This is a genomic window from Gillisia sp. JM1, from assembly GCF_000424645.1.
Classification (GTDB): Bacteria; Bacteroidota; Bacteroidia; order Flavobacteriales; family Flavobacteriaceae; genus Gillisia.
In genome coordinates this window covers 1,351,437-1,582,122 of the sequence record NZ_KE384218.1, presented here as the reverse complement: position 1 = coordinate 1,582,122, position 230,686 = coordinate 1,351,437, and the positions used below count along the sequence as shown (strand labels likewise).

Genomic DNA, 230,686 nt, shown 5'->3' with positions numbered 1-230,686 from the left:
ATGAAGTGAGCCTCCCAGAGAGAATGGTTAAAGTAGATTCTTTTCCTATGGGTATAGATTATAACAAGTTTGAAAAGGCTGCGCAAAATCACTTCGAAAATACTCTGGAAAGTCAATCAGATTTACAACGCAGATTAGATCATCATAGAAAAGGGGCACCCGGGGCAAAGTTGATCCTAAGTATAGATCGGTTAGATTACACGAAAGGGATTGCACATAGAATAAGAGCATTTGAGTATTTCTTAGAAAAATATCCTCAGTATATAGAAAAAATCCGATTGGTTATGCTTGCAGTTCCTTCAAGATCTGAGGTGCCACAGTATCAATTATTGAAAAAGGAAATTGATGCCTTAGTAGGAAGGATAAATGGAAAATTTGCAACGGTAAGCTGGACCCCTATTTGGTATTTCTATAGGTCAATGCCTTTTAAAAACTTAATAGATCTATATGCTTCATGCGATATAGCTCTACTAACTCCTATAAGGGACGGAATGAACCTTGTGGCAAAAGAATATATTGCAAGCAGGAAAGATCAAACAGGAGTGCTTATTTTAAGCGAAATGACCGGTGCTGCTCAAGAAATGAATGAAGCAATTTTAATTAATCCTAATAATTTTGAACAGATTGCTGATGCAATAAATCAGGCTATAAAGATGCCTGAGGAAGAACAAATTAAAAGAAATAAAATCCTTCAGAAACGATTAAAGCGTTATGATGTAGAAAAATGGGCTAACGACTTTATGAAATCCTTGACTAAAACACAAGAAAATAGGAAAAGCAATAAAGCAATCCATATATCTGAAAACATTAAAGAGAATATATATTCAGATTTTAAAAATTCTAAAAATCGAGTATTATTTCTGGACTATGATGGAACACTAGTAGATTTTGTTGATAAACCAGAAGACGCAAAACCCGATAAAGAACTTATCTCACTAATAAGTCAATTAGCAACTTTAGAAAATACTACTGTAGTGCTTATTAGCGGAAGGGATAAGGAAACTCTAGGCACTTGGTGGAAGGAAGTAGATGTTCAGCTAATTGCAGAGCATGGAGTTTGGGCCTTAAAACCCAATAAAGAATGGAGACTAAATGAAAATGTAAAAAATGACTGGATGGAATCTATACGTCCTGTTATTGAAGCATTTGTAGATAGAACTCCCGGAAGCTTTATAGAAGAAAAGAATTATTCACTGGCTTGGCACTACAGAAAAGTTGATCCAGACCTAGGCGAAAAACGCGCTAATGAACTTTCTTCGGTATTAAAAGATCTTATCTCTAATCACGGATTGAGTGTTTTAGATGGTAATAAAGTTCTGGAGATAAAAAGCAGTGAAGTTAACAAAGGAAAGGCCGCAACAAAATTTATTTTAAGAAAAGAGATTGATTTCATATTTGCTATTGGAGACGATTGGACAGATGAATATTTATTCCAGGAATTGCCAGATTCTGCAGTAACTGTAAAAGTAGGTTTAAAGAATACCAGTGCGACTTACTATATAAATAACACAAAAAAAGTAAGAGAGTTATTACAAGGATTTTTAGAACTGAAATAAGATTCAGTAAGCTAATAGTAAAAAAAACTAAACTGTTAAAATCCTTAGCAATTTTGCTTAAACATTATATCAAACTTAACTAAAGAAAATCCTCTAAACTTCTAATTAGAAGTACTTTTACAAAATCAAATTTATACAACCAATATTTAAAAAAATCATAATTATGAAAGTAGGAAAGTTAATTACAGGATTAGTATCAGGAGCAGCTATAGGAGCAGCTATAGGTTTATTATTTGCACCAAAAAAAGGAGCAGATACACGTAAATTAATTACTGAATCTGGAGATAGCTATTTAAAAGGTGCTAAAGGAAAGATCGATAATCTTTCAGACAGTTTAAATCAAAAAGTTGAAGCGATCAAAGAAAGATCTAAATCTGCAACTAGTGATTCTAAAGCAGAAGAAAAGTATCACGACACTAAGGCAGATATTCATGATATGAGAGCTAGCTAGTCTAAACTCAAATATTTTATATGAACCCTCGGATAATTTCCGAGGGTTTTTTATTTTTTGGAATTGGATTATCTTCATGAAACATTCTGAAAAACATTCCTTACTTTAGAAAATTCAAATAAATAAAATTTATAATAATGAAAATTAATTCCTCCCTATTAAGCATTGCGTGTTTCATATTCACTTTACTTCTCTTTAATAATACGAATGCACAAGATACCGATGCTAGGATCTATAAAATAATTGATTCTGTATCTGCAGATAGAATTGAATCTGATATTAGAAAACTTGCTGGTTTTGGAACTCGAAATACATTTAGCGATACGGTTTCTACTACTCGCGGAATTGGAGCTGCCCGCCGATGGATAAAATCTGAATTTGATAAAACCTCCCAAGATTGCAATAACTGTTTAAATGTCTTTTACCAAAAAGACTTGGTTACTCCGGAAGACGGAAATCGTGTGCCAAAAGAAGCATGGGTTGTTAATGTGGTAGCTATCCAAAAAGGAACTAAGTATCCTAATAGATATATCATAATGAGTGGCGATATAGATTCTCGTGCTAGTGATACCATGGATTTTACAACCGATGCACCAGGAGCTAATGATAATGCAAGTGGAATGGCAGGAACGATTGAAGCCGCCAGAGTTTTGTCTAAATATAAATTTGAAAACAGCATTATTTATGTTGGCCTTTCTGGAGAAGAGCAAGGTTTATTTGGAGGAAAAGGATTGGCTCAATATGCAAAAAACAACAATTGGGAGATCATTGGAATATTGAACAATGATATGATTGGGAATATTGAAGGGGTTGATGGAGTAATTGATAACAGAAGTTTCAGAATTTTTTCTGAACCTGTGCCTCCAACCGAAACTGAGGAAGAGCGAAATGCAAGAAGATATTATGGTGGTGAAGTAGATGGAATTTCCAGACAGCTTGCCCGCTACATTCATGGTACTGTAGAGACCTATATGCCAGAAATGAACCCAATGATGATCTATCGTTTAGACAGATTTGGTCGTGGAGGTCACCATAGATCTTTTAATGACCTTGGCTACGCAGGAATTAGAATAATGGAGGCTCATGAGAATTACAACAGACAGCATCAAGATATAAGAACAGAGAACGGAATTGAATATGGCGATGTAATTGAAGGTGTGAATTTTGATTATGCTGCAAAACTTACGGCTGTAAACGCGATTAACTTAGCTAGTTTGGCTTGGGCTCCGCCCACACCTTCAAAAGTTGCGATTGGTGGGATAGTTGAACCATCTACAAGACTTCGTTGGGAAAAAGTTTCAGGAGAAATTGCAGGTTATAAAATCTATTGGAGAGATACTACTTCCCCTGTATGGCAACATTCAAGGTTTGTAGGAGATGTATCTGAATTTACGTTGGAAGGAATTGTAATAGATAATTTCTTATTTGGAGTTGTAGCTGTGGGCAAAAACGGACATGAAAGTTTAGTTTCTTTTCCCTCGTCGACCTTTAGATAAGTTCATTTCCTGTTTAATTCACTTTAAAATCTCCGATCATGAAAAAAATATTATTAATTTTCTTCCTATCCTGTCAGGTACTTGTTGCACAACAATCAGATAAGCTGGAGTTATTGGATATCTTCAATCTTGAGTATATTTCTGACCCACAGATATCTCCAGATGGAAAACAAGTGGTGTACGTCCGGAATTTTAAGGATGTGATGACCGATAAAAATCTATCCAATCTCTGGATAGTGAATTTTGACGGCACACAAAACAGACCACTAACCACTGGCAACACAGTAGATAATTCTCCCCGTTGGTCTCCAGATGGAAGGAAATTACTTTTCAAATCTAACAGGGATGGTGAAATGCGGTTATATTTAAAATGGCTGGATTCTCAACAGCCACAAGTAATTTCTAATTCTAATGAGCTACCGGGATCAATTTCCTGGTCTCCAGACAGTGAGTTTATTGCCTTTTCTAAATTCGTGATTAAGGAAAATGCTTCTCCTATTAAATTGCCAAAGAAGCCAGAAGGTGCCAAGTGGAACGAGGCTCCTAAATATATTACCGAAATGAATTATCGGGCAGATGGAGCTGGTTATTTAAAAAGTGGGAACACACAACTCTTTGTAGTTTCTGTAGACGGGCATACCCCAAGGCAACTAACTTTTAGTGAGTTTGATCATGGCACACCAGTTTGGGGCAAGGATGGAAAGAGCCTGTACTTCTCAGCCAATTTTGGTGAAGATCATGAATTGGATCCGATGAATTCAGAAATTCATAGGCTAGATATTACAGATGGAAAAATTACAACCTTAACAAATAGACAAGGCCCGGACAGCGATCCTACAATCTCTGCAGATGGTAAGAAGATAGCATATTTAGGTTTCGATGATAGACTGCAAGGATATCAGCTAAGTCAGTTATATATTATGAATATAGATGGTAGTAATATCCAGAACCTTTCAGCAGACTTTGATAGAGATATAAGTGATATTTCCTGGGACAAAAATGGAGATGGACTTTATTTTCAATATAACGACAAAGGCAGTACAAAACTAGGCTACATTTCTACGAGTGGTAAAGTAAAAGAAATAACAAGTAACCTGGGAGGACTTTCCCTAGGAAGGCCTTATAACGCTGCATCTTATAGTATTGCAGAAAATGGTAATTACGCTTTTACTTCAGGAAAAAATGCAATGTTATCTGATTTAGGTGTTGGAAATAAAGGAAATGATCGAGTGCTTACAGATGTAAATAGCGATTTACTTTCCTTTAAAAAACTAGGAAAAGTAGAAGAGATCTGGTGGAAGTCTTCTGTAGATCAAAGAGATATTCAAGGCTGGATTGTAACTCCGCCCGATTTTGACCCTAACAAAAAATATCCGTTAATTCTAGAGATCCACGGTGGGCCTTTTGCTAGTTATGGAAATGTATTTTCGGCAGAAATTCAGCTAATGGCTGCAGCTGGGTATGTAGTTCTGTATACTAATCCTAGAGGTAGTACTGGTTATGGGGAAGAATTCGGAAACTTAATACATCATGATTATCCCAATAACGATTATCATGATTTGATGTCTGGAGTAGATACTGTTCTTGAAAAAGGATATGTAGACAGGGAAAATTTATTTGTTACCGGAGGTAGCGGAGGTGGTGTATTAACCGCTTGGATCGTTGGAAAAACAGATAGATTTAAAGCTGCTGTAGTTGCAAAACCAGTTATAAATTGGACGAGTTTTGTGCTATATGCAGATAATCCAGGCTTCTTTGCTAAATATTGGTTTGGCAAAAAGCCTTGGGAAGATCCAGAAAGTTATTTCAAGAGATCTCCTTTAAGCTATGTGGCCAATATTACTACTCCAACTATGTTGTTAACTGGAGAAGAAGATTACAGAACTCCAATAGCTGAATCTGAGCAATTCTACAGTGCATTAAAACTGGAAGGAGTAGAAACGGCTATGGTTAGAATCCCGGGATCCGGACACGGAATAGCAAATAGACCAAGTAACCTTATTGCTAAAGTTGCAGCTATCCTATCTTGGTTTGAAAAGTATAAGGACAACTAAATCAATCCCTTATATAAAGCTGCGAATAGAATTATAGAATACAGAAGATAAGCATATATAATTTTTATTATTTATTGTTTTTCAAAAATTAAATCATATTGTTTTGTCTGTTCGAGCGCAGTCGAGAACTTTTTAACTTAAAAAGAAGGTTTCGACTCCGCTACCATTGACGTATTTTCAAAGTTACTCCCAATAAGAGACCCTGAAACTAGTTCAGGGTGACGATACTGTTTTAACTGCCGTCATGCTGAACTCGTTTCAGCATCTTTCATACGTCAATTTCCTACGCTAAATAAATTTTTTTATCACAGGTCTCAACCTGACATCCTTACTATACATTGTAATCTTAATATGAACACAACTACAAACCGCTAAAAATCAATTCTATTAGCAGCTTTATTATTAATCGATTAACGAAAGTTGGATCCTTTTTAGATCCAGATCAATTTCCAAAACAGTTACCATTAAATGCTGTCCTAATCTTACAACAGAATTCACATCACTTATATATTCATTCGCCAATTTAGAGATATGTATTAACCCGCTTTCTTTAACTCCAACATCAACAAAGCATCCAAAATTGGTGATATTATTAACGATTCCTGGAAGCTTCATCCCCGTTCGTAAATCTTTAATGCTGCTTACGTTTTCATCAAACTGAAAAACCTTGATCTTACTTCTGGGATCTAAACCTGGTTTTTCCAGTTCTTTAATTATATCTTTTAGCGTTGGTATCCCAAGATTTTTTTGAACATAAGTCTCTAAATCAACTTTTTGAAGCACTTCCTTGTTGCCTATTAATTGGTTAATCCCAGTTCCATAGTCAAGTGCTATTTTATTCACCAACTCATAACGTTCCGGGTGAACTGCAGAATCGTCTAAAGGATTTTTCGCATTCTTAATTCTTAAAAAACCGGCTGATTGCTCGTAAGCTTTGGCTCCTAATCTTGGGACTTTGAGTAGCTCTTCTCTGGTCTTTATACTCCCCTTTTCTGATCTATAATTTATAATGTTTTCAGCTAGTACTGGTCCAATTCCTGAAACATAAGAAAGCAGTTCTTTACTGGCAGAGTTCACATTGATCCCTATTCGGTTTACACAAGTCATCACCACTGCATCCAGTTTATTTTTCAGCCTTGTTTGATCTACATCATGTTGGTACTGCCCTACTCCAATTGACTTTGCATCTATTTTCACTAATTCGGCCAAAGGATCTATTAAGCGTCTCCCAATAGAAACTGCGCCTCTTACTGTGATATCATAATCTGAAAATTCTTCTCTAGCAATTTTAGATGCCGAATAAATTGAAGCACCCGCCTCATTCACCACATATACTGCGACCTCTTTATTAAATGGAACTTTCTTTATAAACTGTTCCGTTTCTCGGGAAGCTGTTCCATTTCCAATGGAGATCGCTTCAATATTATAGGCATTTACGAGCGATCTTATTTTCTTAATGGCAAGCGTCATTTCTTTCTGTGGAGGATGCGGATAAATAGTTTCATTATGTAGTAACATTCCATTTTCATCCAAACACACCAATTTACATCCAGACTTAAATCCAGGATCCAAGGCTAAGATCCTTTTATTACCTAGAGGAGGCGCTAATAAAAGTTGTTCTAAATTTTCAGCAAAGACCTGAATAGCATCTTCATCTGCTTTATTTTTTGCTTCAGATAAAACTTCATTGGAAAAGGATGGTTTTAAGAGTCGTTTATAGGAATCTTCTATTGCTTCTTTAATATATTTTGATGCTGAAGAATTTTTCAGATTAAGAACATTCTCTATTAATCGCAAAGCCTCCATTTTTTCTACATCAAGCTTTACCTTTATTACCCCTTCACTTTCCGCCCTAAGAATTGCAAGTAATCTATGAGAAGGAATTCTTTTTAGAGGCTCATTCCAGTCAAAATATTGCTTGTATTTTTGCGCAGCTGGGCTTACTTTTTCAGATGTAACTACTTTTGAAGCTATATCTGCACTATTCTGAAATAACCTTCTTAGCTTCTGCCTCACATAAGGATTTTCACTTATCCATTCCGCAATTATATGTTGAGCTCCTTCTAAAGCATCGGTAGAAGATTTTATATCTTTTGATAAAAACCGACTTGCAACTTGTTCTAAATTATCTCCGTTCTGAGACATTAGTATTTTGGCCAAAGGTTCCAAACCTGCCTCTCTTGCAGATTCAGCTTTAGTTCTACGTTTCTTTTTAAAAGGAAGATATAGATCTTCTAATTCCAACATAGAATCTGAATCCTGAATCTTAGACAGTAAGGAATCTGTCAATGAATCCTGATCTTCAATAGCTTTAATGATAGATTTTTTACGACGCTCTAATTCTGAATAGGATTTTAAAAGCTCTGCTATTTTTTCAATTTCAACTTCATCTAAATTACCCGTTAACTCTTTTCTATATCGCGCAATAAATGGGATTGTAGCATCTTCATTTAATAAGCTTACTGTGTTGAGAATAGATCTCTCGGGAACGGCTATTTTAGATTTTATATATGATATTAACTCCAAGTCTTGTGTTTTAAGTAATGAAAACAAAGATACCGGGATTCTAATTTATCTGTATAAATACCCAAAGATATTTCCAGAGAATTAGATAATATTAATTGGAAACTTTAGGGTTTTAAACATTAATTCAGGAACAGAAAAAATTTCCCGCTCCTGAAAGCTACCTGGATCGAAGATTTACGCAGTTAATTATCCCTATTTTTCAGCCTTTTTCTTGGCTTTTTTGTCTTGATTCTTGATTCTTGGTTCTTGGTTCTCGTCTCTCTGTTCCCTATTTATTTGATCACATAAGTTTTTTTCTCTGGCCCAATACCTTTTAAGGTAAGTGATTTCCATTCTTTTGGTAAGATCTCATTTTTTTGCTCTATCCCATTTTCGGTAATATGCAATCCGCCGAATCCAAATAGCACAACCTGGAGCATACCGCCGGCACCTGTTGCAAAATATGGATTCTCACTGGTGGCCGATTCTGCCAGAGCTCCAAATGGAGCACGCTTATTAGGCTCATAACTTCTTTTAAAAAGCCTGTAAGCTTCTTTGGAATCTCCCAATCTAGCATACAAAATGGCAAATATTGATTGCCCCATAGCAGGGCCCTCAGGAGAAAGTTTAGACTCATAATATTTTAAATCCTTAAGAATATTTTCTCTTTCGGTAATTATATCCAAAGGATAAGACAGCAAGTTCACATCTGCCTGTTTTATAATTTCTCCCTCATAGCTTTGGTTTTCTTTTGTAGTTCCATCAGGGAATTTTAATATTACAATTTTTGAAGCAACTTCATTCCAGGCGGGGTTTGGTGTTTCGTCAACTTCTTTGGCTGCAAGGACCGCATAATTTAAGGCTGTTATTGCGGAACCATTTGTAAATGCATTATCATCTACGTTTGCGGCAAACTCATTGGCACCCACCACATTTTTAATGGAATAACTTCCATCAGCATTTTTTGAGACACGGCTCACCCAATAATCTGCAATTTCTTTTAACATTGGGTAACCTCTTTCAACAAGCCATTCTTTGTTTTTAGTCACACGGTAATAATTCCAGAAGGCTATAGCTACATCAGATGTTATATGGTGCTCGAAAGTTCCTGTAAGTGCCCAGGATGGTGTAGCTTCTTCCCCTGTATCATCACTCTCCCATGGGAACATAGCGCCTTTGTAACCGAAGTTAACAGCTTTTTGTTTTGCCTTCCCCAAACGGTCAGACCGGTAGTTTACCAAGGAACGTGAGATATCCTGATTCAATAATAACAAAGGGGGAAACATCCAGAGTTCGGTATCCCAAAAAATATGTCCGTTATAATTTTGTGAAGACAGTCCCATTGGGGCAATACTCAAATTAGAATCACCTCTGGAGAAGGCATATAAATGATATAGTGCCAAACGCACATCCAGCTGCGATTGCATATCCCCTTCAATCACAATATCTCCTTCCCAAAGCTCTTTCCAAAGTTTTTTATGCTCACCTAGCAAATCCTTTCTTGGGGTTAATAAATTGAAGATAACAAAACGTTCCGATTCGGTTTGAGGATCTTCGAAATCCTGAGTGGTTGTTTCTGCTGCAGTCCATGCAAACTCACTTAACTGTCCTTTTTTTACTTTTCTTTCAAAAGACAACCTGTTATCGTATTCAGAAACTTTATTGTGTTTAAGTTCCGGACGTTCATTTTCTCTTACGGAATTGATGTCATGCCATATGAAGGTTGCAGATGTGGCAACGGTATGTTTACCATACTGACTTTTAGCAAAGGTTTGCAAAATGGGCATTGTAGTTTCCAGATCCTTAAGTACCCTAAAAGTGCTGGTAGGATCCTGAAATACTTCTGGAGTTAATATTTTTCCGGTAACTTTTATTTGAATATCCTTTTTTGCATCGACTTTAAAATCTATATAACTTGAATATTGGACGTTTCGCAGGGCATATATGGTATAGGTTACCTTTGCTTTGTCTTTGAAGTTGAAGGAAGTGGTAAAGGAAGCTTCCTTCATATTCAAGGTTTGCACCCAGTCTGAAATATTGTTTTCTGTAATTTTTTCCCCGTCAATTTCCATTTCGAGATTCCCAAAATTCATTCCCAAAATAATTTTGGAAACGCCTAAAGGAGATTCTTTTTCATATACATTATTTAATATTACCGAACGCACCTCAAAAGGTTTATCCTCCGGTAAGATACCAATCCTCCCGTTTGCGACAACCACACCTGTATATTGCTCAACCTTTCCTGTAGATATAGACCATCCATCGTTTTGAGATTGACATAAAAAAGTGGTGAAGAATGCAAGGAGAGCAAAGAGGATTTGTTTCATATTCCGGTATTTGAAAATATTAAAATAAAATTAATCGACAATGTATGTATTATTAATGAAAACCATTTAAAAATGTATTATTATCTACGTTAGCATCAAATTAACCTACCCCATCAAATTTTTTATAGAAGAACTACTATCGGAATTTTTTGAGATACGGCTTATTCAATAATCGGGTGTTTTTTTTAACATACAACTCCCTCTAAAAACTAGGTTCATTTTTGGTGGATATTGATAATATAAGTAAAGAGTTCAAAATTGAAATAAAAATATTCAGAAAGAAAATCAAGAGCCTCCGGAAATCAAAGCCTCAATGAGGGGTTAAAAATGGCTATGCCTTTTTAATGAAGATCTAAGAATATTTTTTATTCCGCTATTGGTAGATAGATTACCGCCTTCCATGTAGGTGATGGAGTACTTTCTACGTTTGGATTATTATAAAAAACTTCCAATGGTAGTCCTTGAGTTTTCAAATCCTTTTCATCGGCCGTGTAAAGTAGGTCATACCAGGCTTTATGAGATAACCTATAGTTTCCATGGAACACCGCTTTTAATGCGGTGGAAGACGGAAATTGCCTGAATAATACTTCTCCTGAAGGCCTTATATCCTGGGCAAGATTCACCGGAAAACAAAATTCAAAATCTATAATATTCTCCTCCCTATTCCATTTAATGATCTTCACAAATGGATTTCCTGTTAATTTTAGATTACGATTTAGAATGTAATCTTCCAGAATATCAATGGTTCCTACCATTTCTCTGGCCTTTCCTTTTACAGGAATATTTTCAGAAATATGACAAATACAGTCCAGAGCAGGTGAAATGATTATACTATCGGTAATTTGAATACGATAGGCCGTTTGTTCATTTTTCAATTTGTGTCTAAAAGTTAATAAATTTTGTTTTAAACTATCTATATATTTACTTTTCACAAAGGGATTTATGATATCCAGGCGGTTAACCAATGAATTCTCTTCAGATCTAACATTTAGGACAACTTCTGTAAGGCTGTCGTTTCTTTTTTCAAACTCCCAATAGAATTCTACCTGGGAATCGCTAAAAGAATTTACTTTTTGTGTTAGATTTTTGAAAGGTTCCCCTTGGATGACCGCAATATTATCTTCGGTAAGTTCAGGATTAAATCTTTTCCATTCTAAAATATCGTGATATGCATTACCTGGACCATATTTCGCGTCCATAGTGAATTGATAATCATATTTTTTTATAAATAAGTACCAGATCAATCCGGAAAGTACTAAAGTAAGGAATAATAAAATTATTTTTTTCATAGAATTACTTGGCCGCTAATTTCTCTTTGGAATTGGTCATTTCTAACTTATTTACAATATAGTTTCCAATTGCTTGGCCCTGGTCTAAACCTACTTCAATGGCGGCCCTATAATGAATTCCTCCATATAACCTGCTCTCTGCTGCCTCCCTCGAGGCATCTTTAAATGATTTAAAACTTCTAACCGGAAGACCATAATCCACTTCAGTATCATCATCAAAACTAAAATCATCTCCAAAAATATCTGTAAGCACAATAGCCGCAGCACCTGAAACTACAGAATGTCCACTAGTATATTCAGGAAATGGCGGGGTTTGCAATACTGAAGTCCAGCTATCATCAATGTATTTATTAATCAGAGTTTCGGGGCGAACCAGATTACTGCGATATTTCTCTTCCCAACAGCTAATAAAACCATCAGCAAGCGCTACAGAAACTTTCGTGTAAGCATAGACAGATTTATTAAAATCGGCTCCGGATTTCTGACAAGCTATTTTGGTAACACCCATCCAATGACCACCAGGAGTGATTTTTTTGGTTGCGAACATAAGATGTCCTCTTAGGATAGAAACATAAGGATTACAGTCCCAAAACTTAGCAATAGCCATCTTCTCACTATTCTCTTCGTCTTTTGCAATTTCCTCACGAATATTATAGACTTCCATTAATTCATTGTGGAAACGGCTTCCAGGCTCCATGGAAAACTCCGGTGGCGGCACTGGTTTAAACTGATTGGCTGCACTAATAGCGAATGGTCGTATTTTGCTCCAGTGTGGTTCTATACCGTCCATATAAGTTGGCGGTGTAGGTTGCCATCGGCTCTCCTCATCTGTATGTACAGAAAACTTAGGCATGGTGCGTGTTTCGGAATAATTATCCTTGGACATCCATTTTCTAATATGGCTTGCAACTTGCAAACCATAGGCTTCAGAAGCTTTAAAAGTTTCTTCGTCCTTGGTTTTCCAAATATTAAAAATGCTATCTCTCTTAACTATAAGTCTTTCTTCTGAAAAGACAAGATTTTTACCAATTTCGTAAAAAGCTACCACGGCAGCTATTTCAGGGTTAATTAATTCTGAGGTAGTTACAGGAGCGGGTGCAAGATCTTTTAATTGACCGGCCAGACTTTTATATTCTTTATTAAACTGCGCCATTACCTCGTAGGCAGCAATATTTGAATAAGTATAAACACGGCTCGCAACAGGCGGAGAAAATATATCATGCACCATTACCCTGGTAAGATGATCATTAGCCGAGTGGAAATCTTCTGAAGTAACTTCAATTTTTTGGGTCTCATTTTTACAGGAAAAGATAAGTATAGAAGAAAAAACAAGTAAAATTAAATTCTTCATATCAGTCAATTATTTTATACAATTCAGATTCGGCATCATTTATTGTAACCAATAAATAAGCTTGCTGCTGTATTTCAATTATGGAAAAATCTTTAACAGACTTTTGGGATAAATTTAAACCAATTTCATTGGAATTCAGAATTTTATCGGCATTTATTAGAAGAGCACCGCCAAAGGCATCAAACTTTCCATGATAAGGAGTAACACCAAAATAATTACCGCCCATCAACACTTCTTCATTACCGTCTTTATTAAAATCATACTTGAGCATGGCCTTTATAGGCGCCACCTGCAACTGCATATCAAACTCCCTGAAAATAAATTTTCCATTGTTATTTTCAAGATACCCGGAAGCCAGTGTATGCACTTCTCTCTTGGAAGCAACTTCTAGTTCTTTTTTAGTAAAAATCTCTTGGACAGTTTTACCTGCAAAATCTTTATAGGTGGCAAACCTTTTTCTTATAAGCACAGGTAATTGGGAAGCAAGTTCATCCAAGCCGTGAATGAAATAATATTTTTCATTTTTTTCAGTTGCTAGTAATGTTTCAGGTAAGCCGTTCTTATCAAAATCCTTAAAGTACATCAAAAGGGGATATTCCGTGGAAGCTTTAAATTTTGTATTCAATCCCCAATTTCCAAGAAGATAATCGGTATCCCCATCTTTGTCTATATCGAATGGCAAAATTTGCTGCCATAACCCATTTAATTTTTGAGAAATTAAGCTATCCGTCACATCTAAAAAAACTCCATTCATGTTTTCCAGAAACTTGGGAGCCATCCACTCCCCCACGACAATAAGATCGAGATCACCATCATTGTCGAAATCTTCCCAAATTGCGTCATTAATCATTCCCAGATCCTCAAAAATACGGGATTGGTCATTCATCGCAAAAGTTCCATTCTCATTCCTGAGTAGATAAGCCTTTGGAATTTCTCCATATTTGTAGTTGACAGCGTTGGAACCGATAAAAACATCTAGATCGCCATCCCCGTCATAATCAGCCGACTTAATAACCGAAGAATTTGCGTATATTTTGGGGAAAAGGCTATCCTTTCTAAAATCTCCAGCTTCATTTAAATAAAGTCGGTCCAGTAACCACTTATCATCTCCTACAGATTCTCCTCCCCCGGAAACAATTAAAACATCCTTTTTACCATCATTATTAAAATCGGCAATTTCGATATCGGTATCCTCGTAAAGGGAATCATTAAGGATACCTTTGGGTTTCTCCATGGTAAAACCTTTTTTATCCTGAAAAAACACCACAGATGGACTAAACCTGGACGCCCCAAACAGGACATCATCCAGGCCATCATTGTTTAGATCGGCTACTTCCACTGCAGGACCAAGATCTGAGATCTTGTGGGCTATTAATTTTTGAAGATCAAAATCTTCATAAAGATTTTCCTCATGTTTATAATTAAGGCCAAAATCAGATTCAGCTTCAGAAAACCATGATTTATTCTTTTTTTGGAACAATTCCATAAGATCGGCTTTCTTATTAGTAGCTTCCCATTTTATTTCCAGCATACTGTTTGGTTTCACTGAGGTTAGCGTTTTTAAAGTCTGGTCTGGCCAGATAATGCTAAGTGAATCTATGCGGGTGTTTTTAGGAATTCCAAAATGAATTATTGGTTCAGAAGAGGACTGGTATGCCTTTGTAGTATATAATTGGCGGTATTGTTTTCCTTTATCGGTATAAAGTATGGCTTTACTCCCGATACCAAATGTGTTTCCATTTCCTGCGCTTAATTTTATTTTAAGATAATTGCCGGTTGGTTCATTATTGATGTAGAGGCTTGGAGTTTTATTAATATTATTAGTAACAATATCAATATCCCCATCGTTATCCAAATCGGCGTAGGCTACACCAGTAGAGATCACTGAATCATTTGCAATCCATATATAAGACATATCTTCAAATGTTCCGTTGGAATTACCTTTAAAAACATAATTGGTAACTGCTCCCGAAGGCATTTTTTCCAGCGCTTCGTTATCTACCAAAGTGGTTTGATCTAGTTGTTGCTTAATTTGTTCATTGGAAGTGTATTTAATATAATCAAGATCATTCGGGCGTTTGGGAATCCCGTTCGTGATAAAAAGATCCTGTTGCCCGTCCTGATCAAGATCGGTAAAAAGGGCGCCCCAGCTCCAATCGGTCGCAGCAACGCCGCTCATAAGTGCAGTTTCAGCAAAATAATCCCCGTTCATATTTAACTGTAGCATATTGCGGCTGTATTGAGGATGGTATCCCAGTCGTTCTGTTTTTAAATTATGAAGATTTACGTCATCTTCACCTGCTGAGCGTTTGAGGATTTTCTCATCTTCCGGCAACATATCCAGCGTAATTAGATCTATAAATCCGTCATTATTAATATCGGCCACATCACTACCCATGGAAAACTTTGACACATGCCCAAATTTAGTTTTAAGGCTTTCAGTAAAAGTACCATCCCCATTATTCAGGTAATAATAGTCATCTTCATGAAAATCATTCCCAACGTAAATATCTGTAAATCCATCGTTATTAAAATCGGCGGTACTAATACCAAGTCCATAACTATTTGCTCCACCATAAATCCCCGCTTCTTCACTTACATCTATAAATTTCCCGTTTTCATTTAGAAATAATTTATCGCCACTCTCGTAAACCCTGTTATTCCTAATTTCAGCAGGACCAAAAGATTTATTGGTATGAATGGCATGATTTAGTAGGTACATGTCCAGATCTCCATCATTATCGGCATCAAAAAAAGCTGCCTGGGAAGAGTAATTTTCCAGATCAAGTCCAAATTCTTTAGCTTTTTCCGAGAATGTGAGATCTCCGTTATTGATATAAAGCTCATTATAACCGATAAAACCGTTTACTCCTACCACGGCACAGATATAAATATCAAGAAGACCATCCCCATTAACATCTGCCATGGTAGTCCCTGTATTCCAAGTGCTGTTCCCCTCTACTCCAGCCTTTTCAGTAATATCCTCGAATTTTAAATTTCCTTTATTGAGATAAAGGCGATTTTTTACCTGGTTTCCGGTAAAGTAGATATCCGGTAAACCATCATTATTAATATCGCCTATACTTACTCCTCCTCCGTTGTAGTAATAAAGGTAATCGAGAATATTCTGATCCCGGTTTTCGGTAAGTTTATTAATAAAATCTATCCCAGATGTTTCTGCCTGCAGGATTGATAAAAACTTTTTTTCCTTTTTAGCACATCCAAATAGACAACCGATGAGGACCAAAAAAATTAATGTCCTATTAATTATTGATTTCAAAAATTTTAGGTTTTTTATCGTTAATAGCTACTATTATAAATTGTCTGCCATTCTTATCTTTAAATCGGCGCAGGTGTTTTATATCCCCTTTAATAGAAAATCCGCTTTTGGCATACTCTTGCCAATCAAAATTCATTTCACCATCTCCAAGCAGTACATCTCCAAAGCTAGCATCCTGTCTTGAAAACTGGGGTTTAAATTCGTGATTATTCCCAGCCATTACCAGATCCAGATTACCGTCGTTATTCACATCTATAATGGAAATGCTATTTACATTGGAAAACTGGGTGCGGCTGGGCAGTATTTTGATTTTAAAATTTCCTTTGCCGTCATTAATAGCAATAATTGTTTCAGAAATCGCAACATCTTTTACAATTACATTGTCAAGTTTGTCTTTCGGCATTAATTCATTTATAGACTTTTTAGCATATTCAGATGCTTTTAAATTTTCTTTTTTCAGAAAAACTAGCTGGGAGATCATCTCCCTTTTCATGTGTATAGGATAATCTTTCCCATTTTTATTCTGCGTCACAATTTGTTCAATACTACCATTGCTGTCAAAATCGTTGATCCACATTTTCATAGGTTGATCCATTGATGGCTTATAGGGAATATTCGAACCTTTATTTCCAATTATTAGATCCTGGTCGCCATCATTATCGATGTCGGCAGCCTCTATTGTATTCCACCAGCCTGTGTAATCGGTTAAATTACTCTTGAAAAATGAAAGTCTTCTTCCTGAATTTTTAAAAATCTTGGGTGCGCCCCAATCCGAAACCGTTATGAGGTCTTTTTTGCCATCTCCATCTATATCCTCCCAGATAGCATCGGTGATCATACCAGCATATTTAACATCGTAAAGGATCCTTTCCGTAGCATTTGAAAAATTACCATCCCCTGTATTTTCCAAAAATAAGTGTTGAGGATCTATACCGTAATTAAGGACTATACTTCGGGAACCTATAAAAACGTCCATATCACCGTCTTGATCAAAATCGTAGGGGGCAATAACCGCAACATTATGGTTCACCGCCGGAATTACCCCTGTATAAGGCGAAAATCTTCCCTTCCCATCGTTAACATATAGCCGGGCCCTGTAATTACTCTCTTCTCCTAATTCATTGCCTCCTGAGCCAACCATAAGATCCTGATCGCCATCACCATCAAAATCAAAAAATGAAGCGGCAGTATCCTCAAATAGAAAGTCTGTATCCAGAGCCGGTTGCGAAGATTTCTCTAAATTTCCGTTCCCGTTATTTATATAGATAATTCCAGGTTGTCCCTTTGCTCCTCCAATAAATATGTCCTCATTTCCATCGCCATTAATATCGGCAACAGCAAGCGAAGGTCCTTCCTGAGACATTTTTTTATAGATCAATCCTTCATAATCAAAATCTGTATAAGAATTCTCGCTATGAGTTTCAAAATTTTTGTCCGACAATTCGGTGAACAATTGTTCCTGTTTTTTTATTGGTTTTGGATTATATTTTTCCAACGCTTCATTTTGATTCAGAATTATGGTGGAACTGGTTTTAATATTGCCAAGCAATTGTGTAGAATTATCTGGCCATATTATCCTTAGAGAATCTATTTCTTTTATTTTTCCAAGACCAATGTTCATTGTATAATCCATAGAGGATTGGAAACCTCTTGAAGGATTCTGCTCCTGCATAAAGATCTCATCATTATGATAAAGCCTGATGATACTTCCAATCCCAAAACTATTCTTCTGATTTCCTTTTAATTGAATTCGTAAATAATTTCTATCTTTTAATTTATCTGTATTATTTTTGTAAATAAAGGATTCCATATTTACATTATTCACTACAAGATCAAGATCCCCATCATTATCCAGATCTCCATAAGCACTACCATTTGATAAACTAGGGATTCCTAAACCCCATTTTTCTGCTGAATTTTCAAAATTAAGTTTTCCCATATTCTGAAAAGCATAATTGGGAAGCGGTGTAATAGGCATCTTATTAATTATTGAATCTATGGCCTCTTTTTTTCCTGTTAGAGCCATTTTCTGAATAATCTCATTCGCAAAAAAATCTACAAAATCAAGATCCGTAAGATCGTGATTGATTCCGTTGGTCACATAAATATCCCGATTGCCATCGTTATCCATATCAAAAATTAAACCCGCCCAGCTCCAGTCTGTACTTTCAACACCACTAAAGTGTGCTATTTCAGAAAACGTATTATTACCATTGTTTAGCTGAAGTGTATTATGGATATACTGTTGAAAGAAATCCTTGCTTTGTTTGAGCTTAAAAACATTATAACTTTCAAATTCCATAACAGATTTTACTCTCTCTTCAGTATCGGGCAACATATCAGTAACGAAAATATCTGCATAACCATCATTGTTAATATCTGCTATATCCACTCCCATGGCTGAAAGACTTAAATGTGAAGTCCAGTTTTCAATATCTTCGGTAAAAGTTCCGTCCTGATTATTGATATATAGATAATCCCTTTCGTAAAAATCATTGGAAACATAAATATCGGGATACAAATCATTATTAAAATCACTCACCACTACGCCCAAACCAAACCCAATCAAACTTCCATAAATATTCGCTTCTTCACTAACATCTACAAATTTGCCATCATCATTGCGCAATAACATATCTCCAACCCCTCGAAAAATTTTTGGAATACCTTCCCAGTCTTGGGCCCTTACTTCCCGCTGTTCCGCAAATCCCAAGCTACTCACAGGAATATTACTATTATTCAATATATATACATCCAGATCGCCATCCTTATCATAATCAAAGAAAGAGGCATGGGTGCTAAAACCGGTTTCGGCAAGATTATATTCTTTGGCTTTTTCGGTAAATGTTAGATCACCGTTGTTGATATATAGTTCGTTATTATGATTGTCCCCCTCCATATTGCCGGCATTGCTCACATAAATATCAAGCAGCCCGTCATTATTGATGTCTACCATGTTAACACCTGTAGACCATGGCTTGTTTCCTTCCACCCCCGCAGATGCCGAAATATCTTCAAATTGAAAATCACCCTTATTTAGATATAGTTTATTGGGTTTCATATTGCCGGTAAAGTAAATATCAGGCAAACCATCATTATTTATATCACCAATAGCTACTCCACCCCCATTATAAAAATTACGATACTTGAAAATATTAAAATCGGGGCTATTTTTTACTTCATTTATAAAATCTACTCCGGTCTCCTCAGATGGCATTAATGAAAAAAGTGTGTTTGTATTTACCTCTAACTTTTCTTCTTTTTTCTCCTTATTGTTGCAGGAGATAAGTGCTGAAAAAAAAATTAGGTTGAAAATTGACAAATATGATAGGGCTTTCATTTTTATTTAATTATTAATTTTCAAAATAGTTGGAGTACTATTATTAAATGTTACAATAAGATGTAACTCACCATTAATACAGATTTCCTGAATATCTCGGGCAGCCCCTGAAATATCAGGTATTTCCTTTTTATAAGTTTGAAAAAAACCCTTCTTATCATTGATAAGAACAGTTCCATGACTGGCGTCTAATCTACCCAATTGAGTGCTAATTTCATAGTTATTTCCTACCAAAAAAAGATCGGGAAAACCATCACTGTTAAAATCCTGTGTATCTATAGCAAAGATTGCCGAAACCTGTGTCTCAAAAGGTAAAACACGCTTTGTAAAAGTATTATCTCCATTATTTTCAAAATAGCAACTGGCTAATTCAAAAACCTGTTTCACTTCCGCATTCTTCTGATTTTCCCGGGTTAGAATCTCAGAAAAATCGGCTGCTGCATACTCTTTGTAACTAGGAAATTTCTTTTTTAAAAATGGCATTTGGTGGTCAAGTTCATCCTTAGAAGCAAAAGCTGTTTCCTTATCTTCATAAAAATAACTCACTACTGGATCTATAGATCCGTTTCCATCAAAATCTCCAAGATAAAGCTTTAAAGGTTTTTCTAAGGAAGCCTTAAGTCTGGAATTAAGCCCCCAGTTTCCTGCAACAATATCTATATCCCCATCGCCATCAAAATCTTCTGCAATCACCGCATTCCACCATCCGTTCGTATCTTCAAGCCCGACATCCAGTTTGCTTAGCTTCTTCCCATTATTTAGAAATATAGTGACAGGCATCCAATGACCAACCATTATGGCATCCTCAATAGTATCATTATTGATGTCTATCCAAATAATATCCTGAACATTTCCAGCATTCCTGAAGGATTCAGAATATTGACTGGTTACTTCTGTAAAGTTACCATTGCCATCGTTTAAAAATAAATATTGCACAGGAGTTTTACCGTATTCCCCCGGGACTATATTTGCACTAAAACAAAGATCGGGAAAGCCGTCTACATTTAAATCTACCGTGGTTACGCCCGAAGCATTTAGGGTGATTCCCTTAAATTGTTGATCATCCAAACAGAATTTTCCGTTTTCATTTAGGTATAATCGCGGTTGTAAAGGTTTTCCTTTAGTAAATTCATTACCCCCCCCAACCACTATTAAATCCTGATCCATATCACCATCTACATCCAGAAACAATTGATCGGTATCTTCTGATATAGCATCTTCCTCAAATATTTTTTGCTTAGATTTCTCTAAACTCCCATTTACATTTTGCAACCACAAATTCAAGCTCTGTGTTTTTCCTCCGCCAATTACGAGATCGTCAAGACCATCTTTGTTGATATCGGCTACTGAGGCACGTGGACTCTGATTAGCATAACCAAAAGGGATTAGAGGTTCAATATTAAATTCCAATGTGGATTGTTCGACATGTTTGTAATCTATCAAAGAATCCGTTCTAGTAAAAATAGAACTGATTTGAGGTTTTTTTAAAATAAGGCTGTCGGCATCGTTTATATTGAGTTCAATACTTCTATTGGTTTTAATATTGTATTTGGTTTCAGTTAAAAATCCCGGCCAGATTACCTTTAAAGAATCTATTAAGGAATGATTGCCAAGACCAAAATGTAATCCTGGGGCCAGAGAAGAAAGATAACCCCTGCTTAAATAATGTTCCTGTTGCTGAATTTTATCTCCGTAATATAAAATGATTTTTGCACCAATACCAAATTTGTTGGAATTATCTCCTTTAAGCTGAACCTTAAGAAAATTGTTTTTAATAGTTTTCTCTGAATTATTTTTAAAAATCCCGGCATTTTCGTCTGTGTTGTTCAATATTAAATCCAAATCCCCATCATTATCAAGATCAGCATATACAACACCATGACTAAAGCTAGGTTCCACATTTAGCCATTCATTTTTTCGATTTGCAAATGTATTATCTCCCTGATTCTGAAATATGTAGTTGGATATTTTTTTTTCAGGCAGCTCTTTTATAAGATCATCATAATTTTCAAAATTTCCTTGGCTTAGTTGTTTCTGAATTTTTTCATTTGAGATATACTTGATAAAATCCATGTCGTTGGTAGCACCTTTTATTCCATTCGTAATAAAAAGATCTTTATGGGTATCATTATCAAAATCGGCAAAAAGGGCTCCCCAAGACCAATCTGATGCTGAAATACCGCTAAGATATGCAGTTTCCGAAAAATTCAGGTTTCCTGTATTGATGTGTAGGGTGTTCTGCATGTATTGTGGTGAAAACCCATTTTTTAAATAGGTCGCATAAGTTTGAAATGGATATTCCAGTCCGGAGGTTTTGTAAGCCTTCAGGTCTTCAGGAAGCATATCTAGAGATAAGATGTCTGCAAGGCCATCATTATTTATATCGGCAATGTCGTTACCCATGGAAAAATGAGTAGTATGGCCCAACTTTTCAGGTTTATCTGAAATAAGCTCATGGAAACTTCCATTCTTCTGATTAATATATAAATAATCATTTTCAAAGAAATCATTCCCAACATAGATATCAGGATACAAATCGTTATTAAGATCTCCAACTGCCACACCCAGTCCATAACCAATCACTCCCTGGAATATTCCCGCTTCAGAAGAGACATCAGTAAAAAATCCATTATCGTTTCTAAACAACCGGTCCCCAGATTTTAGATCATAACCTTGCCTTTTTTCCCCTCTTCCGTAATTTCTGTTGGGATACACGGAATGATTTAATAAGAACATATCAAGATCTCCATCCTGATCATAATCCAAGAAAACAGACTGAGTAGAGAAACCTGAAAAATCAAGGCCATATTTTGCAGACTGTTCGTCAAAAACGGGAATACCATTTTCATCAGGGCCTTGATTCACATAGAGTAGGTTATGCCCATTCAGATTAAGAAAACCACTTACTTTACAAATATAAAGGTCTAGTAAACCATCTCCGTTAATATCTATATTACTAACTCCTGTAGTCCATCCTTGGGAGTTATCAATTTGGGAGAATGAAGTAATATCTTCAAATTTAAAATTACCTGTATTTAAATAAAGTTTATCCTCTTGCTCATTAGATGTGAAATACAAATCTATTAGGCCATCCTGATTATAATCCCCAGCAGCCACGCCACCTCCATTATAATAATACAAATAATTAAAAATGTTTAATTCTGAATTTGAATTAAGTTCATTAGAGAAATATAGATTTGAATGCGAAGATTCTATCCTTTCGAAAAGATATCCTTCTTTTTTACAAGCCTGAAAAAACAGGATTATAAAGATAGAAACTAAGAATATTTTTTTCTTTTTTACCACGGATTCTTTAACTGTATTTTGAGGCAATCTATTATAAAATATCAATTTTAAATTAAAATATTTTCGAAAAAAAATAAGAGGGCGAATTCGCCCTCTTATTTTTTGAATCAAGAACCTCGGGGCAAGCCCACGAGGTATGAATTGGAAAATCCTTTTAAAAGTTCGAGGCAAGCCTCGGGGAATTAAACCCTCAATGAAGAATTAAAACTTTAAATTAATACCCAGGGTTCTGAGTAAGATTAGGATTCAATATCAATTGATTTGCTGGTATTGGAAATAAGTTTTTATTTATATCACCAACAGCTGCAGGAGATTTTAAAGACCAGTCCCTAGTATATTCTCCAAACCGAATCATATCATTTCTTCTCCAGAATTCCATATATAATTCCCTTCCTCTTTCTTCAAGAAGATCACTTTCTGTTACATTAGCAAAAGGCTCGGCTTTTCTAAGAACCCTTAACTCGTTAACCATTGCTGAAGGATTTCCACCAGATCTCATCATTGCTTCAGCTTTCATCAAATGGGCATCAGAATATCTAAAGAAAATTTCATGTTCTGTCTGTGCTCCATATCTTGGATTATATTTTATAGTACGTATCCCGGTAGTTTCACTGTTGTTAATAAGGCTAATATTCCCAGACCCATCAGTAAACTCTCTTTTAAAAGTTAAAGGATTTCCACCTCTATCTTCCCTTGGGGCTCCATCATAGTCATACTGTTGATTAATAAGAAAACCGAAACCAACACTTGAGCCGTCTGCGATTCCATCGTCATTTTCATCAATTGAACCATCAAATGATCCAGCCGGTAATCCAGATGGAGGAACGAAACCTCTACGCTCTTCCTGCCCGTCAATAGGCACTCCCTCTGCAGTTCCTCTGTTAAAATTGGGATCTCCTTCAAACATATCATAAAATTCGGCAAGAGTAGAGAATCCATTCCATCCACCACCAACTTGATCTGGTGCCATATTGTAATGAAGTCCATTCCAAATTCTATTCCCCACAGGAGTGGGTATAAACCATATGGTTTCCCTGTCCATAGTGTTCCTGAAGATATCGAAATAACCTTCTTCAAGGGCATAACCTTCTGAAGTTATTTGATCTACTAGGCTTATAACTTCTGCCATATCTGCTCCGTTTGGTTCACCTCCAACATAAATATGCTTATTTAGAAGAACCTTAGCTAGTAAATATCTACCAGCTGCTTTACTCGCTCTTGCGTTGGGAGAAGCACTTGTTCCTACTCCAGCTCCCGGTCCTGTTGTTGGTAAATTAGAGATAGCCAAATTAAGATCAGATACTATTTGATCTACAGCTTCCTGTCCGCTAAGTACGGTAGGGTCTTCAAATATTGGAGCATCAGTATCACGTACGGGAACCTGACCAAAATTATCCAGGATAACCCACATTCCAAGTGCTCTTAGAAAATAAGCATCCGCTTCTTGTTGTGGCGTACTATTCGTTAATTCAGAAAGCACCTGAGCTCCTTGAAAATGCAATGTATTCCATTGATTCCAAACATTCAGAAGAAAAAGATGCTCAGCTGTCCATTCGTGTTGATGTAATTGTCTCCATATTCCATTATCCCCCCAGTCAGAACCTCTAGTAGGCACCAAAGCTTCGTCTGTGGTTACTTCAGCAAGAGCATAAAGGTCTGCCTGATTTCCTATATATCCGTTTAGACTATTATAAGAATTATCTAAAAAAGAATCCGGATCGCTAATACCTTGAAAACCTGCTTCGTTCGAATCTATTATAATAGAGTCAGTACCCTCTATCTCTAAATCTGTACAAGACATGAAAATAGTCGCTAAAATAAGCGAACCCGAGACTAACCTGGCTGAAGTTTTAAAAATTGTTTTATTTTTCATTATCCTTTTTTTTTTATTAAAATGATGCATTCAGACCAAAAGATATAGTACGCGGTCTTGGGTAAGCAGCATAGTCTATACCTACGGTTGGGATTCCTGACTCATTCAAGTTTCCAGTATTAGTAGAAACTTCAGGATCCAGTCCACTATAATCCGTAATCAAGAACAAGTTTTGTCCTGTTACGCTTACTCTCACAGAATTTACTTTACTGCTTTCATTCAATGGCACATTGTAACCCAATGAAGCTGACGAAAGTCTCACAAAATCACCTTTTTCCAGAAAACGTGTTGAAACAGCAACCGAAGAAGCCGGGTTCTCTATACTTGCTGCTGCCTCCTGTATGGTGTTCTTACCAATCAACAATGCACTTTTTGTAAAAAATGCATTCTCAGTAGCATTATATACGTAAAAATCGAATTGTCCACTAAAATAAGTAGAAAGATCAAAATTCTTGTATCTGGCATTTAAAGACAAACCAGCATTCCAATCTGCCTGTGCATCTTTACCCACAAAAAATTTGTCAGCATCAGGATCACCTATTCCGTTTCCATCCACATCAAGGTATGTAGGATTCCCATCTTGATCAAATCCGGTAAACTCTGCCATAAAATATGAAAACAAAGGTTGTCCTGCCTCTAATTGCTGAGCAAAAGCGTTGGTTAGCCCATTACCTCTAATTGCACCGGTTGGAATTGTGAATTTAGTATCCCGCACTTCATTAAAGTTATAGGCTACGTTAAAATTAGCAGAGAAACCAAACTCATTTGTATTTGCAAAATCATAGTCTAAAGAAAGTTCTACACCTTCGTTTATCACTTTACCATCCGAAAGATTACTAAAAATAATAGTACCATTACTTGGGGCAGCAGATGGTCTTGGAAGCAATAAGTCATTAGTTTCTTTGCGATAAACGTTTACCGTACCATTAAATCTATCATTGTTTACTCCAAAATCTACTCCTATGTTATAATCTGTAGTTTCCTCCCATTGAAGATTTGCATTCGAGTCTCCATCAATAAAAGTTCCTGGTGCCAGTAGTACATTAAGATCGTTACTTATTCCTCTACCTGCAGCACGTTCCCGTTGAACAAAACGTCCATAACCTAAGCCTTCTTGGCTACCTACAATTCCGGCACCTAACCGAAGTTTTAAGGTAGAGAATGTATCTCCCATAAAATCTTCTTTATGAATCTGCCATGCAACTGCTCCAGAAGGAAAACGACCATATCTATTATTTTCTCCAAAAGTTGTAGAACCATCAATTCTAAAGGTACCTGTAAATAAATATTTTTCAGCCAAAGTAAAATTAGCTCTCATAAAATATGACTGTAATTCATCGAAATTATCAAAATTATTGTCTACCACATAAGCCGGAATCGGCCTATCAAAACCTTCCGGAAGTTCGTTTGAAATAAGTTGATTCGTTTCTAAGTTTAAATCATTTACGTAAGTTCCATCATTCCCATATCCAAATACAGTGTATGGGCCATCAATAGCTCCTGACACACTATTAAAGGCATCTCTTAACTGGGTTGCCATTAGTCTAAGATCAGTGGTATTAAAACCTGCTCCTTGAGATCCGAAACCATTCCTGTCAAATTTCTGATAAGAATATCCTCCAACAACATCTAGAACAGAGTTGTCAAATTCTTTTTTATAGTTTAGGGTAGCTTCAAGCAGTGAGTTTTCCTGGTTGAAAGTATCATATCTACCTCTACCGATACCGGAAACCCCATTAAGTCCAATTACGTCTGAACCAAACACGGAAGTAGTTTCCGTTTCCGCCTTTTCAATACCTACCGTCACTTTAGCACTTAACTCATTAGTAAAAGCATATTCTGCTGAAGCATTTCCTAAAAATCTTTCAACTTCAGAAAGACCCTGAAAACTATTTAATATACTTACCGGGTTCAAAACATTACCTCCCGGGTTGAATGTTGGGTCTATAGGTGCTGTTGGATTTTGTGTAATAGAAGCACCAATCAAATCACCGGTAGATCCAGCCTCTCCATTAATAGGAGCACTTTCCTGATCAACTTTAGAAATAGAAGCCTGAATGCTCAAGGTCAATTTATCATTAAATAAACGCTGGGTGGCATTCACCCTTGCTGTTAGCCTTTCCAAAGAACTGCTTTTAACTACACCTTCCTGATCATTGTAAGCAATAGAAGCACGAAGATTTCCTCCCGTATAACTCTTTGAGTAACTAAGGTCTATGTTTTCTGAATAAGATGTACGCGTATAAAATTCCTGAAAATCAGAATCAAAACCAAAGTCTAAAGCATCAGGATCATTCCCTACGGAAGCTATAGCATCTAAATATTGTGCGCTGTTCAAAAGGTCATATTCACTCGCCGGGGTTCCAACACCCAGACTAAAATTGAACTCAAATCTACCCTCAGAAGCACCTCTCCCCCCTTTAGTTTGTATAATTACTACTCCGTTAGCGCCACGAGAACCATAGATCGCCGTTGCTGAAGCATCTTTTAGAATGGAAATACTCTCAATATCATTAGGATTAAGGAAGCTCAATGGGTTTTGCCCACCAGCATTACCTATACCACCAACGCTAGATGAAGGAGCTGAACCAGAAGAAAGTGGCACCCCATCAACTACGAACAAAGGGTTGTTACCAGAACGAATAGAGTTGGACCCTCTAATACGCACATTAATACCCGCACCAGGTGCGCCAGAAGTTTCTGAAATTTGTACCCCGGCAGTTTTACCTTGGATTAATTGTTCAGGTGATGCAATCACCCCTTTATTAAATTCTTCTGAAGTTACAGATGCCACAGACCCTGTTGCATCTTTAATGGTTGTTGTACCATATCCAATAAGCACAACTTCCTCCAATTCGGAGGCATCTGCAGCTAAATTCACATCGATTGTAGACCGCCCATTAACACCAATCTCTTGGGTTTCGTACCCTATAAAACTAAATATCAGGATTCCACCCGCCGGCACGTTATTAATGGTATAATTTCCATCAAAGTCGGTAGTGGTCCCTGTAGATGTTCCTTGAATGGCAACAGTAGCGCCAGGCAAGGGTCCGGTTTCATCGGTAACAGTTCCGGAAACAGTTTGTTGAGCGTTCACCATGCTGAAACACAGAAAAGCAACAGCAAACAAAAAGCTCCTGAAAGTAATTTTTTTCATAAAAATTGGTTTTAGTTGAAATTGTCTTAATCAAATATTAAGAAGTTATAAACTTAGGTAAAATATTGTTAATATAACAACGAGGACCGAGTTCAATCTACGAAAACGTTTTCGTTAAAAAACCTAAAAAGAAGCCTTTAACTAATCTCAATATTATCGCAAAATCTAAATTAAAGGAATTAACTATATAATTACAAAATGTTCATAACTATTTACACAACATTAAAAAATAATAAATATCTAGCTTAAATCTACAATGCCATTGCCTTTCCATTTCCTAGTTTTTCTAACGGGCCACAAGCAATATATTGTCCTGGAATAGGATCGTACCAAAGTACATTTTCCCCTACCTCTTCACTCGTTTTCCATGCCCAAATCCCCATCTCCCGAATTATAGTAAGATAACTATAACTACCAAGATCTGTATTAAGATCTTTATCTTGAGGATCTTGTGTTTCTGTATTTGTTTTTGCGTATTCCTCTCTCTTTACTGGGGCTGCTCTCAAATACTTAGCTATTATCTTCTCGTATTCTTCTGCTGAACCTTCTTCTAGCTCTTTGTCATATTCCTTTTTAAAAACTGTAGCAAAAGCAGCTGCCTTTAGATTAAAACTCTCTTGTTGTTTTTTAGTAGCCACTTCATTCATATAGGAATCTATAAATTGAGCTATATTTAATTCTCCTGCACCTGGAGTATCGGTCGTTGGGAGTATTACATTCAGTATTTGTTTTAGTGCAAAACCGTTTGAAATGCTTAAAAAGTTTGGTTCCCAATTGTTTTTAGGTTCGCTTTTACAACTTTGTAATAAACTTAAGGTACTTGGTCCTATAATAAGTATTCCGGCACCCAGACCAAAGTTTTTTAAAGCTTGTCTTCTATTCATAATTAAAAATTTAAGCTTCTGATTTTTTAAAATTTTTAACTGCGTGATCTGCAGCTCTTGCCGTCATTGCCATATATGTTAAGGATGGATTTTGACAGGCGGCCGAAGTCATAAAAGAACCATCGGTTACATAAACGTTGGACACAGAATGCAACTGATTGTTTCCGTTTAAAACAGAAGTTTTTGGATCCCTTCCCATTCTGGCTGTTCCCATTTCGTGGATTCCCAGTCCAGGAGCTCCTATATTATCGTAGCCTTGAACATCCCTGAAACCTGCCTTTTCGAGCATTATCACGGCTTGTTCTATCATGTCCTTGCGCATCTTCAATTCATTTTCTTTAAATTCGGCGTCAAAGGTTATGGTTGGAAGTCCCCATTCATCCAATTTTTCATAATCAAGGGCCATTTTATTTTCGTGATATGGAAGGGTTTCTCCAAATCCCATCAACCCCATGGTCCAACCCCCTGGTTTGGAAATCGCTTCTTTTAATTCTTTTCCATAACTGGCTTCGGCAATGGTCTCATTCCAATTATCCCTGCTTGCTCCACCCTGATATCCGTATCCACGTATAAAATCAAGATTTTCATTTTCTGAAAGGTTCCTAAAACGTGGCAGGTAAATTCCATTTGGCTTCCTTCCTTTATAGTACATGTCTTCAAAACCATCGTATTTACCTGAAGCGCCGGCATCAAAGTGATGATCCATAACATTATGTCCAAGTTCCCCGCTATCATTTCCCATTCCATTAGGGAATCTGTCCGATTTGGATTGCATCAAAATACTGGCAGATGCGATGGTAGAAGCACATAAGAAAACAACATTCGCTGTGAATTCATGAACTTCCTTGGAATCCACATCAATCACCTTAACCCCAGTAGCTTTTTTAGTTTTAGGATCATAGATCACTTCACTCACAATTGAATTTGGCCTCAAGGTCATATTTCCTGTGCGCTCTGCCGCAGGTAAGGTGGATGAATTACTGCTGAAATATGCTCCATAAGGACAACCTCTTATACAACGATTCCTGTATTGGCATGGAGCCCGGCCTTCAAATTTCTCATTATTAGTAATATGTGCTACGCGACCGGCTGTAAGTACCCTGTCGGTAAAATTCTCAGCCATATTCTTTTTGAGATGGTCTTCCACACAATTTAATTCCATCATTGGTAAGAATTTACCATCAGGCAATTGTGGAAGTCCGAGATTCTCGCCGCTTACTCCTATAAAAGATTCTACATAATCATACCAAGGGGCTACATCTTTATATCGTACCGGCCAATCTACAGCTATTCCATCTTTTTTATTTGCTTCAAAATCTAGATCGCTTAGCCTGTAACTATGTCTTCCCCACATTATTGATCTCCCTCCAACATGATATCCACGAATCCAGTCGAATCTTTTAGTCTCATTATAAGGATGTTTAATATCATCCACAAACCAATGTTTGGAGGCTTCATTAACCGTATAACCAGTTCTGGCTTGTTTTTCTTGTTTTTTTGCCTCTTCTATAGGAACCTGTCCTTTAAATTTATAGTCCCAAGGATCGTCATTCATAGTTGGGTAGTCCTTAATATGTTCTACCATACGTCCTCGTTCAAGGACCAAAGTTTTAAAGCCTTTTTCACACAATTCTTTGGCAGCCCATCCGCCGCTAATTCCTGTACCTACTACTATTGCATCATAGGTTTCATTTTCATAAATCTTACTCACAGTTCTGGGGTTAATTAATTTTTCATTTGAGGTATATTGCCAAATATATCGAATTATGTTTATTTTTTTACATCTTTGAAGTAAGTATACTTTTAAGATTCTTAAAGTTACTACCAAAATAAAAACCTTTAAACAAAAATTCATGACACGAAAATCCCGTAAGATTGCTCCATTATTTTTACTTGCTTTATTTTTTATGGCAAGTTTGGTCTCATGTAAAAACAATCAGGAAGCGAAGGAAATTATTGAAACTAACCTCAGTCAAACCGAGAATCAGGAATTGTTTTTCAAAATTTCCCTAGCCCAATGGTCCCTTAGCAAGCCAATTATTGAAGGTGAAATGGATCCTATGAATTTTGCTCAAAAAGCACATGAGATGGGATTCTCCGGAATTGAATATGTTAGCGGACTTTATGCTTCAAAAGTTGAAGAGATGGGCCTTCAAACTGTTTTGGATACTTTAAAAGCCAGAAGTGAACAATATAATGTTGAAAATGTTTTGATTATGATAGATGGTGAGGGAGACCTTGCCGTTTCAGATAAAGCAGAGCGAAACAAGGCTGTTGAAAATCATAAAAAATGGGTGGATGCAGCTCAGTTTTTAGACAGTCATTCTATAAGAGTAAATCTTTTTGGAAGCAATGATGCAGGAATATGGAAAAGCAATTCAATTGATGGTCTTAAAAAATTAGGAGAATATGCCTCAACCAAAGGCATAAATGTTTTGGTAGAAAACCACGGCTATTTATCCTCCAATGCCAAACTTCTCGTTGAGGTAATGGAAGGCGTGAACCTCCCAAATGTTGGAACCCTTCCAGACTTTGGAAATTTTTGCTTAAAACGTGAAGGCGGGGAACGCTGGGATGCTAAATGCACAGAAGAATATCCAAGATACCAAGGAATTGAAGAAATGATGCCTTTTGCAAAAGCCGTAAGCGCAAAATCTTATAATTTTAACGAAGAAGGTCAGGAAACAAGCATGGATTTTCAAAAAATTCTTAAAATCGTAAAAGATGCTGGCTATAAAGGCTATATAGGTGTAGAGTATGAAGGCCAGGTACTTACAGCGGAAGAAGGAATAATTGCAACAAAAAAACTTTTAATCGCTGAAGGAAGCAAATTGTAATTGTTATAAACAATAACATATCAAAATTAGTCTTTTTCAATTCACTAATGAAGCACAGTTAATTTGTAAATATAATTTACTGATTATTTGTCAAAAATAATAAACTTCTGATTTCGCGGTCATTTTCCAGTTTTTTTTCTAATTTCATTAATTATATGACCATGTTTTATATATAGTCCAAAATTTAACCACTAATTTCAACGAACTTTTTCAAACATCAAAAATTTAAAAGCTATTATTATGGAGAAAAACAAAAAAGAAACGAATAATCTTTCCAGGAGGAAGTTTATTGCCAATACAGCTATGACCGCCGCCGGAGTTATGATTGTTCCTAGGCACGTACTTGGCGGTGTAGGTTTTACAGCCCCCAGTGACACTCTTAATATAGCTGGTATTGGTGTTGGAGGTATGGGAAGGGCAAACCTTACAAATATAACCGGACAAAATATCGTTGCACTATGTGATGTTGATTGGGATTATTCAGCAAAAACTTTTAATGATTATCCCAATGCAAAAAAATACCTAGATTACCGTAAGATGCTTGAAGAAATGGACAAGGATATAGATGCAGTAGTTATTGCAACTCCAGACCATACCCACGCACTTACTGCTGGCGCAAGCATGAGCATGGGAAAACATGTATATCTTCAGAAACCACTTACCCATTCAATTTATGAATCCAGGTATTTAACCGGAATGGCAAAACAAACCGGGGTTGCAACCCAAATGGGAAATCAGGGTCATTCAAATGAAGGAACAAGATTATTCGCAGAATGGATTCAGAATGGTGAAATTGGGGATCCAATTGAAGCACATGCCTGGACAAATCGTCCTATATGGCCTCAAGGTTTGGAAAGACCTGAAGAGCAACCAGCAGTTCCTTCTACTTTAGACTGGGATCTATTTCTTGGACCGGCTAAAAGCAGACCTTATCACCCAGCATACACACCTTGGAATTGGAGAGCCTGGTGGGATTTTGGAACAGGAGCATTAGGGGATATGGGATGCCATCTTATGGATCCAGTATATTTAGCACTTAATCTTGGCCATCCTACAGCATTTGAGGGAAGTTCTTCACAAGTAAATACAGAGAGCGCTCCTATAGCAGGAATGGTAACCTATTACTTCCCTGAAAGAGCGAGTCTAGATAAAGTAAAAATGCCTGCACTTAAATTCAATTGGTATGATGGCGGTTTGTTACCTGAAAGGCCTGCGGGAATGGAACCCGGTAAAATTATGGGTGACGGCGGCGGAGGCGCCATGGTTGTTGGTACCAAAGGAACCATTATATGTAGTACTTACGGTCGTGATCCTTATATTATAGGTAGGGAAAACAATCCTCCACAAGTCAAAAAAGTAATTCCACGCGTAGAGCTTAGCCATGAAATGGATTGGGTACGAGCTTGTAAAGAACCTAAAGCTAGCCGCGTAGAAGCGAGTTCCAACTTCGCTTATGCAGGGCCTTTCAATGAAGTAGTTGTAATGGGTAATCTCGCCATTAGGTTGCAGGGTCTTAAGAAAAAACTAGATTGGGATGGTGAAAATATGAAGATTACAAATATTGGAGAGAATGAGGAAGTCAAAATTGTGACTACAGATAAGTTTACAGTTATTAATGGTGATCCAAAATTTGATACTCAGTATGAAACTATAAATGCAAAACAGGCTTCAGAAGAGTACATAAAACACAATTATAGAGAAGGCTGGAAATTATCTTAATCTTTTTATAGAATCAAGAACCTCGGGGCAAGCCCACGAGGTATGAATTGAAAAATACTTTTAAAAATTCGAGGCAAGCCTCAGGGAATTGAACCCTCAATGAGGGACTAAATTTAACCAAAACAGAAAATGAAAAACAATATTTTGATATCAAAGTTTATAAAGACAATTTATTCATTACCAATTGTACTAATCTTTATAGGATCCATTCTTACTTCTTGTGGTGATAAAAAGAAGGATTCTGAAGAAAATCAAGAGGTCGAGATCGCAGAAATTGATGTCCCTGCAAAAGTGAACGAACTTTCCCAAGAGGAAAAAGACGAAGGCTGGAAGCTATTATTTGACGGAAAAAATACTGAAGGTTGGAGGGGATATAACAAAGATTCGTTTCCTTCTCAAGGTTGGGTGGTCGAAGATGGTGCTATAAAAGTACAGGGAACTGGTTCTGGTGAAGCTGGTGGTCCTGGCGATATCATTTTTGATGAGCAATTTAAGGATTTTGAACTGACTCTTGAGTGGAAAGTATCTGAAGGTGGAAACAGCGGTATTTTTTATTTGGCACAGGAAATAGAAGGTGAACCTATTTATACCTCAGCGCCCGAGATGCAAATTCTCGATAATGATAAACATCCTGATGCAAGGTTAGGAACAGATGGAAATCGCCAAGCAGGTTCCTTATACGATCTTATTCCTGCTAAACCTCAAAACGCGAAGCCTGTAGGTGAATGGAATAAAATTTCTATTCTTGTTTACCGCGGAACAGTTGTGCACAACCAAAATGGAGAAAATGTAGTAGAATATCATTTATGGACAGATAACTGGAAGGAAATGGTGAAAAACAGCAAATTCAAGGATTGGGAGAACTTTCTGAATGCAGGTGGTGAAGATAAACAAGGCTTTATTGGCTTGCAGGATCATGGAGACGATGTGTGGTTTAGAAATATAAAAATTAAAAAATTGTAATAAATCATTTTATAAAACCACAAAAGCTGTATTAGATATCTATCTTTTACAGCTTTTTTTTATGAATTTTTTAATGATTTTCCGAAAAAAAATATTCTTATTTTATGCTATTAAATTATAGAAATAGCAGATTTAGAAATAATTATTATATTCATTTTGAATCTTTTTCCTAAACTATTCCAATTCTTTTAGAATGTTCAATTGCTTTTTCGCTGTTAATAAAGTAACAGGTGCTTACCCCCATATCATTAATGTTATCTAAAACAGTTGCAATGGTTTCCTTTTTAACTTTGTTGGTTTTACGTATGTATACCGCTTTCACATTTAATGGGAATATTTTGCAGATACGCTCATAGATATATGGATCTTTTTGAGAATCGTCTCCAATAAGCACATATTTAAGGTTTGGATAAAATGAGATGATATCCTTTATCTTTTCGAATTTATGATCGTGTCCCCCACGCCCGGTCATTAGAAAATCTGAAATTCCTGTTTTGATCTTCTTCAATTTTATTACCGCCTTGGGCAGCTCGTGTCTTTTAGCAAATTCATTAATAAAATCGTACAAGTTCCATTCGCTACTAGAGACGTAAAAAAAGGAGTTGAAAGCTTGGTCATTATCTTGGCCATAAGCACTTAATGCTTTATAATGCGGGACCACGTCATCAAATATTTTTCTTTTATTAATGTTCTTAAGTAACATTACATAAAGTTTCTTAAAAAAATTACCGCTGTAAGAAATAAGGAAAGTATCATCAATATCAGATATTATCCCATATTTACTTTCGAATGGTTTCAGGATTTCTCCGGTATCCACAATACCAAACCCATTGAATTGGCAGGAAACCTGATACTCATGCCAACCACTTTCCATATCTTGATTAAAAGGGATATTAAATCTAAAATATCCATCATCCAATGTTTTTGTTTGCACGTGCAAACCTTGAAATTCTAGAGTCACCCGAATATTGGGAATTGGTTTTATATTAAACATATGTACAATAGACACCGCATGTTTAATCCCACGTCTATCTATTCGGTACTTATCTGGAGCCCAAGATTTAAAGACATGACCAAAAACTACCAGCTCTTGGTCGTTTAAATATCCACGATATAATTTTAAATCAATTTTTGTCAATTGAGAGTTTATTAACGAAAGAATACTTCCAAAATAGCTAATTTTAGCAACAATCTACAGTGCATGGAACCAAAAAACAAAATTTTACTAGTTGTTAATCCAATTTCTGGAAGTTTTGACAAAGCTAATCTCATTAAAACAGTTGAAACAGTACTAGCTAATATAAATATAAACATTCAAGTTTATGAAACTCAAGGTGAAGAAGATAAAATTGCAATTAGCAACTTAATAAAAGAACATAAGCCAGAGCGCATATTAGTGGCTGGTGGGGATGGAACTATACAGCTAGTAGCAAAAGTTCTCAAAGATTTTGATCTTGTTCTTGGCATCTTACCTGCAGGTTCTGCAAACGGTTTTGCAATTAACCTTGATCTACCAGATGATCTAAACGAGCAAATTAAAATTGCTGTCGGCTCTAAAATATTTACCGTAGATACTCTAGAGCTAAATGGAGAAATGTGCTTACATATTTCAGACTTGGGTATAAATGCAGAGCTCATTAGACATTATGAGCATTCTAACTTTAGAGGGATGTTTGGGTATTTCCTCCAATCTTTTCCAACATTGTTTAAATCTAATTATCCTTATAAGTTCACTATTGAAGCTAATAATTATAAATATGTAAAAAAAGGAGTGCTCTTAGCTATTGCCAATGCAAATAAATTTGGAACAGGAGCTAATATAAATCCGCATGGGAAATTGAATGATGGAAAATTTGAAGTTCTTATCTTTAAAAAACTAAGTCTATTTCAAATAATAAAGACCTTATTTAAAAACACCAAAATGGATTCCAATTTCGTGGAAGCCATCTCTACAGAAGAAGCTATAATTACATGTAAAAAACCGATAGCATTTCAGATTGATGGAGAATTTATTGGAAAGAGAAAGGAAGTTAAAGTAAAAGTTTCAGACAAAAAGTTAAAAATCGCTGTGTCGGAACATTTTAATCCCGCTTAAATTTAAAAACTAATTCTAAAAAAATATTAATATGAGCACTTCAAAAATTACATTTAAAAACAAAGAAGGCATAGACCTAAAAGGGAGTATAGAGTTGCCTGAAAATAGAACACCTCATAATTTTGTTTTATTTGCACATTGTTTTACTTGTAATAAAAATTTTTTAGCCGTAAAAAATATAAGTGAGGCCTTAACTGCCAAAGGTTTTGGAGTTCTGAGATTCGATTTCACAGGATTGGGCGAAAGTGAAGGAGAATTTGCAGATTCAAATTTTTCTGGAAATGTAGAAGATCTTGTTTCTGCTTCTAGTTATCTAGAAGATAATTATAAAGCACCATCTCTATTAATAGGCCATTCACTTGGTGGCGCAGCGGTACTGTTTGCCTCAACTTTATTAGATTCGGTAACTGCCGTTGCAACCATTGGAGCACCTTCTCATATTGGACATGTAAAAAATCTATTGAAAAATAATGTCGATGATATTCAGAAAAATGGAATCGCAGAAGTAAATATTGGAGGCAGAAATTTCAATATAAAAAAGCAGTTTTTAGATGATCTAGAAAACAATGATCTTCCAGATATTATTTCAAAATTAGATAAATCCCTATTAATTCTTCACTCTCCCCAAGATACTATCGTAGGAGTTCATAATGCCGAAGAAATTTATCTTGCTGCCAGACATCCTAAAAGTTTTATCTCTCTTGATGGAGCAGATCATTTATTATCCAATAAAATAGATTCAAATTATGTAGGTGATGTTATTGGAACATGGGCAAATAGATATCTTGATATTCCTGTGGAAACTGAATTGAAGTCCAATTTAAATGTCGTTGCACATTTAGGTCCAGAAGGTTTTACTACACAAATAAAAGCTGGAAGACACAATCTAATAGCCGATGAACCTGAACATTTAGGAGGGAATAATTTTGGACCTAATCCTTACGAATATGTATCTGCTGGATTAGCCGCATGTACTTCTATGACCATACAGATGTATGCTAAACGAAAAGGTTGGGTGGTAGATTTTGTAGAAACACAAGTTATTTATGGAAGAGAGCATGCCATTGATTGTGAAAAATGTGAAGAAGAAGGTACTAAAATAGACACTTTTAAACGGGAACTTATAATTAAAGGAGATTTGGATGAAAAACAACGCAAGCGATTATTAGAGATCGCTAATAAATGTCCTGTTCATAAAACACTACATTCTGAAACACAAATTATTACAAGCTTAGTAGATCAAAAATAACTAGTTGAAAATTCCTATTTGGAAAGAAATTATCTGTGTTAAGCAATCCTTAAATCTTTGGAGATTCCTTATTATACAAGTAATTTAGATGATTACAATTTAAACCAATCTATATTAATTATGAAACGTATTAGTTTAACACTTCTATTTTGTGCATCCCTTTTAATTATTGGATGTAAAAATGACAAAAAAGATAATGACGAAAATAAATCTTCCGACACTGAAATGACTCAGGAAAAAGAAGTTGAAGTTAAAAAAGTAAAAATTACTTTAGAACCAAAAAGTGATAGTAAACTATCTGGGAATGTTGTTTTCACCCAAGAAAACGGGGAAGTAACTATGACTGCGGTTATCGATGGTTTAGCTGAAGGTATGCATGCAATTCATATTCATGAAAGTGCAGATTGTTCTGCAAATGATGGATCTTCTGCAGGAGGACACTGGAATCCAACTTTTGAACAACACGGGAAATGGGGTGATGCCTCAGGATATCATAAAGGAGATATAGGGAATTTCAAAGTTGATGGTAATGGAAATGGAACTATCACTATGACTACAGATGAATGGTGTATTGGTTGTGATGATGATGCTAAGAACATTATTGGAAAAGCAGTAATTGTACATGACGGTGTAGACGATTTTACGTCTCAACCATCTGGTGCAGCCGGGACTAGAGTTGGATGTGGTACTATTAAAATGTAATAATTGTTTTGAGATATAATAATAAAAGCAACCTTCGGGTTGCTTTTTCTATTTTAAGAGAATAATTTTCTATTTTTAAGCACAATTTCAATCCTATGCAACAAGATAAGTTAATTGAAGAGCTTCAAGCAGGCAACCAAAAAGCCTTTGAGCGCATTTATGAACTTTATTCACACAGTACCTATGGTATTATATTTAGCATAATAAAAGACACCTCTATTTCAGAAGAAATACTGCAGGATGTTTTTATTAAAATATGGAATAATGCTTCGAGCTACAATCCCGATAAAGGCCGATTTTTTACGTGGGTTCTCAATATTGCTAGGAATGCTTCTATAGATAAAATTAGGTCAAAGGATTTTAAAAATAAAAAATTAAACCTTAAGAGTGATAATTTCGTAGATATATTAGAGTCTAAAACTAACTTTTTCGGAACAATCGATGCTATTGGTCTACAAAAATACATTGATGCTCTGGGAGCGACATGTAAAAGTTTAATAGACTTGCTGTTCTTTAAAGGCTATACTCAAAAGGAAACCTCAGAAGAACTTCAAATGCCCTTGGGAACAGTAAAGACAAAGAACAAGGTATGTATTGACAAATTACGATCTAAAGTATTACGATAATGGATATTAATAATTATGTATCATCTGGTATTCTTGAGCTATATGTATATGGTGCGCTTTCTGAAACAGAGAGTAGAGAGGTTACCCGAATTTTAAAACAATACCCCGAAATTGAATCTGAAGTAGATGAAATTGAAGAAGCACTTATTCATCTATCCGCTGCGGTAGCGCCAGCAGATGCCGAGAATTTGATCCAGGCTATTAAGCAAAAACTTTCCCATAATCCAAAAGTGGTAACAATGGAAAGTCGCAGATCAAATATCCCTATGTATATTGGATGGGCTGCCAGTTTGCTGTTCTTAATTGGGTTGTTTTTAATGTTCAATAAGAATCAAGAACTTAGAACAGATCTTCAAGCTTTACAAGCAGATAAAGCACAAATGGAAACTCAAATTGCGGAAGCTAGATCTGATGCAGATAAATCTAAGGAACTTCTATCGGTGATACGAGATAAGGATATTATAAAAGTTCCTTTAGCTGGGCAAGCCGTTGCTCCAGATGCCTACGCAGCTGCGTATTGGGATAAGAATACAAACATCACCTATATAGATGTAAAGGATTTACCTGAACCACCAAGAGGAATGGTTTATCAAGTATGGTCTCTACAATTAGAACCGCTTACACCAACGAGCATAGGTGTTTTAGACACTTATGAAGAAGATGAAAATAAAATATTTGCTTTAAAGAATATGAATCCTTCTGAAGCATTTGGTATTACATTAGAACCTGCTGGTGGAAGTAAAACACCAACTATGGAGCAATTGTATACTTTGGGAGTTGTATCTTCTTAAAAAGGTCTCTCTTGCTAAATAATAAATAGATAATCACCTTTATTGCAAATTAGTATTGTCCGGTAAAAAAATTCAGGATTTCGGTGAGGTTAGAAGTAACGTGGATTAAGACTGTTTTCAATGTTTAGGAGCTTGCTAGTGGAATACAGAATTATTTTTCCTTTTTGAAAAATTTGCACATATTAAAATATTGATTTTCAATTAGTTAAAATGTAGTCTTACGTCTTGAATCTAGCAGCGCAGCGATCTTATATCTTTTGTCGGACGAAAATGATTGCAATTATTTACAAACCGGTATAAATGCAAAGAGTCTGCTCCGTTAAGAAACAAACTCTTCACTAACCAACCAAAAAAATCAAAAAGAATTATTCTGCGAGCAGAATTTGGAATATAGTAGGGTCACCAATATTTAATTTTAGGGCAATTCAAATGAATTATTAGCAAAATTTCATTCGTTGTTCCACCCGAAATAACTCTCTTGTACTATACTTACGAGAATAAATATGCTACGGTTTTAATTTTTGTGATAATTAACATTTGGTTAGTGAAAAATTACTCCAGCCATTCTTTAAAGAGTTTCACTCGTTCCCGGCTTACAATTAACTGATGTTTATTAAAACAATCCAGTTTTACTTCTAAACGTAAATTGGAATAACTTATAATATCTTTTATGGCATTAAGGTTTACAATAAATTTCCTGCTAATCTTAAAGAATTTCTCGGGGTCTAGATCTTTCTCTAATTTTTCTAAGCTAAGATCTAATAAATAGCTTCTATCAGTATTTGTGTGTAAATAGGTACCCTTATTTTCTGAATAAAAACAACAAACAATACAAAAAGATCTTACTCAAAAAAAAGCCAGGCATAGTGTTGCAGAACACCACGAAATGGATGAGCTAATGGAACAACTGGATGATACAGAAATCAGTGCTTCTAATTGGTTGAAAATAGCAAAAGATCTCGAACATAAGGTTACCCACCACCTGGATGAAGAAGAGCATGAAGTTTTCCAAATGGCTGGAAAAGCACTTACAGAGAAACAAAAGATCTCATTAGCATCAGATTATATTAAAGAGATCACAAAAACCAGATAATTTCTGAGTTTTTACTAAAATATAAATCCGCTTCAGTTCAAATTGAAGCGGATTTTCTATTTATATCATGCTTCAAAAATTCTAAATAATCTAAGATTTCTTCTGAAATAACTATTATAAGGCTTTATCTGATTTAGATTGCTTTTGATTTTCTTTAAATGGCCTAATAATTAATCTGGCCGCTTTATCGTAATTCACATAATTGTAAACCCAATTAAAAAAAGTAACCAATCTGTTTCTAAAACCAATTAAAAACCAAAGGTGTACAAACATCCACACAAACCAAGCAAAGAATCCTCCAAAATTGAACTTTCCGAGATCTACTACTGCTCGGTTTCTTCCAACCGTAGCCATTGTGCCTTTATCAAAATATCCAAAAGGTTCTAGCTTTTTATTACCTAAAATATTATGAATGTTTTTAGCAAGGTGCTTTCCTTGTTGGATAGCGGGCTGTGCAACCATTGGATGACCTTTTGGATATTCTTCACTTTCCATAACAGCAATATCTCCAATAGCAAAAATAGTATCGTAGCCGTTAATTTGGTTAAAACTATTTACTTCGTACCTGTTCGCTTTTTCTATAAGAGCTGATGCTTTTAGGCCCTGCACAGGTGCACCCGTAACTCCGGCACTCCAAATAAATGTTTGAGTTTCAAAATTTTTAGATGTATTGGTAAGAACCAGATTCCCATCATAAGATTTTACCTGCGTATTTAAATGAAGTTGTACACCTAATTCTTCAAGAAATTTAGCTGCTTTTCTTGAAGATTTCTCACTCATGGGTGGTAATACCCTATCCATTCCTTCTACAAGATGAATTTCCATTTCCGAAGGATCCAAATCGGGATAATCTTTAGAAACAATATGATTTCTTAATTCTGCAATTGCTCCACTTAGCTCTACCCCTGTAGGACCAGCGCCGGCAATCACAAAATTTAAAAGTGCTTTTCTTTTTTTTGGGTCTTTAGTAATTACTGCTTGTTCTAAATTCTCTAAAATAAGACTTCTTATGTTCAAGGCATGTGGAACAGTTTTCATCCACATTCCATTTTTCTCTATACTCTCGTTGCCGAAGAAATTAGTTTTAGAACCAGTAGCAATGACCAGATAGTCATAAGTAAGTTCTCCAATATTAGACTCAATTATCTTTTTTTCAGGATCTATTTTAGTTACTTCAGCCATTCTAAAATAACCACGGTCGCTGGCTCTTATTATTTTTCTTAAGGGATAGGCTATAGAATCTGGTTCTAATCCAGATGTTGATACTTGGTATAAAAGAGGCTGGAAAGTATGATAATTATGCTTGTCTATCAATACAGTTTGAACTTTTTCTTTAAGCAACTTTTTAGCTAAGGAAATTCCTCCAAATCCTCCCCCTATAATTACAACACGTGGTAAATTAGTCTTAGATATATTCATTTGTCAAACTATTATTTATTTAATTCTATAAATATATAATAAGCTAAACTATTATTCATCAATTTATATATCTTCGAAAAAAAAATAATTTGGCTTTTAAATAAATCCAAACAAGCAGTTTAGATTTTACCCTACTAGATGTAACACTGTACAGTATTCAAAGACTAACAATTTGTAAATAGCATCTGTGGAGAAAGAATTAGAACATCAGTTTGTAACAAATCTGGAGAGAGATCAGAATATTGTTCACAAAATCTGTAGGATTTACACCAATGACCAGGCTTCACATAACGACCTATTTCAAGAAATAACGATTCAGCTCTGGAAGGCATATCCAAAATTTAGAGGAGATGCAAAATTTAGTACGTGGATGTATCGGGTGGCCTTGAACACCGCCATTACTTTATATCGTAAGAAAAAGCGTGGAATTCAGACTCAAGACTACGATTCTGTTCAGTTTAGAATTAAAGTAGATGAATATGATGATGAGACCGAGCAACAATTGTCACTAATGTACAATGCTGTAAAAGAGTTAAATGATATAGACAAAGCCTTAATATTTCTATATTTAGAAGACAAAAATTATAAGGAAATATCTGAAACAATGGGTATTAGTGAGGTGAATGCACGAGTGAAGATGAATAGAGTTAAAACTAAACTAAAAAAAATATTAAATCCGTAAAGTATGGATGAATTAGATTTATTAAAAAAGGACTGGAACAAGCAGCAATGGAATTATCCTAAGCTAACCTATGCCCAGATCTATAAAATGATATGGAAGCGTTCCCATTCTATAGTTAAATGGATATTCTATATCAGTTTAATTGAATTATTAGCTGGTACTATTATAAATATAATTTTCTCTGGAGATAAATATTGGGAAGATATAGAAAAGAACAATTTAGAAGAGATTATTACTATATTATATATTGTAAGCTATGCAATCACCTTCTACTTTATCTTTAGGTTTTATCAAAATTACAGAAGGATCTCTACAACAGATGATGCTGCTACTTTAATGAAAAATATTTTAAAGACAAGAAAAACGGTTAAATTCTATATTGGATATGTGCTTATATCTACAGCAATAACGGTAGTTGGTATGTTTGGATACATGATAATAAAACATAGCAACAAAGATGTAGAATCTATCTCCAAATACGCCTTTGATACAGTAGATTGGCTAAAATTTATTGGAGTTAGTGTACTTGTCCTTAGTATACTATTGGGTGTTATTTGGCTATTTTATAGGTTACTCTATGGGATTTTACTTAAAAGACTGAAGAAAAATTATGTAGAATTAAAGAAGTTAGAAATGTAATACAGTTTTTAGATACCAGAATTGAGATCAGATCAATTTTGATTTGTAAATGATCTTGACTTTTGTTTTCAGTCTTTTATTTCATTTCTCATTTTTATGATCTGATTCTTTTATTTTAGATCTTAATATAATTTCCTATTTAGCCTAAACTTTTTTTCTAACTTAATAGCTCTCGAGATTGTAAATTAAGCCTAGATATTTATTATCTTACCATTCTAGATTTTGAAACTTATTTCTATCTCGCTATTGTTCCATATAGACTTTCGAATTAATGTTTTGAACCTTTTTTTTTAAAACCTTAAAAATACGTTACTTTTGCAAAAATTAGTTTTACCCTCCACTATTAAAAAATTATATAAATGGAATTTACTAATCCTCTAATTTATGGGGTGCCGGCTTTCTTAGGACTTATTCTATTAGAACTAACCTACAGTAAAACCCATAACAACAAAGACCTATATAAATGGAAAGACCTTTTTTCAAGCCTTTCTATGGGTATTGGATCTGCGGTAATAGCGGCATTTATAAAAATCGTTACTATCATTCTTTTATTCGAATTTGTATATGAATTGTTTAACCCGATTGTTGAAGGGGTAAGGACAAATATTATGGGGTGGGAATCCTTTGGGTATGCATGGTATGTTTGGATCTTATGTATGTTATTAGACGATTTCAGCTATTATTGGTTTCATCGGCAAAATCATATGGTACGGTTTTTTTGGGCAGCCCATATCGTACATCATTCCTCCGATAATTTTAATCTTGGAACAGCGGTTCGTAATGGTTGGTTCACAATTCTCTACAAACCATTTTTTTACGTGTGGATAGTCATAATAGGTTTTCCCCCAGAAATGGTAGTAGTGTGTCTTGGAATTGAAGCCTTATGGCAATTCCAGTTACACACTAAATATGTTCCTAAAATGGGAATTATAGAAAAGTTTCTTAATACCCATACGATGCACCAAGTGCATCATTCGAAGAACCTGGAATATATGGATAAAAATCATGGAGGTATTTTAAATGTTTTTGACAGAATTTTTGGTACATGGAAAGAGCTGGATCCTTCAATTGATATAGAATATGGGGTTTCTACTCCACCTGAATCCTATAATTTATGGGTGATCCTAACCCACGAATACAAAAATATTTGGGAGGACACCAAAAAAACTAAAAACTGGAAACATAAATTCATGTATGTTTTTGGACCTCCTGGTTGGAGCCACGATGGGAGTACCAAAACGGTTAAAGAGATTCGGAAAGAATTAAAAATGGATACTTAACTTTTTAAATCTCGTTTCCTTGAAGCTGTAAATTTAAAAATCATGAGTCTTGAGTCTAAGATCTGATTTAATACTCCCACTTCCTTTCCTCGTTCAGTTTCTCCATATCGTCAATTTCTTCCTGTGGAATAACCTTTAAAAATGACGAATGTTGCTCTATTGCATATTCTAATTTTTCAACTATATCTTCTATAGAATCATTTTCATAATCAAATTCTAAAGCGGGTTTTATCTGAAAACTTTGAAGAATCCCTCTTTTCTTAAGTCGAATCCCTTTTTTATCAAAAGATCTTCTAAATCCGTCTATAACAATAGGAATTACTATAGGTTTATGCTGTTTGATAATGTAAGCAGTTCCTTTTCTAATTGGTTTAAAAGGTTTGGTTGTACCTTGAGGAAAAGTGATCACCCATCCGTCCTTTAAAGCGATTCCAATATTATCTGTATCTTCTTTATTTACTTCTCGTTTTACATCTTTTCCCTTAGATCGCCAGGTTCTCTCTACTGTTATAGCTCCTGCATAAGCCATAATTCTTGTGAGCAATCCTGCCTGCATGGTTTCTTTGGCGGCTACATAATACAAATTCAATTTTGGTTGCCATAAGTATCCCACATTCTTAATATTATCTACTCTCCCACTTAAACTCGCATTAAAAACATGGAACATAGCTGTAACATCTGCGAAATAGGTCTGATGATTAGAAACAAAAAGAACCTTAGTATCTGGAAGGTTTTTAATGATCTCGGAGCCCTCAATGTTCAATTCATTAAATCCTCTATAGCGCCTATGGGATAAAACTCCAAAAATACGAATTAGCCATTTTTTTATAAATAGATAATGTCCAAATGGATTTTTTGTAAATAAGCCCATGTAGTATTATTGATCTTGAATTGTTAATCTTATCTTAAAGTAGTCAAAGATACTAATAAACTTTAGAGAGCTAACTTCATTAAATCTTTTAATTCACTTAACATCATCGCAGTTGCACCCCATACTATATGCCCATTCAAAGAAAACGCAGGGACTTCAATATTTTTAGCATAAGAAGTACTTAACTCCTGATGGATCAAATTTCTTTCATCCATAAAATCTTCCAAGTCTATTTCTAATATTTTTTCTACTTCAGATTCCTGAGGAATAAGCTTAGGGGTTCTTTCTATAAGACCTACATATGGATGCACCCAAAAATTGCTTGGAGGAATATATAATTTGGTTAATTTTTTTACAACCCTCACCTCAGATTGTGGAATCCCAACTTCTTCTTCTGTTTCCCTTAAAGCCGTGTACTTTAAATTTTTATCGAAGTTTTCTACTCGACCTCCAGGAAATCCAACCTGATTGGAATGAATTCCTTTATAGGTCTTTCTCAAAATTAATACTAAATGGGTGATTCCTTCCTTATTCGGATAGAATAGCGCCATAACCCCAGCTTTATTAGGCTTTTTAGCTTTTATATCTATATTTGACAATTCATTTATACGCAATATCGGAGCCAATTTATACTGCGCCTCCACGCCTGGAAGTTCTAAATTCTTTAAATTTGAAATTTTATATGTAAATTCAGTAAAATTCATGACTCGACAAATTTCTTTCCTTTTCGCTTTGCTAATTCTTTTATTTGCAAGTTGTGAAGATACACAAAAATCAAAGATCAATAATACAAAAACCCCCTCAACCAATACCCCTATTAAGGTAAAGGACTCTACAGAAGATAAAATTGATACATCTAAAAAAAAGAAAGATAAACTATATCTTCATGATGAACCCATGCTTGTCCAAGAAAAGCTAATCCCTTTTTTAACTGAATACGGGAAGAAAAATCCGGAGAATAAATTTAGAATTAGTAACAGCTTTGGCGATATTGATGTATTGCTTTATAATGACACCCCATTACACAGGGCAAATATGATCTTGTTGATAAAGGAAGGATATTTTAATGGGACTTTTTTTCATAGAGTTGCCAAGGGTTTTGTAATCCAAGGAGGAAATTCCGATAATAAAGAAACAAGTATTAAAAGAAACAACATGGGCTCCTATTTAATTCCAAGTGAATTCGATGCTGGACATAAACATACCCGTGGGGCATTTTCAGCGGCTAAGTATGCAGAACAAAATGTTAGTAAAGCTTCTTCCCCTTTTGAGTTTTTTATTGTTCAAAGCGAACGAGGAGCCCATCATTTAGATAACGATCATACAGTTTATGGAAGAGTGATAAAAGGAATGGAGGTTGTAAATGAAATTGCTAAGCAACCTATTGGAGAAGGAGAATGGCCATTAATCAATATTCCTATTACTGTAGAGATCATAAAATAAAATTTGGTTGTAGCTTTTTTTTTCAAGTGAATAGTTTTTAACTATTTCATATGAGATGGTTTTCATCATTCTAAGATCTGTGAAATGAAGTAAATTGATTTACTTTAAAGTCTTATAATGAAATGTTTGACTAGTGTCCAAAGATTCAACTGACAATAAAAGTAAAAAAAGGTAAATTTATTATTAACTATCGTATTTCTATTTCATCTAAGTTATTCTCCAAATTAGGTTCTAAAGGCTGTGATATCTAGTAATCCCCTTATTACCAAATCTTTATAAACAAAATCTCTTGTTGCAAAGTACCTTTAGTTTTCCAACCTATTTTGTTTTAGTTTCTAACAATTTAAGGTTTAAAAAGTGTAAACTAGAAGTCTTGTCTCTTCCGTTCTAAATGAAACTAAAAGGTGCTACTTGCCGTTACATCCAGGCTTAGCATCCATATCTGGTTCTAAGCGAATGTTGCTAAGTCCTATATCTACGCCTTCACCAGCCGTCACCATGAATGCATTGCTAATTTTACTCATATCGACACCAAGATCAGCAAAGCAACTTAGGCTTATCCTATATTCTCTCCACTCATTGGCGGCGATATTTATATTTACAGTTTTATCACAAGCCGCACCTTGATTACACATGCCAATTTTGACAGTCGCGGACTTGGTTTTAAATGATTTTGCGGAGAAGGTTAGTTCCATCGCGCCATTCGTTTGACGACTCATATTGCTCGGCGAAGCCGCACTTAAAATTAGTTGGTCATAATCTGGTAGCGTCCAATTAATTCGTAATGCATCTTCTTGTGCGGTGTGGTCAGTTTTGCTAACAATCAGTCCTCCTACGAAAGTTGGAAAGCTGCCGATTTGTTTGTTCAAGTTTCCTGTTTTCAGCCATAAATTCCACGGCGCGATAGATGCACCTTTGCTAAAAAAAACACCTGTTGAAACTACTTCCATGTTTTCTAAACCAGCGTCTTCTGAAAGTTGGTCTACGACCACATCGTTTTCATAAGTAAGGCCATAACCTAACTCAAACAACTTTGTAGACTCTCGTGCTGCTAGATCTGCTGAAACTGCTGCGCTGTTTGGCCAAGAGAAAGACAGGCGACCAGTAAAGTCATAAGACGGGTCTTTCTGAAATAATAGGTCTGAGATCCCACCACCTTCGCTGCCTGGTAACCATGCAGCGACAAATGCGTCTGATCTATTTATTTCAGGATTGCTCCACATTGGGCGGCCCGATAGAAAAACCGATACCACAGGAATTCCTTTACTGCTAAATTTTTCAAGTATGTTGGTGTCAAAACCGTTTGGAACAAAGTCCAGATTTTCTAGGTCCCCTTGGAACTCCGCGTATGGGTCTTCACCGTATATTGCAATCACCACATCAGCTGTTTCGTTTGAGTCGCCATTGGGTGAAAAGATTACTTTGCCGCCAGCGATGTTAACGGCTTTCCTGATACCTTCAAATATGGACTGGCTATTCGGAAATTCATCGTTTGTATGTCCTGTACCTTGCCATGAAAGAGTCCAACCACCGCTGGTTTTAGCAATATTATCTGCCCCATCACCAATTACCATAATCGTTTTAGTTGCATCTAATGGCAATACGCCACCGTTATTCTTTAGTAAAACCATTGACTCCCGTACTGCTTGCCGCGCAATGGCTCTATTCTTAGGAAGGCCCAAAAGGCTTTCATCTCCTGCATTTTTACGCGTGCTTGGTGCCCCTTTGCTAAATATACCGGATGCAATTTTTACTCGCAGGATACGTCGCACCGCATCATCTAAGCGGGTCATGGGGATTGTGCCATCCTTCACATGCTTTAAGGTGCTTTCATATAAACCTTTCCAACTATCGGGAGCCATATACATATCGAGGCCTGCGTTTAAAGACTGTGGGCAATCAGTATTCGTACAACCGGGAACTTGACCGTGACCGTTCCAATCTCCAATAACAAAACCATTGAAACCCAGTCTACCTTTCAATACATCCGTCAACAGTTCTTTATCACCATGCAGTTTTCTGCCTTCCCAGCTAGAGAAAGAGGCCATCACAGTTTGCACACCCGCAGGTATAGCGCTGTAATATCCTGAAGCATGCACCTCTCGTAATTCTTTTTCGCTAATCTTGGCGTCACCTTGATCGATCCCATTTTCTGTAGCTCCGTCACCTAAAAAGTGTTTGGCACTAGATATAACTCGGCCATCACCCATAAAATCTGGATATCCAATATGACCTTGTAGACCATAGACAATTCGGTCTGCGTACGATTTAACGATTTCTGGATCTTCAGAAAATCCTTCATAGCTTCTACCCCAACGTAAGTCTTGTGGTATCGCTAAGGTTGGTGCAAAAGTCCAATCGTGACCAGATACTGTGAGTTCGTGGGCGGTCACTGCTGCAATTTTTTCGATTAGATCTGGGTTGCGCATAGCGCCAAGTCCAATATTATGTGGAAAGACAATTGCGCCGCGCAGATTGGTGTGACCATGTACCGCATCAATTCCCCATATATATGGGATGGCTACCTCAACACCTTCGGGGTCAATTGAGGCGTTATAATATTTATCAGCCATTGCCAACCATGTTTTGGTGTCTGCGTAAGGCAGTGGCCCAGGTGCTGAATTGCCGCCGCTGAGTATAGACCCTAATCGATATTTTTTCAACTCCTCTGGAGTGATGGATGCATTGTCTGCTTGAATAACCTGACCTACTTTTTGTTCCAAAGTAAGTTTAGGCAATAGATCATCTATTTGTGCTTCAATAGCTGGATCTAATGGTAGCGGTTTAATGATTGGCCAATCTTCAGGGTTAACTTTATTTGCTGGCGTTAATTGAACTACCACCGTTTTTTTATCTGCATCTATTCCATTAGGTGATTCTACAGGAGTTTTTAGTGGAGTACAGCCCACAATAAGAATAGAGATAACGCATACGAGTGAAATGAATGATAAAAAAGACTTGATAGCATGCATAGTGAAGAGTTTTTTAGTGGTATTGATACTATAGTAGTTGGCTACAAAGATTATTAGTTTACGGCATAAGTTAACATATTTCTTTATCTAATTATAAATTCTAGAGCAAGAAACATCATCTTTCGTACTTTCTTAATGGATTGTTGAGCACTTTCGATATATGCAATGATGCAAATTTAAAACCATGGATATTTCTTTGATAGGTCAGTTTAGAGTACAGTAGAACTGTTTTCTTCTTACGAATATATTTGTTTTTCCATAAAAAGTGTAAACCTATCTTTGTATGTGCAACATTTGCTAAAACTGGATTTAACCTGTTTCATTATCTATATGTGGTATTTAAACCCCGAGACTCAAGATTATGGGAAAGGGTGACGTGACAATTTCAAAGAGGAAAATAGATTAGTGGTCCCAAAACGGATTAATATATATTAGCATTGTTCTATTAAAATGCAATTCAGCATTAAATCTGTACATTTCAGTAAATTAAATGTTTTTAAAAATAGAACAGAGAATACATTGCTGAGTTCAACCCATAAGTGCGAAACATTTATTCTTTAGGGTTTCAATTGGGTTATGATAATTAAATTTTCTAATAGGTCTGTAATTTAGTAATCTTTCAACTTCTTTTATTCGTTTGTCCGAGACTTTTCTTAAGTCTGTTTTCTTCGGGAAGAACCTTCTTATTACGCCTATTCTATTTTCTACTGTACCTTTGTCCTGTGAGGTATAAGGCCTTGTAAAATACGTTTTGGCATTTAAAAGTTTTCCTGTTTTTTGATGCTGCGCAAACTCCATACCATTATCAAAAGTTAATGTCTTTATCCAAGAAGAGCTAAAATTGGTGAGTCTTTGCTCCATCTTTTCATACACTTCGCTAGCTTCCTTGCCGCTTAGTTTCTCCAACATTGTAACAAGGGTAGCTCTATCGGTCATTACCAAAAGTGCCGATTTGTGCTCGCTCCCCATCATCAGATCGATCTCAATATCACCAATGCGCTTCCGTTCTTCTACAACACTGGGGCGTTGATCGATACCTACGCGGCCTTTGATGCAACCTCTTTTATCCTTTTTGTTCCCTCTTTTCTGCCTTCTACTGCCATGCTTAAGATCCTTGAAGAGTTTAGAATACTTAACATCTTTTTTCTTCTTGCTTTTCTTGACACTCCAGATCCACTGGTATATTGTTTCATGGCTCACACAAGCCTCGCCTTCAAGTTCCAAACGTTCGCTGATAAGTTCGGGACTCCACTTGTTAATACGAAGCAGTGGGTCAATGCGCTCTTTCATTTGTTCTGTCAGCAATAATTGCTTGGGCTTGCATTTGTGTCGGGAATCTACCCGTCTCTGTGCATTTGTTGCCATGTATTTACCAGATGTCCTTCCGCGCTTGGCAGTGTTCCTGACCAGTTCCCTATAAACAGTTGCGGGGTGGACCCCAATAATATCAGCAATCTCACTTTTAGTGATTCTTGTTTCCAATAAGGCTTCGATTTGATACCTTTGACTCGGGTTCAATTGTTTGTATTTTTTCATGCAAGACTAATATATCAATTGATCCTAAAACTCTTGGGGCTAGCCCCAAGAGTTTTAAATATTAGTTTCGCACTTATAACTTGAACTTAGAATTTGATCTTATAACTTCTAAAAACTTTAAATTATGAAAACGATTGCAGTATTAATCGCATTACTTTTAAGTCAGCTATTTTATGCACAAACTAGCTCTCCAGAAATCGTGGTGAGTGTAGAGAACATAAAAAACGATACCGGAAAGATTATATTCGGAATTTATTCTGAAAACACTTTTCTAAAAGCTGCGCCAGAATTTGGAGCCCAAAGTGAAATTGTAGATGGAGTAGCAAGCGTAACCTTTAAGGATCTTCCTCCGGGAACCTATGCGATATCTTGCTTCCATGATAAAAACGGCAATTCGCAAATGGATTTTGAACCAACAGGAATGCCCCTAGAACCTTATGGCGTTTCTAATAATAAGATTGATTATTACGGGCCACCACAATGGAAAGACGCAAAATTTGAACTGGAAAACAAGTCACTAAATATGACTATAAAGTTGACAAACTAACTATAGGTAATTGAAGCTGAATTGTAAATTATAATAGAAAAAATCAATACCTTTGGGTACGTATTAATTCTATACTATGACTATAACTCAGCTTAAATATGTTCTAGCGGTTGCAGAACATCAAAATTTCACTAAAGCAGCGCTAAAGGTTTTTGTAACTCAACCTACTTTGAGTATGCAAATCCAAAAATTAGAAGATGAACTTGGTGTTAAGATCTTTGACCGAACTAAGAAACCAATCCAATTAACCGAGACAGGAAGAAAAATTGTAAATCAGGCACGAAATATCGTGAATGAAAGCGATCGTATTCAGGATATAGTAGATCAAGAAAAAGGCTTTATTGGAGGTACATTTAGATTAGGGATAATTCCAACCATAATGCCAACTCTGCTACCTATGTTTCTTACTAATTTTATTAAGAAGTATCCAAAAGTTAAGCTAAAGATCGAGGAATTAAATACAGAAGCAATTATTGAACGCTTAAATGAAGGGCATTTAGATGCTGCTATTGTTGCAACTCCTTTAGAATTGGATGGAATAAAAGAGCAGGTTTTATATTACGAACCTTTCGTAGCCTATATTCCTGAAGGACATCGCTTAGCGGCAGAAAAAAACTTAAACGTTGAGGATTTAGATATAGACGATATGTTGCTTTTAGAGGATGGGCATTGCTTTAAAGATGGTATCATTAACCTATGTAAAACCTCCAGAAACTATGATGGAGATCATTTTCAATTAGAAAGTGGGAGTTTCGAAACACTTATAAAATTGGCTAACGAAGGTTTAGGAATGACTTTGCTCCCCTATTTGCATACCATAGATCTAGGAGAGAAAGAAAATAAGAAACTAAAAATGTTTGAAGAGCCAGTACCAGCCAGAGAAGTGAGTTTAATTTACACTAAAAGTGAATTAAAAATACAGATAATAGAAGCCCTTCGAACTACCATTGCTGGTGTGGTAAAAGGTGCTATCGCTTTCCAGAATGTAAAGATCATAAGCCCCTTAAATAAAAGAAAGAATGTTACAAACTAAAAGATCGGCCAATTGGCCAATCTTTTAGTTTAGATATATTAGACATTGGTTTAGTTCGGGATTCTGCCGAGTTAAAGAAATTATCCAAATTTTTAACTCCTCTATTTCGTGAGGAAGAAGCCTTTGGATTGCTTTCTTAACTTCTTTACAGAATAACACCGAATCAAAACTCACTTTATAAAGAATTGTTTTGGTATATTCAAACATCGCTCTCGCCATATTATGCTACTATTTTAAGTTGTTGTTGTTCAGAAAAAAAATAAAAGTAGAAGTGAATTATAGGCTTTAATTTTAATTACTATTCTAAAGGTACAATTTTATTTCGAAAACGATTTCGTGATATTGAATATTTTTAAAATTAGTTAATCAATAGCGTCCTAAACGCTTAAAAAAGAGAAAGGAAATTTTGTTCCACAAAGTTATCTTTATGGTGCAACACAAAAAACCTTTCTCTGATGATAAATATAACCCTGTTTTCTCAAATTATCTCAAAATTAGACACATCAAAATTCAAGAAATTAGTAAAATCACATCAAAGTGATAAGCATCAAAAAGGATTCGATAGTTGGTCCCACTTAGTTTCAATGCTATTCTGTCAATTTGCCAAGAGCCAATCTGTACGCGATATCAGCAATGGACTTCGCTCTGCCACAGGCAACCTGAACCATTTAGGGATGCTGAAAGCACCCTCGAAATCTACAGTCAGCTATCAAAATAAAAACCGTAGCTGGGAGCTTTTTAGGGATTATTATTACGTGTTGTTGGAGAGTCTGGGACAGCAAGCGCAAATGAAGCGAACCAAGTTCAAAATAAAGTCAAAAATATTCTTATTGGATGCTACCACCATAAGTCTTTGTCTAAGCCTTTTTGATTGGGCAAAATACAAGACTAAAAAGGGAGCGGTAAAAATGCACACCCTTCTTGATTATGATGGTCATCTACCTGCCTATGTAAATATTACAGATGGCAAGACAGCGGATAACAAAGGGGCTTACGATGTTCCGCTTTTAAAAGGAAGTGTTATTGTTGCCGATAGATTTTACAATGATTTTGCCTTGCTGAATGTTTGGGACAGCAACGGGGTTTATTTTGTGATCAGGCATAAGGACAACATAAAGTTCAAAACCATCAAAGAGCTGGAATTGCTAGAGAACAAACACCAGCACCTTCTAAAAGATGAGATCATTGAACTGACAGGCGCCAAAACAAAAGGGAAATATCCTAAAAGATTGCGCAGGGTTGCCCTATGGGACGAGGAAAACCAACAGACCATTGAGGTCAAACATACCCATGTCCATATTTATACTAACCGGATTGGATTTGATGGAAAAGCTTATAACGACAGTTTCATTGGAAAACGAAGTCAGCTAGCTGCAGATAATGTAGCAAAAGAGTTAGGCCTTACCAGAGTTGGGGAAGTGCAACAAGAAAAATTACAAGAATTAAATCCGCAGTGACTGGCAATAAAACAGATCCATGACCGGGTTTTGGAATCTAGGCCTAAATCATTGAATCAATACATCAATAAAATGAAGGAGCATCAGGTAACAGTAATTCCAAGTGTCAATAAATCCAATCAGTTGCAAGGCTTCCGATTTGAATATAAAGAAGTGAATTTAAAGGGAAGTGATGTTCACAGATCTATGACTGGTGGTAAACTCATTGGAGAAATCAATAGAAATTCAGCATACACAAGAATGAATGAACTGCCGAGCAACTTAAAATTGATGGATAAAACAGTTCAAGTCAGTGCTAATATGGCAGCAAGCATAGCCAAAGGTTTTGTGAAACAAGTAATAAAAAGAAGCTTGGATACTGGAATAGGATTTTAAAATAATTAAAAGGATGAAAAAGCTAGACGAAATTATGGAGCTCATGACCGATGAGATGGCCGACTTTAAAACAGCAATATTAAAACTTGAATTGCTTTCAAAACAGCTTTTCAACCTGAGCATTCCCATTAGCACTGAAGCACTTGAAAAAAGCCTAAATATATTCTTAGAGAAACAGGAAGAAGAAAATCGGTTGAAAGATGAAGTTCTCAAGGATATAGAAAAAAAGCTAAAACACGCCAGGTTAATCCCTAACTACCTGTTGATCTTGTTCTGGATTCTGGGAATAATTACATTGGGGATTTTGGGTTATTTGGGTTACACAGTTCAAAAAACAGAGAAAGAAAAGTTTGTAGTTTATCGAATGGTCATGGAATCAGAAAATGATCTCTATCAGGAATATTTTTCAGAAAATCCAAAAATTAAAGAGGATTATTGCCAGTGGTTGGAAAGAAAAAAGTACGATTTGTAATGACAATTAACCTTGCCGCAAATTATCCTAATTTTACAGTAAATGCCTTGAAAACCCCTGTAAAGTCGTAATCTTTTACTGTAAATTCTAGATCAAAAGTAGTTTGCGCCCTATGCTGTTTTTATTTTACGCTTAACTTCCCGTACGCTATAAAAACAGCACAGGAACCACGCGCAGGTTAGTTATGGTAGATATGGGGCATTAAAATATTAATATTTTAATTTCAATTATTATGACAAATTCTAATTTACAAATCAGACCTAGTAAAATTCAACTAGATGAAATTCATCAATGGTTAAAGAAGGAGTATGATACAACGCATCAGGGATTCTATTGCAATTGGTCTATTATAGTTGAAGCTTTTGATAAAGAAAGATTAATAACCTTTCAATCTTCCAATAAAGCAGTTGGTTTCTTTGTCTGGCGTGCGGGAAGGGTGCATATTGAGATTGATATTATGGAAATAGCGCCTAATTTTCGGCATAAAGGATTCGGAAAAACTTTTGAAAGTTATATTAGTTCATATTTCGAAGCGAGCGGTTATAAGGCCTTCAAGTTGTTTTGCGACCCATGAGAATCGGAAAATTTCTGGAGAAAACTAGGTTTTATCAAATTCCCGGAAAGAGGTTATAGTATATCTGATCTAACCTTCTACTAACCACTAATATCATGTATAGAACCGGTTAGTCAGTCCAGTTTTCCGAATAGAATCGAACTCTGGAATTGTGACCCTTATGAAAAAAATAAGTATGCTCCTGTCTGGATATGGGAGATTAAGAATAGTCTCAATCCCATTCTTCACCCTGTTAATTGTAATTGGAATTTGAAAATTATTAAAAATAATAAAATTTATTTCGAAGATAAAGTAAAATATATCGGAGAAAAAGAATGGGAAATAGACTACCCTCCTTTTTTATATATTAAAAAATCTGTTTTATGTGGTTTGTATTAAATCATCTATACTTCGATTTATTATTGAATCCAACAAAATCAAGAATTTTGAATTAAAAAAATCCGATAATTGAAGTGAATAAGATTAATTTATCTCAAATCTTAAAATTTTAAGATATTTTAGTAGCTTTACTTCCCATATAATTTTCAGAATCCACTTCTACCCTACTAGGATTATTGAGATTTTATGGCATTTAGCTTTATCTGCGAGGATAAAAACAAATGTTGCACTATATCAAATTTTGAAAAACAGTTAACTTCTTCAGTCCAGAAATGAACAAATTATTCCCCGCAATTCTACTTCTATTTATTCTGTCTTTTCAAATTGTAAATGGTCAAATTAAATTAACCCATAATATTGGTGAAAACCCAATAGACACTGGCATGCCATCTTGTGAGGATTATGAAAACTGGGCAAGGGTTTTTGAACTTTCTGATTTCGGAATAACCTCAGGTGAACAGTTTTTAATTAAATCAATAGAGGTCGCCATTAGTAAATCTTATAATGGGGCCAACTTACAATATGGTGTTTATAGTGTTGATTCCAAATTTCCCGAATCAGAACCACTCCTTCTGGGGTATGGAGGATATATGATATTACCAAAAATAGATACTCCTCAAATTATTCAATTTGATTTAGAGACACCTGTTGTTGTACCGGCAGGAATAGAAAAAATTTTAATTACTATAGGAAAAAGCCCGGATAGTTATAATCCGAATTCCGCGGAAGTAATTATTGGGGGAACCGAAAACGACACTGGTGAATCTTGGTATACCGGATGTAGAAAATATTATTCTTATACATCAACTGATGATCTTGAAGTTCCGGTTCCAGATGCGAATTTTTACATAAATGCTACGGGAGAAACATTTAGCACTGCTAACTCTGGAGCTACCACTAGTTTGAATCACAATGTTTGTGATGAATTAATTAATCGCGTAATTTATGGGTGCACCTATGGTGGCATGGGCTACTCAAGAGATTTTATTTTAAACGATTTTGGGATATCCGAAAATGAAGAATTTATAATTAATTCTGGTCAAATTGGAATTGGCCAGGTTAAAGGAGGGACTACCATTAAATTTAGAATCTATGAAATAGATGATAATTTTCCTGCTTCATTTTCTGACACCAATTTGATAGGTGCCAGCCAGGAAGTAACTTTAGATTATTATAATTCGGTTACAAATGCAGTTCCTGAAATAATTAATGTGGAATTTGATAATCCCGTAGTTGTACCAAAGGATGTAAAAAGAATATTGGTGGAAGTTTATCAAACCAAGTATTACATGTTTCCGGCTGCTACAGAGGTAGATGACGGAAGTATAACATGGATTAGGTCCTACAACGGCGGCTGCACTCCTTTCGGAAAATTCTTAGATGTTAGAGATACGGGGTGGCCAAAAGCAAAATTATATATAAACGTTACTGGAAACGTAAAACATCTCACCAATAATTTTCAAATGAAAATTTCGAATGTCTGCTCGGAGTTTTTAACGGAATTTAGTGTAGACAATGAATCAAACATTGCTTCAATTAAATGGAATTTTGGGGACCCTTCTTCGGGTGAAGATAATACTTCTTCAGAAAGATCACCTTTTCATGATTTTTCAGCAGACGGAACATATATTATTACTGCGAAGGTTACGGGTAAAGATGGCAATATTGAACTTTTAACAGAAACCATCAATGCTAAAGAACCACCTAAGGCTTATGGAATCAACGATTTAGAAACCTGTGAAAGTTCAGCTGGTACGGGAATTTCTAATTCTTTTGATACGTCAAATATTGAATCTCAGGTTTTAGGAAATCAAACAGATAAAATTGTTACTTATATCGATGGAAGCGGAAATGAATATGTTGCACTTCCAAATCCTTTTACAAATACAATGAGGGATAGAGAAAGTATTAGGGTAAGAGTCGCTAGAATAGATGAACCATGCTGTTATGAGGAGACTACTTTTGATCTAATTGTTGATCCGGTGCCGGATCTTTCAGGTATTGAAGACATATTCTTATGCAGCAGTGACAATAACGGATTCGCTACCTTCGATTTAACTCAAATTCAGTCAGATATCTCGAGTAAAGATATTATCACGGAATTCTATTTTCAGGATGGCCAGCAAATTCCTAATTCTCAATTAAATGCAGTTGTAAATAAAATTAAAGATCAGGAAACCATAACAGTTCGGGCCATAAATACTACCACAAAATGTTATAATGAAACTGAATTCAAAATTGGGGTCACTGCTCCACCCAATGAAATTACGCTACCAGACTTAACCGGCTGTGATGACAATAACGATGGTATATCAGAATTCTTTGACACCAGCGTAATTATGGATGAGATACCCGGGAACCAGAAAAACTTAGGAGTATCTTTTTTCGATTCTGACGGAATGGAAATGAGTGAGCTACCAAATCCTTATACCAATCTTCAAATAAAAGAGGATTACTTCACTGTTAGGCTAAGAGATAAAATTAGCGGTTGTTATTCGGAAATGAAAGTACTGCTTAATACTTCCTCAAAACTTGGCATCAATCAACCTTCAGATCTTTATGCCTGTGATGAAGGTAACGGTTTTGCCTTTTTTAATACCGAGCACATAACAGAAAATATTATTGGAGGGCAGAATAACCTCAGTATCACATTTTATAATACGGAATGTGAACAGTTGAATGATTTTAATAATGGAAATTTCCGGAACCTGCAGTCCTATGAACAGGAAATAATAGCAAAAGTTGAAAACATTAGTAATAAATCCTGCTTTACTGAAGTTCATTTCAACTTAAGGACAGTAGCTCCCCCGGAAATATTAATTAAAGATACATATCAGATCTGTTATACCGGAGAATCATTGACTGTGGAAACAAGCGAAATGTATAGTGTTTCATGGTTCGGCCCTTATGGCGAGATACTTTCAAATAATTCCTCCATATCCATAAATGAAGCAGGTACTTACAGCCTTAGCATTATTAAAGAAGAAAATGGAATACTCTGCGAAAGCTATAAGGAATTTGATTTGGTTCATTCAGAAGCTCCCACTATAGATAAGATATCCTATAAAGACTTTGCCGAAAATTCTAGGGTTGAAATATTCACCTCAGGAGATGGAGATTTTGAATATTCACTGGATGGCATCAATTTTCAGGATGAAAATTTCTTTGAAGATGTTGAGGGGGGTGAATATGATATTACTATTCGCGATAAAAATGGATGTGGCCAAGCAATACAATTAATAAACATTATCAACTACGGACGATTTTTTACTCCGAATAATGATGGATATCACGATACCTGGACTATAAAAGGCATCTCTGACCAAACTACAAGTTTTATCCAGATTTATGATCGCTACGGAAAATTACTGGTACAGCTGGATCCCTCAAGTAAAGGTTGGGATGGCAATTTTAACGGTAGGCCAATGCCTTCTAATGACTACTGGTTTCAGGTAAACCTAAATGACGGCAAGGTTCATAGTGGCCATTTTTCTTTAATAAGATCCTAACCCCTTTATAAAAAAGAAAAACCACATTTAAGAATTAATGAATAATAAAACCATTTGCCAACAGTGGATATCGTAAATGCCAGGTTTTATAAAAAAGAATTAAACTAGTTTTCAGAATAGACTCTTACAACCTGGAGAAGAAGTTACTGAAATTTAATATAAGTCAGTTTATGAAGCTTTGGAAAGAACTACCAGGTTTTACAAAGCCTTAAGAATTGTCTATCATAGCAGTATTAAAAATCGAAGTAATTATAAAGAGCTGAACCAGAAGAAAGAATACGTAAAGTTGTTTATTAATGATGCTTTAGAAGATTTCAGTTTTAAGAATAAAAAGAATGTGCAGAAAGGCAACTAGTATGGACAAGAAAATATAGATATTAAAAGACCGAACAATGTTACTTGATTTGTAAGATGAAGCCAAAGAAGCCTACCAAATAATCAGAACTCTATCGCCTCGCATATAGTACATTTGATGAATTTACCGAATTTCACAAGCGCCCCTTAAACAAAATGAAATATAATATTTTGGATGAGCTGGGAATGATTCTTCCTAAACACAAACGTTAATTGTTGGTTTTTACCAATCTTATTATTAAATTAGTTAGTTTAAGTTAGTTTTTACTAACATGTAAATATTTATTATATTTGCAAGTAAATACCAACACTAATACCTTTAAATCTTATAATGATGGTAAATACTAACAAAAACTGGAGAGCATTGACCGACAAGGCTATAATTAGGGAAATTGGAGCCTATGTAAAGCATTATCGTTTGCAGCAAAACAAAACACAAGCATTAATTGCAAGTCAGGCCGGATTGAATCGTTGGACCATCAGTCAGTTAGAAAACGGAGAGGCTATCTCATTACAATCTCTCATTCAGATCCTAAGGGCATTAGATCTACTGCATATTTTTGACGTGTTTAAAATTGAAAAACAGCTTAGTCCTTTGCGAATGGCAAAATTGGAACATCAAGAGAGAAAGAGAGCGAGAAGTACAAATATTAAACGTGATATAGAGGATATATGGTAACAACAGCTTATGTCAAACTATGGGGACAAATCATTGGAGCAATAGCATGGGATGACACCAATCAGCTAGGTACTTTTGAATATACAACGGATTTTGTAGATACAGGTGTTGAAGTAGCCCCCATAAAAATGCCACTTTCCAAAAACAAGACTATATTCTCATTTCCAGAATTACGTTTGAAACAATCCGAAGGGGAAGACACTTTCAAAGGATTGCCCGGCTTAATAGCCGACGTTTTACCTGATAAATACGGGAACAAGTTGATTAATAGCTGGCTTGCTCAAAATGGTCGACCGGAAAATAGCATGAATCCCATTGAACAGTTATGTTTCATCGGCACTCGTGGTATGGGTGCCCTGGAATTTGAACCCACAACTTTTATAGCGAGAAAGAATACATTTTCAGTTGCCATAGATTCTTTAGTAGATATCGCCCAAAAAATGCTTAGTCAACGGGATGATTTCCATACGAACCTATCTAAAGATGAAGAACAGGCCATGAAGGATATTTTAAGAATCGGAACCTCCGCCGGAGGTGCCCGCCCAAAAGCCATTATCGCATATAACGAAAAAACTAAAGAGGTTCGATCAGGACAAACAACTGTTGGTAAAGGTTTCAGACATTGGTTGATCAAATTAGATGGGGTTAGTGATACACAATTTGGTGAAAGCCATGGCTATGGTCGGGTAGAAATGGCTTATTATAACATGGCTATTGCATGTGGAATTGATATGATGCCATCTCAGTTACTTGAGGAGAATGGCAGGGCTCATTTTATGACGCAACGATTTGATCGTGGTAAGGAAAATGAGAAACATCATGTCCAAACTTTTTGCGCTATGCAACATTATAATTTTAATGATGTCAATAGCTACAGCTATGAGCAACTATTTCAGACAATGCGTATTCTTGGGCTGCCTTATCCACAGGCGGAAGAAATATACCGGAGAATGGTTTTTAATGTATTAGCTCAAAACTGCGATGACCACACTAAAAACTTTGCATTTTTACTTGAGAAAGATAAAGACTGGTCCATCGCTCCCGCTTATGATATCTGCTATGCTTATAGTCCAGAAAGTATTTGGGTACATCAGCATGCACTAAGCATCAATGGAAAAAGAAAGGATATATTAAGAGAAGATCTTCAGACCATTGGTAAATCTATGAATATCAAAAAAATCGATGAAATTATCGATCAAGTTTTAGAAGTGATTAAAGAATGGGAAAACTATGCTTCCGAAGTATCCGTGAATGAGCCTTTAAAAAATAAGATTCATAATAGTTTATCGAATCATTTAGCAAGATTCACAGTATAATATATAAACGAGACCACTGGAGAAATCACCGGTGAGATCACCTAGAATCAAACTAATTCACTATTTTTATTAATAATCTAATTGCAGAATAATTAGTAAAAAAGAAAAGGAGTAAATATTTGATAATATTTTTTGATTTATTTTGATATGTTGAGAATGGCCTTGCACCTAGTTTGTACCTCAGATTTCTAAACTATCAGTGCTCATGGGAAGTGCTAACTTCTGTATTGCAAATTCATTCCAACACATCAATAATTTATATTCGGACTAAGAAATGTTTTTATTATAATTTTTTAGAATAAAAACTCATACGTTTATTCTTTAAACGTATTTTCTAAATGCTCTTATAATTTGAAATATAAAAACCCCAAGCACAATTCTATGCAGCAAATCGTATAAGTACATAATGTCTGAACTTACCGCACCGTAGACTGAATCAAATTTTCTTACTGGGTTGAATAATTGAAAGAAAACATCAAAATTCGACAAAAACGTTGTCCCTGTATTGCTAAAACAAACCATTGTTGGGCAAAAACAATATGCTAATTCAGAGAAGATTGGTAGAAATATAATATAGAAACCAAGAGTTATTAAGAAAATGATCCAAACTGGTTTCCACCAATTAAGGCCATAATCATTACTTTGATTAACCATCATAACCATTCTTTCTGATAATGGATATTTATCAGAAAGTTTAAGTTCATTTCTATAGGATCTAAGTTCTTTTGCCCGAAAGTCAATACTCTCAAGAATATTGCCGCTACTTTTCAGGGATTGTTTAAATTGCCTATATATTTCTCTTTTACTTTTTTCTATCTCTACAGCACTTAGTTCACCAGCAATTCTTAATTGTGATTCGTCAAACCACTGAACATTAGAAATAGCCATCTTATAAATAGAAATATTATCTATTTGAATTATCGAAAAGGATTTAAATGAAAAGGAGTTTAATTTCATTTCCCCCAAATCACTATCTACAAGATTTAATGTACTTTCATTACTACCTCTGCATCTATTAAAATTAATATCATTCAGATTGGTAAAATCAATCATATTCAATTGGTTGAATTCAATATTTTTGAAATTAATTTTTACATTTTCATTTATCCCAAATAATTTTGTTTCGTCAATTTTTAAATTTTCTAATTTTATATATCCTTTAGCACTGGAAGTTAATGGTAGAGTAAGCTTATTTATTTTTTCATTTGCTCCATCAAAAACAAAACCTTCAATAAAGTTCATTTCTTTTAAATAAACCTCTTCAATACTTCCAATTAGATCACTTGGTGGGTTCCTGAGTTTTAGGCTAAATTCTCTGTAAAAAGTATCATTATGAACTGCTAAAGATTTAAGTTCACTTAAATCAATTTTTACGGTATCCTCAAAAGTGTTATGGTTAAATGTGAAAGAACTAATACTTTTAATTTCTCTAAATAAGAGCCATTTTTTAAAGGTATTACTTATTAATACAATATTGGTTTTGACTTGAACCAATCGGACAATACCTTCAATTGTTGAATTCTCAATCCTAAATTCATAGGTCTCTACTTTATTAACATCAATTAAACTAGTTACATTACTATTCTTAATTTTAAATCCACCATTTCCAATTTTCACATGGTGAAGAAGTTTTACATTCTCAAAAGTGGTATTGTTTTCTATTAATAATGCCCTATGTAGAACTACATGATTTTGAATAATTAAATCTGTTCCATTACAATTATTGAAGAACAAGCTGTTATTACCATAATTATCTTGGCTGTATTCCCTTACTCTAAATTTTTGAAAAGTTATAGATTTACGAAAAGTACAATTGTTAAAACCTAGCCCAAATTTCAATTCTAAATCTTCAATTATAACTTCTTCCTTGAATTCTACATTTCTGATAATTCTATAGTCGAATTCTACACTAGCTATATCTAGATGAACTTTTTCAATTACTAAGAGTCTTTGTGAGTTTTCAACTTTTAGATTAGAATCTTTTAGCCTTTCCCAAAAATCTTTCTCTGTTATTTCTATAGTAGTTTTATCAGACATAATACTGGCTGTCTTTTGCTATTATTATACTTAAAAAACCAATTCCCTTCAGCAGCTCGTTATCAATTAAAAATTTAATTAAATAGTCAATTTTAACCATATCTATCTTTAATCTAATTTTGGTTTATAATTAATTAATCGAACTATTCACCACCTGCCCATACAAATGTTGCTGAAACCCTACAAATGCATTTCTAATACTTGGGATATCACCAAGTTCCCGTTTGGCATCTGCAATGGCTTTGTATTTGAGAATCAAAAGGGGAGACAATTTATCCCCGTCAAGTTCATCTACTCCTTCCTTTACATATTGATCAAGTACAAAATTTAGAAACTCTTGCTGCTTCGGATTATATTCATTAAAATGAATTTTAGCTTTGGCTGCTCGCACTAAACGTGGAACCAGATCCACATGATAAGCAACATAATTTAATACGTCATATAAATCGCTATCCTCGCCATGAACCAGTTTTCTTAAATCGTCCAGTTGTGCGTTTGAGTATCCTTTTTCACTTAGTTCTTCTAATAGTTTCCTACGGGTGCTTGGTAAACTCCAAAGCTTCCTAAGTTCATCTTCACTTTTGAAAAAGGTTGGCAAGTCTCTAAATAATTGTTTAATAAAATTTTCTGCTGATATTGGCACTCCGGTAGGACTCCAAAATGAAGTTTTTACCATAGAATCAAATTGCCGCACTTTATTATCTGACAACTTGATCTTAATCATTTTTTTAGGTGGCGTATCACAAACACATGGGTCGTTTTCACAAACTATACAAATTGGCTCAGGTTCACTCGCACAATTACAAGATGCTTCCCCACATATATCACATATCTTTTTTGTCCGCTCTTTTGGCTCTACTGGATCTATAGGTTCTCCATCCCATGAGGGATCTTTAAAATGCTCGTGTGCCTTTACAAAATCAAATACCGTGAAGTAATCCTTACCATCAAACAAGCGGGTTCCTCTACCTACAATTTGCTTAAATTCTACCATAGACTTCACTTCCCTTAATAAGACAATATTTCTTATCTCGGGAGCATCTACGCCAGTGCTTAATTTTCTAGAGGTTGTTAACACAGTAGGAATGCTTTTTTCATTATCCTGAAAATCCCTTAAATGCTTTTCACCTATTCCTCCATCATCTGCCGTTACTCTATGGCAATAATTAGGGGTTTTGCTATATGAATATTGATTTATTAAATCCCGAATTGCAGCAGCATGAATTTGAGTAGCGCAAAAAACCAAGGTTTTCTGAGTTTGATTAATACTATCCATAAAGAGTTTCACCCTGTAAGCTTCCCTCTCCTTGATTTCTATAATTCGGTTAAAATCTGCCTCTGTATACTTTTTGTTTTGTTCAATTTCTCCATCTTCTATATCATCATCTCCAGCAAACTCATATTCATCTATGGTGGTACTAATTTCCTTCACTTTAAAAGGAGTTAAAAAACCATCATTAATCCCTTCCTTTAGAGAATAGATATATACAGGATCTCCGAAATATTTATAGGTATCTGTATTTACATCACGTTTTGGGGTAGCAGTTAAACCTAACTGCACTGCCGGACTAAAATGCTCCATAATATCTCTCCAACTACTTTCATCATTTGCACCACCTCTGTGGCACTCATCTATAATAATAAAATCGAAGAAGTCCTTTGGGTAATCTCCAAAATATGGAGTATCATTTGGACCGGACATAAAAGTTTGAAATATGGTGAAAAAGATATTTCCGTTTTTAGGCACTCTTCCCTTCTTTCTAATTTCATCTGGTGCTATACGTACTAAAGCATCTTCTTCAAAAGAATTGAAGGCATTAAAGGCCTGATCTGCCAATATGTTTCTATCTGCCAGAAAAAGGATTCTAGGACTGCGTTGTCCATTCCTTCTCAAGTTCCATTTTGCATGAAACAACTTCCAGGCTATCTGAAATGCAATAGCTGTCTTACCTGTGCCTGTTGCAAGTGTAAGTAAGATTCTATCCTTTTTATTAGCAACAGCCTCCAGTGTCTTTGTAATTGCATTATCTTGATAGTATCTTGGTTGCCAGGTACCACTTCTGTCTTCAAAAGGGATAGCAAATAGCCTTTCCTTCCAATTGGCAATTTCTACTTTATATTCTTCTTTAGGTGTAGGATAAGTCATTTCCCATAACTCTTCTGGAGTAGGGTATTTTGAAACATCACCTTCTGCACCTTGTTCCATATCTACACCATAGATATGTAAGCCATTGGTGGAATAGGTATATCTTATATTTAAGCGTTCTGCATAATCTTTTGCCTGTCCTACCCCTTGTGTATAATAGGCATCTCTTTTCTTTGCTTCTACGACCCCTATTCTACGATTGTTATATTCTAATACATAATCTGCAAAAAGTGCTGTAGCACGCTTATTTTGACCAATTAATCTTCCTTTGGTAATAGGAAACTCCAAACGCAAACGACTCCCCTCAACTATACCCCATCCAGCTTCTCGTAATGCCGGTTCTATAAGATCGTGTTTGGTTTGTGCTTCATTCATTACTCTATCGTATTTATTCTTACATAGGAGGAATAAATCCCAGAAATGGAATTGTCTAGTACCCATTCTTCAATATCAGAATTATGCTCACTCCCACAATTAAGAATCAAATTACCATCCATACCATGTTTTATATAATTGTCAAACAAAGTTTGTACAAAGTGTTTCGAGCGTTCTATGTGTAACCAATGCCTCTGACCCTCTGTACCTGACTCTTCAAATAATTTATCATGCATCCCTAAACTTTCTACACCATATACCAGATTAGAATAATTCAATCGTATAGAATCTGAGAATTTTGGGGTTGTACTTTTAAATTCTTTAACTTGTTTTTGATACCACTTATCATTTGAATCGTCCTTAAAATAATTATCAGTTTCTCGATCCCAATCTTTACCTCCCGCTAAACTCTCAACTCCAATAATTTGAACATTTGCTCTCTCAATTAGAATATTAGCATTCAGAATATTATGATCAATACAGTTATTCAAATTATTATGATTCTCATCAATTAAAAATAATATCGGTGCATTTTTCACAAACCGAATTAGATTTACCTGTCCGTGTAAGCCAAGATCGAATGGGATTCCTAAATTTTCAATATTCATACCTCAGCCATTTTATAAGTTAATTCTCCGCTAAAGGCTTTTTGAAGAATGACTTTTTTGAGCTCTTCTAAGTTTTCCAATTTTCTTAGATACTGGTCTTGAATTTTCAGACTTTTAACTTTCAGAGAATCCAATTGATTCACATACTGCTTCTGTAACTTATGATCGGTTGGAAAGCAGATTTTAAATTCTTTTTCTAGTTTAAGACGAGATAATTCCGTCTGTCCGCTCGCACCATCTCCCCCCTCAGTTATTTGTTTCTCTATTTTTATTAATGCATATCCAAAAAATTCATTGAAAAATAAGCCTTCTATTGGTCTTACTATGGTAACATGGGTATCAACAGTACATCCCTCGTGAGCTTTTTCTCTTACTTGAGCAACCCTGCCTAAAGTTCCTGTCCCTGTGGAATTAACAAGTACATCACCAAGTTTTATTAATCTTTCCGGGTTCACTGCTTTCAAAATTAAATTATGATTTCTAGCTCGCTCCAAATTAATTTTGTGATCCCTAATACATTTTTGATTAATTACAACTAGTCCCACCTCTTCTATATATTTAGGTGCTATACCTCTTTTTATCAGATTGCAAACTTCTCCCAAAGTCTTCTCCTCCCAACCAGCTCCTTTCTGGCTAAAAATATCACTGAGTTTAGATTGAAATAGCTCTTTAGCGTTTTGAATGTTTTTTTCAATGTTGGCTTTGGCTTGGTCTATGGCTGCAAAGGCTTCATCTAAAATCTCTACGATTTGTTTTTGTTCGGCAAGGGGAGGAATTGGGATTGGAAATCCTCTTACAACTTTGACATTTAAATTTGGCACACCTGAACTTTGGATGCTTTTTTTTGCTAAATTTTTAATCCTTGGAGAGTTGAGATAATACTTAAAATAATAGATGTCAAACAATTCAGCCTTTGGTCGCATTAAAGTAACACTTACATAAACACTAAACTCAAAATCATGCTCTACAACACCTGCCTCACCATACTTTGCACCTACCCTTGAATATAATATATCTCCTTTTCTTGGTTTGTTTTTTTTAGTTAAATGTTCATGAAACGCTTGTGATATATAATTATACTTATGAAGTACAACTTCACCATTTTTAACATTTTGTGCAGACAGAAATGGCACTCCGACACTTTCATCAACATACTTAGGAGTAGACGCAACGCCACAAGTTAAAACTTCACAAGCATCTACCATCTCTATTTCTTTCCAATCTTTTCTCATATCAAATTCTTAATAGATTGAAGAATAGTATTGGTTTCAGCATCTAGAGCTTCCATTTCAGCAAGAATATTTTCAGGGATTCTTAATGGTGCTTCTTCAGGAATATTTGGATTTTTAACGCTAAGATCAGAAGTAGCTTCATCAATATTAGCTACATCCAAATTCCAAGATTGCTCTGTTTCTGGGTTGGATTTTTGCAATTCCACAAACGAAGCCATATCCTTATCATTTAAAGGATTAGTCTTACCCATGTTGCGTCCGGGATCCATTTGGTAATACCAAATTTTCTTAGTGGGCTCACCTTTCTGGAAAAATAGGGTTACTGTTTTCACCCCTGCTCCCAAAAAAGTACCTGCCGGCATATCTAAAATGGTATGTAGGTTACAGCTTTCTAATATTAATTTTCTCAATGCTACAGAAGCATTATCTGTATTACTTAATACCGTATTTTTAATAACTATGGCTGCTCGTCCTCCAGTTTTTAAGCTCTTTATAAAGTGTTGCATAAACAAGAACGCGGTCTCCCCTGTCTTGATATCAAAATTCTGCTGAACTTCTTTTCGTTCTTTTCCTCCAAATGGTGGATTGGCTAAAATTACGTGATAACGGTTTTTTTCCTGAATGTCCCGAATATTTTCTCCCAGCGTATTGGTATGAATAATATTTGGAGCCTCTATCCCATGCAAGATCATATTCATGATTCCAATAACATAGGCTAGGTTCTTTTTCTCCTTACCATAAAAGGTTTCTTCTTGTAAAGTTTTGAGATTGCCTGTATTTTGTTCCATACGCTCATACATGTACTCGTATGCCTCACATAAGAAGCCACAAGAGCCAGCAGCACCATCATAAATCTTTTCTCCTATCTGAGGGTCTATTACTTGGATCATGGCTCTAATGAGTGGTCTTGGCGTGTAGTATTGCCCACCATTACGACCAGCATTCCCCATATTCTTAATCTTTTCTTCATATAGGGAACTCAGCTCATGTTTATCTGTAGAAGAACGGAAAGGCAACTCATCTGCATAGTCCAATATATCTCGTAGAATATAACCACTTTGAATTTTGTTTTTAAGCTCAGAGAAAATTTCCCCAATCTTATATTCTATAGTTTGTGCGTGGTCTGCACTTTGCTTAAAAGCAGCTAAATAAGGAAACAGTTTACTGTCTACAAATTGCACCAAATCTGGACCTGTCATTGCTATATGATGGTCTAGTTTGCCATCTGCTCCCTTAGGCATTGCCCATTTAGGCCAACGGTATTCTTCTTCTAAAATGTATTTGTAATCTTCTCCTTTAAGTGCAGCTTCATCTGCTTTATCTTGCTCTAGTTCATCCAAATACCTAAGGAACATCACCCATGAGGTTTGTCCTATATAATCTAGTTCACTGTCTGCACCTGAATCTTTGTAAAGCAGGTCGTCTATATTTTTAAATGTTTGTTCGAACATGTATTTTGTATGGGTGTTTTATATTTTATTTAATAGCAATCGCACACGTAATCCATTATATACTTATGAAACCTCTCTCCATAAGATAGTCCATAGTCGTAAGTACCATAATAGAATGCATCCCAATTTGAGGATGGTATTCCACAAAAGACGTATTTTTTGCCGTAAATGTCATACTCATTTTTCGTAATTGTTGCAACCACAGCTAAATTACCTTCAATTGTATATGCCTTTACTCCACTTAACCAAGAGGAATCATATAAGGATAAGGAACTAACAGATCCTTTAGATCTACCATTACTCTCCACATAATTAAGTAATTCTGCACAGCTTGTACTTTGAGGAAAAACAGAAGTGCTTGCAATTAGAATAAAGCCAAGTGAAAATAATAAATTTTTCATTCAATAGGTTTGAATGCTGTAGGGGCAGATTTGAAAAGTAAATATAGAAAAATCCTAAAGAAATTAGCGGGAATTGCTTCCCTATTCACTACGTTCAATATAATAGTACGATTTAGGGAAACTTACAAATCAAGTTCCCTTTCCAACAATTTCCTTTCCATATCATAATTACTCATTTTCCAAAATTCTTTGTGATGTAATTGCTTCAGTGCACTAGCTTTATCTTTTCTCATTTTTAAATATTGATTAGATTCTCCTCCATATAAAAAAATATCTACTATTTGTTTCTCACCAATGAATGTGTAAGAAATATTATCCACAAAAAAAGATCGAAATCCCAATGCCGCTTTTGCAAAAGGAATATCAATGTTTTCACCGACACGAGGGATAATTGGAAGATGGTTCAATGAAAAACAAAAATGTCGATCCATGTAAGAAATCATAATATTATATTCAACTTTGGTAAAACTTAAAGTTTGTTCATCAAAAGCAAAAACAATATCATACATCCCTTTAACTTGCTTCCGGACAGTATGAGCCTTTAGACCTGTTTCCTCTTCAATCTTTTTAAATGTAGGAATAGAAATTTCATGATCATTGTAATAGTCCTTCTCCAACAAAAAATTCAAAATAATATTATACTCCGGAAAATCATTAAGTATTCTTCTAAGTTGTTCTGAAACGCTTAATAAATCAAGTAATGCTTGTTTTATAGATAGTTTTTCCATTTTTTATTTAAAAATAGGAAAGTTTATGATGGTTTAATAAGTGTTTAATTTTTGGTCAACCTATTTTAGGACGAGGCATTTTTTTAGAATACTGGCAACGGTTGGGCTATGAGTAGTTGCGTGGGTTAGCACCAAACTTTGCAAGTACACACTAAACGGAAAATTCTCTAGGATTTTTAATATTAGGCGAGAACAAGCAATTACTTATAGCCATTGTTGAACGAATCCTCCCTACCGGTCGGAAGCCCTCCTGCACCTTTCAGATCGGATGTTGTTTTTGTAAATGTAATAGATTTATTAATTTGTAGCTAAATTTTAAATCTAATATCATGTTTAAAAAAAAGTAAAACCATTGCTGAACGCGCTTTTGAGGAGGTAGCGGGTTTCAGTACACTTCAAAACAAATTGGAGCAAAGCTTTTCCATTAACGGCAAAGCCAAAAGCACCCTAAACAATTACCTCCGATGTCTGGCACATCTTGCTTTGCACTTTAAAGAAAGCCCAGAAAAGCTATCGGTGGAAAAGATTGAGGACTATCTTTATTATTGCCAAAAACTTCACAAGACCCCTTCCGAAAGCTTCTTTAAACACACCATTTTTGGCCTCAGGGCCGCCTACAAAGTTATGGGAATGGAGGCCAAGCGCGTGGCCCTGCCGCAGATCAAACGAGATTCAAAACTTCCAACGGTCTTGAGTCAAGACGAAGTCAAGCGTCTTTTAAATGCCCCCAAGTACCTTAAACACCGTTTGATTATTGGAATGCTTTACGGCTGTGGACTTCGCAGCTACGAACTGTGCGGCTTAAAATTGGCAGACATCGATTTTGATCGCAGAACGGTTTTTATTCCCAAGAAAAAGGGCAAGATCGACCGTTATGTTCCCTTGAGCAAATATTTAGCCAGAGGGCTAAAGAAGTATATCAGAACGGAAAATCCCCAAATCTATCTTTTCAACAGTCAGGTTACTAAAGATGGGGAAGCGCGGGGGGTTGACCACCAATGGCATCCGTTGGATAATCAAAGAGAACCGAAGCAAGATCGGCAGTTCCAAAAAGATTACCGCCCACACGTTACGCCACACCTTTGCCACGCATTTGTTGGAATACGGCGTTGACATTGTCAGCCTAAAGGAACTTTTGGGCCATGCGCATATTGAGATGACGCTGACCTATTTGCATGTGGCCAATCTGCCCAGTGGTTCGAAGTTCTCTCCACTGGACAAGCTCTACGACTAATGCGTCCCCGACATACGGTCGCTGACATTTTAGAAATGGAACAGCTACAGCTCAAAAACTTGAGCCTGACCTCATGGCATTACCGTGCCTTGCAGGCCATAAGAAGGTGCCGAACCAAAGCTATGGGCGGACACATTGACAAATGCGATTGTTGCCACGCGTTGCACATCAGTTATAACAGTTGCAGGAATAGGCATTGCCCAACCTGTCAAGGACACAAACGCGAAGAGTGGATCAGGGCACGAGAGGACGAACTTTTGAACGTTCCCTACTTTCATGTGGTGTTTACCCTTCCAAGCGAGTTTAACATTTATGCTCTGAGCCATGGCAAAATAGTGTACGGCAGTTTGTTCAGGGCTGCCTGGCAAACCCTGCAGCAATTTGGAGACAATCCCAAGCACTTGGGCGGTAGAATGGGCATGATTGCGGTGTTGCATACCTGGGGTCAAAATATGAGTTTGCATCCGCACTTGCATTGCATTGTTCCGGGCGGTGGTTTGAGCAAATCAGGAACATGGAAAAAGGCAAAGAACAATGGCAACTACTTGTTCAATGTAAAATCCATGAGCCAAGTGTTCAGGGCAAAGTATATCGCCGAACTTAGAAAAAGCGAATTAAAAATTCCTCAAAAAGTTTACAACGAGGTATTCCGCAAAAAGTGGGTGGTCTATGCAAAACAACCTTTTAGAAGTCCAGAATTTGTCATTGAATACTTGGGCAGATATACCCATAAAATAGCCATTAGCAACCATCGGATTGTTAGCATTGACCGTAAAAACAGGAATGTGACCTTTACTGCCAAAGATTATCGTCGTGCAGGCAAGAAAATCAATTTAACGGTATCGAGCGCGGAATTTATAAGGCGCTTTGCTCTGCATATTCTACCCAAGGGATTTACCCGAATACGGCATTATGGTATTTTGAGCAGCAGTTGGAAAAAAGAGAAGTTGCCAAAACTACAAACCGAACTGGCTACAGTAAAGATGGAACCTGTCAAAACTATACAGCCGCTTTTGCACCGCCGATGTCCTGTTTGTAAAAAAGGGAGACTGCATACGATTTTGCTGTTCAATGATCGTGGACCACCCGAAAATTGGAGAGTTTTACTAAAAGATAAGAAATTGAATAGAAGTAACTAAAAATTATTCTGCAAATGCGGACTGGCTCTGCTGTGCCTTAATTTTAAAATTTAAACTATAAAAACTAGAGATCTTCAATTTAAACCACTAAAAAACTACGGAGGATGTTAGAAAACAAGTAAGTTCTATATGTTTTAACCACATCAATCACAGCACAACTTCCAACCATCCCTCCCTAAATTCATCGTTTTACCCATAGACGGCAAATCAACCGGATTCGTCAACACAGTATTCAGCTCTGGCCTATCGGCGAGCCGAATACTTAGTTATTACCATTAGTTATTTTTTACTTTCCCCTTCAATGGTAAGAGCAGGACGTTTAGCGCTTTCAGCTACTCTCCACCCGGTTTCATAGATCCACTTGGTCATTTTAGTGAGTTTTTCATAGTCAATTTTATCTGGGCTATCGAAAGGGGTATGGTAATCAGGATGTAATAAGGTGGTGAAAAAGATGGCGGGCACATTAGCTTCGGCATACGGGAGATGATCACTTCGGAAATACCAATTCTCAGGGTGATCCGCAGCGTCCCAAGATGTATCTAATTTGAAGTTGGCAATGCTTTTATTGGCAGCTAAAGTAATAGCGACCAGTTCAGATGAATTAAGGTGAGGCTCTGTTACGCCCAAGAGCGCTGCATAATCTGGTGCATTTCGACCAATCATATCACCATTTAAAACCGCAGCGATAGATGACAATTCAACAGTGGGGTGGCTTACAAAATACCGCGAACCTAATAAACCCCTTTCCTCAGAACCATGCCATACAAACAAGGCTGACCGTTTAGCCGGCTGCAAACTCCATGCACGCCCTATTGCCAGCATAGCCACCGTAACAGTAGCATTATCATCGGCACCATTCCAGATGGGATCTCCATTAACAGCGGGGCCAACACCGTCGTGGTCCTGGTGGCCGCTGAATAACACGTATTCATTTTTCAGTTTAGGGTCAGTGCCTTCTGCCTTGGCAATAACATTCACCGACGGATAATCAAAATACTCTACTTTTAGATCTGCTTTGAAATAGGCAGCTCCTTTAGAAAAGGCATCCGCTAAATGTTTGCTTGCCAAAATAATAGGGACAGTATCGGTGTTGGACGATTCGAGTCCTTCAATTCCATAACTCCCTTCTTCATAATGAAATCCTGTAAAGGACATGAGCGACTCGACGGTCTCATCAGCCACAAAAATGATGGCAGCAACACCGTGACTTAGGAGCTCTCTTCCCTGCTGACGGATAGCACTAGTGGTATAACGATATTGCCAGAGGCTTACCCAGTTTTCTGTCATGGGTGTAGGGGGCATAATATTAATCGCTACAATTTTACCTTTCAGGTCCGTCTTACTATCCGGCATAGCATCTAGCCAGACTACAGAGCCCTCTAAGGCAGTATCTACAAGATTGATGGGCCACATCTCTTTCCAGAGATCTAGTGATTTATCATTTACATAAATAGTACTTCTGTCGGCAGTCCGGCCTCTCTTCAGATTAAAAAATTGAAAGTAAGTTCCATCTTCTCCGGCAGGCTTCAGCCCAGCTTCCATGGCTTTTTGAGCCACATAAACGGAAGCTCGCATTTCACCAAGTTCTCCGCCTCTTCTCCCCTTAAAGTCGTCACCCGCCAATTCATATAACTGATCTTTCAACTCTTGCTGCTGAATTTTATTCAGTTGAGGTGCTGTACTTTGAGAAAAAAGTAAGTCGGAAATAAAGGACAGTATAATAAAAAGAAGATGCTTGGAGTTCATAAGGTTTATTATTTAAAAATGTAAAGTCAAATATCGTAAAGACTATATTGTCTATAATTATTGGTAACTTGATGTGTATGATTAGTTGCGTGGTTAAGCAACTAAATTAGTAAATAAAAAATGAATAGAAAATCCGCGAGGACTTTCGTAAGTAAGCTAAAACCAGCAGTTAATTTTATACGATGTTAGCTGCTGGCTTTTTTTACTTTACTCGATATTGATATTTATTTTCTCTTTTTTTGAAAGCTTCAAAGCCCCCTTCAAGTCCGATTAATGTTTCTCTTGTTTCTTCGTTTTCAATGGTTGTACTTTTGATTACGGTTGATTGACTTGCTTCATCAATACTCAAAATATGAATTAATTCAGCATCTCCATTAACTACAAAATTTGCATTGTGTGTTGCAAAAACAATTTGCCTACTTCTCTTTCTGTCTTTAATCACTTCCACAAGATAATTTGATATTAAAAGGCTGTCAAGATGAGCTTCTGGTTCATCAATTATTATTGGGTTATTACCTAATAATAATAAGATGACCAAAACAGCAGTACATCTTTGACCAAAAGATGATTTTTCGATTGGTCTGCCATCATATTGTACTTTGACCATTTTAAAGTCAACATAATTTAGATAAGTCATTTTCGACAATAACTTATATGCCTTAAAGTTTGAATCTAAACTGAATAATTCAATTAGAAATCCTTTAGCGTTAGAAGCACTTGAATAGCTTTTTAAAGCCTCAATAATCACTTCTTTGGTTGTTATGTCTTTTGGTAAAACACAAAACAAAATATCTTTTAAGACATTGTCGCTTTTATAACTACTTCTCGCAATTTGACCTTCAAACAAGCTTTTGAAATCGCTGAATATCTTTTCGTTAGCAGCAACTTTATCAAAGTCGAAGTTTAATGAAATAGGCTTTACAGATGTGTTTTTTACATTTTCAAGGATTTCACTAATTGATTTGATTTGAGTTTCAATTTCTGTTTGGTAATCCAAACTTGCATCAATAGAAATGCTTTCATCAAACCCATCAATTTCCAATTGCAAATCACTTATATCATCTTCCCTTTTTTGAATCTCAACTTCTAAAGAGTTAATCAAGATGTTTGCATTAGAAATATCTTTTAGATTTTCTTCAGTAAGACCCTTATCGGATAAGTATTTTTTTAATTCCGCTTTTTTCAAAATTAGCTGTGCTTCTAATTCGGACAATTTCAATATTGATACTGAAAAATCAATAATGGCAGTAGAGTCTGTAATATCTTTTAATGCCTTAACAATTTTGTCTATTTCTAATGCATATTCATTTTTTGGCTCGACTTGATTGTTTTTTGTTTGCAAGTCTAACAACTCAACAACTAATTGATTATATTTTTCAGTTGATGATTTAAGTTGATTGATTTCTACAGTTAATTCTTTTAATTCGGCATTAATTCTTTTGTATTCTTCACTTGAAAATGATTCAACAAGCTTTTTATTAGTCGCTAGTTCTTTCTTCTTTTGTTCTAATTCTGCTTTTAAAGTTTCAATTCGTCTGATATTGATTATATGCTTTTTGTAATCCGTTAAGCATTGATTTAAAACTTCTTCTTTACTAGAGATAAGTCCTAATTCATCTCTTTTAAGAATACGTCCATAAACTGCACTTGTCAATTTATGATAGTCTTGTGCGAAATCTTCAATTTCATTTTGACTTAAGAATTCAATGTATTTTTCATCAGCATCATTGTCTATATCAACACTATCCTCTATTGATAGTATATTTCCATTTACATCACGGATTTTTTTGGTTGCGAAGAATTGATTTTCACCTGATTTTAATTTTTCGTGAATCAAATTTAATATTGTGCTTTTTCCTGCACCACGTCCACCAATAATGCACGTGAAATTTGGACTTAAATTAATTTCATTCTTTCCCGACAAGCAAAAACTTTCATTCTCAAACATTGAGTCAGCTGGAAAATCTAAAACAATTTTATTTATCCTAATTGGAGGAGGAATAGGAGCGTTAGCACCTATATGTATTCTGTATTCTGGTTCAAATAATATTTGTTTTAAACCTTCAAAAGTTGGTTCTGATTTTATCCAAAGATTTTGTTTGACTTGATAATCTGTTATGTTATGATTGTCAGAACAAATAATCATTGGAATTTGAGCTTTGATTGCAGGAAAGACAATGTTCCTATAATCTTCTTGGTCTTTCTCTTGACCTAATTCTAAAATGTCAATATGATTTAAAACTAAATCTGTTTTTAAAGCCATTTTGTATGGTAAAGTATTAGTAATGTTCTCTAAAGTATTTGCTTTACCTCCTGCGTGAACCGTTACTAAACCTCCCAAAGAATTTATTAAATGGCAAGTATCTTTAAGGTCACAATGAATATATTGGTCACCACCTTTGTCTTGAATATCTTTTTTTGTGATACCACAAGCAGATTGTAGTTTAATCCAAATATCTTCGATATCGCTCTTTTCAGAAAAGATACCTATAAAATGAATTGAATCACTACCACCAAGTTCTGCTCTGAATTCAATTCCTGGTAACACGGTTACTTTCCCTTTGCCTAATTCTTGAAGGTTTACAATTCTTTCAACATCCATAACGTGATGGTCTGTTATGGCTATTACTTCAACATTATTAGCTACAAGGGTGTCGATAATTTTTTGGTCGGATATACCTTTTTTTTGGTAATCATATGATGTTTGTGTGTGGAAATGTAAATCCCACTTTCTCCATACATTTCCTATCATAATTTCATAGTTCGTTTTTTTTTCAGCTTACACTAAACGTTACTAATGGCTTACTTTATTTAATTTTTAAAATATTTTCATTTTTTATCCTTCTTTCATCGTTTTCATCCTGTTCTGATTTTAACGATTCTAACTTTCTAATGTAATCAATTGGTAATCCATTCTCTTTTGCTCCTTCAGTGATAAAAGCTTTGTACCAATTATATGGTTTTAACCCATCATCAATTGATTTATCGTTAGCGAAATAAATTTGTGCTTTATGAAATTCTTTTCCATCATTAACTTCAATGACTGATTCATCATATCCAAAATTTAAACCTTCTGCTCTATCGAGGTGAGGCTTTTCTTTATTGTCTATTTCAAACAATACTCCCCAAACTAAATCCTCTTTATTATCCGTTCTGATAAGAGTTGCCTTACCAGAATTGTCAATACTCACTTTTGAACATTCCAAAGAGAAACCTTCAATAAATCCATTAGATATTTTTACGGCAGAAGAAACTCTATTTTTTAATCTATTAAGGTTCATATTTGATCCGTAGGCGAAAATTTTCATTTTAGATTGTCATTTGTTTTTCAGCTTGCCGCTAAAGGTCTTGATTAATCCAAGTAGCGTGGAATAGGGACACGTCTTTGTCGGCTTTGTTGTTTGTTAGTTGGTCTCTAAAATAACACTTTTCAGCTGAATGCCCGCTATTTGGCCTTAACCGATGTTGTACATAGTTATTCTTGTTGCATTTGTCGTAATACCTTTTTTCCATTTTCATTTTCTGGATTCAATTCAATTGATTTCTCATACATTTCAATTGCTTCTTCTTTTTTATTTGCCATCAATAAGGCTTCACCATAACTATCATATGCATTAAAACTATCTGGATATAAAATTGCCGTTAATTTAAAAACCTCTAAAGCCTTATCTAATTCTTCATTTCTCAAAAATGAATAACCTAATTCATTCAAATCATGTTCTGAACGATTATTTACCTTAGTTTCAATAGATAATTCTATTGCATTATCTAGAGCCTTATGTAACAGTGCATTTTGTTGATCTTCGTCTACCGTTTCTGAGTACGCTTTAATTATTGTATTGATGATTAACGCAGGATTATCTTGAAATACAGCATGACCACTTCCCTTGGCAATAATATTTTTTACATTATCCTTATTTTCACCAAGATCTTTGTGGAGTTTTCTCCACCTATTTGAAAGTATCTCTGGAAAACTTGGAAAGGAGTTTTCAGGAAAAATATTTGTAATTGGAGTGTTTTCTGGGAACTGCATAATTCTCGTATAGCGCATTGTTTCATTGAAATTTGAATTCAAATAATAATCGCCTGAAGGCTTTTTTATAGCACTCATATCAATATTCATATCTCTCATTGTCAGTAATTCCTCATTCCAGAAATCACTAGGAGTAGCATCTATTAAAATGATCGAGAGCACTTTTTCAGGATGTTTACGAGCGAATAACAGATTATACAATCCACCATACGAATGGGAAACCAAAATAACCTCATTGTTATAACCCAACTTCGAAAGACCTGTCTCTAGTTCTTTGATACCATTTTCTATTCCAAAATCCGAATCGTTTTTCAGATTTGGATTTAATTCACTTTGTCCAAATCCAGACCGGTCATAAGTAATTAGTGTTGTACCCGTAACGTTATGAATCTTTTCTAATATATTGTTCCAAACAGAACTATCATCACCCCCACCAGCTTCAAAAAGAATTGGAGTTCCTTTTCCTTTCATTATATTAAAATACATTTTATAGCCACCAACGTCTACTAGCGTATCTTGACTTTGGGCATGCAAAGAGAACGATAAAGAGAAAATCACTAAGAATATTAAATAAAAATGTCTCATTTAGTTTGTAGTTTAAGGTTTTCAATAATTATGTACAACTCCATTTATAGGAACAAATATATTCCTTTATCATTTTTATTTCCGGGATAAAACTATGATTATTGACTATAAATTACAAATTGCATTATATGCCTGTAGATCTTATATAACAAAAATTGACTATTCATTAAAATCTAATCAAGATATAACAACAGTGAGTTATTGACAATAACTTAAAAATGAAATTAAAAAGAGAACTCACCATTGATTAAATTATAACAAATTTGGGGAGATTATTATTGCTATTTTTTGTGTCATTTTCTTGTACCTTTTTTGTACCTCGCTATTTTCCTTAGCAATAGCAAGGGTCAAGTATTTCTGTATTGGCAAATAAACGGTAAATCTTATTTGTATTCATTTGAAATCAAACGACATCGTATTCTCTTAAACAGGAGCTTCACAGCCCCCATTACTATTTAATTAGTTTTCTCATATTAATCTATTGTACAACCCGTTATTAAATTTTACCTACAAGATTTACAAAGTGCATTCTGATTCCAGGCCATTCCATTAAGAAACTAAGTTTGAAATAGAAAAATACTACATAGGCAGCTGGTTGATCATTTATTCCCTTTGTTTAAATCAGGTTTTTCCACTGGAAAATAGAAATATCGGGTAATTAGTTTTAGTATATTTACAGAAATCGCTTATTAATTCATTTTATTCTATGGAAAAGAAAATTCTTATTCCTACCAATTTCACCAAACATGCCTGGAATACCCTGGTGTATGCTTTAAATCTTTACAAAAATATTCCCTGTACTTTTTTTATTCTGAATGCTTATGAAGTTCCTACAAGGATTTCCCTAAGCAGAAATAATAATACCGAACTGGAAGCAGCAAAGGCTGAATCTGAAAAAGGATTACAGAAGACTCTTCAAGGTTTAAATTTCAGACAAGAAAACAACAGGCATCAGTTTGAAACAATATCGCGCAATAAAGATCTTGCCGAAGCCATGCAGGAATGTGTAGATACGCACAATATAGATTTGATCTTAATGGTTTCCCGGGGCGAAAATGTTTCGATAAACGCGGCTTTTGAGAGTGAAATTTCCGAAGTGACCGAAAAGGTAGAAAATTGTCCATTTTTAGTTCTACCCGAACTAATGCAAGTACTACCAGAATCCAATAGAGAAATAGTTTTCCCTAGCACTTTTAAATTCCCATTTAAAAATAAAGAAGTTGTAGCGCTTATAGATATGGCTTTTAATTTAAATGCCAGCATCAGGATCTTGTATATTGATAGCGATAACAGGCCACTTACTAAAGAGCAGGAACAAAACAGAGAAACGCTGAAAACCTATTTTGCTGAAGTTGATTTCAGCTTTCATAAACTCACGCAAACTACGCTTACGAGTGGTGTTCATTTATTTATTGAAAGTAGGGATAGTAATTTTCTAGCACTTTATAAACGAAAGCAGGGGTTTTTCAGTAAACTCTTTTCACAGCGAATTAAGGAAGACATCGATTTTAATCCAAAGGTGCCGGTATTGATTTTAAAGGAATTGGAATAAGTATAAAGTAATAAATATGAAAATTGAAGCCGGGAAGCTTGAAGAATATATATCCCAGGTTACATAGAAATAGCTTCTAAATTTTTTTGTAAATTTTGAAAAGTTCGATTTATATAGCATCCCAAGATTGATTAGAGAGGAATGCCGTCGTTTTTTCATCAAAAGTTAAGGGCATTGTTAATCGCAATTAGCTTGAATTAGGGACGCGATCGTTTAGACTATTATTTTTATACTATGTCACCAACTAGTATTACTAGTTGGTCTCTGTCCAAACTTTTACAAACTCCCCTACAACCTTCATTTCTGCACCATTTTCTTCATTGATAATGATATTTTTATAAGAAGCATCAAATGAATTTGGCCTTAAAACAATTGAAATGTGTTCCCAGCCTTCCTCAGATACTGCTTTTTCACTTGAATACGTCTTGATAGTAAAAGCGGAATTGAAATCTTGATCTTGAATATCAATGTTTTCAACCAAGACAATTTTTCCATTCCTACTGCCCCCATTATATGGTTTAAATAAGCAAATTGAACCATTCGGAATTACTCTGTTCATTGATTCACCAAGTATTTTACAAGCAAAATAATCGTTGTTTGAACTACCGTTACTTGGACCTTCAACTAATCTAAAATCTTTTTCTGATTGCATATCACTAAATGTCCCAGCTGCAGCATAAAAATTATAAAATGGGATTGGGTTTCTTAATATTGGTTCAAAATTTATAGTTCCTTGTAATGTCACAATATCATCTTTCATTTCTGGCTTATTATCTTTAGCTGTTGCCTTCTCTTCCAAATAATTATACATAGTAGGTGTAACAGGGTTTGCTAAATTGAAACGAATCTTTACAACTGAAACTTGTTTACCACTATCATTACTCATAGTTGTTTGTTCAACCTGATTTAATTCAGGACTTACTTCTCCCATATAATAGAAGTCCATTCCCTCATCATTATTTTTCTTGATAAATAATGGAAGTCTAATAGCCCCTTTTTTACCTAAAATAGATTGAACATCCTTACTGTTTATTTTTCTATTGGATTTTGACATCCAATCAAACTCTTTAGGATTTATAAATTTATCCTCATATTTTGTTGACTCAGAAATGTCATCATCTTTATGATAATTCACAAAAATTGGACAATGAGCATTATCTGGACTTACTAAATAACCGCCTACGTTTTGAGCAACAGGGTTTTCAGAAACATTTAATATTCGAAACACATCTTTACGAGAGTATTTCCGATAAAGGACAAATCCATTTTGCCAATTTTCTGATTCAAATAATTTGTCAAACTCATAGATGGAATAATCAGTAGAATCAGTCAGAAAATTTTTAAAGACTTTGTGGTTTAAGTAGGAAAGAAACGTACTTGAAAAGTGTAGATTTTCATTTTCAATTTTTAGAATATCGAAATTATAAATCTCTTTTGCTGAAATCAATTTACCTCCTTTTTTTTCTCTAATAAATTCAAAATTTAAATTAGAAACACAAGAATTAATAGTTTCTTCAGAGATAGAGTAATGATATTTTTTAAAAATCGATTCTTTTAAATCTTTTATGGAAAGTTTGCCAAATTCAATTAACAATTTGATGATTAAACTTTCTTCAAGCCTCTTAGAATTATTTATTTCTTTAGAAAATAGTTCTAAAAGTTTAACCTGTTCCTTAGATAATTCTGAGTTGTAATCATTCTCTACTTTAACAATGAAATTATAAAATGAACTGGAATAATTCACGTATAAATAAGGGTCTCTAGAACCATGTTCAATAAAATCCATCATCATTGGAATCCTACCCAACTTGAATTTCAAAAGGTTGTAATCTTTTTTTAAATCAGATAACAACTGCATATTCGCAGAATCAATGGATTGAAATATTCTATCTTTGGTGATTTCATCAAAATTAATTGTCGAAGCTCCAGGAATCATTCTGCTCCCTTCGGTAATTAGTTTCCTTAAGGAGTCCTTGTTATAGGATGTATCTCCATACAGTGCAATGGGTATTAAGTAATTGTTATCATAGTTTCCAATGAAATCTATAACAGTTAAATAACCCTTTCCTTCAACTTTTCTTAAACCTCTTCCTAATTGCTGAATGAAGATAATTGCAGATTCTGTAGGTCGAAGCATAATAATCTGATTGATTTTTGGAATATCAATCCCTTCATTGAAAATATCAACCGTAAAAATATAATCGAGTTTTTCAATTAAGTTATCCGATTCTAATTTTTCAATTGATTTTGCCCTTTCTTCTTCAGAACTGTCACCTGTTAAAGCTATGGTTTTATATCCTTTCAGGTTTAATAAAGTAGAAAGTTCTATCGCTTCATTCTTTCTTGAACAAAATATTAGACCTCTAATTATTCCGTTATCACTTCCGTAAAAATTTGCCTGCTCAATTATCCTGTCAACTCGTTCGCTAGAAACTAATAGGTTAAAATTCGATTTATTATCAATCTCATTATTATCAATTAATAAATCGGTTACTCCATAATAATGAAATGAACTAAGCATTTCTTCTTCCATTGCTCTGTTTAATCTAATTTCATAAGCAATGTTGTGGTCAAATAATTGAAAAATGTCATTACCATCAGTTCTTTCAGGAGTTGCTGTCATTCCTAAAAGGAACTTAGGTTTAAAATAATCTATTAATCTTAAATAAGAATCTGCACCAGATCTATGAGTTTCATCAATGATGATGTAATCAAAATGATCTTTCGAGAAGTTTTCTAGGTGTGCGGCCTTTGAAATAGTTTGAATTGTTGAAAATATGAAATCACAATCCAGTTCTCTTTTTTCGCCAGAATACAAACCCATTGTTTTATCCTTTCCAAAAACACTTCTAAATGTATCTAATGAATCTTTTGCAATGGTTAATCTATGAACTACAAACAATAACTTTTTTGGATTAAAAGCCTTTGCATCGAAAGCTGATAAATAGGTCTTTCCTGTTCCAGTAGCAGAAATAATTAAAGCTTTATTCTTTTTATCTTCCCGTAAATTTTTTAAATTTTCCAATGCTTCTATTTGCATTGAATTAGGAGTTATAATAGTTTGGGATTCAATTAAGCTATCAAGATTGTTTTCTTTATTTAAAAGAAATTGCTTCTGATATATTTCTTCGTAGGACAAAATATATTTTGCCGTTACATGCGTTGCTTTTTCAAAATCAGATTGAAATTCATTGAGTAATTTTTCAACAAGTCCACTTTCATCTAATGCGGATACTTTAATATTCCATTCTTTATTAGTTGACAAGGCTTGAGCCGTTAAATTACTGCTACCAACAATTAGATTATAATGGTCTTTATTTTTAAAGATGTACCCTTTTGCATGTGCATTTCCTTTTGTTGCAATTCTCAGGTCTATATTATTGAATTGAGATAATCTTTTTAGCGCTTCAGGTTGCGTGAAGTTTAAATATTGAGACACTAAAATTTCTCCTTTTATTTCACGAGTTTCAAGTTCTTTTAGTTTGTTAATTATGGTAGCAACTCCACTAGTTGTAACAAATGCTACTGAGATATAAAACTGATTGCAATTTTCAAGCTCATGAAGTATTGATGAAAGAACTTTTTTTGGCGGATTTTTTTGATTGACAAGTAATTCTGGTTGATAAGCTACATTAGATAAAACATTTTTATCTACATAACCTGTTTGTAAACTGGAATTGAAAATCTGAGTTAATTTATCCATTCATTACTAATTTATTTACTATCGGAATATCAGCTGCTGCCCAATCAAGTTTTTTAAGTTCTTTTAGAGTTAACCACTCTTGTGCTATATGTTCATGTAGGATGAGTTCTTTTGTTTCAGCTTTGCAAATAAAACTGTGCATTGTTAATTCAAAATCTGGATATTCATGAACAACCGTAATAAATAAGGATTTGATATCTGTTATAATATTTAATTCTTCAAATAATTCTCGTTTTAAAGCCTCCTTATGAGTTTCACCTTTTTTAATTTTTCCTCCAGGAAATTCAAATTTTTTAGAAATATAGTGGAGTTTGTTTTTGGGTCTTTGAACACATAGGATCTGATTTTTAAAAAAAATAATTCCTGCTACAACTTCAATGCTTTTCATTTTTAACTTCTGCTTTATTCTATTAGTTGTTAACGGTCTTGTTTAATGCAAGTAGCGTGAAGTAGGGTCGCTTTCTTTTCGGCTTTTTTGTTTTATACTTGGGCTCTAAAATATCACTTTTCACTGGAATACCCCTTATTACTCTAAATCTTCTTTGACTTTTAAGAAGTCAAATTATATTTTCTTTGAAAATTTACCGGCTGTTTGAAATAGCCCTTATTTTAGGAAGTAATTCCTGTGCTTATATTATTATAAGCTTTAGGCCTGATTCTACTAAAAGAGATGCAGGCCTAGGTCTATACTGAAGTAATCTTACAATAACAATAAGGGAGCAATAAAGCCAAGCCTTACTTCATTTCTGTTATAGTTAGCGGCACCAAAATTTTCTATAGCATAATTGGTATGATCATAATACCTGCCGATATAAGCGAAGAAAAAACGGACATCAATATTTTTAAATGGACTGTAATATACGGTAGGCACCATTCCATAGCTCGTTCTAAGGTGGTTGCGCTCGCTTGTGAAGTCACTATAGGCGCTGCTGGTCATAATGCTTAATAATCCTGTAAACTTTGGGCTGAAACGGTATTCTGCTCTTAACCAGTTTTCTATATACATCGCATCCTCAGCCACCGTGTCGCTATCGAGAATATTTGTCACAATTCCCTTCGTATCGATCTCTTCATAGCTGTAATTAAAGTCATACATCAAAGTCAGGTTACGGTTTTGATATTTGTTACCTAAAGTAAAAAAATAGGTGCCTCTTTTTTTTACCTGATTGGAATAACTCAAGCTATAAATGGTTTGAAATTTTTCATTGAAAAAGCTTCCTCGCCAGTTTCCAACAAGTGCCACCGGCCAGTCAGGTTCCTGGATATTTTCTGCAACTACATCCCGATAAAGGTCGTCATAAAGCATGGTACGCGAGTTTAGCACCTGGAATCCGAATTTGTGATGTTTTGAATTTTGGTAAGTAATTCCGACTCCGGTAACAAAAGCCAGGGCATTGCTTTGAATATCATTATATTCCAGAACATCCATAGCCTTGAACTCGTATTCATAACCCCCGTAAAACGCATAGGTCTTTCCCAGCACAATATTAAGGGACGGACTGGCTTTAATGTCTATATAAGCCAATTCAATATTACTGCCCAGTCGATCCAAGGATTGCACATCGCCGCCTTTATTAAAGCGGTTTCTAAAATTAAAGTCCACCCTTTCGTGTAGTTTTGCAGAAATTCCTAGGGCTGTGAACCCATTTTCAAACTGTAAGCCGTTGTAATAAAGATCACTGCCCCTAAAGGTATATGCCTGAAACTCCATTCGCATATCGAATGTGATATTTATATTTTTTAAGAGCTTTTCCTTTTCTATGGAGATAACTGGCTCAGCAAGACTGTCGTTTACCTGCGAGGATCCCATTAGAGGAGTTAATAAAAACAGGCCTATAAAAAATGACTTTATCATAAAATAATAGCTATTTACGATTAAAATTTTAGCAACATTGTGGGCAGAAGTGTTAGCATTCTTAGATGCGTTTGGTTAAATAGTAAAACCTTATTTCTGAAGTACCCATTTAAATTTACTAAATTTTATTGAAATTAGAGTAAGCCAAATAATCGGATTATCATTTTTCTGAAGGCTTTTGTTTCCTTTTTTCGATCTGGTATCTCATGGTTAGGGCAATTTTTTTTAGACATAACATCTCTGGTTATGAGTTCCATATCAGTAAGAATATTCTGTTGGAAGTCTTTTACAAACCCCTGTTCCCAATACTTTTTTTTGAGCTTATTGATCTCGTCTTTCTTACTCATCCCAGGTATCTATAGTTCTAAAGTACTGTGATTTTTGAGCCAGTAATCATAGAGGATCTGGAAACCTGATACTTTTAGGAAGTATAATCGATGGAGATCTTTGCCGCGGTTTAACTTCGCAGAGTTTTCTATTTCCTGTCAGCCTATTTTAAAAAAAGAACATGCTCCCGGCCCCATCAAAACGGGGATTAACCACATTATTGAAAATAGACCCAAACCTGTAACGGATCCCAAAACTGGTATAAAATGAATAATTTGAATCGAGCTGTCTCCTTCTTGTTAAAAGATCTTCATTGGAAATATCTCCTTTAGCTATATTCAACTGGTCTCGTTGCAGCGCATAATATCCGCTAAAGTTTAGCGACAGACCCTTATAAAGACGGAGATCTGCATAACCAGAAAATGTGAGCCTGTTCTTGGAAACATCATGAAAATAGTGGCCATAGGATGCTGAACCGCTTAGTTGCCCCCACTTTTTATTTAAACTTATATCCAGGGAAAGGTTGTGCTTAAACCTCAATTCTTCGGTTTCTAAATAAATGGTTTCTTCGATATAATCGAAATATGAAGGTCCTACTTTATACATCAAACCAACATAATTGCTGTTTGATTCTGAATAAGGAAAGAAGTTATATTCTATTGCAGGAGAAAGGGTCCAGGAGGATGTATAATTGGAGAAATCTGATCTGAGAAATTCGACGTAACCACCAGCAGACCAGTGATCACCAAGTGACCATACTGTAGTATTATTTGCCCGGTAATTTTCGTTTGAAAATTCAAAGGCATCTTCCCCTTCACCAAAACGATTCTTGTTCACGCCATAGCTAAGTGAAGTTGTTGTTTTAAACTTTTCCGTTATTCTGGAAGCTGAAAATCCTGTGCTGAAACTGTTGCTAAAATAATTCTTATCCCCATTAAGATAACCGTTGAGTCGGGCGTTAAATACCCACAGATTCCACGGATCTTCTTGTTCTTCTTCTGTTCCTTTTCCTACTTCTCCTTCATTTTCCTTAACTGTTATCTGTACGTTTTTTCCCTGTTCTGTACGTGCAAGATATTTTACAAGGCCTAATTTGAGGGTCTGTACCATTTGTTGCCTTCCTTCATCATCAGTTGCGGTTGCCTGCCTTACAAAAGAGAGCGTATCATTTACTCCCGTAAAAATTTCCCTTCCGGTGAACTGTAATTTATATTCGCGGCCTCCACTCCCCGTTACCTGATGATTAGATAAAATAAAAACATTAGACTGGAAACGGTCATTTACATAATCTACAAAGGGAATTTCACGTTTTATAAAATCCTGATCACAATAAGATTGACAGTCCAAAAAAACTCGGATCTTTTTATTATTGTTTTCTACCTGTGAAAAAGAGTTTGAAAGAGAAAATAATGCAAGCGCTAGGATGATGTATTGTTTCATTAACAAGTTTAAGGGAAGTGATGATTTTTGATTTTATTCGGGCAAATATATTAAAATTGCATTAAAACCATCGATTGCATTGAAATTTATACAGAATCCTCATATTTGCCTAATTCTTTCAGATAACTGATCCATGAATTTATCTCTAACTTTTCTACTCAAGTTTTCTAAAAGTTATTCATTGAGTTTTAAAAGTTTTAATTCCGAAAGCTCGGATAAAAAAAATTTCGTTAAGAAGTTTTCTTTAAAAAGGAATCGTAAGAAATTCTTTTACCTTTATTAAGTTCGTCAATACCTAGTTTGATTTCTAAAATATCACTTTTTTCACAATTACCCGGTATTAATCTAAGTCTCCTTTATCTTTTAAGAAGTCAAATATTATTTTGTCAACTGCGGAAACTGAATTAATATCGGCATAGTTCAGCCATTTTATTTCCTCAATTTCATTATTCGCTTTTAGAGTTCCATTAAAGTCTGCCGAATAACAAGTCATTTTAACTATAATTCCATCTTTCATTCCGTCAGATTGAGCTTTGAAAGTACCCAAGTATTTATAGGAGTCTGGAATGATCTCCACACTCAGTTCTTCTCGTATCTCCCTGATCAAAGTTTGTTCATCGGTCTCACCTACTTCTCTTTTCCCTCCCGGGAAATAATAGTTGTTCTTCCCTTTAGATCTAGTGCTTAAAACTTGACCACTTTTAATCTTTATCAGGGCTATTTTATCAATTTCCATGTTCTTAGCTATATTTTTCAACTACTTATCTACAACAAATTATATAGTAACAAATATAATTTTTAAGATTGCTAATTCCCTGATACACCCTGTAGTTTAATTTCAATATACAGAATCAGGTTTATATTATTTGTACTAAATAATACGAGTTTTTTCTTCCTTTAGTATTTATACATTTTAAAATACTAAAGGCTTCTTCTTAACAATAAAAGAGAAATCACTAATACAAGAGCTTAACAAAGCGGAAATTACAGCAGAAATCCTTACCTTTGCATTTAATTAAAGGAAATGCTGATTTTTGTGAGACTTTCTTAGTCCTTTTGTAACTCAAAATCCATTTAAGCACTTAGATTGGCTGTCCAAAGAATAATTATTGACTTGAAGAGTAATCATGTTCAAAAAAATTTCTTTTCCTCCTTTTTTTATTATATGTTTAATTATTAAACCTTTAGGCTACATAAATTGTAACCATAGAAATATCAAATATGGGAAGACCTTCCACTAAACCAAAAGATTTAAGAGACGGATTTTATATAGAAGTTCGAAATAAAAATCAAAGAACGGCCATAAAAATCCGTAGAGATACTAAAGAGCAACTTATACTTGCTATAGAAGAGTATCGTAAAAACAAAGAAGTTACGGTTCTTGGAGAATCCAAGAAAGGTAAAATGATTGAAATTCCTGGGGTAAGCTAGAAGTTATTATTCATTTTTGGAGGTGTACATTCAAATATACACATACAATAAAGGAAGTGCCTTAAAGCGAGTTCTTTATTTTTAGACCAAATTGAATCTATACCAAGCAAGATCAAAAAACCTTTAGCTTTTCTAGCTTCTGCTTTTTGTAAATCAGCTCCGTCCCTGTAAGTTGCGGTTTCATCTTAAAACTGGAATCTCACGGCCAAATAAATTTTGCTGGTAAAAACAGCATTATATCAATTTCTGATGCTTAAAAAACAACTTACAATTAAAAGATCATATTTGATTTGAAACTGATTACGAACCGGGATGATGGATTTATACTTAAAGGTGCAAATCAAGAACCTCGAAGCAAGCCCGCCCGAACGGTACTGGCGGGCCTACGAGGCCTGTCCGATGGTTCGGGAGAAAATACTTTTAAAAATTCGAGGCAAGCCCGCCTGAATGTTTCGGGCAGGCCTCGGGGAACCTGCCCAGCCGGTCAGGCGGGTTAAACCCTCAATGAGGGATTAAAAATTAAAAAAGCAATATCGAGAGATATTGCTTTTTTTTTCCATCAAATTAAAGATCCCATATCTTAATCTAATCTCCCATCTGCAATTTAGGATCAACTACGAAAGTTCTTGGTGGCTCTTCATTGATCCTGAAGACCACACTATAATTTTCTATCCCTTCAACCTTTTTGTTTTTAATTTTTGCGGTTACCACTCCTTTTTTACCTTCTTCTATATAAATATCTTCCATGAGCTCTGCACCTCCATCTTCTTTTCTAAAGATCGCTAATACGTCTATGGTCAAACTACTATTTTCATTTTGAGGTACTGCACTCCACTCAATTTTCCTGTTCTTATAAACTTTAGTTAAAAAGTTTTTTGGGTCTCCAGAACGAGTAGCAGTAGTATCTCCCACATTTACAAAGAGTACTTTAGCATCCAAATTAGCCTCGTTTATACCATCTGTATCTATCACTAAAACTACTTGTACATCTTTTCGCTCCACTTCTATGGCATTATTTTTTACAGGAATAGCCAGATTATAATCGTTCTCATTGTTCAATACGAGCTCTTTAGAGATCTCTAAATAATTTTGTGATGTTGGTTTCTCATTTTTAAAGGAGATCAAAACGAGAAGAATTGTTAAAAAGCTAGCTGTTCTAATTGTCCTTTTTAATAATGTAGTTGTTTTCATAATATTTGATTTTTGTTGGTTTTACTTTTAAAAAAAGCTAATAAAACTATTAACTCATTGCAGTGGGTACTCCATTAGTACTTTTCGTACTAAGATCCTTGACACTCTCTACAAAATACATTGGAACCATCCCCTTGTTCTTTACTTCTATCTTACCACGCTCTTTACAAGAAAAGCTGTCTTTTATCAATTGAAAAGTATCTTCGGAAATATTGATCTTTCCACTCTCAGAAGAAGATTCCATACGTGAGGCCATATTTACTGTATCCCCCCAAATATCGTAAGCGAATTTTTTGGTACCCACCACTCCAGCGATCAAGGAGCCACTATTAATACCAATTCTAATTTCAAAATGAGCACCAAGAGCTTGATTCTTCTTTTTCGATTCTTTTACAAACTCTAAAATTTCTAGCGCTGCATACATGATCTTAATTGCATGATTTTCCATAGGGAACGGCACTCCTGCTGCGCACATATAAGAATCGCCAATTGTTTTTATTTTTTCCAGACCGTGCTTTTCAATAATTTTATCGAATTTTGAAAAATAGAAATCTACACTCTCAACCAGTTCTTCTGGAGAGAGGCTTTCAGAATATTGGGTGAACCCTTCAAAATCTGTAAATAAAACACTTACCTCCTCAAATTTTTTTGCCTGTACCTTTCCGGTTTCCATAAGCTCTAATGCTGTTCCCTCCGGAAGAATATTTCGCAACAAATGTTCAGATCTATTCTTCTCTTTTTCTATAATCAAATTAGTACGTCTTATAAAAATGTTTCGCCTATACAATCCAAATACTAGAAGCATTAATAAGAATAATGCTACTAAAACCCCAATCACAATATTTTGTTGATTTTTTTTCTGCTGACTCAGTAGATCTACTTCGGTTTGCTTTTGTGAAATTTCAAAATTGGTCCGCAAATCAGCCATCTCACTTACAGATTCTAAATTCCGTACACTATCACGATACATGATATAATCTTTATAATATTGGAAGGATTTTGCAGTATATCCAATTTGTTCATATAGTTCTGAAAGTTTTGAGTATGCAGCGGCTATGTAATTCTTGAACCCGTATTTCCTTGAGATCTCTAAACTTCTGCTAGCGTATTGAAAAGCTTTTTCTGTATCTCCTAATTCAGAATAAACATCTGAGAGAGAAACAAGGAATTCTGCTATGGCATTATGTGCATTCAACTCTTCAAGCAGAGCGATAGCCGTATTTAAATTCTCTTCAGCCAGATCATCATTTCCCAAACCTGCATTAATTCTACCAAGATTTCCTAAACTATAAGCTCTCCCTAAAGGAAAGTCTACTTTTTCAAAAATAAGGTCAGCTTCTTTGGTAAAAACCTCAGCTTTATCTAAATTCCCTATCCGTAGGTATTCGTCTCCAGCATTAAAAAGCGCACTACCAAGCGGTATTGAATCTTCCCCTTTACGCAACTCATCTATTCCTTTATTATAATATAGATCTGCATTGGCAGTATTTCCACTCATTGAGTATACATTTCCAATTTCTATATTAGAGTATGCAATTCCCTTCTTATCATTAATTTTATTAGCATAATCCAGACTCTTGAAATACGCTTTTAAAGCTTCTTTAAGATCACCTTTTAAACGTAATCCATTTCCTAGGTTGCGATAACCTGCGTATGTCTTTTCATCATCTCCAAGAGCCTTTGAACTAGTTATTAATAATATGGAATATTTAGATATACTATCGGGATCTGCTTCATTATTAGCAATTTTTAAGAGCACTTCCAAATCTGTCTGATTCTCTGATTTAGAGTAATAGATGCTTTTTAAACTATCCGATAGCTCTGGATTTTGGGCGAAACTGTGCCAGTAACAAAACAAAACTGTTGTAAGAACCAAAAAGTAATGTTGTCTTCTCATCTTTAACAAATAAATTGTTTCCAGTAGATTGATCGCTTCTTTAGCATTTAATAATGCATTCAAAATTCTAAGAAGTAGCATGTTTTATTTTATGCTTATAATGCTATTATAGAATCACTAAAAATGTGGGGATGAGTTCTCAAAATTTCTTAGGATATTTTAAATAGGTCGTTCATTTTTAACTTTCAGACATAAATGCAAATTATAAAATATTTCAACCCTATCAAACATACTGACTCTCAAGGTAGTGAAGTTATAAATATGAAAAAAGAGATTTTCGGTAAACAGCTTTAAAACACTTCTAAATGCAGGCTTGTTACTAATAAAATTTAAAATTTTAATATTTCTGAACTATTTTTATTACATGTTTTGATAGATAACATCAGTGGAACTGACACTCATAATATGAATTAAATTAAATTATAAAGCAGTTATTGTGGTAATTTAGTTACATTAGAAGTAGATATTCATGTGTTTTAGAAGATATTTGAACAACCCTATAGTTTAAATTCATTTTCAAGAGCTCTTAATTAGGTCTTTTACGAACCACATATTGTTTATACTATTTCAATTTCATATCTTGTTTATAAAAAAATTGGGACGCATAACAAAAGATTCGGTTAATGGATAAGTTTCTTCCTATTTATAATAAAGTGATTTCCAATTTGGAGCATAACTTACCTCCTTGGTTACATTATCACTGTTTAGAACATACACAACGTGTTTTAGAAAAGGTTATTTATATAGCAAAAAAGGAAAACGTAGGAGAACATAATCTATTTCTATTGAAAATTGCTGCGCTCTATCATGATATCGGATTTATTGTAGATAGAGAAAACCATGAAGAATTAAGCTGCATAATTGCTTCAAAGGAATTGAAGGAATTTGAGCTGAATGCAGATGAAATTGACCAGATCTGTGAGATGATGAAAGCTACTAAGATCCCTCAAAACCCCACCTCTCATCTTGCTGCCATTCTTGCCGATGCCGATTTGGAATATCTTGGTACAGATGTTTTCTTGGAATGGAGTGAGAAATTATACAAGGAACTATTGTATTATCAGCCAGACCTAAGTGAGGATAAATGGAATGAAATTCAATATAATTTTATTTCAAATCATCATTACCACACTTCTTATTGCAAGCAAAACCGTGAGCCAAAAAAATTAAAAAATTTAAAGTTGTTAAAAAAAAAACTGGAAGGAATTAAGTAAAACACTCTTTTCCTTTTCTAAAGATTTCCTCTAGGTTTCTAACTAACTTATAAAAAAAATGCAGCACTATCGTACTGCATTTGTTTATTTAACTCTTTAAATGAGTATTATTTCTTTGGTGGCAAAGCAAATGCAACGGCTTCATGCTCAAAATGGTTTCTGTGTGCACCATCGCAAAAAGGCTTGTTCTGTGAAAGCCCACATCTACAAAGAGAGATAACATCTCTTCCTGCGAGGTCATACACATTTCCTTCTTTATCTACTATTTCAAAATCTCCTGTAACCTTAAGAGATCCGTTATTGTTTACTTTAAGTGTTGTTTTAGACATAATATTTATTTAGGTTGATTAAAACTCTAGAGGATTCTATAGTCACTATTAAAAAATCAAAGAAAACGAAAATAGATTAGATTTTTACATCTAGCTTCTTAAATCTTGAATTCATTAATAACTTCTCAATTTTGGCTCCAGCCATAGAATTCCTATACTTATTAAAAATACTAAATAAAAATATAAAAGGGTAATAGGAATAGAATTGGTGTTTTTCGTATTTGTTGCGCCTGCCGAGTTAGAAACCCGGAGATTTTGCTGAATCCTCTCATAAGAATTCAAAGTCTCCCAATCTTCTATGTTATAAACATAATAGTTGTACACACCAGTGCTATCCTGTTGCAAACTTAATTTATGCCATCCAGATTGCTTAGGATACGTAGTCCCAGTCCAAAGCTTTGGGATATCAAACTCTTGGCGCAATGCCATCTCTGTTTTTTCTGAATTTAAAACAATCGGTGCTTTTTCTATAGTTCGCACTCGAAATTGAAAAGGTTCATTTGGGAAACCCATTTTTGATTGTGAAGACCACTCGGTTGAAGCGACAGCACTTTTGCTGAGTGCATTGATTATTTTTGTCCATAGTTGCTGATATGCACTTGTATTTCCATCCAATAGCAGTTCAAAAGTGTTTTCTAAAACACTACTCCCAACCTTCCCCTGCCCTATTCTTTTGTAGGCAGATAGAATTTGATTTCCAGGTTTCAGAATTGGTTCAAGTGTCAAGCTTTGTTTAAAAGTGAATGGATATTTAGTGACTTGCAAATTTCCATTTAGCATGGTTTCCTTGCTATTATCTTGAGTGTAATCAAATGAAGCTAAACCAGAGCTTGATCCGAATAGGGAAACATCTGGTTGAATAAAAACTCCTAAGCCATAATCCCTCACCGATTTTTCTATTGCATTCTTTTGTGAAGTCGAAAGTGTTTTGAAAGAGTTAAAATCTATTATTAAAAGGTCATAACTTTCGAGTAGTTTTTCTGAAATGTTTCCTATAGTTGACCGTTCTGCATTAAAATATTCATATTTATACTTCCCCTTGGTAACTTGACTTCTAACAATCACTTTATGATCCATTTCTGCCAAAAAGTTTTTCAAATACTTCGTTTCAAAAGTTGGAAACCCGTTGATCATCAAGATATTTAAAGCCTCTTTTTCGGCTACTTTTAACGGAATTGGATTAGAAGATATTAAGTTACCCAAAGAATCTTTTTCAGTGATTCTAAAAATAAAATTTCCGGCAGATTTTAAATCGGTATTTAGCGAAAATTGTTGTTCAGTTTTCTTTAATAATATAACAGAATCAAGAACTTGTCTGCCTGCACCTTCTAAGACCAACCTATTTCCTTGAGTTGGATTTGAATATAAACCCTTAAAAAGGGTCTTATCTCCTACTGCCTGTTCTAAATCGTAATTGAATTTTATAATTCCGCTGAGAGGCGCCCCTTCCAAATACTTTACAGATTTCCCCTCTAATTGCCATAAATCGTAACTCTTAATCCCATGTCCAAGGATGAAGACTGAATCTGTGCCAACTAATTCTTTTATAATTGGAGTATCCAAAGTATAATTTAAAACCTTGATATTCTCCTGTTCTTTTTTAAGACTATCTAAAGAAGTTTGTGTGTAGTTTTCAGTTAATATGATAAGATTACCCGAATTTTCAGTATTTAGAAGTGCTGGTCTTAAAGCGATCATAGCTAACGATAAAATGGCCAAGAAGGCCACCACAACTTTAATATAAAAACGAATACTTGAAAATTGAGAGCTTTCTTTCCAAATAAATACCACAAATAAAACAGCTGCTCCCAAAAGAACAGGCCAGCTCCATGTATCATTTAAAAAAGTAAATCTATCTATCATGCAGTTCCAATTCTTTTAGAAATATTTTGTTGATCTCACTTTCAAAACTCTTGTTCTTTGCAGGATTAGGGCTTGGTCTAGGCAAGGCAGATAATAGTCCTTTTTGAACTTCATCAAAGATTGCTGACCTATCTTTAAAATCTTCTGCCAGCCATTTTAATTGTTGTAATGTTTTTAGATATTTCCCAGGCTCTTCAATGGCTTTCCCAGCCAATTCGTTTCCAGCTTTTTTAAAAAGTTGGCGATCCTCATTCGTAATCTTATTTTTCTCTATTATCAACACTTCCAATCTCCGGATACTTTGTTTGATAAAGGGATATTTTTCTTCTAATCCAATCTCCTCGCTTTTTCTAAAGCTTAAGACATCTTCCAGTTTTCCAGTCAAACGTTTATCTTCTTTTATAGGTGGCGGATCAAAACCTATTCTATGCACATAAATTCTTGCTCTATTTTTAATTTCTTGGAGAAGTTTTAGAGCTCTATGCTGAAAAGGCAAAGATTTTTTAGGTTCATACAACCTCAAATGAAGTTCTGCATCCCACATTTCTGTCATCGCCTGCCTCAATTTACTTTTTAGAGAATTGCTGAAAAGTGTGGATTTCTCGGGATCATCGTGATTATGCACATATTCCTCTAAAGGAGTTTTGCTTTCCTCTTCTTTATTTTCAACAAGATTATGCTCGTTATCGCCATCATGATCATGAGAATATTCTGCCAATGGATCTTCTTTTTCGCTATTCTCTGCTGTTTCTTCAGGCTCGATCGTAGAACTAGCTTCGGTTTCATCTCCCATAAACTCCCCATATTTTATCCGAAGTGCTTTCTGATCGAAACCAAGTGCATTGCTCTTAGCCTTGAATTCCTTTTTAGATAAGGAGCTACGTTGCTTGATCAATTTTTCGGTATCAATAATCAGTTGCCGCTGACTTCTAAAATAAGCTGGCATTAAGTCGGCTCCCAAAGTGCCTTCCACTGCGAAATCGTAGGTTGTGGTATCTTTAATTACCGCAAAATAGGTTTCGCTTCTCGTTCGATTAGGCGTAGGCTCTTTAAGATCGGTTGCTTCTACATAAAAGTATAACTCATCCCCGGCTTCCATTTCTAGTTCATCAAGATCGATGGTTTTTGTAAGATCCAGTTTCCGGCCACCTTTTTTTAGCACTCCATTAAAGTCCATTTTTTGTTCCCTGAATTTCACCGATTCTCCACTTCCTTTACCTACCGTTGCTATAATGTAAGCTTCCGAAATTCCATAATCATCAGTAATCGAGGTAATAAAACTAAGCACTTTGCGCTCCTCCAATTCGAAAGCTGAAAATTGATCTATTCCTTGAATTTCCACTACGGGCTCTTCATCCTTAATCATTTTTATAGCATACAAATTAGAAACATAAACTCCTTCCAAAGTATCTTCAAATCTAAAATTATAGAAACCGGAAGAATTCAGTTTTAGTGAATAAGTATAAGAAGCTTCTTTAGATACCATCTTGTAAATAGCTCCCGTTGTTTCTATAACTGGATTTTTGATTGAACCATCAAAAGTAAGTTTCCATGAAATTCGGGAACCTTCCAAGGCTTTAATATCCATTTTTGAGGTGATCCCCGTAGGGATTCCGGTATATGTTGGATAAGTGATGCTTACAAATTGTTCTTTTATCTTTGGGGCTTTAGTTTGCCCTGTAGTAGAATCTACCTTTTGAAAGACGATCTCTGTTCCTTCTGAAGGTTTATAAGGAATATTGTCCTTAGACATACAATTGAAATAAAAAAATAGAATTCCCAAAGCAATCATTACGAAACTACTAATCCCGGACTGCTTCAGCCGATTAGGTGTTTTTATTGTATCTATCTTTTCTTCTAATTGCTTCCCTACCTTTTGTTGCTGAAGTTGCGCTAAGCCGGATAATTTTTCAGAAGAAAGTAAAAGCAATCCTGAGCTATATTCCGCAGATTCCATTTGATGGTCTATATAACTACTTACTTTCTCTAAGCTGAGCTGCCAAGGTTTCTTCAGAAATGATCGGATAGAAAAGATCACAAAAAATATTAGAATGCTACCTAGGTAGTTTTCACTTAGAAAATAGATTAATATAGATGCTCCTATTGTAAATATTAAGATCTCTAGCCAAAGCAATAATTGCCAACGTTTTCTGAAACTGATCAATATGTTTTTCCCAGCACTGCTCATTGTTTTCTATATCTGGCAAAAATTCGTTCGGTGATTATTAACAAAACTAACAACAGCCAAAGCCACTTTGAAATACTAAGCAATCTTGGTTGGACATTTTCAGACACTATTTCGGTAAATTGAGTAGATAACTCCTTCTTGTCTCTAGTCCGTTTGTCTAAAGTTTGAACTTTACTTTCCAGATCCTTATTGAGATCCAAAAACTTCAGCAATTGTTCAGGAAAGTTTTCAGCTAGAATAATTTCAGTAGTTAAAAGCTTAGTAAGGTGAAAAGTGTGTTTTGAGCTACTAGGTTCAATCAAAGAATTTGCGAGACTATCGGGAAAATATAGTAAGGAGCGCTGAGATGTGTTAAAACGAGGAGCTTCGCTAAGCCAAACAAGAGAATGATAGGAACTAAAATCTATGCCTGTTGTATCTTGAACTGCAAGTACCTCTAAAGGTCGCTCTAAATATTTGGAAATAGCCTTAAAAGAAGATTCCAAATAAATTTTAGTGGTTTCAAGTTCCTCCTCATAATAGATCAAAATAGCTATGGAATCTTTTGCTTTTAGAGGGTGCCATATTTGTTCGTTGTCTGCAAGAAAGCGCAAACTGTCCTTATTTTGATTAAGCTGAAGTGCATCGCTATTTAATGGAAGAATTTCTTCATGAAAACTTATTTTTTTTTGATCGCTTACTAATTCTAGCACTACTACCACATCGCCCTTTCTTACAACTTCCAGGATCTCATTTGCTTGAACTTCAGAATCAAAAACCATCCATTCTATATCTCGATTCAGTAGAGGTCTTTTCCCTTTAAAACCCTGCAAATATCCATTTGTAAATACCACAATACTATCTGATCGTAAAACCTCCATTTCATTTGCTAGTTGCCAATAGTTAGGAATCGGAAATTCTGTATTTCCCTCTTTGTAAGTATCTAAATCAGGAAAACCCGTTTGTAATAATCGGATTGAAGAATTTTGCTGCAAGCTATCCACCAATGTATTAAGGCTCTCATTTTTCAACAAAGAGGGTTCAATTAGATAAGTAATGGGAATATTTTCACTATCTCTTTTAATATGTGGTTCTGCTAGAATAAAAACCAAGACCGTTATCATAAGCAGTCTTAAAAGCAATAATAATAGTTCGTTAAGCTTGATGGAGTTGGTTTGCTTAACATCTGAATTTTCTAAAAATTTGACACTTCCAAGCTTGATCGTTCTTCCTTCCTTATTACTCCAAAGATGAATAGCCACCGGAACAACCAGTCCTAATAAAGCCCAGAGATATGAAGGATTCAGGAAACTCATACTAGATTAGTCTATTTCTAATTTTTAGAAAGGATTGTAAAGCTTCTCCTATTGGATCTTCCAGATTAAAAAGATGATAACTAATACCATTTGCCAGCAAAGTATCTTTAGTAGCTTTCATCATGTTTTCCAGCGATTTCAGATAGTGTTTTTTTGCTTCTTTGGTGTCGAGTTTCACAAGGTTGTTGATGGAAGTTGATTAAGATCAGATTGTAAACTTAGGATTTTATTTTTAAATTCATTGGGTGTTGTTTTAAATAATTCAGGTTCTATTTTGTACCATTTTTCAACTGCTTGAAAAGGAGTTTTCACATTAAGTTCTTTTCTCAAAGAACCATGCCTCCTGTACAAATTATAGTAGCACAGGAACTCCATCATATCCTTCCCCATCTGCTGTTTGTTTTGATATTTTATTTTTAGGATGGTATTGTTTTTAATCGTTCCGTTGGCTCTTTCCACCATACCGTTCGTTTTTGGTGTTGCTGGTTTTGTAAGCCTATGTTCAATGTTGTTCTTCATGCATTTCACATCCATTTTAGAAGGCTTGTCACAAAGTTTTCCTTTTTTGGACATAATAAGCCTGTTGGTGAATTCAAGTCCATTGTCGGTTAAGATATGACTGATATGGACCGGAAAGAAATCCAGGCATTTGTCCATGAAATCTTCTGTGCTCTCAGCCTTTTTGTTTTCATAGACCTCATAGAACATAGTCCTGGTGGCCCTATCTATTGCCACAAATAAATAATATGACTGCCCCTCGAATTTGGGCAAATAGGTTACATCTATGTGTAGGTACCCTGGTTTGTAGGCTTTGAATTTTTTGGCAATATCCCTCTTTTCCTGAGGTACTTTATTGATGTTTTCCTTCACAAAACAACGGTAGACAGAACTTCTTGAAATTGCCGGGTTACCCTCCAACAAAGATTCCCAGACCTCATCAATGGGTAGCCACGTGGAACTCCTCAAACTTATGGCAAGCGCTTTTTCCAAATCGGTCAAAGCATATATAATGTTATGGGGCGCACAGGAAACATCTTGGACGAAATCCCTGTTTTTCCATTTTGAAATAGTTTGTTTGGAAACGTTGAACCTTGATGCCAATTCGGAATTTGTAGCAGAATTGGTTTGAATTTGGGTACGAATATTTATATTCGTAGTGGCATTGAAATGATAGATTTGTTGCATAATTATTTTTATTTGTGGTAAAACAAAAATAATCAACTTTTTTATCTGACCCTTTCGGGGTTTTCTTTTTCGGCTACGCCTTCAAAGAAAACCCCGAAAGGGATGAAATGCCATCAACATTGTAGTGAAACTTTACACTTTGGCATCTACTTTTATACGGTTTCCAGATTCCAGATCTTCAAAGGTCACTGTTCCTTTATAATCGAATTCCAGTTCCTTCTTTCCCATGATCTGCATTACAATTACTTCATTCCTCAAAGTTTTTAACTGCTTAATAAAATTGGTGATTTCCAACTTATCTTCGTAAAGATCTGTTATAAAAAAAATGAGCTCCTTATGTCTTCTATCATGCAATTTGTTGAGCGCCGTTTGATCTTCTGGCCAATGCCCTTCACTTTTAATATTAATAAGCTCTAAAAGGATCCTGTTATAATGCTGCTTCTGAATTTTTGGATACAGATTTTGTAGGTGCTTATTATTCAAAGTAAACAAACCCACAGCATCGCCTTGATTTTGGGAAAGATATGCCAGTGATGCTACAAGTACCCGAACATGTTCCATTTTAGACAATCCGTTCTCTGTATGCAACATAGATTTGCTGGTATCCAAAATAAATTTTACTGAAATATTAGTCTCTATTTCAGATTGCTTAATATAGTAACGTCCAGATCTCGCCAGCATTTTCCAATCCAACAACCTCAAATCGTCGCCTGGCTCATAACTTCTATACTGACTAAATTCCATGCCCGGACCTACTCGTCTGCTATGGTTTAAACCAGAGAGATAACCATCTACTACCACACGAGCTATTAAAGCCAATCCTGAAACAGAATTGATGATTTCAGGTTTTAATAACTGGTGATAATCCTGTTTCACTTAATTCTTAGACTTTAAATTCGTGCTAGCGCTTTTCAGTAATTCTTTGGTGACCTCATCTGCTGTAATTCCTTCTGCCTCTGCTCTAAAATTCACTATTATTCGATGTCTAAGAACAGGTAAAGCAACATGCTTTAAGTCCTCTAAAGTAACCGATAATCTTCCGTTGATAAGTGCACGCGCTTTTGCAGTAAGGATCATGGCTTGACCTGCTCTGGGTCCTGCGCCCCAATTCACCCATTCCTTAACATAAGTATTATCTGTGGTTTCAGGACGAGTTGCTCTGGTAACTTGGCTCACAAATTTGATGAGATCATCACTTATTGGCACTTCCCTTACTAAATGTTGTAATCTCTGGATCTCTTCTCCTGAAATCACTTTATTTAGTTTTTCCTTTTTAGTGCCTGTCGTTTTCTTTAAAATAGCCATTTCTTCTACCTCATTTGGATAGCCAATTTTTATGTAAAAAAGGAAACGATCCTGTTGAGCTTCCGGCAATGGGAAAGTGCCAGATTGTTCTATTGGGTTTTGAGTAGCCAGAATAAAAAATGGTCTATCCAACTCATACGTTTTTCCAGAATAGGTAACTTCAAATTCCTGCATTGCTTCTAGGAGCGCTGCCTGAGTTTTAGGAGGAGTTCTATTGATCTCATCTGCAAGAATGATATTGGCGAAAATAGGACCTTTGTTGAATTTAAAAAATTTCTTTCCTGTACTATGATCTTCCTCTAATATCTCTGTTCCTATAATATCTGATGGCATTAAATCTGGGGTAAATTGAATTCTTCTAAAATCCAGATCTATCGCCTGTGCGAGCGTACGAATCATCAAGGTTTTCGCCAAGCCCGGTACTCCTTCTAAAAGGGCATGACCACCTGCCAAAAATGTAATAAGCAATTGCTCTACAGTTTCTTCCTGGCCTATAATCACCTTTCCGATTTCTGCCTTTAGATCCTTCAATTTTTCTGAAAGATCTTTCACTTCTTGCTCTATCTGTAACAAATCTTTTTCCATAAAGTATGTATTAGGAGGTAAGTGCATACATCACTATGTTCACTCCAAAGCGAGTATTATCTATTTTATACCAGCGTTTATTTCTAAAATCATAATCCCATTCGCAGCCATAATCTTTATTACTATAGAGAACACCAATTCTTCCATTTATCTCTATAGCCTTTAAATATTCATGTACCAAATCGTCTCCCCAACCATTTAACTCTTGAGAGGTGGTAGGTGGACCATCTTCAAATTCAAAAAAGATATTATACAGTTCGTGATCGTTCGAAATCTTTATTAATTCCTGTGGTCCAAAAATATCTTCCATTTGGCGCTCAAAAGATTTTGCAAAAAGCCCATCTATATCATGGTTGCAATCGTCTGCAAATACAAAACCTCCATTTCTAATGTATTTTTCAAAATTCTCTCGTTCCTTTTTGGTGAATTGCACCAACTTATGACCCGAGATGTAACAGAAAGGACATTTAAAAATCTCATCACTACTTAAAGGAATTATATTTTCCTGAATATCCACTTCTAAAGTGGTGTATTCTACCAAAGAATTCAGCAAATTAGAAGGCATACGCTGGTCTACATCCCAGTCTCCGGATTCGTATTGTAGTCTGGTGAAGAAAAATTTACTGCTCAATGTGATGTGTGATAATTATTAAAGTAAAACTATAATAAAAGTAACTAGCTCCTAGCTTTAAGACGTTTAAAAATCCAATTAGTTTAAAATGAAATAAAAGAAAAACTGGTTGTCTTGAAAAGTTCAAAAACAACCAGTTTTTATTATCAATAACTATTTCTAAACCGCATCAGACAGGCTGGTGAAGGTAAAATCTCTTACCTTCATATAAGGGATCAAATTTCCATCTACTCTCACTTGTTTTCCTAGAGTTTCTAAATTATTAAGCATAATAATAGGGCTCTCGTTAAATCTGAAATTCTTTACCGGATACTTGATTTTTCCGTTTTCAATATAAAAAGTTCCGTCTCTGGTAAGTCCTGTAAATAGTAGAGTTTGTGGATCCACGCTTCTAATATACCATAGCCTGGTAACTAAAATTCCTTTTTTAGTATCTTTAATAAGGTCCTCTAAACTCGCTGTTCCGCCTTCCATAATAATATTGGAAGGATAAGGCACTGCATCAACTCCTTTCTGCTCTGCCCAATATCGGCTATACGCAAGATTTTTTACAACTCCATTCTCAATCCATTTAGTCTTCTTTAATGCTTGCCCATCTCCATTCCAGGTAGCAGTGGGCACATCGGGATGCAGAGGGTCAGAATAGATATTCACGCGTTCATCTACAATCTTATCTCCTAATTTAGTGCCTCCTTCTTTAGACATAAAACTTCTACCTTCATCTGCAGTTCGCGCATCTAAAGCACTAGCCATATTTCCTAACAGATCTGAAGCTGCTGCCGGTTCGAGAATTACGGTATATTTCCCAGGTTCTATAGCTTTGGCTTCCATAGACATGATAGCTTTCTCTATAGCTGCGTTAGACGCTGCTGCTGCATCGAATTTAGACACATCATTATAATCTCTAGTTACCCACCCGGAACCAGTGCCGTCGTTGGTACGCATGGTAACGGTAAAATCCATACTTGTTGATTTATTATAAGCAAATAAACCTTTTGAGTTGAGGATCGCATTAAATCCTGCTGAATCATTTAAAAATCCTGCAGCGGTCACATCTTTTGCTGCCGCCGGAGTGATGCTTTTATTAGCTACTTCTGCCCTGAATTCTGGAGTTATCTTCGCAGTTGCTTCTACAAAACTCACAGGTTCATCATAGGTTTGTGGTCCCATAGGTGCCATAAATTCTGGATTCTCAGGGGAGAGTTGAGCTAATTCTTCAGCTCTTCTCACTACTTTTTCCAAAGATTCATCATCAAATTCATCTATAGTTGCAGTTCCAGATTTCTTTCCGAAGCTAGACTGCACTACTAAGGTTTGATTGGATCTATGTCCAGAGGTAGAAACTGTATTTCTTGCGTAACGGATGTTTCCGCTTTCACTACCTCCCATGTTTATTTCGCAAACATCGGCCTTAGAAAAGCTTAACGCCTTTTCCATAATCTTCCGAGCTTCTTCTTTTGTATATATTGCCATAATGTTGTTATTCTTTAGAGTAAAATAAAAGATTAAATACTTCTACCAGTGTTTATCACATTAACGTCGTTAAATCTTGATGTAGAACTACCATGAGATACCGCACTTACTTGTGAAGGTTGACCTTTCCCATCGAAAAATGAACCGAAAATGCGATAATCACTCTCATCACATATCTTAGTACAAGAATTCCAGAATTCCTGAGTATTAGATTGATATGCAACATCATCTAACATTCCTACAATCTCTCCATTTTTGATCTCGTAGAAAACTGTTCCTCCAAACTGGAAGTTGTAACGCTGCTGGTCTATGGAATAAGAACCTCTCCCGGCGATATAAATCCCCTTTTCTACATCCTTGATCATATCAGTAATAGAGTACTTTTCTTTTCCAGCCTCTAAAGAAACATTTGGCATACGTTGAAATTGCACATCATTCCAGGATTGCGCATAACAACATCCATGAGATTCATTTTGATCTATCATATGAACCTGATCACGAATAGCTTGATAATTTTTAAGTACACCATTTCTTACCAGATCCCACTCTTTTGTTTTCACACCTTCATCATCATATCCTACATTTCCAAGAGATCCCGGCATTGTTTTATCTGCAACCAAGTTTACAATATCACTACCATATTTAAAGTCGCCAGATTTCCATTTATCTAAAGTAGCAAAACTGGTTCCAGCATAATTGGCTTCATAGCCAAGTACACGATCTAGTTCTAAAGGATGCCCAACAGACTCATGAATAGTTAATCCTAAGTGGTTAGGTTCTAGTACTAGATCATATTTCCCGGCATTTACAGATTTTGCAGTAAGCATTTCTTTTGCCTGTTTAGCTGCCAGCGTAGCATCTTCTACTATATCGTAACTATTTCTATATAACTTAAGACCCGCAGGGCCTTCTATTTTTTCTGAAGCTAGACCATCCATATATTCGTATCCCATCCCCATTGGTGCACTCATAGCCTGACGAGATTTGAATTTTCCAGCAGTTGGGTCTATTGCCGTTACGTCAAAGGTTGGCCAAATACGGTGAATATCCTGGTCTATATAAGAACCTTCTGTAGAAGCGAAGTATTTTTGCTCATTCACCATAAAAAGGGCAGAATTTACATAGTTTGCTCCATTATCCATTGCCGCAGCATTCGCGTCTAGCAATAGTTCCACTTTTTCTGAAACAGGTACATCCTTGAAATCTTTTTTAATGGGGGTTTTCCACGAAACTTCTCCATAAGATTCTACAGGAGCAAGAATTACGGGATCTCTCTGAATTTTAGAATTGGCTTTGGCAATTGCTACCGCTTGTTGAGTTGCTATTTTAATACCATCTTCGGTCACACTATTAGTGGAGGCAAAACCCCAAGTACCATTAGCGATTACACGAATACCAATCCCAAAAGATTCGGTATTAACTACATTTTGCACCTTATCTTCTCTGGTAAACACATATTGATTTAGATATCTGCCGATTCTTGCATCAGCATAGGTTGCTCCTAGAGACCTAGCAGCGTTAAGTGCAGTGTCTGCCATCATCTTCTTTGTGGCGAGATCCATTCCTGGATCTAACAAGGCTTCTACCGGAATTGAATTTCCCAAGAATAGCGAAGGCATCATTAATGCTCCTGTTCCTAATCCTGTTAATTGAACAAACTTTCTTCTTTCCATTTAATTTTGGATTTTCTGATTGATAATTTAAATTCCCTTTTAACCAAAACTATAGGTGTTCCCCCTGATGAAAAATTGATAAAAACACACAAAATTTAAGATACAGAACCCAAATAGATTATGACATTCGAGTTATTTTAAAAAATAATATCTTTTTATGATCCCTAATTTAATAAAAATTTAAGAATAATTACAATTTGATTATGAGAAGATTGAAAAATGCAAAAAAAAGGTTGTTACCACCTTAATTATTGACTATTCTCAAAATGTACGGATTTTTTAGTAAGGTTTAATGAACTACTTCGAGGCAGAGCCATCAAGGTTTCAGAAACAAGATCGCTGCGCTAAAAGAGCCAAGAAACTAGACTTTTTTTTTGTCTTGGCTCTTGGTTCTTAAATCTTGATAGTATTCTTGATTGTATCGATGCTACACCCGAGGCATAGCCTCGGGGAATTTTATTGATTAAGATAAAATTGAGCTAGATTTAAATTTAAAAAATGAAATCTTCTTCTTCAGAGAAAAAACACTCTAAAAAGACTGACTTATAATGATCGTTCTTCAATTAGCGTCCTGAGCTTTTATACTATTTAAAACGGGAATTAAAGTCCAAATGTTTTCTGAGGTTCCATCCTGTGAAGTGATTTTTATACTTTTATATTCCCTATCTAATGAAGTAAGATCTAATGCAGCTCCAGACTCTATAGAACTTTTAGCTCCATAAGGGATATCAAAATCTACTTTAACTTGCGAAAGGTCTGTATTACTAGCAAATTTTATATAGATCTCATTGTTATCCCAGTTAACAACAGCTCCTGAAATTTCGCTATCTGCATTTACATTATAAATACCAGAATTCCCTAATGGAATTCCATCTGCTTTAGGATCTCCTAAAACTGCGATATCTTTAGCATCCATTGAATAATTTCTAAGTTGAATAGCGTTTACATAGAATTCTGAAGTTTCGTTATCATTATCTGAAAACAGTAGAAAGCCTTGATCCTGTCCTCCAGCAAAAACATTATATACAGACCATCTTCCTCCAGATATTTCATTCTCTCCAATGAATTTTCCGTTTATGTATTTTTTAATTGCTTTCTCTGTAACTACAATTCCTAACCTATACCAGGTTTCAGGTTTTAGCGGATTGTGATATTCGTTGCTTACTCCTATTCCGCCAGAATCTATAAATAATTCGGCGTCGTTATCATTATCTGGGTTTGATTGATATAAACTTATGTACTTCTCACTGCTTTCTTTTGGGATATAAATATCCATTATTAGAGAATAGTTATAATGTAAATTTGCCTCTAGCCCTGAAGTAAAATTAGAAAAAATGAACAATCCGTTGTTAGGATCGAATGCCGGGATTTTAGCTACGGGAGCTTTCTTCCCATTTATAGATTTAATATTGAAAGAAGTAGTAGTTCCAAATTGTACTGGCTGATGTGCATATTCTTTATTATAATTTAAAGGACGAAGCTGGCTACCCACACCTGTACTATATAAATTCTCTTTATCGAAATTCCAGTTTCCAGTAGTCGCTCTAATTGGCTTGGTATCTAAGTCTAATCCTTCGCAAATAGATTTTAATGCAGAAGTTGCAATATCTGATTCTACGCCGTCTACCCCGGCATTTTTCAATTTCTTGATCTCCTCAATATTATTAGAGGTAAACACCCAAACCTTTGCATTATTCTCGTGAACTTTAGCCAGAAAAGTTTTAAATTTTTCATTGGTTTCATCTAAAGCAAACGTATAATAAGTCTCAAAGATCACACAACCTAAAGCTACCATTTCTTGATACCAACTGTCATCATTCACATTTTCTGGTATTCCTCCAAAGTAGATGAATGAAGAATTTGGACAGTAACTTTTAAATTTCTTAGCCTCTTCTATAGAAGCTACAGCCGGGAGCATTCTCTTAGGATCCACATTAGAGTTTTGAAGCACCTTACACATGAGTTCATGGTTCGTTTTCTTAGTATCCAGATATAGATAAGCATCGTGCTTTTCGGCTAAAATCAGAGCCTCTTCCAAAGTTGCTATTTTAGTATTGGTAAACTGCCTTCCTTTCCAATCTCCAAAATCCAGTTGTAATAGTTCATCATATGTGGAAGAAACAACATAACCTTGTCCGCTACTTGCCCTATACATTGTTGGCTGATCATGGTATAAGACATACACATCATCTGAAGTTATATTAATATCGATCTCACAATATTTAACTCCCCTTTTAAATGCTTCTTCTATACTCAAAAGCGTGTTTTCAGGGTATATATCTGAATAACCTCTATGCCCTATTACTTGAAAATCGCAATCGGAATAATTGTAAGTGGGAATAGACTCTTGAGAGAATAATAATGGTATTCCAAGGAGAATATAAATTAAGGCTAACAGTCCCTTAGGGATCATAATTACTAATTTTGAACAATAATAATTTTATTAATCTAAATAAGATCATAAGTTGAATTTAATCAGACAAAAGATCTATTTAATCGATTAAATGCATGTTTGTTCTATATCAGAACAAACGGAAGAAAGAATAAATTCTTGTTTTAAACTATAGCTTACTAGCTTATAAATTATTCAAGAAATAAAATTAGTCCTTCTGTTTTTTGCCAGGGTTTGATAATCCTGCCCTACTCATTACACCCCAACTATTTTTCCCTCTTAGAAGATCCAGATTCCCCATTACTGCAGACCACATAATGACCGGATGATATATTATTGGCTCCAACAATGCAGTACCTATAAGCCTAAAAATATAGCTTGGCTTTTTATACTGTTGAAAAGAATATTCTTCGAAAAACAAAGCAGTCACAGAAAATAATATTGCAAAGCTATATACCGCTAAAAAGAAAGTTAAAAATATCTGCCAACTTACTTGTCCTAATATAAAGAGTATAATAAAAAATAAAATTCCTGTAAATTCTATAAGCGGCGCAAGCCATTCAAAAAAGAACCAAAATGGCGTGCTTAACATCCCTAGTATTTTATACTTTGGATTAAACATCATTTTTTTATGGATCCATAAAGTTTCTGCAGTTCCTCTAGTCCATCTGTTTCTTTGGCGTTTAAGAATTTCCCAGGTTTGCGGCACTTCTGTCCAGCATAAAGGATCTGGCACAAAGCCAACGGTGTATGGTACATTACGCTCTTGCATCATTCGGCGCATTCTTACCAATAATTCCATATCTTCTCCAACCGTGTTGGTATCATAACCGCCAGCTTCAATTACAATTTGCTTATCGAACATGCCAAAGGCACCAGAGATAAGTAACAACCCATCTACTCTAGACCACGCCATTCTTCCCATTAAAAATGCTCTGAAATATTCTAAGACTTGTACTCTTGCAACAAAAGAATCTGGTAATTTAACTTCTATAATTCTACCATCCTCTATAACGCAAGAATTAGCGACTCTAATAACTCCGCCAGAAGCAATCACTTTATTCCCGTTATTTAAAAATGGCTTAATTAGTTTAAGCATTGCATCATTTTCTAAAATACAATCTACATCAATACAACAAATCACACTATTTTGGCAAATATTAATCCCCGTATTTAAGGCATCAGCTTTACCTCCATTTTCTTTATCTACAACCGTAAGATTTTTGAATGCTTTATTCTTGGACTTATAAATACCTTTAATATCCTTTGTTTTCACGAAGTTGTGATAAAGAACATCCTTTTTTTCAAGTTCATATTCTGCAAAAAGCAATTCCATAGAATTATCGCTACTCCCGTCGTTTATAATTACAATTTCGAAAGAAGGGTAATTAATGGTTAATAAGGAACGAACATTTTCAACAATATTTAATCCCTCATTAAACGCAGGTGCTAAAATGGAAATGGCTGGGAGATTTAGAGACTGAAGGAGGGCTATATCATCTTCAAAATTATTTCTGCGCTTATAATCTCTAATTTCTTTAAGAGAATAGATTGCAGTAAATAAATAGCCACTGCAAATAATTGACCCATAAATCAAAAAAAGCCAACTTGCTATTTCGGTAAACTGACTTAAAACTGAACCCATTTATATCTCGAATCTCTTCTCTAACATGAACTGCGAATATATGAGTTCTTTCTTTTCTGGAAGAAAGCCTTGTTCTATATTATGATATTTTATTCTCAATTCCCAATCTGTGGTAGCTAATTGGTCTCCTATCTTCTTTAAATCCTCATAATTGCCTAGTTGTTCTACGGAATTTAAGATCTCTAATTTTATTATTCTGCTATTATCCTCAAAGTTAGGGATTATCAATTCTAGCAGTGCAATATGTTCCAAATTAGTAAGGGAAGTAACTGCCTCGCGCTTTAAAGTGTCGTTTTTAGATTTAAGAAAGGGAATCAATTTTGGAATGTTTTCGAATTGATTATACCTAGCAATCATTCTAATTGAAAATTCCACCACACTAGTTAGATCATGATATAACCATTGTGAAAAATCTGGCGCGGGACCTTTATAAAAATTCTTCAATGCATTTTCTATATAAATTTGCTGCCATGTGGTTAAAGGCCTCACTGTTTTATCCAGAAATTTTAAAGGTTGTTCTTCTGCTAGCTTCAGAAAATATAGTTGAGATTGTTGTCTAACCTCATTTCGAGACTCGTTTAGATAAGCTTCAATTCTATGGTTTGGAACTTCAATACAAAGCTCAGATAATGTGTTTATTGCTCTAGCAGTAGTAAACCAGCACCCATCCTCTAGATCTAACAAAGTGAATTCTACCAGACCTAATTTATTGTATAATGTTTCCAAATCTTTTGCAGATTCTCCTTTAAGATTCTCATGAAAATGGAGTATTTCTTTTATAGTAACCTTGATTTCTAAAGAAGTCTTTAAATGATTCTCTTTAAAATTTTTAATCTCTAATATCTTATCAAAATCTTCATCAAACAAATAGGAATTCAAAAAATCTATTAACAATGATTGTTGCTTGCTCTTTTTTTCATTTCTGTAGATCTTAAAAATCCTAATCCAAATAATAGAAATAAAAAATATGATGGCTAATGACAGAAAAAAAAGCGCAAAAACTATATTCAATTTCATAATCCACGGCAAGGACTCCAGGTCCAAATGGAAATTGAATGTATCAAAATTAACCATAAGAAAGTGATAGATTATAAGTAGGGTAATCTAAAAAATCATCAATTAGTAATTTTCAGTAAGCTCCTAATTCTTACTCAGTAAACGTTTTACTCTTAAAGATAACTCATTTGGGCTAAAAGGTTTTGTTATAAAGTCGTCTACACCCATGTTAAATGCATCCATGATTATATTTTCCTGGGTTGAAGTAGATAAAACAATTATAGGTGTATTGGGAGTGTTTTTCTTGATGTAACTTATTAATTCATTTCCAGTAACAAATGGCAACATAAGATCTGTCAATATCAAATCGAATTCATCATCTTTCAATAACTTCATAGCTTCTCTACCATCGTGTGCTACCATCACATTATTGCCGTCCTTAGTAAGTTTAAACTCCAAAGATTTAATTACCATTGGATTATCTTCTATCACCAAAATTTTCTTCATCATCTCAAGTTCAATTCGGGAAAGTCGTTAATTAATTGCTTATTGATTTTTGCAAATTCTAAATTGAGCTCTTCTATAAGTTTAGGCACATCCCTTTCATCAACTGCAGAATCTAATAAGCGGCAAATTCCTTTACCTTTCTTATTCTCGATCATATCAAAGGATGGTTTTATTCCATGTGCTATTTCCCGTATTCTAAGATAATCTTTTTGAGTTAAACCTTCATTTAAATTTTTTAATTCAGTATTTACTGAGGCACTAAAAACCTTTAATAATTCCATTATAAACTCTTCATCTCCCCCAGAGAGGTCATTTAAATAATTTAAAGAATAATAATCGTTTTTCTCTGGAGCTATTTCTATAGATTTCTCTAAAGTTTTCGTAATCTGTAAGATTGTAGTGGCAGCTATAAAAGGTTTCTTAATAATCCCTTCTGCATATGCTAAGACTCTTCTTTCTTGAACAATAGGAATTTCACCAGTGGTTATTATAACAGGTAAGGCTAGGCCTAATTCTTTTTTAATATAATCTGCTATTTGATAACCACTAATTGGAGTAGAATTTTCTTCTATTACCAGAAGATCTGCAGTACTGTTATTATTTAGCCATTGAATTACTTCTAATCCATCTTCGCAAATAACGACGCGCCATTCTTCTTCAAGAGAGAATTGAATAAAATTTTCTCGTTCTAATAAATTGCTTTCTACTAATATAACAGTTGCATAATCCTTTTGGGACGATTGTAGGTTTTTCATTGGGCGGGCGCTTAGGGGGCTTAAATTACCTTATCCAGATTTTTAAATTAATTCTAATACTCTCTGTATTTCTTTTTTAATATCCTTATTTCGGGATAAAAGTACAGATTTATCATGAGCTTCAATATGCTCAAGACTTAAAGATAAGTCTTTTAACATATAAAAACAGCAATTTAGCGAAGAACCTTTGAGTGCATGTGCTTTTTTTCTTACTGAAACTATATCCTCCTCTTCAATCGCTACATCTAATTTATTTGGAATATCAATTAAATTAGCTTTCACCATCTTCAATAATTCAGCATAACCTTGCTCATCACCTTCCAATTTTTCCATTAATTCTTCTTTGTCAAAATGAAGGCTTTTTGTAGCGATAGGAGTTGTTTCAATTTCTTTTTTTTATAGAGGTGGAAAGAAGATATTTTTTAAGAATATCACTTATAGTATTAAACACAACGGGCTTATTAACATAATCATCCATCCCAAATTCCTGACAACACTCTTTTTCTCCTTTAACTGTCCTAGCCGTTAAGGCAATAATTGGTAAATGCTGCCCTTCCTTTTCTAATTCTCGAATTTCTACTGTTGCTTCAAAACCACTTAAAATTGGCATTTGAACATCCATAAAAATAAGATCTATTTTTTCCGACTTAAAAATATCTACTGCTTCTTGACCATCATTTGCTTCTAAAATATTACAATTTGGCAGCGCTTTTTTAATGATCGTTTTAGCGAGAAATTTATTTACTGGATTATCTTCGGCAATAAGAATATTAAAAACAATGTCGGTTTCTTCAATTCTATGTACTACATCATTAAAAGTGGTCTCATTTTGAGGAGCCTTAATGTTTTTCAACATATTAAATAATTGATCTATTTGAATAGGCTTGGTGATATTGAACTGAACTTTTAGGTCACGACAAGCTTGATGGATCTTTTCGTCATCTGCAGAACTATGTAAAAGGATGAGAGGTAGATCTTCTGAAGAAAAATTTAATTTTTTTCTTATATGCCCAATCAATTCTAAACCATTCATATATGGCATATTATAGTCTACAATGGCTAGATCAAAATCATTAGTATTCTCTAAGGCTTGAAGTGCTTCAATACCATTGGCCACCAAATGAGATTCTATATTCCCAATAGCAAGCATTTCTTTGAGAATCACCCTATTATTTAGATTATCGTCTATTACAAGTACTTTATTTATTTTTTTAGAATTTTCTTGCAGCGAGTTATCTCCTTCTTCTGTTTTAAATTTAATTTGAAACGAAAATTCACTTCCAACCTCTAATTCGCTGCTCAATTCCAGTTTACTATCCATTAGTCCAAGCAGTTTATTACTAATAGTGAGGCCTAAACCTGTTCCTCCATATTTTCTAGTAGTAGATGAATCTTCTTGATCAAAGGCGTTGAAGATCTTTTTTAGATTATTTGGAGCAATCCCAATACCAGTATCACGGATAATAAAAGTATAGATCATTTCATCTTCACTTCCTGTAACGGGCACAGCATCAATCTTAAGTTCTACTTCCCCTTTTTCGGTGAATTTTACGGCATTTCCTAAAAGGTTGGTAATTACCTGTCTTATTCTTACCCCGTCAGTATAAATAAATCTATTGATATCTGAAGAAATATTTAGAAGTACCTCCAAATCTTTTTCGTGAGCCTGATGTTTTATAATGTCTATTGTTTGACCACAAAGATCTAATAGATCGGTTTTTTCAATACTAATTTCTAATTTACCAGCTTCAATTTTAGAAAAATCCAAAATATCATTTATTAGATCCAGTAAAGAATTAGCTGAATTATAAACAGTACTCATGTATTGCTTTTGACTAGGATTGAGTTCGGTTTTCATTAACAGGTCTGTAAATCCTATTACACCATTTAATGGAGTTCTAATTTCGTGGCTCATATTGGCCAAAAACTCAGATTTGGATTTGTTCGCCATCTCTGCTTTCAACTTTGCATCGACTAACGAATTTTCCATTTTCTTTCTTTGGGTAATATCTTGGATCGTAGAAAGGATGATTTTCTTTCCAGCAGCATCCTTCAATTTCACGCCAGAAATTAAAACAGGGAACGAAGAACCTCCTTTTTTAAGAAATACAGTTTCACAGGCTTCTTTAGTTCCAACCTTTAGAAATTTTTCCAGTTTTTCTTGATTTCTCGCAAAACTCTCTTGTGCAACTAAATCCTTGAAATTATGAGATGTAAATTCCTCAAGACCATATCCAACAGATTTTAAAAGTGCTTTATTCGCATTCAAGAATTTTCCAGAATCTACTTCAATGACTCCAATTCCAATAGGAGAAAGTTCATATAAGGATCTAAATCTAGCTTCATTTTCAAGGATCAGTGCTTCGGCTAATTTTCGTTCGGTAATATCGCTTTGGGTTCCGGTCATTCTATGTGGATTACCAGAAGCGTCCCGCTCTATTATCTTTCCTCTATCCAAGATCCATTTGTAGGATCCATTTTTACAACGAACTCTTTTTTCTATATTATATTCTTTTGCTCTACCTTCAAAATAGTCCTTCAATGCCAAATCTGAGCCTTCTCTATCATCTGGATGAATTCTATTATCCCAATCCTTAATATCTGTTAAAGATTCTTCAGTGTTAAAGCCTAACATAATTTTTGCCTGATCAGACATATATTGTTTTCCCTCTGGAATATCCCAGTCCCAAAATCCATCTCCAGATCCTTCTAAGGCGAAATGCAAACGTTGTTCACTTTCCTTTAAATCGTCTTCTATATTTTTAATCAAAGAGATATCTGTAGCAATACCTAAAAAACCAATAAGTTTTCCTGAATTATTTTTAACAGCTGTTGTAACCAGCTGTACCGGGAACTTACTCCCATCCTTCCTTATATACGTCCATTCATGGGAATCAAATTTCCCCTGCATGGCATAATAGGTAAGTATTTCAAAATCAGTTAGGTTCTTTACATCTTGAGAATCAAATTTCGCTAAACGCTTAATAATCTCATCGGAATCATGAAACATTAAAATATTTTGCTTTTTTACTACTTCTTCAGAAGTGTAACCCAATAAGTTTACTGCACCTTTATTAAATTTTTTGATAACCCCATTTAAATCTGTTTCAATAATAGAAACCTGTGTAGTGGCATCCATCAATGTTTCTAGATCATTTAAACTGGTTTTTAAAGCTTCCTTAGCTTCTATACTCTCTGTGATATCATTTATCTGGGCAATAAAATATAGCGGAGTTCCATCTTGATCTCGCAGCAAGGAAACGCTGATTAGACCATGAACAATATTTCCGTTCTTATGGAGATATCTCTTTTCAGTTTTATAAGTTTTAATTTTATTTGAGAACAGATCCTGAAGATTTTCTAAATCTAGGATTCTATCGTCTGGATGAGTAAATTCAGTGAAATCTTTCTTTAAGAACTCTTTTTGGGTATATCCTAGCAATTTTGAAAGTATCCTGTTTACTTTAATCCATGTTCCATCTAAAGATATCATCGCCATTCCATTAGGAGAAAATTCGAATGCACTTTTAAATTGCAATGCATTCTCTGCAGCTCTCTTCTCCAATAATTTTCGGGAAGTAATGTCCTCTAGCTGAGATACAATAAGGTCTGTGCTTTCAGAATCTGTTCGAATAATTGAAGTGTTTACGTCACACCAGAGAATTTCCTTGCTTTTGTTATAATATCTTAATTCTAGTTTATAGCTATCTATTTCTCCAGTTAACAACTTTTCTCGGTAGGAATTTGCCACCCTTAGATCATCTGGATGAATAAGTTGCCGGAATGTTAATTTTGAAATGGCTTCAGCATCAGATTTTTTAAATCCGAAAATCTTATAGGACGCCGGATTAGCCATTAGAATCTTGTTTTTTGTATTTACCAAAACAATCCCAATAGGAGAACTCTGGAATACTTGCTCAAACCTATCTTTGTTTATTTGATATTCTATATCTCGCTTTCTATCTTTTTCTACATCTTGAAAAGCGCCATAAAGCCTTATACATTTACCATCTCTCATTTCGGGTTTTCCAAAAGCTCTAACCCAAATCTCATTTCCTTTTGCAGTTACCAATTCCAATTCTGTATCAAATGGAATTCCCTCGGTTACAGCTTTGGTAAATAATTCTGTAATTTGATCTCTACTTTCTCCTTCTTTATAAAAATTAATTGCTGTATCTAAATTTGGAATAAAGTCTTGAGGAACCTCATGAATATCTTTAGTCACCTTTGTCCAGATCAAAGTCTTTTTTTCAAGATCCATTTCCCAGCCTCCAGTTCTAGTAAGTTCATTTACTGCTTCAAAAATTTCCGTGAGTTTATTTAAATAATTATTTTCATCTAAAAAGCGTTTGTTTTTTTTATTCTCCTTCATAACATCTGTAAAAATTATTAAGATCTTAGGTGCAGCATCATTGTCTTCCTTAACAATCTTTGATCTTCCCTCTAAAAGAATAGTTTGCTTGTCCTTATTTTTGAATTTAAAGAATGATTCAAAATTGATATTAGGATTTGTGCTTTCCTTTAAAAGATGGAAAGTATTTATTGCTTCTGTATCTGCTGTTATCTCTTCTAATTCCTGAAAACTGCTTTTTTCAGCATGCTTATAACCCAGAGATTTCCAAAAAGAATCGCTTATCCATAAATTTTTGGGATCGTCTGTACTTCCATACCAAATACCATTAACCACATTTTCACTAATCCATTGAAATATTGTGGGATCATTCTTGAGAAGATCGTAAAATTCTAATTTATAATTCGGTTGGGGTATATGCATTAATAGGGATATTATAGGATTGTGTTGTGTTGTAAGCTGACTTATAAATTTATAAAGGTCCGAAAATAAGTATTAACCTTCAAGATTCAATCATTTAAAACTTTTATGTTCATGCTTTTTTAAAGGAACAATTAAAAAATAAAATTGACCATTAAATCGGTTTCAAGGGGGAAATCAATATAGCAAAAAAAAGTAAACCTTTACTACCTCATTAAAATTCGTTTCTAAGAAAAAAGATATCTTTGTTTTAATGAGAAACTCCAGAATATCCAAGAGCTGTAATTAATATGATAAAATTATATAGAAGGACCTCTAGGCTTATTCTGGTACTATTACAACTAGCATTTGTTACAGCTATTTTTTATGATGTTCTAAATGAATTTTCTGTTTTAGTATTTATTGGAATTATTGGTTTTCTTGCCTTATTTAGTTTGGTTAAAATGGCTCATGAATCTCATGAAAAACCTACAAAAAGTTGCATCCTTATCTTATTTGTAACTCTAGGAGCCCTATTTACATTTATAATAAATTTGAAATTAGATACCGGGCCTGTTATAGCAGCTGCTTTTATAGGAACTCTTGCCTCCTTTACTTCAACCTTTTTTAGAAACAAAGAAAATAAAATAATCAAAGAGATCCCACCTGCAATTTATTGTGGGACATTTGTAGGGATGACCTCTGCGAATATTGGTGCTGCATATTGGTTTATAATTCTATCTAGTTTTATTGCCGGAATTTTATTTGTGCTTGCAACAAATACATTTGTTGGAGTTGGAGGTAAATTAGGAACCCTTGCATTTGGAGGCGTTGCATTTGTTTTTTTATTAAGTCTAATAATACGCTAATAATGGAAACTGCAATAATCTTAATAACATCTATACTCGGAGTTGTTTTGACCTTTTACGTTAGCACTAAAATGGAGCATGGAGCAGTGAGAGCCTCTGCAGGTCTATCCTTAACAGTAGGCATATTCTTTTATTTGTTTCCAGCAATACTTTCTCCTTATCTCATTCACAATATACCTTTGGCCTTTATGGGAGCATCATTTGTTGGTATGGTTTCAGAAAAAATAATTCATAACTATTTGGTACTTGCACTTGCAGGAATCATGTTTTCTATTCTATATTTAAATACAGGAAGTTATTTTGAAGGATTTGGGGGAGCTTTAGGAACTACCGCTTCTATAAGCGTAATTGTAATAATGGGAATTGGCCTTCTTCATAAAAGATTCAAAAAAATCACAAAGTCAAGTAAGTGATATTTAAAAAAGTTAGAAATGAGTATTGAAAAAGCGTATAATTCTTGGGCTTCCAGATATGATGACATGCAAAATAAAACTCGGATCTTGAGAAATTAGTAGGAAAAGAAATATTTGAGAATTCCTATTATCAAAACATTTTAGAATTAGGCTTTGGTACCGGTAAAAACACCCAATGGTTGATTGAAAAATGCGATTCTCTGATCGCTTTAGATTTTTCTGAAGAAATGATGAAGATGGCAAAGCAAAAGAGCACTTCTAATATAGTCACTTTTAAAAAACAAGATCTCTCAAAAGACTGGAGACTAGTTCCTAAAAGCATAGATCTAATAACCTGCAGTTTAGCCCTAGAACATATTAAAGACCTTAATCTAATTTTTGAAAAAGCTCCAAAGGTTTTAAAAAGGGAGGGACAATTTTATATTTGTGAATTTATTTTCAAAAAAATATCTGAATAAAGAAATTTACTTTCTAGAGACCAAACTTTGTTCTAATAACAACAAATTATTCAGTTTACATTTCTCTAAAACACTTATCCCGAAGTTCGTATGGTATTTATGAGTGCTTAGGAAATCTATATTTAGAGTTTTCCATTCTTCATCTGTAAAATTCATACCCAAAAAGTAGCTCCACTCTTTTCTAAGTAAAGAAATATTTTGGAAGTAATTAGCTGCAGAAAGATGCGCAAAATCAGCATCACAAATAATTTTCTCTAGAATGCTTTCGGGTTGCTGCGGCATTCTTGTTGCCGAGATGCATTTTAATACAGATGGAAGGTAATCGTTATTGTAATTTCTCTGCACTAAAAATTCTTCAGCAATATCCATACTTATCTCTTCATGCCCTTTATAAATTCGCGAATATCCTGTATCCTGAAATAGTGCTGAAATTGCTAATATTTCCTTTTCTTCAGCAATTATGCTTTCTGATTCTGCAAGTAATAATACATTTTTATAGACTTCTAATGTATGCTGTAAATCATGAAACTGATAATTAGAACATATACTATTGGAAAGGATAGTTTCGCAATACATTCTAACTTCATTGATTATTTTAGACATCGCGGTTTTAAATTTTGCTAAAATTTATATTTAAATCCCAGTAGATATTCTCCATTCCCAGAACTCATAGTTAATTCCATATGCTCTTGCTGATAAGGCGTTGTAAACAAATAAGTACTGCCAATTCCAACTGTCGCTCCAGCCAAAATATCCCAGCCATCATGTTTTTGTGCGTTAATCCTACTGAATGCTGTAAACCCCGCGGCAGCATACATGGGAATACTGTATTTAAACCCATATCTTCTATGAATAAAGGAGGCTCCTTGAAAAGTTGTAGAAGTATGGCCAGATGGAAAAGCATTATCTCCATTATTATAAGGTCTGGGTTTATTTAGAGCTATTTTTAATCCAAAAGTTGCTGTTTGATTCACTAAAAATGCTTTTGTGAATTGCCAACTCCCTTTCTTATCTTTTAAAACTAATGTGCTTGTAAAAGCTGCAGCTGGTACTGCAAATAAAAGAACATCTCCTGCAGTTTCAATCGTTTCGTTTTGTGCAAAAGTACTTGGAAATATTAAACATATAAAAGCAAAAATTAAGACTACATTTCTATAAGACTTTAACATAGGATGTGATTTCTAAATAATTTAACTGTATATCCGTTTAATGTCCACTCGCTGTAATGCTTGCTATTACTAACCTATCGAACAACTTATCTCCAAAATACCTCCGATTAAGCTTGTATACAAACTCATTGAGGTATAATTGCAGATATTTTTTCTTAATCTTATGATAGGTGCCCACAAAATTCCTTTTGGCATTGCTTATAGCTATATGTACCCATTTTAGGGTTTCTTTGGTGGTCTTTTCACTTGATTTTTCAGTAATATGTAGCTCTACGTAATCTGCTATATCAACGTAGGATGTGCTTTGGTCGGAAAAGATGATAATGTGTTCATCACCAATTGCGCTTTTTAGAGTATTGTTGATTTCATCGGCCTCGTGGTTAACAAGGACTTTTGCCTTAAAATACCTGCAATGACGCTCCACTTTCCCTGTTTTTATATCTTCCAAGACAGTGCTCTCGGCCAGAACCATAACGTTGGATTTGGTCTTGCTGCCACGACCGGCCTTTTGGGTTTGGTGATCGTTTTGGCTCGCCTCAATGGTGAAATAACCTTCATCCATCTCGATCATTCCCTCCAACGTATAGCGGTCATCTCGCTGCCCCATGGCTTTGCGTAGTTTGTGCACCATTGCCCAAACCGGCTCATAGCGCTTTAGGCCCAGCTGCCGCTGTATTTCCTTGCTGGAAAAACCTTTCTTTGTCGTGCTCAAAAGAAAGATGGTCTTATACCAACTCATAAAAGATAATTTGGAGCTTTCCATAATTGTTCCACTTCGCAAGGACATCCTCGCCTTACAGGATTTGCACTGGTAACTCCATTTGTTTTTGAGCCAATAATGATCTATTGATCCACAGCTATGACAGACAACTCCTTCCTTATCACGTTGCTCTTTGAAATGTAGGCGGCAGCACTCCTCATCGGTAAAATGAACTCCGAAAGAAAATATATCCATATCCAATCAATTTAAATTCAATCAAATATAGGAATATTTCCACTAATTAGGAATGTTTACGGACATACAGTTAATTTAATAATTCGAATGGTAGTGTATATAAACTGTTCATATAAAAATGCCGAGATTTAAAATCCTTCTCGGCATTCCAATAATCACTTAACAACTAAATATTAATCTTCATCCTCATCAACTACATCCTTTTTCGTGATTTTTCCTTCCATAGTCATGAACACTTCCATTACAGACTTTCCTTTTTCTATCTCAAACTCATAAAATGTACCAGCTTCGGTTTCAGAAATTTCGGCTTCTTCAATTTCATAACCTGGGAATTCTGTCATTAAGGAATTATAAATATTCTTGGGAATATCTTTTTCACTAAGCTCATGCTCTGTCTCTTTCCAAGTTCCATCTTCCAAAAAGTTTGCAGAATATTCTACTTTATTCATTCTAAACTCCGCCTCCCATTCAGTCTCTGATTCTTTTTCCCAATCTACAGAATAAGCTGTAGGGAATTTTTTCTGAAATGCTTCTTTCACTTTTTTCGGAACTATATCTCCTTGAACAGTTCCAAAAGCAAATAAACCTATACTTAATAAAACGCTTAAAAATGCTTTTATAATTTTCATCCTCTTAATTTTAAATTTAAATCTAGCATAAAAGTAAAGCTGAAATCTAAAGAGAGGTTAAAGTAATTCTAAATTAAATCTACTATTTGAAAGATTTAAAAATTATACTAAAAATATGTGTTTTTTCTTGAAATTGATATGAGATTTTAAAACCATATAGATCGCATATTTTTTTAACAATCGATAGACCCAAACCTGTAGACTGGTTACTTTTAGATTCTCTATAAAATCTATTGAAAAGTTTCTCCGGATTCTCAATTGACTTTTCTCCAAAATTAGAAATCATCAAAGAATTTTGAAAACAAAAAATCAAAATATTCTCCTTTTTTGCGCCATGCTTCACTGCATTAGAAATCAAATTATTGCAAAGCACCTCAGCTAAATAAGGATCCATAGAAACGTTTAAGCTTTGCTTATCTTTAAAAATAATTTCTACATTAAATAATTCCCTAAAATTCAAAATACTCTTTTCAATACGCTCTGAAATATCTATCTCAGCAATGTTGCTAAATTGATTATTTTCAATTTTTGTAAGAAGTATTAATCCTTTGTTTAGTTGTTTAAGTCTTTGAATATCTTGCTGTAAGGAAGAAAACAGTAAATATTGATTTTCGTCTATTGCATTTGTATTAATTATGTTTTCAATTTTAGCTTGCATGATAGCCAAAGGCGTTTGTGACTCATGTGAAACATCTTCTGTAAACTGTTTCAAGTTTTGATAATCATCCCGGACTTTATTGGTAAGTAAAGAAACTTCTGTACTTAATTCCTGAAATTCTATAATATTGCTCTCAACTAAGACGATTGCACTTTCAGACTTCACCGAAAAAGCTTTCATTGCTTCTAGATTTTTGAAGAAAGGGATCCATACTTTTCTATTGCCCTCTACATTAAAATAAAACAGAAATAAAAATGCAAGCAGGATTATTATAAAATAAGAAACATCTATAGCTATAAGTATGTCTTTAGATTCCACAACCAGATTCCTGACAGTTATTCTATAGAACTTTCCGTTTATATTTTTGAAAGAAGATAGTTCTCTGAAAACCTCATCCTCATTTTGAGAAGGATCATAAATCAAAGTATCTTTTAAAAAGTCCTTTTTTAATTCTGAAATTTCAACAACTTCTATAACGGGTGATAAAGAAAAAGGTGAGTTGTTCTTTTTGAGCGAACTCTCTATCCTTGCTCCTGTAGAGAAAAGTTCCTCCTCTACTTCGTCTTGCAATAAATTTTTAGTGTAAAAATATAAAGCTATTGTACTAACTATCATTAAAATCCCACTTATAATAAGGAATATTTTAGAAGCTTTTCTCAAAAGCTTTACGGGTTTTTGTTTTTTAGACAAACTAGTAGTTTATAAATTTATATCCACTCCCATAAGTCGTCTTGATATACTTTGCAGTTTCTCCCGTCATCTTTTTTCGAAGGTTATTAATATGTACATAAATAAAATCAAAATTATCTATAAGATCACTGTCGTCTCCCCAAAGATGTTCTGCAATTATTTCCTTTGAAAGTACCCTCCCTTGATTGGTTACAAAAAATACCAAAAGATCATATTCCTTTCTGGTTAGTGAAAGAGGCACATCGTCAATATAGGCCGTACGAGATTTCGTGTTTATTTTGATCTCATTGAACTCTATAGTTTCGTCTCCACCAAATTTCCCTCTTCTTAATACCGCTTTGATCCTCGAATTCAATTCGGCTAAATGAAAAGGTTTAGTAAGGTAATCGTCTGCCCCAAGGTCTAAGCCTTCCAATTTGTCATCTAATGAATTGTTAGCTGAAATAATAATTACCCCAGCGCTCTTCTTGTGTTTTTTTAATGCTTTTAATACTTCTAAGCCACTTCCTGTAATTAGATTGATATCCAATATAATTATATCGTAATCATATAGCGATACCTTCTCAAGAGCTTCATCAAAATCTGAAGCTACTTCACAAATATTGGCATCCTTTTCTAAATAAGTAACTATAGATTGTTGCAGATCCAATTCGTCTTCAGCTATTAAAAATTTCATGTTAGATGTTTTTCGGCAATTAGTTTATTATAAGTTTAGTTGAAGTATTAAAATTACTTTTTAAATTCCTTCATTATATCTTCCATCATCTCCACTTGTATTTGTTGAATATTCAACAATTCTTGTTGTTGATGAATTATTAAATGATCTATTTTTTCATGCAAAGTCCTTATCTCCAGTTCTGCCTTTAAATTGATCATATAATCTTGTTTCGCGCGTTCCCTATCTTTTTCTTCTTGTCTATTTTGGCTCATCATAATAACCGGAGCTTGCAATGCAGCCAAGCATGACAAAATAAGATTTAAGAGAATAAATGGATAAGGATCGAAAGCTTTGGTTGCTAAAAAAATGATATTAATGATCATCCACACCAAAATAAAAAATCCGAATATCATTATAAACCTCCAACTCCCTCCAAAAGTTGCCACTTTATCTGCTAGACGTTGACCATAAGAACTTTTGGTATTATTATCACTTAAAAGATTCGCACTAATTAATTCCTGATTTTCTATACTCTGTAATACATCTCTTTCCAGAGTAGATAATTCGCCAGCTTCTTTTAATAAAATATTTTCCAAATATTTTTGTCTATACCTATTTAATTCAGAAATGGAAAGTATCTGGTTTCTTGTAAATTTCGGATGTTCTAATTTTATAAATTCAAAAATAGCCTTACGAATGGTAATGGCTGTAATTTTTTCACTTAAAGGAAAATCTGAATTTGAAATGTTACTTTTAAACGTTTCCAAGTTTCTTAATTTAAGATTTGAAAGCCATATTTTGAAATTGCATCAACTTGACATTTATTCTTTAATAAGTTTCAAGATTGTAGGCAATACAATTAACAATAAAGGTAATGCAAACACCAATCCCCCAATCACTGCAATGGCTATAGGTTGATGCAGTTGTGCTCCTGCTCCAATTCCCAGTGCCAATGGCGTTAAGGCCATAATTGCCGCAAATGCTGTCATTAATTTAGGTCTTAATCTGGCTGCTATAGCATATTCTATCTTTTCCAGATGAGTCATAGAGCCATCATTATCCTGATATTGTCTATAAGTAAAGATGGCATTTTCCCCTATAATTCCAACGATCATTATTATACCGGTATAACTTCCAACATTTAATGGAGTTCCCGTTAAATATAAACTCAACAAACAACCTGCAACTCCAAAAATGGCGATGCTTATAATTGCTAATGCAATTTTAATTCTTCTGAATAAAAACAAAATAACAATAAAGACTAATAGAATTGCAGAGATCAAGATCATCATCAATTCTTTGAAAGCTTTTTGCTGTTCTTGATAAGCGCCTCCATATTCTATTGTATATCCTGAGGGTAGACTCACATTTTTGGTAAGTGCAGACTGAATTTCCTTTAAGGTAGAACCCAGGTCTCGATTATCCAATCGTGCTGTTACTACTCCCATAGATTTTTGATTCTCCCTATTGATCTCTGCCACCCCTTTACCTACCTCGATACTTGCAACGTTATTTATGGGAACACTCGCTCCATCAGGTAAAAGAATAGCTGTATTCTTAATATCTGCTATAGAAGTTTTGTAAGCATCTGGATAAATTAGCCTTATATCTACAATTTGTTCCCTATCTAACATTGTGCTAACCACAGTACCTTCTATTTGGGTTTGAAGCTGAAGTTGAAAATCTGCTGGTGTCATTCCATATTGAGCCAAAACCGGCACATTTGGAATTATAGACAAGGTAGGGCCTGCCACCACAATTCCATCGAACACATCGGCAGTTCCAGAAACTTTTTCAATCTCTGTGGCAACCTCCATAGAAATAGCTTCTATTTTTTTTACATCGTTTCCAAAAACCTTAACTTCTATAGGTTGCACAGAGCTCATGAGATCTCCCAACATATCTCCAATTACCTGCCCGAAATCTACCGAGAATTGCGGCACCGCAGCTTCTACTCTTTTCCGAATTTCATCGGAAACCTCATCTGTAGTAGCATTTCTTTTGTCCTTGAGCTTAATTAGATAATCTCCACTATTAGGTTCAGTAATAAAAAAGCCCATTTGTGTTCCTAATCTTGCAGAATAAGCTTCTACCTCTGGCTGGGTATCTAAAATCCGGTTTAATACCTGAAGCATTCTATCGGTTTCTTCTAAAGTAGTCCCTGCCGGACTATTATAATCCAATACTATACTACCTTCATCCATTTCGGGCAAAAAGCCTGATGGTAAATTTGAAGGAATTATTACTAGAATTCCTATACAAATAACTAGAAAAGAAATTCCAATTATAGGTCTATTTAAAACACTATGTATCCACTTGGTTTTCGGTTCGTATTTTCTTTCTTTAGATTTTTTACCTGCAAATAAAATAGAGAATACAGGAACTATCAACCAGGTGACTACAAAAGATGAAGCCAAGGCGATGATCATACTAAATGCCATTACCTGAAAATATGTCCCAGCAACCCCCGTCATTAAAACAAAAGGAATAAAAATCACCAAAGTACTTAAAGAGGAACCTAGCATAGCAGGGAAAAGATGTTGAATAGCCTCATGAGCCACCCAGGAAATTGGTTGATCGGGATTTTCTTCTCGTAATTTATGGATTTGTTCTATAATAATAACCACATCATCTATCATGAGCCCAATTGCGGCTGCAACTGCTCCCAGTGTCATAATATTAAAAGTGTAGTTTACCGCGTCTAAAACAATTAAAGTAAGAGAAAGTGAAACCGGGATAGTAAATAAAACTACCATACTTGCCGAAAATGACCTCAGAAAAAAAATTACTACCAATAATGCCAGTACCAATCCAATTAGAAGTACATCCTGAATGCTTTTGATACTCGTATTTACAAAATCTGCTTGCTTGTAATAAGGTTTTAGTACCACCCCTTTTGGTAAGGTTTTAGAAAGCTCGGTAACTTTTTGTTCTATACTCGTATTTACATCTATTAAATTTGCGTTGGGTTGTTTTATAACTGCAATGATGGGAACATTCTTTCCATTAGCTAGAATTTTCACATACTCCTTAACCTCACTTATTTTAATATCTGCAACATCTTTTAAGCGTATTAATCTAGTGGGACTATTAATAATTACCAAAGACTGAAGATCTTCCAGATCGTCTACAGCATTATCGGTTAATGTAAGGTACATGCGGTTATAATCTGTTATATAACCATTAGACTGTAATATGTTGGAATTCACAATGGCATCCTTTATAGATGTAATGGAAATTCCCGAAGATTTAATAATATCTGGTTTTAAAACAATTTGGTATTCCTTATCCTTCCCTCCTATAACTGCAATATCTGACACTCCCGGAGTGGCTGCCAAATAAGGTTTAATTTGATATTTCGCTATCTTCTTAAGATCTACTTGAGATAAGTTATCTCCCTCCAAAGAATACCCCATAATAGGCAAGATTGAAGGATTCATTTTTTCTACTGAAAAAACCGTATTAGGAAGAATGCTCCCTTGAGATTGATTTATAAAAGATTCTATCTGGGCTTTAGCGGTGTTTATATCGGTATTCCAATCTAAAAATACCGATATCTCACAGCTCCCTCTGGAGGTTGTGCTTCTAATATATTGTAAGCCTTCAGTCCTACGAATAATGTTTTCTAGCGGAATGGTAACTGTGGTTAGCATTTTATCTACAGGTTGCTGCCCGGCATCTGCAATCACCTTTATTTTTGGAAAGGTTATATCTGGAAAAAGTCCTGTTTTTAAATTCGAATAAGAAAAAATCCCACCTGCTATCAATAAGATTGCAATTGCTAAAAGCGGAAATTTATATTTAGAATGAAGATCTTTCATTAGTTGGATTTACTAACAATGGTGGAATCCTGCATTTGATAAGCTCCCTCTGTAATAATAACATCTTTCACTTTTAGCGATCCAGGTTCTACTTGCACTAAAGAATCATTTCTTAACAATGGAATAACCGATTGCTTTATGGCCAAAGAGTCTTGAACCACCTTCATTACCCAATATTCTGTGAGCAACTCATTGGTTTGTAAAGCAGATTTTGGAATACTTAAGGCATTTGCAGCTTCTCTATAAACCGTTCTCACCTGTAAATTCAAATTTTCTGGCAGATCTGAATCTGGCAATGCTATTAAAAATATTTGAGATTGTGCCACAGGATCTATAGTTGGTAAAATTCCTGTGATTTTAGCCATTATAGTTTCTTCATTTTGAAGTATAATTTCACAAAGTGTCCCTATGCTCACAAAACCTTCATATTCATAAGGCACATTTACCTGAATTACTAAAGATTTAGGTTGCACTACCGAAGCTAAAATATCTCCCTCTGCAATATAATCGTTCGATGTTATGTTCAATACTGAAACAATCCCAGAAACATTACTACGTATAACTATCGGACTAATAAATTTAGAAAGAGAACTATCTATTTTTACAGCATCTTTCAGGGCATCCTGCTCTTTGGTTCTTAGACTCGCAAATAGTTGGTCTTTGCTAATTCTGTCCCCAATATTAAAATTCATCCGGGAGATATAGCCTGTAACATTAGACCGTATATTCTCTTTTTTCTGATACTTCGTAATCCCATTAAAAGTTAGATATTCCTCGATATCGGCTTGTTGCACCAAAGTAGTTTCCACTGTAATTGCAGCTTTTTTTTCTGAAGCGGTTTCAACTTTATTGTTGCATGCCAAAAAATCATGATTAAAACAGGGATATAAAAGCTCTTTATTAATTTGCTAGTCATTTTTTACCAGTTTATATAATTATACTGACTTTGTAAGAGCCAGTTATTGGTTTGCATTTGCAATTCCGCATAGACATTCTGCTTATAGTTTTGGACAACATTTAAATAATCTACAATCGATATTTGACCTTGTACCAATTTTCCTTTATAGATCTCTAGAATGTTTTGCTGCTTCTTCAATTGAACCTCCAGCATCATTTTATTTTCACGAAGTGCATTCATTTGCTGTTCTATATTCTTTAAATTATTATCCAACTGAACTTCTGCATTTTGCTTATAAAAATTTAAATTATCCTGTTTTAATTGAGATTGAAGGGAATTGACCTTTCGCTGATTTCCATCATAAATGGGAATAGCTAAACGCAAACCGGCACTAACTCCAACTTTATGGTCAATATTATTAAGTTCTACCGCATTTAATCCGCCATTAGCATAAACACCAACTTGCGGCTTATACTGATTTTCAAAAACTCCTTGATCTGCCTCTAATTGTAGGCTATCATTTTCAAAGCGTTTTTCATAGAATTTTTTAATCGGGGATTTAAGTTGTTCAAAATCGGGTATTGTCAACTCATCCACCGCCTCTGCTGGAAGGCCGCTCAAAGTGAATAACTGAATTATAGCAGAATTAAAATCACTTTTCAATTGTTGCAATTCTAACTTTTTTCCTTCAATATCCAGTTGTAGTAACAAATAGTCACTCTCCATCAAAACTCCTTTTTTAACTAACAATTCCAACACTTTCAATCTCGTATCCAAGTCTTTTAATAATTCTCGGGTAAAATTTTCTTGTAGCTGAAGTTGATATGCAATTATATAAGCTTCAGAAATATTTCTTATTAGGTTGTGTGAGAATTCTTCTGAAGAAAGCTCCAAAGAATTGTTACTTATTTTATTCTGAAAAAGCAGATTGTTTAGAACAGATTGATTAAAAAGATTTTTTGTGATATTGATCTGTGAAGAATAAAGACCACCATTGGTAATTCCTACATCGTAACCAAATGCATTCGAAGTTGGTGTTGTGGTAATCGATATTGCTCTGCCATTGCTATTAAAATAAGGAGCCACCAACACTTCAGAAGTACTATTAATTTGAAATCCTTTATTCTGGGCTATAATAAGTTTATTCTGAAGTTCTCCAATAGATTGAAGATTTCTATTTTCCAGTAAATTCGGGGAAGTTTTTTTAGCCTGTTCTATAAAGAATTCTAAATTATGAGTCTCTTGTGCACTTATAAAAGCATGAATAAATAAGACTAGCGCTATCGTTATAAGCTTTTTCAACATTTAAACATCTTAATAGATTAAAAAAGTGTTGAAATATTAAATTAAAAGATGGAACGCTACTCAATTATAGTCCATAAGGAAAAGAATTAAAATAGTCACCTAAAATAAATTCTTCTCCTATTGTGGGCTAAAAATTTAACCTCTAATCTATAATCAACTTAATAAAATTAAGCTTGAAATCTAAAGATATTATAAAGCAGATAAGTAAAAATATTTGAGAATTCATTAAATAATAAGTCGGACATCTCCAAGTTCTTGAACTTGAAATTCAAATTTTTCACTTGGTGCGCCAATAAACATAAAATTGGTTGGGATCTTCCATCGTTTAGAAAGCTCCTGTATCTTTTCTGGCCCGAAACTTCCAGGCTCTATAATAAACTCGATATGTATATCTGGATAAGCTCTGTCTAAAACTTCAATATCTGTCTTAAGACCCTCTGGAACTTTCATGTCCGTCTTCAAAACTGAAACAATTTTTAATCTTCTTGTAGATTCATTTTTCTTAATATAGAGCATTACATTATTTAGGTTCTCTACATTATCATGAATAGTAAAAAACACAAATTGCTGCCCGCTGATCTCTGCTAACTTCTGCTTTGCTTTCTTGTTAAGCCTATTAAAAAATTTATTGTTTTTTGGAAAAATATAAGTGCTAACAATTAGGAAACCTCGCAGGATATAGCTGTAATACAACATAAAAAACACCACAAACAAAGTAGGTATCAAGTATTCTAAAAAGATTAACACGTAAGGAGGATTTAATACGATATTACCGATAATTGCAGCGAAAACGGCAACTATTGCAATAATTAATGCAAGCCAACTGGCTCGCTCTGGTCTTGGAAGTCGCTCTCTTTTAACTTTTAGAAGAAAGTTTCCTATACCAAACAACACCATTACAGATAAGAAGGCGATAGTATATACCCCAGCTAATTTAGCCAATTCCCCTCCAGTGACCAATAAAATGGAAGTACATAACACAAAGAATAAGATATAAATAAGATAAGAACTTTTACTTTTGTTCTTCTTCAATAAGATGCTAGGCAGAATTCTATCTAAAGCCATACGCTCCATAAGTCCTCCCACTCCAACAAATGAGGTTAAAACAGCTCCACTCAAAACCAGCGTAGCATCTATACCTACTGTAAGAGATAACCAGCTTCCTCCAGATATGTTGCCCAGAAAAGATAGCAAGGCTTCCTGGTTGTTATTTACAACTTCCATTGGGATCAAGGCCAAGGCTAAAAATGCTATAAGCGGATTAAATATGCTAACTACAATCCACATATTCCTTAAAGTTTTGGGAAACACTCCGGGCTTTTGTTCCTCTACAAAATTGGCAGAACTCTCAAATCCACTAATACCAAGCATCGCTGCAGAGAAACCAAAGAATAGAGCTTGTACAATTCCTCCTTCAACTGGCATATGGAAGTTATTAATGAGTGTTTCAAAGCCGTTATTAAAGAAATAATACAGACAAAACCCACATAATAATGTAAGAGATACTAAATGAAAAAGAAATATGGCAATAGCTACTTTGGAAGATTCTCCAATTCCAATAATTACCAAGCCCATAAAAAGAAATAAAAGCCCGATGGTTACAGGTAAAATTGGAATCTGGTTCCAAATACTATAGGCGTATTTCACGGCTTCACTTGCAGAAATCACAGCAGTAGCCATGTATGATAGCACAGTTAGCGCAGCAGCCAATGAAGCCGTAGATTTCTTTGTTGTATTTAATAGGGCATTATAGGCACCGCCATTTAAAGGTAATGCTCCCACTACTTCTCCATAAATTTTTCTGAAAAGAAATAAAACTCCAGCTACCATTAACAATGATATCCACGCATATTGACCTGCATAAAATATTGCTAAAGCAGAGACATAAAGACAAGAAGAACTTATATCGTTACCACAGATTGCAGTAGCTTCCAACTCATTTAATTTTTGACGCATAGTAAAATTTCTTACTCAAAATTAAATTTTAAAACTAAAGAAAATATAAAGTTTTGGTATAAAAATCAACTTAAATATCTTTCTTAAAGTTAGAATTTAATTTCTTCACTAATACCTCACTTTAGATTCAGTTTAGATTTATTCCATACATTTGTTAACAATTCTAGAGAAAACCATCCAATCCATATTTAATGCCTGAAGCACTTACTGTAATTGTACCTCTTTACAACGAAGAGGAAAACCTGAAACGTGTAGAAAAAGAACTTTCTGAGTATATAAAAATTGCACATGTTCCTACACAAGTCTTATTTGTAAATGATGGTTCTAGGGATAATAGTCAGAAAATAATAGAGGATATTTGTAACTCTAATCCGGATTTCAAATTTATTAGTTTCGTAAAAAATTGCGGATTAAGCGCTGCAATTAAAGCCGGATTCGATCATGTTGAAACATCCTTAACCGGGTATATAGATTCCGATCTTCAAACAGACCCAATGGATTTCAACCTTTTATTAGACAATCTGGATGGTTACGATTTAGTCACGGGTTATCGCAACAATAGGAAGGACTCTTTTGTGAAAAACATGTCTTCTACTATCGCAAATGGGATTCGTAGAACATTTACAAATGATGGTATGGATGATACGGGTTGTCCTTTAAAAGTTATTAAAACCGATTATGCCAAGCGAATTCCTATGTTTAGGGGATTACACCGATTTTTACCTGCTATGATCCTGCTCCAGCATGGGAAGATAAAACAAGTACCAATAAAGCATTTTCCAAGAATGGCCGGAACTGCTCATTTTGGAGTTTGGAATAGATTATTGGGCCCCTTAATGGATTGCTTCGCTTATGTTTGGATGAAGAAGAAATATATTAATTATACGGTAGGTAAAAAAGGATGAGCACTTGGTTAGTTTATACTGTTGGTTTTTTAGCTCAGCTACTTTTTTCTGGCCGATCTGTTTTTCAATGGATCTTATCTGAAAAAAGCAAAAAGGTATTAACCCCTTCCCTATTTTGGAAAATGAGTTTGGTAGCTTCTTTCTTGATGTTCTTCTATGGATATTTAAGAAGTGATTTTGCTATCATGCTAGGACAAACGCTTACCTACTTCATTTATATTCGCAACCTTCAGTTACAAGGAGAATGGCTTAAATTTCATAAGTATCTAAGAATTTTACTTTGGATATTCCCTGTTTTGATTGTGATTCTTGGATATAATAACAACATCTACGATGTAGACAGATTATTTAAAAACGAAGCCATCCCTTTTTGGCTATTAATGTTAGGCATTGTATCGCAGTTAGTATTCACTCTAAGATTCATCTACCAATGGATCTATTCAGAAAAACAAAAAGAATCAATATTACCCTTAGGGTTTTGGCTGCTTAGTTTTGCAGGATCCTCCTTAATTATAGTCTATTCTATATTTAGAGTAGATCCTGTTCTTTTTGCAGGGCATGCCTTTGGAATTATTATGTATGCACGTAACATGGTAATTCTCCGTAGGCAGATGAGATCTGAGACCTGGGAGAAAAACCCCTTTTGAAGCTCTTCAAATTTTCAACCACTATTATGCAAGTAAAACTATTTAAATTACTTTTTTTATTGTTCGTGGTATTTAATATTGGTCTTGGCAGTTTTGGGTTAGCAGAAACAAGCGAGGCCAGATACGCAGAGATTAGCAAGGAAATGGTTAAGAGCGGTGATTATTTGCACCCAAACTTATTGGGAATTAAGCATTACCACAAGCCACCACTCCCGTATTATATAACTTCTGTTGGATATAAGATTTTTGGCATAAATGAATTTGGTGCTCGATTCTTCCTTGGAATTGCTCTCCTTTTGCAAATTTATCTTGTTTATAAAATAGCTCTTTTAGTATATAAAAATGAAAAAATAGCATACGCAAGTGCGCTCATATATACTTCTTTACCCATCGTTTTGATTGCGGCTAGAAATCTTACAACCGATACTTTTCTAACTACATTTATTTTATGGAGTATTTACCTTTGGTTGCTGTTTAAACACTTAAAAAAAATAAGATTCTTTTATGGTTTTTTTATCGCTTTAGGATTGGCCTTTTTAACCAAAGGTCCTGTGGGACTAATCCCGCCTTTCTTTTTTATAATATGTTGGAATTATTATAATAAAGAAAGAATAAAGTTATCTGCCCATTTTTTTATAGGAATACTTTTAATGCTTGCAATTTCCTGTTCCTGGTTTTTGGCTATAATAATAGATGATCCAAAGGTTTGGGATTATTTTATACAGGAACAGATAATTAATAGAGCAACCAATGCCGAGCAATTTCATAGAACCCAGCCAATTTGGTATTATTTGGTATTGATCCCTGCTCTTGGATTACCCTGGATTATTTTTATAGTTGTCTATTCTCGTAAAAAATCTAAACAGATTTGGCGAGAATCAGCAATTAATAAAACGCTTATAATGACTGCCATTAGTCTGTTAATTCTATTCTCTTTATTCTCGTCTAAGTTGATTCTTTATATACTTCCAGTTTTCTCATTTATCGCGATTTTAGGAGGGCATTTAATCTTTAAATTTTCAGAAAAACAGCTAAAATGGTTTAGTTGGGTCTATTATGCTTCTTTCGGTGTTTTAATTTTTGGATTGATTGCTTCTCAATTTTCAACCAACATTGAAGTTCCTCTTTTATCAGCTTTATTACTAATTGCTATTAGCTTAGGAGGCATGCTGTTTATTATTAAATTCACTAAAATTGAAGCAAGCTCAAAATTACTAAACTTGGGGTTTTTCTTCGTTCTCATTTTATTTTTGGTACATACTGTAGTAGCTACAAATAATGCAGGAACCATCAATTCATTTAAAGATATTGCTCAATTTATTCAGAAAGAAAAGGGAAAAGAACTAAAAAGTGTAGTTGTTTTCGACGATTTAATACCATCTGCTAGTTTTTATTTGGATGCCGATATAATTACGGTGAGAGCTAATAATTATCATACATTTAGAGAAACTCAATTTGAGAAGTATACCTTATATAAGAAGAATTATATAAATATAAATGTTCCAACATAATTAGAAAAATTCAAAACAGAGTTTAAAGTAAAGGGTCTCGTTTTTATTGAAAGAAAAAAGTCTCCATTAAATGACTCGTTGAGCTATTTATTGGAGACTTTTACCCATAAAATCGAAAAAGACAAATGGGTGATTTATTATTAATTCAGAAAATTATTCTGCGTTTCTCTCTACATACTTAATTATTTGAAGGGCGATGTTCTTACCTGTTGCTTTTTCAATTCCTTCTAATCCAGGAGATGAATTCACCTCCAAAATAAGTGGCCCTCTGGCAGATTGTAACAAATCTACACCGGCTACTCCAAGTCCCATTACACGGGCGGCTTTAAGAGCTGCGTTTTCTTCTTCATCTGTAAGTTCTATGATCTCTGCAGATCCTCCTCTATGTAAATTAGATCTAAATTCTCCTTCTTTTCCTTGTCTTTTCATAGCTCCCACTACTACTCCATCTACTACAAAAGCACGAAGATCGGCTCCTTTTGCTTCCTTAATAAATTCCTGAACGATCACTCTTGCTTGTAAACCATTAAAAGCCTCCAAGATAGACTCAGCCGAATTACGATTATCTGCTAAAACAACTCCCAAACCCTGTGTTCCTTCTAATAATTTGATCACCAAAGGTGCACCACCAACTTTATCTATTACACTACTCACATCTTTAGAGTAGTTACTAAAAACAGTTTTAGGAAGGCCTAAACTTGCTCTGGAAAGTATTTGTAAACTTCTTAATTTATCTCTGGATCTCACTAAGGCCTGAGATTCTGTAGCTGTAAAAACTTTCATCATCTCAAACTGTCTTACAACTGCAGTTCCAAAAAAGGTCACCGAAGCACCAATCCTAGGGATTACACCATCTATATCTGTAAGTTCTTTCCCTTTGTAAATTACAATAGGCTTTTTCTTTTCTATAACAAGATCACATTTTGTATGATTTACAACCATCATCTCATGCCCTTTCTTTTCTCCAACTTCAACAAGTCTTCTTGTAGAATATAAATTTGGATTTGCAGACAGTATTACTAATTTCATTATCTAAATTTTAAATTGGTTTGGATCATTGGGAAGGTGAATTACATTGAAATAAAGCTTCCTGCAGAAAGGTGTTTTTACAAGTCTATAAATTACAGTGCAAATAAAACAAAACTGAAATTATTAAAGTTAAATTTTCGATAAAAAAAACCTGCATTTTATAGCAGGCTCAAATTTTCCCATCAATGTATTTCCATCTAATTCCTTTTAGCGTACACCTCTGTAAAGTTGGTATTGTACTTAATAGAGAATTTTTTAAAACTATCTAAGAAAGTAATTGTAAGATTTTGATCGGAACTACTTCCATTAGGAGTCAATCTAAATTGATTATCCCCAAGGTTTTCCCAGGTTCCATTCACGATTACTGCAACAACACATCTAGTAGATCCTTCTCCCGCAAAAGTTGTTTTTGTGTATGTTTTGGTATTTGTAAAAGTGTAAGTAATTTGATCGTTACAAGAGATGTTTTCAATCACATCGTTGTTTTGGATATAATAATCTAGATCCCAAGTCCCAAATAAGCTGGTAGTTTCAATTGGTGGAGCAGAATCATCGTCACCAGAACAAGAGGTGAAAAATAAAACAGGAAATGCGAGAAGTATTAAAAGTGTTTTTTTCATAGTAACAAATATTATTTATTGCTGGGTATTAAATCTTTCTAAAATAATATCGCTAATTTATTTTAATCAAATGAATTAGCAACAGTTTATCTTATTAATTGATATACAATTCACAGGCAATTTTATTATATTCAAAAGTCATTCCTAATTCAAGAATTTTACTTTCCTTCTTTTTTAATACTTTTGATCTTAAGTAAAGCCTCTTCATGTCCCATCAACACTTCAAGATATATAAACCTTATGGCTACCTCAGCCAATTCATCCACAATCATAAAACTCGTAGAAATAAAAGCTTATTGGGAGAACTCGGCGAATTTCCAGAAGGTATAATGGCTATTGGAAGATTAGATGAAGATTCTGAAGGATTATTATTTCTCACCACAGATGGAAAAATGAGTGAGACGGTAAGAAGTTCGAATATTGAAAAGGAATATTATGTGCAATTAGATGGTATTATAACAGAAGAAGCAATTGAGCAATTAAAATCTGGAGTTAGTATTGGTTTTAACGGCAAAAAATACCTCACAGCTCCTTGCAAGGCTGAAATTTTAGAGGCTGCTCCTTTATTTCCAGAACGATCTAAAAAGATAAGGGATGAAAGACATGGTCCAACAAGCTGGGCTTCGATAACCTTAACTGAAGGAAAATTTAGACAGGTTAAAAAAATGACTGCCGCAGTGGGTTTTCCAACCCTAAGATTGGTGAGATATCGAATTGCCAATGAATATTTAACTGGAATGCACTCTGGCGAGATATTTGAAGTTAAAAGCTTCAAGCTTTAAAGCTTAATAATTAAGACCAATTACTATTTGTTAATCATTAGTGTCCGGTAAAAATTTTAAGGAATGAATTGAGCCAATTATTTACAAGAGTTCACCGCTTGCTGTTTATTTTTGATCCTACATTCTAAAATTTATGGTTAAAATAAAGTATCGATAAATATTGTTGAAATTTATACTTTTTATCAGTAAATTAATAACAGATTTCAAGTCTTGTTTCTTTCAGCGCAGCGGTCCTTTGTCCTTAACCTGACATTACTATTTATTAAGACAAGCTTAAATGAGATATGCTAATTAATTGAAATACTTTTATTTAGTATCTTCCCGCTTGTCTTCTTTTTAAGATCATTAATTGAATGAAAATTATGAAAAAAAACTTTTTAAATTATCACAAATCACTTGGCTATATAGCTATTGCTGTAATTGGAATCTCTCCTATGATGCAAGTTAAAGCCCAAGAGAATTCAAAAAACAAAATGGAAACTAAAGAAATTAAAAATTCAGAGAACATCTTGTTATCTAAATGGACCGGGCCTTACGATGGGGTTCCCGCGTTTGATAAAATGGAACTTTCCCAATTGCAACCAGCCATAGAAATGGGTATGGAAATGCATTTAAAGGAAATTCAGAAAATTGCAAACAATACCGCTCCTGCTACTTTTGAGAACACAATAGTCGCAATGGAAAGAGCGGGTAAAGAATTAGACAGAGCCTTTACTTATTATGGAATTTGGAGCAGCAATGTTTCTTCACCCGAATTTAGAGAAATACAAAAAGAATTATCTCCAAAAATTTCAGATTATTCCTCTAAGATCTCACAAAACAAAAAATTATTCGAACGTATAAAGACGGTCTATGATAACTCTCTAAAAACTACTTTGGATGAAGATCAGCAACGTGTTGTGCAGCTTATCTACGAGAATTTTGCTATGGAAGGGGCAAACTTAGATAAAAACGCCAAAGAGCGATATGCAGCGATCAATAAAGACTTATCTAAACTTTATACTAGTTTTTCCAATAATGTACTGCATGATGAAGAAAGCTATGTTACCTACCTAGAAAAAGATCAATTAGACGGATTACCAGATTCTTTTGTAAAAGCCGCCGCAAAAGCAGCTAAAGACAGAGGTGAAGAAGGGAAATATGCCATTACAAACACCCGTTCTTCTATGGACCCTTTCTTAACTTATTCTGATGAGAGAGAGCTGCGTGGGAAAGTATGGGAAACCTATTATTCTAGAGGAGATAATAATGATGAATACGATAACAACGAGCTGATTTCCCAAATCTTAAAACTTCGAAATGAGCGTGTTAAGTTGATGGGATATGAAAATTTTGCCGAGTGGCGATTACAGAACAGGATGGCAAAGAATCCAGAAAATGCCATGAAGCTAATGAATGCTGTTTGGCCGGCTGCCCTTGCAAGAGTAGAACAAGAAGTGGAAGATATGCAAACCATTGCAGATATGGAAGACCGGAATATTACTATAAAACCTTGGGATTATAGATATTATGCTGAAAAAGTTAGAAAAGACAAATACGATCTAGACTCTGATGAAGTAAAACAGTATTTACAATTAGATAATCTTACACAAGCATTGTTCTTTACTGCGGGGGAATTATTCAATTTTAATTTTAGCCCTGTAGCCAAAGGTAGTGTTCCGGTATTTCATGAAGATGTGAAAGTATGGGAAGTAACCGATAAAACTTCTGGAGACCATATTGGCCTTTGGTATTTAGATCCTTATGCTCGTCCAGGAAAACGATCCGGGGCATGGGCAACAACCTACAGGAGCTATACCACTTTTGATGGTAAAGAAACTGTTCTTGCCTCAAACAACTCTAATTTTGTAAAGCCAGCACCGGGTGAACCTGCACTTATCTCTTGGGATGATGCGACTACTTTTTTCCATGAATTCGGACATGCTTTACACTTTTTATCTGCTAATGTGAAATATCCAACTTTAAATGGCGGAGTTCGGGATTATACAGAATTTCAATCGCAGTTATTGGAAAGATGGCTTTCTACAGATAAAGTGATCAATCAATTCTTGTTACATCATGAAACAGGAGAGCCTATCCCTGCAGCCTTAGTACAAAAGATCAAAAATGCCTCTACTTTTAATCAAGGTTTTGAAACTACAGAGTTTTTAGCTTCAGCATTAATGGATATGAAATATCATACTATTGATCCTGAAAATATAAATCCGAAGAATTTCGAGAAAAAAGCTCTGAAGGAATTAAATATGCCTGAAGAAATTGTGATGCGTCACCGTTCTCCACAGTTTGGACATGTTTTTTCTGGTGAAGGATATGCAACCGGATATTACGGGTATTTATGGGCAGATGTTCTAACAGCTGATGCTGCTGAAGCATTTGCAGAATCTCCTGGAGGTTTTTACGATAAGGATATGGCGGCTAAACTAGTGAAATATCTATTTGCTCCAAGAAACTCTATGGATCCTGCAGAAGCATATAGATTATTTAGAGGAAGAGATGCTAGCATAGATGCTCTAATGAGAGATAGAGGATTTCCTGTTCCAGAAGAAAACATGGAAAATAATTCTCAAGACAAAAATGAAGATTTATTGGAAGAGATGAAAGAAGAGAAAAAGGATAATAATTAGGAAGTTATTTTTCTGAAAATATAAAACCCGGACTTTTACAAGTCCGGGTTTTTTTAATATTCGAAAAGCTCTTAATTAGTTAACAGCAGTTTCAGTAACATTTTCTTCTACCTCCATAGCATCTACATTTGTAGAATCCATAACTTCTTCTGAAGGAGTTTCAATAACTTCTGCAGGAGCTTCTACTTCTTCGATTACTTCAACTTCAGTTTGTTCAGCTGATTCATCTTTACAAGAGGTAAAACTTAAAACTAATGCAATTGCTGCAAGAGTTAAAAATGATTTTTTCATTTTAAAATTTATTAATTGATTTATGCGTCAAATGTAATCCATTTTAGAATACAAAAATCAAAATAATTTTTTTTGGACAAAAATAATTTAAAGCCAGTAAAACGCTATATTTCAGATAACTATAAAGCGTGATTTTAAACCTTACTAAGAAAAAGTTTTCGCTGTAATGCTTAGAAGTTGTAATACTTCTCAAATTACATCAATTAATTAAGTGTGTTTCCCTATGATGTAATAAAAGTTGTTTTAGACTTTCTAAATAGTTTAATAACACTTTAGAATTTATTTTAGGATGTTCCTTAAATGGTAAAGTAGCGGTGTCTTCTTCCAGAAATTTATAAATCTCCGGATACTTTGTTTCAATCTCCAAAGTAATTGTTGTGATCTCGTTTAAAATCCTAGTAATCTGCTCCATATCCTATAATTTTATATGCTTACATACTTCTCATGAACCATCTCTTTAAATAGGGTAATTCTTTAATTGCTGCCTGGGCTTCTTCCAGTGTTATTTCGTCATGCACTTCTGCCATCTCTAAAAATTTTACTTCTAGTTTATGCAATGTTAAGGACTGGTCTACGAACTCTCCATTATCAAAACAGTTTACACAATACTCCTCATTTTTAGTTTCATCTATATTAGTTCCCTTCAATTTTTCCGAAAAGGACAATCCACAACTCTGACATATTAAAGCCTCCATAAATTGTTGCTTTTATAATTAATATTTCGTTAAAACCTATACTTATAAATCTTCCTTAATTTAATAAAAACTAACTTCATATTAAATTAATTTCATCCTAAATATTCATAAAATTATATTTAATATCAATTTAAAACACGGTTGTAATTAATTAACTATTAATAACTCAGAATATTATATATATTTTTAAATAATTAAAATTTTTAAAGATCATATTTTGTATTTATTACTCCTAAATCTGCGTATTTAAATGTTTTTTTAAAATAATAAGAGGTAAACCTTGCTAATGTTTTAGGTGGTATATAAGCTTATTTTCACACAACAAAGTAGTTCTTATGTCCTATATTGAATCGATCGAATTTATTGCAGAACCTTGGATCAAATCAATTTACAAATCCTTTCCTTGTGATTTTAACTTCAGAGAACGGAAATATAAAATACATAGTAATAGAAATTGGGTAAAAACCTAAGCTCCCAAACCGTTTTCTGCTTTAATCTGAACTCTAAACAGAATACTAATTTTCTTGTTATTATTTTTTTAAAAACTTATCTTTATAAGAGATAAGAATAAAAATCTATAAAACTTGCAATATGACTATCTTAACAACACAAAGTGGTTCCACAAATGAAAAAAATTTAGAAGAACATATTAATGCTATTAGAGAATGGAATAAAAAACTTCAAACCAGTTCTGAAGAAATTACCTTTTTAAACCAATTTGTTTCTGCAGATATCTTTCAACAAGACCTTCCAAATCTATACGAGCACCTATTCACTTTTTCCAATACACTTACAGCATTAAAAACTGAAAAAATAGACTTGCAGCAGGTCATTAGTAATCACAAGAATGATATCAATGGGATGTTAGAATGTGAAGATATTTCATGTGAATCTTTTTACTCTACTGAACACAAAAAAATAGAAAATAGATTGATGAAGTTTCTTAATGATTTGGCTGAATTTCAAATACAGCTCTTCAAGTTTTGTACTAATAAACTGCGTATGTCAAATTGAATCTTTTAAAATTTCTCGAACTTAGTCTTATATAGCTGTCAATATTACCCTTTTTGTCATATTGGCGCATCATTAGTTTTATTAAAAAAAATTATTTAATTAATATGATTGTTTGATTTAATTAAGATTTGTTTTTAAATAAGGAGAATTGTATGAGAATTAAATAATATTACAAACTACTTATAAATTAAATATAAAAACTTAAAACATTGAAAATCAATAACTAAGAGAGCTGATGTAAAATAACTTAAGCTGTTATCTTTTTTCATATCTATATTTTTTGAACCTATTAACTGATAATACCATAGTTTGAATTTAAGTCTAAATTCTTACAATCTCCCCAATTTAGCCCCAAAAGCCAGTCTAGTATGGTCTTTGCATCCTTGAATGTAGAAAATCGACCGAAATAAATTTTGGTAGAAAATATTTAACAAAAAACAAGAAAATGAGAATACTAGTTATTGGAGGAGGAAACATGGGATTAACTTATGCAGAAGGTATGTCCAAATCCTTTCTTTTGAACAGACACAAATTAATGATCTATGACAAATCAGAAGAATTAATTGCGTCTTTAAATGAACATTCCCAGTTTGATGTTTATAATAAGATTGAAGATTGCTTACCGCATGCAGATGTCGTTTTTATAGCGGTAAAACCTTTTCACTCTGATGCCTTATTTAGTGAGATTAAACCACTAGTGAACAAAGAACAGATTTTTGTTTCTATAATGGCAGGTGTTACTATAGGTACCATTCAGAATAGTTTAGAGGTAACTAAGGTGATTAGAGCAATGCCTAATTTACCTGCGCAAGTAGGAAAAGGAGTTACTTCTTACACAGAGTCAAAAGAAGTTTCCAGAATAGAGCTTCTTATGATAAGAAATTTATTGGATACCACAGGAGAATCTATTCGGGTATCTAACGAGAATTTTATAGATGCGTCTACAGGAATCTCAGGAAGCGGACCGGCTTACGTATTTTATTTTATGCAATCTATGTTGGAAGCAGCTTTAAAAATGGGCTTTTCTAACAACGATTCTAAAATACTCGTTAGCAAAACATTTGAAGGTGCCGTAGAATTATTCAATCAATCTGATCTTTCTCCAAATACTTGGATGGAAAGAGTTGCTTCTAAAGGAGGAACCACCAGAGCGGCATTGGACTCTATGGAAGACAATAATGTTAAAGAATTAATTAAAGACGCAGCCTACGCAGCTTTTGATAGAGCAGTGGAACTAGGTGATGAATAAAAATAACAGAACACGAAAATAAAGATCAATAAAATGGAGAAGAAGAGAATTGTTGTAAAGGTTGGTTCTAATGTAATGACCAATAAGGACAACAGAATTTTAGTACCAGTATTGAAAAATCTCGTGAAACAGATTGCCACTTTATATGAAGAAGATATTATGGTGGTGTTGGTTTCTTCCGGTTCTGCAATTGCAGGGATGGAAGTTTTGGGAGATATAAGCGTCCAAGATGAATCTAAACGAAGACAAGTATTTTCATCTGTAGGACAACCAAGAATGATGCGCCACTATTATAGCCTATTTCACGATTATGGAATGCGATGTGGACAGGTGCTGGCAACAAAACGGGATTTTAGCCCCGGTGTACACCGGGAAAATATGATAAACTGTTATGAGTCTTTACTTTCTGAAGGAATTATTCCCATAGCAAATGAAGATGATGCAGTATCTGTTACCATGTCCATGTTTTCAGACAATGATGAATTGGCGAGTTTGGTAGCAGAGCTAATAAAAGCTGATTGTCTAATAATCTTAAGTGATACTGAGGGACTTTATACAGGGCATCCTGACCATGATGATTCAAAAAAATTGAATAAAGTTGACGGAGATGAGGATGTAGAGAAATACGTTCAAGTTTCAGAAAAAGGTGAAGGTGAAGGCCGAGGAGGAATGGAATCTAAAATAAGAATCGCAAAGGAAACCGCTGCTAAAAATATTCCTACTTATATCGCCAACGGTAAAAGAAGAAATGTAATATTAGATATTCTGGCCGGAAAAGCTGTTGGAACCAAGTTTACGGCATAAGGAATACTTAACAAATTTTAAAGAGAGATAATATGAAATTGATAAAAACAGAAATAAAGAATAATGTGCTTAAAGCGATGATCCGCCTTTTGGATACAAAGCGGGCACATATTATAGAAGCAAATAAAAAAGATCTGGATGCTTTTGGAGAAAAAGAAGGCGCAATGTACGACCGTCTTATAGTTAATGATAAGAAGGTGGATGGAATGATCCAATCTATAAAAGAAGTAATGGGGCAAGAAGATCCTGTAGGAAATACAATTTCTCACCTAGTACTGGATAACGGATTGGACATTACCAATAAAACAGCTCCTTTTGGAAATATAATGATCATCTATGAATCTAGACCAGATGTAACTATAGAAGCAGCTGTTCTTGCATTTAAAGCAAATAACAAGATCTTTTTAAAAGGTGGAAAAGAAGCTATTAACAGCAACAAGATACTAGAAGAGTGCTGGCATGAGGCTTTAACCGAAAATGGCCTGGAAACCAATTGGATCGAGCTTTTACATTTAAACAGAGAGGAAACACAGGAATTCTTGAAGAATCCACCTGTTAAATTAGATCTTATCGTGCCTAGAGGTGGAGAACGCCTGATTGGTTTTGTGAAAGAACACGCAACAGGTGCTGTTCTTGTTAGTGGAAGAGGAAACAACTTTTTATATGTTTCTAAAAACGCTGATTTCGAGGTTGCTAAAAAAGTGATCTTAAATGCTAAGACCGATAAAATTTCTGGTTGTAATGCTTTAGATAAAGTATTAATAGATCAGAATTTACCTGATTATGAATCCAGATTAAAAGAGCTTCAGAATTTATTGAAAGATAATAATGTAGAGATCCTTGTAGATGATAAGGTCTCAAAAGTTCTAAGTTCCGAAGAAAAACTACCAAATGAAGATACCTGGTATGAAGAATTTTTAGCCATGAAAATTGTGGTTGGAAATGTAGACGGTATGGATACGGCAATAAATAAGATCAATAAATATTCTGGCGGTCACTCTGCGGTGATCATAACCAAAGATAAGAACGAGGCGATAGAATTTATGGAGCAAGTAGATAACGCTGCTGTTTATCACAATGCCTCTACCCGCTTTACAGATGGCGGTCAAATGGGAGTTGGAGCAGAACTGGCTATTAGTACAGATAAGTTGCACCACCGTGGTCCTCTTGGACTAAAGCAATTGGTTACCAATAAATACTATGTGTTAGGTGATGGGCAAATAAGAGAATAAGTTTTGGAAATATTTCTCCAAAATAGAAAGAGGCGCCAAATGGCGCCTCTTTTAATATCTGATATTTTTTTTATTTATTGATGAGCTTTATCTGACCAAAACCATTCTTCACCTAAACAATGTAAAGTCCGGAAACCTAAGAGTTCATATCTAAAGGAGAAGATTCTTCAACTACGCTCATTTTCAGCAATTTCATTTTATGAGTTCATTAACAACTTAGTAACGAAATGTAAATTTTTATACAATATTAATAAAGAAACTTGCATTGCAACCTAAATGGTGTAACATTTGATAATTGAGTAAGTCTAATTTGTGTAAATCAAAACAAACCCTATTTAATGAAGAAATTAATATATTCCATAGCACTCCTAAGTGTTGTCTTTGGATGTAAAACGCCCCAAAGCATAAATAAAACTACTGAAGACAGAACAGTAGTAAACCTAGATCTGGTTAATATAAAAGAAGATCGAGTAAAGGTTACAGTAGACCCTGGAAAGTTTACTTCTTCAGAAGTAACTTTCCATCTACCGAAAACAGTACCTGGCACCTATTCTATAGATAATTATGGGAAATTTATAGATAATTTTAAAGCTATTGATTATTTAGGTGCTGAATTATTAGTGGTAAAGACCGATGAAAATTCTTGGAAAATTGAAAATTCTGCAAATTTAGATAAGATCACTTACTTGGTGAACGATACTTTTGATATCGATGGTGAAAAAGGAGTCTTCTCTCCTACCGGAACTAATATAGATGTAAATAAAAACATGCTTTTAAACTTACATGGATTTGTAGGATATTTTGATGAATTAAAGGAAAAACCTTATCAATTAATCATCAATAGACCAAATGATCTATTTGGTAGTACCTCCCTTAAACTTTCAGAAAGTGTTGATTTGGAGAAAATGCCGAACTCTAAAAAGGACATCTATTTAGCTCAGCGTTATTTTGAGGTAGTAGACAATCCTATTATGTATTCTAAACCAGACACCACTTATGTAAATGTGGAAGGCATCAAAGTGTTATTATCAGTGTATTCACCAAACAAGGTTCATACTGCTAAAAGTATAAAGCCGCAAATTGAAACAATGATCGCAGCTCAAAAGCGATTTTTAGGAAAAATTGATAATACCCCCAATTACTCGATCTTATTATATTTAGCCGATCCTTCAAAATTAGATGCTAAAGGTTTTGGAGCCCTAGAACACCATACTTCAACTGTTGTGGTACTTCCAGAAACAATGCCATTAGAAACATTAAATGCTGCTATGAAAGATGTGGTTTCCCACGAATTCTTTCATATTCTTACTCCGCTAAATGTTCATGCAGAAGAGATTCATTATTTTAATTATAACAATCCTAAAATGTCTCAACATTTGTGGATGTATGAGGGAGTTACAGAATATTTCGCAAATCTCTTCCAAATAAACCAAGGCCTAATAGATAATCAAGATTTCTATAAGAGAGTATCCTCGCAGATAGAATCATCTAAAAATTATAATGATAGCTTGTCTTTCACCTACATGAGTAAAAATGTATTGGACGCGCCTTATAAAGATGAATACTATAATGTTTACCAAAAAGGAGCATTGATAGGAATGGCTTTAGACCTTAGACTTAGAGAATTGAGTAAAGGTGAAATGGGGATTTTAGATCTCATGAAAAAATTAAGTGAGAAATACGGAAAGAATAAACCTTTTAAGGATGATCAATTGATTCCTACTATTGTTTCTTTAACCTATCCAGAAATTCAGAATTTCTTTGACACTTATGTTACCGGGAGCACTCCAATTCCTTATGATCAATTTCTAGCAAAAGTTGGTATCACATTCGCTACAGAAGAAATTCCTACCTCTTACTTTTTAAATGGACAAGTGCCTTATATTGATGGAAATCCTGAGAATATGGAATTGTTTTTCAGAAAAGGGATTACGCTGAACTCTTTTTTAACTCAATTAGGTATTAAAAATGGAGATGTCATTAAAGAAGTGAATGGAACTGCATATACTATCCAGAATGTATACGATTTAGTTATGGGGTCTCAGTCATGGAACGAAGGGGATGATATAACTATGTTATTAGAGAGAAATGATGAAGAACTTATGTTGACGGGGAAAATCACTGCTCCTACTACAAAGAAAACTACATTAAAAGAGATGGATCTTCCTGCAACTGATGCAAGAGTAAAATTAAGAACTGCCTGGTTGAAAAATTAAAGACATACATCTATATTAAAGAGGTTGAAATAATAGTTCAGTTTGTATGATCCCCTTATTTAAGGATTATATACTACTAAAAGCTATTTTTTCAACCTCTTTTTTTGTCTTTCAAGTCAATTTTAATAAACTATTATCTGTTTTTTGTCATGTTTAACTTGTTCAAGCATCCCAGCAGAAGTTTGAGGGACACACTTTAACATCCCTAGACCTTGGGACAAGTTGAAGATAAGTTCAGGTAATTCAATGGACACAAAGCAGATATAAAATTATTTTTTTGGATAATTAGATTATAAAAATTAAACAAAAAAAATTGCAAGCTTAATAGATCTAATGTCATTTATTAAAATGCTCTTTGTAAATTGGTTTCTTTTATAAAGAACAATTTACAAAAACAATGGAAATACCTATTTTAAAAGACATAGTTATAATTTTAGGCCTTTCTATTTTTATAATTCTTTTATTTCAGAAAATAAAAGTTCCCTCCTTACTGGGTTTTCTACTTGCTGGAATTATTGCAGGGCCACATGCTTTCAATTTAATTAGCTCCCAACATGAGGTGGAACTACTCTCTGAAATAGGTATAATATTTCTGCTCTTTATTATTGGGATCGAACTCTCTCTTAAAGGCTTGGCGGCCATTAAAAAAACTATCATTATTGGTGGTGGAATGCAAGTAGGAGGCACCATTTTGTTAACAGCTTTTTTAGCTAACATTATAGGTATTCCTCTTAACACAGCTGTTTTTATTGGTTTTCTTTTTTCCTTAAGTAGTACTGCAATTGTATTAAAAATTCTACAGGAAAAGGGAGAAGTTACTTCCCCACATGGAAGGATTACGGTTGCAATTTTAATTTTTCAGGATATTGTAGTAGTCCCAATGATGTTGCTAACGCCTCTACTTACCGGGCAAGATGAAAACATTTGGAACACCCTTGGAATACTTTTAATTAAAATAGTAGGTGTTTTGATTGTCATCTATTTATTGGCTATTTATATAGTACCAAGAATTTTTGAATTAGTTGTAAAATCGAAAAACAGAGAATTATTTATTTTAACTACCATTGTTTTTTGTTTTTCAGTGGCTTGGTTAACATCTGCAATCGGGCTTTCACTAGCTTTAGGAGCCTTTTTTGCAGGCTTGATTATTTCTGAATCAGATTACAGTCATCAGGCTACAGCGAATGTGTTACCATTTCGGGAAATTTTTATTAGCTTCTTTTTTATCTCTGTAGGCTCTTTATTGAATCTAGAGTTTTTCTTCAACAATTTCATATATGTCATCCTATTAGTTATTGCAGTTATTTTGCTGAAAATGCTAATAATTATTATCACGGTAGTAACTTTAAGGTATCCTGCCCGTACCATGTTTTTAACGGTTTTCTCTATATTTCAAGTGGGTGAGTTTTCACTTTTATTATCTACGGTAGGTTTAGAAAACGGCTTATTACCCACCAATATCTATCAGTATTTCTTAGCAATTTCAATTATCACAATGGCGCTTACTCCATTTTTAATGAATTATGCACCTAGACTCACTTATTTTCTATTAAAAATTCCTGTTCCAAAAACTATAAGAAAACGGCTGATTAGTTATCATAATATTCAGCTTCAAAATCATTCTAATATTGAAGAATTGAAAGATCATTTAGTAATTATTGGGTATGGAATTAATGGAAAAAATATTTCTAAAGCAGCCAAAAGCACTAACATTCCATATGTAATTGTTGATCTAGAACAAGATGCATTTCTAGAGGCCAAGAGCAATAAAGAACCAATTGTATTTGGAGATGCAACCAATCCCGTTATCTTGAAACATCTTCATGTACAAGAAGCGCGCGTAGTTGTAATAGCTATTTCTGATCCTGATGCCACAAAAAAAATCATCAATGAAGTTCGAAACTATTCTAAAACCGCATTTATTATTGTGCGAACCAGATATGTAAAAGAAATAGCCGAGAACTTAAGACTTGGTGCAGATGAAGTTATCCCAGAAGAATTTGAAACTTCTATAGAAATCTTTAGTAGAGTATTAAGAAAATATTTAATTCCGCATGATGAGATTCAGAATTTTATAAATCAGGTACGATCGTCAGATTATGAAATGCTAACTACTTTAAAAGTGGGACCTCATACTCCCTCATATCAGCATCTAAATATTCCAAATAAAGAAATTGTAACACTAAGTGTAAAACAAGGCGCAAATAGCGTTGTAGAAAAAACCGTTATGGAATCTGGGATTAGTAAGAACTATGGAGTTACTATTTTAACAATAAAACGAGACAGCCATTATATTACAGATATTACTCCAGATACAATCATTAAACAAGGGGATTTACTCTACCTTTTTGGTGCTCCTACCAACATCAATAACCTCAACAAAGAATTGTCTTTGTAGATGTTTTTAAAATTTTACTTGATATCATAACAAGCTAGTTGATTAACATTAAAGAGAAGGATTTAAATTCAAAAAATAATTATCTTCAACTTTTGCAAAATCTAGCATTCATTTTTAATTAAACAAATTATATGAAATTTTTTACCCTATTAGCTTCTTGCTTTTTATCCATTGCTGTTTATTCTCAGAAGGTCGAACTCCCTATAGATACTATGGTTGTTTCCACCCATAATGTAACCATTAGTGGTAAGAATATCAGCTATACCGCTCAAACTGGAACACAACCTGTTTGGAACGAAAAAGGAATCCCTGTTGCGAGTTTATTTTACACGTATTATAAACGCGATGATATTAAAAATACGGAGAATAGACCTTTAGTGATTTCCTTTAATGGGGGTCCAGGCTCTGCATCGGTTTGGATGCATTTAGCCTATACCGGGCCTAGAATTTTAAAGATAGATGATGAAGGTTTTCCTGTACAACCTTATGGGGTAAAAGAAAATCCGTATTCAATTCTGGATGTTGCAGATATCGTTTACGTAAATCCTGTAAACACAGGATATTCCAGATTGATAGATCCTGAAGAGAACAAAACAGACAGAAAAGATTTCTTCGGAGTTCAAGCCGATATAAAATATCTGGCAGAATGGGTTAACACTTTTGTAACCAGAAAAAATAGATGGTTATCTCCAAAATATTTAATTGGTGAGAGTTATGGAACTACCAGAGTTTCTGGATTAGCGCTAGAGCTTCAAAACAGCCATTGGATGTATTTAAATGGAGTGATTTTGGTTTCTCCTACGGAAATTGGGATAGAACGCGATGGTCCAGTAGAAATCGCAAATAGACTTCCATATTTTGCAGCCGCAGCATGGTATCATAAAAAACTTCCATCATCCCTTCAAAACAAAGATCTGGATGAAGTTTTACCAGAAGTAGAAAATTATGCTATAAATACTTTGTTACCTGTATTGGTAAAAGGTGGGTTTATTGAAGAAAATAAAAAGAAAGAGATTGCTGCTAAAATGTCTAGCTATTCCGGGATTTCAGAAAAAGTGTTTTTACAAAATAACCTTGCAGTGCCCTTTCAGTATTTCTGGAAAGAACTCATGAGAGAAGATGGAGGTTTTACCGTTGGGCGTTTAGATTCCAGATACCTTGGAATGGATAGTAAAGTGGCTGGAGATTCTCCAGATTACAACGCAGAATTAACTTCATGGCTGCACTCCTTTACTCCCGCAATTAATTACTACCTGCAACAGGATTTGAATTTTAAAACCGACATAAAATATAATATGTTTGGGCCGGTGCATCCTTGGGATAGAAGCGGCGATAATAGTGGAGAGAATTTGAGACAAGCAATGGCGCAAAATCCTAATTTAGATGTGCTTATCCAATCTGGTTATTATGATGGTGCTACTACTTATTTTAACGCCAAATATTCTATGTGGCAACTAGATCCTAGCGGAAAAATGCAAGATAGATTAAGTTTTAAGGCATATAGAAGTGGGCATATGATGTATCTAAGAAGTGAAGACCTTAAAAACGCAAATAATGATATCAGAGATTTTATTCTGAAATCTTTACCTAAGGAAGGAGAAGCAGCAAAATATAGCGCACAATAGTATTAATTATATAGAGGTCAGTAGTTAAATGCATATAATTTTACATTACTAAATAATTGAATATTAGTAATATAAAATTATTATTTAGTCAGTTAAAGCGGAGTAGAGAGCTATAGGCATGAAAAATTAGGTTTCGACTACGCTACCATTGACGTCTTTTCAAAGTTACTCCGAATAAGAGACCCTGAAACTCCCGAAGTATCGGGACAGGGTGACGATACTGGTTTTAACTTCCTTCATGCTGAACTCGTTTCAGCATCTTTCATACGTCAATTTCCTTCGCTAGATAATTTTTATCACGGGTCTCAACCTGACATTTGCAGGACTTATTTACATTAGAATATGAAACTATCTACTGACCTCTATAATTATATTTAATTCAAAAATCCCTTTCAAAATAACTTGAAAGGGATTTTTGGGTTTAGTTCAGTAAATGTGCCTTAAGATCTGCATACTCCTTTATTGAGATTGAAATCTTTTCTTTATTTAAGATTGCATCAATAGCAGGTGGGATTTCCAATTTTTTTCCAATAACCCTCTCAACTGTTTCCAAAAATTTCACAGGATGAGCGGTTTCTAAAAAAGTACCATAATATTCTGGATGCTTTTTTAAGAATTCTTGTAAACCTAAATATCCAACCGCTCCGTGTGGATCCATTACGTAACCATTTTCGTCAAACATCTCATTCATAGCCTTTTTTGTATGATCGTCAGTAAAACTATAGGAGGATAAATGATCTTTAAGATTCTTGAAGTCTTTCTCAAAGAGTTCCATTATTCTAATAAAGTTACTTGGATTTCCCACATCCATAGCATTGGAAATAGTTGAAACACTTGGTCTAGGCTCATATTTTTCAGAGTCAAGATATCTACCTATAACATCGTTCGCATTGCTGGAAGCAATAAAGTGATCTATTGGTAGTCCCATTTTCACCGCCAACATTCCAGCACATATATTTCCAAAATTCCCACTAGGTACTGAAAAGACTATTTTTTTATCGATTTCAGCTAGTTGCTGATAGGCTATAAAATAATAGAACATTTGTGGTAACCATCGCGCTACATTTATAGAATTCGCTGAAGTTAATTGTCTATGTTTTTGAATCTCTTCATCTAAAAAGGCCTGTTTAACCATATCTTGGCATTCATCAAAAGTGCCATCAACCTCCAGCGCAACAATATTTTCGCCAAGTGTAGTAAGCTGCTTTTCCTGAATTTCGCTAACTTTTCCTTTAGGGTAAAGAATAACTACATCAATTCCGTCTACACCAAGAAAACCATTTGCTACGGCTCCTCCTGTATCTCCAGAAGTTGCTACCAATACAGTAACATTTCCAACATTACCTTTTTTAATAAAATAACCTAAGCTCCCTGCCATAAATCTTGCACCAACATCTTTGAACGCCATGGTTGGTCCATGAAAAAGCTCTAAAACTCCAATATTTTCTTTTATTGAAACCACAGGAAAATCAAAATCCAATGTGTGTTCAATAATCTTGGTTAATTCTGAAGTAGGTATTTCATCCCCTACATAATTTTTGATTACTTGAAAGGCTAAATCTACTTTAGAAAAACCATTGATATCCTTAAAAAAAGATTTAGGTAAACTAATGACCTTCTCGGGAAAGTACAAACCTTTATCTGGTGCAAGCCCTCTTAGTACCGCATTCTCAAAACTTGAGGTATGTTCTCTGTTATTTAAGCTAAAATATTGCATTATAAAATTTTTATTCCTTGAGTATTAATTTCTGATTGATGTAGATCGAAATCTATTCCTTTTTCCTGATAAAACAATTGCATAGCTTCCTTTACACTTGCGGCAACAGTATCTCCTTTACACATTGCAAAAACTGAAGGTCCTGAGCCTGAGATCCCAAAACCTAAAGCTCCACTTTCCAATGCGACTTTTTTAAGATCATCAAAAAAAGGAATTAAGATAGAACGCACCGGTTCTATGATCTTATCTTCCAAGCTACGCCCTAACAACTCATAATCTTCTGTATATAAAGCGCTTATTAAAGCTCCCAGGTTTCCCCATTGGCTAACAGCATCTTTTAAATACACACTTTGTTTTAAAATTGACCGGGAATCCTTGGTTTTCAATTCAATTAATGGGTGCAAAATAACAACTCTCAATTGTGGAGGTGATGGTAATGAAACTACTTCTAATGGTTGATAACTCCTTACAAGATTAAAGCCTCCCATTAAAGCAGGAGCAACATTATCTGCATGTGCGTTACCACTGGCTAAACGTTCTCCCTCCATAGCAAACGGAATAAGTTCTTTAAGTGTAAAGGGTTCTTCCAGCAGTTTATTAACCGCATATACCGCTCCTGCAGAGCTAGCGGCACTACTCCCTATACCACTTCCCGGCTTAATATGTTTATCTATCTCAATATCAAATCCTTGAGTAGAATTTAGGTTTTCTAATAATGCCTGGACCGCAACACCAGCTACATTATTAAGAGTTTCCATTGGAAGCACTTGCCCTGTAATTCTAGTAATTCTTACCTGATTAACATTGTTTTTTTTAATATACATTTCGTCTCCCACATTGTCCAGACAGCATCCCAATACATCAAAACCGCAGGAAAGATTAGCCAATGTTGCCGGAGCAAAGATCTTAATTTCTTCCATTAGCTATTTTTTACCTATTCTTATTATGTCTGCAAATATTCCTGAAGCAGTAACGTCTGCCCCTGCTCCTGCTCCTTTAACTATTAAAGGTTGCTCACTATATCTATTAGTAAAGAATAAAACGATATTATCGCTACCACTTAAATTATAAAAAGGATGTTCGGGTCCCACTTGTTGTAAGCCTACCTTAGCTTTTCCATTATCCAATTGAGCGACATATTTTAATTGCTTATTATTAGCTTCGGCGTCCTCATACATCTTTTTGAAGTCGTCTTCATCCTTTTTCAGTAACTCAAAAAATGCGTCATTGGTAGTGGTATTCAAACTTTTTTCAGATAAAAAACTATCATTCTCAATATCACTCAATTCCATTTCCAAACCACTCTCACGAGCAAGAATGAGTATTTTTCGGGACACATCAATTCCACTTAGATCAATTTTCGGATCTGGCTCTGTATATCCTTCAAGCATTGCCTGTTCCACAGTTTTGTAAAATGGCTCCTCTGCATTATAATTATTGAATACGAAGTTTAAGCTTCCTGAAAGCACTGCCTGAATTTTATGAACTCTATCTCCTGAAGCCATTAAGTTCTTAAGCGTATCAATGATGGGTAATCCTGCTCCTACATTGGTTTCATATAAAAAAGAAGCACCATACTCTCTTGAAAGATCTTGCAAATTCTGATAATTAACAAAATCATCTGCGCAAGCAATTTTATTACAAGTGACTACAGATATAGAATTTGCCAAATATTGTCTATACCAAGCTGCGATCTCCGGACTTGCTGTATTATCTACAAAAATACTGTTGCGTAAATTGAGATCTTTAACTCTTTCAAAAAAATCTTCCTTAGATGCGGTCTGTCCCTTTTCAAGATCTTGCTGCCAGGTGTTAATATCTATTCCCTCTTCAACAAATAACATTTTTCTTGAATTGGAAATCCCAAGAATACGGATCTTAAGACTCAGTTTTCCCAAAAGGTATTCTTCCTGTTGTTTCAATTGTTCTATCAATTTACCACCTACATTTCCCACTCCGGTTATAAATAAATTGAGCTCTTTGGAAGGCACCTCAAAAAACTGTTCGTGCAAGGTATTTAAAGCCTTTTTAACGTCTTTTTTGGCAATCACAGCAGAAATATTCCTTTCTGAAGATCCTTGTGCGATGGCTCTAATGTTAATATTGTTATTTCCCAGCGCGCTAAACATTTTTCCACTTAAGCCATGATGGCTTTTCATTCTATCTCCCACTAAGGCAATAATTGCTACATTATCTTCTATCTCTACCGGTTTGATCTTGAAGTTTTGTATCTCAACTTCGAAGGCCTCGTTAATGGCATCTTTTGCTTGCATTGCCTCCTCATCTTTTACAGCTATACAAATACTATGTTCAGAAGAAGCTTGTGTAATAAGAACCACATTTATCTTTTCCTGAAATAATACCTCAAAAAGTCTTTTTGAAAAGCCAGGAATACCAACCATGCCACTACCCTCTATATTTAATAGTTTAATTGAATCTATATGTGTGATCCCAGTAACCCATCTAAAATTCTCCTTGCTGGATTTGGATATTACAGTACCAATTTCAGAAGGTTTGAAGGTGTTCTTTATGTGGATCTCTATTTGTTTATTTAATAAAGGCTGTAAAGTGGGCGGATATAAAACTTTGGCACCAAAATGAGATAATTCCATCGCCTCTTCATAAGAGATGTTTTTCAATGGATACGCATGAGATACGATACTTGGATTAGCGGTATACATTCCATCTACATCTGTATAAATTAACACTTTATCGGCATCTAAGGCTCCTGCAAAAATAGCAGCAGTAAAATCTGATCCTCCTCTTCCTAATGTGCTAGGAACTCCTTGTTCATTATTAGCTACAAATCCTGGTACTACAAAAAGATCGGCTTTATTATCATTAAAATAGTTGTGAATATTTGTATTGGTCTTAACATAATTAACCTGCACCTTTTCATTCTCATTTTTGCAAACAATAAGATCTCTGGAATCAACAAATTTTACATTTATATTTAATGCTTTAAAATACTCCGTAATTATAAGTGAAGACAGGATCTCGCCATAACTAGCAATCACATGTTTGGTCTTATTGGAAAGTTCATTTAACAAATAGACTCCCTCGTAAAGTGTTTCTAAGCCATTAAATTCAGTTTTCACCTTGCTTAGGATAGCGCTCTGATTTTTAATGGGTATAAGATCCTTAATAGCATTTAAATGTCTTTTTTCGTTTTTCTGAAGGGTGTTCTTATAACTTAAATCGCCGGAAGCAGCAAGATCAGCCATTTGTAAAAAATCGTTTGTTACTCCGCCAAAAGCAGAGAAAACTACTAGGCTTGTATCTTCTTGTAGTTTTTCTTGAATTGTTTCTGAAACTAATTTTATTCTACTTGGAGAGGCTAATGAAGATCCTCCGAATTTCATTATATTCATGCTGTAATTATTAAGATTGTAAAAAATAAAATGGAAAAATAGGTGCGGAAGTTTTATATATAATACCCCATAGGGGTAATAGAAAACATATATATAGCAGTATTGCCTGAAGTGCCAGGAATAATTGTTGAAATGCTATTTGAAGGATTTTTATAAATCATGTTTTCTTAAAAAACTGATTATAAAAGTATACATAAAAGTTCTCTTAGAGACCTTTTATTATATTTAAAATAAATATTAGAGTATTCTTATTCAGTAGATTATAAAATAACAAATCTGATAATTTAAAGATTTTAAATTATCAGATTTGTATAAAAATTGAATACTTTTCAATTGTAGAATTACTTCAATTGAATTTTAAAAGTGAAAATTCAATTATTTCAAAGGTTTTACGCCTAATTGTTTTAAGATTCCAAGTTCATCTGTAGCTCCCCAGCGTTCTACTAATTTCCCATCTTCGAATCTTCCAATTTGCATTCCTCTCACTTTAAAGGATTTTCCGGTAGGAGACACTCCCATAAATTCTCCTTTGTGGGTTCCTGAAATTGTATAGGCAAAACTTACATTATCTTCATCAGTTACCATCTGCTCTACTTCTATACCAAAGTCTGGAAAAGCAGTTCTCATCATGCTAAAAAAGTCTATAAAGCCTTGTGCTCCGGCACCTTGAATATCTGCTGGATCATGATCTTTCACTTTTTCTGAAACCACATCACGAATCATTTCTAATTTCCCGGTTTTTACAGCTTCGCCAAATTTTTCTTGTGCTTTTATATTTTTATCTTTACTCATAATATGATTTTTAGATTTTAAATAATGATCTTCAATTTATAAATCGAAGCTCTAAAATTATCCAAACACAACGTTAAACTTATATTATAATCCACTAATGTAGCTTCCGTAAAGGTCTTTAAACTGCATTCCTGCTGTAGACCTATATTTATTAAGTTTTTTATATTCTACTAAACCCCACAAAACAAATTCCTTTAAGAAATAAGAATCCTCCTTAGAAATATCCGATTGATATTTATCTATTAGCTGATTTAGTGGTGGAATAGAATCTAATCGTTCTTTATATTCTTTTTCTGAGAGATCATCTAACAATTCAAATCCGCTTTCAGCAAAGAACCATTCTACTAAGTCATTATAAGGATTGTTTTCATCTACTTTTTCCAACTTTTCGATCTTTGGAAAAAATTTAGGGAATAAGGTTTTCACCGCATCACTAATTAGTTCTTGAGCAACCACAGCACTTCCCTCCTGTTCGCCTTCATATACCAATTCAATTTTTCCTGTAATTGCTGGTATTATTCCTAGGAAATCACTAAAACGCAGTAAAGTTTTATCTTCTCCTGTTTTTAATGCTCTACGCTCTGCGGCACTCAATAGGTTTTCAAAAGCCGAAATACTCAATCTGGCACTAATTCCACTTCTGGAATCTATATATTCATTATCTCGAGCCTCAAAACTTATTTGCTCCAAAAGATCTTTAGCCAATTCTGGTACATGGACCAAACCAAGTTGACGCTCATCTAATTTAGCTTCTTGCTGAGTGATTGTCTTGGCTACTTCTATAGTACGAGGGTAATGTGTAAGTATTTGAGAGCCAATTCTATCTTTTAAAGGAGTTACAATACTACCCCTATTGGTATAATCTTCAGGATTTGCAGTAAATACAAATTGCATATCCAGAGGCAATCTCAATTTAAATCCACGTATTTGAATATCCCCTTCTTGTAGAATATTAAAAAGCGCTACCTGAATTCTGGCCTGTAGATCTGGAAGTTCGTTGATCACAAAAATACTTCTGTTCGCACGTGGGATCATCCCAAAGTGGATAACACGATCATCTGCATAGCTCAATTTTAAATTGGCAGCTTTTATAGGATCTACATCCCCAATTAGATCGGCTACTGTTACATCTGGAGTTGCTAGTTTTTCGAAGAATCGCTCTTCCCTTGCTACCCAACTGATTGGTGTATTATCTCCTTTTTCTTTAATCAGCTCTTTTGCATATCTTGAAATGGGATTAAAAGGATCGTCATTAATTTCTGAGCCTTCAACAATTGGCATCCATTCATCTAAAAGATTAACCATAAGTCTGGCTAAACGAGTTTTTGCTTGCCCTCTCAAGCCAAGAAAATTAATATTATGCTTGGAGAGGATAGCTCTTTCCAATTCTGGGATCACCGAATGTTCGTAGCCATGTATTCCTTCAAAAGAACTTTTCCCGTTTTTAATATTACTTAATAAATTCTGTCTTAATTCTTCTTTTATACCCTTGGTTTTATATCCTGAATTCTTTAGTTCGCCAAAAGTTTTAATATTCTCTATTTTCATATCTTTTTTATTATTTAGTCCGAAGAAATTCTCTGGACTCAATGTGTTCTTTGAGTTATTTTAAATTGAAATTTTATTAGCCTCTAATTTTCTTCTTTCTGTTATTTTCATAATCTTCAAAGATCATTTCCCCTAAACCTTTAAGTCCGGTGAAAAATGCTTTTCCATGATTGGCTTGTGTAAATTCTCTAACAAACCTTTCTAGATAAGGATCTTGGGCTATCATAAATGTAGTGATCGGGATATGTAATTTTCTAGCCTGGCTGGCAGCATTGTAACATTTCTCTATTATATATGGATCTAAACCTACACTATTCTTATAATAAGTTCCATCACGTTCTCTTATACAACTGGGCTTCCCATCTGTAATCATAAAGATTTGCTTATTCGTATTTCTTTTACGCCTTAAGAGATCCATTGCCAGTTGTAATCCAGCCACTGTATTAGTATGATAAGGACCTACATTTAAATAAGGAAGATCTCCAATAGAAATAGCCCAAGCATCATTCCCAAAAACAAGAATATCCAAAGTATCCTTAGGATATCTGGTTGTTATAAGTTCAGCTAAAGCCATGGCTACTTTTTTGGCGGGCGTTATTCTATCTTCTCCATATAAGATCATACTATGACTAATATCTATCATAAGCACGGTGCTCATCTGAGATTTATGATGAGTTTCTTCTACTACAAGATCATCCTCAGTCATTTTAAATTCTCCAATACCATGATTGATCTGGGCATTTTTTAAACTTTCTGTCATAGATATTCTATCCAAAGAATCCCCGTAATGAAATTCCTTGAACTCCCCTGTGTGCTCATCACCTAAACCTTGGTGTTTTGTAGAATGGTTTCCAGAGCCACTTCTTTTAATCTTTCCGAAGATCTGATTTAATGCTTGTTGTCTTATAGCCCTTTCAGTTTTGGCTGTAATTCCCATACCTCCAGTTCCATCGGGTTTTACCTCTTCACGGATATAACCTTTTTTCTTAAGATCTTCTATAAAGTCGTCTATAGTATATTCACTTGTGGTGAGTTTATATTCAACGTCTAATTGTCTTAGCCATTCTATGGCTTCATCAAAATCTCCAGAGGTATGCGTGATCAACTCTTTAAAAATTTCGAATAATTTATCGAACGGGCTTATATTTTCCTCTTCAAATTTTTTGAAAATAAAACCGCTGCGTATGCTTTCAACCTTCTTTTTCATACTTTAAAGTTAACTTATTTTAAGCGTACTATGAAGTTATACTAATGTGAACAGGAACTAAACTTTTGTTAATTTGAAATAAAACTCATAGACTTTCATACTGAAGTAGTCGAGAAAAATATGTGAGAATGGATTCTTGATGTTATACTTTTCTTAAACATTTTCACTTTTGTTCAATATACATGAGATTTGGCGAAAAAATAAGAAATGATAAAAAGCCCTTACCTACTTATAGTTTGTTGTTTGTTTACTTTTTCCGGATTCTCCCAAGAGAAAATGGAATCCCCTTATGAGACGAATTTTGTAAAAGACGGGATTTGGATCACTTCCGCAGTGGGTCTAAATGTTTTGGGATTCAAATTAATCCAAGAAAAAAATGAGCTTACATTAAATAAATTAAACAATCTTTCTAAAGATGAGGTTTGGGGAGTAGATCGTTGGGCAGCTGGATACTATTCAGAAAAAGCGAATGCTGATAGCTATATTCCATTTTATGCATCATTTGTAATGCCTTTTGCACTTTTAATAAATAAAAATGAACGTGGACATGCTGGGCAAATTTCTGTTCTTTTCGTAGAAACCATAGCTACTACAGGTGCTATATTTACAATTACAGCTGGACTGGTTGAGAAAAGCAGACCTTTAGTTTATAACGAATCTCTTGAAACCGAGGAAAGAATTGAAAATGACGAACAACGTTCTTTTTTTGCAGGGCATACAGCGGCTACAGCAGCGGCTACTTTTTTTGCTGCTAAAATTTTTAACGATTTTAACCCTGACTCAACATTGAAGCCTTACATCTGGGGAGTTGCTGCGGCAATACCAGCATCTGTAGGATATATGCGTATTAAAGCCGGGAAACATTTTCTTACAGATAATTTAATTGGGTACGGAGTTGGTGCCGCAGCTGGTGTTTTAATTCCTGAGTTGCATAAAAAGGGGAATAAGAATATTCAAATTTATCCAAGCACTAGTTTTAACAAAGGAGAGTATAATTTTATATCTCAAGGCCTTGGAGTTTCTTATCAGTTTTAAAAGAAACCCTAAATTGCGGTTTAATTATTTAATTGTACTAATTCAGAATAATGGAAGTTTCAGAAATTATAGTTACCATTTTAGGGATAATCATGCTCGTTCCAACACTAGCTTCCATTACAAGATTTGACCACTGGTGGGTTCGCGGATTCGATTTTCCAAGAATACAAATCAGTTTCTTAATAATTTCTATTTTAATAGCCTACCTCTTATTTGTTGATGTAAGTAATGGATGGGAAATTAGTTTAGTTGTTCTCTTAATCTTTAGTCTGTTTTATCAGGCGGTAAGAATTTACCCATACACTACTTTAGCAAAAAAAACGGTAAAATCGTTTAATGGTGACGACACCAAAAATCATATTTCTATATTGGTAAGTAATGTTCTTTCTACTAATAATAGGCATGATAAATTAATCGATCTGGTAAAAAGTAAGAAGCCAGATCTCTTACTCACCTTAGAAACAGATAATAAATGGGAATCTGGGTTGAGTGAACTAGAAAAAGATTATAAATACACAGTTAAAGTTCCGCTGGAAAATCAATACGGAATGCATTTGTATTCTAAATTGGAATTAAAAGACATACAGGTTAAATATCTTATAGATGAGGAGATCCCCTCTATTCATGGCCATGTTATTATACCAAATGGCCATGTTGTGAAAATCCACTGCTTACATCCTAAACCGCCAAGCCCTTCAGAAGATCTCACTTCTACCAACAGAGATGCAGAACTGCTATTTGTAGGCCGAGATGTTAAAAAAGACAAGGAAACAGTATTAGTTTTAGGAGATCTAAATGATGTGGCTTGGTCTCGTACTACAAGATTATTCCAAAAGATAAGTGGTTTAATGGATCCTAGATTAGGGAGAGGGTTCTTTAATACATTTAATACTAAATATTTATTCCTTAGGTGGCCCTTGGATCATGTTTTCCATACTTCGGATTTTACTTTAGTAGAAATTGAACGCCTAAAAAGTATAGAATCAGATCACTTCCCAATGTTCATTAAATTGAATTATGAACCTAGAGCTGAAAGATTTCAAGAAAAGCCTGAAGGAGCAGATGAAGAAGAGGAAGAATGGGCCGAAGAGAAAATAAATAATGGCCATCCTACTGAAACAGATGTTTAATTTGCTTGAGGGAAAAAAGGTTTGAGAATAGGTAACTCTTTGAGTTGCTCACAATTTTTTACCGTAATTGGCTTTTCTATAAAATTGATGATCTTATTATACTTTTTCGCCTTTTCTTTATCATTATAATCTATAGAAGAAGATACCATCAAAACATAAACATTCTCTTTTATTGACATTTTTTCGATCTCATCTAAGAATTCCCATCCATTCATGATTGGCATATTAATATCCAACATCAATAAATAATGATGCTCTGTAGATGCAGAATTTAAATATTCAACTGCTTCAAATGCTCCTTTAAATTTTATAGGTTCCTTAGTAACCTTACAATTTTGCAGTAATTTGCCTTGAACTAATCTAACAATATCATCATCATCTATTATCAATACTTTCAGCATTATCGGGGATTTAAAGTTACATCTTCAGTCTTCCTTGTTATATTTCGAATAATATCATCTAATTCCTTGGCTGAAGTGTTAATATGCTCTAGTAATTGAGATTGCTCATCGACATCTGGATAGCTTTGAATTAAATCTACTAATCCCATGATCCTTGCCAAAGGAGCTCGCACTACATGAGACTGCGTCCATGCAATATCCTTTAGTCTGCTATTATGATCTTCTATAGTTTGAATATAATTTTGAATTTCCGTAATGTCTTGCATAGCACCAATAATACGTACGGTGTTCGTTTTCTCATCTGTTATTAAGTAACTTCTATCTAAAACATATTTATAACTACCATCTGCACACTTAAACCTATATTCAATTTGAATATTTCTAGATTTCGCATTTTTAACGTCTTCAGAATAAAATCTTACTCGTTCTCTATCTTCTGGGTGTAATCTTTCATTCCACCAACCACCTGTGTTTTCAACATCATTTTTAGAATAGCCAAAAACACTTTCTATTCCTTCATTGTAATACATTTTATCATTCACTACATCGTAATCTGTAATAGTATCACTAGTTGCTTTGGCAACAATATCGTAGCGCTTTAAGCTATGTATTAATTTTTTTTCTTGTTTAATAAATTCGGTAATATCTCTAGAGTTGGCAACCAATCCATTAATAGAAGGATCATCATTTAAATTGGTTACTATAGTCTCTATATAACGCCACTTATTATCTGAAGATTTAATTCTATAAGAAGGAATTTGAATTCGTTTATTATCCTTTAGTTTTAATAAATATTCTTTTACACTTTCAACATCGTCTTTATGAATATAATGGAAAAAATTATTTTTGATCATATCAGAATCAGAAATGCCCATCATTTGTGAAGAAGAAGGACTTACGTAAGATAAAGCACCAGAAAAGTCCATAATCATTATTAGGTCTGATGCATCTTGTACAAGCGCTTTAAAACGTTTTTCACTAGCTTTTAAAGCTTGCTCGGCTTCCATTTGACCTGTAATATCTTTAATTTGTGTAACACGTGCTTCTCTTCCATCGAAATCTATCGGGTTACTCAAAATTTCTACATAAATTATAGAACCATCTTTTTTAAGATGTTTTAAACTCGTGTTAAACTTTTCATGATAATTTTCTTTCCAAGTACGTTGTATCTCCTCTCTTATAACAGCCACCCAAAGATCACGCACATTCATGCTTAGGAATTCATTTGCTGAATATCCATACAATTTTATTGCCGCATCATTTACTTTGAGAAAGTCTAAAGTGTGTTTATCCAGAACCCACATTGGGTAGGGACTGAAATCGAATAATGCTTTATACTTTCTTTCAGATTCGTTTAATTTAAAGTCAATGTTTTTACGCTCTATGCTGTAGTATATACTTTTAGCAAGCTGAGGAGCGCTTAGCTCATCTTTTAGTAAATAATCTGAAATACCAAGAGAAAGTGTTTTAACACCAAATTCCTTGTTCGAAAATCCTGTTAAAACTATTATTGGAATATTCCTAGATAATGAAACCATGTTTTTCACCAAAGTTTCATTATTCTCTACATCTGGTAAGGATAAATCCAACAGAATAACTTTGTAGTTATGAGTATTTACCAACTTACCCTTAGCCTCTTGAAAAGTAGTAGCTCGAGTTAAATTAATTTGTAAATGCTCTTCTCCAAGATAATCTTCAATTAAAATATAGTCTCCTATATGATCCTCTATTACAAGAATATTCAAAACTTCGCCACGCTCCGTCATATAAAATCTATTTATTAACTGGTAGTTTTGCAGTAGTTAACCAAAATGTTTCTATTAAAGAGATAACCTTAGAAAAATCATTTGCATCTACAGGTTTGGTTATATAACAGTTAGCTTGGTTTTTGTAACATTGGTTTATATCAATGCTGGAAGACGAGGTGCTTAGCATTATCACGGGGATATGATTAATGTTGCTATTAGACTTGATTTCCTTTAAAACCTCATAACCATTCATTTTGGGAAGGTTTATATCTAACAAAATAAGATCTGGAGTTATTGCTGTACTATACTTATCTTTCTTTTCCAAATATAACAAGGCTTCCCAACCATCTTTTACAACTTGCAATTCTTTCAAAATATCGCCTTCTAACAAAGCTTCTTTTGTTAACAGTATATCTCCTTCATTATCTTCAATAAGTAAAATATTTATAGGGATCATAGGGTTATTTTTAAAGGGCTCTCAAATATACTAATTTTGTTTTTTAATTGTAATATGGAAGGTACTTCCTTTATTCATTTTGGAACTTACCCAAATCTTTCCTCCATGATTCTCAATAATTTTTCTACATATTGCCAAACCAATGCCTGTACCAGAGTAATTATCTTTACTATGCAATCTTTGGAATACCACAAATATCTTTTCAAAAAATTGCTCTTCAATTCCAATTCCGTTATCTGTGACATCTATTTGCCAAAAATACAAGGTATCAAAAACTTCTATTTTAATTTCAGCCTTATTCTCTGAATTCTGATATTTTAATGCATTGGTAATTAAGTTAGACAAGACTCGTTGCAAGGGACTGGATGCGGCATAAATTTTAGGTAAGTCTTTATATAAAATCTTTCCATTAGCTTCAGAGATCAAGTCTTTATGAAGCTTAATAATTTCTTCAAGCATTATATTTAGATCTATTTCCTCGAGCTGGTAGTTCATTCTTCCAACCCGAGAATATTCTAAGAGATCTAATAGAATTTGTCTCATTCTTACTGCCCCATCTGTAGCATAATAAATGTATTGCTGAGCTTTGGGGTCTAATTGATCTTTATATTTTTTATTTAACTGAGTTAAAAAACTGGTTACCATCCGTAATGGTTCTTGCAAATCATGAGAAGCTATATACGCAAACTGTTCTAATTCGGCATTTGATGTTGCTAACTCATTTGCCCTGTTATTTAATTCAGAATTCAATTGCTCTAATGCAATCTCATTTTGCTTTAATTGGCTTATATCTTGAAGAGAACCGATCATTCTAATAGCGTCGCCTTCGTCATTTCTTGTAATTAAACCTCTATCCATTACGATAGAAATTTCTTTATTTGCTTTTAACAGTTTATAGCTATATTCCCAAAAGTTTACAGAACTGTCCTTAAGAGCATTCTCTAAACTTAGAATTACTTCATCCTTATAGTCCGGATGTAATTGATTCTCCCAATGCTCTAATCCATTATCCAATTCAGGGATTTCATATCCATAGGTACTAAAATAAGCCATACTCCATTCCATAGTATTATTGGGAATATCCCAATCATAAATTGCTTCATGAGTTACTTTCGTAATAAGATCGTAACGCTCTTTAGCAATTCTAATCTCTTCGTCTACCCGCTTTTTAGTGGTGATATCTTTGAAGTAAATAGAAAGCCCAGACGCACTGGGATAGGCATTTACCTCGAACCAAGTGTCGTATTTTTTGAAATAATCTTGAAAAGAAACTTTTTCACCTGTTTCTAATGCTTTCAAATAATTTTTGTGCAATCCTGAATCTTTAGCTTCTGGAAAGAAATCCCATAAATATTTATCTAATATAGAATCTTTGGAGATCCGCAATAATTTCTCTGCTTCTTTATTAAAGTAAGTTACTATCCAATCTTTAGTTATAGAGAAAAAACCATCTGTAATACTTTCCAGAATATTATTTACCTGATTGTTGAATTGCTTTAATTCTTTCTCATAATTCTTACGATCTGTGATATCTGTATGAATGCCATATACTGCAATTATTTCATTATTCTGATTAAATATAGGTCCCCCACTAAACTGATAATCTAAAACTTTCTTAGATTTATTTAAGAGTTGAATGTCTCCATTCCATGATTTCCCATTTAAAAGTTGATTAAAAACTTCTTCTCCTTGACTTTCATTTCTATAAGCGTTCTTAATTTTTGTTATTTGATTAAGTTCTTCTTCGTTATAGCCTAATGCTTTTTTAAAGGAACTGTTTAGATAAACATCTCCTGATTTTAAATCTAAAATAGTAACTCCTTCTGACGAACTTTCAATTACATTTTTGAATTTCAGCATTTCTAAATTTGCTGTTTTTAATGGTGTTATATCAAGACCGAAAAGATTAATCACACCATCATCTGAAATTATTTCTGAAGGAGTCCAGGAAATCCATTTCCAATCTCCATCCTTAGTCCTGCACCTACCCTCATAAGATCTAGGAATATAGCCTTGGGTCACTTCTTTTAGCCTTTTAAAGGAGACACTTACTTCTTCAGGATGCAAGAATTCATGATAAGGGGTATTTAATAGTTCTTCTTCAGAGTATCCAAATATTTTAGTAAAAGAAGGGCTTACTTTCTTCATATATCCATCCAGCCCGATAACCGCAATTAAATTAGGGGAATACTTGAAAAGATTATTAAGTTGAGATTCGGTAATCTTCCTTTGGATATCACTGGAAATCTGCAAGCTTAATCTATTTATTATATCCTTTATTAAGCCAACTTCTCTATCTCGTTTTATACCATAAAACGTGAGCACTTGTATTACCTTTTTATCAAAAACTATAGGCACTCCTAAAAGGATACTATTGGATTCTAAGACTAATGAAATTTCTGAGGTTTGAGATTCTAATACAGTCTTAGGAAGGCTTTTTGATGACAATATGTTTATAACCTCTTTGCTTATAGTTACATGTTCTTCTTTCTTATAATTTACAAGTTCTTTTAAATTACCGTCTATTATCCCAACTTCCCAAGCCTGAGCAAAATCGAAATTAAAATACTCGGAAATTGTTTGGATAGTATCGCTCAATCCTTGTCTTAAGTTTTTAGATGCACTTAAAGAATTAATTAATTTTGAAATTAATTCTTGTTCTTGTTCAAATTCATAATTTTCGGTGATATTCCGAGCAATTCCTACCAAGCCAATTACATCACCTTCTTTTGTTTTAAAAGGAACTTTTGTGAGTAAAATCACTTCTTTTTTTCCTCTATGATCATAAACAACATCCTTGCGATTGATAACAGCGAGGTCATTTTCCATTACCGATTTGTTATCCCTTGTAATCTCCTTGCCATAGTCCTCCGATAAATATTCTGTAGGTTTTAAATTTAGTAATTCAGCTTCGGTTCCTTTCCCAAAATAGTCTGAATAAAACATTTTATTAGCAAGAATTAATTCATCCCTTCTATTTTTAACAAAGATATAATCGGGTATATTATCAATGATCGCTCTTAAAATATTTCGTTCTTCTTCCAGTTTAGATCTAACAGCATTCATTTCTGAAGCGTTTTTTGCAATACAATACATTAATTGCTCTTCTTCAACCCAACGAACGGACCATACCATGGGCGCAATAGAACCATCTTTTTTAAGATATCTATTGGAAAAATTAGTTTTATTATCCCCGCTCATGATCTCTTGAGCAGCAACAATTGTGGTTTCCCAATCCTCCTGTAAAACAAATTCCATGTAAGCTTTACCATATAGTTCTTCAGGTTTATAACCCCACATGTCAAAACACGCCTCATTTATATGAACAAAACACCCGTTTTCATCAATTGTGCAGATAACATCTAAAGATTGATCAAGAATCGTTTTATAGCGATGTTCCAGATCTCTTGATCGTTTTTTAGTTAATTCAGCTTCAGTGATATCTTTTGCAATACCAAAAACACCTATTATTTTTCCGTTTATTATAATTGGAAAATTGGTTATATTTATTACTATTTCAGTTCCTTTAAAACTCCTCATTCCAGTATTATAATTCTGAAATTCACCTTTTACGGCCTTTAGAAAATGATTGAGCACCATTTCTTGATCTTTCTCGGGAATAAGTGGTAAAAAACTTTGCTTTAATAATTCTGAATTTGAAATTTCAGTCATTTTACAAGCGCTTTCATTAGCAGAAATAAAATTTCCTTGTAGATCAAAAGAATAAACAGCGTCTGGGTGATTATTAAATAAAGATTCAAAAACTTGAGAAGTTTCATTTAAAATCTCAACCTCTTGAATTGATTCTTTTGAAATTGAAGTAGTTGTTCCATAATTAATTGCATCAGAAGTTGTGATACGAATTTCAATGAATTTAATCTCAGCTTTTTCAACAAGAGTTTTCCTGAACTGAATATCTTTATTTGTAGAACTGCTTTTAATTGTAACACTAGTTGAATATCCAGCTAAAGCTTCGTTAAACTGATTTAAAAATTCCTCTAAAGATTCTAATGGAATGATTTCAAATAGGCTCTCCTTTTCTTGTAAAGATAAATTGAAATGGAATTCTAAAAAGTCAGCTGTTTCAGAATTAATAATCTCAATTCTTCCATTCAGATCAACAAAAAGAGAATATTCAGGTTTGCTTCTTAATTTATTCGAAGGTTCGTTATTTAAAATTTCAGAGATTAAGGACTCTCTCTTTAATTTTTCAAAATTTTGACTGGGCATAGGTATTGGTTAGGGTAAGGTGGACTTCAAATGCTAAAAGATAGAAAAGTTTCTCCTAGAAAACAAAAACTTTGAAGTAAGTAAATGTGTCGTGATTTGACAATGTTCTTTTACCTCGAGCTAAAGAATCCTATTGGTAGAATTCAAGATCAAGAACCCTGGTCAAGCCCATGAGCTATATCCCGGTTGTTCGGGAGGAAGATCCTTTTGAAATTCGAGTTATCCAAATAGTTCGGGACGGGGAACCTGCCCAGCCGTTCAGTCGGGTTAAACCCTCAATGAGGGATTAAAAGAATTTTTTACTTATCTGAACCCCCGCACCAAAATTAGGAGCAGCTATAGAATTAAGGTCTGCACCTAACTGGAGGTTTATATCAAATAGGTCTTGCCAAACTTTGAGATCCAAGTAGGTAGATAGAATAGTGCTCTTTTTAAAATTACCTGCTCCTTTCGCGCCATAGTTCTTTCTATAGCTTGTTAAAAGCTTATAAGGCAAATCTCCTACCACTCCAGATAAACCAATATGATGCACGATAATTTTGTTGTTATTTATTCTAAACCTATTATCGTCTAAGGTTATAAACGGCACACCTATAATCCTACTTTCGTAAGTCCAACCAGATCTATATAAATTATTATTAAAGTAATTATCATTTCCATCTGTAGTTATATCATCATCACTTTGATCTTTGGTGTAGTAAAGCTCATACATAACAGAATTGATAAAGTTATCTGAATCTGGGCTTTTCACAAAAACACCATATCTCCCATCAGGAGTGTTTCTTAAAACTCTTCCAGAACCATCTTCGAACAAGTGATTATACAAAATTTCGACTTTATAATCGTTTACTGAAGTAGTTATATAAACCTCATAACTTCCTAAATGGTTTCCAAGAGCATTTGCCTCTTGACCACCAACGGTATCTTCTCCTTCTTTTCCTGTAAAAACATCAACATAATCTCCAAAGCTGCTTGGCAACTCACCAAAATCTGGAGATGTTCCTCCCCATTGAACAAAGTGTTGAAGTCCTGCTTTTATTTCAAAATTATTTAATTTATCAAAAATTACATGGAAGCTTTTATGATGAATTCTCGTGTTTTCTACATAACGCTCATCATCGGTTATAAATTCTTCTAATGTAGCATCTATGCTTAAACCTAATTTTTTACTAATTCGAACTGGATTCATTAGGGACAAACTTATCCCTGGTAAAGGTCTTGCATTTAAGGACCAAAGAATGTTTTGATTACTGGCACTTAGTCCATCATATAGGAGTTCTTTTTGCTTTCTTCCTGCATAAGCCTTTAGCCATTTATTTTCAAGCATTATATAGGATTCATCTAACTGTAGCTTTTCGGTATAACCATCATGAAACAATCCACCAATCCCAACTTCAAGTATGGCATTTTGGGAAAATTGATAGGTTGCCTTACCACTAAAGAAAGCAGACACATTACTTGCCTCATCGATTCTTCCCCTTTGGTTAGAATGCATCCAGAATGGCGATTCATTTTGGGAATACATAATTCCTGTTAAGGAACCGAAACCTTCATATTTTATTTCCTGAGCATGAAGTAAAAAAGAACAACTTAGAATTAAAAGAGCAGTTAAAGAGTGTCTCATATGGAATTTAAATAAGGCTAAAGATGCTCAGCATCTAGTTTTAGAGTTAAAAATATGTAATTTTATGCGATATAACTCAACTTTATGATTTCAATTTTCAGAAAGAAAGATTTTTTAATAGACCACCTAGAAGGGATAACAGATATCCACAATCATATTTTACCAGGAATAGACGATGGGGCTCAAAACGTTGAAGAATCAATTGGCTTACTGGAGAAATTTAGGGATCTAGGGATCACTAAGTTTATTGCAACTCCGCATATAATGAACGATTATTATCCAAACACGCATGAGACAATTAATTCTGCCTTAACTCTTTTAAAAAAAGAAATTAGTGAAAACAAAAGTTTAAAAAATACTGAAATCCGGTTTGCTGCAGAATATATGATGGATCAAAATTTCTTAGAGCTAATGAAAACCGAAAAACTTCTAAGTCTGCAGGAAAACATGGTGCTTGTTGAAATGTCCTATTTTCAGGCTCCGATCAATCTCAACGATATTTTATTTAAACTTCAAACCAATGGCTATAAACCTGTTCTAGCACACCCTGAGAGATATGCTTTTTATCATACCAAAGACTTATCTAAATATGAAGAATTAAAAAATAGAGGTTGTTTATTTCAATTGAACACTTTGTCTCTGACTCCACATTACGGAACCAATATGCAAAAAATCGCATATAAGCTCTTAGAGAACGGCATGATAGATTTTATTGGCAGTGATACTCATAGATTACAACATTTAGAAAAGATCGAGACGATAACGATCCAAAAGAAAACAAAAGACTCTATAACTAATATAATCTCCAAAACAAAAGAGAGGTTTTTATGATTGTCCGTTAAGTATGTTATTGTCATAGTCACTCTGAGACCAGTGATAAAAAAATTAATATAGCGTAGTAAATTGAAGTATTAGAATCTCTTTTAATTAACCCGTTATATGATCTTTGCTGCTTTTGAAAGGTGCTGAATCTCCCGAAGACTAGGGACAGCATGACGGCAGTTAAAACAGTATCGTCACCCTGAGACCCTATTCAAAAACTTTGAAAACGGCGATATTGACGTTCCAAAGCAGCGCTTTGAAATCTTTTTCCGCAGTATAAGTTTTATTTTGTGTTAAAAAATCTTGAAGCCTTGGAAAGATTTTAGCTAAATAAAACTGGTTTTCAGCTTTGCTGAAAAATACCTCTGGAAAAAGTGCCTTTTCTTTTGTTTCGTTTTCTTTGGGCGAACAAAGAAAATGAAAAAAGATACTGTTAAAGGACTAAGTTAATTATTTGATATTTAAATAGTTACTCAATCACGTCAATGATAGAGCCGTGATAAAAAAAATATCTAGTGTAGGAAACTGACGTATGAAAGGTGCTGAATCTCCCGAAGAATCGGGAAAGCATGACGGCAGTTAAAACAGTATCGTCACCCTGAGAGCCGTGATAAATAAATTATCTAGCGTAGGTTTATGACGTATGATTGTTTCTAACTGATTTATCTTATTAGGAACTTCTTTTTTGCAAGTGTAGTGCTTCCACGGCGTAAAATTTTCGAAGCCTTGGAGAAAATTTAGCCGTCGAAGTACGATTCAAATTATGCGGTAGTATAATTTGAAACACCTACAAAAAAGTGTCCTTTTTTTGGTTCGTTTTTTTGGACAGGCAAAAAAATGAATAATCTTAAAAATTACACAAATCATTACCGACTGGGTATTTCGGAGGGACCATGCCACTGATTTCGGTCAAACAGTGCCACTTTAAAAGATACTGCAATTATATAAAAAATTAATGTTATTCCTTCCTTAGGATTCCTTTTCTTAAAGATTCTCCCTTTAAGTCGATACGATGAGAAGCGTTTACGATTCTATCTAATATCGCATCGGCCAGAGTCCCTTCCCCTCCAATAATTTCATACCATGCAGAGACAGGTATTTGTGATGATATTATAGTAGTTTTTTTATTGTGGCGGTCATCAATAATATCCATAAGTGTTTCCCTGTCCTGATTATCAAAAGCCTGCAGCCCAAAATCATCAAGAATAAGCAAATCGGTTTTTATCAATTTCTCCAGCTCCTTCAAATAGGTTCCGTCCACTTTACTGAGTTTTAGTTTTTTAAATATTCTTGCGGTAATAGTATATAAGGTCTTATAACCAGAGAGACAGGCCTGATGCCCTAATGCCTGAGCGAGATAACTTTTACCAACTCCCGATGCCCCACAAATAATAAGACCTTCCTTGCGGGCTATAAAATCAAGCGTACTTAGCCGTGCAAACATATTCTTATCCAGGTTCCTGTCAGGGGAGTAATTAATATCAGCAAGATTTGCATTTTGTCTAAAGCTGGCCTGCTTTAAAAGACGATCAATTTTCTTGTTCTCCCGGTCTTCCCATTGATGATCTGTAAGCAGTGCCAGGTACTCATCACAGGTCATTCCATCTAACCGGTTATCTTTGATTTGCTGAAGGTGTAAATTGGCCATAGCGCCCAATCGCATTGCTTTTAATTTTTCAATTGTCTGATTGTTGTTCATTATTTTTAATTTAATTAGTGAATGTTATTTGTATGCAGAGGCACCACGTATGTTAGGATGAACCGGGATATGAGCTTTCGATTGTTCCAGGTCCTGGTAAAACAAAGATGCTTTATCCATATTGTTTTTTAGGATATTCTTTATATGCTGGTAAGATGATGCCTCTCCCTCCAGCGCTCTTTTACAGGCGTTATTGAGTCTTTCCGAGCCATAGGCTTTGTGAAGTTGAATGACTCCCATAGCACGTTTATAACCTATTTCAGGATAGTCATGGGAGGTGAGAATTCTCTCTATACACCTCAGTACATATGCCCCATGAGGGGCTGCTTTCTTTTTGAAGAATTCCGGATTCCAGTCGGAATAAAATTTATGAGTGCTACTGAGATGCGTAGTATTGGTGATGTAACTCCCCTTGGTTAAATTACGCTGGTGTAGTGCTATTCTTTCCTGATAGAAATAAACCTCTATCATATCTTTGGTGTAATGAATGCAAGTCTCTTTTCCAATATACCGGTAGGGTACGCTATAATAGCTCTTATCGGGAGAGAAGTAAACATATCCCATTTTCTGAACTTTCGCCTTTCTATAATCCTTCAGCTCATAGGAACTTGAGGGAAGTGGTTTTAAATACTGGCGTTCAACTGACTGAAAAAGTTCAATACGACTTGCCTCTTTGCGTTTAAACAGTAAGTTATTATAGTTGATCAATAATTTTCTTATCTCCCGGTTAAGATCCTCTAAAGAAAAGAAGGTCATCTCCCGAAGGGGATAATAGATCCGTTGATACGTGAGATGCACCGCATTCTCCACCAAAGCCTTATCCTGGGGAGCATAACTCCGTGCTGGATTGATCACACAGTTATAGTGACGTGCAAAGTCTTTAAAGGTGCGATTGATCTCCGCCTCATATTTACTGGCCCTTGTAACCGCTGATTTTAGATTATCAGACACAATAGCTTTGGGAACTCCCCCGTAAAAATTTAAGGCACCGGTGCAGCAGGCAATGAGATCTCTTCGTTTCTGACTCAAACAGGCTTCCACATACGTATATTGACTGTTGGGAAGGATGGCAACGAATACTTCCACTGGAATGATTTCTCCGGTTTCTTTATCAACTATATGAAGTTTCTTCCCGGCAAAGTCTATAAACATCTCTTTTCCGGCCTCATGTTCCAGTTTCATAGAACCCTTTGCCTTGGCATATTTTCGCCGGTAATGTTCTAAAAATTGGGTATAACTATAGGGATCCTCAGCTAACTGGACATATTGCTGGTAATGATACAAGAAGGTAAAGCCGGGATGATTCCGGGCTTTATTGACCCCCTCAAAGTATAACATCAGCTCATTTTGGCGCTCAACATCAATAGTAGTGTGCGAGGAAAACAATTCAGATAAGGCTGCATTATCAAAACAAAGCAATTCTATAAAAGAATAATCGCTTGCCGTGAACAGCTTCATATAGATGTTTACAGTATTGCGTGAGATTCCTAAAGTGGAGCCAATTTTACGGTTACTGACCCCATCAAGATGTAAGGTGATAATTTGTTTCAAGTCCATTGGATCAAGTTTATTGGCCATATCGCTGTGTTTTTAGCGACAAGGTAGTTTTTACTTGATCTTTTAAAGTGGCACCATTCGAACCGTAATAAACAGCTGGAAATTCATCGAAAGGAATTCAAACCTAAAAAATGGCATCATTCAAACCGTAAATCATTACAATTTAAATTAACCAAAAGTGGCATCATTTGAACCGTTTTACCTGGCACCCTAAGACCGTTTTGCCTGGCACGATTCGAACCGTAATATCCACCGACTAAAAGGAGTGTTTTCCAAATTCTTGAAATAACCTCAATGATAACAAAAAGCGTATTAAAAACTTGCAAAGAATAAGGCGTGTCAACTATCTATAAATCAGTAACTTATAAAATACATCAATGATAACCTAATTCAGATTGTCATCCTAAAGTTGATGATTTTCAATAACAGGATGAGATTCTGAATCAATTCTAATAGCTATAGACACAGCTTAACCAAGACCACTTTATTATTAATTTCAGATATACGAAGAAGTTTTAGCTAGATTTCTTTTTAGCTTTATTCCATATTTTTTTCAATCTAGATTCTTCATCTACGCCGTAACCATACCCGTAACCATAAGAATAACCATATTTTGCACCATAAGAGAATTTTGAATAATCTACATCATTCAAAATTATAGCAAGACCTTTCAATTTACCTTGTTGCTTAAGTTCCTTCGGAAACTCTAAAAGCTTCTTCTCAGTATAACCTGCTCGCGTAACATATAAAGTTGTATCTGCTAATGGGCTAATTAAAAGAGTATCTGTGACTATCATAGTTGGAGCTGTGTCTACAACAACAAAATCATAATTTGAAGATAATTCTTCTAATAGACTTTTCATTCGATCGCTCATAAAAAGTTCTGCAGGATTTGGAGGAATTGAGCCCGACAGTACAATATCTACTTCAATATCTTTATCTATAGATTTAGAAATAATATCATTAGATGAAAGCTCATAGTTATATAAAAAATCGGAAAGGCCTTTGGAATCCCTTGGTACATCCATATATTTATGCAATTTCGGGTTCCGTATATCCGCTCCAACTATTACAACTTTCTTTTTAGTAGTAGCCAGAGTTCTAGCTAAGTTATAAGAAATGAAGGTTTTCCCTTCTCCTTTGATTGTAGATGTCACATAAATTATTTCACCCTTATTTTCAGATTTGGGCTTTAATAAATACGCGAGGTTTGTTCTTAATATCCTAAAGGATTCAGCTAATGGTGATCTATCATTTAATTGGATAGTTTCTTCCAAGCCTTCATTGATCCTTGGGATTTCTCCAAGAAAAGGTATGTTTTTTATGAGAGGTGCCAAATCACCCTTATGGTGCACTTTGGTGTCTAGCATAAATTTCCCAAAAAGTATAAGTAATGGCAATAAAAGTCCGATTAAAAACCCTCCAGCTAAGATAAGCCAAGGTTTAGGGTCAACGGCTGAAGGTATTGTATAAGCCGGATCGATTACTTTAGCTACTGGACCGGTAACTGCAAATGCTATTGCGGCTTCCTCCCTGCGCTGCAGAAGGAATAAATACAACTGTTCTTTAATTTGTTGTTGCCTTTCAATTCCCCGCATTCCTTTCTCCATTCCAGGAAAGCTGCTAAATTTACTTTGAGATGATCTATCTAATTGATTTAATTCATTTAATTGAATATTTAATGATCGCTTTTGACTATCAATATTATCTCTTAAATTTTCTTTTAGAGAATTTAATTGAGAAGTAATTAATTCTACTGCGGGGTTTTTAGTAGTTGCATTTCTCAGATAGGCGTTCCTTTCCAAAACCAAAGCATTATAAGTCGACATAAACCCCGACAAACCTCCTTCTGCGCCTATATTTGATGGTAACAATTCATAACTATCTCGAGAATCTAGTAAATTCTCAACAGATCTAATGATCATTAATTGTGTCTCAATATCAAAAACTTGTTGTTCAGCTTGACTAGATTTTGCTAAAAATTCTTGTGCTCCAGAAGAAACATCCATGAATTTATTCTCCCTTTTAAAATTTGCCATTCCGCCTTCTACCGAGTCCAATTCAGAAGTAATTATCCCTAGACGATCTTGAATAAATTCTGTTGTACTTAAAGCAACCTGTCTTTTATCTATTACCCCATCAGAATTAAACTGGAACATAAGATTATTTAAAAAATCTTCAGACTTTTTGCTCTCGGCTTTTATAATAGACAATGACAAAATATCTGCGGCCTTACCTTTTGGCACAATTACAAGCCCTGAAATATAATCGCCAGCAACCTGATCTACTGGTCTTATATTTATTTGAACTGTTCTTGTTTTTTTAAATATTGATTCACCACCTCCCGTTTGCGGTACAATTGAGAATTTCAAGCCATCTAAATCTATTATCTCGCCAATTGTATGATTTTTTTCATATCCATTAGCCCTATCATTTAAAATAAAACCAGTATCCGAGATAGGAGTGACAAATAAAGTTCTTGATGTTTTTTGGACAAGACTATCCGGGGAAATAAACTGAATTCTTATAGGACTATCCTTATAAGCTTCAGTAGTAATAACATTTCCTTCAATAAAATATGAGATATTATGATTTAACTCCTCAACTACTTTTTCCACCAATCGTTTAGACTTAAGTGTAATTATCTGATTATCTAAGGAGTTATCATCAAAAGTCAAAATAGATCCTCCCCCAGATGGTAATGCATTGGCCATATTACTTTTTTCTTCGTTCAGGATCATCATGGATGCCTCTGTACGAAATTGAGGAATTGTATACCTGTTATAAAGAAAAGCAAGTAGGCCCCCTATCAAAAAACCTAATACAAGCCATTTCCAATAGGCTAGATATTTAAATATTTCGGCTTTTAAATCAAAATTTGATTCCTTTTCTTCTGTAAAATCTTGTAATTCTTCCATTAAATGCTATCTCGTAAATAAGATTACTAAACCAAAAATAGTGGTCGCTATTGAAATTAACCCAGTATAACTAGTAATGAAACCAGCCTGCTTAACAGTCTTGTAATTTGGCTCGACATAAACAATATCATTCTGTTTTAAATAATAAAAAGGACTTTTAAAAACATCGGCACTAGTCATATCTACATAGCCTACAGTTTTGATCCCATTCACTTCTCTAATAATCATAATATTATCACGCACCCCACCATAACTAATACCTCCTACAGTAGCAAATAATTCAGGAATAGTAATTTGTTCATTTTCAACCTGAACTACAGATTCTCCAGTCTCACCTAAAACTACCACTCTAAAATTTAATAACCTCACCGCTACAACTGCATCCGTTACATACTGGTGAATTTTTTCTGTTAAAATAGCCTCAAATTCACTTCTGCTTTTACCGGCAACCTCAATCTTTCCTAGAACTGGAAATTGAATATTCCCGTCTACATCCACCATATACCCCATAAGTGAAGGGTTCTGTTGTCCACCGCCACCTTGAGATTGACCTCCTGTACTCATTTGGAATGGAGCAGCGACCTCCTCATTCATGGAAGAAACTTTAATATGAAGTATGTCATTCACCTCAAAAACAGGCTCAAAATTTTTAATTTTTTTCATTGATTCTAAATTCTCAGGATTTTGAAAATATAAAATCTCTTTTTTTGTGGAGCAGCTAAAAAAAAGTGCACTAATTAATAATAAAACAATCTTATTTTTCATGGAATTCTTTTGAGGTATCAAATATAATATGATTTTGATTCAATCATATTTCAGTCTTATTTTGTTCTCGAGAAATATGTTCTTTTCTTAATTTAAATGGAATTTTATCTAAACTCTGATAAGAAGAGTTATTGCTAATAAATTCAGGAATCAATTCCTTCAATTTGGCAACAACTTTGTCATTCTTTAATTTTTCAGAAGACTTTATAATTTTCTCAATTTTCAAATTTATAAATTCATAATCCTGAATCTTATCTATACCTATCATAATTTTCTTATGATGCGTTGGTAAAGTTTTACATTCATCATTTAATAACTCTTCATATAACTTCTCGCCTGGTCTAAGTCCGGTAATCTTTACTTTAATATTTTTATTTGGAGTATAACCTGCCAGCTTTATCATCTTAATAGCAAGATCCATGATTTTTACAGGCTCTCCCATATCGAACACGAAGATCTCTCCACCTTTCCCCATTGTTCCAGCCTCCAATACTAATTGGCAAGCTTCAGGAATTGTCATGAAATATCTGATGATATCAGGATGAGTAATAGTTACCGGACCTCCTTTTTCTATTTGTTTTCTAAACAAAGGAACCACAGAGCCATTAGATCCCAACACATTACCAAAACGCGTAGTTATAAACTTAGTTTCTTTCTTATCAAATTTTGCTTGATTATGATACAGCGCTTGCACATACATTTCAGCAGCTCTTTTAGAAGCTCCCATCACATTACTAGGATTTACAGCTTTGTCTGTAGAAACCATTACAAAATGTCCTACATCATACTTAACAGCTAGATCTGCAAGATTCTTTGTTCCGCGGATGTTTACGGAAATAGCCTCATGAGGATTTGCTTCCATTAAAGGAACATGTTTATAAGCTGCAGCGTGATAAACCACATCTATACTGTGATTTTGAAACATTAACTCCAATCTTTTTTGATTTCCAACATCGCAAATTATAAATCTACATTTTAAACCAGGGAACTTGGCTTCTACTTCTAGTTGAAGATTATGTAAAGGCGTTTCTGCCTGATCTAAGATAATTAGCTTTTTAGGATTGTATTGAGCAACTTGTCTTACGATTTCACTCCCTATAGATCCAGCGCCGCCAGTCACCAGAATTGTTTTTCCAGTGAGCTGAGCCATTTTATTTTCTCTATCCAATACAATTGGTTCTCTATCTAAAAGATCTTCAATTTGCAAAGTTTTAATCTTCTGTGCTATCGGTTTATCATCGTCTTCCCAATTAGACACTAAAGGTGCATTAAAAACTTGAATGTCATTTTCTAAACAATCTTCTACCAGTGCAAATTTTTCTTCTGAAGTGCAATTTTGCTCAGTAAGTATAACTGCTGTAGCATTTAAAATTTTAAGCTGATTATGAATAGTAGTTCTATATTTTACAACAGGTTTATCAAGAATTCTAATACTATTATTATGCTTGGTTTTTGTTAGAAAACCTACAATTTTAAATCTTCGCGGATGTTCAATATTTAAAGCACCTGCAATAGAAATAGCATTCTCATCTGCTCCTATGATAACGGCTCTTTTTATTTCATCACCGCGCATAACAATCTTATAAAACTCATAAACTTGTTTTACACCTAGACGAAATAAAAATAGTAATGAAAATGAGATCCATAAATTGATTAGTAAACCTCCAACTAAATAGATCTTTTGACCAATGACAAAAAATATGATATAGTTAATAATAACTAAAGTTATAAACGAAGATGTGGTCGCTAATATTAATTTCAAGGCATCTATATTGGAAGAATACCTAATAATTCCAGCATAGGTTTTAAATACAAAGAAAAAGAGAATATTTATTAAAATAACAATAAGAGCCTTTATTGGAAATTCTAATAAAGTATAATAATTGGGTGTAAGATCTACAATAATTAATATAGTAAGTATTGAGGATGCAGCGACTAAAAATATATCAATAAGAAAGACAGCCCATCTTGGGAGATACTTTAAGTTTCTCAAATTCAGTGCGCTGTCTTTAGCGGCCAAACTTAATTTTAATGCTGAAAGTAAACGCTCACCCATTAGTAAAATATTTATTTCTATGCTCTAAAGAACTCATTAATTCCAAAACTTATCCTTTCTCTATCTTCATCAGTTAAATTAGAACCTGAAGGTAAACATAAACCAGATTCGAATAATTCTTCCGCTAAACCATCACCATAAAAAGGCATGTTTTTAAATACTGGTTGCAAATGCATAGGCTTCCAAAGAGGCCTACATTCAATATTAAGTCCTTCCATATATAACCTTAATTGTTCTCTTGTTTTTCCAGTAACCTTTGCATCAACAGAAATTATTGTTAACCAATTATTACAAAAATAGTCATCATTTGGTTCAGAAAAGACAGTAACTCCATCTATATTTAAGAATATATCCTGATAAAACAGATTCATTTCTCTTCTTAAATTTACATGTTTATCCAAGACTTCCATTTGTCCTCTTCCGATACCTGCTGAAATGTTACTCAATCTGTAATTATAACCAATTTCAGTATGTTGATAATGTGGAGCATCATCACGAGCCTGAGTTGCTAAAAATATGGCTTTTTGTTTAACCGCCTTGCTTTTAGCGACTAAAGCACCTCCGCCAGAAGTAGTTATGATCTTATTACCATTAAAAGATAATATTCCTATTTCCCCAAAAGTACCACATTTTCTTCCTTTATAAGAACTACCCAATGCTTCTGCACTATCCTCAATAATTGGAATTTCAAATTTATCAGCCACTTGCTGAACTTCATCAATTTTATACGGCATGCCATACAAATGAACAGCAATAATAGCTTTCGGCTTTTTACCTTTAGAAATCCTATCTTCAATTGCTTTCTCCAACTGAATTGGACATAGATTTAAAGTATCACTCTCACTATCAACAAATACGGGTGTTGCTCCTAAATACATAATAGGGTTTGCTGAAGCTGCAAAAGTCATACTTTGACACAACACTTCATCACCTGGCTTAACTCCTAACAAGATCAAAGCTAAATGAAGCGCAGCAGTTCCTGAACTTAGAGCTGCGACATGAACTGAAGTTTCCTCATTTTTTGGGTTCGATAAATAACCTTCTATATCCAGTTCAAATCCTGTAACGTTTGGGCCAAGTGGTGCTATCCAGTTGGCGTCAAAAGCCTCATTTACAAATTTTTGTTCGTTCCCACCCATATGAGGTGAAGAGAGCCATATTTTGCTCTGTTCCATATATTTTAATTTAAATACTTTATAATCTTACCAGGATTCCCAACTACTACTGCATGGTCTGGAACATCACGTATAATTACAGCTCCAGCACCAATGGTCACCCAGTTACCAATTTTTATACCAGGAATAACGACGGCTCCAATACCAACGTGAGTTCCTTCATTAATAATAACATTTCCAGCAATAGCTGCATTAGGGGATATATGAACATAATTCCCTAAAACACAGTCATGATCTATTGTTGAAGCAGTGTTAATAATACAATGTTCTCCTATCGATGTTGCAGAGTTCACAGAAGCATTAGGCATAATAACTGTGCCTTTCCCTACAATTGCATTTGGGGAAATTATAGCCGATTTGTGGATTATTGCCTCTGCAATTTTGCCCTTAAACGAATCCGCAACCCTCTTTCTAATTTTGTTATTTCCAATGGCAATAATTGTATCAGAATTTAAGAAGCTTGTATTTAAGTCATGAATAACGGCTCGCTCGTTGAGTGAATCAATTTTATTATTGTCATCAAAAATTTGATCAATAGTAATATTAATTGACTCAGCAATATCTATAATTACTTTTCCATGACCGCTGGCTCCGTAAATATTCATAGTTAATTATTTCCATTAAAAGGTTCAGTAGTAGCCATGTTCTCTGCATTGATGCCTTCAGAAACCAAAACTTTTTGAACAGTTTTAAACAGGATTTCCATATCTACCAAAAAAGATACATTTTGAACATACCAAACATCATATTCAAATTTTTGGGTCCAACTAATAGCATTTCTACCATTCACTTGCGCCCAACCTGTTATTCCCGGTTTCAAATCGTGCCTTTTATATTGATGTGCTGTATATATAGGCAAATATTGAGGCAAAAGAGGTCTGGGTCCAATAATACTCATATCCCCAATTAAAACATTCCATAATTGCGGAATTTCATCTAATGATGTTTTTCTAATAAACTTACCTATGGCTGTCAATCTTTGGGAATCCGGTAGTAAAATTCCATTAGAATCCTTCTCATTGGTCATGGTCTTAAATTTAACAATCTTGAAAATTTTACCAATTTTACCAGGTCTTTTCTGCACAAAAAAAGGATTTCCTTTATTCGCCAAAAATAAGAGGATTATAGCTATTAATAATAACGGACTTAAAATTAGAAGTGCCACTAATGAAATAATAAAATCACAAAATGGTTTAAAAAATAAAATATAAATCTTCAATAAGTCTGTTTTAAATTATAGAATATCTCAATCCATGTTTGATTAAAATATTCGGAGATAAATTCGAGCAAAAGTACTAAATTCTTTGCAGTAAATATATTATTACTCCCTACTCGACTTATTTTGCTTTTCCAGCTCTTTATACTCAGCTAAAAGAAGATTCCAAAATTGCTTTCTTTCATAGTTAGCAGTGATATGAACTCTTGAATTCTTCCTTAAGCCCTCTAAAAGGGAAGGATCATTTTGAAATTTACTCATTGCATTATATAAACTATTACTATTCTTAACAGGAATAATAATACCATTTATATTATTCTTGATTATTTCGTTACAACCATTGATATCGGTAACTATAGAAGGCAAATTCATTGCTCCTGCCTGCATAACAACGTTTGGAAAGCCCTCTCTGTAACTTGGGAATGTGAGAATATCTGAAATAGCCAAATAGGGCCGAACATCTTCTTGATAACCAACTGAAATAATCCCTTTATGCGACCTAATAATTTCTAAATTAGAACCATCAATTGGATCCAGATCACTTTCAAATAGTCCAACCAATAATAACTTAACATTAGGATTGGTATTATATAGTCTTTTAAACGCTGTAATTAGTTCGTTTATTCCTTTTTCCGAAACTATTCTACCAATAAAAACATAGACAAGCTCACTCCTGTTTATATTGAGTTCTTTTCTAAGCATTTCATTATCTTTTTCAGAATATAACTTTGGGTCGAAATATTTAGTATTTATTCCGTTTGAGCTTCCTTTTCCTAAAATTTTAAGCTTTTTATTTGTTGTGAATTTGTGATCAAGGATGATCTTTTTCAATTCAAAAGAATTAGGGTAAATCTTAGTCGCTAAGCTATAAGTAAGCTTTTCTACGAAATTTAAAATCTTTCTTTTAGTTCCTGTAGTTTCAAGCAAGGGTAATCCAGCCACTGTATGCAGTCTAATTGGAACTCCTGCTAATTTCGCAGCAAACATTCCAACAATTCCTGCTTTCGGAGTATGCGTATGTACAATTAGAGGCTTTTCAGTTATGAAATACCTATATAGTTTAAGCACCGCTTTTAGATCTTCAAGAGGTGTTATTTTTCGGGTCATATTCACCCAAAACGTTTTCACAGAATTATCTCTTCCATACTTTTCAAGACGTTCTTTTTCTGCCGCTATCGCAATAACTTCGTAATAACTATTCATAAAGGAAAGTTGCCCTTCTAAGAGTTTTTCAAGGGATAACGGAATGGTAGTAATGCGTATGAGTTTGTGCAAAATCTTTTTACGCAAAAATATCCTTATTTTGGATAATACAAATCATACTTAGTTTAAAATTGATAAATTGCAAAAAATAATATTTTCTATTCGTAAGTATGACTAAAGATCAACTGGAAGAATATTTCGATCGGCTTTTCCCCATTGCAAGATCCATCACAGGGGAAGGATACAGAAAAAGCTTGGAGATTTTAAAAGAGGTTATCCCTTTCAAATATATTGATATTGAAAGCGGCAGCAAGGTTTTTGACTGGACGGTTCCCGAAGAATGGAATATCAGTGACGGATACATAATTGACCTTGAAGGAAAAAAAATTTTAGATTATAAAGATAATAACCTTCATGTTCTAAATTATTCCGCTCCGATTGAAGGATTGATAGAATTTCAGGAGCTTAAGAATCATATTTTCACAATTCCGGAATTACCAACAGCAATACCTTATGTAACTTCCTATTATAAAAAGAACTGGGGCTTTTGTATGTCTCACCTTCAATATGAAAAATTAAGAGAGGGAAAATATAAAGTTCTCATAAACTCAACGTTCAAAAAAGGCTTTGTCCGAATAGGGGAATGTTTGCTTCCCGGGGAATCAAAAAAGGAAATTCTTTTAAGTTCTTACCTCTGTCATCCTTCAATGGCAAATAACGAATTGAGCGGTCCGCTTACAATGCTTTACCTCTATACTCATTTAAAACAACTAAAATATCGCCGATTTTCTTATCGCTTTGTGATAAATCCTGAAACCATTGGTTCCTTATCTTATTTATCACAGAAATTAGGGCATTTAAAAGAAAGCCTACTTGGAGGGATAGTGTTGAACTGCTTGGGAGGGCCGAACTCTCGATTGAGTTATAAAACTACTAAATATGCAAATTCGGTACTAGATAAATACTTTTTGAGAAAAAGCTTGGAGAATAAAATAAAAATAAGGCCTTTCACTCCGATGGGAGGCTCAGATGAAAGACAATATAATTCTCCTAAGATCAATCTTCCTGTTGGACAATTAGGAAGGACCATCTATGAAGAACACCCGGAATATCATAACTCTTTAGACAACAAGGAATTTATGGATTTTTCTCAATTGGAGTTAAGTTGCAAAGAAATATTAAGCTACATAAACGAGATTGAAAAATTAGACATCTACCAGAATAGCAATGGTTACGGGGAATCCTTTCTTAGTAAGCATAATTTGTATCCTACAATGAATTCAAATACTACCAGAACAGAAAATTCAGGAGATGCTTTGAAGGATGGTAAAAAACAGCAAAAGGCAGTAATGTACCTTCTTAGTTATTCCGACGGTTTGAATAGTACAACCGATATTGCGAATTTAATTAATGAAAATGTAGAATATATTAATGGGGTGGCGAGAATTTTGGAAGAAAAAAAATTAATCAAAAAAATATGAAGGTTTTATTAGCTATAGGAAATCATCCCAGACATAAATTCTTAATCCGTTTGTTAAAGGAAAATGGTTTTTTGGATGCCTTAATTATTGAAAAAAGAGAAAATTTTATTCCTTTTGCTCCGGAAAATTTAGATGATTTAACAAAAGAGTATTTTGTAACGCATTTCGAAAAAAGAAATCAAGCTGAAGTTGAAGTTTTTGATTCAAAAATTAATAAAGTTGATATTGAGAATAGATTAGAAATACTCCCAGGTGAAATAAACCATCAAAAAACAATCGATTTTGTAGCAAAAAATCAACCTGATATTCTGATAACTTTTGGGATTGGAATTCTGCAGCATAATTTTTTATCTATTGCGCCTAAAGAAATTTGGAATATACACGGTGGATTATCCCCCTGGTACAAAGGAACCATTACTCATTTTTGGCCCTCTTATCATCTGCAGCCACAATTTACCGGATGCACAATCCATTATATAAATTCAAAAATTGACGGGGGTGCAATTATACATCAAACACCTGCTATTTTAGAATATAATGATGGATTACATCAATTATCCTGTAAGTCTTTAAAAATAGCTCTTGAAACGATTGTTCCTCTATTAAACTTAATAAGCAAATCAAAAAGTATAAAAGCTGTTGATCAAAAAACTACAGGGAAATTATGGTTAAAAAAGGATTGGAAACCACAACATCTTAAATTGATCTACGGATTATATGAAGATAAAGTAGTAAATGCTTATTTAGACGGAGAACTTGTTCAAAGTAAACCTCAATTAATTCAACAAAAAATATGATTTATTTCTATACTAGGCCAACTTTAATGGATCTTTAATTTCTTAGAAATATTTTTAATTATTCTGTCTGTGTATTTTTTGCAGGTGTAATTCCCTTCGATCTCATGAATTAGGTCCTGATTATTACTTAACTTCTTTCTTAAGTCCTCATCAGTTAGAATTTCATTCATGGCCTTCTTTAATTCATGATGAGAAGACCCGGTAATTAACAAATCTTCCCTATCACGAAAAATAGTTCTCACCGAAGGAATATCTGGAGCAATAACAGGTAAGCCGGCAGATAAATATTCGAATATCTTAAGGGGATTCATATACGTATTGGCGTAGTGGTGCACTGCCAAATCAAAACAATTAAGATTCTCATTAATATCTTCATGCTGCATCCAACCTCGCAATTCCACATTTTGAGTTAAGCCTAGATTATTCACCTTTTCTGTTAATTTAACCAATGCTGGACCATCGCCAATAATGACCAAATATAGATTTGGATTATCTTTGAATAGTTCATCGAAAACATCAATTAAAACCCCTAATTGTTTGTGAAAATCAAGTGTTCCAATATATCCTATTATGAATTTATCTACCGGATAATTCCATTTTACTCTCAAATAATCTGAATCTAATATTGGAAAGAACTTATCAGGATCTGTCCCATTATGGATTACAATGTCACGATCATTATTAACATGATCTCCCATAATTCGTTTCCGAGAGAAATCAGATATGAAAATATTAAGATCTGATTTCAAATATGCTTGTAACTGCATATTTAAAAATTTATTCTCAAAAGCTATATTCTTGAATGGCTCATCAAACGGCGAGCCATTAATTTGGTTACAAATAATTAAATCTGGAAACCGTCTTTTTAGTTCTTTAATCTGAAGAAAATTCGAATCAATTTGAATTAGAATTACATCAGGTTTAAATTCTTTGATTTTCTTAATAAGCTTGTTAAAATGGAATGAATTTCTTCTAAAAAAAATAAAACTTGAAATAAGGGTATTTTCCTCAAATATGTTCTTAAAGAAAACTTATGCTCTTTACTAAAGTCTCAGTTTCGCTTGGTTATTGGAAAAATAGCCTTTTCCGTAATATCCTCATGACTACTTAATTGCTTAAAAAATTCTATAGACTGGATACTTCCGCCGTGATTTGCATAGTATGAAGTTGAGTAATACAAGAATTTCATAGAGTAGAACTAATGCCTATTATTTTATTAAGTTCAGTGTCAAAGATAACTTTTTTTGGTTTGGAAGTATAAAGTGCTTTTTTAAAGAGTTTAAATTCCAATTCAGGATTATGTATTCCTTGTTTACTAATATGATCTTTATTGGTTTTCATATTTAATAGCTCATCCCGATACCCCACTGCATAAGGCGTTCTAAAAAATGTAAAGCCTGTAATATATAATTCTTTACAATCTGAATTTAGAAGTAGCATTAAAGCAGAAAAACCGATGGTAGGGATATAACCTTCTAACCCATTTGTAATTAATTTATAATTCTTTCGTGCAATGATATAGGTTGTTTTATTCTGAAGATGTCTTTTGTAAAAATTTAAATGGGTTACTAATCCTTTAAATGACCTATTAGGATTAATAAGCTTTTCTATACCTAATCTATTATAGAGTTCCCAATCTATTGGTCCTCCTCCACTAAAATTATTCTCGTGAAAACTATGAAAAAGATAATTTATCTTAGACCCGAGAAAAGGGATCTTGCCCTCATCAAGGCTATATGGTGCCTTATTCACTCTTATTACAATATCAAAACTATCAATATAAGTGCCATTTCTCTCGTTAAAAGTAGAATCTGCCGCACCCACGATTGCAATACGTTTATTTTTAAATGATTCGTTAGCCTTAAAGATCTTTAAGGATTGAATCATGAAATAAAGACCCTTTAAGGTTTTAATCAATTTCATTAAAACTAACTATATAATTTTTATTCAATATTTTTAATTCTTCATTATTGTATCCCATAAAATCTATATCATTTTCAAATGCAGCCTGATAATCATTTATGGAATCACCTATCAAACAAACTTCATTCTTATTATAATTAAAATTATTCATCAAGCCTCTAACAAGATCAATTTTAGGTGTAGGTGAACCTTCAATAGATTTGAATAAGAATTTAATACCCAATTTTTCACATAGATAGTTTAATTCTTCCCCATCAGAACCGGAAACGATATGCATCTTTATTTGGAGATTTTTTTTGATAAAATTTATTACTTCAATAATCAATAGGTCTTTATTAATAAGCATCTTTTTCATAATATCAGAGAACTGTTTGGCAAGTTCAGCTTCCTTTGTTTCTGTATTGGATTCTAGCCGAATATTCTTGAAAAAATACTCAAATTTAACATACCTAGAAAGACCCGCATTTTTAGTGTGATAATCAATTAATTTATCCACTTCAGCTTTTGGATAATTGGAGAGTACTTCTCTAAAACCTATCTCCCTTATCGGCATAGAATCAATTATTACACCATCAAAATCCCAACAAATGGCCTTTCTATCTTTTAAGTTTTTCATAAACTGCTTCTGCGATTAAAAAATCCTCTTCATAATCTATATCTAATGACGATATTTTATCGATTTCCAGGTAATAAGGTTTAATACCCAATCTCTCACCCAGTAAATATCTTTCTCTATTTGCTATGAAAACGGCATTGTTAATAGCGAACAGATCTGTCAAATCTTGCGTACGAGGCCATTTAAGATTGCTTGTATTATTTACAATTCTATTAGACTCTTTATCTAACAGGAAATCTTTAATAATATGACCAGAAACCAATGAATCAAAGCCGTTTTTCTTCTGATGCAGATATACCTCTATAGCATTCATATAATTTTGAGCAGTAAATAACGGATTTGTTGCATGTGTCCATAATATATTCTCACATGAACTAAGGTGGGCAACATGCAAAATTAAATCCTCCAATTTAGTTGAAGAAGATCCTAAATGATCCGGTCGCTCATCAATAACTAAATTTTCTATTCTATTCTTATAAGTTTCTGCAATTTCCAAACATTTACTATCATTACTTGAAATAATAACCTCATCTACAGAATGTAAATTTTCTAACTGATTTAATTTCAATTCAAACACCCCATTTTTAATGCCTGCAAAAGAACGCATATTTTTATTCTTAACTCTTTCACTTCCAGCCCTAACAGGTAAAAATAAGCTTATAGACATATTACAGTAAAGAATAAATAGATTTAGATTTTATATTATATTGTGTAGGAGTTAAAGAATATAAACTAATTCCTTTACTTCTTGCATAATCAAAAATTAAATGATTTTCTTCAAATAATTCCAGCTCTTCTTTTTGTATATTCTCTGAATAACCATCATAACCGGTTAAATAAACTTTTTCCACTTTTAAATCAAATCCAATTTGAAAAGCAAGTGCTGTAGCAGATTCCTTTAAGTTATTTTCAAAATCAACTTTCTTAATTATCCGAGTATATTCTTTTATATTATACGGCACATAACTTTCTAAATAAGTATTTGTCTGAGGAATAATAAAGGTTTTATTTGAGAGCTCTTCCAAACTAATCATTTTCTCTAACCTTTGCCCTTCTTTACCTATTAAACAGTGAAATTGATAATTGGCAATATTTGAAAACACTTGGATATTCTTTGAACTCACAAAAACTATTGCAATATCTGGGTTCTGCTTCAAGAATTCCTGATGAGCCTTTTTATTCTTTAGTGGAGATTTGCCACCACCTACAATGAGTATAGATGTATAAGTTTTACTTGGTTTGAAAATAGGAAAATCTTGTGGGTAGGAATTAGCAGTTTGCTTTGTTGAAACATTCTCCTTAATAATTGAATTAAGAGAATAATATCTTTTCTTAATTTTAGACATCACAGTGTCTTGCGGCATTGAGAAGGCACCGGAAATCATATAAGGCAAATTGATTCCCCAATTATATTTTTCTTTTAAATCTTGAAATGATTTGTTCAAATTGAAAAGAGCATCAAAATTTACTGGTAATTTATTTTGTTTGTTTAGGAGCGTTAAAATTAATTCTGTTTTTAAATTTCCTGCTCCTCTCCCCATTCCCAATACAGTACTATCAACAATTTGAGCTCCATTTTTAATAGCGGTTAAAGTATTAATAAGAGCTAGTTCTAAATTATTATGTGCATGAAACCCGATTGGTATTGTAATATACTTCTTTATTTTAGTGAAAATTTTTTCAACATCGAATGGATATAAACCTCCAAAACTATCTACAACATAAAAATAATCTGCAACATCATTAATACGACTAAGCTCGTTATTATATAAGGAGTAACTTTCCCATTTTGAAGCATACATCAAATTAAATCCTATTTCAAAGCCTAGTTCTTTGATTTCTTTAGAAAGTTTAATAGCTCGGTCTAAGTTAATTGGTGCTACCGCTATTCTTACCAAAGAAATTATTCCCTTACATGGTTCAAGAAGTGATTTTAGATCTTTAATTTCTACCTCCTTCTCATTCAGAATTATAGCTAGTTTCTTATTGCATTTTTCTTGACATTCATTTAAAATAAAATCTGGCAAATAATAATAAGCCCCTTCATAAGAACCACTCCTCTTAGATCTATAGCCAACCTCAACATAATCTATAGGCAGCTGATTTATTTCCTTAAAATATTCATCAACTAAATTGGCCTCAAAATCCCAATTGGTATAATAGCCACCATCTCGTAGTGTACAATCTAATAACTGTAAATCAGTTGTATTTTCGTTCAACATTTATTATTCATTTAAGGGACTCTAAAGTTAGGAAGATTCTTTTAGCTCTCCATATTGGTTTTTAATAAAGTCTCTTAAAGCAAACTTTTTTTTTAAAAAAATTGATCCATAGTTTATACCAAATCTAAATCCATATATCATTTTCCCCAAAGATTTAGCCACAAGAATTATAAAAGATGTATAAAAATGATGTTTATAATAGATTCTTAAAAGATTTCTAGTGCTATAGTACTCTCTTTTTAATAATTTGTAAATTCCTAAATTAGTGTTTTTCCATTGATAATCTATAGAAGCATTATTAGCTAATGCTCTAATTTTGTGCCATTTTGCTGCCTCAATAAATAATTTATAACCTCCCTTTTTCACTTTCAAGCAAAAGTCGAATTCCTCGAATCCAAAAAAAATTCCGGATCCGGAAGAATACCATCTTTTATTACTTGAGAATTAACGATGATGGTGTGCCCGCCGGGTATTGAATCTACTTCTAAATATCTATTTTTCCTTAGCTCAGAATTTGATAAGGAACTAATTCTCCCAGTTGAAGTATTAAATTTGCCGCCCTTCTCAACTATAACTCCTAATTTAAAATTACTCTAAGTTAATTTTTCAATTCCCGTAAATAAATCCTCAAATTCATGCCGATCTCTGGGAGGATTGTCATCATCTCCCCAGTAGATCCAGTCATATCCTAATCGAGTTAATTCTTTAAGTCCATAATAGGCAGCACCGGCGGGTCCGCTATTGTAGCCAACTTGATGATATATTACATCCTGAAATCCTTGACCTTGAATAACTTCCTTAGTTAAATTAGAATTACTGTTATCTACGATTAAAATTACCTCTGGAGGGAATGTTTGAGACTGGAGCTTATTTATGGTATTTAAAATTATTTCTGAACACTCATAGATCATTACAAACGCAGCAAATTTCTAATTTCTCATCCTTTTAAAGCTTAATTCTTAGTTTAAAAAAGTTATATGCAATTTGTATCAATTTAGATTTGAATCTCTGTGCATACGTGTAATAATGAACTCTAACATTTTTAAAGAATATTCCCTTACCTGAATTATCTTCAAAATAGTACTTAGTTTTCTTCCCACCTGTCAAGAAATAGAATCCAAATTTTATAGTGTCTTGTTTGGATTTAGCCACTAAGTCCGACTTGAGTAATTCCTGAATTTCGGACCAATCGTTTGGAATATAAGCAACATTAGAATAGTAGTAAAGGCCTTTTCCTAATAAAATTACGGGCTTCCCCTGGTAATTTGCTTCCAGACCCGTTGTGGACCCAAAACTTATAACCTTATCTGCAACTCCTATTAACTCGTAACTATCTGTTGGACTTTCTGGAGCAATTACAAAGATATTAGGGTATGATCTATTTAATCCTAAAATTCTCGTAACAAATTCATGTTTCACCCCTTTTAGATTAGGATGCATTCTTATTATTAAATTATACAAAGGAAGCGACCTACCTACATGATCTGTTAATGCCTGAAGGGCTTCCATTTGATCTTTAAAATATGGGTTATCATATTCTGTACCTAGAGCAGCAAATTCATCATCAGAACTATTGAAAAGAACTATATTTTTATTGCCATTGAAAATATTATTGGGTAAAGAACCCTTCTTCATTTCTCTGGTATATGATGGGAAAATTATACTCTCGCCAGATCTTTGTCTTTCGAAAAATTCGGAACCAATCTTAATTTTCTCTTGGTTACTAAGGTTTGAGTTATCCCAACACTCTTGAACTAATTCCCATTTATTAAGAATATTATGAGGTAATATATTTTTATAAGTTTCAATGAAACCTCCTAACCTAGCTCTCTCAACATTAATGCAATCTTTAGCATTCGCAATTGTTGCCCTTAATATCGCTCTAACATAATCTTGCCTACCATTAAAATTATAAACAATATCTATATTTTCATCAGCTAAAAATCTCTTTACACCCAAGTAGATTGTCAAAGCATTATACGCTAATTCCTTTACAAATTCCTGCTCAATATTTATCAAGTCTCTATCACGAGTTCGTGAAATATAGGTAGACAAAGTTGCTGCTCCTATTTCAAAATTATCATAAATAAGATCAAAATCAATTTTTGAATTATTATGAAAAAACTCTTCTGCAATTCTTCTATCCTCATCTGTTATTAAATCGGATAATTTGATACCTTGAAAATTACCATCAATTAGCTTTAAGGTGTTAGAAACACCTTCTTTACATCTATAACAAATATCTGGTTCTTTATTAATATTGAAATAGCAAACATCAAATGTATTGGAACAGCTTAAGTAGTAGATAGTTGCATCGGGATATTTGTCTATTTGGCTTTGCAGCACATCGGGCATAATACCCCGGGAATAACTGTCAATACTGAATACTGAAGCGATTAATATATTCATTCTATGATTTTAACTTTTGAAATTCTCAGATTTTAAAATTAAACAATACCTCTTTCTAATAGGTTCTAAAAGACTTTTAAAAGTTTTCACCAAAGGAACGGATAAAGCCAAAATTATAGGAATCCTGATGGATCTATAATAATAATTTAATTGTTCGTAAAGTATCATAAACTGATAAAACGCGTCATTCTTTCCTGATACTTCGTAAGTTTCAGAATCTTAGAACACTAATAATTAGCATAATAAATTGGACCCTGAAATAAATTCAGGGTGACGAAAGAACTATATGACTAAAAGCGGATATACAATATAATAATAAATAGGAGCATTAATTCTTTAATATTTTTTTTTGATCCATAGAAAATTTATAGAAGTTTTCAAATTTACTAATATAATAAACAATATTTATGAAGAGGTTCATAATGTTAGCTTAAAACAAAAGATAGAATCACAAATAATTCAACTTGAACAAAAATATTAAGTGTCTTGATTTTGATGCAAGTGTGCATTTATTTGAAAAATCCCAGGATTTTCAAGGTAGAATCTTAAAACATCCTGAATTGTTATGGTAACTGAATAATCTGAAGCCTTAAAAATTCTTATCAGTAATTCCAAATCAGAGGTATAATCACAGGTCAGTACAATTTTATCGATAAACTGATGGTAATGGGGAACCTGTAATTTTTTATACCAAGGGTTTTTAGATATGTTTTCCCTAAGTGCGGCGGTTAAATGTTCTAAATGATGTGGATTATTGGATTTAATAGATTTCAATTCTTTTAAACTAACAAGTTCAAATCCGGTACCTTTTATTAAGCCATCCTGATAAATACCATCCACATAATCATATTTTTCAAATAAGCTCAATGATCTCTTTAATGCGACAATATCAACCAAAGGATTATCGGCTGTTACACGAACTATCTTTTCTACTCCGTATGCTTCTGCAGCAGCTATATATCGATTTAGCACATTTAAAAGGCTTCCGCGGAATACTTTAATATTTTGACCTTTGAGATATTCCGTCAAAATATCGTCTGAAGCATCAGTACTGGTGGCAACAATTACAGGGAGACCTGTTAGTTCGAGCCTTTTTACAACATAATATATCAAAGGTTTATTCCCTATCAGCTTTAGGCTTTTGCCGGGAAAACGACTGCTGGACATCCTTGCCTGAACTATGACAGCGCGTTTATTCCCCATTTTGAGAAAGGTATATTTTATAAGCCGATTCCAGATTACCCTGCTGCTGCAGTATATATTCTACAAATTCCCTAAAACACCCATTGCCACCGGCTGTTAAAAGAATTTTGTCTGCATTTTCCCGGATGAGAGGATAAGCATCTGAAGGACAAGCAAAAAACCCCAGCCTTCCAACAAGGTGAAAATCGTTCATATCGTCTCCCAGGAAGGCTACTTCAGTCAATTTTATTTTTTTGTTCTTGCAAAAATCCGCCAGGGTTCCAAATTTATTTTTGACTCCGAGCTTCACGTGTTTTAACCCGAGTTTTTTCATCCGTTTTTTAACCATGGGGTTTTCTTCACCGGAAAGAATTAAAACAGGGATTTTCGAAATTTTAGCTAAGGCTGCCCCATAACTGTCTTTGGTTGTGAATTTTCGCACCGAGTCACCTTCTATTGTATAATAAAAAGAACCGTCGGTCCAGACTCCATCTATATCAGATACAATTAGTTTTATATTCTTCATCCTATGAGGTGAGTGTTGTGCTTTTAATTGATGACATAAAATATCTTTAGTTGATGAAGATAAATATTTTATATTAAGGAGGTTTGTTTTCCACAATAAAATCCTCCGTCAAAATTCCTAAAGGAATTTAGACTCTTCTTTCAAAAGGGATGTTTTCTTGATTTTACTTAAAGCTAAATATCCTGTAAAAAATCAGGATAAATAATCTCATTTGTACCAATATCTTTTTTTAATTTTTTTCCGAGTATTTCATTTCTTTCTGTCCATTTAAACCCATCCCCTGGAGATAAAAGCTGTAGATCAGCTTCACTAATTGTGTGACCTTTTGATAAGTATTTATTTACGGCTAAAGAACGTTCTAATTTTGTTTTAGCTTCTTTTACCGCAGGTTCTATAAAAATATCCTCAAGCCCCATTGATAATTCTAAAAGTCTTATATCTCTAACCATTCTCCAGCAACCATCTATTCCCAGCGAACCGGCTTGATCTGTCCCTTTCATCTTTCTATCTAGTGTTAAATGCTTTTCGATAATTTTAGCGCCCATAGCCACAGCTGCCACCGGAGTAGAGATACCGATAGTATGATCTGAATAGCCTATGTTATAATCAGGATAATGAGATTTTAAATATGAAATTGATTGTAAATTTACATGAATTGGATTTGTTGGATATTCAGAAACACAATGGAGGATAGATATATTATTGTGATATTTAGATATAGTGTTCAAAGCTGTATCCAATTCCTCCTTACCTCCCATTCCTGTTGAGAGAATCATTGGGATTTTTGTTTGGGCTAATGCATCTAACAAAGGAAGATTTGTTAAATCACGGGATGCAACCTTTAACTTATCCGGCTTAAAATAATTAAGTATACTTAAACAGCTTGGCGCGCAAAGGGTTTCTACAACTTCTAAACCTTTACTTTTAGCATATTGATAAATTTTAAAATGCTCTTCATTAGAAAGCTCTAAAGCATTTCTATGTTCCCCATAGGTCTTACCGAAAGAGTGAATACTGTTGTAAGGCTTGGAAAATGCACTATTAGAGAGTTCGTAGTCAAGATCTCTTTTGGTTAACTTAATAGCATTCATCCCAATAAGTTTGTGACCAAAAAGATCGTCCACAGCTGGGCGAGCAGCCACATCTATAATCAACTTAGCCAGTTCTGCCGAGCCATTATGATTCTGCCCGATTTCGCCTATTAAATATGTAGATTGTTCCATAAGGAGTTTAGGCTGCCTTTGCCAAATTAGTCTTATTTGAAGGTGTTAAGTTCAATTTAATTGACAAAGTTTTTTCGTGAGCAAGATAATAATAGATTACGAAAAATAAGAAATACATCACCATAGATTTTTGCCTAATAATTATTCCCAAGTTAGACATTACAAAAGTCATCGCAAATGAGGTTAACAGAAATAATACTAAACTCATTCTAACATTTACGGGAGCGTTCCTCAAAAATTTCAAAAAATCAATTTTCAATATCTTTAAGAAAAGCAGTAAGTATATTAAATTTTCTGCAGATACAATAACACCTAATATTCCTGGAGCATCAAAAAATAGCGGTCTAAACCAAAAAGTGAAAATTTTCTCTGGCAAAGAATAACCTGCCATGTTCACACCTGAACCGGCATTATCTAGATCATGTGATCTTTGGGTTGTAAACTTAATAAAATCGGCCAACATGTCCTGAGAATTATTTAAGTGTACAACCGCTAAGATTTTATCATGAATTAAGAATAGACCAACTATAATACTAAGACCAATAAGGGCCTTTTTTTTCCAAGAAATTGAATCCTTACCGAATAAAAACCCGATTAATCCTCCCACAGTTAATAGTAAAAACACATGAGGTCTAATATAAAACACCAAAAAAGAACCTACTAATAAGCCTACGACTCTTGATTTCGGATTCTTAATGGAATATGCAAAAAGCATTAAACCCAGAAATATGATTGCTCCTTTTCCCATTGATGCAGTCCAAAAATGCATATTAGGTAAGAAAAGAATCAAAGTTAGTAAATCTATGTGTTTGAAAACTTTTACTTCAAGAGTTATATTCTCTTTGAAGAAAAGATATGCATAGACAAATCCTAGAAAACCAAACCAAGCATATAACATCATCATCATCTCGTAACTAAAGCCAAATCCATTGATAAAAGGATATGAAATGAAGTTTATAAAAGTGGTTTCTGTTCCAAAAAAGTCTAACCATTCTTTAGATGCATTTTGCGGCCAGGTGAAATATTTGTGAGAATCTGAAGGATTAATAAATGCATAAGCATAATATATAATTCCAAAGAACATATGATAACAGAATAATCTATTCATCAGTTTCCTGCTAAAAAACGAATGCTTCTTTTCAAGTCTATTAAAAATTAATTGTGTTAACAGATAGAGAAAGGGCACCATTAATAAGCCTCCAATCATATCCAATATAAGTCCGGTTTCCAGATGCATAATTAATATTCCTAATATTAGATATGCAACTTAAAAGCCAAAACAGAGATGTGCTATTATAAACAGAAGAAAGCTTAAATTTAAGACTTGAATTCTATGTGTTTACATCACCTAAGGACGAAAAATAGATTGTGAAGAATCAAAAAAACACCACTTTACCTAAGGTTTAAAAAGTAAGAATCCACACAAAAGTGTGGATTCTTTACATATAAATGACTTATTATAAATTCAAATTTATGAAGGTATTCTCTCATAAGTCTGTTTATACCATTTTTGGAAGCAAAAGAAAGTCCAAACTTTAAAAGTATTATCTTCCTTACCCGAAAGATGTTTCTCGACTATTTGTGAAATTTCAGCTACATTAAAAATATCTTGTTTCATCAAAAATTCTGTTTCTGTATAAGATCTCAATTCATTAGAAAGATACCCACGTAACCAATCTCCAACGGGAACTCCAAATCCTTTCTTTGATTTATCTAAAAATTGATCAGGAAAATATTGTTTGAAAGAGTCCTTTAAAAGATATTTCTTATTCCAACCTTTCATTAAATAATCTTCCGGAAGCTGAGACGTAAAATTCCAGATTTCTTTGTTTAAAAAAGGAGCTCTACTTTCTAAAGAAGTCAACATACTAGTACGATCTACTTTAACCAGCATATCACCTTCCAGACTAATAATTTTGTCAATATTTCTAAAATCGGTAAGTGTATTATTATTCTTGCCTATCTTATTTTTATAATATTGGAGAGAATCATCAATAAAATTATTTGCTTTAAGAATGCCTTCAACTTCGCGCTTTTGATACGCTAATGAGATAATATTATAATAGAATTCATCATTATAATTAATAGCATTTAATAGCTTTTTTGCTTTAAATCTTTTACCTCGCTTATCATCTTTTGTTGAAAGAATTGGATTAAGTATTTTTTTAAATGTGGAATGCGCAACTTCGGGAACTAAGGATGAATATTTTGCATTTAATTTACCCATGTAGTACTTATTGTAACCACCAAATACTTCATCACCTCCATCACCAGTTAAAGCTACTTTAACATGTTGCCTGGTTTTGTGTGCGACCAAGTAGGTTGGTAAAGAAGAAGAATCTGCGAAAGGCTCATCAAAATTTAGCAGAATATCATCTATATTACTTTTAAGATCATCAACAGATATTATAAATTCATGATGATTGCTATTGATAATATTTGCAACAGTTCTAGCCTTATCTGACTCATCAAAAGATTTTTTATCAAAACCTACTGAGAAGGTATCTATATTAGAATTGGTCTGTTTTGATAGCGCTAAAGAGACTATAGAAGAATCTACTCCCCCAGATAAAAAAGTGCCTAATGGAACATCTGCAATTGAGCGGGACGACACACTTTCATTAATAAGGGTATGGGTTGTGGATTTTGCTTCTTCGAAAGAGATATTAGGATCAACATTCTTTTTAAAGTTCTGATCTATTTCCACAATATTATAAGACTGATCATTACAATTGATCTCCAAATAATGATTGGCTTCCAGTTTATGAATGTTACTATATATGGTGTATGGAGCAGGGATATAGGTAAGTTGAAAATATAAATTTAAACCTTGTTTAGAAATTTCGGGCTTTTGGCCAATAACAGATATAATCGATTTCAGTTCAGATCCCCAAATAAGATTTCCCTTATTTGGGGTATAATATAATGGCTTTTCACCAAAATAGTCCCTTGCAATAAAGATCTTGTTTTTATTTTGATCATAAATACTAAAAGCGAACATTCCATCCAACATAGCAAATGCCTGAGTGCCAAAATTCTCATAAAGACGAAGAATAACCTCAGTATCCGAAGTAGTGTGGAACTTTACAGCCTTCTCAAGTAGACTGTCTTTAAGTTTAAGATAATTATATATTTCGCCATTAAAAACGATACAGATCTTTCCGTCTTCAGAAAACATGGGTTGTTTACCAGTGCTAAGATCTATAATAGACAATCTCCTCATGGCAAAACCTAATGCATACTCATCTGTATCCTTAACAAAAAAACCATCCTGATCTGGACCCCTATGGATTATTTCCATATTCATTTTAGACAAGATCTTACTTATATTTTCAGTCTCATTTTTACCTTTAAGTAAGACTCCGTTTATTCCGCACATATAATCTATTTTAAGCTTGTAAAGATAATTAAAGTTGTTTCTGAAAATATCTAATGAAATATTAAATAACAGTGTCTCCTAATTCCAACATATTTAATGATTGAAAGTTATATTTAGATCTCAGAAATTTGAAATGTTTTATAATTTTGGATAAGTCTTTAATACTTTCTTCAGGCTGATCTCCAAAATTATGAGGATGCCACCAAAGATGATAGATTTCACCTTTTTTGGCTGCGTAAGACATTTCTTTTTTTATCCTCCTAATTTTTAATTTTCTCAAAAACGAATTGAATTCTACTGGCCTTAAAAACCTACTAGCTTTTTGCTCTAATGGTAATCCATTAGTACTTTTCAAATCTGAGTAGGAATACATTTTTTTGCCTAGATCTATATATGCATCGGCAGTTCTTGCTATTTTAGTAGTTAGACCACTAGAACTTGTATCATTCCAATACCACGAATCTGGATTGGATCTCACATTTAAAATTCCCAGTTCAGAGCATATCTCTAGATATTCTTTTCTGATTTGGTTTCTAGGAAAGACTAAAGACTTTAATTCAATTCCCATTTTGGATGCCACTTCGATTGCTTTTACCAAATCCTGCCGAAATGATTCTTTTCCTTGCCCTTCTTCTAAACAATAATAATGAGAATAGGTATGAGTTGCCATTTCCTGTCCTATTGTATTGCTTATCTCCAAGATTATCTCAGGTGCAAAGCAAAGATCTCTATATCCAATATTTTTAATAGAATCGCCATAGTCATAAGAAGACAGCATGGAATTTGCATACTCAGGTTTTACTTTGGTAGCATTTTGGACCCATTCTGCCCAATCATCGTTAAAGAGCATTCCAACACTCGCCCATGTTGCATGGATTGAAGAATCTGAAAATAATTTTAAAATCTTTGGAATTACTTTTCTTGTATTCAAAAAATATTCTGATTTCTGCGCTATTTCGACTGTATCAAATACACCCCAAATCAATTCAAAATCTAGAGAAATTACCAAATAGCCGTTCGTTGATTCGTTCATTCGTTGATTTGTTTCCCCCCTCCCCCCGAAGGGGGGAGAAGAATGTTTTTCTATTTTCTGTTTTCAGTTAACGGTTATCTGTTATCTGTTTTCGGTTCTCAGTTTTCAGTTGTCAGTTGTCAGTTGTCAGTTTTATGTTTTTTATCCCAAATAACACAATATTACTTCATCACAGGGTCTCTTCATCACCATTTCTCAACTTCACCAAGTCCCATTTTCCCCAAGTCCCCTCGTCTCCCTTCACCCAGTAACCCAGTCACTTCATCACAGCGTCACTTCATCACAGCGTCACAGACTCCAATTCCCTTGCACGTTTCAACTTTCTCAAACGCAAAATATTATTATACTTCTTTTCTGCCAGATAATAATAAATTACAAAAAACAGGAAGTACATAACCATAGTTTTCTGTCGCATAATGATTCCTAAATTTGACATTACAAAGGTCATTGCTAGTGATGTTGTAAAGAATATGACTAAACTCATTTTTACCATTGCAGGTGATTTTATAATGAATTTAATAAAGTCTTTTTTCCAAATTTTAAAGAATAACAATAAATATAAAAGATTTTCAACAGATGTGATAAGTCCTAAAATATTCGGAGCGTCTACAAATAACGGTCTAAACCAAAAGGTAAAAAGTTTGAGTGGTATGGGATACGAATTCATATCTACCCCGGAGCCAGCGGAACTTAAATCTTCAGCATTCTTCTCGGCCGCGGCTTCAAAATCTTCAATTAAGTTCTCTGAATTCTGCAAATTCATAACCCCTAAAATTTTATCTTGGAGTAAAACCAAAGCACCTATCATAACCACAAAAACCATAAGCTTCTGCCAAAAAGGGATCTTCTCCTTACCACTCATATATCCCAATATTGCACCCACTGCAACAAACATGAAAACATGAGGCCTGATATAAAAAATTATTATAGAACCTAATAATAGTAGATAAATTCTAGATTTAGGGTTTACAATAGCATAAGTAAACATCATTAAACCTAAAAAAATAGCACTCCCTTTACCTAATGAAGCAGTCCAAAAATGCATATTTGGAAAAAATAAAATAAGTGTTAAAAGATCAACTCTTTTGAATACTGTAATTTTAATCGGAATCTTTTCCCGTATAAAGAGATAAGCATAAATAAAACCTAAATATCCAAACCATGAGAAAGTAAGCATGATCATTTCATAGTTAAATCCAATTTTATATAATGGAAAGGATAAAAAATTAATAAAGGCAGTATCAGTACCAAATAATTCAAACCATGAACCTTCAAAATTAGATATTTGAATAAAATAATTCTTGGAGTCAGATGCGTTATTATAAGCATACCATAAATAGATCCCAAAAAAAACCAAATGGTAGAGATATAATAAATTCATCTTTTTCTTATCAAAAAAAGCATGCCTCTTCTGAAAGACAGAATAAAATATTTGATTCAGCCCAAAAAATAAAATGATTAAAAATAGTACTCCCAGCATTTTAAAATAATTCTAGATCCCCTAAAGAATAACTCCAATTATTAATTTCCTTAAACTGCATTATTTCCTCTTTATTCAAATTAAGGTGTTTCAGAGTTAATATCGGACCGATATTCGAATTTATTAAGTTTCCTTTTAAATCCAATAATTCTGGAGAATAGGAGATAACCTGAGCTCCAAATTTTTTAGATAAGGATTTAACTATTTTGATGATTTCTGATTTCGAGTTTTCATTACAGATACACTCTGAAATTCTGAGCTCTTTTAATCCTTTTCTTATTTTTATATATGCAGCTAAATAAACTCTGTCATTAGCAAATACTTCATACTGTTGCAGAGGGTTATTCTCATATCTCCAAAATAGGAATTCAGCCGATTTAGGAGTGAATAGGGTTTTGCTACTCCCATATTCTTTATTCCATTCGACACATAAGTGTTCGACTTTTCCTCTACTACAATTAAGTTTTATTGAATAATCAATAGTGTTGTCTCCAAACTTCCAAAATGAATTATAAGCAGGTCTCAAAGCAACCTTTAATTTGTTTACCGACTCCCATCCCATTTTTAAATATCCCGGTCTACTCTGGTCATTCGGAGTATTAAATATAAAATTATCTCCGTTTTCTTTTGCAACTTCGACAGCTTTAAGAGTTAATTTCTTGAAAATACCCTTCCCTTGATGGTCAGGATGTGTTGCCGTATCAACGGCTCTAAAAGTATTATAAATTTTATCTTCTAATTTCCATTCCCATCTCATAAAAGCTCTAACTCCAACAATATTATTATCTTCCTCAGCTACAAAAACTAATGATTTACCAAAAGGATTTTCAACATGTTTAAAATTCCAAATAGACTCAGAAAGAGGGAGATCCTGTTCACCTAAACTCAATTTAAGAACCTCTACAATTTCTGGTGTATCTTCTTCAGAAGCTTCTCTAATTATCATGGTTAAGTTATTTCGTTGATTCGTTAATTGGGGATTCGTTAAATTGTGACGTTGTGATGCTGTGATGTTGAAAAGTTGCGATGCTGTAACGCAGTGACGCTGTAATGTTGTGGTTATCTTTTTTTGTCAATTTGTTACTTCATCACTTAGTTACTTTTTCACTTCGTTACTGGGTCACTTCATTACTGCGTTACTTCTTCACTTTGTCACTCATTCACTTTTTCACTCTTTCACTTCATTACCCCGTTACTCCTTCACTTCTGCACTTTGTTACTCTTTCACTCTTTTTTACTCTTCACTCTTTCACTTTATTCAAAACTTCTAAATAACATTCTTCCAACTTCTCTACCATATTTTCAAGGCTGAATTCAGATTCCACTCTCAGTCTGGCTGCTTCCTGTAAATTTACCCTTTCTTTAGCATTATTGATGAGTTTCAAAGCGGCATTCGACAGTTCTTCAACATTGCCAACCTCACAAAGGATTCCATCTTCGTTTTCTCGAATTACTTCCATTACACCTCCTGCTTTAGTGGAAACAATAGCACAGTTCATGCTCATTGCTTCTAATAACGCAATAGGTAAACCTTCGAATGCTGAGCTCATCATAAAAATATCCATTACAGAGAAATAGGAAACGGTATCGGTTTGCAGACCTGGAAGAAAAACCTTTTCTTCTAAGTCTAAATCCTTGACAAGTTTTTTAACTTCCTCTTCTAAGGGTCCAGCTCCAACCAAAACACCAAAAACATTCTCTGCCTTATCGCTTATAATTTTAAAGGCATGCAACCAGTCTGGAAGGCTTTTTTGTTCCCTAAAAACAGCAATATTACCAATTACTATAGCATCATAAGAAATATTAAATTTATCTCTTAAAATATTGCCCTTAGCAATATTTCTCTTAAATTTTTGGATATTTACGCCATTGAGTAAGGTTTGAACGGCAATAAAAGGCTTAATGTTTTCTTTAATTGATCTTGTTACATCCTCTGAAACACCTAGAGCTAAGCTTTGCTTATTAAAACTCAATTTGTTGAGCCTTTTTGTAAGAAAATGATAACGTTCTTGAATGTTATGCTCTGTATAAACAACAGGGATCTTAGTTTTTGAATAAACTATTCTCCCTAAAAATCCCGACCAAGGCAAATGACAATGTATTACATCAATTGCATACTTTTTACAATAATTAATTACTTCAGGGTGCTTTTGTAACAATTTAAAATTATTGCTGGATGAAAGACATGTCACATGACCTCCTTCATTTTCTATAACATCAACCATTTGATTCTTCCACGGCAGAAAATAGATATAATGAAACTCAAACTTCTCCTTATCATGAAGTTTAAGTGTTTCAGGCAGTAATGTCTCAGCTCCTCCACGACCCAATGATTTTATTATATGAAGAATTTTAATTTTTTTCATCTATTAATTTTAAATTCACTTATGTAGAGCATCATATTTCCCTATTTTTCCAATTATACCATCTTTGGTTCCTAAGACTAATAAAGAAAATTTTTTTATTTTTTGTCTCTCCTTGAAAATAATTGAAAAGATCAGTCCAGAATATGTCTTCAAAAGAAAAATTCTACCTTTATTATTAAATGGAAAAATTTTTGTTCGATAATAAATCGTATTTCTTACTGTATAATAATAATACCATGAAGGTTTTTTAGACTTATTTATATGTCCATGAATAACATGAGCCATTTCAGATCTATGAGGGATAACACTAAATTTCCTTATCATTCTATTTTGCAGATACTCTGTGTCTTCCTTCCAGTAAAAAAATTCTTTTATTGGAAGTCCCACTTTTTTCACTAAAGAGTGTGCAAGTAATACTCCCCACCAGCCAAAAGCAACAACTTTTTTGCCTTCGGTATCAAATACGGTCGGAATAATATAAGGATAGGTTTTTGAACATTCTAATAATTCTTTTAAACAATCTCTATCTGGAAAAATATCATCATCGAGTAACCAAACATAATCGGAATCACTTTCTAAAAAGTTTTCCAAACCATAATAAAATCCACCAGCGGGTCCTAGATTATTATACCTTTTGTAAGACAATTTAGAAGGAAATTTGAGTATAAATTGATTAACAACATCTAAAGTACTTTGTTCAAAATCATTTATCACAACAAAAAGATGATGAATTTTATAGGAAGAATTTTCTAAAAGACTTGTTAGGCATTCCTCTAAAATTTCAGACCTTTTATAAGTAACAACTACTGCAAATACCTTGATATGATTATCCATCACAAAATGGATTCATAAACATTTGAGAATCTTTTAGTTATTTGCGTATTTAGAAATTTTTCAGTTACAAGTTCTTTAGCATTTGTGACTTCAGATAAAATAGTACTGTTTGAGGTTAGTATTTCATCTATCGCTTTCCTAAAATTTTGCTCATCATTCTTTTCAAATATCCAACCAGTTTTATTATTTATAACCACTTCCCCTATGCCCCCAACGTTATAAGATACAACAGGAGTTTCACAGTACATTGACTCTAATATTACGGCAGGTAATCCCTCTATCAGACTTGGCAAAACAAAAGCTTTGGAATTAGATATGATTTCTAAAACATCTGCCCTATATCCTAAAAAATGTACGTTATTTTGAATACCCATTTTAAAAACCAATTCTTTTACAGAATCTTCCAATTCACCTTTCCCTAATAACAGAATTTGAAAAGATGGCTTTTTTTTAATTAGAGGTTCCATTATTCTCATTAATCCTATATGATTTTTTTCTGGCACAAATCCGCCGATATGTGTTATCACAGGACCTATATCAAAAATATCAACAAGATCTATTGGTTTTTTTCCTACTTGTTTTTCTTCAACACCTATTTCTACGGTAGATATTTTATTTGTAGGAAACCCAAATATTTTTATAAAATCTAATTCACATTCCTTACTAACTGAAATAACGTAATCCACTTTTGAGATATAATACTTATTCAATAAATATTTGAATTTCGAAGTAATGAAATCACCCATTTTATTAGCATTCCTGTAGATGATGGGTTGAGACCAGGAAAATATCTTTTTGGAAGAAACAGCAAATTTCAAAGTATCTGCAGCATTAGCTTGTACTATATCTGGTTTAAAATCTTTAATAATCTTATTAAATGCTTTCCAACCTTTAAAATCAAAAAATCTTTGACTAATGGACCTATTTAAATTAATTATTTTTCCTAAAAAAGGTAAATCTGCATCGCCCTGATAAATGCTTACTACAATAACCTGATTGCCCATTCTCTCTAAATGATTAGACAACTGACAAGCAAAAATTTCAGCTCCTCTAAGTTGCGGTTTTTGGATAAGTTGTAATATTCTCAATTTAATTATTATTAATTAATATTTTGAACATTCCGTGCATGCGTTCATGAGCTTGATCAATTCTAAATTTATCATTATATATTTTCAGACTATTTTCACCCATACTTTTTCGTTTCTCTAAGTTCAAAATTAGATTTTTAATTTTCGATGATAAATCTTTAGCATCATCCACTTTAAAAGTAATTGCATTTACGTTGTTTTCAATCACTTCAAGATTATTGGAAATGTCTGAGCATATTATTGGTAATCCCGCTGCTTCAGCTTCTATTAAAGCTCCAGATAATCCCTCAAATCGAGAAGGAAATAAAAAAATATCACTAGCAGCTAATAGTTCATTAACGTCGGATCTGTGACCTAATATTCTTACAGAATCTTGAAGATTAAAATTCTCTATTTTTTTTATTATTGTTGAAGTTAATTGTCCTGGCCTTCCAACCAACAAAAGAAGGAATTTATCATGAAATTCATTCAACTGAACTATTGCTTCAATCAAAACATCTTGCGCTTTTTGAAAATCGTGACGAGCTACATTGATTAAAATAATTTTATCTCCAGCTCCAAATTCATTTCTGATTTGATCAATTTTTTTAAAATTTTGAAGATATTCATTTCTTTTTCTCCCTCTAGTTATAACTGACATTCTTGAGTTACCAATATTTAATTTCTGTTTATAATGATTTGCAACTGAATAACCATTAGCATGGTAATGATCTACACCTTTAATCTGAGTAATAAAATCGAGCAATCTATAAAATTCTAATTTCATTCTATTTATATGCGGATCATTTAATTTAAAATCAGAGTACATTTCAGTGACTAAACTCTCAACATGAATAATATTTTTAGTGTTAAATCGTAAAAATCTTCCTAAAATATTTGCCTCAAAAAGTACTGAATGTAAGATATTAGGTTCAAATTCTAAAACAAGTGATTTTAATTCCTTGAGCTTGGAAAGAAAAGAACTTTCTTGTAATATAATAACTTCTTTAATTCCAAATTCATTAAAATTGAACTCTGGATTTGCTTTCTTCAAACAAACCACTTTAATTTCAACATTATGCTTTTCCTTTAACCAACCATATAAAGACAGGGATGAAAATTCAGAACCACCAGTATATAAGGAATTTATTAATAATAATATTTTCATCTAATAACTATATTATACGACGAAGTAAAAAAACTTTGTATAAATAAAATCATTATTTAATTTTTGTTACGTTTTCTCTTGACTTAACTTGGTTATGGTTTAAAGTCAAATCAAACCAGTATTATTTCTCGGAATAATTATTAATAATTTCATTAAAGCGGTTTATAAAATCAGAACCATATAAGATTCGATGACCTAACTTCTTTAAATGATTTCATAATTGACTAGCAAATATTTCTGTACCTAATTTAAGTTTCTGAATTATTTGAAAAATTTTCGAGAATTATAATTTTTAAGCCTTATATAAAATATTTTTGGTTGTTGGATATTCAATTAATATTCGATTTTAAGGATATCACAAACTCTTTTTAATTCATGAGTCCAAGAGCCTTCTCTGTTAAACCAAGCTTTTGAATTCTCAACTAATTTCGTATGTAATTCCGGATTGTCCATTAGTATTAAAATATTCTTTGCTAAACTTTCGTAATTACCCGCTTCGTATAATAATAAATCGGATCCATCATTAAATATATATGGCAAATCCCCAGCATTTGGTGCAATTACAGCTTTTCCTGCACCCATATATTCCCTAAGTTTTAAAGGTGAATAATGGAATCCTTCGGAAGATCTTGCACTCACCAAAGAGATATGAAAATTAGCAACATATTTAGGAATATCCACAAAAGCTTTTTTACCTGGCATGATAACAGAATGTGATAAATTCTTATAATCAACCAATTTCTTTATTTTATCAAACTCATTACCATCACCAACCAACATTAAAACTGTTTCAGGATATTTTTCATGAAGTATCTCAAAAGCATCTACAATAGTATCTATGGCATGAAAACCTCTAAAGCTACCTGTCCAACCTAAAACTTTTTTTCCTTTTAAATTATACTTTTCTTCAATTTCAGAACCATCTATATCGGGATTAAAAAGAGATCCATCAACTCTATTAGGAGTTACAACTACCTTATCTTCCTGCACTCCCATTTCTAAAACCTTATCCTTAACCTCCTGTGAAACACAACAAACCAGATCTGCACTCTTTAAGGACTTGGCTTCCACATATTTTTCCAGCCATTTTCCCCATAAAGGTCTTTTTACACCCCACTTCTCTGCTTCCCAAACTGCTAGAGCTTCCACAGATATTACAAAAGGGACATTAAGTTTAGTTGCTAATCTTTTCCCTGGTCCAGCAAACAAATCATGCCTTTCCCAAATTAATTTAACATCCTTTTCTATGATTTCTGAACTTTTTTCGATGGGCCAGGTTTTCGGTTTAGATTTCTTCAATTCCCAGTCTTTATAGGCCGTAATAAAAAATTCAGGAAGGAACTTTCTTATTATTTTACCATTAGGATTTGGTAAGGATTTTATATCATTCCCACGAGGAAATAATCTAGATTCCTGCGGGGTAAACATTCCATCGGAAGTTGCAACAATTACATCGCCCCAAAGTTGTTCTGCTGCAGATGCCCAACCAGATGCAGTGATCCAACCAGCTTCATTACCTCTCCATCCATAACTACTTCTAGGAACAATAAATAACCCAATTTTTTTATTCATATCAGTTTTTAACTTTAAATAATTTTAAGGTCTTATAGTAAACCTTAAACCAAATAGGTAAATTAGTTAACGATGAATTTTTAAAAAAAATATCACCATTCTTTTTGTTATTGTAGTATTTGGTTTTTACTCCACCTTTAGTAAAATAATAACCATATTTTCTTGCATTATCTTTATGTAAGGGAGTTAAATTTGATTCAAATAATTGTAATATATCCGCCTTGTCTTTTGGAATATATACTACATTATTTACATATAAACTTTTACCTAAAAGAATTACAGGTTTCCCCCAAAAGCTTGCTTCTAATCCTATGGTGCTATTAAATACTAATACTTTTTCTGCTACATCCACTAAGTTATAAGTATCAATATCATCTTCAGGTTTGACTAAATGAATGTTATCAAATAAATTTTTCAAATTATAAAGAGGATCCAGATAGGGCCGCTTTAATCCCTGTAAATTTGGATGCATTCTAATTATCAACTGACAATCGGTTTTGTTTTTAAAATAGTCGACGATAAACAAAATTCCCGAAGTTTGGTCACTAAAATATGGATTATCATATTCTTTTCCTACAGCAGCGAATTCATCATCTGAGCTATTGAATAAAACAAACGTCCTCTTGTTCTTGTCGAATGAAGCAGGAAGTTTGCCTTTCAATTGTTTTTCTGTAAAACTTTTACTTATAGTAAAGTCACCAGATCTTTTATTATGAAAGAAAGAATCAGCTAAATTTTGCCTCTCTACTACATCTGTTGCACTATTCCAAAATTCTTCTATGATATCATTTTTATTTTTAATCCCATGAGGCAGATTATCACCAAATAATTCCATATAACCCCCTACCCTATAATTTTCAAATACCTCTATATTCAAATTTTTCTCACGAGCTGCTGTTAATGCAGCTCTGTAATAATCCCATCTGCCATTAAATAAAGCTAATTCATCAATATTATATTCATCAATAAACCTCTTAATACTTTCATAAATCAAAATAGAGTTAAAAGTTAACTTCTTGAGAATTGGTTGATCTGTATCAGAAACTAATTCACTATTCCGGGTCTTTGAAATATAGGAAGAAAACACCGCCTCACCAACTTCAAAATCCATATAGCGAAGATCTTTCTTTATAGTAACAATTTCACTTATAAAATCCTTAGCAACTTCTCTATCTTGAACAGTTATAATTTTGTTTAGTGAAAACCTCTTAATATTTCCGTCTATATGTTTTAAGCCTTCATTTTCACGGTATTTACAAATTTCACACATGTATTTTAGCTTAGTTGTGTTAAAACCGCATTCAGAAAATGAACTATTACAATCTACCAAGTAAACCGTGTTCCCCAGATCGATATTTCTTTGAATAAGTTCTAAATTTAAACCTATAAAAAGTGGAGGGAGATGAAATGTTGAAAAAATTAATATGTTCATTAATATATGTTTTAAAATTTAAAGTAGTAAAAATTTAGCCCTCACTTCATTTCTATTTTCTTTTCTAAATGATTTTTGCAGTTAGTAAATAGAGATAATAGGCAGTTTCAAATATTAATCCTTATATAAAAAAAACAATCAATCATAATTAGAACCTAGCTATAAGAAATTTCCAAATTAAAGTAGATGAATAATCAAAGTGAAATCACAACATTTGTTATCAAGAATTTCCGATTATTTATTAATTACTCATCTTTATAGTATAATCATGGAGTTTTAACAGACATTCCTTGTAATTCTGTCATCTGTCTAAAATCACTTGAAGATTTTAATAGTTCCTGAAAACTTCCTATTACACCGATATTTCCATTCTTTAGAAGGACAATTTTATCAGCGTTTTTTATAGTTGCAAGTCGATGAGCAATGATAATAATAGTATACTGGCCTCTTAACTTATCAATATTTGACTTGATCGCGGCTTCAGTCTCCCCATCTAACGCTGAAGTAGCCTCATCCATAAAAAGTAACTCAACATCTTTAAACAATTCCCTTGCAATTGCCAATCTTTGTTTTTGCCCGCCACTTATATTTATACCATTATTACCCAGAAATTCATCTTCTTTTTTAGGAAGAGAATATACAAAATCATAAACGGAGGCTTTTTTAATTGCTTCTTTAAATTTTTCTAAATTCTCAGAAGTTTTTTCTGCCCAAAAAGTAACATTATTAAAAACAGTATCATTAAATATAGGTGCTTCCTGAGAAATGTATCCTATTTTTTTTCTTAAAGAATATAGATTCAATGAAAAGATATCTCTCCCGTCAATCAAAACATCTCCTTGGGAAGGGATAAATAATCCGGCTAAAATATTCATTAAAGTTGTCTTACCAGAGCCACTTTCTCCTATAAGAGCAACTGTTTCATTTTTTTTGATGTCCAAATTTAAATTTTCAATAACCAAATTATCATCGTAACTAAACGTAATATTCTTCAAAGAAATTTTTTCATTAAACCCCTCGAATTCTATATTCCCATTTTGCTCTCTATTTTCTTTTAATTCCAGTGAAAATGACTGTACATTATCCAGAGACCCAGTTACACTTAGAAACAAATTCCATTGCTCTTGTAGTGCCATTAAATAGGTAAGAGCCCGATATAAAAATAATAAGCTTAAAACTATTAAACTTATATTGGAATCAAAATATGTGACCTGTACCATTATTGCCACAACTACCGCCAGAATTGAAATAGGTTCTCTTAGAGCAGTAAGTAAAGAGCTCACAATTCCTAAATCTTTCTGAACATCTTCAATTTCAGAAATATTTGCTTTTAATTTTTCTCCATAAAACCGATTAAGACCTGATGCCTTAAGATATTTATAACTAGATACCTGCTGAATTAACAAACCTTGAAAAGCATGCGTAGCTAAGGTGAATTTTAGTGATAGTTTTTTTGTTTTTTTAAAAAGCCATTTGAAAAGGAAATTACTAATTCCACCTAGAACTAAAACTACTATTGCAAATTTCGCATTTGCCGAGAATGCTAAGACCAAATAAACTAAAACCAACACCCCATATTCAATTGTTTTAAAATATCTGGTATAGCCTAAATTAACTCTTTCTACCTCCCCACTAAAAGTGTTTTGAATTTTCCCTGAATCGGCTTTAACAAAGCTGCTATAGTTATAAGAATTTAATAGGTCTATATTCGTAATACGAATTTCTCTCATAAATAATTGTTGAAAAACAACCCGGGTATATCCTTCGATAAAGACAACAATTCCTTTAAGCACAAAAAATAAAAGGATAATTATTAAAACTGTCTGAATATTAAGAGTTAATCCTAAACCCTCAAGAAACTTGGGGAGAAAACTTAGATTTCCAAGTTCATCACCAGTAGAACTCGATTGGTTAGAATCTGTAATCTTCAATAAGGGAATAAACATGATTAATCCAAAACCATCCAATACTCCCTTAAGAAAACTCAAGGAAAAGGCAACAAAAATCCTGTATCTTAAATATCCGTAGAAATAAAATAAATATTGAAAATTCTTTTTTGCCATTTGTTTTATATTCATATTCAATCTTTTAATTTTAAAAAAATAAATAACTCCTTAACACCTCTTCTATTGAAATTTTGAATCATCAGTATTTCTAATACATCTTTAGCTGTAACATGGGAAATAAATTATTTATCAAGTATATTTTTTTATTTTTTTGGACTAAACAGTCAATATTTAAACACTTAATCACGGTTTTGAAATAATTCAAACTTTGATTTCCTTACTATTTAACCCAGTTAGTTTATCTTTTATTGCCTTATAAATCGATTGAAACTGTAGGTGACTTTCCCCGGAGGGTAATTTAATATCCAAAATATATGTTTGATAGTCCACTGAATCCCCCAATATATTATTTGCATAAAAATAACCAGTACTAACACTGGATGCTATAATTTGAAAGTCTGAATGATTAGCTAATAAATATTCTTCGATGGATTCATCGGAGTTTATTAATTTTATACCTAAGTCTTTAATAAGCGGATTATCATATATATAACTCTCCTTAGGGTGTGGCGCATAAATAATCGCAATATTTTGATTATTAATTTTCAATTTGTACAGAAGCTCATTGAAATCTTCTTTACAAATTAATTTTGCCTCGACCAAATAAGTTCCTATAAAGAGTAATGATTTAGATTTATTCATTATCCTTCTCTGATCTATGTTGAAAATATTTTCGATACGATGAATCTCGTCATGTTGATTTGGTGGCAAGTTGAAAATTGTATAAAAAATCAAACTAATTTTTGGTTGATAAGTAAAAAATATGCGATCTATAAACCTCACTTTATTTTTAAATTTTGATCGATCTTCATAAATCTTTAGAGTTGATGCTCCTTCATCCAAAATGAAAATAGTCTCCCAATAATGGGTAAACACATTGGCTATAAATCTATTCCCATTATATAGAAAGTTTCCAATTACTAACTTACCCTGTTGTGGGTTTTTTAAAAAAATAAACGAAAAATAAATTATATATATAAAAAAATTAATCCATTTTACTATTTTATACTTTGTTTTAAAAAAGGGGATACCAATTACTTTATTAAAAACTTTAGAATTTTTCTTTTTATGTTGTTTAAATAAGGGATATTTATACATGAAAATATTATATTCTTCCTTAAACCCATACTCCTCCATTAATTTTTGAGAAATGCTATTATGCATGTAGCTATTCGTAATAATAAAATAATTATGAACTTTTTCCTTTTCCTTTTCTTTATTCATAAACTAATATAATTTCTAGATAAAAATCAAATGAGTTTTAAAATTTATTTGATTTTTATCTAGTGTTTGTGTATTTAATTATTGATATTTAAAAAAGGTTTAATTTTGTGAAATCTTTTATATTTAGTTATTTTATTTATCGAATCTTTTTAGAATTTTTAGGAATAACAAAATTCAATCTTGTTAATTTAACAGTTAAAAGTGGTAAAAAAAAACCATCATATTGGTATGAATATCCCACTTATAAATTACGGCTTAGAAGATTTTTTGTCTAGCTTTTATTTTTGGCAATTAAAAAATTGGCATATTCAAAATCTTCAATCGTATCAATATCAACAGAATCCTTCCGATTCATAATAAAGGCATAGGTATTATCTGTGTGATAAATACCTTGTTCTATTATTTCCCGCTTGAATATATATATAGCACCATTTGGAAAATAAGAGGGCTTCTCTTCTTGCCTGTTTCTTATAGTCCCTTCAAGTATTGATTCTATTTTTCCTGACTCAGCTATATATTTATGCCAAATGATTGGATGATGTTCCGGGCAATAACCAATTACAGAATCTGCTTTTTTATTTTTATATAAATCTATTGCTTGGTCTATGTGATTTGCTGTTCTAAACGGGCTGGTAGGCTGTAAAATTACAAATTCAGAAATTTCTATATTTTCTTCTTTTTCCAAACGTTCATAAGTATACTTATAAGCATCAATGGCTTTCGCAGTATCGCTAGCTAAATGGCTGGGTCTCATAAAAGGCACCTCCGCACCATATAACCTTCCAACTTTAGCAATTTCCAGATTATCTGTACTAAGAATTACCCTTGTAATATGTTTAGATTTTAAAGCCGCTTCAATTGTGTAAGCGATTAAGGGTTTCCCTCCTAATTCCTTAATATTCTTTCCGGGTACTCCTTTTGAGCCACCTCTTGCCGGTATTATCGCTATCATCTATTTTAAATGTTTTACAAATTCTTTAGCCTGCTTATAATCCGTTGGACTACCAATATCAATCCAGAAACCAACTATTGGATTATGGATCAGTTTACCTCCTTCATTTACAAGTTTCTCCATTAAATCTGTGATATCATAAAACTGATTCTTTGGTATTTTATTAATCAGCGCTCTATTCAAGATATATATTCCTGCATTTGAATGATAAACGTAGGAAGGTTTTTCTTTGAAATTAACTACTTGATAATCGTTGATCTCAAAGACTGCAAATGGCACATCAACTTTATACTCGGTAGAAGCAACTGTCATATCCGCTCCTGTTTTAATAAGTTCCATATACATATCCTCAAAATCTACATTCGTAAATAGATCACTATTCATTAATAAAACATGTTCAGATTTAAATTCTTTAACTAAAGACAATGCTCCAGCAGTGCCTAAAAATTCCTCTTCCCAAATATATTCAATACTAATACCCTTACTACTACCATCTCCAAAATACTCCTCAATTTGCTCGCCTAAATATTTTACTGATATATATATTTTTTTTATTCCAAAAGCTATTAGCCTATCAATATTATACTCAATTATTGGCTTATCACCTAAGGCTAACATTGGCTTTGGAATTGTATCGGTTAATGGACTTAAGCGTTTACCTCTACCCCCGGCCATAATCATACATTCCAAGGGCAGTTGAGCCTTCGTTTTGTCCAGATCTACAATGCGTACTAATTTTTTATCGGCATTTAAAACTGGAAGTATTTTTATATCCCGCTTTCGATAAGCCTGTAAGTCTAAAAACCCCGGCTTTTCATATTCAAAAACAAAATTTTTGTTACAAATAGCTCCGGCTTTTAAATTCAAGTCTGCATGGTTCACTAAAGATCTACGGATATCTCCATCGGTTATTGAACCCAAAATTGATTGGTCGTCATTCACAACAAATAAAATAAGTCTGCTTATATGGCTTATGTACAAAAGGCCATTCAGTTGTTTTAATGCTTCTAAGATTGTTTTGTCCTTATGGATAAGTAAATTTTCCAATTTCATGTTTAAAATTTTATGTCGTAAAAAGACTTCTTTAAATCTTCTGAAGCAGGAATTGATAAAACCTTCATGATTTTTTTTACTGTATCGCCTTTACCATAAAGTTGTTCCTGGTCCTTTATTTTTGCTATAAACGAATCATCAAAACTTTTTTCCAAGGCTTTTATAATATCGCACTTTTTAGGCTTTGTATTTATTACACTCTCGGCCATGACCCTTCCCTTCTGGCGATCTCCAATATTAATTGTTGGAATATTAAAATACGGCACCTCCATTATTCCGCTGGAGGAATTGCCCAAAACTGCATCTACGTTTTGTAAACCAGATAGGTAGCGCAACTGACCAAGACTTTTAAAACTAACCGCTATATTCTTATTTTCACCAACGTATTGCTCAATCATTTGGTTTATAATACGGCCACTTCTATCAGAATTTGCGTGGGTAAAAATAAAGTGAGTGTCTTTAAGCGTTTTCAAAGCCTCCAATATGGCCTGAAACTGTTCCTTTGCAGAATTATTTTCTAAGGTTACAGGATGAAAGGTTATAAGAACATTTTGTTTACCCAGCTTAAAATCGATGGATTCTTCAAATTCTTTTCTGTCTAATAAATCAAGGTTTTTAATGGAATCCAAACCTATTGCACCTACATTAAATACCCTTTCTGGATGCTCCCCTAACTGAATTATTCTCTTTCTATATATTTCTGTAGAAGCAAAATGAAGAAAGCTCATTTTTGTTATAGCATGTCTGATACTTTCATCATAAGCGCCTTCAGTAGTTTCGCCTCCATGTATATGTGCGATAGGTATATTTGCTACCATTGCTGTAGTCGCAGCAGCCAACATTTCGGTACGATCTCCTAAAATGATAACCAAATCCGGAGATAATTCATTTAAAGCATCCGCAAACCCAATCATTGCCAAACCAATAGATTTGGTTATTCCCATGGCTGAATCTGATGAAAGTAAGCATTCTACTTTTTTATCAATTTTATAACCTTTCTTTTCTATTTCATCAACAGTATATCCAAATTCAGGAGAAAGATGCATCGCCGTTACAATAAGTTGTAATTGCATTTCCTGATCATTTTGAATTTCATCAATTAATGGACTCAATAATCCAAATTCAGCCCTTGTTCCAGTAATTATAGCTATTTTTCTCAAATTTCCTTTATTATATCCTCTTCCATATATTCCTTATCCGCTACTTTCCCAATAATTTCATCCCATTTCATTGGGCTTATACCAATTCCTGGTCGTTTAATAGTTAGATTTTCTTCTGAAAATAATTCACCTTTCTTAATGTTTTGAGAAGCAATAATACTTTTTCGGGCAATAGGTTTGTTTTTTGCCTCTGATGGAGAAGGCTCTTTTATTCCGGAACCTGAAATCGCAATTTCTATATTCCGAATAGAGGTGACCATTGCCTTTAATTCTTTCGGCTCTAAAGACGCTTTGTGATCCGGCCCTGGTAAATTCCTGTCTAAAGTGAAATGTTTTTCAATCATTTTCGCTCCTAAAGCCACCGCGGCAATTGGAACTTCAATCCCCAAAGTATGGTCTGAGTAACCAATTTTTGTATTTAGCTGTTTTTGAATGTCTAACATCGCTTTTAAATTGACATCTTCCATTGGGGTAGGATACTCCGTATTGCAATGCAAAATTGTAATATTTTCTTGTTTTGTCCCATTTTCTAATAACACCTTAAAAGCGGCTTTTATTTCATCCATATTTGCCATTCCTGTAGAGAGAATTATTTCAGGAAAAAGTTTAGCCATAGCACGCAAGTAAGGCAAATTGGTGATTTCTCCAGAGGGAATTTTAGCTAATTTTAATCCTAAGGATTTTAAAAAAGTAAGACTTTCCAAATCAAAAGCTGTAGATAAAAATTTTATATTTTTACTCTCACAGTAATGAATCAATTCCAGATGCATTTCTTCTGAAAGCTCTAGCTTTTTTAACATTTCATAATGCGAATCGGAATTCTGAGTGTTTACCTCCTGATAATCGGCTCTTTTTGCCGATCTGGTAACCATCTTATCTGCATTAATAGTCTGAAACTTAACATAATCTACTCCCGCATCTACAGCTGCATCAATTAATTGTTTTGCTGTCTCCAGAGATCCATTATGATTAACCCCAGCTTCAGCTATTATTAAAACTTTTTTCATTGCTGTTAATTTTCAAATTTTTGACCTATCCGTAGCTTAGAATCGACTTCCAAAACTTCGATAAAAGAATCTTTTGTTTTCACTAAATAACCTCCAGATGTTTTAGAAAGAATTTGCCCTGGCTTTCCTATATATTGAGGTGCATCCTTAAAATATTTAGCTTTATTTATTTTTACTGTTTTTCCGCTTATCACTGCGTTTGCTTGAGGTCCAGGGGTTGATATAGACCTAATAAAATTAAAAATATTTCTCGATGTATCATTCCAATCAATTATTTCATCCCCGTCAACTCTCCTACCACAATACATACCTAAATGATGGATGGTGTTTTGAACCACAGGATTAACTTTATTATCAACAAATAACACTAAGGAATCATACAATATATTAGCACACTCAGTAAATGCTACATTTAATAAGGAAGAATAGCTATCGTTTTCAGATATAGGAAATGTTCTTTGCAATATAATGTCACCTGTATCTATACCTTTATCTACATAATGAACAGTTATACCAAATTCTGATTCATCATTAATTAGAACCCAATTCAATATATTTCTACCTCTATAAAATGGTAATTTACCAGCGTGACAATTAATTATTTTATTTGGGGTCAAATTAATAATTTCCTCTTTAAAAATTTGATTAAAACTCATTGATACCAGAATGTCACAATTGTAAGCATCAATCTTCTCTAGTGAATCCTCCGAATTTACATTCTCACATTTAAAATAATCAATACTAAATTTATCGGCATAAGCTTTTAAAGTATAATCTTTCGTATCTGATCTTGGAACAATAAAAGCAATCTCCAATCTTGGATCTTGGTTAATTTTTTCAAAAGCTAGATGAGACCATGGCCCATCTGCAAAATAACCAATTCTAAATTTCTTCATTATTTAATTTTTCACGGAACTTGGAATGTTCACTATTCTATCTACTAAGAATTTAGCATTTACCTGTTCATCTTTAAAACAATCCTGATACATTGGCAATTTATACATCAATTCCCAGATCGGCCTGGTCATTACCTTTGCCTCATTGGTTTCTTTTAAAAACAAATCTCTGGCATTTCTGTTTTCAAGCTCTACACACATCAACCAGTAATTAGCTTTTGTCTCCGGTAATTCTGTCCTGAATTTAACATCTGCTCCCTTGAAAAATTCTTCATATTTTTTTGCCAACTCCCTCTTTTTTTCAAGAAACCAGTTAAGTTTTTCAAGTTGTGCACAAGCCAGGGCTGCATTAAGATTTGGCATTCTATAATTATATCCCAACTCATCGTGAACATACTCATAGGCATGAGGTTGTTTAGCCGTAGTGGTTAAATATTTCGCTTTAATTCCTAAAGCAGCATTATTTGTAACAATTGCTCCTCCCCCTCCACTGGTCACTATTTTGTTTCCGTTAAAGGAGAAAACCCCTACTTCACCAAAACTTCCGGTTGGTTGACTTTTATATTCACTGCCCAAAGATTCAGCTGCATCTTCAACCACCGGAATTTTCCAAATATTGCATATCCTAATTATTTCATCAATACGAGCCGGGAAACCAAAAGTATGCATTGGTAAACAAGCACTTATTTTATTTCCTGTTTTCTTATTATAGCATCCATATTCTCGGAGGTCACCATGCTCTTCTAAGAAATGTTGAATCGCACCCGGAGATAGTCCCATTGTGTCCAGATCGACATCCAGAAAAACCGGTTTGGCTCCATTATAAGCAATTGCATTGGCTGTAGCTACAAAAGTAAGGGCTTGGGTTAAAACTTCATCTCCATCTTTAACTCCAACCAAACGCAAGGCCACTTGTATTCCGGAAGTCCCGTTAACAACCGCTATCGCTTTTTTGGTTTGGGTAAGCCTCTGCATCATATCCTCAAACCTATTAACATAAGCTCCTACAGAGGAAACAAACGTAGAATCTATAGTATCCAGAAGATATTTTTTTTCGTTCCCAACAAATCGCGGTTCGTGTAGTGGAATAAAATCATCCTTTGAAGAGTAGATGTCTCGAATGAATTTGATAGTATTTGAGTTCTTCTTGTTATCCAAGCTATTCAATTTAATTGTTTATTTGTTGACGGGATTGAGACTACTTTTTCTAAGTGAATTTAATTTATTCGCGATTTTAGATATCTCTATTCTAAATGATTGTTCTTCAGGAATATATCCTAATTCAAAACTTATAATAATTTGACTCAATATTTCCATCAAACTACTAAATGGTAAAAATGAGCCTGATATTTTGGTGACATTCTCTAAGAACCTTCAGCTAAATTTGAAGTTACAGATATGATTACCCTTCTCAACTGACTAACTAGACCATACTTTTCTTCATTAGGAAAATCCTTTGTTTCTTTATATACCTGATGTGTTAATCCTTCGCATCTCGCCACACTTCTAATTTTTCGAAATTAAATTTGTTCATATTAATCAGTTAAACAATTCATCACATAAACATAAATCTTACATCTTAGCATCTAAATATTTACCAGTCTCTTTATGACCGAAATCTGGTATCATTTTATGGAACAAAGCTATGATTTCATTTTTATTCCAACTTCTAGAAGTTCTGAACTCAGCAATCTGTTCTTCAAATAATTGAAGTTGTTCGTTTTCCAATTTCAATTCATTCTTAATAATTCCTAAATTTTGAAACTTTTCAAGGTCCAAAATTTCCTTATCTGTAAAAAATTCTTCAAAATCTTTTTCCCCGGTTGTATCACTTCCTGTAAATAAGCATGGCCATTTTTTTTGATCAGGCAAAGTTTTTACCAGCTCGCGGGCTTCCTCCTCATTTTTGCAAAGATAAGGCTCATAACCCAATTGTTCCAGATATTTAACAGCAATATCCGCAAATGAAATAAGATGTAATTTTTCGCTTAATTTCGGAAAAAAGACATCCCTGTTCTCCCCAAATATACAGGACATTAAACATAATTCCCCGCTTTCCTGCGGAGTTACGAAATAACGTTTCACATCATTAGGAGCTACTATAGGCTGTTTTTTTTGAATTCGTTGGTTAAACCCATGCAATAAAGAGCCGTCAGAAAAAGCAACGTTGGCGAAACGGGCAGTAGATATCTTTATATCCTTACTTCTGCGCATTAAAAACATCTCCATTATCCGTTTGGAAGCTCCCATCATGTTTACGGGATTAGCAGCTTTATCTGTAGAAACACAAAAATATTTTTTGGTACCATTTTCAATGGATTGAAGCAAGGTTTTATCGGTATTAAAAACATTGACGTTGATCATTCTCATTAATGTAAAAGGATCTTTTTCGCTACGAACATGTTTTAAAGCGGAAAGATTTAGAACATAATCATATTTTCCATCGGCTTTTATAAAAGCTTCATATTCAAGAGAACCAATATCCAGTGCGAAAGTTTTAAAATCTCCGTTAATATATCCGAAAGAACTGCGAATATCTCTCACCAATTCAACCATATTGTTTTCGCTGATATCAACAACATGCATTTTAAGTGGTTTTCTTTTAAAAATTTCCTTTGTTACTGCCTGGCCTATAGATCCTGCACCACCCAGAACTAAGAATGAAGATCCGGAAATTATTTCTGAAAGTTTATTTTCATATAGGAGGATATCATCCTCAAATAAGGGTTTATTTCTTCCTATTAAATTTAATATATTCATTTAAAATGTTAATAATGGTTTTTTACTATAAAACAATCAATAAGAGATCACTTCTCTTAAAATTGTCTTTGGTGATTTAATTCATCATCTCAATGGATAATGATTGTCCTCAATTTAAATTAGATATTTTACAAAATAAACTTTGATAATGTTTCATATTTAATTCATAGCTTATTATTGTGAAAAATGTAATTTTTCGATAATGGGCTCAAAAGCCATAATAACTTTTACTGGATATAAAAATTTTCATGTTCTTTTTTCAATAGTGAAATTATATACGAATCGTAATATTTACCCCCCTCATAACAATTTTCCCTAAGCTTTCCATCCGTAACAAAATTGAATTCATTTTTAAAAAAATCAAGTTTGTTAATGTCAAATTCAAATAATTCCATCCAGATTTTATTCAAATTTAAATTTGAAAAGCCGTAATTAATTAATAATTCAGCTGCTTCCTTAGCATAACCTTCTCCATCAATATAGCTCTCATTTTCTCCTATATAAAAAGAAAAATCTCCAGATCTATTTATCCAGTTAATATATAACAAGCCTGCAGCCCCTATTGGCTTATTTGTTTTTAACTCAACTATCGTGAACATAAAGTTAATATGCTTTGTGCTCTGTAAGCTTTCAAACCATTTTTCTTGATCTGTGAGAGATAATTCTCTTACCTCTCTAAAGTTCCTTCTAAAATCAACTATATTTCTCCAATCCCTAAATAACTTGAGGTCTTCCTTTTCTACAGCTCTTAGACCAACAACATCTCCTTTTATCATAACTATTAAATCATGTTTTTTGTTAAATGTTCTCCAGATTCAATGTCTGCTAACAATTGTTTACCAATAAATAAATCCTTTTCATATGGATGTACTCCATTTTCAGAAATTGGTCGTAATGAGATAAAGTCTTCTTCGGATAAAACATGTCCCTTAGTTAAATCCTCACGTACTCTTAAACATCTTCTTTGTACAACTTGTGATTGCTCCTCGTTTGGTTCTACTTTTTTAACCCCATCTCCTAAAGCACTTAAAAGTTCATAGGATCTATCTACCATGTCTCTCCATGATTTTGAATTCATTGCAAAACCATGGTCTGGTCCTTCTTGATTATTATCATCCGTAAAATGTTTTTCTATTACCCTAGCACCTAAAGCAATTGCGCCTAATGTAGTTGCATGACCAGCAGTATGATCTGAAAGGCCTAAAACAGTATTGGGGTATTGTTTGGCATAATGTTTTAAAACATTTAAGTTAGAATATTTAAAATTCTCCGAAGAACCTGTATAATTAGTATTGCACTGCATTAATACTAACTCATCAGTTTTTGCTAAAGAATACTCCATGACTCTTTTTACATCTTCTTCACTTGATGCACCTGTAGCAATTAATACAGGCTTTTTCTTATCTATAATATATCCAATTATTTCTAACCATGATATATCTCCAGAACCTATCTTATAAAAATCTACAAAAGGATTCACCAAATCCACAGATTCAAAATCATAAGGACTCGTGAAATAATCTATTCCTACTTTATCACATGTTTCTTTTAATATTTTTGTCCAATCTTTAGAAATACTTGCATCCTCATACACTTCAAAAACAGATTTATCCCATTTTGATTGATGTGAAAATTTTCCTTTCATTTTGTCAAAACCAGTCTTACTCACTATTTTACTTGCTTGAAAATTTTGAAATTTTGCAGCATCGGCACCAGCTTCTTTTGCTAAGTGAATTAGTTTTATTGCTTTTTCTAAAGATCCATTATGATTTGCTCCAATGTCAGCAATAAAATATAAAGAATTATCATCTATTATCCTATTTCCTAATTTAATACTGTTCATTATAATATTTTTTAATTGTTGAAATCGTTTCTACCAATGATGGCAAGTTTCGATGATATTTATTTTGATAATTCGTACAATCTAATGTTTGATCAGTACATCTTTTTGCTCTGTCTTCGAAAGATTTTATTGATCCCTTTTTTACCTTACTACTATCAATATTTAATGCATCTAATATGGATTTTCCAAACTCGTATTTAGTGCAAATGGATTTTCCAGATATATGTAATATTTCAGAGGAAATATTATTGTTTTTTATTAAAAAGCACAGTTCTTTAGAGAGATCCCAAATAGTTATTGGTGTAAAAAAAACATCCTCAAACAAGCTGATGGATTCCTTATTTTTTGAAGAATTGATAATCCATTCTACAAAACCACTTTTACTTTTATTAATATTTAATCCTACTATTGTAGTTCTTATAATTGTAAATTTTCTATTTGAATTTATTAAAAAAAACTCTCCTAGCTCTTTGGATTTTCCATATATATTTTCTGGAAATACGCAATCAGTTTCTTTTGCAAAATGTAATGCTGATGGAAATACCGCATCTGTAGATATATATATTAATTTAACATTCTCACTTGTAGCATCAATGAATTTCATAACTGAAACACCATTGATATTAAAAGCTATTTCAGGATTATCATTACAGTAATTTCCATTTGTTAAAGCTCCACAAAGTATGATAACATCTGGGGTTGACCACTTAATTAATTCATTGTAATTTTCTGTGGATAAATCAAACTTCTTATAACGGGAAAAAGAATTTTCAAAATTAGAATTACCAGTAGCGTATACTGTAAATTGATCCGATAGCAGATTAACTAAGGTTGCTCCTAACATACCAGATGCACCAGTTACAAGAATTCTCATATATTATTAATTAATTTATATTTTAATTCTGCCAAATTCCAATCTACTAAATTATCAATATCTTGTGATTCAATTTCTGCAAGTTCTATAAAACCAGTGTTTTCAGTCCATAATTTTTTGTTTTTTGAAATTTCATAAGTTTTAAAAAAATAAAATTGTCCTACATCATGATAAGATGTTTCCAGATCTTGTGAACGAGTTTGCATAAATTCTGGTTGGAACATTTTTATTAAATTATTATTATCAACCTTAACAGCCCTTTGAATTGGAAAACCAAAACGAACAATTGGAAAAACACAATCTAAATTGAATGAAACTAATTTCTGAAAACTTTCTTCCAATTTAATTTTAGAAATTAAAGGAGCACATGGATAAATACAACAAGTATATTCAAATTCTTTACCGCTATTCTTGAATTCACTTATAACTTCATCAATTACATCTACGGTAGTTGCATAATCATCCGAATTTTTTTTGCTTCTATAAAAAGGGACACTAGCTCCATATTTCTCAGCTATTACCGCGATTTCATCATCATCGGTAGAAACCATAACTTCATCAAACAAGCCCGAAGACAAAGCCGCTTCAATTGAATAAGCTATAATAGGTTTTCCCAAAAAATGTTTAATATTTTTCCTAGGTATTCTTTTACTTCCTCCTCGTGCAGGTATAATCGCCAGTTTCTTCATTTTCTATACTTCAAAAATTGGATCCACATGCATTTTTATCAACTTTCTAAGGTCATCCACAGATTCCCAATCTTTATTTTCAGCTGAGTTATATTGAAATCCAGGTTCCACTTTTTTAGCATTGAATTTAGAGATGAATTCTTCTAATTTCCATTTATGCGTTGAAGGAAGAATAGTATAGTATTTACCAAGATCATATGTATAATATGAATCGGAAGAAGTAATCATTTCCTCATGTATTTTTTCACCCGGCCGAATACCAACCACTGGTTTCTCACATTCAGGTCCTATTGCTTCGGCAACATCAGTGATTTTATAGGATGGTATTTTAGGAACAAAAATTTCACCACCCCAAGCATTCTCTAACGCATGCATTACCATGTCTACTCCTCCTTGTAGTGAGATGTTAAATCTGGTCATTGTTGGGTCAGTAATTGGCAATATACCTTCCTTTTTCTTTTTCAGGAAAAAAGGAATTACTGAGCCATTCGATCCCATAACATTACCGTATCTTACCACAGAAAATTTTATAGGATTCCAGCCTGTAATATTATTGGCTGCAACAAAAAGCTTATCCGAAGCTAATTTAGTCGCCCCATATAAATTTATAGGAGCAGCGGCTTTATCTGTAGATAAAGCAACTACTCTTGAAACTTCAGTTTCCAAACAAGCATTTATAATATTTTCGGCTCCCATAATATTGGTTTTTACACATTCCATAGGATTGTACTCTGCAATTGGAACATGTTTCATGGCTGCAGCATGTATAACAAAATCTATCCCTTTCAAAGCGCGCTTAACCCTTGCTTCATCCCTTACATCTCCTATAAAAAATCTAATTTGAGGAAATTTATTTGCAGGATAATCCTGAGCCATTTCAAACTGCTTCTGTTCATCACGAGAAAAAATTACCAATTTTTTAATTTCAGGTTGAATTTTTAAAATATGAGAAGTAAGAGCTTTGCCAAGTGAACCAGTTCCTCCAGTTATTAAAACTGATTTGTCTTTTAATAGATTCATATTATATGTTATTAAAGCCTTAATTTTTATAAAAATTAAAAGCGGTTAAATTATGTTTTTAAAATACTTTATTGTTTCGATTAATCCGGCTTCCAACTCAATATTAGGCTTCCAATTTAATTTATTCTGAGCCAAATCTATTACAGGCTGCCTTTGTAATGGGTCGTCTTGAGGTAATTCCTGAAATACAATTTTGCTTTTACTTTCTGTGATTTCAAGAATCAAATTAGCCAATTCTAGCATTGTAAATTCATTTGGATTCCCAATATTTACAGGTCCAGTAAATTCTTTTGGTGAATTCATCATTCTCACCATACCGTCAATTAAATCACTGGCGTAGCAAAAACTTCTGGTTTGGTTTCCATCACCATAAATTGTGATGTCCTCCCCTTTTAGGGCTTGAACTATGAAATTACTTACCACTCTTCCATCTTGAGGATTCATGTTTGGACCATAGGTATTAAAAATCCTAATTACCTTAATTTCCAAATTATGTTGTCTATAATAATCAAAGAACAAGGTTTCAGCACATCTTTTACCCTCGTCATAACATGCACGGGGCCCTATCGTATTTACGTTACCCCAATATGTTTCAGGTTGGGGGTGAATTTGGGGATCTCCATAAACTTCGCTAGTACTTGCCTGAAGGATAGGTATTTTCAACCTCTTCGCTAAACCTAACATGTTTATGGCACCAACTACACTGGTTTTAGTAGTTTGAACTGGATCAAATTGATAATGGATTGGGCTCGCAGGGCAAGCAAGATTATAAATTTGATCTACCTCTACAAATAACGGGTGTGTGATGTCATGCCGCAGGAGTTCAAAATTTTTATGATCTAACAACTCATATATATTCTTTCTTGATCCAGTATAAAAATTATCTACACATAATATTTCATTGCCTTCTTCCAAAAGCCGTTTTGATAAATGACTCCCCAAAAATCCTGCACCTCCAGTTATTAAAATTCTTTTCATATTTATTATTTACCTATTGCGTAAAAGTCGAAACCAATTCTTTCTATTGCTTTTCTGTTTAATAATCTTCTTCCATCAAATAAAAATGCTGGTTTGAGCATGTTCCGATAAATTTCTTCCCAGTTTAATTCATTAAATTCATCCCACTCTGTTAAAACAGCGATAGCATGAGCATCTCTGCAAGCTTCTTCAGCTGAATCCACCGCTTTTACTAGAAATCTATTCTCCGCCTCCGTTCTTGTTCCTAAATAATCAAGATCTGCATAAATTTGTTCTGCAGTAACCTTAGGGTCATAGACCACGATTTCTGCTTGTTCATTTAATAGATAATCTGAAACATATATAGCTGCAGATTCTCTGGTATCATTAGTGTCCTTCTTGAAAGCCCAACCTAAGATGGCAATCTTTTTACCAGAAACAGTATTATAAAGTGTTTTAACAATATTAGCGGCAAACCTTTTTTTCTGGTGATCATTTAATATAATAACTTGTTCCCAGTAATCTGCCACTTCGTTCAAACCGAATGATTTGGCGATATAAACTAAATTTAAAATGTCTTTTTGAAAACAAGAGCCGCCAAATCCTACTGAAGATTGTAGGAATTTTGAACCAATCCTAGTATCCATCCCCACTGCTTTTGCAACTTCATTAACATCTGCTCCAGTTTTTTCACACAATTCACTCATCGCATTAATACTAGATACTCTCTGAGCTAAAAAGGCATTAGCTGTTAGTTTCGAAAGTTCTGAAGACCACACATTGGTAGTTAAAATATGATCTCTAGAAACCCAATTGGAATATACATCAACAAGAGCATTAACTGCCTCCTTGCCCTTTTGTGTATCAATATCTCCACCTATAAGTACTCTATCTGGTGATAATAAATCTTCTACTGCAGTTCCTTCTGCTAAAAATTCTGGATTAGAAAGTATCTGAAAATTCACTCCATTTCCTGTGTTTTCTAGGATATCCTTAAGCGCTTGTGCTGTTCGAACAGGTAAAGTAGATTTTTCTACCACGATCTTATCTGTTTTGGCGACTTTCGCTATCTGTCTAGCACAAAGTTCTATATATTTTAAGTCTGCTGCCATACCCTTACCCATTCCATAGGTTTTAGTGGGAGTATTCACCGAAATAAATATCATTTCAGCTTTATCTATGGCTTCATCTACTTCCGTAGAAAAGAACAAATTCCTTCCGCGGGCTTCTTTAACTATATCAGACAATCCCGGCTCGTAAATAGGAATATTCTCCACATCCTCATCATTCCAAGCAGCAATTCTTTTTTCATTGATATCTACAACAGTCACATTAATATGCGGACATTTTTGCGCAATTATAGCCATTGTTGGACCTCCTACGTAGCCGGCGCCGATGCAGCAGATGTTTTTGATTTGTTTCATGTATATATTATATTTTTTCTATCAAGCAATGATTTAAGTGAAACACTGTCCCTGCTTGTTATTTGTGACAGAGTAACGGAGTAACCATGTGACGGAGTAAACATGTAATGCAGTGACCATGTGATGGAGTAACGTAGTTTTTATTCAACATAGTTGCTCATTATAGTTCACTCCTTAACAACATTACTTCATCACTTCGTTACATCTTCTCATCACAGCGTCATTTCATAACAACATTACTTCGTCACTTCTTCTCATCACAGCGTCACTTCGTCACAACATTACTTCGTTACTCTTTCAAACTTTATATTATTTTCAACAACATTCTGCGAATATAAATTGATTGTTCTTCTAATTCTTTATTTTCCGAAATAAATTTCAACCGACCTGCGATTTCCAATTGCGTTTCTACTTCTGCCAGCGAACCTAATGAAATATATAGAAATCTAATAAATTCCTTTTTACTATTTCTAGCAGCTCCTTCGGCAATGTTTGACGGAATAGAAACCACCGCCCTTCTAAGCTGACTTGTTAAACCAAATCTTTCCTCACCAGGGAAGCTTTTCGTTAAATTATAAACTGCGACAACTAGATCAATACTTGTTTTATAAACAGTTAAGTCTTTGTGTGATTTCATTTTTTTGTTATTTGTGACGCAGTGAAGGAGTGACGCAGTTTTATTTAAACTTAGTCTCATAACAGCATCACTTCGTTTCAACATTACTTCTTCACTTCGTTACTTCATCACTTCATCACCTCTTCACAGCTTAACTTTTTCACAACTTCACTTCATCACAACATTACTTCGTTACATCATCACTTTAAACATGTAATGCAGTGACCATGTGACGCAGTGACCGAGTTTTGTGCATAATTCTTCAA

The 230,686-nt window shown here is 33.9% G+C and carries 180 protein-coding genes and 3 pseudogenes (1 of these 183 running past the window's edge); 51 read left to right on the top strand and 132 right to left on the bottom strand.

The window, feature by feature from the left end; genetic code table 11:
• The 4 genes from H033_RS0110245 to H033_RS0110230 form a co-directional block, all read left to right on the top strand.
• On the top strand, positions 1-1,556 hold the 3' portion of the coding sequence (locus tag H033_RS0110245) for a bifunctional alpha,alpha-trehalose-phosphate synthase (UDP-forming)/trehalose-phosphatase (RefSeq protein WP_026838241.1). It extends 658 nt beyond the left edge of the window; the window shows 1,556 of its 2,214 coding nt (coding positions 659-2,214); its start codon lies off the left edge, out of view; the stop codon is at positions 1,554-1,556.
• 163 nt (positions 1,557-1,719) lie between these two features.
• Positions 1,720-2,007 carry a YtxH domain-containing protein gene (locus tag H033_RS0110240; protein ID WP_026838240.1) on the top strand — a complete coding sequence of 96 codons (288 nt, stop codon included), beginning with the start codon at positions 1,720-1,722 and terminating at the stop codon, positions 2,005-2,007.
• A gap of 137 nt (positions 2,008-2,144) precedes the next feature.
• Positions 2,145-3,503 (top strand): M28 family metallopeptidase, encoded by a 1,359-nt coding sequence (locus tag H033_RS0110235; protein ID WP_026838239.1) that lies wholly within the window; start codon positions 2,145-2,147, stop codon positions 3,501-3,503.
• 38 nt (positions 3,504-3,541) lie between these two features.
• Positions 3,542-5,557, top strand: a complete 2,016-nt coding sequence (locus H033_RS0110230; RefSeq protein WP_026838238.1) for an alpha/beta hydrolase family protein — start codon at positions 3,542-3,544, stop codon at positions 5,555-5,557.
• Between the two features lie 402 nt (positions 5,558-5,959).
• Here H033_RS0110230 and H033_RS0110225 read toward each other — a convergent pair whose 3' ends face one another.
• From H033_RS0110225 to H033_RS0110175, 11 genes are all read right to left on the bottom strand, one after another.
• Positions 5,960-8,083 carry a Tex family protein gene (locus H033_RS0110225; protein ID WP_026838237.1) on the bottom strand — a complete coding sequence of 708 codons (2,124 nt, stop codon included), beginning with the start codon at positions 8,081-8,083 and terminating at the stop codon, positions 5,960-5,962.
• A 272-nt stretch (positions 8,084-8,355) separates the two neighbouring features.
• A complete protein-coding gene (locus H033_RS0110220; RefSeq protein ID WP_026838236.1) occupies positions 8,356-10,389 on the bottom strand; it encodes a glycoside hydrolase family 65 protein in 2,034 nt (677 codons plus the stop codon).
• A 365-nt stretch (positions 10,390-10,754) separates the two neighbouring features.
• Positions 10,755-11,678, bottom strand: coding sequence for a GyrI-like domain-containing protein (locus H033_RS0110215; protein ID WP_026838235.1), 924 nt, complete (start codon positions 11,676-11,678; stop codon positions 10,755-10,757).
• 4 nt (positions 11,679-11,682) lie between these two features.
• On the bottom strand, positions 11,683-13,029 hold the full coding sequence (locus H033_RS0110210) for a vanadium-dependent haloperoxidase (protein ID WP_026838234.1): 1,347 nt from the start codon (positions 13,027-13,029) through the stop codon (positions 11,683-11,685).
• A gap of 1 nt (position 13,030) precedes the next feature.
• Positions 13,031-16,309: a VCBS repeat-containing protein gene (locus tag H033_RS0110205; protein ID WP_231367593.1), complete on the bottom strand. Its 3,279-nt coding sequence runs from the start codon at positions 16,307-16,309 to the stop codon at positions 13,031-13,033.
• On the bottom strand, positions 16,293-19,649 hold the full coding sequence (locus tag H033_RS0110200; RefSeq protein ID WP_026838232.1) for an FG-GAP-like repeat-containing protein: 3,357 nt from the start codon (positions 19,647-19,649) through the stop codon (positions 16,293-16,295). The genes H033_RS0110205 and H033_RS0110200 overlap by 17 nt, the downstream gene beginning before the upstream one ends.
• A gap of 6 nt (positions 19,650-19,655) precedes the next feature.
• Positions 19,656-23,000, bottom strand: coding sequence for a VCBS repeat-containing protein (locus H033_RS0110195; protein WP_231367592.1), 3,345 nt, complete (start codon positions 22,998-23,000; stop codon positions 19,656-19,658).
• Positions 23,001-23,169: 169 nt separating this feature from the next.
• Positions 23,170-24,828, bottom strand: a complete 1,659-nt coding sequence (locus H033_RS0110190) for a RagB/SusD family nutrient uptake outer membrane protein (protein ID WP_026838230.1) — start codon at positions 24,826-24,828, stop codon at positions 23,170-23,172.
• A gap of 16 nt (positions 24,829-24,844) precedes the next feature.
• Positions 24,845-27,985 (bottom strand): SusC/RagA family TonB-linked outer membrane protein, encoded by a 3,141-nt coding sequence (locus H033_RS0110185; RefSeq protein WP_026838229.1) that lies wholly within the window; start codon positions 27,983-27,985, stop codon positions 24,845-24,847.
• A 251-nt stretch (positions 27,986-28,236) separates the two neighbouring features.
• A complete protein-coding gene (locus H033_RS0110180) occupies positions 28,237-28,869 on the bottom strand; it encodes a gluconate 2-dehydrogenase subunit 3 family protein (RefSeq protein WP_026838228.1) in 633 nt (210 codons plus the stop codon).
• Positions 28,870-28,879: 10 nt separating this feature from the next.
• A complete protein-coding gene (locus H033_RS0110175; RefSeq protein ID WP_026838227.1) occupies positions 28,880-30,580 on the bottom strand; it encodes a GMC oxidoreductase in 1,701 nt (566 codons plus the stop codon).
• Between the two features lie 142 nt (positions 30,581-30,722).
• Here H033_RS0110175 and H033_RS0110170 point away from each other — a divergent pair, with 142 nt between their 5' ends.
• From H033_RS0110170 to H033_RS0110160, 3 genes are all read left to right on the top strand, one after another.
• The gene (locus H033_RS0110170; protein WP_026838226.1) at positions 30,723-31,706 is read left to right on the top strand and encodes a sugar phosphate isomerase/epimerase family protein; all 984 of its coding nucleotides are present in this window, start codon (positions 30,723-30,725) and stop codon (positions 31,704-31,706) included.
• A 240-nt stretch (positions 31,707-31,946) separates the two neighbouring features.
• A complete protein-coding gene (locus tag H033_RS0110165) occupies positions 31,947-33,425 on the top strand; it encodes a Gfo/Idh/MocA family protein (RefSeq protein ID WP_026838225.1) in 1,479 nt (492 codons plus the stop codon).
• A 129-nt stretch (positions 33,426-33,554) separates the two neighbouring features.
• Complete coding sequence (locus H033_RS0110160; RefSeq protein WP_155827774.1) at positions 33,555-34,388, top strand: DUF1080 domain-containing protein; 834 nt, start codon at positions 33,555-33,557, stop codon at positions 34,386-34,388.
• A gap of 169 nt (positions 34,389-34,557) precedes the next feature.
• Here the strand turns inward: H033_RS0110160 and H033_RS0110155 are convergent, their stop codons facing one another.
• Positions 34,558-35,526, bottom strand: a complete 969-nt coding sequence (locus tag H033_RS0110155; RefSeq protein ID WP_034886184.1) for an App1 family protein — start codon at positions 35,524-35,526, stop codon at positions 34,558-34,560.
• Between the two features lie 63 nt (positions 35,527-35,589).
• Between H033_RS0110155 and H033_RS0110150 the strand changes: the two genes are divergently transcribed.
• The 5 genes from H033_RS0110150 to H033_RS0110130 all read left to right on the top strand — a co-directional run bounded on the left by H033_RS0110150 (position 35,590) and on the right by H033_RS0110130 (position 39,851).
• Entirely contained in the window at positions 35,590-36,483 is an 894-nt protein-coding gene (locus tag H033_RS0110150; RefSeq protein WP_026838222.1) for a diacylglycerol/lipid kinase family protein, read from the top strand.
• A 31-nt stretch (positions 36,484-36,514) separates the two neighbouring features.
• Positions 36,515-37,732 carry a bifunctional alpha/beta hydrolase/OsmC family protein gene (locus H033_RS0110145; RefSeq protein WP_026838221.1) on the top strand — a complete coding sequence of 406 codons (1,218 nt, stop codon included), beginning with the start codon at positions 36,515-36,517 and terminating at the stop codon, positions 37,730-37,732.
• A 120-nt stretch (positions 37,733-37,852) separates the two neighbouring features.
• Positions 37,853-38,434, top strand: coding sequence for a superoxide dismutase family protein (locus H033_RS0110140; RefSeq protein ID WP_026838220.1), 582 nt, complete (start codon positions 37,853-37,855; stop codon positions 38,432-38,434).
• Positions 38,435-38,529: 95 nt separating this feature from the next.
• Entirely contained in the window at positions 38,530-39,060 is a 531-nt protein-coding gene (locus tag H033_RS0110135; RefSeq protein WP_026838219.1) for an RNA polymerase sigma factor, read from the top strand.
• Positions 39,060-39,851 carry an anti-sigma factor domain-containing protein gene (locus H033_RS0110130; RefSeq protein WP_026838218.1) on the top strand — a complete coding sequence of 264 codons (792 nt, stop codon included), beginning with the start codon at positions 39,060-39,062 and terminating at the stop codon, positions 39,849-39,851. Before H033_RS0110135 ends, H033_RS0110130 begins: the two co-directional genes overlap by 1 nt.
• A 552-nt stretch (positions 39,852-40,403) precedes the next feature.
• Here H033_RS0110130 and H033_RS21310 read toward each other — a convergent pair.
• Positions 40,404-40,679: pseudogene (locus tag H033_RS21310) on the bottom strand (LytR/AlgR family response regulator transcription factor); the annotation flags it as partial.
• A gap of 58 nt (positions 40,680-40,737) precedes the next feature.
• On the opposite strand from H033_RS21310, the gene H033_RS19980 reads away from it, so the two are divergent.
• Positions 40,738-40,944, top strand: coding sequence for a hypothetical protein (locus tag H033_RS19980; protein ID WP_231367591.1), 207 nt, complete (start codon positions 40,738-40,740; stop codon positions 40,942-40,944).
• Positions 40,945-41,058: 114 nt separating this feature from the next.
• On the opposite strand, the gene H033_RS0110120 is transcribed toward H033_RS19980, so the two are convergent.
• Positions 41,059-42,363, bottom strand: coding sequence for an NAD(P)/FAD-dependent oxidoreductase (locus H033_RS0110120; RefSeq protein ID WP_026838217.1), 1,305 nt, complete (start codon positions 42,361-42,363; stop codon positions 41,059-41,061).
• 187 nt (positions 42,364-42,550) lie between these two features.
• Here H033_RS0110120 and H033_RS0110115 point away from each other — a divergent pair, with 187 nt between their 5' ends.
• The 3 genes from H033_RS0110115 (at position 42,551) to H033_RS0110105 (ending at position 44,964) form a co-directional block, all read left to right on the top strand.
• The gene (locus tag H033_RS0110115) at positions 42,551-43,045 is read left to right on the top strand and encodes an RNA polymerase sigma factor (protein ID WP_026838216.1); all 495 of its coding nucleotides are present in this window, start codon (positions 42,551-42,553) and stop codon (positions 43,043-43,045) included.
• A gap of 3 nt (positions 43,046-43,048) precedes the next feature.
• Positions 43,049-43,684: a hypothetical protein gene (locus H033_RS0110110; protein WP_026838215.1), complete on the top strand. Its 636-nt coding sequence runs from the start codon at positions 43,049-43,051 to the stop codon at positions 43,682-43,684.
• A gap of 359 nt (positions 43,685-44,043) precedes the next feature.
• Positions 44,044-44,964, top strand: a complete 921-nt coding sequence (locus H033_RS0110105; RefSeq protein ID WP_026838214.1) for a sterol desaturase family protein — start codon at positions 44,044-44,046, stop codon at positions 44,962-44,964.
• Between the two features lie 67 nt (positions 44,965-45,031).
• Here the strand turns inward: H033_RS0110105 and H033_RS0110100 are convergent, their stop codons facing one another.
• Together H033_RS0110100 and H033_RS0110095 are read right to left on the bottom strand one after the other, a co-directional pair.
• Entirely contained in the window at positions 45,032-45,835 is an 804-nt protein-coding gene (locus tag H033_RS0110100; RefSeq protein WP_026838213.1) for a lysophospholipid acyltransferase family protein, read from the bottom strand.
• Positions 45,836-45,897: 62 nt separating this feature from the next.
• Positions 45,898-46,539 carry an NUDIX hydrolase gene (locus tag H033_RS0110095; RefSeq protein WP_026838212.1) on the bottom strand — a complete coding sequence of 214 codons (642 nt, stop codon included), beginning with the start codon at positions 46,537-46,539 and terminating at the stop codon, positions 45,898-45,900.
• Between H033_RS0110095 and H033_RS0110090 the strand changes: the two genes are divergently transcribed.
• Positions 46,538-47,278, top strand: coding sequence for a peptidylprolyl isomerase (locus tag H033_RS0110090; protein WP_026838211.1), 741 nt, complete (start codon positions 46,538-46,540; stop codon positions 47,276-47,278). The genes H033_RS0110095 and H033_RS0110090 overlap by 2 nt on opposite strands.
• 407 nt (positions 47,279-47,685) lie before the next feature.
• On the opposite strand, the gene H033_RS0110085 is transcribed toward H033_RS0110090, so the two are convergent.
• Together H033_RS0110085 and H033_RS19975 are read right to left on the bottom strand one after the other, a co-directional pair.
• Positions 47,686-50,250 carry a glycoside hydrolase family 3 protein gene (locus H033_RS0110085; RefSeq protein ID WP_026838210.1) on the bottom strand — a complete coding sequence of 855 codons (2,565 nt, stop codon included), beginning with the start codon at positions 50,248-50,250 and terminating at the stop codon, positions 47,686-47,688.
• 528 nt (positions 50,251-50,778) lie between these two features.
• Positions 50,779-51,786: an IS30 family transposase gene (locus tag H033_RS19975; RefSeq protein ID WP_051227868.1), complete on the bottom strand. Its 1,008-nt coding sequence runs from the start codon at positions 51,784-51,786 to the stop codon at positions 50,779-50,781.
• Positions 51,787-51,910: 124 nt separating this feature from the next.
• Between H033_RS19975 and H033_RS0110075 the strand changes: the two genes are divergently transcribed.
• The gene (locus tag H033_RS0110075; protein ID WP_026838209.1) at positions 51,911-52,333 is read left to right on the top strand and encodes a DUF2141 domain-containing protein; all 423 of its coding nucleotides are present in this window, start codon (positions 51,911-51,913) and stop codon (positions 52,331-52,333) included.
• Positions 52,334-52,409: 76 nt separating this feature from the next.
• Entirely contained in the window at positions 52,410-53,366 is a 957-nt protein-coding gene (locus tag H033_RS0110070) for a LysR family transcriptional regulator (protein WP_026838208.1), read from the top strand.
• 24 nt (positions 53,367-53,390) lie between these two features.
• Here H033_RS0110070 and H033_RS22065 read toward each other — a convergent pair whose 3' ends face one another.
• Complete coding sequence (locus tag H033_RS22065) at positions 53,391-53,585, bottom strand: hypothetical protein (RefSeq protein ID WP_026838207.1); 195 nt, start codon at positions 53,583-53,585, stop codon at positions 53,391-53,393.
• A 236-nt stretch (positions 53,586-53,821) separates the two neighbouring features.
• On the opposite strand from H033_RS22065, the gene H033_RS19970 reads away from it, so the two are divergent.
• From H033_RS19970 to H033_RS0110020, 7 genes are all read left to right on the top strand, one after another.
• A complete protein-coding gene (locus H033_RS19970) occupies positions 53,822-54,823 on the top strand; it encodes an IS4 family transposase (RefSeq protein ID WP_231367590.1) in 1,002 nt (333 codons plus the stop codon).
• 51 nt (positions 54,824-54,874) lie between these two features.
• On the top strand, positions 54,875-55,198 hold the full coding sequence (locus H033_RS20980) for a hypothetical protein (RefSeq protein ID WP_155827772.1): 324 nt from the start codon (positions 54,875-54,877) through the stop codon (positions 55,196-55,198).
• Positions 55,199-55,211: 13 nt separating this feature from the next.
• Positions 55,212-55,670 carry a DUF6730 family protein gene (locus H033_RS0110050; RefSeq protein WP_026838205.1) on the top strand — a complete coding sequence of 153 codons (459 nt, stop codon included), beginning with the start codon at positions 55,212-55,214 and terminating at the stop codon, positions 55,668-55,670.
• A 232-nt stretch (positions 55,671-55,902) separates the two neighbouring features.
• Positions 55,903-56,244: a GNAT family N-acetyltransferase gene (locus H033_RS0110045; protein ID WP_026838204.1), complete on the top strand. Its 342-nt coding sequence runs from the start codon at positions 55,903-55,905 to the stop codon at positions 56,242-56,244.
• 650 nt (positions 56,245-56,894) lie between these two features.
• A complete protein-coding gene (locus H033_RS0110035; RefSeq protein WP_026838203.1) occupies positions 56,895-60,131 on the top strand; it encodes a T9SS type B sorting domain-containing protein in 3,237 nt (1,078 codons plus the stop codon).
• A gap of 685 nt (positions 60,132-60,816) precedes the next feature.
• The gene (locus H033_RS0110025; protein ID WP_034886183.1) at positions 60,817-61,164 is read left to right on the top strand and encodes a helix-turn-helix domain-containing protein; all 348 of its coding nucleotides are present in this window, start codon (positions 60,817-60,819) and stop codon (positions 61,162-61,164) included.
• Positions 61,158-62,480, top strand: coding sequence for a type II toxin-antitoxin system HipA family toxin (locus H033_RS0110020; RefSeq protein ID WP_026838201.1), 1,323 nt, complete (start codon positions 61,158-61,160; stop codon positions 62,478-62,480). Before H033_RS0110025 ends, H033_RS0110020 begins: the two co-directional genes overlap by 7 nt.
• 321 nt (positions 62,481-62,801) lie before the next feature.
• Here the strand turns inward: H033_RS0110020 and H033_RS0110015 are convergent, their stop codons facing one another.
• The 7 genes from H033_RS0110015 to H033_RS0109985 all read right to left on the bottom strand — a co-directional run bounded on the left by H033_RS0110015 (position 62,802) and on the right by H033_RS0109985 (position 71,458).
• On the bottom strand, positions 62,802-64,517 hold the full coding sequence (locus H033_RS0110015) for a hypothetical protein (RefSeq protein WP_026838200.1): 1,716 nt from the start codon (positions 64,515-64,517) through the stop codon (positions 62,802-62,804).
• Positions 64,518-64,647: 130 nt separating this feature from the next.
• Positions 64,648-67,038, bottom strand: coding sequence for an EcoAI/FtnUII family type I restriction enzme subunit R (gene hsdR / locus H033_RS0110010; RefSeq protein WP_026838199.1), 2,391 nt, complete (start codon positions 67,036-67,038; stop codon positions 64,648-64,650).
• On the bottom strand, positions 67,038-67,646 hold the full coding sequence (locus tag H033_RS0110005; RefSeq protein WP_026838198.1) for a hypothetical protein: 609 nt from the start codon (positions 67,644-67,646) through the stop codon (positions 67,038-67,040). Before H033_RS0110005 ends, hsdR begins: the two co-directional genes overlap by 1 nt.
• Entirely contained in the window at positions 67,643-68,878 is a 1,236-nt protein-coding gene (locus tag H033_RS19960; protein ID WP_051227866.1) for a restriction endonuclease subunit S, read from the bottom strand. Before H033_RS19960 ends, H033_RS0110005 begins: the two co-directional genes overlap by 4 nt.
• Positions 68,875-70,329, bottom strand: coding sequence for an N-6 DNA methylase (locus tag H033_RS0109995; protein ID WP_026838197.1), 1,455 nt, complete (start codon positions 70,327-70,329; stop codon positions 68,875-68,877). Before H033_RS0109995 ends, H033_RS19960 begins: the two co-directional genes overlap by 4 nt.
• Before the next feature lie 29 nt (positions 70,330-70,358).
• Entirely contained in the window at positions 70,359-70,730 is a 372-nt protein-coding gene (locus H033_RS0109990; protein ID WP_026838196.1) for a hypothetical protein, read from the bottom strand.
• Positions 70,731-70,852: 122 nt separating this feature from the next.
• Positions 70,853-71,458: a hypothetical protein gene (locus tag H033_RS0109985; RefSeq protein WP_026838195.1), complete on the bottom strand. Its 606-nt coding sequence runs from the start codon at positions 71,456-71,458 to the stop codon at positions 70,853-70,855.
• 624 nt (positions 71,459-72,082) lie between these two features.
• Here H033_RS0109985 and H033_RS22490 point away from each other — a divergent pair.
• Both H033_RS22490 and H033_RS0109975 read left to right on the top strand, forming a co-directional pair.
• Positions 72,083-72,692: pseudogene (locus H033_RS22490) on the top strand (tyrosine-type recombinase/integrase).
• Positions 72,692-73,831 (top strand): IS91 family transposase, encoded by a 1,140-nt coding sequence (locus H033_RS0109975; RefSeq protein WP_026838194.1) that lies wholly within the window; start codon positions 72,692-72,694, stop codon positions 73,829-73,831. The pseudogene H033_RS22490 and the gene H033_RS0109975 overlap by 1 nt, the downstream one beginning before the upstream one ends.
• A gap of 279 nt (positions 73,832-74,110) precedes the next feature.
• Here the strand turns inward: H033_RS0109975 and H033_RS19950 are convergent, their stop codons facing one another.
• The 4 genes from H033_RS19950 to H033_RS0109955 all read right to left on the bottom strand — a co-directional run bounded on the left by H033_RS19950 (position 74,111) and on the right by H033_RS0109955 (position 80,195).
• Positions 74,111-75,577, bottom strand: coding sequence for a M28 family peptidase (locus H033_RS19950; RefSeq protein ID WP_034886182.1), 1,467 nt, complete (start codon positions 75,575-75,577; stop codon positions 74,111-74,113).
• Positions 75,578-75,779: 202 nt separating this feature from the next.
• A complete protein-coding gene (locus H033_RS0109965) occupies positions 75,780-78,329 on the bottom strand; it encodes a TrlF family AAA-like ATPase (RefSeq protein ID WP_026838193.1) in 2,550 nt (849 codons plus the stop codon).
• A 55-nt stretch (positions 78,330-78,384) separates the two neighbouring features.
• Complete coding sequence (locus tag H033_RS0109960) at positions 78,385-78,885, bottom strand: gamma-glutamylcyclotransferase family protein (protein ID WP_026838192.1); 501 nt, start codon at positions 78,883-78,885, stop codon at positions 78,385-78,387.
• A gap of 167 nt (positions 78,886-79,052) precedes the next feature.
• Positions 79,053-80,195, bottom strand: coding sequence for an alpha/beta fold hydrolase (locus H033_RS0109955; RefSeq protein WP_081661829.1), 1,143 nt, complete (start codon positions 80,193-80,195; stop codon positions 79,053-79,055).
• Between the two features lie 706 nt (positions 80,196-80,901).
• Between H033_RS0109955 and H033_RS0109950 the strand changes: the two genes are divergently transcribed.
• Complete coding sequence (locus H033_RS0109950; protein WP_026838190.1) at positions 80,902-81,747, top strand: universal stress protein; 846 nt, start codon at positions 80,902-80,904, stop codon at positions 81,745-81,747.
• A gap of 253 nt (positions 81,748-82,000) precedes the next feature.
• Here the strand turns inward: H033_RS0109950 and H033_RS0109945 are convergent, their stop codons facing one another.
• The 6 genes from H033_RS0109945 to H033_RS0109920 form a co-directional block, all read right to left on the bottom strand.
• Positions 82,001-85,450: a DUF3427 domain-containing protein gene (locus H033_RS0109945; RefSeq protein WP_026838189.1), complete on the bottom strand. Its 3,450-nt coding sequence runs from the start codon at positions 85,448-85,450 to the stop codon at positions 82,001-82,003.
• The gene (locus H033_RS0109940) at positions 85,443-85,838 is read right to left on the bottom strand and encodes a (deoxy)nucleoside triphosphate pyrophosphohydrolase (RefSeq protein ID WP_026838188.1); all 396 of its coding nucleotides are present in this window, start codon (positions 85,836-85,838) and stop codon (positions 85,443-85,445) included. The genes H033_RS0109945 and H033_RS0109940 overlap by 8 nt, the downstream gene beginning before the upstream one ends.
• A gap of 312 nt (positions 85,839-86,150) precedes the next feature.
• Positions 86,151-87,305, bottom strand: coding sequence for a porin (locus H033_RS0109935; protein WP_026838187.1), 1,155 nt, complete (start codon positions 87,303-87,305; stop codon positions 86,151-86,153).
• 134 nt (positions 87,306-87,439) lie between these two features.
• Entirely contained in the window at positions 87,440-87,652 is a 213-nt protein-coding gene (locus tag H033_RS20975) for a hypothetical protein (RefSeq protein ID WP_026838186.1), read from the bottom strand.
• A gap of 148 nt (positions 87,653-87,800) precedes the next feature.
• Positions 87,801-89,072: a hypothetical protein gene (locus tag H033_RS20970; RefSeq protein WP_051227864.1), complete on the bottom strand. Its 1,272-nt coding sequence runs from the start codon at positions 89,070-89,072 to the stop codon at positions 87,801-87,803.
• Positions 89,073-89,412: 340 nt separating this feature from the next.
• A complete protein-coding gene (locus tag H033_RS0109920) occupies positions 89,413-89,808 on the bottom strand; it encodes an NUDIX hydrolase (protein WP_026838185.1) in 396 nt (131 codons plus the stop codon).
• A gap of 485 nt (positions 89,809-90,293) precedes the next feature.
• Between H033_RS0109920 and H033_RS0109915 the strand changes: the two genes are divergently transcribed.
• Positions 90,294-90,503, top strand: coding sequence for a hypothetical protein (locus tag H033_RS0109915; RefSeq protein ID WP_010228566.1), 210 nt, complete (start codon positions 90,294-90,296; stop codon positions 90,501-90,503).
• A gap of 585 nt (positions 90,504-91,088) precedes the next feature.
• Here H033_RS0109915 and H033_RS0109905 read toward each other — a convergent pair.
• Entirely contained in the window at positions 91,089-91,694 is a 606-nt protein-coding gene (locus tag H033_RS0109905; RefSeq protein ID WP_026838183.1) for a hypothetical protein, read from the bottom strand.
• 49 nt (positions 91,695-91,743) lie between these two features.
• Positions 91,744-93,672: an adenylate/guanylate cyclase domain-containing protein gene (locus H033_RS19935; RefSeq protein ID WP_155827770.1), complete on the bottom strand. Its 1,929-nt coding sequence runs from the start codon at positions 93,670-93,672 to the stop codon at positions 91,744-91,746.
• Between the two features lie 542 nt (positions 93,673-94,214).
• Between H033_RS19935 and H033_RS0109895 the strand changes: the two genes are divergently transcribed.
• On the top strand, positions 94,215-94,805 hold the full coding sequence (locus H033_RS0109895) for an HD domain-containing protein (protein WP_026838182.1): 591 nt from the start codon (positions 94,215-94,217) through the stop codon (positions 94,803-94,805).
• Positions 94,806-94,912: 107 nt separating this feature from the next.
• Here the strand turns inward: H033_RS0109895 and H033_RS0109890 are convergent, their stop codons facing one another.
• From H033_RS0109890 to H033_RS19920, 18 genes and pseudogenes are all read right to left on the bottom strand, one after another.
• On the bottom strand, positions 94,913-95,134 hold the full coding sequence (locus H033_RS0109890) for a CDGSH iron-sulfur domain-containing protein (RefSeq protein ID WP_026838181.1): 222 nt from the start codon (positions 95,132-95,134) through the stop codon (positions 94,913-94,915).
• Between the two features lie 114 nt (positions 95,135-95,248).
• Positions 95,249-96,997: a hypothetical protein gene (locus H033_RS0109885; RefSeq protein ID WP_026838180.1), complete on the bottom strand. Its 1,749-nt coding sequence runs from the start codon at positions 96,995-96,997 to the stop codon at positions 95,249-95,251.
• Positions 96,987-99,185, bottom strand: coding sequence for a DUF4175 family protein (locus H033_RS0109880; RefSeq protein WP_026838179.1), 2,199 nt, complete (start codon positions 99,183-99,185; stop codon positions 96,987-96,989). Before H033_RS0109880 ends, H033_RS0109885 begins: the two co-directional genes overlap by 11 nt.
• Positions 99,182-100,480, bottom strand: a complete 1,299-nt coding sequence (locus H033_RS0109875) for a BatA domain-containing protein (protein ID WP_026838178.1) — start codon at positions 100,478-100,480, stop codon at positions 99,182-99,184. The genes H033_RS0109880 and H033_RS0109875 overlap by 4 nt, the downstream gene beginning before the upstream one ends.
• A 1-nt stretch (position 100,481) precedes the next feature.
• Positions 100,482-100,604, bottom strand: coding sequence for a hypothetical protein (locus tag H033_RS22285; protein WP_262489306.1), 123 nt, complete (start codon positions 100,602-100,604; stop codon positions 100,482-100,484).
• A gap of 50 nt (positions 100,605-100,654) precedes the next feature.
• Positions 100,655-101,665: a DDE-type integrase/transposase/recombinase gene (locus H033_RS0109865; RefSeq protein ID WP_026836997.1), complete on the bottom strand. Its 1,011-nt coding sequence runs from the start codon at positions 101,663-101,665 to the stop codon at positions 100,655-100,657.
• Between the two features lie 138 nt (positions 101,666-101,803).
• Positions 101,804-102,541, bottom strand: a pseudogene (locus H033_RS19930) (DUF58 domain-containing protein); the annotation flags it as partial.
• Positions 102,542-103,555, bottom strand: a complete 1,014-nt coding sequence (locus H033_RS0109855) for an AAA family ATPase (RefSeq protein WP_026838177.1) — start codon at positions 103,553-103,555, stop codon at positions 102,542-102,544. It lies immediately after the preceding pseudogene.
• Positions 103,556-103,565: 10 nt separating this feature from the next.
• Positions 103,566-104,186: a DUF4159 domain-containing protein gene (locus tag H033_RS0109850; protein WP_026838176.1), complete on the bottom strand. Its 621-nt coding sequence runs from the start codon at positions 104,184-104,186 to the stop codon at positions 103,566-103,568.
• Positions 104,187-104,345: 159 nt separating this feature from the next.
• On the bottom strand, positions 104,346-105,659 hold the full coding sequence (locus H033_RS0109845; protein ID WP_026838175.1) for a TldD/PmbA family protein: 1,314 nt from the start codon (positions 105,657-105,659) through the stop codon (positions 104,346-104,348).
• A 32-nt stretch (positions 105,660-105,691) separates the two neighbouring features.
• Entirely contained in the window at positions 105,692-107,332 is a 1,641-nt protein-coding gene (locus H033_RS0109840) for a TldD/PmbA family protein (protein ID WP_026838174.1), read from the bottom strand.
• A gap of 559 nt (positions 107,333-107,891) precedes the next feature.
• On the bottom strand, positions 107,892-109,745 hold the full coding sequence (locus H033_RS20965; protein ID WP_051227862.1) for a glycerophosphodiester phosphodiesterase: 1,854 nt from the start codon (positions 109,743-109,745) through the stop codon (positions 107,892-107,894).
• 187 nt (positions 109,746-109,932) lie between these two features.
• A complete protein-coding gene (locus H033_RS0109830) occupies positions 109,933-111,369 on the bottom strand; it encodes a glycosyltransferase family 2 protein (RefSeq protein ID WP_026838173.1) in 1,437 nt (478 codons plus the stop codon).
• Positions 111,370-112,263, bottom strand: a complete 894-nt coding sequence (locus H033_RS0109825; protein WP_231367588.1) for a HEAT repeat domain-containing protein — start codon at positions 112,261-112,263, stop codon at positions 111,370-111,372. It abuts the gene before it with no gap.
• Between the two features lie 246 nt (positions 112,264-112,509).
• The gene (locus H033_RS0109820; RefSeq protein WP_026838171.1) at positions 112,510-112,875 is read right to left on the bottom strand and encodes a response regulator transcription factor; all 366 of its coding nucleotides are present in this window, start codon (positions 112,873-112,875) and stop codon (positions 112,510-112,512) included.
• Complete coding sequence (locus H033_RS0109815; protein ID WP_026838170.1) at positions 112,872-113,627, bottom strand: Hpt domain-containing protein; 756 nt, start codon at positions 113,625-113,627, stop codon at positions 112,872-112,874. The genes H033_RS0109820 and H033_RS0109815 overlap by 4 nt, the downstream gene beginning before the upstream one ends.
• Positions 113,628-113,669: 42 nt before the next feature.
• Entirely contained in the window at positions 113,670-113,960 is a 291-nt protein-coding gene (locus H033_RS0109810; protein ID WP_026838169.1) for an Hpt domain-containing protein, read from the bottom strand.
• A 49-nt stretch (positions 113,961-114,009) separates the two neighbouring features.
• Positions 114,010-118,401 carry a PAS domain S-box protein gene (locus H033_RS19920; protein WP_051227859.1) on the bottom strand — a complete coding sequence of 1,464 codons (4,392 nt, stop codon included), beginning with the start codon at positions 118,399-118,401 and terminating at the stop codon, positions 114,010-114,012.
• 287 nt (positions 118,402-118,688) lie between these two features.
• Here H033_RS19920 and H033_RS0109800 point away from each other — a divergent pair, with 287 nt between their 5' ends.
• The 3 genes from H033_RS0109800 (at position 118,689) to H033_RS20960 (ending at position 120,117) form a co-directional block, all read left to right on the top strand.
• Positions 118,689-119,246 (top strand): hypothetical protein, encoded by a 558-nt coding sequence (locus H033_RS0109800; RefSeq protein ID WP_026838168.1) that lies wholly within the window; start codon positions 118,689-118,691, stop codon positions 119,244-119,246.
• 2 nt (positions 119,247-119,248) lie between these two features.
• Positions 119,249-119,659, top strand: a complete 411-nt coding sequence (locus tag H033_RS0109795) for a hypothetical protein (RefSeq protein WP_026838167.1) — start codon at positions 119,249-119,251, stop codon at positions 119,657-119,659.
• Positions 119,660-119,769: 110 nt separating this feature from the next.
• Positions 119,770-120,117, top strand: a complete 348-nt coding sequence (locus tag H033_RS20960; RefSeq protein ID WP_081661828.1) for a class I SAM-dependent methyltransferase — start codon at positions 119,770-119,772, stop codon at positions 120,115-120,117.
• 6 nt (positions 120,118-120,123) lie between these two features.
• Here the strand turns inward: H033_RS20960 and H033_RS0109785 are convergent, their stop codons facing one another.
• The 11 genes from H033_RS0109785 to H033_RS0109735 form a co-directional block, all read right to left on the bottom strand.
• On the bottom strand, positions 120,124-120,720 hold the full coding sequence (locus tag H033_RS0109785; RefSeq protein WP_034886181.1) for an HD domain-containing protein: 597 nt from the start codon (positions 120,718-120,720) through the stop codon (positions 120,124-120,126).
• Between the two features lie 17 nt (positions 120,721-120,737).
• The gene (locus H033_RS19910; RefSeq protein WP_034886180.1) at positions 120,738-121,286 is read right to left on the bottom strand and encodes a phosphatase PAP2 family protein; all 549 of its coding nucleotides are present in this window, start codon (positions 121,284-121,286) and stop codon (positions 120,738-120,740) included.
• A 37-nt stretch (positions 121,287-121,323) separates the two neighbouring features.
• Positions 121,324-122,241 (bottom strand): IS1595 family transposase, encoded by a 918-nt coding sequence (locus H033_RS0109775; RefSeq protein WP_026837256.1) that lies wholly within the window; start codon positions 122,239-122,241, stop codon positions 121,324-121,326.
• A gap of 173 nt (positions 122,242-122,414) precedes the next feature.
• Complete coding sequence (locus tag H033_RS0109770; protein WP_026838165.1) at positions 122,415-122,870, bottom strand: PepSY-like domain-containing protein; 456 nt, start codon at positions 122,868-122,870, stop codon at positions 122,415-122,417.
• 82 nt (positions 122,871-122,952) lie between these two features.
• On the bottom strand, positions 122,953-124,218 hold the full coding sequence (locus tag H033_RS0109765; RefSeq protein WP_026838164.1) for a sensor histidine kinase: 1,266 nt from the start codon (positions 124,216-124,218) through the stop codon (positions 122,953-122,955).
• Between the two features lies 1 nt (position 124,219).
• Positions 124,220-124,894 (bottom strand): response regulator transcription factor, encoded by a 675-nt coding sequence (locus tag H033_RS0109760; protein WP_026838163.1) that lies wholly within the window; start codon positions 124,892-124,894, stop codon positions 124,220-124,222.
• Between the two features lie 53 nt (positions 124,895-124,947).
• Positions 124,948-125,643, bottom strand: a complete 696-nt coding sequence (locus tag H033_RS0109755; RefSeq protein ID WP_026838162.1) for a DUF1003 domain-containing protein — start codon at positions 125,641-125,643, stop codon at positions 124,948-124,950.
• Positions 125,644-125,697: 54 nt separating this feature from the next.
• Positions 125,698-128,697, bottom strand: a complete 3,000-nt coding sequence (locus tag H033_RS0109750; protein WP_026838161.1) for an efflux RND transporter permease subunit — start codon at positions 128,695-128,697, stop codon at positions 125,698-125,700.
• On the bottom strand, positions 128,697-129,560 hold the full coding sequence (locus H033_RS0109745) for an efflux RND transporter periplasmic adaptor subunit (protein ID WP_026838160.1): 864 nt from the start codon (positions 129,558-129,560) through the stop codon (positions 128,697-128,699). The genes H033_RS0109750 and H033_RS0109745 overlap by 1 nt, the downstream gene beginning before the upstream one ends.
• 56 nt (positions 129,561-129,616) lie before the next feature.
• Entirely contained in the window at positions 129,617-130,900 is a 1,284-nt protein-coding gene (locus tag H033_RS0109740; protein WP_026838159.1) for a TolC family protein, read from the bottom strand.
• Between the two features lie 225 nt (positions 130,901-131,125).
• The gene (locus tag H033_RS0109735) at positions 131,126-132,856 is read right to left on the bottom strand and encodes an APC family permease (protein ID WP_026838158.1); all 1,731 of its coding nucleotides are present in this window, start codon (positions 132,854-132,856) and stop codon (positions 131,126-131,128) included.
• 191 nt (positions 132,857-133,047) lie between these two features.
• Here H033_RS0109735 and H033_RS0109730 point away from each other — a divergent pair, with 191 nt between their 5' ends.
• Genes H033_RS0109730 through H033_RS0109720 form a run of 3 tightly spaced genes read left to right on the top strand, consistent with a single transcriptional unit; the run spans position 133,048 to position 135,919 of the window.
• Positions 133,048-133,761: a glycosyltransferase gene (locus H033_RS0109730; RefSeq protein WP_026838157.1), complete on the top strand. Its 714-nt coding sequence runs from the start codon at positions 133,048-133,050 to the stop codon at positions 133,759-133,761.
• Positions 133,758-134,408: a lipid-A-disaccharide synthase N-terminal domain-containing protein gene (locus H033_RS0109725; RefSeq protein ID WP_026838156.1), complete on the top strand. Its 651-nt coding sequence runs from the start codon at positions 133,758-133,760 to the stop codon at positions 134,406-134,408. Before H033_RS0109730 ends, H033_RS0109725 begins: the two co-directional genes overlap by 4 nt.
• Positions 134,409-134,434: 26 nt before the next feature.
• On the top strand, positions 134,435-135,919 hold the full coding sequence (locus tag H033_RS0109720; RefSeq protein ID WP_026838155.1) for an ArnT family glycosyltransferase: 1,485 nt from the start codon (positions 134,435-134,437) through the stop codon (positions 135,917-135,919).
• Between the two features lie 153 nt (positions 135,920-136,072).
• Here H033_RS0109720 and rimK read toward each other — a convergent pair whose 3' ends face one another.
• Complete coding sequence (gene rimK / locus H033_RS0109715; protein WP_026838154.1) at positions 136,073-136,948, bottom strand: 30S ribosomal protein S6--L-glutamate ligase; 876 nt, start codon at positions 136,946-136,948, stop codon at positions 136,073-136,075.
• A gap of 197 nt (positions 136,949-137,145) precedes the next feature.
• Complete coding sequence (locus H033_RS0109710) at positions 137,146-137,568, bottom strand: hypothetical protein (RefSeq protein WP_026838153.1); 423 nt, start codon at positions 137,566-137,568, stop codon at positions 137,146-137,148.
• A 206-nt stretch (positions 137,569-137,774) separates the two neighbouring features.
• Here H033_RS0109710 and H033_RS0109700 point away from each other — a divergent pair, with 206 nt between their 5' ends.
• Together H033_RS0109700 and H033_RS0109695 are read left to right on the top strand one after the other, a co-directional pair.
• A complete protein-coding gene (locus H033_RS0109700; protein ID WP_026838152.1) occupies positions 137,775-138,350 on the top strand; it encodes a pseudouridine synthase in 576 nt (191 codons plus the stop codon).
• Between the two features lie 362 nt (positions 138,351-138,712).
• On the top strand, positions 138,713-140,974 hold the full coding sequence (locus H033_RS0109695) for a M3 family metallopeptidase (protein ID WP_026838151.1): 2,262 nt from the start codon (positions 138,713-138,715) through the stop codon (positions 140,972-140,974).
• A 75-nt stretch (positions 140,975-141,049) separates the two neighbouring features.
• Here the strand turns inward: H033_RS0109695 and H033_RS0109690 are convergent, their stop codons facing one another.
• The 3 genes from H033_RS0109690 to H033_RS0109680 form a co-directional block, all read right to left on the bottom strand.
• Positions 141,050-141,265, bottom strand: a complete 216-nt coding sequence (locus tag H033_RS0109690; protein WP_026838150.1) for a hypothetical protein — start codon at positions 141,263-141,265, stop codon at positions 141,050-141,052.
• A gap of 199 nt (positions 141,266-141,464) precedes the next feature.
• The gene (locus tag H033_RS0109685) at positions 141,465-141,677 is read right to left on the bottom strand and encodes a hypothetical protein (protein ID WP_026838149.1); all 213 of its coding nucleotides are present in this window, start codon (positions 141,675-141,677) and stop codon (positions 141,465-141,467) included.
• Positions 141,678-141,696: 19 nt separating this feature from the next.
• Positions 141,697-141,960 carry a zinc ribbon domain-containing protein gene (locus tag H033_RS0109680; protein ID WP_026838148.1) on the bottom strand — a complete coding sequence of 88 codons (264 nt, stop codon included), beginning with the start codon at positions 141,958-141,960 and terminating at the stop codon, positions 141,697-141,699.
• A gap of 591 nt (positions 141,961-142,551) precedes the next feature.
• Between H033_RS0109680 and H033_RS0109675 the strand changes: the two genes are divergently transcribed.
• The 7 genes from H033_RS0109675 to H033_RS0109645 all read left to right on the top strand — a co-directional run bounded on the left by H033_RS0109675 (position 142,552) and on the right by H033_RS0109645 (position 152,498).
• Entirely contained in the window at positions 142,552-142,974 is a 423-nt protein-coding gene (locus tag H033_RS0109675; protein WP_026838147.1) for a hypothetical protein, read from the top strand.
• A gap of 445 nt (positions 142,975-143,419) precedes the next feature.
• Positions 143,420-144,223, top strand: a complete 804-nt coding sequence (gene proC, locus H033_RS0109670) for a pyrroline-5-carboxylate reductase (RefSeq protein ID WP_026838146.1) — start codon at positions 143,420-143,422, stop codon at positions 144,221-144,223.
• Positions 144,224-144,256: 33 nt separating this feature from the next.
• Positions 144,257-145,027: a glutamate 5-kinase gene (gene proB / locus H033_RS0109665; protein WP_026838145.1), complete on the top strand. Its 771-nt coding sequence runs from the start codon at positions 144,257-144,259 to the stop codon at positions 145,025-145,027.
• Positions 145,028-145,059: 32 nt separating this feature from the next.
• On the top strand, positions 145,060-146,259 hold the full coding sequence (locus H033_RS0109660; protein ID WP_026838144.1) for a glutamate-5-semialdehyde dehydrogenase: 1,200 nt from the start codon (positions 145,060-145,062) through the stop codon (positions 146,257-146,259).
• A 338-nt stretch (positions 146,260-146,597) separates the two neighbouring features.
• Complete coding sequence (locus H033_RS0109655) at positions 146,598-148,475, top strand: peptidase M61 (protein WP_026838143.1); 1,878 nt, start codon at positions 146,598-146,600, stop codon at positions 148,473-148,475.
• Positions 148,476-148,872: 397 nt separating this feature from the next.
• Positions 148,873-150,873 (top strand): cation:proton antiporter, encoded by a 2,001-nt coding sequence (locus tag H033_RS0109650; RefSeq protein WP_026838142.1) that lies wholly within the window; start codon positions 148,873-148,875, stop codon positions 150,871-150,873.
• 131 nt (positions 150,874-151,004) lie between these two features.
• Positions 151,005-152,498, top strand: a complete 1,494-nt coding sequence (locus tag H033_RS0109645) for a S10 family peptidase (protein ID WP_026838141.1) — start codon at positions 151,005-151,007, stop codon at positions 152,496-152,498.
• Positions 152,499-152,919: 421 nt separating this feature from the next.
• Here H033_RS0109645 and thrC read toward each other — a convergent pair whose 3' ends face one another.
• The 6 genes from thrC to H033_RS0109615 all read right to left on the bottom strand — a co-directional run bounded on the left by thrC (position 152,920) and on the right by H033_RS0109615 (position 161,133).
• Positions 152,920-154,215: a threonine synthase gene (thrC, locus tag H033_RS0109640; protein WP_026838140.1), complete on the bottom strand. Its 1,296-nt coding sequence runs from the start codon at positions 154,213-154,215 to the stop codon at positions 152,920-152,922.
• Positions 154,215-155,135: a homoserine kinase gene (locus tag H033_RS0109635; RefSeq protein WP_026838139.1), complete on the bottom strand. Its 921-nt coding sequence runs from the start codon at positions 155,133-155,135 to the stop codon at positions 154,215-154,217. The genes thrC and H033_RS0109635 overlap by 1 nt, the downstream gene beginning before the upstream one ends.
• A gap of 3 nt (positions 155,136-155,138) precedes the next feature.
• Positions 155,139-157,586, bottom strand: a complete 2,448-nt coding sequence (gene thrA / locus H033_RS0109630; RefSeq protein ID WP_026838138.1) for a bifunctional aspartate kinase/homoserine dehydrogenase I — start codon at positions 157,584-157,586, stop codon at positions 155,139-155,141.
• Between the two features lie 375 nt (positions 157,587-157,961).
• The gene (locus H033_RS0109625) at positions 157,962-158,378 is read right to left on the bottom strand and encodes an ester cyclase (RefSeq protein ID WP_026838137.1); all 417 of its coding nucleotides are present in this window, start codon (positions 158,376-158,378) and stop codon (positions 157,962-157,964) included.
• A gap of 84 nt (positions 158,379-158,462) precedes the next feature.
• Positions 158,463-159,926 carry a hypothetical protein gene (locus tag H033_RS0109620; RefSeq protein WP_026838136.1) on the bottom strand — a complete coding sequence of 488 codons (1,464 nt, stop codon included), beginning with the start codon at positions 159,924-159,926 and terminating at the stop codon, positions 158,463-158,465.
• Between the two features lie 76 nt (positions 159,927-160,002).
• Positions 160,003-161,133, bottom strand: coding sequence for a vWA domain-containing protein (locus H033_RS0109615; protein WP_026838135.1), 1,131 nt, complete (start codon positions 161,131-161,133; stop codon positions 160,003-160,005).
• Positions 161,134-161,340: 207 nt separating this feature from the next.
• Here H033_RS0109615 and H033_RS0109610 point away from each other — a divergent pair, with 207 nt between their 5' ends.
• Together H033_RS0109610 and H033_RS0109605 are read left to right on the top strand one after the other, a co-directional pair.
• Entirely contained in the window at positions 161,341-162,168 is an 828-nt protein-coding gene (locus H033_RS0109610) for a phosphatase PAP2 family protein (RefSeq protein WP_026838134.1), read from the top strand.
• Positions 162,169-162,218: 50 nt separating this feature from the next.
• Positions 162,219-163,298, top strand: coding sequence for an endonuclease/exonuclease/phosphatase family protein (locus H033_RS0109605; RefSeq protein ID WP_026838133.1), 1,080 nt, complete (start codon positions 162,219-162,221; stop codon positions 163,296-163,298).
• Here H033_RS0109605 and H033_RS0109600 read toward each other — a convergent pair.
• The 5 genes from H033_RS0109600 to H033_RS0109580 form a co-directional block, all read right to left on the bottom strand.
• A complete protein-coding gene (locus tag H033_RS0109600) occupies positions 163,295-163,699 on the bottom strand; it encodes a response regulator (protein ID WP_026838132.1) in 405 nt (134 codons plus the stop codon). The two genes, H033_RS0109605 and H033_RS0109600, sit on opposite strands and share 4 nt — an antisense overlap.
• Entirely contained in the window at positions 163,699-165,465 is a 1,767-nt protein-coding gene (locus tag H033_RS20955; protein ID WP_051227857.1) for a PAS domain S-box protein, read from the bottom strand. Before H033_RS20955 ends, H033_RS0109600 begins: the two co-directional genes overlap by 1 nt.
• 7 nt (positions 165,466-165,472) lie before the next feature.
• Entirely contained in the window at positions 165,473-165,904 is a 432-nt protein-coding gene (locus tag H033_RS0109590; protein WP_026838131.1) for a response regulator, read from the bottom strand.
• Between the two features lie 30 nt (positions 165,905-165,934).
• Complete coding sequence (locus tag H033_RS0109585; protein WP_026838130.1) at positions 165,935-170,134, bottom strand: PAS domain S-box protein; 4,200 nt, start codon at positions 170,132-170,134, stop codon at positions 165,935-165,937.
• Positions 170,135-170,420: 286 nt separating this feature from the next.
• Positions 170,421-171,758, bottom strand: coding sequence for a capsule assembly Wzi family protein (locus tag H033_RS0109580; RefSeq protein WP_026838129.1), 1,338 nt, complete (start codon positions 171,756-171,758; stop codon positions 170,421-170,423).
• Positions 171,759-171,842: 84 nt separating this feature from the next.
• Between H033_RS0109580 and H033_RS0109575 the strand changes: the two genes are divergently transcribed.
• The gene (locus H033_RS0109575) at positions 171,843-172,589 is read left to right on the top strand and encodes a tyrosine-protein phosphatase (protein WP_026838128.1); all 747 of its coding nucleotides are present in this window, start codon (positions 171,843-171,845) and stop codon (positions 172,587-172,589) included.
• Positions 172,590-173,538: 949 nt separating this feature from the next.
• On the opposite strand, the gene istB is transcribed toward H033_RS0109575, so the two are convergent.
• The 9 genes from istB to H033_RS0109530 all read right to left on the bottom strand — a co-directional run bounded on the left by istB (position 173,539) and on the right by H033_RS0109530 (position 185,256).
• Positions 173,539-174,279: an IS21-like element helper ATPase IstB gene (gene istB / locus H033_RS0109570; RefSeq protein ID WP_026838127.1), complete on the bottom strand. Its 741-nt coding sequence runs from the start codon at positions 174,277-174,279 to the stop codon at positions 173,539-173,541.
• 24 nt (positions 174,280-174,303) lie between these two features.
• Entirely contained in the window at positions 174,304-175,857 is a 1,554-nt protein-coding gene (istA, locus tag H033_RS0109565) for an IS21 family transposase (RefSeq protein ID WP_026838126.1), read from the bottom strand.
• 494 nt (positions 175,858-176,351) lie between these two features.
• Entirely contained in the window at positions 176,352-178,754 is a 2,403-nt protein-coding gene (locus H033_RS0109560) for an exopolysaccharide transport family protein (protein ID WP_026838125.1), read from the bottom strand.
• A 6-nt stretch (positions 178,755-178,760) separates the two neighbouring features.
• The gene (locus tag H033_RS0109555) at positions 178,761-179,417 is read right to left on the bottom strand and encodes a polysaccharide biosynthesis/export family protein (RefSeq protein ID WP_231367587.1); all 657 of its coding nucleotides are present in this window, start codon (positions 179,415-179,417) and stop codon (positions 178,761-178,763) included.
• Positions 179,418-179,562: 145 nt separating this feature from the next.
• On the bottom strand, positions 179,563-181,575 hold the full coding sequence (locus H033_RS19895; protein WP_034886179.1) for a polysaccharide biosynthesis protein: 2,013 nt from the start codon (positions 181,573-181,575) through the stop codon (positions 179,563-179,565).
• Positions 181,576-181,592: 17 nt separating this feature from the next.
• Positions 181,593-182,750, bottom strand: a complete 1,158-nt coding sequence (locus H033_RS0109545) for a DegT/DnrJ/EryC1/StrS family aminotransferase (RefSeq protein WP_026838123.1) — start codon at positions 182,748-182,750, stop codon at positions 181,593-181,595.
• A gap of 5 nt (positions 182,751-182,755) precedes the next feature.
• Positions 182,756-183,355 carry an acetyltransferase gene (locus tag H033_RS0109540; protein ID WP_026838122.1) on the bottom strand — a complete coding sequence of 200 codons (600 nt, stop codon included), beginning with the start codon at positions 183,353-183,355 and terminating at the stop codon, positions 182,756-182,758.
• A gap of 2 nt (positions 183,356-183,357) precedes the next feature.
• Entirely contained in the window at positions 183,358-183,963 is a 606-nt protein-coding gene (locus H033_RS0109535; RefSeq protein WP_026838121.1) for a sugar transferase, read from the bottom strand.
• A 108-nt stretch (positions 183,964-184,071) separates the two neighbouring features.
• Positions 184,072-185,256 carry a glycosyltransferase family 4 protein gene (locus tag H033_RS0109530; protein WP_410503518.1) on the bottom strand — a complete coding sequence of 395 codons (1,185 nt, stop codon included), beginning with the start codon at positions 185,254-185,256 and terminating at the stop codon, positions 184,072-184,074.
• Between the two features lie 83 nt (positions 185,257-185,339).
• Here H033_RS0109530 and H033_RS0109525 point away from each other — a divergent pair, with 83 nt between their 5' ends.
• Both H033_RS0109525 and H033_RS0109520 read left to right on the top strand, forming a co-directional pair.
• The gene (locus H033_RS0109525) at positions 185,340-186,650 is read left to right on the top strand and encodes a DUF4910 domain-containing protein (protein WP_026838119.1); all 1,311 of its coding nucleotides are present in this window, start codon (positions 185,340-185,342) and stop codon (positions 186,648-186,650) included.
• Positions 186,647-187,447, top strand: a complete 801-nt coding sequence (locus H033_RS0109520) for a formyltransferase family protein (protein WP_026838118.1) — start codon at positions 186,647-186,649, stop codon at positions 187,445-187,447. Before H033_RS0109525 ends, H033_RS0109520 begins: the two co-directional genes overlap by 4 nt.
• Positions 187,448-187,470: 23 nt before the next feature.
• Here H033_RS0109520 and H033_RS0109515 read toward each other — a convergent pair whose 3' ends face one another.
• From H033_RS0109515 to H033_RS0109315, 40 genes are all read right to left on the bottom strand, one after another.
• Positions 187,471-188,214, bottom strand: a complete 744-nt coding sequence (locus tag H033_RS0109515; protein ID WP_026838117.1) for a glycosyltransferase family 4 protein — start codon at positions 188,212-188,214, stop codon at positions 187,471-187,473.
• A 418-nt stretch (positions 188,215-188,632) separates the two neighbouring features.
• Positions 188,633-189,334 carry a glycosyltransferase family 29 protein gene (locus tag H033_RS0109510; protein WP_231367586.1) on the bottom strand — a complete coding sequence of 234 codons (702 nt, stop codon included), beginning with the start codon at positions 189,332-189,334 and terminating at the stop codon, positions 188,633-188,635.
• A 22-nt stretch (positions 189,335-189,356) separates the two neighbouring features.
• The gene (locus H033_RS0109505) at positions 189,357-189,986 is read right to left on the bottom strand and encodes an HAD family hydrolase (RefSeq protein ID WP_026838115.1); all 630 of its coding nucleotides are present in this window, start codon (positions 189,984-189,986) and stop codon (positions 189,357-189,359) included.
• Positions 189,967-190,653 carry a cytidylyltransferase domain-containing protein gene (locus H033_RS0109500; protein ID WP_026838114.1) on the bottom strand — a complete coding sequence of 229 codons (687 nt, stop codon included), beginning with the start codon at positions 190,651-190,653 and terminating at the stop codon, positions 189,967-189,969. Before H033_RS0109500 ends, H033_RS0109505 begins: the two co-directional genes overlap by 20 nt.
• A gap of 1 nt (position 190,654) precedes the next feature.
• Positions 190,655-192,208: an aldolase catalytic domain-containing protein gene (locus H033_RS0109495; RefSeq protein WP_026838113.1), complete on the bottom strand. Its 1,554-nt coding sequence runs from the start codon at positions 192,206-192,208 to the stop codon at positions 190,655-190,657.
• Between the two features lie 27 nt (positions 192,209-192,235).
• On the bottom strand, positions 192,236-192,574 hold the full coding sequence (locus H033_RS0109490; protein ID WP_155827766.1) for a hypothetical protein: 339 nt from the start codon (positions 192,572-192,574) through the stop codon (positions 192,236-192,238).
• A gap of 227 nt (positions 192,575-192,801) precedes the next feature.
• Complete coding sequence (locus H033_RS0109485) at positions 192,802-193,119, bottom strand: glycosyltransferase (RefSeq protein WP_026838111.1); 318 nt, start codon at positions 193,117-193,119, stop codon at positions 192,802-192,804.
• Between the two features lie 34 nt (positions 193,120-193,153).
• Positions 193,154-194,617, bottom strand: a complete 1,464-nt coding sequence (locus H033_RS0109480; protein WP_034886178.1) for a hypothetical protein — start codon at positions 194,615-194,617, stop codon at positions 193,154-193,156.
• Positions 194,618-195,094: 477 nt separating this feature from the next.
• Positions 195,095-195,820: a cytidylyltransferase domain-containing protein gene (locus H033_RS0109465; RefSeq protein ID WP_026838109.1), complete on the bottom strand. Its 726-nt coding sequence runs from the start codon at positions 195,818-195,820 to the stop codon at positions 195,095-195,097.
• Positions 195,810-196,325 (bottom strand): KdsC family phosphatase, encoded by a 516-nt coding sequence (locus H033_RS0109460; protein ID WP_026838108.1) that lies wholly within the window; start codon positions 196,323-196,325, stop codon positions 195,810-195,812. The genes H033_RS0109465 and H033_RS0109460 overlap by 11 nt, the downstream gene beginning before the upstream one ends.
• Before the next feature lie 173 nt (positions 196,326-196,498).
• Entirely contained in the window at positions 196,499-197,548 is a 1,050-nt protein-coding gene (locus H033_RS0109455; protein ID WP_026838107.1) for an N-acetylneuraminate synthase family protein, read from the bottom strand.
• Between the two features lie 7 nt (positions 197,549-197,555).
• Positions 197,556-198,785 carry a hypothetical protein gene (locus tag H033_RS0109450; protein WP_026838106.1) on the bottom strand — a complete coding sequence of 410 codons (1,230 nt, stop codon included), beginning with the start codon at positions 198,783-198,785 and terminating at the stop codon, positions 197,556-197,558.
• Positions 198,786-199,019: 234 nt separating this feature from the next.
• The gene (gene asnB, locus H033_RS0109445) at positions 199,020-200,927 is read right to left on the bottom strand and encodes an asparagine synthase (glutamine-hydrolyzing) (protein WP_026838105.1); all 1,908 of its coding nucleotides are present in this window, start codon (positions 200,925-200,927) and stop codon (positions 199,020-199,022) included.
• Positions 200,928-200,988: 61 nt separating this feature from the next.
• Positions 200,989-201,960 (bottom strand): polysaccharide deacetylase family protein, encoded by a 972-nt coding sequence (locus H033_RS0109440; protein WP_026838104.1) that lies wholly within the window; start codon positions 201,958-201,960, stop codon positions 200,989-200,991.
• 280 nt (positions 201,961-202,240) lie between these two features.
• On the bottom strand, positions 202,241-203,341 hold the full coding sequence (locus tag H033_RS0109435) for a hypothetical protein (protein WP_231367585.1): 1,101 nt from the start codon (positions 203,339-203,341) through the stop codon (positions 202,241-202,243).
• Positions 203,342-203,441: 100 nt separating this feature from the next.
• Complete coding sequence (locus H033_RS20950) at positions 203,442-204,386, bottom strand: GNAT family N-acetyltransferase (RefSeq protein ID WP_051227855.1); 945 nt, start codon at positions 204,384-204,386, stop codon at positions 203,442-203,444.
• 295 nt (positions 204,387-204,681) lie between these two features.
• Complete coding sequence (locus tag H033_RS0109425; RefSeq protein WP_026838102.1) at positions 204,682-205,806, bottom strand: glycosyltransferase; 1,125 nt, start codon at positions 205,804-205,806, stop codon at positions 204,682-204,684.
• Between the two features lie 15 nt (positions 205,807-205,821).
• A complete protein-coding gene (locus H033_RS0109420; protein WP_026838101.1) occupies positions 205,822-206,640 on the bottom strand; it encodes a glycosyltransferase in 819 nt (272 codons plus the stop codon).
• Positions 206,640-207,728, bottom strand: coding sequence for a glycosyltransferase (locus tag H033_RS0109415; protein ID WP_026838100.1), 1,089 nt, complete (start codon positions 207,726-207,728; stop codon positions 206,640-206,642). The genes H033_RS0109420 and H033_RS0109415 overlap by 1 nt, the downstream gene beginning before the upstream one ends.
• A gap of 1 nt (position 207,729) precedes the next feature.
• The gene (locus H033_RS0109410; protein WP_026838099.1) at positions 207,730-208,875 is read right to left on the bottom strand and encodes a glycosyltransferase family 4 protein; all 1,146 of its coding nucleotides are present in this window, start codon (positions 208,873-208,875) and stop codon (positions 207,730-207,732) included.
• 333 nt (positions 208,876-209,208) lie between these two features.
• Positions 209,209-210,447, bottom strand: a complete 1,239-nt coding sequence (locus tag H033_RS0109405; RefSeq protein ID WP_026838098.1) for a glycosyltransferase family 4 protein — start codon at positions 210,445-210,447, stop codon at positions 209,209-209,211.
• Position 210,448: 1 nt separating this feature from the next.
• Positions 210,449-211,879 (bottom strand): hypothetical protein, encoded by a 1,431-nt coding sequence (locus H033_RS0109400; protein WP_026838097.1) that lies wholly within the window; start codon positions 211,877-211,879, stop codon positions 210,449-210,451.
• Between the two features lie 266 nt (positions 211,880-212,145).
• Positions 212,146-213,957, bottom strand: coding sequence for an ABC transporter ATP-binding protein (locus H033_RS0109395; protein WP_026838096.1), 1,812 nt, complete (start codon positions 213,955-213,957; stop codon positions 212,146-212,148).
• Between the two features lie 189 nt (positions 213,958-214,146).
• Positions 214,147-215,169 carry a hypothetical protein gene (locus H033_RS0109390; protein ID WP_026838095.1) on the bottom strand — a complete coding sequence of 341 codons (1,023 nt, stop codon included), beginning with the start codon at positions 215,167-215,169 and terminating at the stop codon, positions 214,147-214,149.
• A gap of 271 nt (positions 215,170-215,440) precedes the next feature.
• Complete coding sequence (locus tag H033_RS0109385; RefSeq protein WP_026838094.1) at positions 215,441-216,121, bottom strand: cytidylyltransferase domain-containing protein; 681 nt, start codon at positions 216,119-216,121, stop codon at positions 215,441-215,443.
• The gene (locus H033_RS0109380; RefSeq protein WP_026838093.1) at positions 216,122-217,174 is read right to left on the bottom strand and encodes a nucleotidyltransferase family protein; all 1,053 of its coding nucleotides are present in this window, start codon (positions 217,172-217,174) and stop codon (positions 216,122-216,124) included.
• A 2-nt stretch (positions 217,175-217,176) separates the two neighbouring features.
• Complete coding sequence (gene neuC, locus H033_RS0109375) at positions 217,177-218,334, bottom strand: UDP-N-acetylglucosamine 2-epimerase (RefSeq protein WP_026838092.1); 1,158 nt, start codon at positions 218,332-218,334, stop codon at positions 217,177-217,179.
• Entirely contained in the window at positions 218,331-219,341 is a 1,011-nt protein-coding gene (gene neuB, locus H033_RS0109370; RefSeq protein WP_026838091.1) for an N-acetylneuraminate synthase, read from the bottom strand. The genes neuC and neuB overlap by 4 nt, the downstream gene beginning before the upstream one ends.
• A 5-nt stretch (positions 219,342-219,346) precedes the next feature.
• Positions 219,347-220,237: a methionyl-tRNA formyltransferase gene (locus tag H033_RS0109365; protein ID WP_026838090.1), complete on the bottom strand. Its 891-nt coding sequence runs from the start codon at positions 220,235-220,237 to the stop codon at positions 219,347-219,349.
• 3 nt (positions 220,238-220,240) lie between these two features.
• A complete protein-coding gene (locus tag H033_RS0109360) occupies positions 220,241-221,404 on the bottom strand; it encodes a LegC family aminotransferase (protein WP_026838089.1) in 1,164 nt (387 codons plus the stop codon).
• A gap of 197 nt (positions 221,405-221,601) precedes the next feature.
• Positions 221,602-221,739 (bottom strand): four helix bundle protein, encoded by a 138-nt coding sequence (locus H033_RS22055; RefSeq protein WP_231367584.1) that lies wholly within the window; start codon positions 221,737-221,739, stop codon positions 221,602-221,604.
• Positions 221,740-221,809: 70 nt separating this feature from the next.
• Positions 221,810-222,997, bottom strand: a complete 1,188-nt coding sequence (locus tag H033_RS0109355) for a UDP-N-acetylglucosamine 4,6-dehydratase (RefSeq protein ID WP_026838088.1) — start codon at positions 222,995-222,997, stop codon at positions 221,810-221,812.
• Positions 222,998-223,224: 227 nt separating this feature from the next.
• Positions 223,225-223,773: a GNAT family N-acetyltransferase gene (locus H033_RS0109350; protein WP_026838087.1), complete on the bottom strand. Its 549-nt coding sequence runs from the start codon at positions 223,771-223,773 to the stop codon at positions 223,225-223,227.
• A gap of 5 nt (positions 223,774-223,778) precedes the next feature.
• Complete coding sequence (locus tag H033_RS0109345; RefSeq protein WP_026838086.1) at positions 223,779-224,840, bottom strand: N-acetylneuraminate synthase family protein; 1,062 nt, start codon at positions 224,838-224,840, stop codon at positions 223,779-223,781.
• Complete coding sequence (locus tag H033_RS0109340) at positions 224,827-225,714, bottom strand: dTDP-4-dehydrorhamnose reductase family protein (RefSeq protein ID WP_026838085.1); 888 nt, start codon at positions 225,712-225,714, stop codon at positions 224,827-224,829. The genes H033_RS0109345 and H033_RS0109340 overlap by 14 nt, the downstream gene beginning before the upstream one ends.
• Complete coding sequence (gene pseF, locus H033_RS0109335) at positions 225,711-226,403, bottom strand: pseudaminic acid cytidylyltransferase (RefSeq protein ID WP_026838084.1); 693 nt, start codon at positions 226,401-226,403, stop codon at positions 225,711-225,713. The genes H033_RS0109340 and pseF overlap by 4 nt, the downstream gene beginning before the upstream one ends.
• A 3-nt stretch (positions 226,404-226,406) precedes the next feature.
• On the bottom strand, positions 226,407-227,423 hold the full coding sequence (gene pseB / locus H033_RS0109330) for a UDP-N-acetylglucosamine 4,6-dehydratase (inverting) (RefSeq protein WP_026838083.1): 1,017 nt from the start codon (positions 227,421-227,423) through the stop codon (positions 226,407-226,409).
• Between the two features lie 45 nt (positions 227,424-227,468).
• A complete protein-coding gene (locus H033_RS0109325) occupies positions 227,469-228,401 on the bottom strand; it encodes a UDP-glucuronic acid decarboxylase family protein (RefSeq protein WP_026838082.1) in 933 nt (310 codons plus the stop codon).
• Between the two features lie 5 nt (positions 228,402-228,406).
• Entirely contained in the window at positions 228,407-229,804 is a 1,398-nt protein-coding gene (locus H033_RS0109320) for a nucleotide sugar dehydrogenase (RefSeq protein WP_026838081.1), read from the bottom strand.
• A gap of 304 nt (positions 229,805-230,108) precedes the next feature.
• Entirely contained in the window at positions 230,109-230,441 is a 333-nt protein-coding gene (locus tag H033_RS0109315; RefSeq protein WP_026838080.1) for a four helix bundle protein, read from the bottom strand.
• Positions 230,442-230,686: the final 245 nt, after the last annotated feature.

What these genes read in the sequence shown, in the direction of transcription:
- H033_RS0110240 (WP_026838240.1), top strand. Translation starts at nt 1,720, where the DNA reads ATGAAAGTAGGAAAGTTAATTACAGGATTAGTATCAGGAGCAGCTATA.
- H033_RS0110235 (WP_026838239.1), top strand. Translation starts at nt 2,145, where the DNA reads ATGAAAATTAATTCCTCCCTATTAAGCATTGCGTGTTTCATATTCACT.
- H033_RS0110230 (WP_026838238.1), top strand. Translation starts at nt 3,542, where the DNA reads ATGAAAAAAATATTATTAATTTTCTTCCTATCCTGTCAGGTACTTGTT.
- H033_RS0110220 (WP_026838236.1), bottom strand. Translation starts at nt 10,389, where the DNA reads ATGAAACAAATCCTCTTTGCTCTCCTTGCATTCTTCACCACTTTTTTA.
- H033_RS0110215 (WP_026838235.1), bottom strand. Translation starts at nt 11,678, where the DNA reads ATGAAAAAAATAATTTTATTATTCCTTACTTTAGTACTTTCCGGATTG.
- H033_RS0110210 (WP_026838234.1), bottom strand. Translation starts at nt 13,029, where the DNA reads ATGAAGAATTTAATTTTACTTGTTTTTTCTTCTATACTTATCTTTTCC.
- H033_RS0110200 (WP_026838232.1), bottom strand. Translation starts at nt 19,649, where the DNA reads ATGAAAGCCCTATCATATTTGTCAATTTTCAACCTAATTTTTTTTTCA.
- H033_RS0110190 (WP_026838230.1), bottom strand. Translation starts at nt 24,828, where the DNA reads ATGAAAAATAAAACAATTTTTAAAACTTCAGCCAGGTTAGTCTCGGGT.
- H033_RS0110185 (WP_026838229.1), bottom strand. Translation starts at nt 27,985, where the DNA reads ATGAAAAAAATTACTTTCAGGAGCTTTTTGTTTGCTGTTGCTTTTCTG.
- H033_RS0110180 (WP_026838228.1), bottom strand. Translation starts at nt 28,869, where the DNA reads ATGAATAGAAGACAAGCTTTAAAAAACTTTGGTCTGGGTGCCGGAATA.
- H033_RS0110170 (WP_026838226.1), top strand. Translation starts at nt 30,723, where the DNA reads ATGACACGAAAATCCCGTAAGATTGCTCCATTATTTTTACTTGCTTTA.
- H033_RS0110165 (WP_026838225.1), top strand. Translation starts at nt 31,947, where the DNA reads ATGGAGAAAAACAAAAAAGAAACGAATAATCTTTCCAGGAGGAAGTTT.
- H033_RS0110160 (WP_155827774.1), top strand. Translation starts at nt 33,555, where the DNA reads ATGAAAAACAATATTTTGATATCAAAGTTTATAAAGACAATTTATTCA.
- H033_RS0110150 (WP_026838222.1), top strand. Translation starts at nt 35,590, where the DNA reads ATGGAACCAAAAAACAAAATTTTACTAGTTGTTAATCCAATTTCTGGA.
- H033_RS0110145 (WP_026838221.1), top strand. Translation starts at nt 36,515, where the DNA reads ATGAGCACTTCAAAAATTACATTTAAAAACAAAGAAGGCATAGACCTA.
- H033_RS0110140 (WP_026838220.1), top strand. Translation starts at nt 37,853, where the DNA reads ATGAAACGTATTAGTTTAACACTTCTATTTTGTGCATCCCTTTTAATT.
- H033_RS0110135 (WP_026838219.1), top strand. Translation starts at nt 38,530, where the DNA reads ATGCAACAAGATAAGTTAATTGAAGAGCTTCAAGCAGGCAACCAAAAA.
- H033_RS0110130 (WP_026838218.1), top strand. Translation starts at nt 39,060, where the DNA reads ATGGATATTAATAATTATGTATCATCTGGTATTCTTGAGCTATATGTA.
- H033_RS19980 (WP_231367591.1), top strand. Translation starts at nt 40,738, where the DNA reads ATGGATGAGCTAATGGAACAACTGGATGATACAGAAATCAGTGCTTCT.
- H033_RS0110120 (WP_026838217.1), bottom strand. Translation starts at nt 42,363, where the DNA reads ATGAATATATCTAAGACTAATTTACCACGTGTTGTAATTATAGGGGGA.
- H033_RS0110110 (WP_026838215.1), top strand. Translation starts at nt 43,049, where the DNA reads ATGGATGAATTAGATTTATTAAAAAAGGACTGGAACAAGCAGCAATGG.
- H033_RS0110105 (WP_026838214.1), top strand. Translation starts at nt 44,044, where the DNA reads ATGGAATTTACTAATCCTCTAATTTATGGGGTGCCGGCTTTCTTAGGA.
- H033_RS0110100 (WP_026838213.1), bottom strand. Translation starts at nt 45,835, where the DNA reads ATGGGCTTATTTACAAAAAATCCATTTGGACATTATCTATTTATAAAA.
- H033_RS0110090 (WP_026838211.1), top strand. Translation starts at nt 46,538, where the DNA reads ATGACTCGACAAATTTCTTTCCTTTTCGCTTTGCTAATTCTTTTATTT.
- H033_RS0110095 (WP_026838212.1), bottom strand. Translation starts at nt 46,539, where the DNA reads ATGAATTTTACTGAATTTACATATAAAATTTCAAATTTAAAGAATTTA.
- H033_RS0110085 (WP_026838210.1), bottom strand. Translation starts at nt 50,250, where the DNA reads ATGCATGCTATCAAGTCTTTTTTATCATTCATTTCACTCGTATGCGTT.
- H033_RS19975 (WP_051227868.1), bottom strand. Translation starts at nt 51,786, where the DNA reads ATGAAAAAATACAAACAATTGAACCCGAGTCAAAGGTATCAAATCGAA.
- H033_RS0110075 (WP_026838209.1), top strand. Translation starts at nt 51,911, where the DNA reads ATGAAAACGATTGCAGTATTAATCGCATTACTTTTAAGTCAGCTATTT.
- H033_RS0110070 (WP_026838208.1), top strand. Translation starts at nt 52,410, where the DNA reads ATGACTATAACTCAGCTTAAATATGTTCTAGCGGTTGCAGAACATCAA.
- H033_RS22065 (WP_026838207.1), bottom strand. Translation starts at nt 53,585, where the DNA reads ATGGCGAGAGCGATGTTTGAATATACCAAAACAATTCTTTATAAAGTG.
- H033_RS19970 (WP_231367590.1), top strand. Translation starts at nt 53,822, where the DNA reads ATGATAAATATAACCCTGTTTTCTCAAATTATCTCAAAATTAGACACA.
- H033_RS0110050 (WP_026838205.1), top strand. Translation starts at nt 55,212, where the DNA reads ATGAAAAAGCTAGACGAAATTATGGAGCTCATGACCGATGAGATGGCC.
- H033_RS0110045 (WP_026838204.1), top strand. Translation starts at nt 55,903, where the DNA reads ATGACAAATTCTAATTTACAAATCAGACCTAGTAAAATTCAACTAGAT.
- H033_RS0110035 (WP_026838203.1), top strand. Translation starts at nt 56,895, where the DNA reads ATGAACAAATTATTCCCCGCAATTCTACTTCTATTTATTCTGTCTTTT.
- H033_RS0110025 (WP_034886183.1), top strand. Translation starts at nt 60,817, where the DNA reads ATGATGGTAAATACTAACAAAAACTGGAGAGCATTGACCGACAAGGCT.
- H033_RS0110020 (WP_026838201.1), top strand. Translation starts at nt 61,158, where the DNA reads ATGGTAACAACAGCTTATGTCAAACTATGGGGACAAATCATTGGAGCA.
- H033_RS0110015 (WP_026838200.1), bottom strand. Translation starts at nt 64,517, where the DNA reads ATGTCTGATAAAACTACTATAGAAATAACAGAGAAAGATTTTTGGGAA.
- hsdR (WP_026838199.1), bottom strand. Translation starts at nt 67,038, where the DNA reads ATGAATGAAGCACAAACCAAACACGATCTTATAGAACCGGCATTACGA.
- H033_RS0110005 (WP_026838198.1), bottom strand. Translation starts at nt 67,646, where the DNA reads ATGAATATTGAAAATTTAGGAATCCCATTCGATCTTGGCTTACACGGA.
- H033_RS19960 (WP_051227866.1), bottom strand. Translation starts at nt 68,878, where the DNA reads ATGAGAAAAGATTGGAAAGAAATAGAGATGGTAGATGCTTGTGAAGTT.
- H033_RS0109995 (WP_026838197.1), bottom strand. Translation starts at nt 70,329, where the DNA reads ATGTTCGAACAAACATTTAAAAATATAGACGACCTGCTTTACAAAGAT.
- H033_RS0109990 (WP_026838196.1), bottom strand. Translation starts at nt 70,730, where the DNA reads ATGAAAAATTTATTATTTTCACTTGGCTTTATTCTAATTGCAAGCACT.
- H033_RS0109985 (WP_026838195.1), bottom strand. Translation starts at nt 71,458, where the DNA reads ATGGAAAAACTATCTATAAAACAAGCATTACTTGATTTATTAAGCGTT.
- H033_RS0109975 (WP_026838194.1), top strand. Translation starts at nt 72,692, where the DNA reads ATGCGTCCCCGACATACGGTCGCTGACATTTTAGAAATGGAACAGCTA.
- H033_RS19950 (WP_034886182.1), bottom strand. Translation starts at nt 75,577, where the DNA reads ATGAACTCCAAGCATCTTCTTTTTATTATACTGTCCTTTATTTCCGAC.
- H033_RS0109965 (WP_026838193.1), bottom strand. Translation starts at nt 78,329, where the DNA reads ATGATAGGAAATGTATGGAGAAAGTGGGATTTACATTTCCACACACAA.
- H033_RS0109960 (WP_026838192.1), bottom strand. Translation starts at nt 78,885, where the DNA reads ATGAAAATTTTCGCCTACGGATCAAATATGAACCTTAATAGATTAAAA.
- H033_RS0109955 (WP_081661829.1), bottom strand. Translation starts at nt 80,195, where the DNA reads ATGAGACATTTTTATTTAATATTCTTAGTGATTTTCTCTTTATCGTTC.
- H033_RS0109950 (WP_026838190.1), top strand. Translation starts at nt 80,902, where the DNA reads ATGGAAAAGAAAATTCTTATTCCTACCAATTTCACCAAACATGCCTGG.
- H033_RS0109945 (WP_026838189.1), bottom strand. Translation starts at nt 85,450, where the DNA reads ATGGATAAATTAACTCAGATTTTCAATTCCAGTTTACAAACAGGTTAT.
- H033_RS0109940 (WP_026838188.1), bottom strand. Translation starts at nt 85,838, where the DNA reads ATGAAAAGCATTGAAGTTGTAGCAGGAATTATTTTTTTTAAAAATCAG.
- H033_RS0109935 (WP_026838187.1), bottom strand. Translation starts at nt 87,305, where the DNA reads ATGATAAAGTCATTTTTTATAGGCCTGTTTTTATTAACTCCTCTAATG.
- H033_RS20975 (WP_026838186.1), bottom strand. Translation starts at nt 87,652, where the DNA reads ATGAGTAAGAAAGACGAGATCAATAAGCTCAAAAAAAAGTATTGGGAA.
- H033_RS20970 (WP_051227864.1), bottom strand. Translation starts at nt 89,072, where the DNA reads ATGAAACAATACATCATCCTAGCGCTTGCATTATTTTCTCTTTCAAAC.
- H033_RS0109920 (WP_026838185.1), bottom strand. Translation starts at nt 89,808, where the DNA reads ATGGAAATTGATAAAATAGCCCTGATAAAGATTAAAAGTGGTCAAGTT.
- H033_RS0109915 (WP_010228566.1), top strand. Translation starts at nt 90,294, where the DNA reads ATGGGAAGACCTTCCACTAAACCAAAAGATTTAAGAGACGGATTTTAT.
- H033_RS0109905 (WP_026838183.1), bottom strand. Translation starts at nt 91,694, where the DNA reads ATGAAAACAACTACATTATTAAAAAGGACAATTAGAACAGCTAGCTTT.
- H033_RS19935 (WP_155827770.1), bottom strand. Translation starts at nt 93,672, where the DNA reads ATGCTACTTCTTAGAATTTTGAATGCATTATTAAATGCTAAAGAAGCG.
- H033_RS0109895 (WP_026838182.1), top strand. Translation starts at nt 94,215, where the DNA reads ATGGATAAGTTTCTTCCTATTTATAATAAAGTGATTTCCAATTTGGAG.
- H033_RS0109890 (WP_026838181.1), bottom strand. Translation starts at nt 95,134, where the DNA reads ATGTCTAAAACAACACTTAAAGTAAACAATAACGGATCTCTTAAGGTT.
- H033_RS0109885 (WP_026838180.1), bottom strand. Translation starts at nt 96,997, where the DNA reads ATGATAGATAGATTTACTTTTTTAAATGATACATGGAGCTGGCCTGTT.
- H033_RS0109880 (WP_026838179.1), bottom strand. Translation starts at nt 99,185, where the DNA reads ATGAGCAGTGCTGGGAAAAACATATTGATCAGTTTCAGAAAACGTTGG.
- H033_RS0109875 (WP_026838178.1), bottom strand. Translation starts at nt 100,480, where the DNA reads ATGAGTTTCCTGAATCCTTCATATCTCTGGGCTTTATTAGGACTGGTT.
- H033_RS22285 (WP_262489306.1), bottom strand. Translation starts at nt 100,604, where the DNA reads ATGATGAAAGCTACTAAAGATACTTTGCTGGCAAATGGTATTAGTTAT.
- H033_RS0109865 (WP_026836997.1), bottom strand. Translation starts at nt 101,665, where the DNA reads ATGCAACAAATCTATCATTTCAATGCCACTACGAATATAAATATTCGT.
- H033_RS0109855 (WP_026838177.1), bottom strand. Translation starts at nt 103,555, where the DNA reads ATGGAAAAAGATTTGTTACAGATAGAGCAAGAAGTGAAAGATCTTTCA.
- H033_RS0109845 (WP_026838175.1), bottom strand. Translation starts at nt 105,659, where the DNA reads ATGGCAATATATACAAAAGAAGAAGCTCGGAAGATTATGGAAAAGGCG.
- H033_RS0109840 (WP_026838174.1), bottom strand. Translation starts at nt 107,332, where the DNA reads ATGGAAAGAAGAAAGTTTGTTCAATTAACAGGATTAGGAACAGGAGCA.
- H033_RS20965 (WP_051227862.1), bottom strand. Translation starts at nt 109,745, where the DNA reads ATGATCCCTAAGGGACTGTTAGCCTTAATTTATATTCTCCTTGGAATA.
- H033_RS0109830 (WP_026838173.1), bottom strand. Translation starts at nt 111,369, where the DNA reads ATGGGTTCAGTTTTAAGTCAGTTTACCGAAATAGCAAGTTGGCTTTTT.
- H033_RS0109820 (WP_026838171.1), bottom strand. Translation starts at nt 112,875, where the DNA reads ATGATGAAGAAAATTTTGGTGATAGAAGATAATCCAATGGTAATTAAA.
- H033_RS0109815 (WP_026838170.1), bottom strand. Translation starts at nt 113,627, where the DNA reads ATGAAAAACCTACAATCGTCCCAAAAGGATTATGCAACTGTTATATTA.
- H033_RS0109810 (WP_026838169.1), bottom strand. Translation starts at nt 113,960, where the DNA reads ATGGAAAAATTGGAAGGTGATGAGCAAGGTTATGCTGAATTATTGAAG.
- H033_RS19920 (WP_051227859.1), bottom strand. Translation starts at nt 118,401, where the DNA reads ATGCATATACCCCAACCGAATTATAAATTAGAATTTTACGATCTTCTC.
- H033_RS0109800 (WP_026838168.1), top strand. Translation starts at nt 118,689, where the DNA reads ATGATAAAATTATATAGAAGGACCTCTAGGCTTATTCTGGTACTATTA.
- H033_RS0109795 (WP_026838167.1), top strand. Translation starts at nt 119,249, where the DNA reads ATGGAAACTGCAATAATCTTAATAACATCTATACTCGGAGTTGTTTTG.
- H033_RS0109785 (WP_034886181.1), bottom strand. Translation starts at nt 120,720, where the DNA reads ATGTCTAAAATAATCAATGAAGTTAGAATGTATTGCGAAACTATCCTT.
- H033_RS19910 (WP_034886180.1), bottom strand. Translation starts at nt 121,286, where the DNA reads ATGTTAAAGTCTTATAGAAATGTAGTCTTAATTTTTGCTTTTATATGT.
- H033_RS0109775 (WP_026837256.1), bottom strand. Translation starts at nt 122,241, where the DNA reads ATGGATATATTTTCTTTCGGAGTTCATTTTACCGATGAGGAGTGCTGC.
- H033_RS0109770 (WP_026838165.1), bottom strand. Translation starts at nt 122,870, where the DNA reads ATGAAAATTATAAAAGCATTTTTAAGCGTTTTATTAAGTATAGGTTTA.
- H033_RS0109760 (WP_026838163.1), bottom strand. Translation starts at nt 124,894, where the DNA reads ATGAAATTTTTAATAGCTGAAGACGAATTGGATCTGCAACAATCTATA.
- H033_RS0109750 (WP_026838161.1), bottom strand. Translation starts at nt 128,697, where the DNA reads ATGAAAGATCTTCATTCTAAATATAAATTTCCGCTTTTAGCAATTGCA.
- H033_RS0109740 (WP_026838159.1), bottom strand. Translation starts at nt 130,900, where the DNA reads ATGTTGAAAAAGCTTATAACGATAGCGCTAGTCTTATTTATTCATGCT.
- H033_RS0109735 (WP_026838158.1), bottom strand. Translation starts at nt 132,856, where the DNA reads ATGCGTCAAAAATTAAATGAGTTGGAAGCTACTGCAATCTGTGGTAAC.
- H033_RS0109730 (WP_026838157.1), top strand. Translation starts at nt 133,048, where the DNA reads ATGCCTGAAGCACTTACTGTAATTGTACCTCTTTACAACGAAGAGGAA.
- H033_RS0109725 (WP_026838156.1), top strand. Translation starts at nt 133,758, where the DNA reads ATGAGCACTTGGTTAGTTTATACTGTTGGTTTTTTAGCTCAGCTACTT.
- H033_RS0109720 (WP_026838155.1), top strand. Translation starts at nt 134,435, where the DNA reads ATGCAAGTAAAACTATTTAAATTACTTTTTTTATTGTTCGTGGTATTT.
- rimK (WP_026838154.1), bottom strand. Translation starts at nt 136,948, where the DNA reads ATGAAATTAGTAATACTGTCTGCAAATCCAAATTTATATTCTACAAGA.
- H033_RS0109710 (WP_026838153.1), bottom strand. Translation starts at nt 137,568, where the DNA reads ATGAAAAAAACACTTTTAATACTTCTCGCATTTCCTGTTTTATTTTTC.
- H033_RS0109700 (WP_026838152.1), top strand. Translation starts at nt 137,775, where the DNA reads ATGTCCCATCAACACTTCAAGATATATAAACCTTATGGCTACCTCAGC.
- H033_RS0109695 (WP_026838151.1), top strand. Translation starts at nt 138,713, where the DNA reads ATGAAAAAAAACTTTTTAAATTATCACAAATCACTTGGCTATATAGCT.
- H033_RS0109690 (WP_026838150.1), bottom strand. Translation starts at nt 141,265, where the DNA reads ATGAAAAAATCATTTTTAACTCTTGCAGCAATTGCATTAGTTTTAAGT.
- H033_RS0109685 (WP_026838149.1), bottom strand. Translation starts at nt 141,677, where the DNA reads ATGGAGCAGATTACTAGGATTTTAAACGAGATCACAACAATTACTTTG.
- H033_RS0109680 (WP_026838148.1), bottom strand. Translation starts at nt 141,960, where the DNA reads ATGGAGGCTTTAATATGTCAGAGTTGTGGATTGTCCTTTTCGGAAAAA.
- H033_RS0109675 (WP_026838147.1), top strand. Translation starts at nt 142,552, where the DNA reads ATGACTATCTTAACAACACAAAGTGGTTCCACAAATGAAAAAAATTTA.
- proC (WP_026838146.1), top strand. Translation starts at nt 143,420, where the DNA reads ATGAGAATACTAGTTATTGGAGGAGGAAACATGGGATTAACTTATGCA.
- proB (WP_026838145.1), top strand. Translation starts at nt 144,257, where the DNA reads ATGGAGAAGAAGAGAATTGTTGTAAAGGTTGGTTCTAATGTAATGACC.
- H033_RS0109660 (WP_026838144.1), top strand. Translation starts at nt 145,060, where the DNA reads ATGAAATTGATAAAAACAGAAATAAAGAATAATGTGCTTAAAGCGATG.
- H033_RS0109655 (WP_026838143.1), top strand. Translation starts at nt 146,598, where the DNA reads ATGAAGAAATTAATATATTCCATAGCACTCCTAAGTGTTGTCTTTGGA.
- H033_RS0109650 (WP_026838142.1), top strand. Translation starts at nt 148,873, where the DNA reads ATGGAAATACCTATTTTAAAAGACATAGTTATAATTTTAGGCCTTTCT.
- H033_RS0109645 (WP_026838141.1), top strand. Translation starts at nt 151,005, where the DNA reads ATGAAATTTTTTACCCTATTAGCTTCTTGCTTTTTATCCATTGCTGTT.
- thrC (WP_026838140.1), bottom strand. Translation starts at nt 154,215, where the DNA reads ATGCAATATTTTAGCTTAAATAACAGAGAACATACCTCAAGTTTTGAG.
- H033_RS0109635 (WP_026838139.1), bottom strand. Translation starts at nt 155,135, where the DNA reads ATGGAAGAAATTAAGATCTTTGCTCCGGCAACATTGGCTAATCTTTCC.
- thrA (WP_026838138.1), bottom strand. Translation starts at nt 157,586, where the DNA reads ATGAATATAATGAAATTCGGAGGATCTTCATTAGCCTCTCCAAGTAGA.
- H033_RS0109625 (WP_026838137.1), bottom strand. Translation starts at nt 158,378, where the DNA reads ATGAGTAAAGATAAAAATATAAAAGCACAAGAAAAATTTGGCGAAGCT.
- H033_RS0109620 (WP_026838136.1), bottom strand. Translation starts at nt 159,926, where the DNA reads ATGAAAATAGAGAATATTAAAACTTTTGGCGAACTAAAGAATTCAGGA.
- H033_RS0109615 (WP_026838135.1), bottom strand. Translation starts at nt 161,133, where the DNA reads ATGAAAAAGAAGGTTGAAAGCATACGCAGCGGTTTTATTTTCAAAAAA.
- H033_RS0109610 (WP_026838134.1), top strand. Translation starts at nt 161,341, where the DNA reads ATGATAAAAAGCCCTTACCTACTTATAGTTTGTTGTTTGTTTACTTTT.
- H033_RS0109605 (WP_026838133.1), top strand. Translation starts at nt 162,219, where the DNA reads ATGGAAGTTTCAGAAATTATAGTTACCATTTTAGGGATAATCATGCTC.
- H033_RS0109600 (WP_026838132.1), bottom strand. Translation starts at nt 163,699, where the DNA reads ATGCTGAAAGTATTGATAATAGATGATGATGATATTGTTAGATTAGTT.
- H033_RS20955 (WP_051227857.1), bottom strand. Translation starts at nt 165,465, where the DNA reads ATGACGGAGCGTGGCGAAGTTTTGAATATTCTTGTAATAGAGGATCAT.
- H033_RS0109590 (WP_026838131.1), bottom strand. Translation starts at nt 165,904, where the DNA reads ATGATCCCTATAAATATTTTACTTATTGAAGATAATGAAGGAGATATA.
- H033_RS0109585 (WP_026838130.1), bottom strand. Translation starts at nt 170,134, where the DNA reads ATGCCCAGTCAAAATTTTGAAAAATTAAAGAGAGAGTCCTTAATCTCT.
- H033_RS0109580 (WP_026838129.1), bottom strand. Translation starts at nt 171,758, where the DNA reads ATGAGACACTCTTTAACTGCTCTTTTAATTCTAAGTTGTTCTTTTTTA.
- H033_RS0109575 (WP_026838128.1), top strand. Translation starts at nt 171,843, where the DNA reads ATGATTTCAATTTTCAGAAAGAAAGATTTTTTAATAGACCACCTAGAA.
- istB (WP_026838127.1), bottom strand. Translation starts at nt 174,279, where the DNA reads ATGAACAACAATCAGACAATTGAAAAATTAAAAGCAATGCGATTGGGC.
- istA (WP_026838126.1), bottom strand. Translation starts at nt 175,857, where the DNA reads ATGGCCAATAAACTTGATCCAATGGACTTGAAACAAATTATCACCTTA.
- H033_RS0109560 (WP_026838125.1), bottom strand. Translation starts at nt 178,754, where the DNA reads ATGGAAGAATTACAAGATTTTACAGAAGAAAAGGAATCAAATTTTGAT.
- H033_RS0109555 (WP_231367587.1), bottom strand. Translation starts at nt 179,417, where the DNA reads ATGAAAAAAATTAAAAATTTTGAGCCTGTTTTTGAGGTGAATGACATA.
- H033_RS19895 (WP_034886179.1), bottom strand. Translation starts at nt 181,575, where the DNA reads ATGGGTGAGCGTTTACTTTCAGCATTAAAATTAAGTTTGGCCGCTAAA.
- H033_RS0109545 (WP_026838123.1), bottom strand. Translation starts at nt 182,750, where the DNA reads ATGGAACAGAGCAAAATATGGCTCTCTTCACCTCATATGGGTGGGAAC.
- H033_RS0109540 (WP_026838122.1), bottom strand. Translation starts at nt 183,355, where the DNA reads ATGAATATTTACGGAGCCAGCGGTCATGGAAAAGTAATTATAGATATT.
- H033_RS0109525 (WP_026838119.1), top strand. Translation starts at nt 185,340, where the DNA reads ATGACTAAAGATCAACTGGAAGAATATTTCGATCGGCTTTTCCCCATT.
- H033_RS0109520 (WP_026838118.1), top strand. Translation starts at nt 186,647, where the DNA reads ATGAAGGTTTTATTAGCTATAGGAAATCATCCCAGACATAAATTCTTA.
- H033_RS0109515 (WP_026838117.1), bottom strand. Translation starts at nt 188,214, where the DNA reads ATGCAGTTACAAGCATATTTGAAATCAGATCTTAATATTTTCATATCT.
- H033_RS0109510 (WP_231367586.1), bottom strand. Translation starts at nt 189,334, where the DNA reads ATGATTCAATCCTTAAAGATCTTTAAGGCTAACGAATCATTTAAAAAT.
- H033_RS0109505 (WP_026838115.1), bottom strand. Translation starts at nt 189,986, where the DNA reads ATGAAAAACTTAAAAGATAGAAAGGCCATTTGTTGGGATTTTGATGGT.
- H033_RS0109500 (WP_026838114.1), bottom strand. Translation starts at nt 190,653, where the DNA reads ATGTCTATAAGCTTATTTTTACCTGTTAGGGCTGGAAGTGAAAGAGTT.
- H033_RS0109495 (WP_026838113.1), bottom strand. Translation starts at nt 192,208, where the DNA reads ATGTTGAACGAAAATACAACTGATTTACAGTTATTAGATTGTACACTA.
- H033_RS0109485 (WP_026838111.1), bottom strand. Translation starts at nt 193,119, where the DNA reads ATGATCTATGAGTGTTCAGAAATAATTTTAAATACCATAAATAAGCTC.
- H033_RS0109480 (WP_034886178.1), bottom strand. Translation starts at nt 194,617, where the DNA reads ATGAATATATTAATCGCTTCAGTATTCAGTATTGACAGTTATTCCCGG.
- H033_RS0109465 (WP_026838109.1), bottom strand. Translation starts at nt 195,820, where the DNA reads ATGGGGAATAAACGCGCTGTCATAGTTCAGGCAAGGATGTCCAGCAGT.
- H033_RS0109460 (WP_026838108.1), bottom strand. Translation starts at nt 196,325, where the DNA reads ATGAAGAATATAAAACTAATTGTATCTGATATAGATGGAGTCTGGACC.
- H033_RS0109455 (WP_026838107.1), bottom strand. Translation starts at nt 197,548, where the DNA reads ATGGAACAATCTACATATTTAATAGGCGAAATCGGGCAGAATCATAAT.
- H033_RS0109450 (WP_026838106.1), bottom strand. Translation starts at nt 198,785, where the DNA reads ATGCATCTGGAAACCGGACTTATATTGGATATGATTGGAGGCTTATTA.
- asnB (WP_026838105.1), bottom strand. Translation starts at nt 200,927, where the DNA reads ATGTGCGGAATAAACGGAGTCTTACTTAAAGGTAAAAATGAGACTGAA.
- H033_RS0109440 (WP_026838104.1), bottom strand. Translation starts at nt 201,960, where the DNA reads ATGAACGAATCAACGAACGGCTATTTGGTAATTTCTCTAGATTTTGAA.
- H033_RS0109435 (WP_231367585.1), bottom strand. Translation starts at nt 203,341, where the DNA reads ATGAATTTATTATATCTCTACCATTTGGTTTTTTTTGGGATCTATTTA.
- H033_RS20950 (WP_051227855.1), bottom strand. Translation starts at nt 204,386, where the DNA reads ATGATAATTAGAGAAGCTTCTGAAGAAGATACACCAGAAATTGTAGAG.
- H033_RS0109425 (WP_026838102.1), bottom strand. Translation starts at nt 205,806, where the DNA reads ATGAAAAAAATTAAAATTCTTCATATAATAAAATCATTGGGTCGTGGA.
- H033_RS0109420 (WP_026838101.1), bottom strand. Translation starts at nt 206,640, where the DNA reads ATGGATAATCATATCAAGGTATTTGCAGTAGTTGTTACTTATAAAAGG.
- H033_RS0109410 (WP_026838099.1), bottom strand. Translation starts at nt 208,875, where the DNA reads ATGAAAATATTATTATTAATAAATTCCTTATATACTGGTGGTTCTGAA.
- H033_RS0109405 (WP_026838098.1), bottom strand. Translation starts at nt 210,447, where the DNA reads ATGAATAAAAAAATTGGGTTATTTATTGTTCCTAGAAGTAGTTATGGA.
- H033_RS0109400 (WP_026838097.1), bottom strand. Translation starts at nt 211,879, where the DNA reads ATGAACATATTAATTTTTTCAACATTTCATCTCCCTCCACTTTTTATA.
- H033_RS0109395 (WP_026838096.1), bottom strand. Translation starts at nt 213,957, where the DNA reads ATGAATATAAAACAAATGGCAAAAAAGAATTTTCAATATTTATTTTAT.
- H033_RS0109390 (WP_026838095.1), bottom strand. Translation starts at nt 215,169, where the DNA reads ATGAATAAAGAAAAGGAAAAGGAAAAAGTTCATAATTATTTTATTATT.
- H033_RS0109385 (WP_026838094.1), bottom strand. Translation starts at nt 216,121, where the DNA reads ATGATAGCGATAATACCGGCAAGAGGTGGCTCAAAAGGAGTACCCGGA.
- H033_RS0109380 (WP_026838093.1), bottom strand. Translation starts at nt 217,174, where the DNA reads ATGAAATTGGAAAATTTACTTATCCATAAGGACAAAACAATCTTAGAA.
- neuB (WP_026838091.1), bottom strand. Translation starts at nt 219,341, where the DNA reads ATGAAAAAAGTTTTAATAATAGCTGAAGCTGGGGTTAATCATAATGGA.
- H033_RS0109365 (WP_026838090.1), bottom strand. Translation starts at nt 220,237, where the DNA reads ATGAAGAAATTTAGAATTGGTTATTTTGCAGATGGGCCATGGTCTCAT.
- H033_RS0109355 (WP_026838088.1), bottom strand. Translation starts at nt 222,997, where the DNA reads ATGAATATATTAAATTTAATAGGAAGAAATAAACCCTTATTTGAGGAT.
- H033_RS0109350 (WP_026838087.1), bottom strand. Translation starts at nt 223,773, where the DNA reads ATGATAAAAGGAGATGTTGTTGGTCTAAGAGCTGTAGAAAAGGAAGAC.
- H033_RS0109345 (WP_026838086.1), bottom strand. Translation starts at nt 224,840, where the DNA reads ATGAACAGTATTAAATTAGGAAATAGGATAATAGATGATAATTCTTTA.
- H033_RS0109340 (WP_026838085.1), bottom strand. Translation starts at nt 225,714, where the DNA reads ATGAGAATTCTTGTAACTGGTGCATCTGGTATGTTAGGAGCAACCTTA.
- pseF (WP_026838084.1), bottom strand. Translation starts at nt 226,403, where the DNA reads ATGAAGAAACTGGCGATTATACCTGCACGAGGAGGAAGTAAAAGAATA.
- pseB (WP_026838083.1), bottom strand. Translation starts at nt 227,423, where the DNA reads ATGAATCTATTAAAAGACAAATCAGTTTTAATAACTGGAGGAACTGGT.
- H033_RS0109325 (WP_026838082.1), bottom strand. Translation starts at nt 228,401, where the DNA reads ATGAAAAGAATTTTAATAACTGGAGGTGCAGGATTTTTGGGGAGTCAT.
- H033_RS0109320 (WP_026838081.1), bottom strand. Translation starts at nt 229,804, where the DNA reads ATGAAACAAATCAAAAACATCTGCTGCATCGGCGCCGGCTACGTAGGA.
- H033_RS0109315 (WP_026838080.1), bottom strand. Translation starts at nt 230,441, where the DNA reads ATGAAATCACACAAAGACTTAACTGTTTATAAAACAAGTATTGATCTA.